Origin of the sequence: Mycobacterium sp. 663a-19 (assembly GCF_035616495.1) — a bacterium.
Lineage (GTDB): Bacteria > Actinomycetota > Actinomycetes > Mycobacteriales > Mycobacteriaceae > Mycobacterium.
This window is the reverse complement of record NZ_JAPJAV010000006.1, coordinates 1-226,555: the sequence shown is the minus strand read 5'-3', so window position 1 is coordinate 226,555 and position 226,555 is coordinate 1. Positions and strand designations below refer to the sequence as shown.

The window sequence follows — 226,555 nt, the reverse complement described above, 5'->3', positions numbered from 1 at the left end:
GTCGATGCGGCCGTCGACGGTCAGCTCGGACCCGGCTCCGTCGATGGACAGGCCCAGGGTGCGCAGCGCACCGATCATCAGGTCGGTGTCGCGGCTGCGCAGCGCCCCGCTGACCGTGGACGTGCCCTGTCCCTGTGCGGCCGCCAGCGCCGCGAGCAGCAGCGCCCGGTTGGTCTGCGATTTCGACCCGGGAATGGTCACGGTCGCGCGCACCGGCGCGGCCGCCTGCGGGGCCGTCCACGAATCGGTGCTGCTCATTTGCTTCATCCTGCCGTGTCGGCGGACGACTTGCCCACCGGGCACCGCCACCAGGCACCATGGAAGTCATGTGCGGACGGTTTGCGGTCACGACGGATCCGGCCAAGCTGGCCGAGAAGATCAAGGCGATCGACGAGGCCACCGGGGCCGCGCCCGATACCGGCCGGCCCAATTACAACGTGGCTCCGACGGCCACCATCGCCACCGTCGTGACCCGCCACAGCGAGCCCGACGACGAGCCGACCCGGCGGGTCCGGCTGATGCGGTGGGGGTTGATCCCGCCATGGGTCAAGGCCGGTCCCGACGGGACGCCCGAGAACAAGGGTCCGCTGCTGATCAACGCCCGGGCCGATAAGGTCACCACCTCGCCCGCCTTCCGCGGTTCGGCCAAGAGCAAGCGCTGCCTGGTGCCGATGGACGGCTATTACGAGTGGCGCGCCAATTCCGGTGATGGCGGCAAGAAGTCGCGCAAGACGCCGTTCTACATGTACCGCAGCGACGGCGAGCCGTTGTTCGCGGCGGGCCTGTGGTCGGTGTGGAAGCCCGCGAAAGTCGCTGCGCCGCTGCTGAGTTGCACGATCATCACCACCGACGCGGTGGGCGAGCTCGCCGAGATCCACGACCGGATGCCGCTGATGCTCGCCGAGGCCGATTGGGACACCTGGCTGAATCCGGACGCCGAGCTGGATCCCGAATTCCTGGCCCGCCCACCGGACGCGGGCGCCATCGAGATGCGCCAGGTGTCGACGTTGGTCAACAGCGTCCGCAACAACGGTCCCGAGTTGCTGGAGCCGGCCGAGCCGGAGCCCGGACAGATCAAGCTGCTATAGCGCGGGTGTCATGCCGCCCCCGAGCTGTCGTCCTCGTCCTCGTCGTTCTCGTGGTGGAGGAGTTTTTCGGGGTGCCAGTAGGTGTTGGTGCGGGGTTGGCCGCGGTCGAGGTGCGGGGGTGGGATCCATTCGGTGTCGCCGTTGTGGCGTCGGCGGGTGGTCCAGCCGCCGGGTTGAAGTAGGCGGTGGTGGGGGCCGCAGCCGAAGGTGAGGTCGTTGACGTCGGTGGTGTGGCAGGTGGCGTAGTCGGTGATGTGGTGGACTTCGCTGTAGTAGCCGGGCACGGTACACCCCGGGGCGGTGCAGCCACGATCCTTCGCATACAACACGATTCGCTGTCCGGGCGAGGCAAGCCGTCGGGTGTGGTAGAGCGCCACGGCCTTGCCCTTGTCAAAAATCGCTAGGTAGTGGTGAGCGTGGCGGGCCAGGCGGATCACGTCGCTCATGGGCAGGATGGTGCCGCCGCCGGTCAGGGCGCGCCCGGCGGCGGCTTCGAGTTCGGCCAGGGTGGTGGACGCGATGATGGCGGCCGGCAGCCCGTTGTGTTGACCGATTTCGCCCGAGGCCAACAGGGCGCGCAGCGCGGCGTTCAGCGCGTCGTGCTGACGCTGAGCGGTCGAGCGGGCATCACCGTCGATGGCCTCTTGAGAGGGGGCGCCGTCCACGGTCGGGGTGTCGTCGTCCGGATTGCACATGCCAGGGGCGGCTAGCTTGGCCCACACCGCTTCCAGGGTGGCGCGGGCCTCGGGGGTCAGCCAGCCGCGCAGTTGCGACATGCCGTCGGCGCCCTGGTTGCCCAGCGTCAGGCCGCGGCGCCGGGCGCGGTCGTCGTCCGTGAAGGTGCCGTCGGGGTTGAGGCAATCAGCCAGCGTGTCGGCCAGGGCCGCGAGTTGCTCGGGCCGATACTGGGTGCCCTCGTGCGCCAGCTTGGCTTCAACGTGCTCGCGGGTGGTCTGGTCGATCCAGCCGGGCAGCCGGTGGTGGAAACGGCGGATCACCGCGACCTGCCCGGCACCGAGCGTGCCGTCGCGCTGCGCGGCCGCGGTGGCCGCCAGCACCGGCGCCAACGGCTCACCGGTCAGGGTGTGCCGCGGCCCCAGATCGGCGGCCTCTTTAATGCGTCGCCCGGCTTCGGCGCGGCTGATCAACGTCGCTTCGGCGATCGCGTGCGAAAGCGGGCCGCCCAGCTCCTCGGGGCTGGCCTGGCGGGCCAAGTGGTTGAGCGGTTGGTGTTCGAGGGCGGGCAGGCGCCGGCGCAGCCGCTCGCAGCGCGCCAGCCAGGCCAGCCATTCCGGGGTGGTCAACGCGTCGCAGTCCAGGGCGGCCACCGAGTCGAGGGCGGCCTCGGCGGCATCGAACGCCGCCGCGATCGCCTCGGGATCCACACCACCAGAACTCATACCGTCAAACTAGACACGGCCACCGACAAAAACCCCCGCCCTGTGACCACAGAAACCAAAGTGACACAAGAGATTACCAATCGGGCCGATTGTCCACACCAGACAACGGCCGGCTCATTCTTGTCGGTCGGCGACTGACCCGGGCGCGCCGCCGGGCCTTAGCATGCGTGTGTGACTGGCTCCTACGCCTACAATTTCGACGACATCCGGAACCGCCCCGTCGCGGTGATCGGGGCGGGAACGCTGGGCCGCCGCATCGCGCTGATGTTCGCCAGCTGCGGCGGAACCGTGCGAATCCATGCCCGGCGCGCCGAACAGCTCGCCGAGGCGACGCAATACGTGACCGATAACCTACCGAAGCTGTTGCAGGACAGGGGCTTTGGCGAAGTGGGCGTAGCGACCGGAGCGACCTCGCTCGACGAGGCGCTCGACGACGCCTGGCTCGCCGTGGAGTCCGCCCCGGAGCGGCTCGACGTCAAGATTCCGCTGTGGGGCCGGATCGACCGGGCCGCACCGGCGGACACCATTTTCGCGACGAACTCGTCGTCCTTCCCGTCGCGGCTGATGGCCGAAAACGTGCGCGACAAAACGCGTCTGTGCAATATGCACTTCTACATGCCGCCCCAGATCAACGCCGTCGACCTGATGTCCGACGGGCAGACCGACCGCGGCCTGCTCGACACCCTGCTGGCCGTCCTGCCCGAGTTCGGCGTGCATCCCTTCGAGGCGCGCAAGGAGAGCACCGGGTTCATCTTCAATCGCATCTGGGCCGCCATCAAGCGCGAGTCGCTGGCCGTGGTCGCCGAGGGTGTCGCACGCCCGGAAGACGTCGACGGCATGTTCAAGGTCAACTGGGGTGTGGCCGCCGGCCCGTTTCAGATGATGGATCTGGTCGGGCTGGACGTGGTGCTCGACATCGAGAACCACTACGCGCAAGAGTTTCCGCACTTGCCGACGAACGTGCGAGAGTTGTTGCAGTCCTACGTCGATGCCGGCAAGCTCGGCATCAAGACGGGTGAGGGCTTCTACTCGTATCAGTAGCCGGGGGACGCAGGCGCAGCATCGCTATCGCGGTGCCCAGGTACCACAGCACGGTCATCACGGCCGGCGCCCAGGCGGTGAAACCGCCCTCGATGCTGAACGCCCCGGTGCGGAAGAACACGCCCGCGGTCCTGAGCAGATTTACCGCCAGCGCCAGCAGCGCCAGGTAGGCCGTCCACCGCGGCAAGACGCCGTCGGCGAAGACGCAGTACGCATAGGCGAAGGCCGTCGCCGCCATGAACGAGCCCCACAAGCCGATCAGGACGCCCGGGAAGTGCACTCCCATCGTGAAGACGATGCCGGCCGGCAACCGGTCGGCATGCTGGGCGACGGCAATTTGCATGGCCTGCGTCACCAGCAACAGTGTGGCGACGGCCGCGGTGCCGAGCAGGAAAATCCCGCTGAGGTAGCCGCTGTTTTCTGATCTGCGCAGGATCCGGTGCACCGCAACGGCGAACATCAACATCAGGGGCGCAGCCGATGTTGCGTACATGCATAGCTGCCCTCACCTGTCGCGGCTTATCTGGTGGTGTGAGGATAACGCCGCATCAAGTTGGGCGCCGACGGTCATTGCGCGGCTGCGCGAGACGCTGCGGGTGTACCTGGGCTGCAGTTACAAGGCCGCCGCGGAGGAACTCAACCTGCACTTCAACTCGGTGAAATACCGGGTCGCCCGCGCCGTCGAGCGGCGCGGCCGGGAGATCGGCGGCGACCCGCTCGACGTCGAGCTCGCGTTGCTCGCCTGCCACTGGTACGGCAGCGCGGTGCTGCGGCCGTCGTAGCCGGGGCCGATTACGCGGCCGCGGGCCGGTTGGTCCCGCGGATGGCGTGGACGGCGGTGACGGTGGCCGCGAGCAGCACGGGGGACAACACCAGGACGAGCACTCCGGCGACGGTCAGATACGCGGTCAGGAAGGCCATGATTCGCTCACATTCTCCGCACGGCGGTGCGGTGGGATGGGTTGTGGTACTTGACGATTCGAGCCGAGGCTGGAATTCGGATCAGCTGGATGCTGAAGCGCGACGCTGCGCTTGCCAGGAAATCTAGCGACGCCGCCGCGGTCCGGGAATGTCGTCGACCGATCAACTTCCGGTGCAGGTTTGTCCTCTGGAGACTAAGGATTTGCACACCACATGCGTCATCATGTCTCTACAGACTCGAACACATCCTGGAGCGCATTGTGACCGCCCTGAGCAGCAACCTCATCGCATCGAAAGACCGCCACCCCGATCGCGGCGCGCTGCGCTGCGACGACCTGCAGTTCACCTACGCCGAGCTCGACGACGCGGCAGCCCGCGTCGCGACCCTGCTGGACCGCGCCGGCGTCCGGCCCGGCGATCGGGTGGGGGTGATGCTGCCCAACACGCCCGCATTCGCCATCGCGTTCTACGGCATCATGTACCGCGGCGCCGTCGCGGTCCCGATGAACCCCCTGCTCAAGGCCCGCGAGATCGCCTTTTACCTGTCCAACACCGGCGCCGGCGCGCTGTTCGCGACACCGGCCTTCGCCGACGAGGCCACCGCCGGCGCCACCGAGGCGGGCGCGCAGTGCTGGCTGGTCGACGACGCCGCGCTGATGAAGTCGATCGCCGACCTGCCGGCGCAGGAGTCACCGGTGCAACGCGACGACGACGACGTCGCCGTCATCCTGCACACCTCGGGCACAACCGGAAAACCCAAGGGCGCCATGCTCACCCACGCCAACCTGGGCCGCAACTGCGACGTGGCGGTGCGCACCCTCGTCGAGCTCGGGCCGGACGACGTCATAATGGGCTGCCTGCCGCTGTTCCACGTCTTCGGCCTGACCTGCGGGCTCAACGCGGCCGTCCTCGCGGGCGCGACGCTGACGCTCATTCCCCGGTTCGACCCGCGCAAGGCCCTGGAGGTGATCCAGCGCGATGCCGTCACCGTGTTCGAGGGGGTGCCGACGATGTACTCGGCGCTGCTCAGCGTGGCGGAGGAGGCCTCCCCGGAGGCGACGCGGAGCCTGCGCACCTGCGTGTCCGGCGGCGCGGCGCTGCCCGTCCAGGTCCTCACCGACTTCGAAAAGGCCTTCGGCTGCGCGGTTCTCGAGGGCTACGGGCTCTCGGAGAGCTCTCCCGCGGCCGCGTTCAACCATCCGCACCGGCCGCGCAAGGCGGGCTCGATCGGGACCCCGATCGAGGGTGTAGAGATGCGGGTGGTCGACCTGGACGGGGTCGAGGTCCCGCAGGGGGAGGCCGGCGAGATCCAGATCCGCGGCCACAACGTGATGAAGGGCTACTGGAACCTGCCCGACGCCACCAAGGCCACGATCACGCCCGACGGGTGGCTGGCCACCGGCGACGTCGGGCGCGTCGACGAAGACGGCTACTTCTACATCGTCGACCGGACCAAGGACATGATCATCCGCGGCGGCTACAACGTCTACCCACGCGAGATCGAGGAGGTGCTCTACGAGCATCCCGCGGTCGCCGAGGCCGCCGTCGTCGGCGTCCCGCACGACTCGCTCGGCGAGGAGGTCGGCGCCGCCGTCGCCCTCAAGAAGGGCGCCGCCGCCACGGCCGACGAGCTGCGCGAGTACGTCAAGGCGCGGGTGGCCGCCTACAAGTACCCGCGCCAGGTCTGGCTGGTCGACGCCCTGCCCAAGGGCCCCACCGGCAAGCTGCTGAAGCGCGAGATCACCATCCCCACAAGCGAAAACAGCCGATGACCTGCGCGAGCCCGGGGAAGAGCCTGAGCCACAGGGCTTTCGGTCCGCGAGAGTAATGTCACCGCGAAATCCGGTGCGGATTTTCGCCGTGGCGTTACGTTCGCGCGGTCAAGTCCGCTGTGACCGCGTCGGTGAGGCGGATCAGGTCCTGTGGTGTCACCGCGACGTCCCAATGTCGCTTGCCGGCGCTGCACAACACTCGTTCCCAGCGCAGCGCCGAACTGTCAAGCACCGTCCGCAGCGGCTTGCGCTGACCAAACGGGGAGATGCCACCGACCACGTAGCCGGTGGACCGCTCGGCCGCGGCTGGTTCGGCCATCGTGGCCTTGGCCACCGCCAGCGTCGCGGCCGCCGCCTTTAGCGACAGCTTCGACGGGACTGGCACAATCGCGACGGCCAGCTCCCGGGGTAACGCGATGATTAGCGTTTTGAACACCTGCTCGGGCGCAAAATCCCCGGAGTCCGACAGGTCGGTGACGACGTCGAAGTGCAATACCTCGTGTGGGACACCGGCTTTGACGAGGGCGGCGATTGCCGGTGTCGCTGCCATCCTTGGTCAGGGCCCGGTGTATCCCGGCGGGTTGACGCCATCCACCCAGAAGTCGACACCGAGCTGCGCGCCGGGCACGCAGTTGTACACCGACAGGTCGGTGACGCCGGAATCGACCAGCACGTCCTCGCACAGCAGCGTGTTGCCGGTGAACTCGCGGGCGGGCTTGTTGAGGATGACGTAGGCGGCGTCGGAGTACACCTCCGGCCTGCGGGCGCGGCCCATGGCCTCCTCACCGCCGAGCAGGTTCTGCACCGCGGCGGTGGCCACCAGCGTGCGCGGCCACAGCGTGTTGGACGCGATACCGGCCTCGCGCATCTCCTCGGCTATCCCCAACGCGCACAGCGTCATTCCGAACTTGGCCATCATGTACGCCGTCGGCTTCAGCCATTCCTTGCCCAGCAGCACCGGCGGCGACAGCGTCAGGATGTGCGGGTTCTCCCGGCCCTTCAGATGCGCAATGCACGCCTGCGACACCGCATACGTGCCGCGCACCTGGATCCCGTTCATCAGGTCGAACCGCTTCATCGGCACCTCGGTGACGGACCCCAGGTTGATCGCCGACGCGTTGTTCACGCAGATGTCGATGCCGCCGAACTGCTCGACGGTCTTGGCCACCGCGGACTCCACCGATTCGGGATCGCGGACGTCTCCGACGATCGGCAGCGCCTGCCCGCCCGCCTCCTCGAGCTCCTTGGCCGCGGTGAACACCGTGCCCGGCAGCTTCGGGTGCGGTTCGGCGGTCTTGGCGATCAGGGCGATGTTGGCGCCGTCCTGCGCGGCGCGCTTGGCGATCGCGAGGCCGATACCGCGACTCGCGCCGGAGATGAACATGGTCTTGCCGTTGAGAGACATGGCGTCACACTAACGTCCCGCCGCAGCCGGCCGGACTCGGCCCGCAAAGACCGGGAAATAGCTGGTCGGCCGGCGCTGTTAAACCAGTCGGTTTACCGATACACCCTTTGCGGACCGGGCGGACCCGGGCAGACAGTGTCGGAGGCAGCCTTTAGATTGGAGGAGCAGTCTGGTGTCAACGGCGACGAGCCTATGCCCAATAGGCGCTGAGCAGTTGATTCGCTTTCTCGCGAGTCCGATGGCGCTTTCGACGCTGCCCGGCGACACCGCAGCAGAAGGGACCGTGTTGATGGCCGACTTCGAGGATGGCCGAGAGGATGGCCGGGAGGGCGCGACAGGGCCGGAGAGTCCCGCGGCTGGGGCGCAAGAGACCGACGAGGAGCTGACCGCGCGTTTCGAACGCGACGCGATCCCGCTGATCGACCAGCTCTACGGCGGTGCCCTGCGCATGACCCGCAATCCCGCCGACGCCGAGGACCTGCTGCAGGAGACCATGGTGAAGGCCTACGCGGGGTTTCGCTCCTTCCGGGCGGGCACCAACCTCAAGGCGTGGCTGTACCGGATCCTGACCAACACCTACATCAACAGCTACCGCAAAAAGCAGCGCCAGCCCGCGGAGTATCCGACCGAGGCGATCACCGACTGGCAGTTGGCGTCCAACGCCGAACACTCCTCCACCGGGTTGCGCTCGGCCGAGGTCGAGGCGCTCGAGGCGCTCCCGGACACCGAGATCAAGGAGGCGCTGCAGGCGTTGCCGGAGGAGTTCCGGATGGCGGTCTACTACGCCGACGTCGAGGGCTTCCCATACAAAGAGATCGCAGAGATCATGGACACGCCGATCGGGACGGTAATGTCTCGGCTGCACCGCGGCAGGCGTCAGCTTCGTGGTCTATTGGCCGACGTGGCCAAGGAGCGAGGGTTCAACCGCGGTCAACAGGCGCACGAGGAGGTGTCGTCGTGAGCGAGTTCCCCGGCCCCGCCGGCCCGCGCGCAGACGACAGCGATTCCCACGGCAGCATGGGCTGCGCCGAAGTGATCGCCGAGGTGTGGACCCTGCTCGACGGCGAATGCACGCCGGAGGCCAAGGAGAGGCTGCGCCAGCATCTGGAGGCATGCCCCGGATGCTTCAAGCATTACGGGCTCGAGGAGCGGATCAAGGCGCTGATCGCGACCAAATGCCGGGGCGAGAAGGCCCCCGAGGGCCTGAAGGAGCGCCTGCGGCTGGAGATCCGCCGCACCACCATCATCCGGGGCATGGAGTAGCGCCCAAGGCGTCGAGCGGCTACGAGTTGGGCCGTTTGCCGTGGTTGGCTTTGCTGTACTTGCGGTCGCGCTTCTTGCGGCCACGCTTGGCCATGTCCTCGAACCTCCGTCAATGGATCCCTGCTGGAATGGCCAGTCTCTCACGCGACGCGGCACGCTGTGTCAACGGCCGTGCGCCGCGGTCCCGGCCGGTCTTGTGGTTCGATATACGAAGACCAGCCAGCATGCGCAGGGGCCGAAACGAGTGGGGTGAAGATGGCCGAGGATGTTCGCGCCGAGATCGTGGCCAGCGTGCTCGAAGTCGTGGTGAGCGAGGGTGACCAGATCGGCAAGGGCGACACCGTGGTGCTGCTGGAATCGATGAAGATGGAGATCCCCGTCCTGGCCGAGGTCGACGGCACGGTCAGCAAGGTGAGCGTCTCCGTCGGCGACGTCATCCAGGCGGGCGACCTCATCGCCGTGATCAGCTAGCCCCGGGGAACGACTCGGGAGTAATCGATGTCCACTCTCGGTGACCTGCTTGCCGAGCACACGATGCTGCCGGGCAACGCGGTGGACCACCTGCACGCGGTGGTCGGGGAGTGGCAGCTGCTGGCCGACCTGTCGTTCGCCGATTACCTGATGTGGGTCCGCCGCGACGACGGCATGCTGGTGTGCGTGGCGCAGTGCCGGCCGAACACCGCGCCGACGGTGCTGCAGACCGACGCGGTGGGCAGCGTCGTCCCCGGCGACCGGCTGCCGCTCGTCGCCGAAACCTTCGCCACCGGCGCCATCGGGCGGGAAAGCGCTGCGGGCCAACCACATTCGTGGCAACTGCCCGGGCCCCACGTCGCCGCCTCCCCGGTGCGGTATGGCCTGCAGGTGGTCGCGGTGCTGACCCAGCATCAAACCGCGGGTGCCGCCGACCGCGCGTCGGGCCAGCTGGAGACGGCCTACCGGGAATGCGCCGAGGACCTCGTCCACATGCTCGCCGAGGGCACCTTTCCCGACGTGGGGGACGTGGCCATGTCGCGCTCCACGCCCAGGGCGGGCGATGGCTTCATCCGCCTCGACGTCAACGGCGTGGTCGCCTACGGCAGCCCCAACGCGCTGTCGGCCTACCACCGGATGGGCCTCACGACGGAGCTGGAGGGCCACAACCTCATCGAGATCACCCGGCCGCTGATCTCCGACTCGTTCGAGGCGCAGGAGATGGCCGAGCACGTCCAGGACCTGCTGGCCGGCGGGAAGAGCATGCGGATGGAGGTCGACGCCGGGGGCGCGACGGTGCTGCTGCGCACGCTGCCGCTGGTGGTGCACGGCGCGAGCGCCGGCGCCGCGGTGCTGATCCGCGACGTCACCGAGGTCAAGCGCCGCGACCGGGCCCTGATCTCCAAGGACGCCACGATCCGGGAGATCCATCACCGGGTGAAGAACAACCTGCAGACGGTGGCGGCGCTGCTGCGCCTGCAGGCCCGCCGCACGGCCAACGCCGAGGGCCGCGAGGCCCTGATCGAATCGGTGCGCCGGGTTTCGTCGATCGCGTTGGTCCACGACGCGCTGTCGATGTCGGTGGACGAGCAGGTGAACCTCGACGAGGTCATCGACCGGATCCTGCCGATCATGAACGACGTCGCGTCCGTGGACCGGCCGATCCGGATCAACCGGGTCGGCGACCTGGGCGTGCTGGACTCCGACCGCGCGACGGCGCTGATCATGGTGATCACCGAGCTCGTGCAGAACGCGATCGAGCACGCGTTCGACGCCGACGCCGAGGGGTCGGTGACGATCCGCGCCGAGCGCTCCGCGCGCTGGCTCGACGTCGTGGTGCACGACGACGGCCGGGGACTGCCGGAGGGATTCAACCTGGAGTCCTCCGACAGCCTGGGCCTGCAGATCGTGCGGACGCTGGTGTCGGCGGAGCTGGACGGCACGCTGGGCATGAGCGAGGCCTCCGAGCGCGGCACCGATGTCGTGCTGCGGGTGCCGATCGGTCGCCGGGCCCGGTTGCTGCTCTAACACCCACACAACAGTGCGGCCCCGACGATGGTCGGGGCCGCACTGTGTGCAGAAACTTCGGTCAGACTCCGCTACGGGCCTTGGTCCGGGCGTTGCGACGCTTCAGCGCGCGCCGCTCGTCTTCGCTCATCCCACCCCAGACGCCCGAGTCCTGGCCGGTGTTCAGGGCCCAGGCGAGACACTCCGTGGTCACCGAGCACCGATTGCAGACCAGTTTCGCGTCAGCGATCTGCGCAAGCGCCGGGCCGCTGTTCCCTACCGGGAAGAACAGCTCCGGGTCCTCGTCGCGACAGACCGCCTTGTGGCGCCAATCCATACGTTGTTACTCCTTACTGAGTGCGCAGCAAGGTGCACGGGCATTTTTCTTCGGCTGTTAAGCGTGCACAAGAAAAGGTATCCGTACCCCTACAAAGTTTTCTGCATGCAACCTTTCGATCGTTTCACAGGCTCAACAGATGTCAATAGCGTGAGTTAGCTCGTGGGCTATCTCACGTTGGCGATGTCCTGCCCAAGCCCTTATTCCTTTGTACTACGCTGATTGGCCGCCAACACCCCGCAATGGCGTGTTATCGCAGGTTGGGCGTGTTTTTGGCGGGCGGGGCGGCGACCGGGAGAAGGCCGGGGACCGACCGGAACGTCATGGTTTCGCGCAGGCCGAGGTAGTCGCCGTCGAACTGGCTGGGGATCGGGCCGTCGGTCGAGGTCACGCGCACCCAGGCGGCGTCGTCGTCCCGGACGACCTGTTTGGTGTTGGGCTTGGGGCCCTTCGACAGGATCTGGCGCAGCACGTTCAACGTGGGCAGCACCTTCATGCCGTCGAGCGCGAAGACCCCGAGGCCCGACTCGAAGGTGCAGTTCGGGTTGGTCACCAGGGGCCGGTTGTTGCTGTAGGTCCACGGGCTGGTGTTGGACACCCAGACGAAGTGCACGGCCGGGACCGGCTCGCGGTCGGGCAGCTCCAGCGTGAGCACCGGTTCGCGGCGGCGGAAGGCGAGCGTGACGGGAATCGCCACCCGCCAATAGCGCAGCGCGTTGACGTTGACGCCCTTGTCGCGCTGCGCCTCGACCGCGGCCACGACCTCCGCGTCGACGCCCATTCCGGCGTTGATCAGCGCCCACCGCTCGCCGCAGTCGATCAGCCCGATGCGGCGCCAGGCCTGGTGCCGGCGGTAGTCGTCGATCAGCTGGATGAGCTGGTTGGTGGCGGCGACCGGGTCCTTGGCGATGCCCAGCGACCGGGCCAGCACGTTCGCCGAGCCGCCGGGCACCACGGCGACCGCCGGCACGTGCTCGGTGCGGGCCGAGCCGGGGCTGCCGAGCAGGCCGTTGACCACGTTGCTGACGGTGCCGTCGCCGCCGTGCACGACGACCAGGTCGATTCCGTCCGCGGCGGCCGCCTGGGCGATTTCGGCGCCGTGACCGCGGTGGCTGGTGTGCTCGACGGTGAGTTCGAGGCGGCTCTTCAGTGCGTGCGCCAGCAGGTCGCGACCGGCCGGGGTGGTGGAAGTGGCTGTTGGGTTCACGATCAGCACGGCGCGCATGACGCACGAGCTTATGCGGGCCGGTTAAGGCCGCGCTGTGCGGGAACCGCGCACGCGCAACCGAAGAGCCGGCCGGCGTGACTACGCTGGCGCTGTGCAGCCGCCCGCCCCGACCACCGTGCGCGTCTCGGGGTGGATCGTCGCGGTGCAGGGCGTCGCCGCGTTGGCGGTGGCCGCGGTGCTGGTGGTGCGCGTGATCGCCGGGGCCGATCAGCGGGTGGTCAACGGCCTGGGCACCTCGGCCTGGTTCGTCCTGGCCGGTGGCGTGGTGTTGGCTGCCGGGCGCGCGCTGGTGCTCGGCAAGCGCTGGGGCCGCGGCGTGGCCGTGTTCACCCAGCTGCTGTTGCTGCCGGTGGCCTGGTATGTCGCGGTCGGCTCGCATCAGCCGGCGTTCGGGATTCCCGTCGGCGTCGTGGCGCTGGCCGCCTTGGTCCTGCTCTTCACCCCCGCGGCCGTGCGCTGGGCCGCCGGGGGCGATCAGCGCGGCCCGGCCAGCTCGGCCAGCGGCGGGCCGGAGAGCCGATAGGTGGTCCACTCGCGCAGCGGCCGGGCGCCGATCTCGTCGTACAGCGCGATGGCGTCGGCGTTCCAGTTCAGCACCGCCCACGACAACCGCGTGTAGCCGTTGTCGAGGCACTCGCGGGCCAGCGCCGCCAACAGCGCCCGGGCCAGGCCGCGGCGGCGAAAACGCGGGCGCACGAACAGGTCTTCGAGGTAGATTCCCGCGACCCCGTCCCAGGTGGAGAAGCTGAGGAACCACAGCGCCATCGCGGCGACCTGGCCGCCGACTTCGGCGACATGCCCGTGCACCGTCGGCGAATCGCCGAAAAGCGCTGCGGAAATTGTTGTTTCGGTGACGGTGCATTGCTCGGGGGCGCGTTCGAATTCGGCCAGCGCGTGGATCATGTCGGCAATATCGGCGCTGTCTTCGGGTGCGGCGCGGCGGATATTGACGCTCATTGCTGCACTCCCAGCGCGTTCAATATCGTGGCGAATTTCGTTGTCGTCTCGTCGACTTCGTCGTCGGGGTCCGATTCGGCGACGATGCCGCCGCCGGCGTGCGCGAGGGCGCTGCGGCGGTCCGCCGACAGCTGTGCGCAGCGGATGGTCACCACCCAGACGCCGTCGCCGCTGGCGTCGCACCAGCCGACCGCCCCGGCGTAGAAACCGCGGTCGCCCTCCAATTCGGCGATGAGCTCGCACGCGGCCTTGGTCGGCACCCCTCCGACCGCCGGTGTCGGATGCAGCGCCAACGCCAAATCGATTGCGGTAGTTGATTTGTCGCGCAAGGTTCCGCTGATCGGCGTGCACAGGTGCCAGACCGCCGCGGTGCGACTAAGTTGGGGCTCGGCGGCGATCGTCAGGTCGTGGCACAGGGGCTCCAGCGCGGCCCGCATGGTGTCGATGACCAGCTGGTGCTCGTGGCGGTTCTTGGCCGATTCCGCCAGGGCGGCGCCGTTGGCGGCGTCGATGTCCGCGTCAGCGGAGCGGGGCGCCGAACCGGCGAACGGCCGGCATTCGACCCGGTCGCCGGAGCGGGCGACCAGGAGTTCGGGGCTGGCGCCCACCAGCGCGGCGCCCGCGTAGCCGTCGCCGGCGGCGGTCAGGTCGACGAGATAGCCGTAGGCGGCCGGGTCGGCGGCGACCAGCCGGCGCAGCACGACGCGCGCGTCCACCGTGGCGTCGGCGGCCAGCCGCAGCGCGCGGGCCAGCACCACCTTGCGCAGCGGGCCGCCCGGGGCGGCGAGCCGGTCTCGCGCACGGCCGATCCGGGCGCGGTAGTCGCCGGGCGGCGGGACGGCGGCGGCGACGCGCACCGCCGGCAGCGGCCCCGCCGGCCAGTCGGGCAGCCCGTCGGGGCGCAGCACGGTGCGCGGCGCCAGCAGGGCGGCGGGCTTAGCAACATCGAAAGGCAAGGCGCCCAACACGATTGGGGCCGAACCCGATCGCAGCGCGGCCCGCGCCGCCTGCACGTCGCGGTACCGCGCCCGCACCCCGTCGGCGATCAGGGTGCCGCGCGGCCCGCACAGCGCGAACGGCGGTTCGATGGCGCTCATCCGGGCGTGATCGCTTGCGGTTGGTTGGTCAGCCCGAGCGCCGCGAGCTGTCGCACGTCGTGCTCGAAACCGCACACGGCGATCGAGCCGGCGAGCATCCAGAAGCGGCTGCCCTCGACGAGCGGCAGCTCCACCCAGCGGGTGATGACCGAACGGGAGAAGTGGCTGTGCCCCACGAACACCACGTCGCGCGAGCTCATGTGCTCCAACGCCAGTGCGACGGCCCGATCGGCGCGGCCGCTGACCTGGGCCACGCTCTCGCCGCCGGGGCAGCCGTGCGTCCAGACCAGCCAGTCGGGGACCGATTCCCGGATCTGTGGGGTCGTCAACCCCTCGTAGGAGCCGTAATCCCATTCCGCGATCAGCTCGGTCACCTCGTCGACGGTGAGCCCGGCCAGCTTGGCCGTCGTCAGGGCGCGTATGCGGGGGCTGCTGATCACCAGCGGGTCGGCGAGTTTCAGCTCACGCAGCACCCGACCGGCGAGCTCGGCCTGGACGCGGCCGGTGTCGGTGAGTTCGAGATCGGTGCGGCTGGTGTGCTGCCCGGATTTCGACCACTCGGTCTCGCCGTGGCGCAGCAGCACCAGACGGTGGTTGTGCAAGCCCATGCCGCCGATTCTGCCGGACGACATCGGACGACATCTGGTGCCCGTAGGCCGAAGCGTTCGGCGGCCGAACATGCCAGGATGGCTCTGTGACCGCGGCGGCGATGAGAAGGGGCGGGCGCTGGTGAGCAAGACCCGGGTGTTGGCAGTGGCCAACCAGAAGGGCGGGGTGGCCAAGACCACGACGGTGGCCTCGTTGGGCGCGGCGATGGTGGAAAGCGGTCGGCGGGTGCTGCTTGTCGACCTGGATCCGCAGGGTTGTCTGACGTTCTCGCTCGGCCACGATCCCGACAAGCTGCCGGTGTCGGTGCACGAGTTGCTGCTCGGCGAGGTCGAGCCCAACGCCGCGCTGGTCACCACGATGGAGGGAATGACGCTGCTGCCGGCCAACATTGACCTGGCCGGCGCGGAGGCGATGCTGCTGATGCGGGCCGGCCGCGAATACGCGCTCAAGCGCGCGCTGGCCAAGCTCGGCGACGAGTTCGACGTGGTGATCGTCGACTGCCCGCCGTCGCTGGGCGTGCTCACCCTCAACGGGCTGACGGCCGCCGACGAGGTGATCGTGCCGTTGCAATGCGAGACGCTGGCGCACCGCGGCGTCGGCCAATTCCTGCGCACCGTCGCCGACGTCCAGCAGATCACCAACCCGAACCTGCGGCTGCTGGGCGCGTTGCCGACGCTGTACGACTCGCGCACCACGCACACCCGCGACGTGCTGGTCGACGTCGCCGACCGCTACGACCTGCCGGTGCTGGCCCCGCCGATCCCGCGCACCGTCCGCTTCGCGGAGGCCAGCGCCTCCGGCTCGTCGGTGATCGCCGGGCGCAAGAACAAGGGCGCGACGGCCTACACCGAGCTGGCGCACGCGTTGATCAAGCACTGGAAGTCCGGCAAGCCGCTGCCCACGTTCGCCGTCGAGGTGTGAGGTCGGGCGGTCAGCCCAGGGCCACCACGGTGTCGCCCCGCTGCTCGAACACCCGGGAGCCGGAAACGGCTGGGACGACGGGCGTTCCGGGCGGCGCCGGGCTTCGGTTGACCGGTATGTAGCGCTCGTTCGCGCCGTTGACCGGGTCGTACACCCCGATGCCGCCGGTGACGGGCACCAGCAGCTTGCCGGCCATCATCGCGCCGGGTCCCAGCGGCGTCGCCTGGCCGGCGGCGATCGTGTAGCGCGGGGTCAGGGTGGTCGCGTCGAAGGCCATGACGGAATCGCCGGTCCACCACGTCACCAGGCTGCCCGCCTGCGAGGCGACCGCCGAGCTCGACGGCGCCCTGGGCAGCAGGGTGCTCGACACGGTGGTGCCCGTCTCGTCGAGCACGTCGACCCGGGGCTGCGAGCCGGAGCTCGCCGGCAGGTACACCGCCGTCGTGGTCTCCCGGACGGCGATCACGCGGGCGCCCGAGTCCGCCGCGATCCCGGGCTCGGACACGACGTGTTGCTGGGGTTCGTCCTCCTCCTTGGCCGGACGCAGCAGTACCAGCCGCAGATCCGCCTGGTTGGCGCAGCTCTCCAACACCGAGACCGCCGACGAGCTGGCCGCCGCCGAGATCAGCCGGCATCCGGAGTGCAGGCCCCGCGCCGACGGCTTCACCCGGGCGTCGGTCTCGCCGTAGGCCAGCATCCGGACCATGTCCGAGCGCCACAGCTCCAGCCGGGTATCACCCACCGACAGCACGGTCATCCCGTCGGAGGACAGGCGCACGTGCGGATCGGCGTAGCCGCTGCGGGCGGGTCCCCGGCGGCCGGTGGACCCGTCCAGGGTGCTGACCTGGCCGCAGCCGCGGTCGTCGCGGAAGACCGCGACGGCGTAGCGGTATAGCCAGGACAGCCCGCACAGGTCGGTGTCGCGGGCGTAACTCCAGTGCGACTGCCCGGTGCCCGGGTCGCGCCCGTCGACCCGGCGCTTGTCGCCGGTGGCCACCGTCCCGCCGACCACCATGGGCGCGGTGGTGGCCGCGCTCGGGGCCGTCCACAGCTGTTTCAGGGACGCCGGCACCTCGCGGGCCGGCGTCGGGTTGGGCGCGCCGACGGCGGCGGGGTGGCTGACGGTCGCGCGGGCGTCGCTGGTCCACCAGATCAGCGCGGCGGCGGCGACGACGACGACCGCGATCGCCGCGGCGGCGGCAATGTCGCCCCTAGTCCGGCGCTCGGGTCTGACCATGCCGCGGCGCGGCTCAGTTGGCCAGCGCGGAGGCCGCGGTGGTGTCCGCGGGCTTGCGGCGGCGCCGGCGGCGCCGGTTGGTCGCGCCGCTATTCGCGCCGGACGGGGTTTCCGCGGCGGCCTCGCCGTTGCCACCCGCGGGAGCCCCGGCGGGGTGCCCGGAGATGGGCTGCCCGCCGCGGGTGCGCCGCCGCCGCTCGCCGGAGCGGCTGCGCGCGGGCTTCTGGCCGTTACCCTGGCTCGAGTTCCGGCTCGAGCCCTGGCCCTCGCGGCGCTTGACCGGAGACTTGCGGGCCGAACCGACGGTGCCGGCCGCCCCGGCCGGGATGCCGAGCTCGGCGTACAGGTGCGGGGAGTTGGAGTAGGTCTCGGCCGGCTCCGGGTTGCCCAAGCCCAGCGCCTTGTCGATCATCGCCCAGCGGGGCAGCTCGTCCCAGTCGACGAGGGTGACCGCGATGCCGGTCTTGCCGGCGCGACCGGTACGTCCGATCCGGTGCACGTAGGCCTGTTCGTCCTCGGGGGTCTGATAGTTGATGACGTGGGTGATGTCGTCGATGTCGATGCCGCGCGCGGCGACGTCGGTGGCGACCAGCACGTCGACGTCACCGTTGCGGAACGCCTTGAGGGCCTTCTCCCGGGCGATCTGCCCGAGATCGCCGTGCACGGCGCCGACCTTGAATCCGCGCTCGGCCAATTCGTCGGCCACCTTCTGCGCGGTGCGCTTGGTGCGGGTGAAGATCATCGTCGCGCCCCGGCCCTCGGCCTGCAGGATGCGGCTGACCATCTCAACCTTGTCCAGCGCGTGGGCGCGGTAGACGAACTGCTCGGTGGTGTCGTGGGTCGCGGCGGAGTGCGGTGCCTCGGCCCGGATGTGGGTCGGCTGCACCATGAACGTGCGGGCCAGCGTGATGATCGGGTCAGGCATGGTCGCCGAGAACAGCATCGACTGCCGGTCGGCGGGAATCTGGCGCAGGATCCGCTCGATGTCGGGCAGAAAGCCCAGGTCCAGCATCTCGTCGGCCTCGTCGAGCACCAGCACCGACAGCCCGCCGAGCTGCAGGTGACCCTGCTGGCACAGGTCGAGCAGCCGGCCCGGGGTGCCGACCACGACGTCGGCGCCGGTGCGCAGCGCGTCGATCTGCGGCTCGTAGGCGCGGCCTCCGTAGATGGACACCACCGACAACCGGCGGCCGTCCTCGGCGGTCAGGTATTTGGCGGCGGTGGCCAGGTCCCCGGTGACCTGCAGGCACAGCTCGCGGGTCGGCACCACGACCAGGGCCCGCGGGGTGCCGGTGAGCGGCCTCGCGCCGGTGTCGGTCGTGATGCGCTGCAGCAGCGGCACGCCGAAGGCGAAGGTCTTGCCCATGCCGGTGCGGGCCTGGCCGATCACGTCGTCGCCGGCGAGGGCCAGCGGCAGGGTCAACTCCTGGATGGCGAACGGACGCTCGATGCCCTCTTCGGCGAGGGCCCGCACGATCTCGTCGCGCACGTCGAGTTCGGCGAAGGAGGCTTGGGGGGTCGGTTCAGTTTTGCTTGTCAGCGCGGTCATATGTGGGTGATGTGCCTTTCGGTGACGTCTTGGTTGGTGTCGGTTTTTCTGTCGCGGTCACGCGCGCACGAATTCCGACTCCAAGTCGCCGAGTCGCAGGCCCCTGCCCGATTTGGGCGGGCCGGCTGTGCACGCACATTTCGCCGGTGGCGGCGATACGGCCACCACCTCGGTCCATGATAGCTGGCCAACAGCCGGCGCCCGGCTTCCCCCATGTCAGCCGACTAGAGTGTTGCCCATGACTTCGGCCTCCTCCGCCGACCGGGTGGACGATTCACCCTCCCCACGACTGACCGCCAACCATCCCGGCGTCAACGAACTCTTCGCAGTGCTCGCCTACGGCGAGATCGCCGCGTTCTACCGGCTTACCGACGAGGCGAAGATGGCCCCCGACCTGCGGGGACGGATCTCCATGGCCAGCATGGCCGCCGCCGAGATGCAGCACTACGAGCTGCTGCGCGACGCCCTGGAACGCCGCGGCGTCGACGTCGTCTCGGCGATGACCAGGTACGTGTCGATCTTGGAGAATTACCACCGGCTGACCATGCCGAGCACCTGGCTGGAAGCCCTGGTGAAGACGTATGTCGGCGACGCCCTGGCCGCCGACCTGTACCTGGAGATCGCCGACGGGCTGCCCGACGAGGTCGCCGACGTGGTGCGGGCGGCCCTGGCCGAGACCGGGCACTCCCAGTTCGTGGTCGCCGAGGTGCGCGCGGCGGTGACCACGAGCGGCAAACAGCGCAGCCGGCTGGCGCTGTGGGCGCGCCGCCTGTTCGGCGAGGCGATCACCCAGGCCCAATACCTGCTGGCCGACCACGACGAGCTGGTCGACCTCGTGCTGTCCGGGACGGGTGGCCTGGGCCAGCTCGGCGCGTTCTTCGACCGGCTGCAGCAGACCCACGACCGGCGGATGCGCGAACTCGGCCTGAGCTGAGCTCAGCGGGTGCAGGTCGCGACGCTGGTGTTGTTGGTCGACGCCTTCACCGTTTCACCCGCCGCGTTGACGATCCCGCAATTGAGCCGGCCGTAGATGCTGGTCGCGATCACCGACTCGGTCTGCACGCCGGGATTGAGCACGATCACCTTCGACCACGGCAACGACACGTTGAACTCGGTCTGCGGGTAGCCCTGGGCGTCGGTGTAGACGACGTTCACCAGGTCGAACAGCTGCTTGGTCCCGGTCACGGTGTAGACGACGGTGCGCGGGTTCAGCGCGACCGGCGGCGGTGCGGCGGCGGTGGGTGGCTGCGTCGGCGCGACGGTGGGCGGTTGCGTCGCGCCGGGCGTTCGCGTCGGCGCCGCGCTGGGCGTCGTCACGGTGGTGACCGTCTCCGGGGGGAGTGCGGTCGCAGACGCGCTGGGTGACGTGCTGGGCGGGTTGGTGGTCCGCGGCGCGGACGTCACGGTGTGCGGAACCGGTGCACCCACGGTGGCCTTGGTCGACGCGCTGTCGCCGCTGTTGATGACGACGGCCGTGGTGATCGCGCCGAGGGCCACCGCGGCGCCGAGGATCGCCGTGAGCGGGCGCAGGCGAAACTCGGCCGGCCAGCCGGTCCAGCTGTAGTCGCCGTCGGCGTGGGGCCCGGCTGGGTAGATCTCCTCGGTGTCGTCGTCGGTGTCCGCGTCGATGTAGTCGATGTAGTCGCCGGGATAGACCCGCACCTTGTCGAGAGGGGGCAGTGTGGTACCCATGGTGCCGAAGTTAGCCATGTGAAAACACGGATCCGGCGTCGAACCCGGTTGTGGCACCAGCTGGTAGCCAATCGTTATCTCCCCGCGACCGCCTTTTCGCTTACCGCGAACCCCGGCCGCGGCCCGGGGCGTCCCGCGCGCCCGGCGCGTCCACTAGCCTGCTGCTGACACGTCTGCGACTGCACTGCGACTGCACTGCCAAGGGAAGGGGCCACTGTGGAGGTCAAAATCGGTATCACGGACAGTCCGCGCGAGCTGATCTTCTCCAGCGCGCAGACGCCCGGTGAAGTCGAGGATCTCGTCAGTGCCGCGCTGCGCGAGGGTGCGGGCCTGCTCAGCCTGAGCGACGACAAGGGCCGCCGCTTCCTGGTGCAGACCGACAAGATCGCCTACGTCGAGATCGGCGCGGCCGACGCCCGCCGGGTCGGTTTCGGGATCGGGGCGGAGGCGGCCGCCCGGAAGGCCGCTAAGAGCGAGTAAGCGGCACGTGTGACAGCCCGCCCCAAGCGAATTGGACGGTGCCCTCGACGGCGTCCGACTTGGAAATCGGACGGTCGGAGTCCAGCCAGTACCGCGCGCAGTCGACGCTGATCCCGACCAGCCCCACCGCGATCATCCGGGCGCGGTGCGGATCGAGTCCCGAGTCCTCGCTGATCAAGGCGAACACGGCGTCGATGCACGATTCGGTGGCCGCCCGCACCTGCGCGGCGACCTCGGGCTCGGTGACGTAGTCGTTCTCGAAAATCAGCCGGTAGCCCTGGCTGTCGTGCTCGATGAAGTCGAAGAACGCCTGGACCGCCGAATGCAGGCGCCGCCGGTTGTCGGTGGTGGTGCTCAGCGCCTGCTGCACGCCCGACACCAGGTTGTCGACGTGCCGATGAAGCACCGCCAGATACAGTTCCAGCTTGCTGGAAAAGTGTTGGTACAGAACGGGTTTGCTGACTCCCGCGCGTTCGGCGATCTCGTCCATGCCGGCCGCGTGGTAGCCGTGGTCGACGAAGACGTCGCTGGCCACGACGAGCAATTGGCCGCGCCGCTCGTCGCGGGGCAGCCGGTTGCCCCGACGGTTCGACGCCGCCATGCCATCGGCCGGCCGGGGGTCGGCCGGTTTGACGGCGCGTCGTGGCGCCGCTTTGGCGAGTTCGCTCATCGAGTCCTCATCTGATTGTTGGCAACTGGCGGCCCGTCGCACAGACATTACTACCCGCGCCGTCCCCGCGGCCGTCATCGGCGCAGTCGGTGTTCGCAGAAGCGGTGCCGGGCGGCGCATTCGGGCGCGCCAGGGACGTCCCCGGTGTCAGCTGTGCGATCCTGGGGCAGTGACGTCCCAGCCGCCCGGCCACGGCACCGGTCAGGTTCCGGTGCTGCGCGACGAGTGGCGAGAACCACTGCGCGCGCTGCGGGATCCGGTCGGCCGGGGCGCCGTGCGGGCCCGGGCGGATCGCGACCGGCCGCGCCGATGGCGCAAGCAGACGTGGCTGGGCCGGTTCGTGTCCACGTACGGCTGGCGGGCCTACGCGCTGCCCGTTCTGGTGGCGCTCACCGCGGTGGTCATCTACCAGACCGTCACCGGCACGGCCGCGCCGAAGCCGACGGCGACACAACCCATTCAGAGCCCGCAGGACATCGGCGCGGTGGGCACCACGATCATCGACGCTCCGCCCCGCGGGCTGGCCACGTTCGACGCCGACCTGCCCGCGGGGACGCTGCCGGACGGCGGTCCCTTCAGCGAGGCGGGCGACAAGACCTGGCACGTCGTGCCGGGAGCGATGCCGCAGGTGGGCCGGGGCACCGCGAAGGTGTTCAAATACACCGTCGAGGTCGAGAACGGCATCGACCCCACGACTTTCGGCGGCGACGCCGCGTTCGCCCAGATGGTCGACCTGACGCTGGCCAATCCCAAGGGCTGGACGCACAACCCGCAGTTCGCGTTCGTCCGGATCGACGGAACTGGCGGGGCCAAGCCCGACTTCCGGATCTCGCTGGTGTCCCCGGTGACGGTGCGCGAGGGCTGCGGCTACGAATTTCGTCTGGAGACCTCGTGCTACAACCCGGTGTACGGGCCCGACCGGCAGGCGCGGGTCTTCATCAACGAGGCGCGCTGGGTGCGCGGGGCCGTCCCGTTCGAGGGCGATGTCGGCTCCTACCGGCAGTACGTGGTCAACCACGAGGTCGGCCACGCCATCGGGTACGTGAAGCACGAGCCGTGCGACAAGCAGGGGGGCCTGGCGCCGGTGATGATGCAGCAGACGTTCTCCACGTCCAACGACGACGCCGCGAAGTTCGACCCCGATTTCGTCAAGGCCGACGGCAAGGTCTGCCGGTTCAACCCCTGGCCGTATCCGATCGCCTGACTCCGTGCCTGAGACAGCGCGTCGGGAAGCATCCCCGGTTGTTTGCCGTTGATCAGGTCAACTGCTGTGATGGAAGTTGATCGCGAAGCCAACCGAGGAGATGTTCGGTGTCGACATCCCAGTCGTCATCCCAGACGTCCTTGCCGCCGCTCGTCGAGCCCGCCGGCCAGCTGAGCCGCGACGAGGTGGCCCGCTACAGCCGTCATCTGATCATTCCCGATCTGGGCGTCGACGGGCAGAAGCGGCTCAAGAACGCGCGCGTGCTGGTGATCGGCGCGGGCGGGCTCGGCGCGCCCGCGTTGCTGTATCTGGCGGCGGCCGGGGTCGGCACCATCGGCATCGTCGACTTCGACGTTGTCGACGAGTCCAACCTGCAGCGCCAGATCATCCACGGCGTCGCCGACGTGGGGCGGTCCAAGGCCCAGTCGGCGCGCGACTCGATCGCCGCGATCAACCCGCTGACCGACGTGCGCCTGCACGAGTTCCGGCTGGAGCCGGGCAACGCCGTCGAGCTGTTCGGGCAGTACGACCTGATCCTGGACGGTACCGACAACTTCGCCACCCGCTACCTGGTCAACGACGCCGCCGTGCTGGCCGGCAAGCCGTACGTGTGGGGGTCGATCTACCGCTTCGAGGGCCAGGTCTCGGTGTTCTGGGAGGACGCCCCCGACGGCCGCGGCATCAACTACCGCGACCTGTACCCCGAGCCCCCGCCGCCCGGCATGGTGCCGTCGTGCGCCGAGGGCGGCGTGCTGGGCATCATCTGCGCCTCGATCGCGTCCGTGATGGGCACCGAGGCGGTCAAGCTGATCACCGGGATCGGCGAGCCGCTGCTGGGCCGGCTGATGATCTACGACGCGCTGGAGATGAGCTACCGCACGATCAAGATCCGCAAGGACCCGTCGACCCCGAAGATCACCGAGCTGATCGATTACGAGGATTTCTGCGGCGTGGTGTCCGAGGATGGCGTTGCCGCCGCGGCCGGCTCCACCATCACCCCGCGGGAGTTGCGCGAGTTGCTCGACTCCGGCAAGAAGCTGGCGCTGATCGACGTCCGGGAGCCGGTGGAGTGGGACATCGTGCACATCGACGGCGCCCAGCTGATCCCGCAGTCGCTGATCAACTCCGGTGAGGGCCTGGCGAAGCTGCCCCAGGACCGCATGCCGGTGCTGTATTGCAAGACGGGCGTGCGTTCGGCCGAGGCACTGGCCGCGGTGAAGAAGGCCGGGTTCTCCGACGCCGTGCACCTGCAGGGCGGGATCGTGGCCTGGGCCCAGCAGATGCAGCCCGACATGGTGATGTACTGACGCAATCCCGCAGGTGGGCTCCATTAGGCTTGCTCGCGTGACCCTCGAGCCGCCGCCCGAACATGTGCTGACGGCGTTCGGTTTGAGCGGGGTCAAGCCCATCGCCCTGGGTGCCGGCTGGGAGGGCGGCTGGCGCTGCGGCGAGGTCGTGTTGTCGGTGGTCGCCGACCACGCCCGCGCGGCCTGGTCGGCTCGGGTGCGCGAGACGCTGTTCGTCGACGGGGTGCGCCTGGCCCGCCCGGTCCGCTCGACAGACGGGCGCTACGTGGTCTCGGGCTGGCGGGCCGACACGTTCGTCGCCGGCACCCCCGAACCGCGGCACGATGAGGTCGTCTCGGCGGCGGTGCGGCTGCACGAGGCCACCGGCAAGCTGGAACGCCCCCGATTCCTGACCCAGGGGCCCACCGCGCCGTGGGGCGACGTCGACGTTTTCATCGCCGCGGACCGCGCCGCGTGGGAGGAGCGGCCGTTGGCCTCGGTGCCGCCGGGGGCCCGCACCGCGCCGCCGACGGCGGACGCCGCGCGCTCGGTCGAGCTGATCAACCAGCTCGCCACCCTGCGCAGGTCCACCAAGAGCCCCAACCAGCTGGTGCACGGAGACCTTTACGGCACAGTGCTTTTCATCGGCACCGCCGCGCCGGGCATCACCGACATCACGCCCTACTGGCGGCCCGCGTCGTGGGCCGCGGGCGTGGTCGTCGTCGACGCGCTGTCCTGGGGCGAGGCCGACGACGGGCTCATCGAACGCTGGAGCGCGCTGCCGGAGTGGCCGCAGATGTTGTTGCGCGCGTTGATGTTTCGCCTCGCCGTCCACGCCCTGCATCCGCGGTCGACGGCCGAGGCGTTCCCGGGCCTGGCCCGCACCGCGGCGCTGGTCCGGCTGGTGCTCTAGTGTCGCGCGTGTGTGGATCGGACCGCGGTCGGGTTTGACTGTGAACACACGGCTTTCGCGGTGAACCCAGGGCCGGGTTTCCGCGGAATCCCCGCCGCTGGAGCACACTCAAAGCCGTGGCTTCACAGCGAAAGCCGTGTGTTCACAGTCGGCGCACTCCGGCGGCCCCGGGCTAAGTCCCGCGCGGGAACTCGTAGCGGACGTCGTCGAGGGCGATCCTGCCGTCGACGGCCAGAACCCCCTCGGCGCGCAGCAGCTCCAGCTGCCGGGCGGTCAGATGGCGCGCCGGGCGCCCGGACGCGGTGATCACCCGGTGCCACGGCAGGTCGGAGGAGTCGGTCCGCATGATCCAGCCGACAATGCGCGGGCTGGAAAGGCCTGCGACGGCGGCGATGTCGCCGTAGGTGGCGACCCTGCCCGACGGGATGGACGCGACCAGCGAGCGCACCCGCTCGACCTGCTCGTCGGTCACCGGCGCCACGGTCAGCGGCCTTGAAGCTGCTTGCGGACCAGCGCGGCGACTTCGGCGTGCTTGGCGTACGGCACCATGTGATTGCAGTCGAATTCGAGCAACTCGAAATCGGGCCCCAGGCGCCCCCGCAGCCCCGCGACCAATTCGTCGGTGACATAGGGCGGCGTGGTCCACTTCGCGCGCACCAGCGTCGTCGGCGTGCCCGCCGGCGGTAACACGACGTCGCGGGCCAACTCGCTCCAGTAGGACATCATCGCCGGCAGGCTGACGCGCCACCCGTACCGTCCGCTCGGCAGCTCGACGAGGTGCTCGTCGAGTTCGGCGTCGAGCAGGGCGGGATCCACGTCCGACCAGGAGCCCGTCACCTTTTCCGCACGGGCCTCGTCGGGGTCCGGATAGTCGGGCGAGGAGAGCATCGCGTCGGCGATCTCCCGCATCCACCCGCCGTCCAGGCCGGCCGCCGGATCCAGCAGCAGCAGCCCCGCCACCCGGTCGGGCCGGGCCGCGGCCAGCTGCATCGCCAGCGCCCCGCCGAACGAGTGCCCGACCACCAGCACCGGGGTGTCGGCCTCGTCGTCGAGCAGCGCGGCCAGCGCCGAGACGTTGGCGTCGATGTTCCACGGCGCGGCCCACGACGACCGGCCGTGGCCGAGCAGATCCGGTGCAGCGACTGCGATTTCGGGTAGCGAGTCGGCCAACTTCTGCCACCGCTGCCCGTGACCGGTCAGCCCGTGCAGGGCGAGCATCCGCACCGGGCCACCGGGGCCGTAGCGGTGCACGTGAAGGTCGGCGGTCACGCGTCGATCGGTCACGCGTCGATGATGCCAGGCCGACTTGTCGGACCCTCGTGGTGTCATGCCGCTATGTCATTCACCTGGGACGCCGAAGCGGGTGCCGTGCTGGCGCCGGGGGCGCGCGGCCTGATCAGGGTCCTAGGCGGGCCCGGCACCGGCAAGAGCAGCCTGCTGGTCGACGCCGCGGTCGCCCGGATCGGCGCCGGTGTCGATCCGGAATCGGTTCTGCTGCTTACCGGTTCCGGCCGGCTGGGGGTGCGGCAGCGCAGCGCGTTGACGACGGCGCTGCTGCGGCCGCGCGCCGCCGGCGCCCGGCGGGCCGCGGTGCGTGAGCCGCTGGTCCGCACCGTTCACGGCTACGCCTACGCGGTGCTGCGGCGGGCCGCGGTGCGCGCCGGTGATGCGCCGCCGCGCCTGGTCACCAGCGCCGAACAGGACGCCATCGTTCGCGAACTGCTCGCCGGCGACCTCGAGGACGGGCCGGCCGCCTGGCCGGAGCACCTGCGGCCGGCGCTGCGCACCGCCGGCTTTGCCACCGAATTGCGAAACCTGTTGGCGCGCTGCGCCGAACGCGGCGTGGACGCGCAGCAACTGCAGCGGCTGGGCCGCCGGTGCCGGCGACCGGAGTGGGCCGCCGCCGGCCGGTTCGCCCGGCAGTACGAGCAAGTGATGCTGCTGCGGGCGGCGGTCGGGACCGCGGCGCCGGAGGCGACGACGCCGGCGCTGGGGGCGGCCGAGCTGGTGGGGGCGGCGCTGGAGGCCTTCGCGGTCGACCCCGAGCTGCTGGCCGCCGAGCGCGCCCGGCTGCGGGTGCTGTTGGTCGACGACGCCCAGCAGCTCGACCCGCAGGCGTCCCGCCTGGTCCGGGTGCTGGCGGCGGGAACCGAGCTGACGCTGGTCGCCGGCGACCCCAACCAGGCCGTGTACGGCTTCCGCGGCGGCGACCCGGCCGGGCTGCTCGGCGGTGACACGCCGTCGGTGACGCTGACGGTGTCGCATCGGTGTGCCCCCGCGGTGGCGCGCGCGGTCACCGGCATCGCGCGAAGGCTGCCCGGCGGCAGCGCCGGCAGGCGGATCGACGGCACCGGCGCCGAGGACGGGGCGGTCGCGGTGCGCCTGGCGGCCTCGGCGCACGCCGAGGCCGCGATCATCGTCGACGCGCTGCGGCGCGCGCACCTCGTCGACGGGGTGCCGTGGTCGCAGATGGCCGTCATCGTCCGCTCGGTGCCGCGGGTGGGCGCCCGGTTGCAGCGCGCCCTGGCCGCCGCCGGGGTGCCGGTGGTGGTGTCCGCGGTCGGCGGGCCGCTGTCCGAGGAGCCGGCGGCCCGGGCGTTGCTGACGGTCTTGGCGGCGACCGCCGACGGGCTCGACGGCCACCGGGCGCTGGCGCTGCTGACCGGGCCCATCGGTCGCGTCGACCCGGTCTCGCTGCGGCAGCTGCGCCGGACGCTGCAGCGCGCCGCATCCGGCAGCGCGGCAAGGGATTTCGGCGACCTGGTGGCCGACGTCCTGCGCGCCGGCCCGCAGCTGTCCGGCCCGCAGTACCGCCCGCTGCGACGGGTGCGCGCCGTGCTGGACGCGGCCGCCCGCTGCCACCGCGACGGGCAAGACCCGCGTTTCACCCTGTGGGCGGCGTGGCACCGGTCCGGCCTGCAGCGCCGCTGGGTGGCCGCCGCCGAGCGCGGCGGCACCGCCGGCGCCCAGGCCACCAGGAACCTCGAGGCGGTGACGGCGTTGTTCGACGTCACCGATCACTACGTGTCGCGCACCTCGGGCGCGTCGCTGCCCGGGCTCCTCGAGCACGTCGCGGCTCTGCAGTTGCCCGGCACCAACCCCGAGGTGTCGCCGGCCGACCGGGTCAGCGTGCTCAGCGCACACGCCGCGCTGGGGCACGAATGGGACCAGGTGGTCATCGCCGGCCTGCAGGACGGGTTGTGGCCCAACACAATTCCGCGCGGCGGGGTCCTGGGCACCCAGCGGCTGCTCGACGCGCTGGACGGCATCGCCGGGGACGCGTCGATGACCGCGCCGCTGCTGGCCGAGGAGCGCCGGCTGCTGGTGGCCGCGATGGGCCGGGCCCGGCGCCGGCTGCTGGTGACCGCCGTCGACAGCGACACCGACGGGGCGGGCGACGACGCCGCGCTGCCGTCGTCCTTCTTCCACGAGATCGCCCAGTTGGCCGGCGGCGCCGCCGATCCCGTTGCCGCGCAGCCGGTTTCGGCACCAAGGGTGCTGTCGGCGGCCGCCCTGGTGGGCCGGTTGCGCGGCGTCGTGTGCGCCCCCGACGGCGCCGTCGACGAGGCCGACCGTCGTTGTGCGGCAACGCAATTGGCCCGGCTCGCCAGGGCCGGCGTGCCTGGCGCCGACCCGAAAGACTGGCGCGGCCTGCTCGGTGTCAGCACCGGCGAGCCGCTCCGCGGGCCCGGCGAACCGGTCACGTTGACGCCGTCGACGCTGCAGACCCTCACCGACTGCCCGCTGCGCTGGCTGGCTGAACGCCACGGCGGAACCGACGCCCGCGACCTGCGGTCCACCCTCGGCTCGGTGCTGCACGTGCTGATCGCCGAGCCGGGCAAGAGCGAATCGCAACTGCTGGCCGAGCTGGACCGGGCCTGGCAGCATCTGCCCTTCGGCGCCCGCTGGCATTCGGCCAACGAGCTGGCCCGGCATCGCGGCATGATCCGGGCGTTCGTCGAATGGCGGGCGCGGACCCGCGGGGAACTTAGCGAGGTCGGGGTCGAGGTCGACGTCGACGGGGTCCTTCGGGCGCCGTCCGGCGAGGCCCTGGGCGGCGAGGTCCGGCTGCGCGGCCGGGTCGACCGGCTGGAACGCGACGGCGCCGGGCGGCTGGTGATCGTCGACGTCAAGACCGGCAAGACACCGGTCAGCAAGGACGACGCCCAGCAACACGCCCAGCTGGCGGCGTACCAGCTGGCGGTGGCCGACGGCATCATCGAAGCCGGCCCGGCCGAACCCGGCGGGGCGCGGCTGGTCTACATCGGCAAGGCGGGGGCCGCGGGCGCCACCGAGCGCGAGCAGGACCCGCTGACCCCGGCGGCCCGCGACCAATGGCGCGCGCTGGTCGCGGCGGCGGCCGACGCGACCGCCGGACCGCGGTTCATCGCCCGCCGCAATGACGGCTGCGCGCACTGCCCGATCCGGCCGTGCTGCCCGGCCCACGACGGGTCGGCGTCGTGAACGCGCGCTACGGCCCCGACGAATTGGCTTGCGCGCTAGGGCTTTTCCCGCCCACCGCCGAGCAGGCCGCGGTGATCGCCGCGCCACCGGGCCCGCTGGTCGTCATCGCGGGGGCGGGCGCCGGGAAAACCGAGACGATGGCCGCGCGCGTGGTGTGGCTCGTCGCCAACGGCTACGCCGAGCCCGGCCAGGTGCTGGGGCTGACCTTCACCCGCAAGGCCGCCGGCCAGCTGCTGCGGCGGGTCCGGTCCCGGCTGGCCCGGTTGGCCGGCATCGGCCTGGGCGCCGGAGCGTCGGCCGCCGAACCGGCGGGGAGCCCGGCGGTCGGCACCTACCACGCCTTCGCCGGCTCCCTGCTGCGCGAGCACGGCCTGCTGTTGCCCGTCGAACCCGACACCCGGCTGCTCGGCGAGACCGAGCTGTGGCAGCTGGCCTTCGACGTGGTCAACGGGTACCGCGGCGAGCTGCGCACCGACAAGACTCCGGCGGCCGTCACATCGATGGTGCTGCGGCTGTGGGGTCAGCTGGCCGAGCACCTGGTGGACACCGGCCAGCTGCGCGACACCCACGTGGAGCTGGAGCGGCTGGTCCACGCCCTGCCGGCGGGCCCCTACCAGCGCGACCGCGGCCCCAGCCAGTGGCTGCTGCGGCTGCTGGCCACCCAGACCGAGCGCGCCGAGCTGGTCCCGTTGCTCGACGAACTGCACGAGCGGATGCGCGCGGGGAAGGTCATGGACTTCGGCCTGCAGATGTCCTCGGCGGCCCGGCTGGCGGCGGGTTTCCCGCAGGTGGGCCGGGACCTGCGCAGCCGGTATCGGGTCGTGCTGCTCGACGAGTACCAGGACACCGGGCACGCCCAGCGGGTCGCGTTGTCGTCGCTGTTCGGGGGCGGCGTCGACGACGGGTTGGCGTTGACGGCGGTCGGCGATCCGATCCAGTCGATCTACGGCTGGCGCGGCGCCTCGGCGACCAACCTGCCGCGATTCGCCACCGACTTCCCCCGCGCCGACGGCACCCCGGCGCCGGTCCTGGAGCTGCGCACCAGCTGGCGCAACCCGCCGCGCGCCCTGCGGCTGGCCAACGCCGTGTCCGCGGAGGCGCGGCGGCGATCGGTTGCGGTGCACGCGTTGCGCGCGCGCCCGGACGCCCCGCCCGGCACCGTCCGGTGCGCGTTGCTGCCCGACGCGCGCGCCGAGCGCGAGTGGATCGCCGACCATGTCCACGCGCAGTACCGGCGCGCCCGCGCCGAGGACACCGCCCCGCCCACCGCCGCGGTGCTGGTGCGCCGCAACGCCGACGCCGCGCCCATGGCCGACGCCCTGCGCGCCCGCGGGATCCCGGTCGAGGTCGTCGGGCTGTCGGGGCTGCTGTCGGTTCCCGAGGTCGCCGACGTCGTGGCGATGCTGCGGCTGGTCGCCGATCCGACCGCCGGGGCGGCGGCGATGCGGGTGCTCACCGGGCCGCGCTGGCGTCTCGGCGGGCGGGACGTCGCCGCGCTGTGGTGGCGCGCGCTGGCCCTCGCGGGCGGACCGCGCCCCGGCGAGGCGCCCTCGGCCGAGTCGATCGCCAGGGACGCCGGCCCCGACACCGACACCGCGTGCCTGGCCGACGCGATCGCCGACCCCGGGCCGGCCGGCGCGTATTCGGTTGCGGGACATCAGCGCATCACCGCGCTGGCCGCCGAGGTGGGCGCCTTGCGCGCCCACCTCGGCCACCCGCTGCCCGACCTGGTGGCCGAGGTCCGGCGCGTGCTGGGCGTCGACTGCGAAGCCCGCGCCGCCTCGGGGGTTTCGGCCGGCTGGTCCGGCGCCGAACACCTCGACGCGTTCGCCGACGTGGTCGCGGGCTACGCCGAACGCGCCGGCGCCACGCCGAGCGCAACCGACGCGACGGCGGCCGCCTCGGTCGCCGGGCTGCTGGCCTACCTGGACGCGGCCGAGGAGGTCGAGAACGGCCTGCCGCCCGCCGCGCCGGCCGTCGCCCGGGACCGGGTCCAGGTGCTCACGGTGCATTCCGCGAAGGGTCTGGAGTGGCAGCTGGTGGCGGTCGCCCACCTGTCGGGCGGGACATTTCCGTCGACCGCGTCGCGCAGCAGCTGGCTCACCGACGCCGCCGAGCTGCCGCCGCTGCTGCGCGGCGACCGCGCTGCCGCGGGCGCGCCGGGCATCCCGGTGCTGGACACGTCGGACGTCACCAACCGAAAGCAGCTGTCGGACACGATCTCCGAGCACCGCCGACGGCTCGAGCAGCGGCGCGTCGACGAGGAGCGCCGGCTGCTGTACGTGGGCGTCACCCGCACCGCCGACACCCTGCTGGTGTCCGGCCACCACTGGGGCCCCACCGGGATCAAGCCGCGCGGCCCGTCGGAGTTCCTCTGCGAGATCAAGGACATCATCGAACGTTCCGCCGCGGCCGGCGAGCCGTGCGGGGAGGTGGAGCAGTGGGCGCCGGCGCCGCCCGACGGCGAGCGAAACCCGCTGCGCGACAACGTCATCGAGGCGATCTGGCCGGCCGACCCGCTGGGCCCGCGCCGCGGCGACGTCGAACGCGGCGCCGCGCTGGTTGCCGAGGCCATGTCGGCCGGCACGGTCGCGGCCGGCGCCGACGCCGAGGACTGGGCCGCGGACGTCGATGCGTTGCTGGCCGAGCGCGCCCGCGCCGCCATCCCGCCGGCCCGCGCCCTGCCCGGCCAGCTGTCGGTCAGCGGCCTGGTGGACCTGGCGCGTGACCCGGATGGCGCCGCGCAGCGGCTGGCGCATCGGCTACCCGCCCGCCCCGACCCACACGCGTTGCTGGGCAACGCCTTTCACGCCTGGGTGCAGCAGTTCTACGGCGCCGAGTGGCTGTTCGACCTTGCCGACCTGCCCGGGGCGGCCGACTCCGACGTCGGCGACACCCGGGAGCTGGCCGCGTTGCAGGAGGCGTTCACCCGCTCGCCGTGGGCGGCCCGCACACCGATCGCGGTCGAGGTGCCGTTCGAGATGCCTGTCGGCGACACCGTGATACGCGGCCGCATCGACGCGGTGTTCGCCGACCCGGACGGCGGTGTCACGGTGGTGGACTGGAAGACCGGCCGGCCGCCGCGCGGGCCGGAAGCCAAGCGGCAGGCCGCCGTCCAGCTCGCCGTCTACCGTTCGGCGTGGGCCGCCCTGACGGGCTGCCCGGTGTCCTCGGTGCGCACCGCCTTCCACTACGTGCGCAGCGGCGACACCGTCGTCCCCGACGAACTGCCGGACCCCGCCGGGCTGGCCGGGCTGTCCCCCGCGGGCGGGCGGTGACCGGACGACCGTGGTTACATTTGAGGCGTGTACGTGGCCTGCGGGTGGGGGTGAGCCGATGACGGACCGCTGTGCGCAAGGGTAGGTCGCAGGGTCTCGACGAGACGCTGACCGCCCAGCCCGGCCACCTGCTGGTCGGCGTGCTGCGCATCCCCGAGGAGCACCACAGCCCGGTCCGCGTCATCACGCGACGGGTGGCCATCGCGCTGGTGGTGCTGTTCGGCGCCGCTGTCATCGTCTACCTGGATCGCGGCGGCTACCGCGACGTGCGCGGCGACCCCCCGACCTTTCTGGACTGCGTCTACTTCGCGGCGGTGTCGCTGTCGACCACCGGCTACGGCGACATCACCCCCTACACCGAGGCCACGCGCCTGGTCCACACCGTGATATTCCTGCCGCTGCGGATCGCGTTCCTGGCCGTGCTGGTCGGCACCACGCTCGAGGTGCTCTCCGAGCGATCCCGGCAGGCATGGAAGATTCAGCGTTGGAGGAACAAAGTGCGCAACCACACCGTCGTGATCGGATACGGCACCAAGGGCAAGACGGCCGTCGCCGCCATGGTCGGCGACGAGGAGGCCAAGGGCGAGGTCGTCGTCGTCGACTCCGACCGGGCCGCGCTCGAGCACGCCGCGACCGCCGGCCTGGTCACCGTGCACGGTGACGCCACCAAGTCCGACGTGCTGCGGTTGGCCGGGGCGCAGCACGCGTCGTCGATCATCGTCGCCACCGGCCGCGACGACACCGCCGTCCTGGTGACGTTGACGGCGCGGGAGATCGCGCCGAAGGCCAAGATCGTGGCTTCCATTCGGGAGGCCGAGAATTCGCACCTGCTGCAGCAGTCGGGCGCGGACTCGGTGGTGGTCTCCTCCGAGACCGCGGGCCGGCTGCTCGGCATCGCCACCACCACGCCCAGCGTCGTGGAGATGATCGAGGACCTGCTGACCCCGCACGCCGGAATGGCCATCTCCGAACGCGAGGTGGAGCAGACCGAGGTCGGCGGGTCCCCGCGGCACCTGCGCGACATCGTGCTCGGCGTGGTGCGCGACGGCCACCTGCTGCGCATCGGCGCGCCCGAGGCCGATGCCATCGAGGCCACCGACCGGTTGCTTTACATCCGAAACACGGGACACTAGTGGACTTCCAGCTGCGCGACGTTCCGGTGCTGTCGCGGGTCGGCGCCGACCGCGCCGACCAGTTGCGCACCGACGTCGACGCGGCCACCGCGGGATGGGCGGAAGCCGCTCTGCTGCGGGTGGATTCGCGCAACCAGGTGCTGGTCGCCGACAACCGGGTGGTGCTCGGCGCCGCGGCCGAGCTCGCCGACAAGCCGCCCCCCGAGGCGGTGTTCCTCGGCCGCATCGAGGGCGGCCGGCACGTGTGGGCGATCCGGGGCGCGCTGCAGGCGCCCGACGACCCCGACGTGGAAGCCGAGGTGGTGAACCTGCGCAGCCTCGGCCCCATCATCGACGACACCAGCAGCCAACTGGTGTCGTCGGCCATCGCGCTGCTGAATTGGCATGACAGCGCGCGGTTTAGCGCGGTGGACGGCTCCCCGACCAGGCCGTCGCGCGGGGGCTGGTCGCGGGTCAACCCGGTCACCGGGCACGAGGAGTTCCCGCGCATCGACCCGGCGGTGATCTGCCTGGTTCACGACGGCGGCGACCGCGCGGTGCTCGCACGCCAGGCGGTCTGGCCCGAGCGGATGTTCTCGCTGCTGGCCGGATTCGTCGAGGCGGGTGAGTCTTTCGAAACCTGTGTCGCCCGCGAGGTCCGGGAGGAAATCGGCCTGCACGTCCACGACGTGCGCTACCTGGGCAGCCAGCCGTGGCCGTTCCCGCGCTCGCTGATGGTCGGCTTCCACGCCCTGGGCGATCCCGATGAGGACTTCTCGTTCAACGACGGCGAGATCGCCGAGGCGGCGTGGTTCACCCGCGAGGAGGTGCGCGCCGCGCTGCAGGCCGGCGATTGGGGCAGCGCGTCGACGGACGCGAAACTGATTCTGCCCGGGTCGATTTCGATCGCACGCGTGATCATCGAATCGTGGGCGGCGGCGAGCGACTGAGCCCGTGTCGGTCAGCCGGCGATATCGGCCAGCTTGGCCTTCAGCTCGGCGGCGCTTGGGTTGGTCAGCGTCGACCCGTCGGCGAACCTGACCGTCGGCACCGTGCGGTTGCCGCCGTTGACCGAGCTGACGAACTCCGCGGCCGCGGGATCGTGCTCGATGTCGACCTCGTCGTAGGAGATGCCGTCGGAGCGCAGCACCGTCTTGAGCCGGTGGCAAAAGCCACACCAGGACGTCGTGTACACAGTGAGCGGCGCGTCGGACATAGCCCGTCTAACGTAGCGGAGCGACGATGAATTCCGAAGCGACCCAATTCACGCGTGGCGATGCATCGGGTTTGTCGGCCACCCCTGCGAGTATGGACGCCATGCCGATTGTCGCCGACCCGCTGACCGCGGGACTGGACGACGAGCAGCGCGAGGCGGTGCTCGCACCGCGCGGGCCGGTCTGCGTGCTGGCGGGGGCCGGAACGGGCAAGACCCGCACCATCACGCACCGGATCGCCCAACTCGTCGCCGGTGGCCACGTCGCCGCCGGGCAGGTGCTGGCGGTCACCTTCACCCAGCGGGCGGCGGGGGAGATGCGCTCCAGGTTGCGGGCGCTCGACACCGGCGCCGGCGTGGGCGCGGTGCAGGCGCTGACGTTCCATGCGGCCGCGCATCGCCAGCTGCGCTACTTCTGGCCGCGGGTGGTCGGCGACACCGGCTGGCAGCTGCTCGACAGCAAGTTCGCCATCGTGGCGCGGGCGGCCAGCCGCACCCGGCTCAACGTCAGCACCGACGACGTGCGCGACCTGGCCGGTGAGATCGAGTGGGCCAAGGCGTCGCTGATCGGCCCCGAGCAGTACCCGGCGGCCGTGGCCGCCGCCGGCCGTGACACCCCGCTGGACGCGGCGCAGGTCGCCGCCGTCTACGACGCGTACGAGGCCCTCAAGGTCCGCGACGAGACGGTGACGCTGCTCGACTTCGACGACCTGCTGCTGCACACCGCGGCCGCGATCGAGAACGACGCCGCGGTGGCCGAGGAGTTCCGGGACCGCTACCGCTGCTTCGTCGTCGACGAGTACCAGGACGTCACCCCGCTGCAGCAGCGGGTGCTCGAGGCGTGGCTGGGTGACCGCGACGACCTGACCGTGGTCGGCGACGCCAACCAGACCATCTACTCGTTCACCGGGGCCTCGCCGCGCTTCCTGCTGGACTTCTCGCGGCGGTTTCCCGACGCCACCGTGGTGCGGCTGGAGCGCGACTACCGCTCCACCCCGCAGGTGGTGTCGCTGGCCAACCGGGTCATCGCCGCGGCGCGCGGCCGGGTCGCCGGCAGCAAGCTGCAGCTGTCCGGCCAGCGGGCCCCGGGCCCGGCCCCGACGTTTCACGAGCACCCCGACGAAACGGCCGAGGCCGCCGCGGTGGCGGCGTCGATCACCCGGCTGATCGAGTCCGGCACGGCGCCGTCCGAGATCGCCGTGCTCTACCGGGTCAACGCCCAGTCCGAGGTGTATGAGGAGGCGTTGACCGAGGCCGGCATCGCCTATCAGGTCCGCGGCGGCGAGGGATTTTTCAACCGTCAGGAGATCAAGCAGGCGATGCTGGCGCTGCGGCGCGCCGCGGAGCGCGACCCCGAGCGGGACGGCCCCCTGCCCGACGTGGCGCGGGCGATCCTGGAACCGCTCGGGCTGACGGCGCAGCCGCCGGTGGGCACCCGGGCCCGGGATCGCTGGGAGGCGCTGGCCGCGCTGGCCGAGCTGGTGGACGCCGAGGTCGCGCAGCGCCCGCAGCTGGACCTGCCGGGGCTGCTGGCCGAGCTGCGGACGCGGGCCGACGCGCGGCATCCGCCGGTGGTGCAGGGCGTCACGCTCGCGTCACTGCACGCCGCGAAGGGCCTCGAGTGGGACGCGGTCTTCCTCGTCGGTCTGGCCGACGGCACGCTGCCGATCTCGCACGCGCTGGCGCACGGCCCCGAGAGCGAACCCGTCGAGGAAGAGCGCCGGCTGTTGTATGTCGGAATCACCAGGGCCCGAACGCATTTGGCGCTCAGCTGGGCGCTGTCGCGGAACCCGGGCGGGCGCCAGAGCCGCAAGCCGTCGCGGTTCCTCAACGGCATCGCGCCGCAGGCCCGTCCCGATCCCGGCCCGGCCCGGTCCCGGCGCGGCCGCGGCGCCGCGACCCGCTGCCGCATCTGCAACAACGACCTGACCACCCCGGCCGCCGTCATGCTGCGGCGCTGCGAGACCTGTGCCGCCGACATCGACGAGGAACTGCTGCTGCAACTCAAGGACTGGCGCCTGGGCGTCGCCAAGGAACAGAACGTGCCCGCGTACGTCGTCTTCACCGACAACACGCTGATCGCGATCGCCGAGCTGTTACCCGGCGACGACGCCGCCCTGATCTCGATCCCGGGCATCGGCGCGCGCAAGCTCGAGCAGTACGGCCCGGACGTGCTGCGCCTGGTTCGCGGCCGCACCGGCTGAAACGCGCAGGTCAGAAAATCGGTTGTGGCCACCGACCGGTACCATCTACCCTCGAAAGCGCATTTCTGCTGTCCGGCGGGAGGAGGTGGCCACGATGATCAACGACACGTTCGGTGTAGGCGTGGCCGGCGCGGTGCTGACCGCGGGTACCTCCCATGCCGCCCACGCCGCTGCGCCGGCGGCCGCGGTCAAGCATCGCGCCGCCGCCGCAACCGACGCGTCCGTGCATAGGGGCTATACCTAACTAGCCCGGTTTTCCCCAACTGGCCACGGACCCGAAGTCACAAGGATCCGTGGCCACAGTTATGGGTCGACACCCTTCCTGGTCCGGATCAATCCCCGACACAGACCAGGAAGCAGGTGAGAAGGACATGTCGGCACTGACAGTCCCCAGGCAGACGCGGCCGGTGCTGCCGTGCCACGCCGGTGACCCCGACCTGTGGTTCGCCGAGACGCCGGCCGACCTGGAGCGCGCCAAGACGCTGTGCGCGGGCTGCCCGATCCGGCGCCAGTGCCTGACCGCGGCGCTGGAACGGGCCGAACCGTGGGGCGTGTGGGGCGGCGAGATCTTCGAGCGGGGTTCGATCGTCGGCTACAAGCGTCCGCGCGGACGCCCCCGCAAAGAAGTCGCCGCCTAGAGATAACACGCGAAACTGTAACTGCCGACGCATTTCTCGAGAGACCGCGTCGGTAGTTGCAGTCTCGCGGGGCTCAGACGACGGCCGCGTCGGGCTCGGCGAAACCCGGGACCAGTTCCTCCGACAGCGCCTTGATCGGCACATGGGCATCGAGCTGGCACAGGATCGCCGACACCGACATGATCACCCGCGCCGGGATCACCAGCTTGGGCGGCAGGTCCATCTGCCGGGCCGTCCGGATCTGCGACACCGACTTGTCCATCTCAATTGCGGTCATGCGCTGCAGCCACTTTCGGGTGTAGTGGAACACCTCGACCTCGATGGGCTCGACGTACTGGCGCAACATGTCATCGATGTCGCGCACCGACACCTGCTGGCCCTTCTGGATGAAGCCGGCCTTCTCCATCGTCGGCAGCAGCAGGTCGTAGTTCTTGTCCCGGGCCAGCCGGATGGACATGCCCAGTTCGATCGGCAAACCGCCGGGCAGGTCCGCGACCGCTCCGAAGTCGATCACACCCATCCGGCCGTCGGGCAACAGCATGAAGTTGCCCGGGTGCGCGTCGCCGTGCAGCATCTCCAGCCGGCGCGGCGCGTCGAAGGTGAGCTCGAGCAGCCGGGTGCCGATCAGGTCGCGCTGTTCGGGGGTTCCGTGCCGGATGATCTCGGCCATCGGCACCCCCTCCATCCACTCCTGGACCACCACCTTGGGGGCGCTGGCCACCACGTGTGGGATCGCGAAGTGCGGGTGGTTCTGGTACGCCTTGGCGAACGCGCGCTGGTTGTCGGCCTCGAGCCGGTAGTCGAGTTCCATCTCGGTGCGCTCGATCAGCTCGTCGACCACGCCTTGGACGTCGGCGCCGGGCGCGAGCTGTTTGACCACCCCGACCATCCGCTGCATCGTCTTGAGGTCGGCCCGCAGCGCCTCGTCGGCGCCCGGGTACTGGATCTTGACGGCCACGTCGCGGCCGTCGGACCACACCGCCCGGTGCACCTGGCCGATGCTGGCCGAGGCCACCGGGGTGTCGTCGAAAGAGCTGAACCGGTCTCGCCACTTGGTGCCCAGCTGCGCGTCGAGCACCCGGTGCACCTTGGCGGCCGGCAGCGGCGGGGCGTCCTTCTGCAACTTGGTCAACGCCTCGCGGTACGGCTCGCCGTACTCCTCCGGGATCGCGGCCTCCAGCACCGACAGGGCCTGACCCACCTTCATCGCCCCGCCCTTGAGCTCGCCCAGCACGGTGAACAATTGGTGGGCGGCCTTTTCCATCAGCTCGGCCTGGACCTCGTCTTTCGACTTGCCGGTCAGCCGTTTACCGAACCCCAGCGCCGCCCGGCCGGCGAAGCCGACCGGAATGCTGGCCAGCTTCGCGTTGCGCGCAGCACGGCCGCGTTTGATGTCTGACACACCCCCATCATCCATGACGGTCAACGGCTTGCGGTGTTGATCTGGGTAACAACGGCCGGCCTGTTGTGACGTCAGCACGAGCACAACGGGTGCCTGCTCCACCGGCGCGCGACGATCGCGCCGGCGTGGACATCGAACTCGAGCGTCGCGTTCAGCGCCTGCGGCGGCCCCGAATCCGGTGCCGCCGCCGGCCCGCGCACGGCCGCGATGACCCGGTTCACCTGGCTCAGCGCCAGCGCCGCGGTCGCCAGCAGCGTGGCCCGGTCCGCCACGCCGACGGTCTCGCGCAGCTGCGCGGCGATCGCCGGCCACGCCGCGTCTCGGTCGCGACGATGCAAATCCGCGCAGCCCAGGCAGCTGGTCACGCCGGGGATGACCAGCGGCCCCACCAGGCCGGTGCCGTCGCGCACCCGAACCGCCAGGTGTGGAATGCCCTGACCGTGCAGGTCGCGCACCATCCGCGGGTCGGCGATCAGGTAGTCCGACAACACCACCAGGTCCACGGCGGTCGGCGACACCGTCGCGTGCGGCTGGCTGCTGTGCGCGATCCGGGCCCCCGAGCAGCGCAGCGCCTCCACGAGCAGGTCCGACAGCGGCCCGCGACCATGCACGCGAATGGAGGCGGCCCGGCCGCCCGACTGCCGGCGGCCGCGGGTGGCGACGCCCGCGCCGACCAATTGCGCGACCAGGTTGGTCAGGCCGTCGGCGTCCGTCAGCCCGCGGTCGGCGGCCTGCCGCTGCAACTCGGTGATCGGCAGGGGTGATCGCATGGACCGCAGCAGCGCGGCCAGCTCCGCCGCGGCCAGGCCGCGCGGGGGACGGATCAGCACGGCCCGGCGCGGATCCCAGCCCACCTGGACGGCGCCGTCCGGCCGCAGCAGCACCGGCATCGCCGGGTCCAACGCGTACAGGGAGGGCGCGGCCCGGGGCATGAGTCCAGACTGTGCCACGGCCGGGGCGAACGCCCCGCTCAGTTATCCACAGGGCCGGGGTCTTCGCCGCCGTCCTTCTCGAGCCTGGCGATCGCCTCGTCGATGCCGCTGGTGTCGCCGCCGATGACGCGGTCGATGAACGCGGCCGGGTCGTCGAGGTCGTCCCCGCTGGGCAACAGGTCGGGGTGTTGCCACACGCCGTCGCGGGCGTCCATGCCGGCGGCCTGCGTCAGCCGCTCCCACAAGTCGGCGGCCTCGCGCAGCTTGCGGGGCCGCAGCTCCAGGCCCACCAGCGTCGCGAACGTCTGCTCGGCCGGCCCGCCGCTGGCCCGGCGGCGGCGCAGCGTCTCGGCGAGCGCGGCCGCGCCGGGAATCCGGTCGCCCAGGGCCGCGGTCACCACGACATGCACCCAGCCCTCGATCAGCGCCAGCAGCGTCTCGAGCCGTTCCAGCGCCTGGGTCTGCGCCGGCGTCGCCTTGGGCTCGAAAACGCCCTGCCCGAGCAGGTTTTCGATGGCCTCCGGGTCCGACAGCGACGCCGGGTTGAAGTCGCGGGCGAGCTCCTCGATCCCGGTCATGTCGATCTTCATGCCCATCGCGTAGGCCTCCACGGCGCCCAGCAGTTGGGCGGACAGCCACGGCACGTGGCCGAACAGCCGGTGGTGCGCGGCCTCGCGGGCGGCCAGATAGGTCAGGATCTCGCTGCGCGGCTGCTCGAGACCGGCGGCGAACGATTCCACCGCCTCGGGCAGTATCGCGGCGACCCCGTTGGGCCCCAGCGGCAGGCCGATGTCGGTCGAGGTCAGCACCTCGCGGGACAGCCGGCCGAGGGCCTGGCCCAGCTGCGAGCCGAACGCCATGCCGCCCATCTGCGACATCATCGCCAGCAACGGGCCGGCCATGCTCTTGGCCTCCTCGGGCAGCGAGGACGCCCACACCGTCGAGATCTGTTGGGCCATCGGGTCACAGAGCCGCTTCCAGGTCTCCAGCGTGTTGTCCACCCAGTCGCTGGGTGTCCAGCCCACCGCCCTGGTGGCGCCGGCGGGCAACGCCGTGACGCCGTCCAGCCAGGTGTCGGCCAGGTGCACCGCGTCGGCGATCGCCGAGCTCGTCGTGTCCGGGATGGGCGCGACGAACCCGATCGAGCTGGTGGCCACGCGCCGGGCCAGCTCGTAGTTGACCGGTCCCGCCGCCTGGCCGCCCTGCGTCATGGTGCCGGCGCTGCTGAACATCTGACCCAGTTGGGTGAAGATCTGGCCCAGGTCACCGATGTTGAAATCGCCGCTCATGCCGAAGGCGCCCAGGGGATCGGACGCACCCGAGCCCGACTCGGGGTCGTTCTTCCCGCGCTTGTCCCGGTCCGGGTCGTCCCCGGAGGAGAAGCCGAAAGGCAGGTCAGCCATAACCTCAACGGTACTCACCGGTGGAACAGAAAGCGCGCTCAGTGGTCTCGCTGACAGCTGAAACGAGCCACCGCGGCGCCCCGCTAGGGTAGCGGCGTGAACAGGCGGATTCTGACCTTGGCGGTCGCGCTGGTGCCGATCGTGGTCTTCGGCGTGTTGCTCGCGGTCGTGACGGTGCCGTTTGTGTCGCTGGGCCCCGGGCCGACCTTCGACACGCTCGGTGAGGTCGACGGCAAGCAGGTGGTCGCCATCCAGGGCGCGCTGACCCACCCCACGACCGGGCACCTGAACATGACGACGGTGTCCCAGCGCGACGGCCTGACCCTGGGCGAGGCCCTGACGCTGTGGCTGTCGGGCCAGGAACAGCTGGTTCCGCGCGATCTCGTCTACCCGCCGGGCAAGTCGCGGGAGGACGTGGACAAGGCCAACAACGCCGACTTCAAGCAGTCCGAGGACAGCGCCGAATACGCGGCGCTGGGGTACCTGAAGTACCCGCCCGCGGTCACCGTCGCGACCGTCAACGATCCCGGGCCGTCGGCGGGCAAGCTGAAGTCCGGCGATGCCATCGACGCGGTCAACAACACCCCGGTCGTCAACGTCGAGCAGTTCACCGGATTGCTGAAGAACACCAAGCCCGGCCAGGTGGTGACGATCGACTTCCGCCGCAAGAACGAGCCGCCGGGCGTGGCGCAGATCACGCTGGGCACCAACAAGGACCGCGACTACGGCTTTTTGGGCGTCGCGGTGCTCGACGCGCCGTGGGCGCCGTTCGTGGTCGATTTCAACCTCGCCAACGTGGGCGGGCCTTCCGCGGGGCTGATGTTCAGCCTGGCGGTCGTCGACAAGCTCACCACCGGCGACCTGACCGGGTCGACGTTCGTCGCCGGGACGGGAACGATCTCCGCCGACGGCAAGGTGGGCCAGATCGGCGGCATCACGCACAAGATGGTGTCCGCCCACGCCGCGGGCGCCACCGTGTTCCTGGTGCCCGCGAAGAACTGCTACGAGGCGAAGTCGGACAACCCGTCCGGGATGCGCTTGGTCAAGGTCGAGACGCTCACCGAGGCGGTCGACGCGCTGCACGCGATCACGTCCGGGGGCCAGCCGCCCACCTGCTAGGCGAGCCGCGGATGGCCTGCCGTGCCATGCGTAGAGTTGTCATCGTCGCCACATCGAGGCGCCACATCGATCAGGGAGCGTTGCCAGTGGGGATGCGGCCCACCGCGAGAATGCCGAAGCTGACCCGGCGCAGCCGGATCCTGATTTTGATCGCACTGGGTGTGATCGTTTTGCTGCTCGCGGGCCCGCGACTGATCGACGCCTACGTCGACTGGCTGTGGTTCGGCGAGTTGGGCTACCGCTCGGTGTTCACCACCGTGCTGGTGACGCGCATCGTGGTGTTCCTGGTCGCCGGCCTGCTGGTCGGCGGCATCGTGTTCGCCGGGCTGGCGGTGGCCTACCGCACCCGCCCGGTCTTCGTCCCGAGCAACGACAACGATCCGGTGGCGCGCTACCGCACCGTCGTCATGTCGCGGCTGCGACTGGTGGGCATCGGGATCCCGGCGGCGATCGGCCTGCTGGCCGGCATCATCGCGCAGAGCTACTGGGTGCGCATCCAGCTGTTCCTGCACGGCGGCAACTTCGGCGTCAGGGATCCGCAGTTCGGCAAGGACCTCGGCTTCTACGCGTTCGACCTGCCGTTCTACCGGCTGCTGCTCAGCTACATGTTCGTGGCCGTGTTCCTGGCCTTGGTGGCGAACCTGTTGGCGCACTACATCTTTGGCGGCATCCGGCTGTCCGGGCGCACCGGCGCCCTGAGCCGATCGGCGCGCATCCAGCTGGTCACCCTGGTCGGCGCGCTGGTGCTGCTCAAGGCGGTCGCCTACTGGCTGGATCGCTATGAACTGCTGTCGCACACGCGCGGCGGCAAGCCGTTCACCGGGGCCGGGTACACCGACATCAACGCGGTGCTGCCGGCCAAGCTGATCCTGATGGCGATCGCGTTGATCTGCGCCGCCGCGGTCTTTTCCGCGATCACGTTGCGGGACTTGCGGATCCCGGCGATCGGGCTGGTTTTGCTGCTGCTGTCGTCGCTGATCGTGGGCGCCGGCTGGCCGCTGATCGTCGAGCAGATCAGCGTGCGACCCAATGCCGCGCAAAAGGAAAGCGAATACATCAGCCGAAGCATCGCCGCGACCCGGCAGGCGTACGGGCTGACGTCCGACGTGGTGTCCTACCGCAACTACACCGGCGACGGGCAGGCCACCGCCCAGCAGGTCGCGTCCGATCGCGCGACCACCTCGAACATCCGACTGCTCGACCCGACCATCGTCAGCCCGGCGTTCACCCAGTTCCAGCAGGGTAAGAACTTCTTCTACTTCCCGGACCAGCTGTCCATCGACCGCTACCTCGACCGCAACGGCGCGCTGCGCGACTACGTCGTCGCCGCCCGGGAGCTCAACCCGGACCGGCTGATCGACAACCAGCGGGACTGGATCAACCGGCACACCGTCTACACCCACGGCAACGGGTTCATCGCGTCGCCGGCGAACACCGTGCGCGGGATCGCCAACGACCCCAACCAGAACGGTGGTTACCCGGAGTTCCTCGTCAACGTCGTCGGCGCCAACGGCAGCGTCGTGTCCGACGGGCCGGCCCCGCTGGACCAGCCGCGCATCTACTTCGGCCCCGTCATCTCCAACACGTCGGCCGACTACGCGATCGTCGGGCGCAACGGCAACGACCGCGAATACGACTACGAGACCAGCACCGAAACCAAGAACTACACCTATTCCGGGCTCGGGGGAGTGCCCATCGGCAGCTGGATCTCCCGCAGCGTGTTCGCCGCCAAGTTCGCCGAGCGAAACTTCTTGTTCTCCAACGTGATCGGCTCCAACAGCAAGATCCTATTCAACCGGGATCCGGCGCAGCGGGTGGAGGCGGTGGCGCCCTGGCTGACGACGGACAGCGCCGTGTACCCCGCGATCGTCAACAAGCGGCTGGTGTGGATCATCGACGGCTACACCACGTTGGACAACTACCCGTACTCCGAGCTCACCTCGCTGTCGGCGGCGACGGCCGACTCCACCGAGGTGGCGTTCAACCGGCTGGCGCCCGAAAAGCAGGTGTCCTACATCCGAAATTCGGTGAAGGCCACGGTGGATGCCTACGACGGCACCGTGACGCTGTACGCGCAGGACGAGCAGGACCCGGTGCTGAAGGCGTGGATGCGGGTGTTCCCGGGCACGGTCAAGCCCAAGAGCGACATCACCCCCGAGCTCGCCGAACACCTGCGTTATCCCGAGGACCTGTTCAAGGTGCAGCGGATGCTGCTGGCCAAGTATCACGTCAACGACCCCGTGACGTTCTTCTCCACGTCGGACTTCTGGGACGTGCCGCTGGATCCGAATCCGACCGCCAGCAGTTATCAGCCGCCGTACTACATCGTGGCGAAAAACATTGGCAAGAACGACAATTCGTCCTCCTACCAGCTGATCAGCGCGATGAACCGGTTCAAGCGCGACTACCTGGCCGCCTACATCAGCGCCAGCTCCGACCCCGCGACGTACGGCAAGATCACGGTGCTGACCATCCCGGGCCAGGTTAACGGCCCCAAGCTGGCCAACAACGCGATCACCACCGACCCGGCGGTGTCCCAGGACCTCGGGGTGATCGGGCGCGACAACCAGAACCGGATCCGCTGGGGCAATCTGCTCACCCTCCCGGTTGGCCAGGGCGGGCTGCTGTACGTCGAACCCGTGTACGCCTCCCCGGGGGCCAGCGACGCCGCGTCGTCGTATCCGCGGCTGATCCGCGTGGCGATGATGTACAACGACAAGATCGGATACGGGCCGACCGTCGGCGACGCCCTGACGGGGTTGTTCGGCCCCGGAGCGGGCGCCGCCGCCACCGGGATCCAGCCGACCGAGGCCGGCGCCCCCGCGAACCCGCCCGCGAGCCCGCCGGCGCCGGCCGGCACACCGCCCGTTGCGGCGCCACCGGCGCCCGCCGCGGTGCCGCCCTCCCCGGACGGCTCGGTGACGTTGTCGCCGGCCAAAGCCGCTGCCCTGCAGGACATCCAGGCGGCGATCGGCGCGGCGCGCGATGCGCAGAAGAAGGGCGATTTCGCCGCCTACGGCGCGGCGCTGCAGCGGCTCGACGACGCCATCAACAAATACAACAGCACCAAGTAACTCGCCCCCGGCGAGCTTCGCCCCGCGAGCGTGCGTGTCTGTACACCGGCACGCCGGCGCGGATGGCATTCTGCGCACGCTCGCGGATCTCAGCCGCGGGACGCCGTGCGGAATCGGTCCCGGTAGGCCTTCGGCGAGACGCCGAGGCGGTCGATGAACACGCGCCGGAGGCTCTCGGTGCTGCCAAACCCCGCCATGCGCGCGGCGTCGGCGACGCTACGGCCGGCGTCGAGCGCGGCGCGGGCGGCGTCGATGCGCACCATTTCCACGTAGCGGGCGGGTGTCGTCCCGAGCTCGGACTGGAACAACCGCGTCAGCTGCCGCGTGCTCATGGACGCGCGCGCGGCAAGGCTGTTGACGCTGTGGTTCGCCGCGGGGTCGGCGGAGATCGCATCGGTGGCCTTGCGCAGCGGCGACTGCGGCGGCGGGTCGGCCTCGACCAGCACCGAGAACTGCGATTGGCCGCCCGCGCGCTTGAGGTAGACGACCAGCCACCGGGCCACCGCGCGGACGAGGTCGGTGCCGTAATCCATTTCGACCAGCGCCAGCGCCAGGTCGATGCCCGACGACACCCCGGCCGAGGTGAAGACATCGCCGTCGCGGACGAAGATCGCGTCCGGTTCGACGGTGACGCCCGGGAAGGCGCGGGCGAACAACCGGACGTCATGCCAGTGCGTGGTGGCGCGCCGGCCGTCGAGGAGGCCGGCCTGCGCCAGGACGAACGAGCCCGTGCAAATCGAGGCGAGCCGCCGGGTGCGGCCCGCGACCGACTTGATCGCCTCGACGAGCCCGGGGTCGATCGCCCGCCGGGGCAGGCTGTCGCTGCCGGCGACCAGGACCGTGTCGGCCGACTCGATCGAGGTGACGGCGTCCGTGACGCCCAACCGCGTCCCGATCGAGGTCGTGACGTCGCGCCCGTCCACCGACGCGATCTTCAGTTCGTAGTGGGCGCCGAAGCGGTTGGCTTCCGCGAAGACCTCACCCACTCCCGCAACGTCCAGCATCGCGACGTCGTCGAAGACGACAACCACCATCACCCGCGATCGCGCACCGACTTCAGTCACGGACTCATTGTGTCGCAATCTGTGGGAACGACGGCTGCAACGGTGCCGGTGGATAGCGGTGTGGCAACGCATGATGGTCCAAGACAAGGAGGAACGATCATGGCCGTCCAGTCGCCGGAGACCATTGCCGACATCGTCGTACCCGACACAGCGCTGGTGCGCGCGATCACCGACTTCATCCGCGGAGCCGAAGACGATCTGCTCTTCCACCATTCGCGTCGGGTATTCCTGTTCGGTGCACTACAGGGCCACCGCCGCGGACTGCAACCAGACTTGGAGCTGTTGTACGCCGGGGCCATGTTCCACGACCTCGGCCTCACTCGGCGGTATCGCACCTCCAGCCTGCGTTTCGAGGTCGACGGCGCGAACGCGGCGCGAGAGTTCCTGCTGCAGCACGGCGTCGACAAGGCCGACGCCGACAAGGTGTGGCTGGGCATCGCCTTGCACACCACGCCCGGGATACCCGAGTTCCTCGCGCCCGAAGTCGCCTTGGTCACCGCGGGTGTCCAAACCGACGTGCTGGGCATCGGCCGGGAGGCCTTGTCCCGTAAAGATATTGACGCCGTGACTGCCGCCCATCCACGACCGGGTTTCAAGCGGCGCATCCTGGCGGCCTTCAACGACGGCATGAAGCATCGTCCGGAAACCACTTTCGGCACGATGAACGCCGATGTGCTGGCGCACTTCGACCAGACATTCGAGCGTGGGAACATGGTCGACCTCATTCTCGGCAGCAGTTGGCCCGAATAGGTGGGGCCGAATAGCCTTGCAGCGCAGCAATTCTTCTGAGTGCTGCAGATGCTCGACGGCCAATCAGTGCGTGTCCGCCTGCACATACGTCGCCGCATCCCGAAGGTAGGCATGGCTCGTGGCCGAAATCGTCAGCTGGTCAACCAAATTGAGCAACCGCAATAGTCGGCAAACAAGAGAAGGGAACGATGCCCTGACACCGGAGGACGAGGAACAGATGTGCGTCATGCGCGCGGTCATTCCCTGAAACAGCTGTTCCGCTAAACGGTTCCACCGTCCGCAGAATGGCTGCAGCGGGTATTTCAGAACGCGTCGATGAAAGGTAACAGATAACCATGGCCTCACCAGGCAATAACGAAGGGCTGGACCTCTTCGGGCCCATTGTCGACTTCATGACACCCCCTGACGAAGAGCAGCTTTGCGTTGTGCGCTTAGTCATGCCCGCACGGGTCACAATGCCGCTGCACAGCCACAAGGCACTTTGGAGATTTGTACATTCTCGCCGGCAGTTGCCACGTCCTGGTGGAGGACAACGACGACATCGAATGGCGCGACGCCCACGCCGGTGATTACATCCGGGTGCCGAGTGATGCTATGCACGCCCTACGCAATGTCTCCGAAGAGCCCGCCGTCGCCCTCGTCATCACGACACCACACCGGGGTGCCTTCTTTCGTGAGGTTGGCCGGCCGGTCGGTTCCCCGCCACCGACTGCCGTAGAGGTGGCTCGCTTCGCCGAGATCGCGGAACGTTATGGATACCGAGTGGCAACACCGGAAGAAAACGCAGCGGTCGGCATCAAGTCATCGATGTTGACCGCGTGACGATCCGGCCAAGTCGATTCTTATGGGCGGTCGGTGTAGCTCCGTTGTCGCTAGCTGTGGGAAAGATGTCCCATCGTCGGTTGCGGCCACACGCTGACTCGCCGCAAGCTCTGATTCATTGGTAAATGGAAGGATTCTTAATGAGCACTCGAATCCTGGCAATGGTGGGAAGCCTGCGAGCCGGTTCCCATAACCGCCAGCTAGCCGAGGCGGCCGTCAAACTCGCACCGGAAAGCATCGAGGTCGAAATTTATGAGGGCCTAGCCGACGTGCCCTACTACAACGAAGACCTCGACCAGCCTCAGGCCGTACCGCCTGCGGCCGGCGCGCTGCGCGCCGCCGTGGATTCCGTGGACGCTCTGCTGATGGTCACGCCGGAATACAACGGCACCGTCCCCGCCGCACTCAAGAACGCTGTCGACTGGTTGTCAAGGCCGTACCACAGCGCAGTAATCGACAACAAGCCTGTCGTTGTCATCGGTACCTCCGGCGGAAGATACGGCGGCGCATGGGCGCACGAAGACGCCCGCAAGGCGGCGCGTATCGCCGGCGCGACCGTGCTCGACTCAGTCGCTTTGTCGGTGCCCCGCGCGGCGACGCGGTTTGCCGACACCCCTCCCGTGTGCGACGAGGTAATCATCGCCAAGATACCCACCATCCTCGATGCGCTCGCCTCAGCAGCCCAAACCCCAACCGACTGACCGAAGGGATCTGCCATGACAACATCGCTGTCCGTCAACCGTCGTGACGTCGACGAGGTCCGGCCATTTGTCGCTCCGGCCAACCTGTTTGCGAACCTGCAAGCCGTGCTGGTCGACTTGATCGAATTGCACCTGCAAGGCAAGCAAGCGCACTGGAACGTCGTCGGCACAAATTTCCGCGATCTGCATCTGCAGCTCGACAGCATCGTCGATACCGCGCGCGAAGCCAGTGACACGATCGCCGAACGGATGCGCGCCTTGGACGCGGTACCTGACGGGCGGTCGGACACCTTCGTCGCAACGACAAGCGTTCCCGCCATAGCCCCGGGTCTACTCAACGTCACCGAAGCGGTCCAGATGATCACCAACCGGATCTTCGCCGTCGTGGGCACCATGCGCAGTGTTCACGACGAGGTCGACGCCGCCGATCCCTCGACCGCCGACTTGCTGCACGCCATCATCGACGACCTGGAAAAGCAGGCATGGCTGCTCAAGTCCGAAATCGGCACAGCTTGAGCGCCACGGGATTCCGGCCGATTACACGAGGAGGTATGTCAGATGACTCAGCCCGGAGTCACGGTCGTGCAGCCAGGAGAAGGGGATTACGTTGCCCTGCCTGGCTTTGGCGCGGTGTTCAAGCTATCCAGCCGCACCAACGGGGGCGAGGTGTCAATCGTCGAGCATCCGTTTGAGGTCGGCCTACTCACCGCGGCGCACCGGCACACCCGCGAGGACGAGCATTCGATTGTGTTGGCAGGCGAGATCGGGTTCCGTTCTGACGACAGTGAAGTCGTCCTCGGTCCCGGCGGCTACATCACCAAGCCGCGGGGGCAGATGCACGCCATGTGGAACGCCGGCAGCGAGCCTGGTCGCATCGTCGAGATCATCACACCGGGCGGCTTCGAGAACTACTTCCGCGAGCTGGGTGAACTGCTGGTCGAGCATGCAAATGATCCGGTCGCCAGGGTCCTGCACGAGCTGCCCGAGTTCGGGGAGCTCGCCGACAAATACGGGCTGACCTATGGGTCGCCGGACTGGATGGACGACATCCGCCAGCGCTACGGGCTGAACCCGCCTTCGCACTGATTCGCCTGCCGGGTGTAGGCGCTGCTCAGCCCGCGATTTGGCGGCCTTGCAGGCGTTCGGTAACCTGGCATTTACCGACGCGGGGTGGAGCAGCTCGGTAGCTCGCTGGGCTCATAACCCAGAGGTCGCAGGTTCGAATCCTGTCCCCGCTACCAGCGGAAATGGCTCCCGGAGACGTCTCCGGGGGCCATTTTCATGCCCGACGCGTCGCGGTGGGGTTGCGAGCGGTTCCCGACTTGAGGACTTTTCGACTTCGCCCGGCGACCCGATGTTTTAGTCTCACATCACCAGCAGGGTTCGCGTGGTTGGATTGAGAGGTGCGCATGATGCCCGTCATGCTCGGGCTGCGGGTCACCAACCGGCGCTTCGACGAAATGACCGCCCACGCCGCTGACGTCGCTACGGCCGGTCCGGTTCAATGACGGATTGTCGCTGAGGCATCAATGGCGATCGGTGACGCGCGCCGGTTGCGGCTGCTGCTGGACAACATTCCGGCCATGGTCAGCTATTGGGATCGCGAGCTGCGCAACGTTGTCGTAAACCGGGCCTTCATCGATTTTTTCGGGACGACAGCCGCCGAGGTCCGTGGGCGTCATTTCCGTGAGGTCCTCGGCGACAATCTGTACGAGCTCAGCCGCGCTCACGTTGACGGGGTGCTCGCCGGTGGCAAGCAGGTGTTCGGGAGCACATTGACCGATTGGCACGGCAGAAGCAGGCACGGCGAGGCGACCTGCATCCCCGACATCGTCGAGGGTGAGGTGAGCGGCTTTTATGTTTATGTTCAGGTCGCCGATGCCGAAGCGCGTGTCGAGGCCGAACAAGCCCGCGACGACGCCGTTCGGCTGTTGCAGATCAGCATGGACAACGCGCCTGTCGGCCAAGCGATCGTGGACATGTCCATCCGTGCGCGCTACGTCAACCCGGCGTTGTGCGCGATGTTCGGCTACAGCGCCGATGAGTTGATCGGCGTCGACCTCCGCAATTTCGTCCACCCGGCCGACGTCGCGACCGCAGCGGCAGACTTCGACAAGTTGAAGAACGGTTCGCAGTCACCCGTCACCTCGGAACTTCGACTTGTCCATCGCGACGGGACGACGATCTGGGTACAACGCAACGCGGTGATGGTGCCGGGCGTGCACGGCTCCGACGACCTCGTCATTGGGCAGTTCGTCGACATCAGTGCGCGCAAGCGGGCCGAAGCCGAACTCGCGCGGCGGGCAGTGACGGACGCGCTCACGGGACTGGGCAATCGAGAGGCGTTCTTCGACTGCATCCAGAACCGGCGGGTCGCCGAGCCCGCGGGTTCGGTCGGCATCGTGTTCATCGACCTCGACGGGTTCAAGAGAATCAACGACGCTCATGGACACGGCGTCGGTGACGCGGTCCTGATCCAGGTGGCTCGGCGCATCACACAGATCGCGGTTGCACCCGACTCGGTCTATCGCTTGGGCGGCGACGAATTCGTTGTCTTGTCCACCAACGCCGAAACGGAGCAGCACGTTGCCGAGCTGGCGAAACGGCTTCGCCGCGCGCTCACGGGGGGTTACGACACCCCGGCGACACAGCTGACTCTGAGCGCGTCGGTCGGCTGCACCTGGGGTCCGACCGAAGACATCGAGCAGCTCCTTCGTGATGCGGACGCCCACATGTATCGACAAAAAGCCCGGCGGCGCAGGAATAGTCGCTTATCCGATGCCGTCCCGTTCGACGCGATGACGCCGTCACCGAGACGACCCGGAAAACCGGAATGGGGCCGCGCCCGGGAATAGCCCCGCATCGCCTGTGCGTTCTGCGAGCCATGAACCCTTTGACCGAGGCTCAGCGCCAGGCGTTCCTCGCGGCGAAGCATGTTGGCGTGTTGTCCGTAGACGCGGACGACGGCCGGCCGCCGGCCAGCGTCCCGATCTGGTACGACTACACCCCTGGCGGCGACATCCGGATCAACACCGGCCCGGGGACCCGCAAGGCCAAGCTCATCGAGCGGGCCGGTGCGGTGACGCTGGTCGCCCAACGCGAGGAGCTTCCGTATCAATACGTGGTCGTCGAGGGCACCGTCGTCGACACCACCACGCCGGCCCCGGCCGAGGTACGCGAAGCCATCGCGATCCGTTACCTCGGCGAGGAAGGCGGGCGCCAGTTCGTCCGCAGCATGGAGGGTCAGGACAGCGTGCTGTTTACCATCCGGCCCGACCGCTGGCTGACGGCCGACTTCTCCGATGAGCTCTGAGCCGAAGCCAAGCGCCACGTCCTACCCCTGGTCGACGGGCTGCTTGTCGGCGGGGTCGACGCGCGAATGCGCGGTCAACAGTAAGTGGTCGAACTCCGACTGCGAGGTGAGCGTCGGGCCGATGCCGCGGAAGTCTTCGGTGATCTGTTCGGCCAGCAGCCGGAGCTTGACGTTGGTCTCCTGGGATAGCCACTTGAGCAGGTCGAACGCGGCGTCGTCGCTGATGCCGTAAATCAGCATCAGCATGCCCTTGGCCTGCTCGATTCCGGCGCGCTGCTCGGTGATCTGGGCCAGCTTGGCGGTGACGAGGTCCTCACGCTCCCGGTCGGGCAGCGGGGAGACGTCGACGTAGAACCCGTGTGTTCCGATCACCTCGCCGTGCTCGTCGTAAAGCTGGTCACCGACCACGACGACGTGGTGTACGTCTCCGCCGGTGTCGATGATCCGATGGCGGGTGCTGAACGCCTTGCGGGTGTTCAGGATTTGATCGATCGTGGCCGCGACCTGCCCGCGGTCCTCGGGGTGCTTATGTGACAGCACCAGATCGGTTGTCGGGGTGACGCTGCCCGGCCGATACCCGTGCATTCGCTGCACCTGTTCCGACCATTCCCACCGCTGATCGGCGAAGTAGAACCGGAACCAGCCCACCTGTGGCGGGACGCCGCCGGCCAAGGCCTGTCCCAGATCGGCCGATTGGCCTTTGAGGTTCCAATCCATCGTTGACTCTTCCTCGGATTCAGTCCATCGGGCAAGGCCGACCACCGTCATGCGCACACAAGCAACCCCGACGAAACGGGGTCGATACAAGACTTCGCGAAGCGGCTAAACCGGCGCTAGCTGCTGAACGCCGAGGACTGGCTTCAATGTCTTGCCACAAGCCCGCTTGTAAAAACCAATATCAGCGGCGGTCTAGGGGTGGGAGCGGCGGCCGCGGATGTCGGCACGATTCCGAGTCCGGCGTCGACGGCGCCGCACCGCCCGCTCATCGGCGAATCAGGCGTCTACCACCTCCCGGTCTCCGGCACTCTCGTTGATCGCCTTGTGTCCGTTGCCGCGGGCGACGGAGATCTTGCGCGGCTTGGCCTTCTCGGCCACCGGGATGCGCAGGCTCAGGACGCCCTCGTTGTAGGCCGCCTGGATCCGGTCGGTGTCGAGGTTTTCCCCGAGGACGAGCTGGCGGCTGAACACCCCGCGCGACCGCTCGGCGGCCAGCATTTCGCGGTTGGGGTCCACGGCCGGACGCTCGGCGCGCACGGTCACCACGTTGCGCTCGATGTCGATGTCGAGCGAGTCGGGGTTGATGCCGGGCAGGTCGAACTCGACGACGAATTCCTCGCCCTCGCGCCAGGCATCCATCGGCATCACCGCGGGCCGGGCTGCCGTGCCGAGTACTTGCTGAGCGAAGCGGTCCAGGTCGCGGAACGGGTCGGTACGCATCAGCATGGTCACCTCTCACTCCAATCTCTGGTTGTGAAGCCGATATTCCCTATGTCTTACAACATAGATTTTATATAGCACTATCGACACTTCAGTGCAAGTGTGGTAAATAGTTTTTCTGTGCGAACCAGTTCAGGAGATGCCGTTCAGGAGACGTCAATGGCCAACAACGCCGGTGACACCCCGGCCCCCGACCACGGGGTCTACGGCATTTCGGTGGCCGCCGAGCTTTCCGGTGTCGCCGTGCAGTCGCTGCGCCTGTACGAGCGTTACGGGCTGCTGACCCCGGCCCGAAGCGAAGGCGGGACCCGCCGCTACAGCGCCGACGACCTGGCGCGGTTGCAGCGCATCAGCGCGCTGGTCGACGCCGGGGTCAACCTTGCCGGCATCGCCCGCATCCTCAGCCTGGAAGACGACAACGCCGCGCTGTCCGCGACCAACACCGACCTGCGTTCCACCAACCGCACCTTGCGGAAGGCCGCGAAGAGATCCGACAAGAACGCGACCTGAGAACGCTCAGGCGACCACCCGGAACCGCTGTGCGCTCGGGTCCGCCGGGTCGGGCAGCGTCATGCCGGCTTCGGCGCCGGACCGCAGATAGTCGATCACGGCGTCGTTGAGAAGCTCACCGGGCACGACCGCGGGGATGCCGGGCGGATACGGGGTGATCTGCTCGGCCGCGACCCGACCGGCGGCCTTCGAAGCGGGCACCATTTCCGTCGGGCCGAAAAACGCGTCACGCGGCAGGCACACGGTCTGAAGCTGCAGTTCCTCGGGCGCGGGCAGGCGTATCGGCGGCGCCCGGTCGAAGTCCTCGGTCGCCTCGCGCCACTGCGCCATCGCGGCCACCAGACGGTCCGCCGTTTGCTTGTCGTCGGCAAACGACATCGTCGCCAGCACCCGGCGGTGGTCGCTGAGGCCGAGGTCGATCTTGCAGTGCTCGCGCAGCCAGTCCACGGCCTGGTATCCCGACGTGCCGGTCCCGGAGACATCCATCAGCACCTGTGTGGTGTCCAGGTCGCAGGACGCCTCCGTGCCCAGCAGCTCGTCCTCGAGGACCGCGACGTCCGCGATCTCGGCCAGCCGCGCCCGCAGGTAGCTGGCGAGGTCGAGCTCGGCGGTGAGCAGCTCGTGACCGCGCTCGACCATTTGGCGCCGCCAGCCGTCCAGCGCGGCATAGATCATCACGTTCGGGCTGGTCGTCATCAGCAGATCGGCGCACATCGAAAGCCGTTGCGGGTCAACCAGATTCCCCTGCAGGTGGAACACCGAGCCCTGCTCGAACCCCGCGCCCATCTTGTGGACGCTGACCACGCAGACGTCGGCGCCGGCGTCCATCGCCCACGTCGGCAGGTCCTCGTGGAACGGAAGGTGCGCGCCCCAGGCCTCGTCGACTATCAGCGGCTTGCCCCGCCGATGGCAGACGTCGGCGATGGCCGAGATGTCGGCGCAGGTGCCATACGGGCCGGGGCTGACGATCAGCGCCCCGGCCGCGTCCGGGTATTCCTCCCACGCGGCGGCCACCTGCTCCGGCGACGGCGGATGGGAAAAGTGCCGTTCGACGTCCCAGCGCGGGGTGATCCACCTGGGCCGCACGCCGGAGAAGATCAGGCCCGCCACGATCGACTTGTGGCTGTCGCGGGCGACGAGCAGGCCGCCGTCGGCCCCGCCCGCGACGGCCATCATCGCGGCCCGCACCGACAGCGAGCTACCGCACGTGGAGAAGAAGGCGTGCTGAGCGCCGACGGCGTCGGCCATCAATTCCTCCGCGCGCGCCAGGAACGTCCCGCGGGACATCCGGTCGTCGAGCCCGTTTGTGGCGAGCAGATCGTTGCGGAACGGGTCCCTACCCAGGACGGCAAGGACGCGTTCGTCGACGCCGGCGCCCTGGCGGTGCCCCGGCGGACTGAAACCGTAGCGGTTGTTCCGGTGGTAGTCGACCAGCGCGTCCAGCAGCGGTGCCTGCGACTGATCCATGGCGGATCGGGTACCCAGGGGCAGCGGGCGCCAATCGGCGCTCGCCTGCGTGTCGACCCGGGAGCCGAGCACTGTTATCCGAAGACTTTCCGCCGCATGTGTTGCGGCAATACGCCCTGCTCGCGGACGGCGAACGCGGGGTCCTCGTCGGGCCGCGCGGTGACTACTGCTGGATGTGCCTGCCGCGCTGGCACGACGGCGCGGTTTTCAATTCGTTGCTCGGTGGCGCCGGCGTGTACGCCGTCGCGCCCAATCTGCCGCGCTTCGTGTGGGGCGGATACTACGAGCCGCGGTCGTTGATCTGGCGTTCCCGCTGGGTCAGCACCGGCGGGATCGTCGAGTGCCGCGAAGCCCTGGCCCTGCCCGCCGACGCGCATACCGCGGTGTTGTTGCGCCGCATCCACGTTATCGACGGGCGGCACCGGATGCGCATCGCGCTCGATGTCCGCGCGGACTTCGGCGCCCATATGTCGGACGTCTCGCGCGGCGAAACCGATCGGGGCCGGGTGTGGATGGGCAGGTCGGGGCCGTGCCGATTCCGTTGGACCGGAGCCGATGACGCCGAGCTTCGCGACGACGGCTCGCTGGAGGCGGTGCTGGAGGTCGTTGCCGGGCGTGACCACGACCTGGTTCTCGAAATCTCCGACCGGGAACTGGATTCGGCGCCGACACGGGCGGAGGACGCCTGGCAAGCCACCGAATACGCGTGGGCGCAAGCGGTTCCGGCCATCACCGACACCCTGGCCGACCGCGACAGCCAGGTCGCGTACGCGGTCCTGCGCGGTTTGACGAGCGCCGACGGCGGGATGGTTGCCGCCGCGACGACGTCGTTGCCGGAACGCGCCGAACAGGGCCGCAACTACGACTACCGGTACTGCTGGATCCGCGACCAGTGCTACGCGGGGCAGGCGATGGCGGCCGCCGGCGGCTACCCGCTGCTCGACGACGCCGTCCGCTTCGTCAGCGAGCGCGTCCTCGCCGACGGTCCGGGGCTGCGGCCGGCGTATTCGGTCGACGGGAATCCGCCGCCGCGCGAACGCGACCTCGACCTGCCCGGGTATCCCGGCGCCGTGGCGCGGACCGGCAACTGGGTGTCGGACCAGTTCCAGCTCGACGCGCACGGCGAGGCCCTGCTGCTGTTGGCGGCCGCGGCGCGGCTGGACCGTCTCGACAGCATGCATTGGCAGGCCGTCCACACGCTGGTGCGCAGCATCGAACAGCGTTGGCGCGAACCCGATGCCGGCATCTGGGAACTCGACGACCGGCGTTGGGCCCATTCCCGGCTGACGTGTGCGGCGGGGCTGCGCGGCATCGGCGCGGTGGCGCCGCCGCGGCTGGGCGCGGAGTGGCAGCGCCTGGCCGATCAACTGGTCGCCGACGTCGACGCCGACTGCCTGCATCCGACCGGGAGATGGCAACGGGCGCCGGGGGATTCGCGGATCGACGCGGCCCTGGTGCTGCCCGCGATCCGGGGCGCGATCCCCGCGGACGACCCGCGCACCGCCGCCACCCTCGAGGCGGTGCGCTCGGAGCTGTCCGACCAGGGCTTCGTGTACCGGTTCCGTCCAGACCAGCGGGCACTCGGAGACGACGAGGGCGCCTTTCTGTTGTGCGGGTTCCTGATGGCGCTGGCGGACCACCAGCAGGGCAACGACCTGGCGGCGGTTCGCTGGTTCGAGCGCAGCCGGACGGCTTGCGGCCCGCCCGGGTTGTTCGCCGAGGAGTTCGACGTCGAACAGCGTCAGCTGCGCGGGAACCTGCCGCAGGCCTTCGTGCATGCGTTGTTGTTCGAAGCGGCGCATCGCCTGCCCGGTCGTGGACCGGGCCGCGCCGGTTGATCGAGCCGCCGACGGGTACCCCGCCCTGCGGGAGCCGCCCGTGAGCGGGCCGAAGGACCCAAAGGAGTATTCGCAATGAGAGAAGTGCAGGCCGGCGCCGACGACGTGGCCCGCGCCGCCAGCCGCGAGGCCGACGTCTACCGCGGCGACAATCCCCGGCCGCTGGGCGGGTATCTGGCCGTTTTGGGCATCTACAGCGCCGTGGTGGTCGTGGCGACGGTGCTCGCGGCGCTCACCGGGCGCACCTTGCCGACGCGTTGGCGCGCGCAGGACCTGGTCACGGTGACGCTGGGCACCCACAAGCTGTCCCGGACGTTGTCCAAGGACGCGGTGACGAGCCCGCTGCGGGCGCCGTTCACCCAGTACGCGGGCACCGGCGGCCCCGCGGAGGTCAAGGAGGAGGTCCGGGAGGACAGCCAGTTGCGGCACAGCCTGGGGGAGCTGTTGACCTGCCCGTTCTGCCTGGACATGTGGGTGGCCACCGCGTTCGTCATCGGGCTGGTCTTCGCGCCCCGGTTCACCCGGCTGATCGCGGGCAGCTTCACCGCTTTGGCCGGGGCCGACTTTCTTCAGCTCGCCTACGCGATCGCGCAGCAATCGGCGGAAGGCTAGGCGGCACAGCGCCTTTCGTTATGCGGGGCCGTCACTCCTCGACGTCGAAGAACGACTCGCCGTCCTCCGGTGTCCCGTCGATCTGGCCGCGTTCGCGACCGTGCACTTCGGGATCGATGTCGTCCAGGTCGTCGTCGGCGACCACGTCGAGGGCTCCGCCCGCCTCGGCGTCGTGCGCCTGCATCGACGGCCCGTCGTCGCCGGGGTCGTCCGAGGTCTCCGCCGCCAGCTTCTCGTCGAGCGACGTGTTGTCGTCGGTCTTGATCCACCTGTCGGGCGGGTCGACCACCGCGTCACCGTCGTCGTTGCGGACCTCGTCGGAGTCCAGGCTCTCGGACTGCTCCAGCATGTCGTCGTCGAAGTCGTTTGGCACGACTGCCGGTTGCCCGAGACTCGGCGAAGTTAAACAGCGCAGTCGTGCAGCGAAGTCAGGGCGCGGGAAAATCCGGTGCAGCCGCTGCCGACGATGGCGATCGAGGTCATCGACCCCAGTGGAGGGCCCCTGGGATATATGGCGATCCGTTCGGGGCGGCGCTGGGAACCACGGTCCTGCCGCCCTCACGAAAACCGTTGGCCGCGAACATATTTCGCCCTTGTGCGTCATCGTCGCCGAAGGCTCGGGTCCGTGCCGCGCGAGGCGGCCCGCGCCCGGGCCGGCCATTTCGTTTTCTGGATCACGGATTTCGTTTTCTGCCTAGCCCCTTGTCGCCCCTCGGCGTCACGATGACACGGTGAGGCAGGTATCTGCAAGGGTCGAACGCACCCGAATGCGTCCCCTGGTCGTCGCGTCGGGCCAGGCAGCGCCGCTCACGACGCTCCCGAGGGGGTGATGCCATGCCCGATAACAACAACAACACGATCGCCACTCAGCTGGCCGACCTGATCGCCGGCCTCGACCGGCACGGGACAGATACCAGGACCGGCCTGCACGAGCTCATTGACAGCGGCAACCAGCACGTGACGGGCTCCGAATACGCGGGGATCACGCTGGCCGAGAAGGGCAAAGCGATCACCAACGTGGTCGCCACGCATCGCTACCCGATGGTGTTGGACGTGATCCAGAACGATTACGGGGAGGGGCCGTGCGTCGCGGCGGCGTGGCAGCACCACGTCATGCACGTCGAAGACCTCGCCGTCGACCGGCGTTGGCCGCGCTATCAGGAGTATGCGCTGGCGAACACCCCGATTCGGTCGATCCTGTCGTTCGAGTTGTTCGTCGATCGCGATACGACCGCGGCGCTGAACTTCTTTGGCCACCATCCCTACGCGTTCAACGAGGAATCCATCGAAGTGGGCGGCATTTTCGCCACGCATGTCGCCCTGGCGTGGTCGATGATGCGGCGCCACGACCAGTTCCGCAGCGCCCTGGCGTCGCGCGACATCATCGGTCAGGCCAAGGGTGTCATCATGGAGCGCTTCAACCTGGATGCCGTGGAGGCGTTCGACCTGCTCGCAAGGCTGTCGCAAAAATCCAACACCAAGCTGTTCGACGTCGCCCGGGCGCTGATCGAGAACGAACATCCGATCAAGTGCCGCCATAACTGACGGGGCCGCCCTGCGGTCGGCGATGAGCCGCTCGCAGAGGTCGTAATCGTCGTCCGCGCCGTAGGCCAGCGCGCCGACGACTGCCGCCGCCGAGTCGTACCAGAGGTTCAAGCCGTCGCGATGGGTGAGCATCTGGCAGCGTTCGTAACCATCGCCCCAGCCGTGGTCCTTCGGCGGGCCCCCCGATTGTCGCCCAAAACCCTGGCACGCCATCCTATTTCATGCCTCGGCCCGCGGCACGGGCCCCGGCGATGTCGTGCGTGCCAGCGCGCCGACAAGCGCCCAACCGGCGCCCGCACGTTTCGCCGGGCGCCACCCGGGTAGCCCGCCATTCATGAAAGCTGTCACTTGGCAGGGCAAACGCGACGTGCGGGTGGAATCGGTGCCCGACCCCAAGATCGAACTGCCCACCGACGCCATCGTCGAGATAACCTCGACCAACATCTGCGGGTCCGACCTGCACCTCTACGAAATTCTCGGCCGGTTCATGAAACCGGGGGACATCCTCGGTCACGAGCCCATGGGGGTGGTCCGCGAAGTCGGCGACGAGGCGGGCGACCTGCAGGTGGGCGACCGCGTCGTCATCCCGTTCCAAATCTCCTGCGGCAGCTGCTATATGTGCGGCAAGCAGCTTTTCACGCAATGCGAAACCACCCAGGTGCGCGACCAGGGCATGGGAGCGGCGCTGTTCGGCTACTCCGAGCTCTACGGCGAAATCCCCGGCGGCCAAGCCGAGTTGCTGCGGGTGCCCCAGGCCCAGTTCACCCACATCAAAGTCCCTGTGGGACCCCCGGATTCGCGGTTCGTCTACCTGTCCGACGTGCTGCCGACCGCCTGGCAGGCGGTGGCCTACGCCGACATCCCGGACGGCGGCACGGTGGCCGTGCTCGGGCTGGGCCCCATCGGGGACATGGCCGCGCGCATCGCCGATCATCTCGGCCGCCGCGTCATCGCCGTCGACCTGGTGGCCGAACGCCTGGCCCGCGCCGCCCAGCGCGGCATCCACACCATCGACCTGGGGCGGCTCGACTCGTCGCTGGGCGATGCGATTCGCGACCTGACCGACGGGCGCGGCGCCGACTCGGTGATCGACGCGGTGGGGATGGAGGCGCACGGCTCCACGGCCGCCCGGCTGGCCCAGCAGGTGACCGGGGTGTTGCCGGATGCGGTCGCCAAGCGCCTGATGCAAACCGCGGGCGTGGACCGGCTCAACGCGCTGTACTCCGCCATCGACGCCGTCCGGCGCGGCGGCACGATCTCGCTGATCGGCGTCTACGGGGGGATGGCCGATCCGCTGCCGATGCTCACTCTCTTCGACAAACAGGTGACGCTGCGGATGGGGCAGGCCAACGTCAAGAAGTGGGTCGATGACATCATGCCGCTGCTCACCGACGACGACCCACTCGGCGTCGACAGCTTTGCCACCCACGTGCTGCCGCTCGCCGAGGCGGCGCACGGCTACGAGATATTCCAGAAAAAGCAGGATGGGGCCGTGAAGGTCGTGCTCAAGCCGTAACCTCCCGCAAATGCGTTGTCCGCCAGGGCCGTTCGCGCGGTGGTTTGACCACCGCACCGCCAGGGTATCAAGTGCGCCATGACCACCGCAGCGCCCGCCCCCACGCCGACCGGCGAATTGTGGCCGGGCAGGGCCTATCCGCTGGGCGCCACCTACGACGGCGCGGGGACCAACTTCGCCGTGTTCAGCGAGGCGGCCGAGCGGGTCGAGTTGTGCCTGTTCGACGATTCTGGAGACGGCGACGCCGAGGCGCGGATCACGCTGCCCGAGGTCGACTCGTTCGTCTGGCACGGTTACGTGCCGGGGATCGAGCCTGGCCAGCGCTATGGCTACCGCGTGCACGGTCCGTACGAACCCGGGGCGGGGCTGCGGTGCAACCCGAACAAGCTGCTCCTGGACCCGTATTCGAAGGCCATCGACGGCACCTTCGACTGGAACCAGTCGCTGTTCAGCTACAACTTCGGCGACCCCGACAGCCGCAACGACGACGACTCCGCGTCCAGCATGCCCAAGTCGGTGGTGATCAGCCCGTTCTTCGACTGGGGCTACGACCGCCCGCCGGACCGCGAGTACGCCGACACCGTCATCTACGAGGCGCATGTCAAGGGGCTGACGAAGACTCACCCGGACATCCCCGAGCAGATCCGCGGGACCTACGCCGCGGTGGCGCACCCGGTGATCGTCGAGCACCTCAAGGGCATCGGCGTGACCGCGGTCGAGCTGATGCCGGTGCACCATTTCGCCAACGACTCCACCCTGATCGACAAGGGCCTGAACAACTACTGGGGCTACAACACGATCGGCTTCTTCGCGCCGGACACGAAGTACTCCAGCTCCACCACGCCGGGCGGGCAGGTGCAGGAGTTCAAGGCGATGGTGCGCGACCTGCACGAGGCGGGAATCGAAGTCATCCTCGACGTGGTCTACAACCACACCGCCGAGGGCAACCACCTGGGACCGACCCTGTCGATGCGCGGCATCGACAACGCCGCGTACTACCGGCTGGTCGACGACGACAAGCGCTACTACATGGACTACACCGGCACCGGCAACAGCCTCAACGTCGGGCACCCGCACACGCTGCAGCTGATCATGGACTCGCTGCGCTACTGGGTGACCGAGATGCACGTAGACGGCTTCCGTTTCGACCTGGCCTCGACGCTGGCCCGGGAGTTCTACGATGTGGACCGGCTGGCGACGTTCTTCGAACTCGTGCAACAGGATCCGACGGTCAGCCAGGTCAAGCTCATCGCGGAACCGTGGGACGTCGGGCCGGGCGGCTACCAGGTGGGCAACTTCCCGCCGCAGTGGACGGAGTGGAACGGAAAGTACCGCGACACGGTGCGGGACTTCTGGCGCGGTGAGCCCGCGACCCTCGACGAGTTCGCCTACCGCCTGTCCGGGTCGGCCGACCTCTACGAGCACACCGGGCGCCGGCCCGTCGCGTCGATCAACTTCGTCACCTGCCACGACGGCTTCACGCTGCGGGACCTGGTGTCCTACAACGCGAAGCACAACGAGGCCAACGGCGAGGACAACAACGACGGCGAAAGCCACAACCGGTCGTGGAATTGCGGCGCGGAGGGGCCGACGGAGGACGCGCGGGTCAACGAGCTGCGCGCCCGTCAGCAGCGCAACTTCGTCACCACCCTGCTGCTGTCGCAGGGCGTGCCGATGGTCTGCCACGGCGACGAGCTCGGCCGCACCCAGCGCGGCAACAACAACGGCTACTGCCAGGACAACGAGTTGACCTGGATCGATTGGGCCGCCGCCGACGCCGGCCTGCTGGAGTTCACCCGCGCGGTGTCGGCTTTGCGCGCGGGGCACCCGGTGTTTCGCAGGCGCCGGTTCTTCTCCGGCAAGCCGGTGGGCCGCCGCGGCCAGGGCGGCCTGCCCGACATCGCCTGGTTCACCCCCGACGGCGCGGAGATGACCGACGAGGACTGGGGCACCAGTTTCGCCAAGTCCGTCGCGGTGTTCCTCAACGGCCAGGGCATTCCCGACCGCGACACCCGGGGGCAGCGCGTGGTCGACGATTCGTTCTTCCTGTGCTTCAACGCCCACCACGAGTCCATCGAATTCACGCTCCCGCCAAAGGAATTCGGCGCCGCCTGGCAGGTCGTGGTGTTCACCGGGCCCGGGGAGGAGACGCCCGCCGACGAAGTGCCCGGGGGAGGCGCGCTCACCGTCCAGGCCCACACCGCGGTGGTGTTGCAAGCGCTTCCGGCCGGCCAGCCAAATGGTCGTCGATAACAGCGTCGGTCAGCTCATACACGACGGATCTGTCCAAGCAGAAACGAGCCGGTTGGTGCAGGCTCGTGGTCGGCGACGGTTCGAATGCAGAGCGCGTCGTGACCGAGGAGGCCGAATGTGCATGATCACGTCATAAGTGTTGACGGCCGCGATATCCATGTCGTGGAGAACGGACCGCACAGCGAGCCGGCACTACTGCTGATCCATGGCTACGCGGGATCGACGGTCTGGTGGGATCGTCTGGTCCCGCGGCTGGCGGAGAATCATCGCGTCATCCGCGTCGACCTCCTGGGCCACGGACGATCGGCCAAGCCGGCCGACGGCTATGCCATTGCGGCGCAGGCGAATATGATCGCCTCAGTCCTATCGGGGCTGGGTGTACGCACGGTGATCGCCGTCGGTCACTCCACCGGCGGTGTGATCGCGACTGCCCTCGCGGAGCGTCGCCCAGTCGTTGCGCTTGCGCTCATCGATAGTGGACCGAGCGTCGACGCTTATCTTCATCCGGGCGGCCTTGGTCGGTTGATATCGATACCCGTGGTCGGGCGCATTCTATGGGCCCTGCGAAGCGAGTCCACGATCCGCAAGGGGTTGAGGTCGGCGTTCACCCGAGAGGTCGATATCGCCCCACAGATCGTCGCCGATGTACGAAGCATGAATCATCGGGCGTTCACTGCGACGCCGAAAGAAACCATGAAATACGTTGCCCGACGCAGTCTGCCGGATCGTCTAGGTGAGTTGGCTCTGCCGGTGCTAGTGGTTTTCGGGGTCGAGGACCGACGCTGGCGATCGTCGTCAACCGCTGAATACACCACGGTGCCGAATGTGGCCGTCGAGCTGCTGCCCGGTGTCGGACACACCCCGATGCTGGAAGAACCGGACCTGACCACTGCTTTGTTGGCAGGCTTTGTCGCGAAACACTGCACCGGAGCGCGCGGTGTCCGCGACTGATACCCGTTTCGAGGAGCATCGCGATGAGGCGTTGCGATTGCTGGCCGCCGCACTCGAATTGGGCCCGTCCGCATCGAGCACGGAGCGCCGAAATCTGATCGCAGCCGCTCAAGTGCACGCTGCACTCGCCCAAGCCGTCGCCCAGGACCGCACGCGGAGCGCGATCGACGACCGATCCAGAGGCCATGCATCCATTCGCTGAGGCGCTTGCGGACAAGAGCCTCGACGATCTGCTTGCCTGTGTGTCGGCGGAGGTCACCTACCACTCTCCGGTGATGCGCAACCCGGTACGCGGAGCGGTGGTGGCGGACATCCTGGCGATCTTGCTGGATGCCGTCGACGATCTCACTATTCGCGAGGAATTCGGCGAGTCCAGCACCGCGGTGCTGATCTGCGGTCTTACGGTGCAAGGTGTACGTGGCGAAGCGGCCTGGGTGCTGCGGTTCGACAGGACAGGAAAGGTCCGCGAACTGACGTGGCAGGCGCGACCATTTGCGGTGGCGGTCAGGTTGTCGGAGGCCTTCGGTGGCGGACTTGCCCGGCGGCGCGGCGGCGTCTTTCCGGCGATCGTATTGGCGGGTCGCCCGCTCGCACGTCTCGTCGCGTGGATGGTCGACCTGCTCGCGCCGCACCTGGTGCGTTAGCAGCTCCTCCGGGTCTCAGCATTCATCCCGAAGTCGTCGTCCGCATGTTCTGCGCTAAGGGCGACGGTGATGTGAGGGTCTCATCGCACGGTCGGCTGCGACGTATGTGAGCGCGAGCACGAGAACTGCGAATTTGACTAGAGCCGCGACCTGCGCGCGCCGAGCGTGAACCGCGATGTCTGCGCGCTTGAGCACCTTGAGCAACGAAACCCCTTCGGCCGCATCGGCTGCAACGGCCACGATTACTGCGGCGGGTAGGACAGGAGGGTGGCCACGATGTCGACGTGCGTGGTCGACGAGCAGCGCGGTGAACGTGCCGTAGGTCGCCATGTATCCGAAGTCGAGCCACAGGGATACTCGCGCGGCCCGTTGACCGTCCGTACCCCAGCGGGTCATGATGCGCTCGGCTTGGGCGCCGCTGCCGGCCAGCTCGAATGGAATGATCCCCGGCCCCCCAGTTGCGCGCATGCGTCGCTCCGGCAACAGCATTAGCGCCGTGTAACCGATGAACGCAACGCCCGCTGCCGCGAGTCGTCGATCACCGATGCGAAATGCCCAGCGGCTCAGAATCATTTGGACACTGTCTGGTGTGTGCTGTTCGCGCGCGGGGTGATCACCATGAGCAATCTGGTCAGAAAACACGGATCCACGACGTCGAGTATGACGTGATCAAATCGCGGCCGCTTGGACAGATCCGTCGTATTGGCTGGTGCGACGCCTCGCATGCCGGAGGTACTCTTCCGTATGCACGTGTGGAACCTGGGGCCGGATCGGCTCATGGTGTCCGGCACGTTCAGCGACTTCGCAGTTCACCACCATCCGGCGGTTCAGGTTGCGGTCGGCACCACGGGCCCGTTGACCGTCATCGACACCGACGGCGAACGCACCGAGTGCCGACTCGTCGTGGTGGCCAGTGGCACCCGACACTCGGTGCGGTCGGACGCAGGATCGGCGGCGTTGTCGATATACCTTGGGCCGGCAACGCGCGAGGGCATTGCCCTGAATGCGTTGACCCGCAATGTCACCCAAGACGGCGGTATCTGGACTGTGCCAGCCGGTGAACGCCTGGCCGACGCGGTAGCCGAAGCGGTGACGACCAGCGGACCGCGCGTTGCGGCCGATTTCCTCGTCAATGAACTATGTAACTCGTCGGACGCCCGCCACGAGTGCGGACCTTCCGTCCACCCGCAGGTGCATCAAGCGATCGATCTGATTTCCAGCACCGTACCGGCCGCCATCGATCTCGCATCGGTCGCCGACGCGGTGGCAATCTCGCCCGATTACCTGGGCCGACTCTTCAAACGGCACACCGGGGCGTCCTTCTCAGCCTCGACGCGGTGGGCGCGGCTGTTGACCGCCATGCGCTATCTCGTCGACGGCATGCCAGTCACCGACGCCGCCCACCTCGCTGGGTTTGCCGACGGTTCGCACGCCAACCGGGTGTGCTGGGAGATGGTCGGAGCCAATCCCAGCGACCTGCTGCCTGCAATCGCACCCTCGCCGGCCACCGTGCCACCGCCGACCCCGGGCGGCGGGTAGATCCGGTAGGTTCGTGCCTGCAGCCGGCTTTACAGGAGAGGGCGAATATGTCACGGACAGTGGTGGTTGGCGCGTCGAGCGGGCTCGGCCGCTGCATCGGTGTGGGGCTCGGGCAGCGCGGCGAGCGGGTGGCCCTGCTGGCCCGGCGTCGCGAGCGCATCGAGGCCGCCGCCAACGAGGCGGGACAGGGCGCGATCGCCGTCGAATGCGACGTCACCGACGAGGCGTCGTGCGCCTCGGCCGTCGCCGAGGCCGCCGACGCGCTGGGCGGCATCGACAACATGATCTACACGCCCGCGGTCGGGCCGCTGGTCCGGATGGTCGACACGGACGCCGAAACGTGGCGGCGCATCTTCGACACCAACGTCATCGGTGCGTCGCTGGTGACGGCCGCGGCGGTGCCGCACCTGACCGCTTCGGCGGGCAAGGCGGTCTACCTGTCGTCGGACGCGGGCAGTTTCGGCCCGCCCTGGCCCGGCCTCGGCGCGTACGGCGTCAGCAAGGCGGCACTCGAGCGGCTCGTCGAGGCGTGGCGGGCCGAGCACCCCGACATCGGCTTCACCTGCCTGATCGTCGGGGAGTGCGCGGGCGGCGAGGGTGACGCGCAAACGGGGATGGCCGTCGGCTGGGATATGGACCTCGCCATGAAGGCCCATCCGCTGTGGATGTCGCGCGGCTGCATGCCGGGCAAGTTGATGCCGGTCGAGGACCTCATCGAGGTGGTGCACACGATCCTGCGCACCGATGCGGCGACGTCGATGCCGGTGGTGGTGGCCCGCGGCGCGCCGGCCGGGTCGCCGGCGTTCGCGGACGCCGCCCCGTCCTAGCGTCCCAGCCGCTCGCGGACCAGGTCGGTCAGGAAGCGCGCGCTCGAGGTCGGCCGGAACGCGCGGGCCGCCTCGGTGAGCGCGTCACGGGACTCCGGGCGCAGCTCGATGTCGGCGGCGGCGACGTTGAACTCGAGCTGCTCGACGCTGGACGCGCCGGGAATGGCGACCACGCCGGGCAGGCTGACCAGCCAGGCCAGCGCAACCTGGGCCGGCTTGGCACCGACCTCCGTCGCGACGTCGCGCAGCGTCTGCAGCAGCGGCTCGATGCGACGCAGGTTTTCGGTGCCGAACAGTGGGTTGACCGCGCGCACGCCGCCGGGACGGTTGTCCAGGCCGTACTTGCCGCCCAAAAGCCCCTGCGCCAACGGGCTGTAGGCGATCACGATCCGCTTCTCGCGCTCGGCGAACGGCACCAGGTCCCGCAGCGCGTCGGCGTGGGCGAGCGAGAAGTGCACCTGGTTGCTGATGACCGGGCGCCCCAGCGCCGCATCGGCTTTGCGCCAGCGCGCGAGCGAATAGTTCGACACACCGGCCGCGCCGATCTTCCCGTCGTCGAGCAGGTCGCGCATGCCCGGCATGATCACCGAATCGGGCACCACCGGGTTGGGTTGGTGGATCTGGTAGAGCGGGATGCGTTCCAGGCCCAGTCGGCGCGCGCTGGCGCGCTCGCGCTGCTTGATCACCGTGGGGAAGGGGGCGACCGGGAAGACCTTGCTGGCCACCGCGACCTCGGCGCGCTCGTCGCCGAGCGCCTCGCCGAGGATCCGTTCGCTCCTGCCCAGGCCGTACACCTCGGCGGTGTCGAACAGCGTGACCCCCAGCGCGCGGGCCCGCCGCACGATGTCCCGCGCGGCGCCGGAGGCGTAGCTGTCCCCGTAACCCCACTCGCGCGAGCCGAATTGCCAGGTGCCCAACCCGATCCGGCTGACCCGTCCCACTCCGTCGACGTCGAGATACTTCATGGCGCCCACCGTACCGAGCCGGCCGGTCCGGGGCCGGTCGGGGCGTCAGCCGGGGATCTTGTCGAGGATGTAGCGGGCGATGCTCACCACCATCTGGCGGGGGGCGTCGGCGTCGGTGGTGCCGAGCTGGTTCACCTCGAGGTCGACGACGACGTTGGATTTGGCCGCGACGGCACGGACGAAGCGCACCTTCAGGTCCTTGGGCACCAGATCCATTGTGGTGATGCCGTTGCCGGCGTCGGCGGGCGCGCTCAGGGAAAGCGGGTACGATGGCCCGCTGCGATCCGTCACCGTCACGGTCGAGCCGCCGCATTGGTGCCAGCCGTCGAGCAGTTTCGCCAGTTGCGACTGGGCGGCCGGCGGGTCGGCGAACGCGGTGACCGCCTGCATCACCTGGGTCGACTTGAGAAAGCTACGCGTGTCGTCGAATTCGGCCGCGTGGTAGCGCAGGACGGCGTTGAGGGTGTACGCCTCCGGCGCCCCGGGAATGACGCTTCCCCAGCACTGCGCGCGGTCGATGCCGGCGGTCGTGTCCGACCTGGCCGGGCGGTCCCAGGTCTGGCCGGGCTGCAGGTTTTCGTCGGACGTGATCTTTTTCAGGGCGTCGAGCCCGGGCAGGAGCGTGACGATGTTGTCCGGCGCCACCGTCGGCGCCGGCGCCGCCTCGGTGGTGGCGGTGGTGGTGGTCGCGGGCGCCGCCGCCTGCCGCGACGGGAAGGCGGTCAGGGTGGCCCACGCGACCAGCGCGAGCACCGCGAACGCGATGAATGAATACGACAGCGCCACCCCAACCAGGGCGCGGTCCCGGCCGAGCTCACCGGTGCGCCGGATCTGCGCCAGCCCCAGATGCCCCAGGATCGCGCCCACCGGGGCGAACACGAAGGCGAACACCAGCGACAGCGTCGCCAGGGTGTTGACGGGCGGGCGGTAGCCCGGGGGTGGTGGTGCGGGGATCGGGGGTGGCGGCGGCGACGGCGGAGGCAACGGGACGCGGCCGAGCGGGTCGTACGTATACGGGTTGTCCGTAAAAGGGTTGTCCCCGAACGGATTCTGAGGGTCGGTCACGGCAAGGTCTCCTATGGCCTCCTTGTGGCCCGGCTATCCGCTCAGCATGCGGTATTGGGCCGCGATCTGCTGGTGTGCGGTGTCGAGTTGGCGGGCAACGGCTTTGATGACGTAACGGCCCGCGGCCGCCAGGCACCAGTAGCGGGGCACCAGTCCGCTGGCCCCGGCGACCCGGGTGCAGCGGCTCTGGGGCAGCCCCGGCGTCGGTGCGGCGCCCTGTGCCGCCGTCGTCGCGGCCGCGGTGTCGCTGTAGGCCTGCGCCAGGGTCCGCGCGCCCGCGTCGTCCCTGGCCTGATACACGGTGGTGAGGTTGGTCGACACGACGTCGACGCCCGCCGCGGTCAGGTCGGCGCCGACCTGCACCGGGTTGGCCTCCAGATGCAACGCACCCGCCGGCCCGTAGGCGCCGCCCGACGTGGAGGTGGCCTGATCGGGCGGCAGCGGCACGGTGCGGGCGACCAAACCGGTGGGGTCGCGGGGAAGCACCGCGAACCCGTCGGGGGCGGTGGGGGAGAACTTGTCGATCTGCGGAACCTGGAGATCGAGAGTGCGTGCGGCCAAAGGGGTTTCGCAGTCGGCGCCGCCGGCGCACCGGACAACCTGGACCAGGACGTAGGGCCCGTGCGCGGTGAAGGCGGACAGCTCGCGCACCGTCTGGCTGCCCTCCTGGAACGTCAGCAGCGCGGCGGTGGCGTCGGGATGACCCGGGATGGGCACCGCGCGTTCGGGTTCCGTCACGATCGGCGTGGCGCTGGGAACCCGGGGCATGGCCATCGCCTTGGCGTGCATGCCCTGGGCGCCGGCCGACGCGGCGGCGGGGTCGGCGAAGCGCAGCACGGCATTGCGCAGCGAGGTTTGCGAATCCGCGCCGGGGGTTTGCCGTTCGGACATGAAGCCGACCACGAACGGCAAGCCGTACGCCCCGCCCGCAATCGGTGCCCACATGACGTGGGCGAACTGCCGGAAGTCCTCGATGACCTCGGCGGTGCTGCTGGAGCCCTGGGCGGCCAGCCCGGCGTCGGCCTGCCACGGCCCGACCACATAGTCGGCCATGCGCCTGCCCTCGATCAGCCGGCCGTCGTGCTCGTTGCCGGCGTTGCCCAGCGGCGGCTGCGGGGCGGTCGGGTAACCGCCCGGGTCGAGGGCCGCGGCGTTGACCGATGCCGAAGGGCCCGAAGGGGTTTGGGGCGCCGGGCGCGCGGCGCCCCCGGTGGTGTGGCCGCAGCCCAGCAGCACCGCGGCGAGCAGCGCCGCCAGCACTAGGCTCCTCAACGTCGGGCTCGTCACGTCTTGCAGATCTTCCAGCCGTCTTCCAGTTTCAGCGGCAGGCTGACCGAGCGGCTCCCCAGGGCCTCGTTCTGGGCGTCCATCGTCGCCGTGGCGGTGTTGCCGGTGATCGTGACGGACGTGATGGCCTTGATCGTGGTGAGGCCCGTTTCGGCGCGGCCCTTCTTCACGTAATTCATTACCGGCCCGGTGAATTGGGCCCGCATCGCCGAGCACATCAAATCGGTGTAGGCGTCCCAATTCTGGGTGTTGTAGGCGTCCTGGAAGGCCATGACGGTCTGGCGTATCTGGTCTTCCGCGGAGGGCGGCGCGACGGGCGCGGCGGTCGGGGCGGGTGCGGTGGCCCGGGCGGGCGCGGTGGCCGCGGCGCCGCTGTGCTGGGCCACCGGGGAGCCGCCGGTCACGGTCGAGCAGGAAGCGGTGACCGCGGCGACCGCAACCGTGGCCGCGGCGGTGGCGAGTACCGATCGGTTCATTGCCGGGGCACCTTTCCGGCCGTCGCGGTGGCCAGGGCGGCGACGTCGGCCCCGCCGCCGGCGCGGCACTGGCGGATGTCGATGATCACGTTGCCGCGCTGCAGCATTCCGTGCTGGCAGGACGCGTTGCCGCCGCGCAGGCCGGCCGAGATCGTCAGGACGCCGGCGGTCGTGACCGGCTGGCCGAACTCCCACGTCTGGGGGGCCTCGCCCGCCGGGGTGACGGTGACGGTCTTGCCGCCGCACAACGCCCACTGCCCCCGTTGCGGCACGTACGACAGCCCGGCCCCGTCCTGGGATCCGAAGGCGATGACGGCCTGGGTGACGCCGTCCTGCCACGCCTTCTGGTTCATGGCGCGCAACTCCTGCGCGGCCACGCCCGTGTAGGCGCTGCCGGCGTAGACCGATTGCTGCGCGGGCGCCCACGCGGACAGGCATTGCGGGTTGTCGATCGTCGGGCCGTCGTCGAGCAGGCTGGAGCCGTCGCGCTCGAGCAGGACGGTGTCGCCGTGCGTTGCGTTGGCGATCTCGGCGGCGGTGAGCAGGATGGGTCGTAGCTGCGCGGCGGTGATATCGGTGGCCGGCGGTCCCTGCGCCGCGACGGGCACCGACGTCCCGGGGCCGGATCCCGCTGCCGCGCTGAGGCTTTCGGCCATGTCGTTGGGCCAGGCCAGGACGGTGACGGTACCGGCGACGAGCAGCACGACCGCGGACAGGGCGGCGGCGATCGCGGTGCGCCGGCGCCGCCGCACCGGTGGCGACGGCCGACCAACCGGCACAGCCACCGCGCGATCGTGCAGCGCCGCGGCGGCCGCGTGGGCCAGCGCGGTGGCCGATTGGAATCGGGCGGCGGGATCCTTGGCCATGGCGACGGCGACGACCCGGTCGAGCGCGGCGGGCAGCCAGGGGGCCAGGTCGGTGACCCGCGGCGGCGGGGCGAACAGGTGCGCGGCCATCACTCCCGCCACCCCATTGGTGTCCGGGTATGGCGTCTTGCCGGTCAGCAACCGAAACATCGTGCAGCCCAGCGAGTAGATGTCGATCCGGCCGTCGATCGGCGAATTCGACAGCACCTCAGGGGCGGCGTAGGCGACGGTCGCCAGCACCGAATTGGTCGCGGTCAGGCCGACGTCGTCGAGGGCCCGGGCGATGCCGAAGTCGCCGAGCAGCACCCGTTCGTGCGGTCCGACGGGCCCCGAAAGCAGGAAGTTCGCGGGCTTGACGTCGCGGTGCACCACGTGGTGGGCGTGCGCGAAGTCGAGCGCCTTGGCCACCTCGATGAGGATGTGCACCACGCGCTGGGGGCTCATGGTTCCGGCGTGCAGCGCGGCGTCGGCGTCGGTGCCGTCGACGAACTGCATCGCGATCCACAGCTGGCCTTCCTCGGTCTGCCCGCGGTTGTACACCGACACGATCTGGGGGCGGTCGAGGGCCGCCGCCATGTCGGCCTCACGGATGAACCGCGCCCGGAAGTCGGGGTCGCGCGACAGTTCGGCCGAGAGCACCTTGAGTGCGATGTGGCGGGGCAGGGCGGGGTCGGCGGCCAGATAGACGGCCCCCATGCCGCCGGTGCCCAGCACCCGCTCGATGCGGTAACCGCCCACCACGGACCCCACCCTCAGCATGCAGATCACCCTAAGGTCAACCGCGTTCTCCGGGGCGCGGGTCCGGCGATCTGCCCGCTCCGGGCGGCGCGCGGTGCAGCTCACGCGGGGAAACCGCCGTTTGGCCGGGATGCCGCGGGGTATGCGCGAACCGTGGGCTTTCTTGTCGAGACATGGCCAGAAACCTGGCATCGCAGCCGGGTGTTTCGAGTGCTCACCCTTGGCGGGTACGTCGCCTTCGATTTGCCCAGGGCCGTAACCGGGTTGGGTGCGTCGTTGCTGATCGGCATCACGGCAACGCACCTTTACGTGTGGGCCAGCCAAGATGCGGTGCCCCGCTATTTCGAGGTTTACGCCGCCGCGGTGATCGCGCTGTGCCTGGTGTTTGCCAGCTGTTTGGGGTTCGGCCGGAAACCGCGTGTGGCACAGGCGGGTTGGTATTGCGGTAGCCTGCTCGCCGCCGCCGTGCTGGCCGTCGACGTGGTCACCCGCGTGGTCAGCCTGCCCGGCCTGGCGGCCGTGACCGGCAGGTGGGACTTCGCGCCGGCGACGTTTGCGCTCGCCTTCTCGGGCGCCTTCATCGGGTTGCACGGGTCGGTGCTGCTGGGCATCAACGTCGCCTATCCGCAACGGCAGCACTGGACGGACTGAGATGGTGCTCGACTACCCCGCGTGGCTGCGCATCGACCATTGGCTCAACGTCCTGTTCCTGACGTTGTTGTTGCGCAGCGGCATCGAGATTCTCGGCACCCATCCCAAGCTGTACTGGCACGACGACAGCAAGCCCGGCACCGAGTGGGCGCGCTTCACCCCCAAGAAAATGCCGACGGACAAGCTCTACGACACCCTCGACGAGGAGGAGGACTACAGCCCGCTGATCGCCCTGCCCGGCCACAAGAAGCTCGGCATGGGCCGCCATTGGCACTTCTTCTCGGTGATCGGTTGGATCCTGGTGGGGCTTTCCTACTACATCCTGCTGTTCGCGACCGGCCAATGGCACCGGTACTGGCCCTACTCGTGGGAGATATTCGGGGAGGCGTGGAACGACGTCGTCGCCTACATGACGTTCAACCTGCCGCCGCTGCTGCCCAACGAACCGCTCGACGCAATCCAGAAGCTGACCTACGCCGGGGTCATCTTCGTGCTCGCCCCCTTCCAGATTCTCAGCGGCGCGGCGCAATCCCCGGCGATCGAGGCCCGGTTCCCCTGGTATGTGCGGCTGTGGGGCGGGCGGCAATCCGCGCGCAGCCTGCACTTCCTGGGCTTGCTCGCCTTCCTGGTGTTCATCGCGATCCACGTGTCGATGGTCTTCTTCTGGGGCTGGGGTCAACTCAACGCCTCGATGATCTTCGGCTCCGTGCGCAACCTCAGCTTGGCAATCGTGTTGTCGTTCGTGATCATCGGCGCGATCGTCGCCGTCCACGTCGCGGCCACGGTGTGGAGCCTGCGCCGGCCCCGCCAGGTGCACCGCATACTCGGTGCCGTCAACACGCGGGCCAAGCTGATCCTGCTGCGCCCGCTGGACTCGCGACAGAACTATCCGGAAAGCAAGCTGTCGGCCGAACACCGTGTCAACGGCAAGCCGCCGTGTTCGACCGAGTACAAGGTGATGGCGGTGCACGACTTCGTCGACTGGCGGCTGCAGGTCGGCGGGCTCGTCGAGCGGCCGGTGACCTTGGACCTTGCCGGGCTGCGGGCGCTGGCCGAGCCGGAACGGCAACGGGTTTTGCACAACTGTGTCCAGGGTTGGTCGAGCATCGGTGAGTGGGAGGGGCTTTCGCTCGCCGCGCTGGCGGACCTGGTGCGCCCGCTTCCACAGGCGCGCTACGTGTGCTTCCTGACCATGCAGGACAACAGCCGCGACGAACCGAGCTCGCAGGGGGAGGGACAGTTCTACGAGGTGATGGATCTCGAGCTGGCCTACAAGCCGCAGACGATCCTGGCGTACGCGATGAACGGAAAGCCGTTGCCCATCAAGCACGGTGCGCCGCTGCGCCTTCGGGTGGAGACGCAGGTGGGCTTCAAGATGGCGAAATGGATCTACCAGATCGAGTTCGTCGACGACCATCGCGGCATCGGCTACGGCCTGGGCGGTTGGCGCGAGGACAACATCCACTACGACAAGGACGTGGAGATCTGACATGGGCGCTCCCACCGACAACGTCGCCGACAAAGCAACGGTGCGCCCCGAGCTGTTCGCCCTGGATGCCCCGTCGCGCGAGCGGGTGCTCGAGCAGATCGCGGCGAAGGGCGGTTACTGCGAATCGTGTGGCGAAAAGGACTTCGACGTCGGTCACGCGTTGTATCTCGGCTTCCTCTTCCTCGACGAGGATTTCGACGCGTACATGGTCGCGCTGACCTGTCGCAACCCGCAGTGCCCCAAACCGCGGACCGGAATCGTCCTGCCCGAGAAGGATTTTCTCAGCGAGACCCTGCGCGACGACGGAAGCGCTTGGCCGTTGCGGGCCCGGCGTCGGTGAAATTCGGGTGAGCGAGCCGGAATCGATCGATCAGGCGCGATAGCCCGCGCAGCTCGTCGCACAGCGCGCGGAGCCTGCGCTCGTCCGCGGCCGCGAGCCGGCCCAGCGAGCTGTAGTGCACCAGCCGGCGCAGCCGCCCGGCCAGCACCGTGCCCCACCTGATGCTGAAGTCGTACCGCTCGCCTTCGCTGATCGCCTCCGCGTCATCTTTTTTCGCGAGTTCCTTCAGCGCATCGATCTGTGCGGTGATCAATTCGACGTCGTCGTCGATCTCGATCGCCGTGCGAACGGGATCTTGTGTTGTGCTCATTGCCATCTCCTCAGGCTTCACAGGTGCGGTTTGGCGACGCTGACCACATGGGCCGTGCCGGCCAGGGTGAGGTAGACGCGGTGGGGTCCGATGGCCATGCCCGTCAGCCCGGCGGATCGGGCCGCGCCCGGGGGCAGCGCGGCCCGGTAGTCGATGACGCGGATCACCGGAATCTTGCGGTCCGGGAAGCCGGTGAAGCTGTTCGTCTCGAGCACCACCACCTCGTGGTCGGTGGCGGCGTAGATGCGGGTGTCGTCGGTGCCGAGTTCGCGGATCGGCGACGGCAGCCGGGCGCTGGCCAGCACCTGCAATCCGTTCTCGCCATGACGTGCGTCGACGACATACAGCATTTCGTCGTCGTGGCCGGCGACGTAGCTGCGTTCGACCGTGGCGCCGTCGCCCGCCGAGACCGCGACGTCCATGTCCAATGAACCTTGTTCCTCGGGGGGCGACGAGGGTCCCTCGTAGTAGCGGATCCCCGAGGGCCCGTAGAGGTGGTAGTCGATCTCGCGGCCACGATTGGCCCCGTCGATGCTGTCCGCGGGCTCGCCGGAGATCCCCGCGCTCGGCAATTTGCGCAGGCCGTATTGGTCCACCGGCGTGACCGACCGGCCGTCCGCCGACAGGGCGAGCAAGATCCGCATTCCCGCGTCTTCGGCGAGGTAGGCCGGCGCGGGGCCGGCGTCGAAATCGCCGACCTGGCGCAGGCTTTCGAGGCCGACCTCGGCGACGCGGCCGCGCTCCGGCTGCGGCACGAACACGATCCGGTCGTCCTTCTGGCTGATCTGCAGATTGCGTCCCACCGCCATCGGGGCGGACAGCCGCGTCTTGGCATTTTGGTCGTGGGCGCCGCCGGTGACCTCGGCCACCCTGTCGTCGTCGGTGAGCGCGACGAGGGCGTTGAGGCGATACGACCACACCGGCTTGTGCAACACCGCGCCGACCGACCACAGCGCAACCTCCGGGGCGCTCTCCAGCGACGTCCCCGGGGCCGCACAACCGGCCACCGCCAGGACCGCACCGAGGACGCCCAAGCGCCGGAGCAGGCATGCGCGATCGCCCATGTCCTAGCAGTACCCCCGCTCTGCCCCGCTACACCCCATGACCTGGGGGAAGTTTTGCCCCCTCCCGCCGAGCGTCGCGCCAGCGTGGCAAGCGGCGCCGAGCGTCACGCCAGCGTGACGTTGAGGGTCGGCGGCTGTCGCCGGGCGCCGAGTTTCGCGCGGGCACGCAGGGGTACGCCCATTTCCATGACGACACTGGGCTACTTCCTGTCCTGCGAAGAATTCCCATCCGATGAACTGGTTCGCCAGGCCGTGCGCGCCGAAGCCGAGATCGCGCCGGAGTTCGCCGCCTGAGGCCAGCGCATGAGCACCACGAAGACGACCAGCGCGGCGCGTTATCTGCCCGAGGATCGCCGCCTCGACTCGCTGAGGTCGGCGGCCGAAAGATGCCGGGGCTGCACGCTTTTCCAGGACGCCACCCAAACGGTCTTCGGTCACGGACCCCCCGGCGCGTCGCTCATGCTGGTCGGTGAGCAACCGGGCGACCAGGAGGATCGCGCCGGCCTGCCGTTCGTCGGCCCCGCGGGGCGGTTGCTGGCCCGGGCGCTCGACGATGCCGGCCTGGATCCCGGACTGACGTACCAGACGAACGCCGTCAAGCATTTCAAGTTCACCCGCAAGCAACGCAAGCGGCGGATACACCAAAAGCCCAGCCGCACCGAGGTCGTCGCGTGCCGGCCGTGGCTCATCGCGGAGATCGAGGCCGTGGCGCCGCAGGTGATCCTGTGCCTCGGCGCGACCGCCGCGCAGGCGCTGATGGGGCCGTCGTTCCGGGTCTCCACCGAGCGCGGCAAGGTGGTGGCGCTGCCGTCGGATCTCGAGTTCTACCCCGAGCCGAGCCTGGTGGCGACCGTGCACCCGTCGGCGGTGCTGCGTGACCGCAGCGACGGGCGCGAGGAGGCCTACAAGCTATTCGTCGGCGATTTGCGCAGCGCGCGCGCCGCTCTCGCGCGCGGATAGCGCCGCGGCGATCACCTGCGCGAGGTGCATCGGCTTGTGGTCGGCGGAGAGCTCGCGAATCTGGGTGCGGCAGCTGAACCCGTCGGCCAGCACCAGGGCGTCGGGATCGGCGTCGCGCAGCGCGGGCATCAGCTTGTCCTCGGCGCAGGCGACCGACACCTCGTAGTGACCGTTTTCGAAGCCGAAATTGCCGGCCAGGCCGCAGCATCCGGCGTCGAGGACCTCGGTGTCGACGCCGGCGTCGACGAGCAGCTGCTTGTCGTCGCCGTAACCCATGATCGCGTGCTGGTGGCAGTGCGGCTGAACCACGGCCCGGGCGCCGATCTGCGGGGGCTCCCAGTCCGGCGCCTTGCGCGCCAACAGCTCGCCGAGCGTGAAGGTCTGCTTGGCCAGCCGGTGCGCGTCCTCGTCGCCGAAAAGGAGCTCGGGCAGATCGGAGCGAAACACCGCGGCGCAGCTGGGTTCCAGCACCACCACCGGGGTGCTCGCCCGCAGCGCCGGGCGCAGCGCCGTAAGGGTGCGCCGCAGAACGCGTTTCGCGACCTTCAACTGTCCGGTGGAGATCCAGGTCAGCCCGCAGCACACGGTGCGCCGCGGGACCTCGACGTCGAAGCCCGCCGCCTTGAGCACCGCGACGGCGGCCCGCCCCACCTCGGGTTCGAAGTTGTTGACGAAGCTGTCCGGCCAGAGCACCACGCGCCCACGCGGTGCCGCGCCGGCGGTCGGCGGGCGGTGGGAGAACCAGCTGGTGAACCTCTCGTCGGCGAAGCGGGGCAGCTCGCGGCGCGGGTCGATCCCGCCGACCTTCTTGACGACCTTCGACAAACCGCGCGCATGCGTGACGGAGTTCAGCAGGTGCGGCATGGTCGCAGCCAGCCGGGCCCACAGCGGGATCCAGCCCATCGAGTAGTGCGCCATCGGCCGCAGCCGGCGCCGATAGTGATGAAACAGGAACTCCGCCTTGTAGGTGGCCATGTCGACGTCGACCGGGCAGTCGCTGCGACAACCCTTGCAGGCCAGGCAGAGATCCAGCGCGTCGTGCACCTCCGTGGAGCGCCAGCCGTCGGTGATCACGTCACCCTGCACCATCTCGAACAGCAGCCGGGCCCGCCCGCGCGTGGAGTGCTCCTCCTCTTGGGTCGCGCGGTAGCTGGGGCACATCACGCCCGACTCGTCGCCGCGGCACTTGCCCACCCCCACGCAGCGCGCGGCCGCGCGCGAGAAGCGGTGATCGTCGTCCGGATAGGCGAACATGACGTCCGGCTCGGCCGGGCGGTAGTCGACCCCGAAACGCAGGTTCTCATCCAGCTTGTACGGGTGCACGACCTTGCCCGGATTCATCCGGTTGTCCGGGTCGAACAGTGCTTTGGTCTCCTCGAACGCCTTCACCACGCGTTCGCCGAACATGATCGGCAACAGCTCGCCGCGGGATTGGCCGTCACCGTGCTCGCCGGACAGCGAACCGCCGTATTTCACCACCAGCCGCGCCGAATCCTCCACGAAGGAACGGTAATTGGCCACGCCCTCGGCGGTGCGCAACACGAAGGGAATGCGTGTGTGGACGCAGCCCTGGCCGAAATGCCCATACAGCGAGGCGGTTCCGTAGTCGTAGCGCTCGAGTAGGTCGTGGAAATCGCGCAGGTAGTCGCCCAGCCGGTGCGGCGGCACGGCGGCGTCCTCCCAGCCCTCGTGGGTCTCGGGCTCGTTGGGCGGGTACGCGGTGGCACCGAGCCCGGCCTCGCGCGCGGCCCAGACCTCCTTCTTGCGGGTCGGGTCGTCCAGGACGGTGACGCCGTTGTGCGACACCTTGTGCAGCGCGTCGATCATCGACTTGGCCTTGCGGTCGGCGTCGTCCTGGCTGTCGCCGTCGATCTGCACCATCAGCCAGGCGTTGCCGTCGGGCAGCTGGCGCAGCGCCTGCTCGGCCAGCCGCTGTGAATGCTCGAGTTCGACCAGCCGGTGATCAAGACCCTCCAGCGCCGCGGGGTCGTGCTCGAGCACGGCCGGCACCGCGTCGGCCGCCGCGGCGACGTCGTCGAAGCCCATGACCACCAGCGCGTTGGCCGCCGGTATGCGAACCAGCTGCAGCTCCGCCCGCAGCACGGTGACCAGAGTGCTCTCCGAACCGACCAGCGCCTTGGCGACGTGAAACCCGTTCTCGGGCAACAGCGAATCGAGGTTGTACCCGGAGACCCGTCGCGGGATGCTTGGGTAGGTCGACCGGATGTCGTCGGCGTATCTTTCGATCAGCGTCTTCAGGCCGCGATAGATCTCGGCGCGCCTGCCGCCCTCGTCGAGTATCCGCCGGAATTGCTCGTCGTCCGTCGGGCCGACCCACATGCGCAGCCCGTCGTAGGTGACCACCTCGAGGCGGCGCACGGAATCGACCATCTTGCCGTACGCCTGCGCGGTGGAACCACACGAGTTGTTGCCGATCATGCCGCCGATCGCGCAGCTGACGTGGGTGGACGGCTTGGGGCCCACCATCCAGCCCGTCGATGCCAGCGCGTCGTTGAGCGCATCGAGCTTGATTCCCGTCTCCACCACCGCGATTCCCGCGTCGGTGTCCACGGAGCCGATCCGGGTGCAGTACTTGCTCCAGTCGATCACCACCGCCGCGTTGCAGCACTGCCCGGCCAGGCTGGTGCCGCCGCCCCGGGACAGCACGGGCAGGTCGTGCCGGCGGCACACGTCGATGGCCTTGGCCCCGGCGTCCGGGGTGCGCGGCACGACCACGCCGATGGGCACCTGCCGGTAGTTGGAGGCGTCGGTGGAGTAGGTCGCGCGCGAGCCGGGGTCGAAGCGGACCTCCCCGTCGACGTTGGCGCGCAGCTCATCGGCCGCCGCTTCGAACAATCTCGGCGTTCGGTCCCGTGTCGCGGTCACGTCAGCTCTTCTTGTGGGGCAGGAACTCTTGCATCTTGGTCTTGAGGCCGACCTTGGCGAAGCCGGTGCGGTTTTCGTCGCCGCCCAGCACAGCCGCGGTGAGGGACTTGAACTGGTCCCATTCGGCGTGCGGCGGGATCGGCGGCATGTCCGGGTCGGTGTAGACGTCCATCACGGTCGGGCGGTCGGCCGATAGCGCCTCGCGCCAGGCGTCGCCGAGTTCCTCCGGGTCTTTGATGGACATCGCGTTGAGGCCGAGGCTGGCCCCGAACGCCGCGAAGTCGACGTCGGGAAGTGCTTGGGAATCAACGAATTTGGGCGCACCCGCCATGGCGCGCATTTCCCAGGTGACCTGGTTGAGATCGTGGTTGTGCAGGACCGCCACGATCAGCCGGGGATCGTCCCATTGCTGCCAGTACCGTTTGATCGTGATCAGTTCGGCCATGCCGTTCATCTGCATAGCACCGTCCCCGACGAACGCGATGACCGGCCGCCCCGGGTGGGCGAATTTCGCGCCGATGGCGTACGGGACGCCGGGGCCCATGGTGGCGAGGTTGCCCGACAGCGAACCGCGCATGTTCCCGCGGAACCGCAGGTTTCGCGCGTACCAGTTGGCCGCCGAGCCGGAATCGGCGGTGACGATCGCGTCGTCGGGCAGCTGCGGGGACAGCTCGGAGAACAGCCGCAGCGGGTTGATCGGGTGGGCGGCGACGTGCGCCTCCATCTCCATGGTTTCCCACCACCGGGCGACGTTGGCCTCGATGCCCTCGCGCCACGACCGGTCCTCCTTGCGGCGCAGGTGCGGGATCAGCGCCCGCAGTGCGGATTTCGCGTCGGCGACCACGTTAATCGCGTAGGGGTAGCGCATCCCGATCATCCGGCCGTCGATGTCGATCTGCACGGCCTTGGCTTGCCCGAACTCGGGCATGAATTGGGTGTAGGGGAAGCTGGACCCCACCGTGAGCAGGGTGTCGCAGTCGCGCATCAGCTCGTAACTCGGCCGCGTGCCCAGCAGCCCGATAGCGCCTGTGACCCAAGGCAATTCGTCGGGCAGCACGTCCTTGCCCAGCAGCGCCTTGGCGGCGCCGGCGCCGAGTAGGTCGGCAACCTCGATGAGCTCGTCCCGCGCCTCCCGCGCGCCCTGGCCCACCAGCATCGCGACCCTGGTGCCCTCGTTGAGGATCTGCGCCGCGCGCGCGATCGCCTCGTCGTCGGGGGAGACGGCCGGCCATTCGATGCCCAGACTGGAGGGCACCATCTTGAAGGCGTGGGTGGGCGGCGAGTACTCCAGTTCCTGCACATCGGACGGGATGATCAGCGCGGTCGGGGCGCGCTGGCTCACCGCCACCCGGATGGCGCGGTCCAGGCAGTTGGGCAATTGCTCCGGGACGGTGACCATTTGGACGTAGTCGCTGGCGACGTCCTTGTACAGGCTGAGCAGGTCGACCTCCTGTTGGTAGGACCCGCCCATGGCGCTGCGGTTGGTCTGCCCGACGATCGCCACCACCGGCACGTGGTCGAGTTTGGCGTCGTACAGGCCGTTGAGCAGGTGAATCGCTCCGGGCCCCGACGTGGCCATGCAGACCCCGACGCGCCCGGTGAATTTCGCATAACCGACCGCTTCGAACGCGCTCATCTCCTCGTGGCGCGACTGGATGAACTTCGGCTGGTTGTCCGCCCGGCCCCAGGCCGCGAGGATGCCGTTGATCCCGTCGCCGGGATAGGCGAAGACGTGCTTGACGTCCCATGCCCGCAACCGCTCCAGCAGGTAGTCGCCGACCTCTTGTTTGGACATTAATTTCCCTCCTAGACAACGGGGTTCGAAAGATTCGGAAGTCGCGTGCTCCCGGTTACCGGCGCCATCGTCGTAGCCGCCGCGCCGCCGCCCCGGCCGCGGTGGCAAGGGCCGCCGTCGCCGCGCCGCCCAGCACGCCGTGGTGCTGGGAGCCCCAGAGTTGGATGCTGCTGCTCGTGGACCGGTCGTCGAAGATGCCGTGGGCGCCGTAATCCCGGCTCGCGTCGGCGGGTTCCCACAGGTTCACCGGCTGGTCGGGCGGGCGGGGGTCGTCGGTCTGCTGTGAATCGAAGCCGGTGCGGGCGAGATAGCGATCCAGCACGCCGGGCGCTATCGCGTTGGCGGCCAGGGTTCCCACGGTGGAGCCGCCCACCCAATACTCGCGTCGCCGTGGGTGATCCGCGGCGTGCAGCACCGCCCGCGCGCAGACCTCGGGCTGGTAGATCGGCGGGACCGGCTGGGCCTGCCTGGGCAGGCGCGAGAGCACCCAGGAGAACTGCGGGGTGTTGACCGCCGGCATCTGCACCATGGTGACGCGGACCTTGCTGCGTTCGTGCAGCAGCTCGCAGCGCAACGCCTCGTTGAAACCCTGGATCGCGTGCTTGGCACCGCAGTAGGCGCTTTGCAGCGGGATGCCCCGGTAGGCGAGCGCGGACCCGACCTGCACGACGGTGCCGGCGTTGCGGGGCCTCATCCGGCGCAGCGCCGCCATGGTGCCGTACACGAAGCCGAGGTAGCTGACCTCGGTGACGCGTCGGAACTCCGCGGGCGTGATTTCCCAGAACGGGGCGAAAACCGAAGTGAACGCGACGTTCACCCACACGTCTATGGGCCCGAAGGTCCGTTCGACCTCCTCGGCGGCGGCCTCGCACTGGTCGGCGTCGGCCACGTCGGTGGGTATCACGCAGGCCTTGCCCCCGGCGGCCTCGACGTCGCGGGCCGCGGCGCGCAGCCCCTCCTCGCCGCGGGCCAGCAGGCCGACGTGGGCGCCCCGCGCCCCGAACGCGGTGGCCGTCGCGCGCCCGATGCCGCCGCTGGCACCGGTGACCACCACCGTCTGACTCGCGCGCGCGCCCTCTCCGCTCCCCACAAGCTGACGTGATACCCGCATTTTCGGCGGCTATTCGTCACCGGGACCATTTCTTACGACGGCGGTTGTGGAATCGCCAAGCCGAGATGGGTCACGCGCTCTTGGCCAGCGTGGCCAAGCCGGATGCGCTGTCGTCCTTGGCCACGCGTCGGATCAGCAGGCGGGTCGCCTTCTCCAGGATTTCCTGAGCGGCCTCGGGCCGGCGGGTGCGCCCGGCGCGACGTGCCGCCGCGGCGATGGTCTGCCCCTGCCGGTAGCCGGTGACGACGCGCGGATCCACGTAGGAGCCGCGGGCGACGGCCGGGGTGTTGCCCAGCTCCTCGGCGACCTCGCACATGACCGCCGCCTCGACGCGCTTTGCCACCCGCTGCGAGACGGCGGGGTCCGCATCGGCGAAGGCCGCGGCGGCCAGCACCGTCCCGTGCCAGGTCCGCAGGTCCTTGACGGTGTACTCGTCGCCCACGAGCTCCTTGAACCGGGCATTGAGGTCCTCAGCCCGGATGTTGACCCAGCCGGATGCGGTGCGGCACACCAGCAATCGTTCGGTGCGCCCGTCGCGGCGCATCAGTGCGCGCACCGCGCGCACCACCGCGGGATCCTCGACCTCGAGGGTTCGCCGCACCCCGCTCTTGGCGGGATAGTCGAATTCGACCGTGTCCCGGCGCACCGTCACGTGCTCACACAGCAGGGTGGCGATGCCGTAGGACTCGTTTTCCTCGGCGTATTGCTCACCGCCCGCGCGAAAGTAACCGCGATCGAGCAGGCGCAGCGCCAGCGCCAGCACGCGCTCGCGCGTCAGGCCTCGCCCCGCGAGGTCCGCGGCGATGCGGTCGCGCCACGCCGGCAGTTGCGTGGACAGTTCCAGCACGCGGTCGAACTTCTCCTCGGCGCGCTCCTGGTGCCAGGCCTCGTGGTAGAGATACTGGCGTCGGCCGGCCGCGTCGGTGCCCACGGCCTGAATGTGGCCGGTGGGATGCGGCGAGATCCAGACTTTCTTCCAGGCCGGCGGGATCACCAGCTCCTTGATCCGCTGCAGCGTGCGCTCGTCGTCCAGTCGCTCGCCGTCGGGGCCGTAGTAGGCGAAACCGTTGCCCCGGCGCTTGCGGGTGATCCCCGGCGCGCTGAGCACGCTGCGACGCAGCCGCATCCTCGCCTCCCAGCCCTTCCCAGTCCCGTTGTCTGGCTGGACATCTACCCGCCCGGCGAGCCGTTCATTCACTCCCTATGCCGAAACGACCCGCCACGGCGGTGTGGCGGGTCGCTTCTCCGGAGTATCGGCCGGGTGTCAGCCGGCCATGAACTCCTGGTAGGCCGACTCCAGATTCGGCGGCAGCGCCGTCACGTTGCACTGACGCTCGGTGTCGCCGATGGGTGCCAGGATGCCGCGCAGGTCGTAGTACTCCTGCGGGTGCGCGGTGAAATAGTCGCGCAGGTTGGATGCGGCCTGCGCGCGCGGCTGCCCGTAAGCCGCCGTGACCACCTGGTTGGCATCCGGATGCCCGGCCAGGTACTGCTGGGCCGAGCCGGTCACCGAGGAAACGGTGGCGTTGACACCGGCGGGGCTGCAGTCGGGTGCCGCGGCCGCCGACGGAGCGGCGACGATGCCCACGGCCATTCCCCCAAGAACGCAGCCGGCACCGATACCGGCCACTCGCCGACGCGCGGCGATACTGCTGATTTTCATTTCAGTGATTGTCCTTCGATCAAGTGATTCGCCGAGGCTCCCGAGGCCCGAAATCCAAAGTAGCCGAGGCGAACAGCGCCGGCGTTCGCGCAAAACGAACGCGAATAACCCGTGCAGTCGGCCGTGTGATCAGATGCGCAAAATGAGGCTGGTGTGCTGAGCGAACGGCCAAACAAACGCGGCAATACTGAGAACTCTCAGACAATCCGACTTCCTCTTAGGAAAACGAGATCGCGATCGTAATAAAGCCGTGACCGGAATTTCGGGTGGTCAGCATTCGGTTTCTTCGGCCGACAGCCCATTTGCGCCGTCCGTTGCCACCGTCTCCAGCCACGTGTCGACGTCCGGGCCGAGGACCGTGGCATTGGTCGGGGCCAGCAGCGCGCCCCCGGCGAGTGCGGTCACGGCCGGTTGCACGGCGCGCACGCGGCGGCCATCACCCTGCGATGCGAGCAGTTTCGACGTGAGCTCGGGCAGCCGGATGTCCTGCGGCCCGGCGATGGTGCGCGGGGCGCGAGTCTGGCACAGGGCCGCCTCGACCAGCACGTCGGCGACGGTGTCGGCGGCGATGGGTTGAATCAGCCAGTCCTCGGCCACCACCTCGTCGCCGTCACAGGTCACCGCGGCCGGGTTGGTGGCGAATTCGTGCCACTGTGTGGACTTTACGATGGTCGCCGGCACCGGGCCGTCCAGCACGATTTCCTTCGCCGCGCGTTTGGCCGCGTAGTAGGGCAATCCGTCGAGCGTCGGGTCCTCCACCCCGGCGGGAGTCAACACCACCAGCCGCTGCACCTCGTGCGCGGCGCACGCGGAGACCAGGTTGTGGGTCGCGGTGGTGAGGGTGTCGACGATGTCGGCGTGGCCATCGGGGGGTATCGGGTTGGACGCGTCGATGACGACGTCGACCCCGTCCAGCGCCTCGGTCAGGCCGTGCCCGGAGATCAGATCGACGCCGTGCGCGCGGGCCACCCCGACCACGGAGACACCGCGGCCCTTCAGCCTGGCAATGACGCGGGACCCGGCGGTGCCGGTTGCCCCGACGACAGCGACGATGGTCGTCTCGCGCTCCCTTCGCTGGTTGCCTTCGGTCTGTGCGTCCTGGGCCATCGGGAACGCTGCTATACCCACCGAAACGGTGTCCAAACATGCGCCGGCCGGACTGTGAAGCAACCCAACCTGATTCGAGGTGATTAAGCACACGCGCCGCTCCACCAGGCGAAAGCGGCCGCGACGGTGTGGGCCCGTTTGGCTCGTCGCGCCGCGGGAAGCCGGTAGATGCGGACGCGTTGATTAGCCCGGTCAGCCAACGGGCCCGGCCGATCCGCATCCAGATGAGCGCAAGCTCGCAACCACTAGGGAGGTCGACTCATGAGCGATCAGAAGAGCGGACCACAAGAAGCGGTCCAGGGCGTCGTCGAAGGCATCAAGGGCAAGGCCAAAGAGGTTGGCGGAACCCTGGCCGGCCGCGACGACATAGTCGAAGAGGGCCAGGCGCAGCAGGACAAGGCCGACGCCCAGCGTGACGCCGGCAAGAAGGAGGCCGAAGCCGAATCCGCCCGCGCCGGCGCGAAGGCCGCCGAAGAACGGCAAAAGGAAAATCAGTAACCAATTTCTGAAGGTGGTCCGGTCCGGCTGTCGGGCCGGACCATTTTCGTTGACAAGCGAACTCGCGCTGGATGCGCAGCTAGGCGCGTTCGAGCTCGACCACGAGCGGGCGGTGATCGGATATCGGCATCAGCTCGGCCTCGGTGTCGCCGCCGCGCAGGCGATCGTCGTCGGTCAGGATGTGGTCGAGCTGGCGGCCGGGGGCGTCCGCGGGAAACGTCGCGGCCACGGCCAGGGTCCGCATCCCCGACCAGCGGCGCACCGCCTTGGGAGTCATGTTCAGGTCTCCCATCAGTAGCCGCGGGCCCGGGAATCCGCGCAGGTCGTTGATCAGCCGGCGCAGCTGGCGCCGATTCCAGCCGGGCACGAAGGACAGGTGCGTGTTGGCAACCGTCATCGCGCCCTGCGGGGTGTGCAGCTGTGCGATGACCGCCGCGCGCGGCTCCTCGTCGACGACCATCACCCGGTTGGGTCCCGGCAGGTACATCGGAAACCGCATCGGGATCCGGGGCAATCGCACCACCTGCCAACCGGCCACGGGATACCTTGACAGCAGCGCGATTCCGTACGCGGCGGTCCCGGGCTGTTCACGGCCGGTGGCGGCCATCCAAGTCGCCCCCGGGGTGCCCGAGATCGCGGCCACGAACCGGTGCTCCACGGCCCCCATGGCTTCGGCCGCCGCCGCGGTGAGGTCGGCCCGATCCGACCGCGGCTGCTCGAAGTCGACCTCCTGCAGGGCCAGCACGTCGGGATCGAGGCGCCGCACGCAATCCCGCAGCCGCTGCGGGTCCACGCCATCGCCGACGATGCGACCATGCAGGATGTTGAAGGTCGCCACGCGCATGGTTCCCGGTTACCCATTCCGCGGGGTCAGGCTCCGCGTCCTCACCGGAAAACCAGCTCCCCGACCGCCAGCAGCCGCTGCAGCACGAACGCCGGCAACACGGGTGCCGAGTCGGCGGGCCCGGGCTCGAGCTGGCTGCGAAAGCACTGCGCCGCAAGCCGTTTGCGGCTCAGCGCCCACGCGGGCAGCGGCGCCGAACGCGCCCGCTCCCACGGCACCTCCGGATCGGCCGGACGGGCCCAGTGCCACATCCAGATCGGATACTCCAGCAGCGTGGCACCCGTGCGCGCGCACGCGTCGGCCGCCGCACGGCCGACCGCCTCGTGGTCGGGATGCCCGTCGCCCCGCCAGGTCGCCGCGCACCAGGTCCCGGGCGGCGCACCGTCCAGGATGTGTGCCAGCGCATCGGCGAGCTCACCCTCGTGGTCGGCCAGGCGGCCGTCGGGCAGGCCCAGCGACATCGGCGGGGGAATCCCCAAAATGCCTGTCGCCCTCCGCAGTTCGTGCCTACGGGTGGCCTCCAGGCGAAGCCGCTCGGACGGCGGGGCGCCGGGCCGGGCGGCCCCGCCGTCGCTGACCGACACCACCCGGACGTCGGTGCCCGCGGCGACCAGTTGCGCGATCGTCGCACCCAGGCCGAGGGTCTCGTCTTCGGGATGGGGCGCGACGACCACCAGGCCCGGGCAGCCGCCCAGGTCCAGGGGCGGCGGGGCGCCCCGGTCGAGGGCGGCCAGCCAGATCGGCACCGGGGTGCCGCCGCGGGTCAGCGGCTTGGCCGCAAACCTGGGGCAATTGGTTGTCGGTATGGTCCGCACGGGTCGTCCTCAGCGCTGATCGCCCGCGAGCCGCCCGAGCTCGGCCAGGTCTCGCTCGGCGTGGCTCTGCCGTATGTAGATGCTCAAGTCCGCCACCCGCTGCGCGTGCCGGCCGTCCTGGCACAGCGGGCCCGGCCCCAGGGCGCGCCCGGTGCGGGTGATGGCCTCGTCGGCCGCGTGCTCCACGACGCTGCGGACCCGGCGCGCCTGCAGCTGGGCGGCGTCGGCCCGGTCGAACGGGTCGGCGTCGATCCGGGCCGCCGCGGCGGCCAGCATCGCATCGCCGGCGGCCAGCGCGGCGTCCACCGCACCGAGATGGGCCAGGGCGTACGCGTCCGCCGATTTGCTTCGGGCGCAACGGTATAACGGCTCGGCGACTCGGCGCGCCCCGCCGAGCCAGCACGCGGCCACGCCGATCGCGCCGTGCCAGAACCCGGGGCGGCTCAGGTAGTCACCGGGCTCGCCCACCGCGATCGCGTGGGCGTTGGTGAACTGCACCGGCCGGGTGTCGCTGCCGGCCATCCCGGCGTTCCACCACGTGGTCGGCAACGGTTTGACGGCGGGGTCGACGACCGCCACCGCGAACAGGCCCCGGCTTCCGTCTTCGAGCCGGGCGGTGACGAGCGCATTGGTGCAGAACCCGGCCCCCGAGCACCACACCTTGGTGCCGTTCAGCGTGAACGCGCCGTTCACATCGGTGGCCGTCAGCACCGAGTCCGAGGATTCGGCCGCCCAGACGCCCCACAGCTGGTCGGATTCCGGTGGCTTGCCGCCCAATTCGTGCATTATCGCGACGGCGTCGACGTGCGCCTCGGCGATCCGCGCCGCCACGATGTCCTCTTCGGCCAGGCGCGCCAGGCCTTGCCAGCGCTCGGCGGTGCGGCCCGACGCCGGCAACGCCAGCTCGAGCCGTCCCGACTCCAGCCAGTGCGCAACCAAGCCCGCCGTCACGCGCAGTCACCCGCCGATCTCCCCAGTTGCCTGAGGTAAGAGGCGAATCCGTGCGGCGCGCGGCCATTGGCCCGCGCCGATGTGGCGACCGACAATTCGGTGTCCTGGTGAACGCAATAGCCGGCGGCTTCGAAGCGCTCCACCAGATCGACGTCCTCGCCGGACTCAAGCGCATGAAACCCGCCAACGCGCCAGTACGCCCGCGCGCTGAACCCCATGTTCGCGCCGTGGACGTGACGGGCCGCGGCATCGCCGGAGAAATCGTCGGAATGGCTCCGCCAGTTGGCAACGCGCACCACGCCCAGAACCATGTCGGCGCCGAGCTCGAGCTGATGGATCAACCACCCGGGATCGACTCGGCTGTCCGCGTCGGTCGTCGCGTACCAGCACCTCGTGTCGTCGGCAAACAGCGAACGGGCATAAGCGAAACCCGCCGCCCGCGCGGCGCCGACGTTGTGCGCGTCGACGACGACGAAGTGGACGTCGGGCCCGTATTCGCCCGCCAACCTTGCGCTGTCGTCGTCGCTGTCGTCGAGAACCACCACGATCGAGACCGAGATCGGCACGCACAGCGCCGCGGTCAACACCGCCCGCAGGCATGCCGGGAGATTCGCTTTTTCGTTGTGCGCGGGAACCACCACGACGACCCGGTCATAGGCGCGCAGCGCGGGCGAGAACATACCTCGTCGATTGCCCGTTTCGCCGACCCCTAAACGGAGCTAGACGGAGGTTGCAACCCCGGCCACCGGGTATTCAACCTATCCACCATGAAACCCCCTGAGACGGACGCAAACGTGGCCGCGGGCACCGCGCGGTTGCGGGAGGCGCTGCGCGAGGCGGCCTCGGCGCTCAAGGAGAAGGGGCCCCGTTTCGCGTTGGCGGGCAGCTACGCCTTGTGGGCCTACGGCGCACCCGAACCCAGCCACGATGTGGACCTGGCGGTGACCGAGGAGGACGCCGCGGCGGCGGCCGCCACGCTGCGGGACGCCGGGTTCGCCGTCGAACATCCGCCCGAGGACTGGCTGTTCAAGGCCCGCGTCGACGACACGGTCGTGGACATTCTGCACCGGCTGAACGGCGTGCCCGTGGGGCCGGCCACCCTGGACTGCGCCGAGCTGCGCGACGTGCTGGCGATAGCGATGCCGGTGCTGCCGCCGACCATGGTGCTCGTCCAGAAGCTGCGCGCGCTGGGCGAGCATCATTGCGATTTCGCGAAACTGCTGCCGGCCGTGCGGGCGATCCGCGAGCGGCTGGACTGGGACGAGATCCGGGCGCAGACCGCCGACAACGACTACGCGGTCGCGTTCCTGGTTCTTGCCGAGCGGCTCGGGCTCACCGACTGAGGCCGACTGAAGTCCGTATCAGTGGTTACGCAGCTTGGCGACCAGCTTGTCCTTCGTCAGGCCCGAATACCCGGAGATGCCAAGCTCTTTGGCCCTCTTCTTCAATTCCGGGACCGTCCAGTCGGCGTAGGACCCGGACTTGCCGCCCTTGCGGCCCACCGAGGACTTGCCCCTGCCCCTGGCCGCATTGGAGATCCGCGCGGCCTTCTCCTTGGACTCACCCTTCTTGCGCAGATCCTGGTACATCTTTTCGTTCTTGATCGACGACCTGGGCACGATAAACCTCCTGTGCATGGACGGATGCCGTTGTCAGAATGCCCCGCACGACGGCGGTCAAACGCCGTGAAGCGTCAGGCCGGAACCGGGTCGGTCTGGCGCTGCCAGCAACGGTGTTGGGCCAGGGCGACGGCGAATTCGTCGACGAACTCCTCCGGAAGCTCGTCGGCGGCCGCCGTCGTGGTGACGACGGACCGGTCGCTGACGACGTCGGTGTCATCGGCGAGGCGCGTGTCGATGTGCGCGGCGCGCAGCAGGTCGATACCGGCGCCGTACGCGCCGATCGGTTTGAGGTGCTTGTAGGCCTCGACCACGAAATGCACCGCGTAGCCGTCGCCCGAAAGCGTCGACACGGAATCCGGTCCGCAGGCCACCACCACCGCGTCGTAGAGCACCGAGGCCATCGTGGTGAATGCCCGGTCGACGGGCAGTTCGCCGCCGGATCCGCCGCGCAGGGTGCCACCGGCGACCGGGGCCAGGACCTCGACCAGCGCGCCGCGCTGCCGCATGAGCTCGGTGAAGCGCTGCGTCCCTGCGACATCCACGCCGTCGGCGGCCAGCACCGCGACCTTGCGCGAGGCGATCGTGTCGGGGACGTCGGCGAGTTGGGACAGCGCCGGCGACTCCGGCACGTCGTCGAGCGGCTGGCTGGGCGGCTCGGGCAGCCCCAGCTTTACCGCCACCTGCCCGGCCAGGTCGTGGTCGACGCGGGCGAGCTGGCCCACCACGGCCGAACGGATGTCGGGCACCTCGACCTTGCCGAGCTCGAAGGCGAACGCGGCGACGATGTGCTCGGCCTCGACCGCCGACATGCTCTTCCAGAACATCCGCGCCTGGCTGTAGTGGTTCTCAAAAGACTTGGCGCGCTTGCGCATCGCGGCGCCGTCGATCGGTTGGGTGTAGTGACGGAACACGTCCTCGCCCGCCAGCGCCGGACACCCGCCGCCGAGGCTGTTCTTGTAGTAGCTGGACCGGCCCTGCGGGATCGAGTGCTGGCCGTAGCCGTCCTGCTGGTTGTTGCGCACCTCGGCGATCGGCCGGTTGACCGGCAGCTGCGCGAAGTTGGGACCGCCGAGGCGGATCAGCTGGGTGTCCAGGTAGGAGAAGTTGCGGAACTGCAACAACGGGTCGTTGGTGAAGTCGATCCCCGGGACCACGTTCGCGGTGTGAAACGCCACCTGCTCGGTCTCGGCGAAGAAGTTGTCCGGGTTGCGGTTCAGCACCATCTTGCCCACCGGGCGGACCGGAACCTGTTCCTCGGGAATGATTTTCGTGGCGTCCAGCAGGTCGAAGTTGAACTTGAACTCGTCGGCCTCGGCGACGAGTTGGACCCCGAGTTCCCATTCCGGGTACTGGCCCGACTCGATCGCCTCCCAGAGGTCGCGGCGGTTGTAGTCGGGGTCCTTGCCGGCGATCTTCTGGCATTCGTCCCAGATCAGCGAGTGCACTCCGAGGCGCGGCTTCCAGTGGAACTTCACGAAAGTGCCCTCCCCGCGCTCGTTCACCAGCCGGAACGTGTGCACGCCGAACCCCTGCATCATCCGGTAGCTGCGCGGCAACGCGCGGTCCGACATCAGCCACATGATCGCGTGCAGCGTCTCGGGCTGCAGCGAGACGAAGTCCCACAGCGTGTCGTGCGCCGACGCCGCCTGCGGGATCTCGTTGTGCGGCTCCGGCTTGACGGCGTGCACGAAGTCGGGAAACTTGATGCCGTCCTGGATGAAGAACACCGGGAAGTTGTTTCCCACCAGATCGTAATTGCCTTGTGCCGTATAGAATTTGGTGGCAAAGCCGCGCACGTCGCGCACGGTGTCGGCCGAGCCGCGCGACCCGGCCACCGTGGAGAAGCGGACGAACACCGGGGTCCGGGCGCCCGGCGTGGTCAGGAACTTCGCCGCGGTGTACTCGGCCAGCCAGTCGTCGTACGGTTCGAAGAAGCCGTAGGCGCCGGCACCGCGCGCGTGAACCACCCGCTCCGGTATGCGCTCGTGGTCGAAGTGGGTGATCTTCTCCCGGGCATGGAAGTCTTCCAGCAGCGTCGGTCCCCGCTCACCGGCCGTCAGCGCATCGTCGGTGTGATCGACGCGGACCCCCTGTTGCGTGGTCAGGTATCCGGTGTCGCGACGAACCCGGGACGGCTCCAGGTTCCGCTGCTTGCGATCCGGCGTGTGGTCGCTTCCCATGGGTTCCCTCCTGCATCACTGGCCCTGCATCACCGCGCGGGTGGTCCGGTCAGGTGGGGTACCACGGACAAACCGCCGCAAACTGGGAACGTCCGTGCCCTATCCACCGGCTCAGCGGTTACCTACCCTTGAGAGGGGTAGTCGAAAGTGGTGATCGAGGCGACCGACAAAGGCGGCGACCTTCGGGGCGTGGTGGCAATCGGTGCATCGGCTGGGGGAGTCGAGGCACTGTCGAAGCTGGCCGCCGGATTGTCGCCGGACGTGCCCTGCGCCTACGTGGTGACGCTGCACATTCCCCCCGGCGCACCCAGCCTGCTGGCGCGCATCATCGATCGCAATGGCCCGCTGCCCGCCGTTACCGCCCAAAATGGCGTGCGCCTGCAACCGGCACACATCTACGTCTGCAGACCCGACCATCATTTGCTGGTTGCCGACCATCGCGTGGTGCTCTCGCAGGGGCCCACCGAGAACGGACACCGGCCGGCGATCAACGCGCTGTTTCGTTCGGTGGCCCTGGCTTTCGGGCCGTATGCGATCGGGGTGCTGCTATCGGGGGTGCTCGACGACGGCGTTCTCGGCCTGGCCGCGATCCGCGCGCGCGGCGGCACCACCATCGGGCAGTCGGCCGAGGACGCCTTGTTCCCGGCGCTGCCGGCCAACGCGCGCAACGCCGGCGTGCTGGATCGAGAGACCCCGGCGGCCGGCATCGGCGCTGTCCTCAAGGAGTTGTCGCATCGAGAGATCGAGGTGCTGAACATGGAGCCGGACGCCGCTATGGAGCTCGAGAACCGCATCGCCATGAAGGCGCGCTTCTCCACCGACTTCGAAGCCGAACAACTCGGCGCCCCATCGGGCTACACCTGCCCGGATTGCAATGGGTCGTTGGTGTCGATCAGCGAGGGCCACTTTCGCTGCCGCGTCGGTCACGCCTGGACGGCCGACGCCCTGCTCGCCGCGCGCGACGAGGAGGTCGAGGGTGCATTGTGGGTCGCCCTGCGCAGCCTCCAGGAGAAGGCCAAACTGGCCCGGCGCCTGGCCGACAGAACGAGCCCCGGCCTGCTCTGCCGCCATTACACCGCCCTGGCCGAAGAAACCGAACAGGCGTTAGCGGTGCTTAGCGAGAGGTTATCGGGCGTCGGCCCGCCCCGCGGTCAGGCCGATGACTGACATCGGCCCGTCCATTCACGTCGCCGTGGAACGCCGTCACGACGTGACGTTCGTGACCGTCACCGGCGAACTCGACGCGAGTACGTATCGCGGCCTGCGCGACGCCATCATCAAGGCCGCCCTGGACGAGCCGCGCGCTGTGATCGTGGACGTCAACCAGCTGTTCGTGCCGTCCGATTCGGCATGGTCGGTGTTCACCAGCGCCCGCTGGCACGTCAGCACCTGGCCGGACGTACCGATCTTGCTGGTGTGCGAGCCGGGGCGATCGTTGCGGGCCATCACCGCCCGGGGGGTCTCCCGGTATGTGCCGGTCTATCCGACCCGCGGATGCGCGCTCGACGCGGCCAACGACCGGTCGTTGCCGATCCGGCGGCGGGCGCGCGCGCAGCTTTCGGACACCCGGGTCAGCGTCGGCCTCGCCCGCGCCATGGTCACCGACTGGCTCACCAAATGGGACAAGGGTGAGCTGATTCCGACGGCGACCACGGTGGCGACGGTCTTCGTCGAAAACGTCCTCGAGCACACCGACAGCACGCCCGCGTTGATCGTCGAGAACTACGACGACACCGTCACCGTCGCGGTCGAGGACGACAGCGACCGACAGCCGGCCCTGCACGAAGATCCCGATCGTGGCGCCGACATAGTGTCGGGCCTGGCCATCGTGGCTGCGCTTTGCCGGGTGTGGGGGAGCACCCCGACGTCGTCGGGCAAGACGGTGTGGGCACTGGTCGGTCGCGAAAACCGGCTTTAGCAGCGCGGGTAGTGTGCAAGTCGTTCGGCAAGCACAATTCGAGCGGACCTGCATGGAAGACACCACCGACGAGTCCTTCGAGGCTCTCCTGCGCTATATGCGGGATTCCCGCGGCTTCGACTTCACCGGCTACAAACGCACGTCGCTGATGCGCCGCGTCCGGCATCGGATGGATCAGGCCGGATACACCTCGTACGAGGAATATCTCGACGTTCTGCAGGCCAGCTCCGACGAATTCACGGCCCTGTTCAACACCATCCTCATCAACGTCACCTCGTTCTTCCGCGACCCGGAAGCCTGGGAGTTCATCAGCGCCGAGGTCATTCCGCGGATGCTCGCCGAGCGCGGTCCCGACGACCCGATCCGGGTGTGGAGCGCCGGGTGCGCGTCCGGGCAGGAGGCCTACACGCTGGCCATGTTGCTGGCCGAGGCGCTGGGGCCGGACGGTTTCCGGCAGCGAGTCAAGATCTACGCCACCGACATCGACGAGGATGCGCTCGCCGAGGCGCGCACCGCCGCCTACGACGCCAAGGCCGTCGAGTCTGTGCCGCAGGATCTGTTGCAGCGCTATTTCGAGAAGGTCAACGGCCGCTACGTATTTCGCAAAGACCTGCGGCGCGCGATCATCTTCGGCCGCAACGACCTCGTCAAGGATGCGCCGATATCCCGCGTCGACCTGCTGGTGTGCCGCAATACCCTGATGTACCTGAATGCCGAGACCCAGCGAAACGTCTTGGGCCGCTTGCATTTCGCGCTTGGACCGCAGGGCACGCTGTTCCTCGGCCACGCCGAGATGCTGCTCAGCTACGGGGACAGGTTCACCCCGCTGAACCTGAAGAACCGGATTTTCCGCAAGGTGCTCGGAACACACAGCGGCGTGCAGCGTTACGACCCGGCCGCGGCGTTCTACGATCGGCACGGTGAGTTACCGGGGCTGATGACGGTGCGCGAGCTGGCTTTTCGCGCCAGCCCGGTGGCCCAGATCGTCGTCACCGGCGAGGACACCGTCGCGATGATCAACCAGCAGGCCGAGAGCATCTTCGGTCTCTCGGCGCGCGACATCGGCCGGCTGCTGCGTGACCTGGAAGTGTCCTATCGTCCGGTGGAACTGCGCGCCTACCTGGAACAGGCCAAGATAGAGCGGCGTTCGGCGCGGATTCCAGACGTCAAATGGCAGCGGCCCGGTGCCGAGACGGTGTGGTTCGAGATCCACATCAATCCCCTCATCGACGCCGAAAACGGCCTGCTCGGCGTGTCGATCGTGTTCTTCGACGTCACCGCGACGCGAGCCCTGCTGGACAAGGTCGTGCAGACCAACCGCCAGCTCGAGGCGGCCTACGAAGAGCTGCAATCCACCAACGAGGAACTCGAGACCACCAACGAGGAATTGCAGTCCACGGTCGAGGAACTCGAGACCACCAACGAGGAGCTGCAGTCCACCAACGAAGAACTCGAGACGATGAACGAGGAGCTGCAGTCCACCAACGACGAACTGCACACCATCAACGAGACGCTGCACGAGCGCAGCGTGGAACTCGACGACACCAAGAACTTCCTTGATTCGTTGATCAACTCGGTCCGCCTGGGAATGGTCGTGGTGGACCGCGAAATGACCGTCGTCGTGTGGAATCGGGGGTGCGAAGACCTCTGGGGGCTGCGGGCCGACGAGACGACGGGCACCAGGCTGACCGAACTGGATATCGGGCTGCCGCTGGACGAGGTGCGGCCCTTGATCGGCAACGCGTTCGTCGATTCGGACGGCTCCGGGGAAGCGGTGGTGGACGCGGTCACCCGGCGTGGCCGCTCCGCTCGGGTGCGCGTGACGTGCACATCGTTCCGCTCGAGCGAGGGAACCATCGGCGGTGCGCTGCTGCTGATGGAGGTTGTGGCCTAAAGCGTGCGCCTAAAGCGCGTCCGGCCTGCGGTCAGCGCCCCCACTCCGCGGCCGCCCGCGAGGCCGCCTGGTGGGCCAGCTGCGCGCGGCGCAACCCCTCCTGGGCCCTGCGTCGCGCGATCGCGACGGTCTCCGCGCTGGCGCCGATTCCCGAGGCCAGGTCCTGCCGCCTGCGCCGCAGTTCGGCCGCGCGCAGCCGGGCGGTTTCGGCGCGGCCGGCCGGGCTGTTCGGGGTGGGGTTCGGCGAGAGCCGGGTCCGGCCGTCGCGCTGCTCTGCGGCGACGTGACCCCGCTCCATCGGCCCCGCTGCCGTCGGCGCCGTCCCGGTGCCCGACGCCACGCGGGCGGCCTGTTCCTCGCTACGCGCCCGCGGTTCCGGCCTGCCCGGGGGCCCGCCCGCGACGATCTCGCCCAGGGTGCGGCCGATCTCGTAAATCGGCAGCACCATATCCGCGCCGGCTTCCACCGCCGCGAGCGGCATGGACGGATAGTCGGCGGTGTCAGGGCTCTGCGCGATCACGATCGCGCCCGCCCGGCCCATCGCCGCGGTGCCCATGGCCCCGTCGCGGCCGGACCCGGTCAACACCACGGCCACCGCGCGAGGTCCGTACGATCCGGCTACCGATTTCAGCAGCGCGTCGAAGGGACGGTCGCCTCGTTCCGACACCTTGTGCAGGCGGCAGGAACCGTCCGGCCCCAGTTCCATGTGCATTTCCGGCGGGCACACGATCACCTGGCCGGGCTCGACGAACTGCCCGTCGAGGGCCCATGCGACGCGATGGTTGGTGGACCTGCCCAGGATCGTGGGCAGCACGCTGGAATGGCCGCCCAGGTGTTGCTGCACGACGACGGCGGCGGGAAACTCTCTCGGCAGATCGTGCAGCACGATCGACAGCGCGTCCAAGCCGCCCGCCGAAGCGAGCAGAACCACCAGCTCAACTCGTGGACGCCGCGCTTGGGCCGCCATCTCATCAGTGTCCACCCGGCGGCGGCCGTGCCGCAGTCCTTGCAGCGAACCGCTCCCGCGCGGGCCCCGCGGGTATCCACCATGCGAAGTGCCGGGGACGCCCGACGAAACACGGAAAGCGCCCGCCAGTTTCGGCCGGCATGGGCTCGGGTACGCACTCGCTTGCATGGGGAACAACCCGCTTGCGACAACGCAATACCCGAAGGGAGCTTCCACGAGATCCGAGGGGAGCTGAGATGAAGCTCGCGCTCGTCAGCGGTGACGACGTCGTCGGTGAGGACCCGATGCGGCTGTGCGCCGCGCTGGCCGCCCGGGGGCAGGATGTCACCGCCTACGTCCGGCAAACCGATCAGCCGCCCCCGGAAGGGGCCCCCGACGGGACCTGCCGGGCCGTCGGGATCCGGGTCGGTCCCCCCAGCGCCCGCAAGGATGCCGACCTTTTGCCGTTCGTCGGTGAGTGGGCGGCCACCCTCGAGCGGCTCTGGTCGTCGGACCGGCCGGACATCGTGCACGCGCACGGGTGGCTGGGTGGCCTGGCAGCCCAACTGGCCGCGCGGCGGCAGAAGCTACCGACGGTTCAGACGTTCCAGGACCTGGCCCTGACGTCGCCGCCCCGAACCGCCGCCCGCCGGCGCAAGGTCACCGAACGCGAGCGCCTCGAGCCGCTGTTGGCCCGCAACGCGGACTGGGTGACCGTCGAGAGCAGTGCCGACGTGGACCCGCTGGCCAGGTTGCGTCATGGCCGGGCGCGGGTGTCCGTCCTGGCGAGCGGGGTCGACGTCGAGCAATTCACTTCCGTGGGGCCGGCGCTCGAGCGCACCGACCGCCACCGCGTGCTGTGCCTGGCACCGAATCCCTTGCCGGGCAACGGATTCGACATCGCGATCCGGGTGATGCCCAAGGTCCCGGACGCGGAGCTCGTCATCGCGGAAACCGACGCGACCGACCGAAACCACAGCAAGGCGCGCAACGGCCTCAAACACCTCGCCGCGGAATTGGGCGTGGCCGACCGGGTGCGCTTCGCCGGCACCCTCGGCGGCGACGAACTGTCGATGCTGCTGCGCTCCGCCGACGTCCTCGCGTGCGCGCCGCGCCGCCCGCCGCGCCCCGCCCCGGCGCTGGCGGCCATGGCCAGTGGCGTGGCGGTGGTCGCGCTGCCCGTGGGCGTCCTGGCCGACGTCGTCATCGATTCGGTGACCGGAGTCCTGGCGGGTAACCCGCACGAATTCGCCGCGTCCTTGAGAAGCCTTCTGGCACAACAATTTCAGTGCCAGAGCATGGGCTCGGCGGGGCGCAGCCGGGCGCTGTCACGCTTCACCTGGGACCGGATCGCCCTTGACGCGCTGAACATCTACCGGCAGGTCGGTTCGCAACGCTCGCCGGCGCCATCGCTGCAGGGCGCGCGGTAGCCGCGTGGGCGATATCGGCGGCTTGCCCTTTGGCGTTGTAGGCTTTACTAGGCCCCGATGCCGACCCCCACGATGACGAGCATCACCGAAACCCCAGCCCCCGGCCCCGCCATGAGCCCCGCCGGTGACGTCAACGCGATCCACGTCGACCTCCACGCCGTGAACCATGCCCGTGCCCGCGATCCCGGCGGGATGCATGGCCCCGCCGCGATCCGCTACGAGCAATTCCGCACCAGCGAGCCGGACGCCGCGCGTCGTTTCTTCGCCGACGCCTACCGGCCGGGCTGGCAGGTCACCGGGCTCGTGCGGGGCTCGGCCGTCGTGCACCGCCGGTGCGAAACGGGCTCGATGACCTTCGACGAGGTGATGGTCCAGGGCCGAATGGTGTGCAAGGTCCCGCCCGCGGACTCCGTCCTGGTGATCCAGCCGCGCGCGGGATCGCTGACCGTGACGGGCGGGCCGTTGCCGATTGCCGACTGCCCGCTGCTGGTGGCCCACGGCATGTCCTGCGTGATGCAGGTGAACGCGGCCCGGTTCGACGTCGTCGGCATCGGGGCGGACGTGTTGCACAAGGTCGCCGCGGACCGCCTTACCCCGTTGCCGCAGCACATTCAGTTCCTCAGCTGGCGCCCGCGCTCGCGCGCCGCGGTGCGAGCCTGGCACCGGGCGCTGGACTACGTGACCGCCACCTTCGCTTCCGCGGACACCGCCCAGCAACCGCTGCTCGCCGCCGCGGCGGCCCCCCTGCTGGCTACGGCGCTGCTCGAGTGCTACCCGTCGAACGTGACCGCGCAGCAGGACCTGCTGAGCGATCCCGCGGTGCCGGACACACTCAAGGACGCGGTGAAGTTCATCCACCGCAACGCCGCCGGTGACGTCGGCGTCGCCGATGTCGCGGCCGCGGTGCATCTCACGCCCAGGGCCGTGCAATACCTGTTCCGCCAGCGGCTCGATACGACTCCGACCGAATACCTGCGCCGGGTCCGGCTGCACCGCGCGCATCAGGAGCTGACGAGCGGCGACCGGACCGCGACCACGGTCACCGAGGTCGCGCAGCGCTGGGGCTTCGCCCACACGGGCCGGTTCGCGGTGCTGTACCGGCAGGCCTACGGCCAGAGCCCACACACCACGCTCAAACAGTGAGCTTCCGCGCAGATCGCTTCGCCCCCGGGACAATAGCGGCGACAAGCGAAGCGGTCGAGCCGCGAAACGAAATCTGCCGCCGCCGCCCAGCCGCCTCGGCGCGGTCCGAAATCGCTTGTGCGACTGGTCATTTGCGGCCATCCGGCGGTGTGCGTGGCCCCGGTCGGGCCGCTCGCCGTGCCCGCCCGGCGTACGCTGTACCTCACGTTGAGTTGATGGGGCGCGGCCCATGGCAGCCTTACCAGCGCGCTTGCGCTGTCCGATCGATTGCGCCGGCGCGCAACTGTGCATTCACGCGCGCAGCCTGGCCACGGTTGTGCGCGTCGACGGCGACATCGACGCTGCCAACGCCGCCCTGGTGGCCCGGGTGATCCGCCGCGTCTCGCGGCAGCAGGCCCCGCTGATCCTCGACCTGTGTCACCTGGACTTCCTCGATGTAGCCGGTCTTCGGGCACTGATCGCCGTCAACCGCGAGAACCAGGAAGCCGAGCGGCTCTGCGAGGTGGTCGCCGGCCCGACGCTGCGCCGGCTCACCCGGGTGGTGGCCGACCACGGCCTGCCGATCGTCGATTCGGTTCCGGAGGCCCTGCAGCTCGTCGAGGACGCGGTCGGCGCACGCTCCTAAGCCGGCGGAAATTCCCTGGGGCGCAGGCGAGTTAGCTCCTCGGCGGGTGCCCGGCTACCATGTGCTGATGGTCGAGATTCACTTGGAACGCACGATCGCGGCGCCGGTGGACCGGGTCTTCGACTGGCTGGCCGACCCGCTCAACCTGACCGCCGCCCCCCTGGCGCTGCGGGCCGGTTGGGCGAAGGACTCGCCACCGCCCGGCGCGGGCGCGGTGCGCGAGGTGGTCGGCGTCGGCACCTGGTTTCGCGAGGAGATCACGGCCTACGATCGGCCGCACAGCTACTCCTACCTCATCGTCCGGTCGTTCCCCCCGTTCAACCACGAGGGCGGGACGCTGACGTTCACCGCCGCCGACGGCGGCACCCACGTCGACTGGCTGAGCCACTACACCCATCCGGCGCGGGCCGGGGGCAGGGTGCTGGAGGCGATCAGCTATCGGGTGCTGCGTTCCAGCTTCCTCGCGGTCCTCGACGGCTGCGCGAAGGCGCTGGAGCGTTAACCGCCCAGCCGGCGCATCAATTGGGCCGCGGCGTGACGGCCGCTGAGCACGGCGCCGGTCACGGTGGCCGGATTGCTGACGCCGACGGCCTCACCCGCCAGGTACAGCCGGTCGCCGATCGCCTCCTGCAGCCGCCGCCGGTCGTCGAGGCCGGAGCCGGGCGCGTGGAACGAGTAGGCGCCGCGGGCGTAGGGGTCGGCTGCCCAGGCCGACGTCGCGACCTCGACCGGCGAGGCGTCGTCGCCGAACAGTTGCCGCGCGACCGGCAGCGCGCTGGCCATCACATCCCTCGGCGAGGACGACTCCACCCAGCGGCCGCGGTCACCGGCGTTGAACGCCAACACAATCGGGCCCGTGGCGCGCGGCAGGACGAACCACTGCGACCATGCGCCGGGGTCGGTCCCGAGGAACAGGTAGAAGGCGCTCTCCGCGTCCCAGCTGCGCCGGGCGAAGCGGAAATAGCTCTTGGACAGCACGCCGAATCCGAGCGCCTTCACCGCGCTGGTGTGCCCGTCGGGAAGCGGCGGGTCGAACGCGATGGCACCGGATTTCAGCACGCCGAGCGAAACGGTGACGATCGCGGCGGGTCCCTCGAAGGAGCGGTCCTTCGTCCGCACGACGACGGAGCCGTCCCGTCGCGCGATCGCGGTCACCGGGGCGTTCAGCACGATCTGGAGCCCGTCGGCCAGCAGCCGCGGCAGCGCATCGTAGCCGCTGGTGATCACCTCCTGGTCGCCGCCGGCGTACTCGCCCATGTCAAATGTCTTGGCGGACAGTTGATCCGCGCCCGCGGCGTACTCGTCCTCGATCTCGCTGGCGATGTAGAAGTTCAGCTGGGCGCAATCGGAATCCGAAAGGCCGGCCGCCGCGGCGTCGACGGCGGCGCGCAGGCTCCCCCCGTCGACCCGGTCGCGGGCCCGTTCGACGAACTCGCCCCAGCGCCCCGGGCGATAGTCCAGGGGCGGCAGTCGCGGGTCGACCGCGAGCTTCGCCCACCCGTGATAGTCGGTCGGAACAAGCTGTGCCCGCGCCCGTTGCGCCAGATCCATCAGCGGGTTGTCGGTCGTGCCGTGGATCCAGGACGCGCCCATCTCGAGCGGGGTGCCCCAATCGCGGTTGGTGTCCACCCTGCCGCCGATGCGGGCGCGGGCCTCGATCACGCGCACCGGCCACCCCGCGTCGGCGAGGGCGCGCGCGGCGGCCAGGCCGGCCATCCCCGCGCCGACGACGAGGACCGATTTGGTGTCCGGCGGCGGCGCCGGTGGTGGCTCCGGGTCCGGCGCGCAGGCGGCCGCCAGCCCCCCGCCGACCACGCCCGTCGTGGCCGCGAAAAACTCCCGACGCGACATCGGGGCCACGATGGCCAGCGTCTCACACCCCGTCCGGCGGGGCCCGCTTTGGCACGGCGATTGTTGGACGGCCGTCCGGAAATTCGCGGCGTGTATTGGGCCGATTCGGTCCGCTTCGTCGTTGACCGCGGGTAAACTCGCCACATCCAGCGTGCGGCGACGGTGCCGTGTTCGAGGGGGGTGCAGCGATGAGCGCTCGGCGATCGACCCGCATGGCCAACCGGCTGCCCGACGCACTGCCCCCGAGCCGCACGCTGACCGTCCGCGCGGCCGACGGCACCCCGCTGCACGCGGAGGTGTTCGGGCCGCCCGACGGCTATCCCATCGTTTTGACGCACGGCATCACCTGCGCCATTCGCGCATGGTCGTACCAGATCGCGGACCTGTCCACCGACTATCGGGTGATCGCGTTCGACCATCGCGGCCACGGCCGAAGCGGGGTCCCGCGGCGTGGCGGCTACAGCCTCAAACACCTTGCGTCCGACCTGGATTCGGTGCTGGAGGCGACGCTGGCGCCGCACGAGCGGGCCGTGCTGGCCGGGCACTCGATGGGCGGCATCACCATCGCCGCGTGGTCGGCGCGCTACCGGCACAAGGTTCATCGGCGCGCCGACGCGGTCGCGCTGATCAACACCACCACCGGCGACCTGGTGCGCGAGGTGAAGCTGCTGTCGGTGCCGAGTGAGTTGCGCCGGTTCTCCGAGGCCCGGGTCCTGGCCGCGCGGGGACTGATCGGCGCGTTCGGCGGGTTTCCGCTGCCGAAGGTGACCCGGATGCCCAGCCGCCACATCATCGCGATGCTGGCGGTCGGCAGGGACGCCGACCCGAGCGCCGCGCGGCTGATCCACGAGCTGTTCGCCCAGACGGCGCCGGCCGGGCGCGGCGGCTGCGCGAAGATGCTCGTCGACGCGCTGGGGTCGCGGTACCTCGATCTGGACGGTTTGACCGTGCCCACCCTGGTCATCGGCAGCGAGCGCGATCGGCTGACGCCGATCGGCCAGTCCCGCAGGATCGCCCGCACGGCGCCCAACGTCGTCGGCCTCGTCGAACTGCCCGGCGGCCACTGCTCGATGCTGGAACATCCCCGAGAGGTCAACGGCCGGCTGCGGGCACTCGCCGAATCGGCGGCCGACGTCGGGATCCGGCGGATCAGCTCCTAGCAGTTCAGCTCACAGCAACCGGGCGGCGATCTCGGCGGCCGCCCGCTGGCCGGACCGCACGGCGCCGTCGAGAAACCCGGTCCACTCGTCCGCGGTCTCGGTGCCGGCCCAGTGAATCGGCCCGACCGGCTCGCGCAACCACGGCCCGTATCGCGTCCACGACCCCGGCGGCACCGCGGCCGTCGGGCCTCCCGGAGCGAAATCCTCTGTGCCCCAACGGTGGTCGACATAGTCGAGGGGCTTGAGCGCGTCGTCGCCGAACAGCTGGGCGAAGCAGCGCAACGCGTCGCGGCGGCGCTGGTCGGTGGGCAGCGAGTCGAACGCGCGGGCGTCGACGAAACCCATCAGGATGCCCGGCCCGTCGGCGTCCGGGCTGACGTCGAAGGTGATGAACACCGGGCCCTTGTCGGACAGCGCCTGACCCGAGAACCCGTCGTTGCGCCAGAACGGCGTGGAGTAGGCCGCGTAGGCCTTGCTGAGCCGGCCCTGGGGCCAATGCTTGGCGAGTTCGGTGTACTCGGCCGGCAGCGGGGGAGCGAATTCGATGGAGGCGCGATGGGCCGGGGGGATGGCCACGATGACGAACCCGGCCTCGGTCTGGCCGCGATCGGAGAAGACCGTCACGCCCCCACCGTGCCGATCGATCCGCCACACCGGCGCGTTGAGGATCACCCGGGTGCCCAGTTCGGCGGCCGCCGCCTCGGCGATCTGCTGGGTGCCGCCGGGGAAACGATCCTGCTGGGCGCCGTTTTCGACGTCGAGCAGCCGGTCCAGGCCGCCGGCGGCGTGCGTGTAGCGCGCTGCGTGCAGCATCGACACGTCGTCGGGCTCGCACCCCCAGGTCACCCGGGACACGATGGCCAGCAGGTCGCGGGACGAGGCGGTGGCGCGCACCGAACGCAACCAGTCGCCGAGCGACAGGCCGTCGAGTTCGCGGGCGCGGCGCGCGTCCCAGGGTGCCGCCAGCGGGATGCTGCGGGCGATTCGGTCGAATTGCCAACGCAACCGGCCGATGTCGATCAGCCCGGTCAGCGAAAGCTTGGGGATGGTGCCGCGGTAGGACTTTGCCCAGCCGCGCCAGTGGATGACGTTCTTGCCGTCATGGTGGGTCGGGGTGGTCGCGACGTCGAGCTCGGACGCCAGCGCCAGGACAGCGTCCTGGGTCGGGCCGACGAACGTGCCGCCCAGGTCGGCGGGCAGTCCGGCGACGCTTCCGGTGAACGAGCGCCCGCCGACGCGGTCGCGGCCCTCGAAGACCACCACGTCATGGCCCTGTCGCGTGAGCTCGCGGGCCGCGGTCAACCCGGCAAAGCCAGCGCCCACCACGACGACGTCGACAATCCGCGGCGGGTCTGTCACGTCCCCTAGTCAACCGCATTTCACCGACTCGTAGGGTAAATTCCCCTTGCCCGGCCTCCCCGGGCGGTCGTCAGCAGTGCTCAGGCAGGTGTTTTGAAAGTCTTCACCGCGCTCTACGGACTCACCGACGCGTCCGAGCGCGCCCGGGCTCTGCGGGACGCCGGAGCCGGCGGCGTCGCCACCTTCGAGGGGCCGCACGACGTGTTCGCCCCGCTGACACTGGCCGCGGCGGTGGGCGGACTGGACCTGATGATGAACGTGGCGATCGCGTTTCCGCGGAACCCGATCCACCTGGCGCATCAGGCCAACGATCACCAGCTGCTCAGCGGCGGCCGATTCATCCTCGGTCTCGGCACGCAGGTTCGCCCGCAGATCGAGAAGCGGTTCGGGGCGCAGTTCGACCATCCGGTGGCCCGCATGACGGAGATGATCGCTGCCCTGCGCGCGATTTTCGACGCGTGGAATTCCGGTGCCCGCCTGGACTTTCGGGGCGAGTACTACCGGCACACGCTGATGACGCCGACGTTCGATCCCGGGCCGAACCCCTACGGCCCGCCGCCCATCTACGTCGGCGCCCTCGGGCCGAAGCTGACCCGGGCCACCGCCGAGCACGCCGACGGCCTGCTGGTGATGCCGTTCGGGTCCAAGCGTTTTCTGCACGACACCACGATGCCCGCGGTGCGCGACGGGCTGCGGGCCGGTGGCCGGCGGCCCGACGAGTTCGCCGTCATTCCCGAAATCATCGTGTCGGCGAGCGAGGAGGACGGGCACGCGAGCACGCGAAAGCTCTTGGCGTTCTACGGGTCCACGCCGGCGTATCGGCCGGTGTTGGCCGCCCACGGCTGGGAGAACCTGCAGCCCGAACTCAACGCGATGTCCAAACAGGGCCGCTGGCAGGAGATGGCCGGCCTGATCGACGACGAGATCCTGCACACGCTGGCCGGCTGCGGTACCCCCGCGCAGATCGCCGCGTACATCCGGGACCGGGTCGACGGCGTCGGCGACACCGTGTTCCTGTATCAGCCCACGCCCATCGGACTGGAGACCCTGGCCGCGATCGTCGACGAGCTGGGTTAAGCCGCAGTATTCGCAATCCTCTTGGAAACAAAGTCAATTCGAGAGACCGAACGTCAAGTCGTCGCGGCGCTGTTTCGGCCCACGAACCGTTGTTCGATCAGGTCGGCGCCGTGGGCAACGCCCCCGGTGGCCGCGAACCCGGCCGCCACTCGCCGCGCGCCGTCGGTCATCGCCATTGCTTCGCGGACCTTCGCGCGCAGCCGCGCCGGCGTCAGCTTCTTTGCCGGCAGGCGGGTGCCGCAGCGGGCCACCTCGACTCGCCGCGCGACCTCGAACTGGTCGCGCCCAAACGGCACCACGCACACCGGAACTCCGCGGGCGAGCGCCTTTTGGGTGGCGCCCATTCCGCCGTGCGTCACCGCGCACACCGCACGATCCAGCACCGCGCTGTGCGGAACGAACTCGCACAGCGTTGCGTTCGGCGGCGGCGTGATGTCCTTGGGCAGCCCGGCCAGGAACGTCGCGATCACATGGACGGGCTCGTCGGCGAGCGCGCTCATGGCGGTGACGACCAACTTCTTATCCGCTTGGTACTCCGATGACGTGGTGACCAGCACGTTCGGACGGTCATAGGCCTCCAGCCAGTCGGGAAGCGCATCCGCCGGTGGCTCGAATACGCACGGGCCGATCATGTGTACCGCTTCGCCCCAATCGGTCTGCGGGTACTCAAAGGGTTTACCCGTGGCCACCAGCATCAGCGGCGCACGGCGAAAGAATTCGTCCGCCGACGTGACCGGGCGTACACCGATGTCCGCGCGAACCTTATTCAAGGGCGGCAACATTGACCTTTCGAGGATGCCCATCACGATGGGCCGCAGCGCCGCGTCGCGAAGTCGGCCCAGCATGCCGGGCAACGGCTTCAGGCCCGGCCCGAACGGCGGGACGCCGGGCGAGCGCAGGAACGGTGTGTAGGGCGAGAAACAAACCCACGGGACCGAGCCGGCGTCGGCGGCCGAGAGCGCGCCCCAGCAATTGACGTCGATAAGCAGCGCGTCCGGCCGAACCTGCGCGACGGCATCCGTAAGGTCCCCGACTTCGTAGGCGGCGCGGCGGCAGAACACATCGACTGCGCGCTTCAGCGCGGCGCGCGGGTTCGGCGCCTTCCAGTCGTCGTGGGCGATCGCCTCGATGCGCGAATCGATGGCACCGGTGGTGAAGCCCAGCTCTCGCCCGACCTGGACCCCCGTGGACAGGGTCCGCAGATGAATCTCGTGGCCGCGGCGGGACATCTCCGAGAGCAGTGCGCTGATCGGGAACAGATGACCGAACGCCGTCGACGTGTAAGCGAGGATTGTGGCCATCGTTTCCACACCTTCTTGATTTCTCACACTTCCTTGACTTCTCGCACCTTCTTGACGAGGGGTTGAAGCATCTCGCGCAGCGCAGCCCGAGCCTGCCGGCGGGACAGGCCCATCCGGATGCGCAACACTTCCCAGGTCCCCAGGTCGCAGATCGCGATCAACTGGGCGAGCCGGCGCTGTCGGGCGGCGGCGGTCAGTGGCTTGAGCGTTGCGGCGAAACCCGTTTCGCACCAACGCTTGTGGTAGTCGCGGGCAAACGCGAGCGCCGGCTGGATCGTGGGGGTGGTGGACTCTTCGGTGAGCACCTTGAGCATCAGCCGACCGTGTGTCTCGTAGTGTTCCATGAGGTTGTCCAAGAGGTCGTCGAGATCGTCGGGGATCGCATGGTCGCGCTGGTCGACGATCTCGGCGGCAAGCCGCGATATCGTCTCTCCGACCAGCGTGTCCTTGCCGTCGAAGCGGCGCAGGATCGTCTGAACCGCGACGCCGGAGCGCTCCGCGATGTCGGCCAGCGTGATAGCGCCGACGGGTTTCTCGGTGAACAGCTGCTTGGTGGCGTCGATGATCTTGTCCGGGGTTTCCGCCGCGGCGGCGGCCCGGGCAGTCATGCGGTAAGGCCGTCTTGCCACCTTCATGTTAATGAGACTAACATGAAATATCTCGTTTCGACAATCCTGGAAGGCGCGCCCATGAGCATCGTTATTGGCCGCACCATGGCTCTGGCCGTCGGCGCGGTCGCAGTCGGCCTCGGCATTGTCGCGGCCGCCCCCGCCGCGGCATCCCCGGCGGACCCGTACACCCCGACGCCGCGACCCCACCCGGCACCGGTAGGGCCGGTGCAGGCCGGGGTGCCGACGCCGGCGACCAGACCGGCACCGTCGCCGGTTGGGCCACTGCGCGGTGGGACGGTGCCGGCGGTGACCCCCGATCCCCCGCCGCCCTGCCCTCCCTACCCGCCTCCGCCGCCGCTGGTGGCGTGGCCGGGCTGTCTGTTTTGACCCCCGTAGTCAACCGGCGAACGTCGACTTGATGCACGAGAAAGGCCGGCGAAACAGCGCAACAAGTCGACGCTCGCGCCAAATGTTTACGGCGCGACAGTCAGCCAGTCTTTGAATCCGGACGGGTCGTGGCGGCCCAGCGCGCCGTGCTCGTACAGGCCCCAGCCCTCTACCGGATCTGCATCGCCGTCGCGGCACACCGCGCGGCCCACATGGTCGATCACGCCGAAACCGGATCGCGCGACGATCGCCGGGTCGGTCATGTCGTAGGTCAGGCGCTCGACGAACTTCTCGCCCTTCCACATGCCGTGCAGCCAGTCCGAGTCGCCGCCGTAGCCACCGCCGACGTGAATGGGCACCGGCAGCTTGGACTCCACGTCGAAGTGGACCGGGGTGCCGTCGGGGGCGGTCGCGTCGATCGTGGCGCCGGTCGGGATGCGGGTGCCGGAGCGGTAGTGGATCTTGACGCGCGGCCAGCCCAGTTGCTCGACGCGGCCGTCGCGCCAGATCCGGGTGCAGTCGTTGAGCGAGCGGAACCCGTTGGGCTCCTCCTGGATGATCAGCACGATCGCGAACTCATCGAACGCCATCGGCACATACAGCCACCACATGCCCTCGAACGGCGGGTCGGCGGGCCGGCCCGCCGGCTCGGGCTCACCGATCGGCCGGATGCCCCAGGACCGGTCGCGGCTGCCCAGCCAGGTCGCGGGGTCGACGGCGATCTCCTCGCCGTCGATGGCGATGCGGCCGCTCCAGCTGCCGAGCTGGGCGAACCGCTGCGCGTCCAGCGTCACCCGGTTGCCGGACCGCAGGATGTGCGGCTGCTCCTGCACCACGTCGAACAGGCCTTCCCAGGTGAGATCGGCTGCGATGCCTTCGGTTTCGTCGAGGACCAGCCGGAGTTTGCGCAGCGGATCGATCACCTCGATCCGATAGCCGTTGACGTTCTGGTTCAGCCGGTCCTGATCGATGGCGTCGGACAGGTGCACCGCGGTCTGCGTGTCCCCGCGCCGCACCAGCAAAAACGCGTCCTTGACCCCGAGGTTGGGGTAGTAGCCGATGCCGCTGATCACGAAGATGTCCCCGGTGCGGTCGTGGGCGTTGAAGTAGGAGCGGTCGTAGAAGTTGCGGTCCGAGGAGCCCGGCCACGCGATCGGCTGGGGGATTTGATGGACCGGGAACTCGTCGAGCGGGCCAAGCATCAGCGTTCCTCTCCGATGAGACGCCTCATCAATCCGGCGTGGTAGAACAGCGATTCGACGTCGTCGGGTTTCTCCACCTCGCCGAAGTGCACCCGCCGTGCACCCGTGCGCATGAAGACGCAAGCCCACATCACACCCGAGTAGACATAGAGCCAGTGCAGGTCGCCCACCTCGACGCCGGTGAGCCGTTGGTAGGTGGCGCGGACGTCGTCCTCACGCATCACCTCGGGCAGGCCCGGCAGCGTCGCCAAACCGGCGAGCTCTTGAAACACCATGTGCGCGAATATCATCCACGCGACATCGAGCTCACGCGGCCCCAGCGTCACCATCTCCCAGTCCAGCACCGCCACCGGGGCGAAGTCGCGGTACAGCACGTTGCCCACCCGGGCGTCGCCCCACAGCAGCACGGGCTCCCGTGCGGCCACCTCGTGCGGCCAATTGTCTTCCAGCCAGCCGAAAGTCCGCTCCAGCAGCGGCGAGGGGCCGATGTCGGGCACCGCGAAGTCGTACCAGGAGCGCACCCAGTTGAAGTGCCGGCGCAGCGCGGTGTCGCCGGTCTGCCCCTGTGTGAGGAAGCCAAACGTGTTCGCCGCGTTGGGAATCGAGTGCAGCTTCGCCAGCACCCCCACGGTGGCGTCCTGCAGTTGACGCTGGCGCTCGGCGGGCGCGTCGGCGAACCAGTTACCGCCGAACGTGTAGGGCATGACATCGGGGGGCACCACGCCCTCGACGTAGTCCATGAGGAAGAAGGGCGTTCCCAGCACCTCGCCGGTGTTCTCCAGCCAGCGCACCCGGGGGACGGGGACGTCGGTGAGCTCGCCGACCATGCGGATGACTTCGAATTGGTGGTCCAGGCGATAGGTCGGGAAGACCTGGACGTCCTCGGCGCTGGGCGCGACCCGGGCCACGAGTTTCTGCTCGACCGGTTGCCCGTCCTGTTGCCAGCGGGCGGTCAGGATGATGGTTTCCGACGACATGCCCGTCGAGTCCACGCCGCTTTCCACGATGACCTCGGGCTTGGCGCCGCCGGGCAGGACCGTGGACAGCCATTGCGACATGACGGCGGGCAGGGTGGTGACGTCGCGGCTGGAGCGCTGAAGTCGGTCGACGTTGTCGAGGGCCGGTTCACTTGCCACTGGTGCCTCCATTCTTCGACACGTTCTCGCGGCAATTACGATACGGTAGGTAGCGTTATGAAAGCAGACCCGTCCTACCTTGACAAGGCCCCGGTCGCCGGGCGGCCCCGGGATCCGCGCATCGACGCGGCCATCCTAGCGGCGACCGCGGAACTGCTTGTGGAGATCGGCTATTCGAACCTCAGCCTGGCCGCGGTGGCCGAGCGCGCCGGGACCACGAAATCGGCGCTGTACCGGCGGTGGTCGAGCAAGGCCGAATTGGTGCACGAGGCGGCGTTCCCGACGGCGCCCACCGCGCTGGAGGCCCCGGCCGGCGACATCGCCGCCGACGTCCGGATGATGATCGAGGCCACCCGCGACGTGTTCACCACCCCGGTGGTGCGGGCCGCATTGCCCGGGCTGTTGGCGGACATGACGGCCGATCCCGCCCTGAACGCCCGGGTGATGTCCCGCTTCGCCGACGTCTTCCTGGCGGTGCGGGTGCGGCTGCGCGAGGCCATCGACCGCGGCGAGGCCCATCCCGAGGTGGATCCGGACCGGTTGATCGAGTTGATCGGGGGAGCGACGATGCTTCGGATGCTGCTGCGCCCGGACGAAAAGCTGGATGATGCGTGGGTGGATCAAACCACCGCGATCGTGGTGCACGGGGTGACGGGATGACCGGGCGGCTCGCGGGCCGGACCGCGATCGTCACCGGCGGCAGCCGCGGCCTGGGCCGGGCGATCGCGCTGGCGCTGGCGGCCGACGGCGCGGCGGTGGCCGTCGCGGGGCGTACCGAGCGGGTGTGGGACGACCGGCTGCCGGGAACCATCGGCGAGACGGTCGCCGAGATCGAGGCGGCCGGTGGGCGCGCGGTGGCGGTTCGCGCCGACCTGACCGACCGCGAGGACGTCGCGCGCTTGGTGAGCGAGGCGCGAGAAGCGTTGGGCCCCATCACCATTCTGGTCAACAACGCCGCGTTCACGGCGCCCGGCCGCCCGCCGGCGCCCGGCGCGCAGCCGCGCCCCAAGCAAGCCAAGCCCGAGTCCGCCTCGGGTGCCAAGCCCGGCTGGCCGGGTTTCGTCAGCACCCCGCTGCACGCGTATCGGCGGCACTTCGACATCGCGGTCTTCGCCGCCTACGAGCTGATGCAACTGGTGTGCCCGGACATGATCGAGGCGGGCGGCGGCTCGATCGTCAACATCACCTCGGTCGCGTCCCGGATGCCCGGCAACGGGCCCTACCCCGACCGCAGCGGCGGGGTCCTGCCCGGGTACGGCGGGTCCAAGGCGGCGCTCGAGCATCTCACCCAGTGCGCGGCGTACGACCTGGCCGACCACAACATCGCGGTCAACGCGCTGTCGCCGTCGAAACCGATCCTCACCCCGGGGCTGGCGTATTACGCCCGCGAGTTCGTCGACACGGCCCTCGCGGATGAATTCGCCCGTGCCGCAGTGCAGTTGGCGCTGGTGGACCCGGGCGTGGTCACCGGTCGCACGATCGGCCACCTCGACGTCCTCGACGGCAGCTTCCGGCCCTTCACGGTCGGTTAGGGCTCGGCTTGGCCGCGGTCACTGCTTTGATGATCGTGGCGTACACCGGGTGCCATTGCAGGGAACGGAACCCCGCGTGCAGGACCAGGTTGCTGGCGCGGGCCTTGGTGCGGGCCTTGCCGCGACGGCTGGTGGCCAAGGTCGGCAGCAGCCACCGCGAGAACTGGTCGACCAGTACCAATCGGCCTCCGGGGCGCAGGACTCGCGCGCATTCCACGAGTCCCGCCTGCTGATCGGTCCAGTGATCGAACGATGTGGTGCTGACGATGAGGTCGAAAGTGGCGTCGGGGTAGGGAATCTCTTCGGCCACCCCGACGGCGAAGGTCAATCGATCATCGGGAGTGAAAGCACTTGCTGTCGCAATCATTTGAGGCGCGGCATCGATTCCGCAGAGCTGCCTCGCGGCCGGATAACGGCCAGCGAGGGTGCACAGCAGGTAACCCGTGCCGCACCCCACGTCCAGCACGTGTCTGGGAGAGGCGGCGGTCACAACGGCGAGAGCGGCTGTGCGATCGGAAATCTCATGGTGCAGCCGGCCACGCCAGCCGCGGTCGTATTGGGGCGCTCGATCATCGAACGCCGCCAGGTCACGGTAGGGCGGCACGAATCAAGTCTCGGCAGCTGTGATCGTGGAAGCAACCCGGTGCTCAACCTTCGTCCGGATTCGGTGGGTCGGGGTCGCCGCGGAGAAGTTCCTCGGGGTGGTGGGCGTGGTTGATTTGTGGTGGCCCACTGCCGTCGGTCCACCCGAGGCGCCCGTTCTCGGTGACCTCGGTGTGGTATTCGCCGCGGCTGGCCGCGCCGTGGTCGCAGCCGCAGGCGAAGAACAGCTTGTCCGCATCGGTGCGGCCGCCCGCTATCCAGTCGGGGGCGTGGTGCACCTCGCAGCGGTAGCCGGGTTGCAGGCAGTTGGGGCGGGTGCAGCCGCGGTCGCGGGCGTAGCAGATCAATCTTTGGTCGGCGGTGGCGATGCGTTTTTGGCGGCCAAGATACAGTGGCCGGCCGGTGTGGTCGTCGAACACCGCCAGGTAGTGAATGGCTTTGGCGGCCATGCGGATCAGGTCGGGCATGGGCAGCCTGGACCCGCCGCCGGTGCTCGCCGGTGCGGGCGTCGGGATCGCCGGGTCGAGGGCGGCGTGTGCGGCGCGGTCGAGTTCGGCCAGGGTGGTGGTGGCGACGACGGTGACCGGGTGACCGCGGTGGGTTCCGAGCTCACCGGAGCCGATGGCGGTCTGCAGGGCGAGTTTGAGCGCGTCGTGGCAGCGTTGGGCGGCGCTGCGCTGATCGCGCTGCTCGGGCCCGGCGGCCTCGGGTTGATGGCGCCCGGGCCGCACCGCCGCCTCGATCGCTTCGAAGTAGGCGCGGGCCTCGGGGTCCAGCAATCCCGACAGCCGCGACATCCCATCAGGTCCCTGCGGGCCCAGCCTTAGCCCGCGCCGCCGCGCCCGGTCCTCGTCGGTGAACAGCCCGTCGGGATTGAGGTAGTCGGCGATGCGCTGGCCCAGCCTGGTCACGACGCGGGCGTCGAGCTTTCTGGCGTGCTCGACGAGCGTGCGCTCGGCCTCGGCCACGTCGGTGGGCGACACACTGCCCGGCAGGACATCGACCGCGCGGCACACGACGCGGATGTGGTCCTCGCCGACCGCGCCGGCCTCCGCCGCGGCCGCCAACTCGGGCAACTCGGGTGGCAGCGGCGGGCCGGTCAGCGAACGCCGCGGCCGAATCCGGGCGGCCAGTTTGAACCGGCGCGTGATTTCTTGTGGAGTGATGCGCAGCCGCGCCCAAAGCAGGTCGCGCACCGCGGGCACGAATCCGGTCCCGTCGGGCGGGTCGGCGATCTCGCCGAAGAACCGATACATCAGCCCGCGATTGGTGCGATCCTGGGTCTCCAACCGCTCGGCGACCCCGACGCGGAAATCGTTGCCGACGACATCCGAGGGGGTCTCGCGCAGCACCAGCTGGGCGGCGTCGATCGCATCGAGAGCGGCGCTGATCCGCTCACGTGCCTGCTCATCACCGATCGGGAGACCCATGCCCCAAATCTATCGAACGTGTGTACGAATGCGCCCACGTTCGCCCAGTTTACGGCCCGCACTGTGGATGAAACAGCGACTGTGGATAACCCAGGCGCGCGTCGGCGCCGTTTGTAGCGTTGCACGTGCCTGACGTGCAAGTATGAGGAAAGGCCTGTACCGCAACGGCGGCAGGCGAACCGGTCGAGTGGTGTGCCGATGCCCGGTATTGACAAGCCCACGGGGCGCGTTGTCGCGCTGATCGTGCTGCTGATCGTCGTCGCGGCCGCGTTGCGTGGATACCTTCCGGCTCACGAACACGCGGCGCGCTCCGAGGCGGGCGCCAACCGGGCGGCCCTGGTGTTCGTCGCCGCGGCCCTCGGCGTGGCGGTCGCGCTGGTGGCCTTCGCGGTCATCGCCCGATTGCGTGACCCGCGTGCGCTTGCGCCCTACAACCGGGACCTGTCCGAAATGCTCGGCACCGGCAGGGGACGGCCGAATTGGCGGGTGCTGCTGATCGGGCTCGGCGTGATCGTGGCCTGGCTGCTGGTCGCGATTCTGTTGTCCCGGGTGTTCGCCCCGCACCAGGTCACTCCGCCGCCGCAGACCCCGGACGTCGGCGCGCCGCCCTCGCCGCGCGTCAACCCGCAGCCGCCGCAACAGCCGCACCCGCGAAACGACAACGGGGACATGCTCGGAATCCTGCTCGCCGCCACGGTTCCGTTGCTGTTGATCATCGTCGCCGGGTCGGCAACCATGGCGCTGCGGCGGTGGAGGGCGTCCAAACCGGTCACCGTCGTCGACGACCCCGTCGAGCCCGCGCCGCCGCCCAAACCCTCGGAATCGCTTGCGCGGGCGGCCGAACTCGGGCTGGCCGAGATCGGTGACCTCAACCGCCAACCTCGCGAGGCCATCATCGCGTGCTATGCCGCGATGGAAAGGGAGCTCGCCCACGTTCCGGGCGCTGCCCCCCAGGACTTCGACACCCCGACCGAGGTCGTGGGCCGGGCCGTCGAAAACCATGCGCTGCAGGTCGATAACGCGGTGCAGCTGGTGAACCTGTTCGAGGAGGCGCGATTCAGCCCGCACGTGATGAACGAGGGGCATCGCGAGACGGCGGTGCAGGTGCTGCGGCTGGTCCTGGCGGATCTGCGGAGCCCGGTATGAAAAAGCTCATCTCCCTGGGTGTTTGCCTCATCGTCGGGATCGAGCTGCTGACGCTGATCGTGCACGATCGCAAGTTCGTGCTGGCGGCATCCGGCGTCGCGCTGGCGCTGGTCCTGCTCAGCGTCCGCCGCGTCCTCGGGCACGGGATGGGATCCACCGGCGAGCCGGACCCCGACGATCTGGGCGACTCGTTGCGCCGCTGGCTCGCCACCACCGAGACCACGATCCGCTGGTCGGAGTCCACCCGATCCGACTGGGACCGGCACCTGCGCCCGATGCTTGCGCGTCGATACGAAATGGCAACGGGCCAAAAGCAATCCAAGGACCCCGTGGCGTTTCACTCGACCGGCCGAATGCTGTTCGGCGACCAACTGTGGGAATGGGTGAACCCCAACAACGTCGCGCGCGGCGGTGACCACCGGCCCGGTCCCGGCCGTGCGGCGTTCGAAGAGATCCTGCAGAGGTTGGAACAAGTATGACAACGATGCCGGCTGCCACGACCACCGCGCACTGTGAGGCGGTGCTCGACGAAATCGAACGGGTGGTGGTGGGAAAGCGCTCCGCGCTCACCCTGATCCTCACCGCGGTCCTGGCGCGCGGCCACGTGCTCATCGAGGACCTGCCCGGCCTCGGCAAGACGCTGATCGCCCGATCCTTCGCCGCGGCGCTGGGGTTGCGATTCACCCGGGTGCAGTTCACCCCGGACCTGCTGCCCGCGGACCTGTTGGGATCGACGATCTACGACATGCAGTCCGGCCGCTTCGAGTTCCGCGCCGGGCCCATCTTCACCAACCTGCTGCTCGCCGACGAGATCAACCGCACCCCGCCCAAGACCCAGGCGGCGCTGCTGGAGGCGATGGCCGAAGGCCAGGTGAGCATCGACGGCGAAACCCATAAGCTACCAACACCATTCATCGTGCTGGCGACCGACAACCCCATCGAGTACGAGGGCACCTATCCACTGCCGGAGGCGCAGCTGGATCGGTTCGCGATCCGGCTGGAGCTGCGCTACCTCTCCGAGCGCGACGAGACCTCGATGCTGCGCCGGCGCCTCGAACGCGGTTCGGCCGAGCCGACCGTCGACGAGGTGGTGGACGCGCACGACCTGCTGGCGATGCGCGAATCGGTCGAGCAGGTGACGGTGCACGAGGACGTCCTGCACTACGTGGTGTCCCTGGCCAACGCCACCCGGCATCATCCGCAGGTCGCCGTCGGCGCCAGCCCGCGCGCCGAACTCGACCTGGTCCAGCTCGCCCGGGCCCGTGCGCTGCTGCTGGGCCGGGATTATGTGATCCCCGAGGACGTCAAGGCGCTGGCCACCCCGGCGATCGCGCACCGCATCACGCTGCGGCCGGAGATGTGGGTGCGCAAGGTGCAGGGCGCCGACGTCGTCGAGGAACTCCTGCGACGCCTGCCGGTGCCCCGGACGCGCGGCGGGACCGGATGAGTCCGGCATGAGCTTGCTGTGACTCGAACCCGCGAAGTCGAGTTCCGCTGGCGCGCATCGCAACTGACGCTGGCCGTCGCGACCTGCGCCCTCGTTGCGCTGGCGGCCGCCGTGATCGGGGCGCGCTGGCAGCTGATCGCGTTCGCTGCGCCGCTGCTGGGCGTGCTGTGCTCGATCAGCTGGCAGCGCCCGGTGCCGACGGTCCGCGTGCACGGCGAGCCCGACGCGCAGCGATGTTTCGAAAACGAGCAGGCGCGGGTGACCGTGTGGCTGTCGGAGCAGACGGACGCCACCGGCGCCCCGGCGGCCGAGCTGACGGTGACGGCCGTCGACGGGATGCAGCTGGACGTTCTGGACGCGGATTCCCGTCGCCAAACCGTGGCGGTGACCGCGGCGCGTTGGGGGCGATATCCGATTCGGGCCCGCGTCGACGTGGTCGCGCGCGGCGGGCTGCTCGCGGGGACGGCCACCGTGGAGGCCGCCAGCGTCCTGGTGTTTCCGCTGACGCCGCCGCAGGCGACGCCGATCCCGCGAACCGAGTTGCTCGACCGGCTGGGCGCGCATCTCACCCGGCACGTCGGGCCGGGCGTCGAATACGCCGACATCCGGGCCTATGTGCCGGGCGATCAGCTGCGGGCGGTGAACTGGGCGGTGAGCGCGCGCCGGCGCCAGTTGCACGTGACCGAGCGGTTGACCGACCGCGCCGCCGACGTGGTGGTGCTGATCGACACGTACCGGCAGCCGGCGGGCCCGGCGACCGCGGCCACCGAGCGGATGGCCCGGGGCGCGGCCCAGGTGGTGCAGACCGCGTTGCGGCACGGCGACCGTGCCGGGATCGTCGCGCTCGGGGGCAACCGCCCGCGCTGGCTCGGCGCCGACATCGGGCAGCGCCAGTTCTATCGGGTGCTCGACACCGTGCTGGGGGCGGGCGCGGGGTTCGAAAACACAACGGGCACACTGGCGCCGCGCGCCGCCGTTCCCGCCGGGGCGATCGTCATCGCGTTCTCCACGCTGCTGGACACCGAATTCGCGCTGGCGCTGATCGACCTGCGCCGGCGCGGCCACGTCGTCCTTGCCGTCGACATCCTCGACAGGTCCCCGTTTCAGGACGAGCAGGACCCCCTGGTGGACCGGATGTGGGCGCTGCAGCGCTCCGCCATGTACCGCGACATGGCCACCCTGGGCGTCGACATCGTTTCCTGGCAGGGGGATCGCAGCCTGGACCAGTCGATGGCCGTGTTGCCGGACCGGCGCCGCCGGGTTCGGGGACGGCTGCGGGGCTAGCAGTGATCCGCGTCGCCGCAACCGTTTTCGGCCTCCTGATGGTGGGCCTGGGCGCGGTCGGCGCCCATGGGCCCGCGGCGGTTGCGTGCGCGGTCTCGGTGATCGCGGTGGGTGTGGGGATGGTCTACCGGCCGGCCGCCATGGTTGCCGTGCTGCTGGTGGTGGCCGCGATCGCGTTGTCCGATCCGCGGCCCGTGCCCGCCGCGGTGTCCGGCCTGTGCGCCGCCGGCTACCTGGTGTGCCGGCATGCGGCCGGCAGGGTCACCCGGGTCGTGTTGGAGGGCTGGCCGACAGTCGTTGCCGCCGTGGGGTTTACCCTCGCCGGGATCGTCGCGACGGCGTTCCCGCTGCGGTTGCCCTGGTTGCCGCTCGCGGCGCCGGTCGCGGTGTTGGCGATCTACGTGCTGGCCACCCGCCCGTTCCTGGGTTCGGACTGACTAACCGGCGCTTGCGACCAGGTGCAGCAGCGCCGCGGCGTGGTCGGCCAGATCCAGCAGCGGCTGCGGGAAGATCCCCAAAGCCACTGTGACCACCGCACATACCGCGATCGCGGCCTTGCTCAAGATGCCGGGCGCCACCACGTGCGGCGTGTCGCCGGTGGGCTCGGTGAAGAACATCGACACGATCACCCGCACGTAGAAGTAGGCCGCGATCCCGCTCGCGATCACACCGATGACCACCAGCGGCACGGCACCGCCCTGGGCGGCGGCCTTGAACACCGCCAGCTTGCTGACGAACCCACTCGTCAGGGGAATGCCCGCGAAGGCCAGCAGGAACATCGAAAGCATCACGCCCACAATGGGTGAGCGCTGCCCGAGCCCGGCCCAGTGGGACAGGTTGGCGTCCTCGACACCGTCGGCGTCGCGGACCAGGCCGACGATCGCGAACGCGCCGACCGTGCTGAAGCTGTAGGCGACCAGATAGAACAGCGTGGAGGAAAGGCCCGCGGGGTTGTCGGCGATCACGCCGGTGAGGATGAAACCGACGTGGGCGACCGACGAATAGGCCAGCATTCGTTTGACGTCGGTCTGGTTCACCGCGGTGATCGTGCCGACGGCCATGGTCAGGATCGAGATGGCCCACAGCACCGGCCGCCACTGATCGTGCAGCGGCGGCAACGCGACGTAGACCACCCGCAGCAGCGCGCCGAACGCCGCGACCTTGGTGGCCGCGGCCATGAACCCGGTGATCGGGGTGGGCGCACCCTGGTACACGTCGGGAATCCAGGAGTGGAACGGGACCGCGCCGACCTTGAACAGCAACCCGACCGACAGCAGCGCGACACCGACCAGCGCCATCGAGCTATCGCCGTGCGTTGCAAGCGCATTGCGGATGCCGGGCAACGTGAGCGTGCCGGTGGCGCCGTAGAGCAACGCCACGCCGTAGAGGAAGAACGCCGACGAGAAGGCGCCCAGCAGGAAGTACTTCATGGACGCTTCCTGGGACAGCAGCCGGCGGTGACGGGCCAGCCCGCACATCAGGTACAGCGGCAGCGATAGCACCTCGAGCGCGACGAACATCGTCAGCAGGTCGTTGGACGCGGGGAACACCATCATGCCGCCGACGGAGAGCATCAGCAGCGGGAAGAGCTCCGTCTGGGCGACCCCGGCCCGCTCGGCCTCGCGCTCGGCCTCGCTGTCCGGCACCGCGGACGCTTGCGGGGCAAAGGAATCAAGTCCGGCACCGTGTCCGGCGGCCGCCACCGCCACCTTGCGCTCCGAACTTTGCGCAACAGCGCTGCGCTCGGCGATGAAGATCACCGCCATCATCGCGACCAGCACGATGGTGCCCTGCAGGTACAGCGTCGGCCGGTCGACGGCCATCGCGCCCAGCACCGCGCTGCGACCGGACGGCGCAACGCTGCGGCTGACGACGACGATCGCGACGAACGCCGCGAGCAAACCGCCCAGGCCGAGTGCCACCTGCGCGACGTAGCGAATCCGCCTGGGCACGAACGCTTCCGCCAGCACGCCGGCCACCGCGATGCCGAATACGATCAGCATCGGGCACAGCAGGAAGTACTCGACGCTGGGGGTGGGCAGGGTCATCGGTGCGGTCCTTCGGCTGTCCGGGGCGCGGTGCCGGGCGGCACGGTCGGCGCGGGATCGTGCTGGCCGATGGTGGTCATGGTGTTCTGCACCGCGGGATTGATGACGTCCAGCACCGGCTTCGGGTAGATCCCGAGACCGATCAGCAGCGCGATCAGCGGTGCCACCACGACCATTTCGCGCGCCTTCAGGTCGCCGATGCGGTCGTTGCCCGGGGCCACCGGCCCGGTCATCACGCGCTGGTACAGCCACAGCATGTAGATGGCCGCGAGCACCAGCGCCGTCACCCCGAACGCCGCGGCCAGCCAGTACCGGTTGAAAGTGCCCAGCAGGACCAGGAATTCGCTGACGAACGGCGCCAGGCCGGGCAGCGACAGGGTGGCCATGGCCGCCACCAGGAACGTGCCGGCCATGATCGGGGCGACCTTCTGCACGCCGCCGTAGTCGGCGATCGCCCGGCTGCCGTGCCGCTTTATCAGGAAGCCCGCGATCAGGAACACCGCCGCGGTGGACAGGCCGTGGTTGAGCATGTACAGCGTCGAGCCGCTCTGGCCCTGGCTGGTCATCACGAAGATGCCCAGGATGATGAACCCGAAGTGCGAGATCGACGTGTAGGCGATCAGGCGCATGATGTCGGCCTGGCCGATCGCCACGATCGCGCCGTAGATCACGCCGATGACGGCCAGGACGACGATCAGCGGGCGGAAGTACGTTGAGGCGCTGGGGAACAGCTGCAGGCAGTAGCGCAGCATGCCGAAGGTGCCGACCTTGTCCATCACCGCCATCATCAGCACCGCGGTCGCCGGGGTGGCCTCGACCGCGGCGTCGGGCAGCCAGCGGTGGAACGGCCACAGCGGGGCCTTGATCGCGAACGCGAACATGAAGCCCAGGAACAGCAGCTTGATCACCGCGGGGTCCGCGGCGTAGCGGCCGGACGCGAAGCCGGCCACGATGTCGCGGAAGTCGAACGAGCCCGAGCCGCCCTGCGCGGTCACCACGTACAGCCCGATCACCGCCGCCAGCATGATCAGGCCGCCGAACAGGTTGTACAGCAAGAACTTCACCGCGGCCCGCGACCGTCCGGGCCCCTGACCGAAACCGCCGATCAGGAAGTACATCGGGACCAGCATGGCCTCGAAGAACACGTAGAACAGCAACACGTCCAGCGCGATCACCGAGATCAGCACCATCGACTCGATGGCCAGCGTCAAGGCAACGTAGGCGTGCACGCCGCGGGTGCGCTCGCCACCGTCGTGCCAGCCGGCCACCAGCAGCAGCGGGATCAGCACCGTGGTCAGCAGCACCAGCACCACGGCGATGCCGTCCACGCCGAGGCTGTACCCGGCGCCGAAGGCCGGTATCCAGCGGTGGCTTTCGACGAATTGGTAGGCGGCGCCACCGGGCTTGAAGCCGGCCGCGACGACGGCCGACACCGCCAGCGTGAGGACGCTGACGACCAGGCCGGTCCACCTGGCGAGCCGCCGCAGCCCGGGGGGCATCAGGATGATCAGCACCGAGCCCGCCAGCGGCACCAGCCACAGCACCGTGAGCCACGGAACGTTGTTCAGGACAGGCGAGTTCACCACAGCCGCACCGCCAGGATCAGCGCGGCCACCAGGACGGCGCCCGCCAGCATCGACAACGCGTAGTTGCGGGCGAACCCGGTTTGCAGCCCGCGCAGGCGATTCGAGGTCGCGCTGACCAGTGCCGCCAGCGCGTTGACCGAGCCGTCCACGGCCGCATTGTCGACTTCGACCAACGCCGAAGTCAGTTGCGCGCCAGGGCGCATGAACACCTCCTCGTTGAAGGCATCGCCGTAGAGGTCGGCGCGTGCGGCGGCGGTGAGCGCCGAGACCCGGGCGGGGGCCACCCGCGGAATGGACACCGTGGCATACATGCGGTAGGCCACCGCGATGCCGACGGCGACGACGCCCAGCGCCAGCGCGGTGCTGAGCCAGGCCGGGACGGCGTGGGTCACCTCCTCGTGGGCCCCGACCACCGGTTGCAGCCAGTGCTGCATGGTGCCGCGCCACGCCAGCAGCCCGCCGGAGAACACCGACCCCACCGCGAGCAGGATCATCGGCCACGTCATCACGGCGGGTGCCTCGTGCGGGTGAGCGCCCGGCGCCCAACGCTTTTCGCCGAAGAACGTCATCAGCATCACGCGCGTCATGTAGAACGCGGTGATGCCGGCGCCGAGCAGCGCGGCCCCGCCCAGCAGATAGCCGCGGGCGCCGCCGGCGCCCAGGGCCGCCTCGATGATGGCGTCCTTGGAGAAGAACCCCGCGAACGGCGGCACGCCGATGATCGCCAGATACCCCAGCCCGAACGTGGCGAACGTGATGGGCAGCGCGGCGCGCAGGCCGCCGTAGCGGCGCATGTCCTGCTCCTCGTGCATCGCATGGATCACCGCGCCGGAGCCCAGGAACAGCCCGGCCTTGAAGAAGCCGTGGGTGAGCAGATGCATGATCGCGAACGCGTAGCCGGCCGGGCCCAGGCCGGCGGCCAGCACCATGTAGCCGATCTGGCTGATCGTCGACGCCGCCAGCGCACGCTTGATGTCGTCCTTGGCGCAGCCGATGATCGCCCCGAACAGCAGCGTCACGGCGCCGACGATCACCACCGCCAGCTGCGCGTCGGGCGCCAGGTTGTACAGCGGGTTGGACCGCACGATCAGGTACACCCCGGCTGTCACCATGGTGGCCGCGTGGATCAGCGCCGACACCGGGGTGGGACCCTCCATGGCGTCCCCGAGCCAGGCCTGCAGCGGAACCTGCGCGGACTTGGCGCAGGCGCCCAGCAGCAGCAGCAGGCCCATCGCCGTGAGCGCCCCCCGGCCGGCGCCCGGCGCGCCGGCGAACACCCCGGCGTAGGACAGGGTGCCGAAAGTGCTGAACATCAAGAACATTCCCAACGCCAGCCCGGCGTCACCGACCCGGTTCATGACGAACGCCTTCTTGGCCGCCGTGGCCGCCGACGGTTTGTGGTACCAGAACCCGATCAACAGGTAGGACGCCAGGCCGACGCCCTCCCAGCCGACGTAGAGCACAGCGTAGTTGTCCGCGACGACCAGCAGCAGCATCGAGGCCAGAAACAGGTTGAGATAGCCGAAAAACCGGCGGCGGTCCGGGTCCTCGGCCATGTAGCCGACCGAATAGATGTGGATCAGCGACCCCACCCCGGAGATCAGCAGCACGAAACACATGGACAGCTGGTCGATCTGCAGCCCGAAGTCGAGTGAGAGTCCCCCGACCGGAATCCAGCTGAACACCCGCTGATGGATGACGCGGTCCGCCTCGCCCCGGCCGACCATGTCGGCGAGCAGCGTCGCGCCCACGCCGAACGCCGCGAGCGCGGCGGCGCAGCCCAGCAGGTGCCCCCACGCGTCGGTGCGCCTGCCCCCGAACAGCAAGATCGCGGCACCCGCCAGCGGCAGCGCCACCAGCAGCCAGGTGTATTGAGTCATCTTGGCGTTCTTAGCCTTTGAGTAGGTTCGCGTCGTCGACCGACGCCGATTTACGGGTACGGAAAATCGTCATGATGATGGCCAGGCCGACGACGACTTCGCAGGCGGCCACCACCATCGTGAAGAACGCGATCATCTGCCCGTCCAGGTGGCCGTGCATCCGCGCGAAGGTGACGAACGCGAGGTTGACGGCGTTGAGCATCAGCTCGACGCACATGAACATCACGATGGCGTTGCGCCGCAGCAGCACGCCGGCGGCGCCGATGGTGAACAGCAGCGCCGAAAGATAAAGGTAGTTGGCGGGATTCACGAGCTGCCGTCCCTGACAATCTCGGAGCCGACGTCGGAGCCGGCTTCGGGGGAGGCGGTCCTGTGCTGGGCGAGCTCCCTGCCGTCCGCACCGCGGCTGCGCAGTATCCGCGACACCGACAACCGCGAGTACGAGCCGTCCGGCAGCATCGCGGCCACGTCGACGGCGTTTCGGCGCGCGTACACACCGGGCGGGGGCAGCGGGGTGGGATATGCGCCGGTGCGGAAGCGCTCCTCGGACAGCTCCCGCTGCGTCTTGCGACGCGTGAAGCGCTCGCGGTGGGCCAGCACCATCGCCCCGATGGCGGCGGTGATCAGCAGCGCGCTGGTCAGCTCGAAGGCCCACAGATAGCGCGAAAAGATCAGTGCCGCCAGGCCTTCGACGTTGCCGTTGGCGTTGGCGGTGGTCAGCCCGGTGAAACCGCCGACGGCCACGTTGCCCATGGCGGCGATCAGCAGCACGCCGAACCCGACACCGGTCACCACCGCGGCGACGCGCTGCCCGCGCAGCGTCTCCTTCAGGGATTCCGCGGAGTCGACGCCGATCAGCATCAGCACGAACAGGAACAGCATCATCACCGCGCCGGTGTAGACCACGACCTGCACGACGCCCAGGAACAGCGCGTCCTGGACCATGTAGAACACGGCCAGGCTGATCATCGTCATCGCCAGGAACATCGCCGAGTACACGGCGTTGACCGCCATGACCACCCCCAGCGCGCCGATCACCGCCAGCGCACCCAGCACCCAGAACGTCACCGCCTCACCCGTGGAGGTGCGAGTGATGGTGTCCTGCGCGAGGTTTGAGGCCAGACCCGAGGCCAGCACCACGATCACCGGCCCGCCCCGCCGTCCTGGTTCTCGAGCACGCCGTTCGGGGTCACGTTGCCCTGGTAGTAGTCCTTGTCGGTGGCGCCCGGGGCCCTGGGGTGCGGTGGTGCCGTCATCCCGGGCAGCAGCGGGGCCAGCAGCCGGTCCTTCTCGTAGATCAGGTCGGCGCGGTTGTCGTCGGCCATCTCGTAGTCATTGGTCATCGTCAGCGCCCGGGTCGGGCAGGCCTCGACGCACAGGCCGCAGCCGATGCACCGCAGATAGTTGATCTGATACACCCGGCCGTAGCGTTCCCCGGGCGAATACCTGTCCTCTTCGGTGTTGTCGGCGCCCTCGACGTAGATCGCGTCGGCCGGGCAGGCCCACGCGCACAGCTCGCACCCGATGCATTTCTCCAGGCCGTCGGGGTAGCGGTTGAGTTGGTGCCGGCCGTGGTAGCGCGGCGCGACCGGACCGGGTTTTTCCGGATACTCCTCGGTGACGTGCTTTTTGAACATCGATCCGAATGTCACGCCGAATCCGGCCACGGCGTCCAGGAATTTAGCCACGGGCCTTCTCCTTGCTCGCCGCCGCCAGGGATTTCGCCGGCAGCGGCGGTGTCGGGAATAGAGCTGCGGTGCTTTCGGGGCCGGCGAGCTGTTTGGCCCGGCGGCGCAGCTGTCGTTCCATCGCGCGAATATCGGGGGCGGTGAAGGGCTTTCGCAGCACCAGCACCAGCACCACACCGAACACCACGCTGCTGACCGCGAGCGCCGGGGTCCACTGCTCATACCCCTGGTTGCGCAGCGTGCGAATCACCCCCGCGATCAACACCCAGACCAGCGAGGCCGGGATCAGCAGCTTCCAGCCCAGCCCCATGAACTGGTCGTAGCGCAGCCGGGGCAGCGAGGCCCGCAGCCAGAAGTACACGAACAGGAAGGTCCACATCTTGGCGGTGAACCAGAGCACCGGCCACCACCCGGTGTTGGCGCCCGCCCAAATGTTCAGCGGCCACGGCGCATGCCAGCCGCCGAAGAACAAGACCGTGGCAAGCGAGGAAACCGTCATCATGTTGACGTATTCGGCCAGCATGAACATGGCGAACTTCAGCGACGAGTACTCGGTGTGGAATCCCGCGACCAGCTCGCCCTCGGCCTCGGGCAAATCGAATGGGGCGCGGTTGGTCTCACCGACCATCGAGATCAGGTAGATCAGGAACGACGGCAGCAGCAGGAACACGTACCAGACCCGGTCCTGCGAGGCCACGATCTGCGACGTCGACATGGTGCCGGCGTAGAGGAACACCGCCGCGAACGAGAGCCCCATCGCCACCTCGTACGAGATGACCTGGGCGGTGGAGCGCACCCCGCCCAGCAGCGGGTAGGTGGACCCCGACGCCCAACCGCCCAGCACGATCCCGTACACCCCGATCGCCGACAGTCCCAGAATGAACAGCACCGCGACCGGCAGGTCGGTCAGCTGCAGCGGTGTGCGGTGGCCGAACACCGACACCACCGGCCCGAACGGGATGAACGCGAACGCGGTGAATGCGGGGATCGTGGAGATGACAGGCGCCGCGAAGTAGACGAACTTGTCGACACCGCCCGGGGTGATGGTTTCCTTGAGCGCCAACTTGATTCCGTCGGCCAGGCTCTGCAGGGCGCCCCACGGCCCCACCCGGTTGGGGCCGGGTCGCAGCTGCATCCAGCCGAGAATCTTGCGTTCGAGCAGGATCGCGACCAGCACGTTGAGCATCAGGAACACGAAGATGGCCAGCGCCTTGCCCAGCACCAGCCACCAGGGGTCGTGCCCGAAGGCGGTCAACGCGGTCGTGTTCATGCGCCCACTCCGATTTTCACGATGCTGCCGATGGCCACACCCAACTCCTGGTGCACCGCCGAGCCCGGTGAGTTCAGCGGAAGCCACACCACCCGGTCGGGCATGTCGGTGACGTTGAGCGGCAACGTGATTGACCCGCGCGACGTGCTGACGGTGACCGCGTCGCCCTCGGCGGCGCCGATCGAGGCCGCCGTGTCGGCCGAAAGCCGCACGACGGGGGTGCGCGCGGTGCCGGCCAGATGCGGCTCGCCGTCCTGCATCCGGCCGTTGTCCAGCAGCATCCGCCAGCCGGTCAACACGGCCTCGCCCTGACCCGGCTGGGCCGGCTTCGGGCTCGCGACCCGCGGGCCGGCGACGTGCTTGCCGCCCCAGCCGCCCAGCCCGGACATCTCCTCGCGAGCCGCCTCGACGGTCGCCGCGTTCAGGTAGACGCCCATCTCGTCGGCCAGCGTGTCGAGCACGCGGTGATCCGATTGGCTCGCCTGCTGCGCGGTGCCGTGCAGCGCGGGGGCGAACCCGCGGTAACGGCCCTCCCAGTTGACGAACGCGCCGGCCTTCTGCGCCGTCGACGCGACCGGGAAGACGACGTCGGCACGTTCGGTGACGGCGCTGTGCCGCAACTCCAGGCTGACCAGGAAGCCGACGGCGTCCAGGGCGGTCAGCACCGCGTCCGGATCGGCGAAGTCGGCGGGGTCGACGCCGCCGACCAGCAGCGCGGCCAGGGAGCCGTCGGTGGCGGCGGCCAGGATGGCGCCGGCGTCACGCCCGGCGGCAGAAGGCAATTCGTCGACGTGCCACGCCTCGGCGACCTGCGCCCGAGCGGTGTCGTCGGCGACGGGCCGGCCGCCGGGCAGCAGCGTGGGCAGCGCCCCGGCCTCCAACGCGCCGCGCTCGCCGGCCCGGCGCGGAACCCACGCCAGCCGGGCGCCGGTGGCGTCGGCGAGCCGGGCCGCGGCGGACAGCCCGCCGGGGACCGTGGCCAGGCGTTCCCCGACCATGATGACCGCGCCCGGCCGCGACAGCAGGTCCCCGACCTCACCGGTGGCCAGCCCGTCCAGCGTGGAAGCCTCGGCGCCGGGCGGGGTTTGGAGCAACCGGCCGAACATCTTCGTCAGCGCGCGGGTGGCGAACGGTGCGACCGCGTACACGGGCACCCCGTGGTTGCGGGCCGCCTTGCGCAGCCGCAGGAACACGATGGGCGACTCGTCTTCGGGCTCGAACCCGACCAGCAACACGACCGGCACCGACTCCAGGTCGGAATAGCTCACGGTCACCGGCCGGCCCGCCACCCGGGCGGCGAGGAAGTCGGCCTCCTCGGCCGAATGCGGGCGGGCGCGGAAGTCGATGTCGTTGGTGTCCAACACTATTCGTGCAAACTTGCTGTACGCGTAGGCGTCCTCCCAGGTGGCTCGGCCGCCGACCAGGACGCCGGTGCGCCCGCGGGCCGCCTCGAGGCCCTGGGCCGCCGCCACGATCGCGTGCGACCACGACGCCGGCTGCAACTCGCCGTCCGCATCCCGGATCAGGGGAGTGGTGATCACGTCCGGCTGGGTCGCGTATGTGAAGGCCCACCGGCCCTTGTCGCAGTTCCACTCCTCGTTGACCTCGGGGTCGTCGCCGGCCATCCGGCGCAGCACCTTTCCGCGGCGGTGGTCGGTGCGCTGGGCGCACCCCGAGGCGCAGTGCTCGCACACGCTGGGGCTGGACACCAGGTCGAAGGGGCGGGCGCGGAAGCGGTACGCGGTCCCGGTGAGCGCGCCCACCGGGCAGATCTGCACCGTGTTGCCCGAAAAGTAGGAGTTGAACGGTTCGTTGGCGTAGATGCCGATCTGCTGCTGCGCGCCGCGCTCCAGCACGTCGATGAACTTGTCGCCGGCGATCTGCTCGGAGAACCGGGTGCAGCGCACGCACGAGATGCACCGCTCCCTATCCAGCAGCACCTGCGACGAGATGTTGATGGGCTTGGCGAAGTGCCGTTTGTCGTCGTGGAAGCGGCTCTCGGGCCGGCCGTTGGACATCGCCTGGTTCTGCAGCGGGCATTCGCCGCCCTTGTCGCACATCGGGCAGTCCAGCGGATGGTTGATCAGCAGCAGCTCCATCACGCCGTGCTGGGCCTTGTCGGCGACCTCCGACGTCAGCTGGGTGCGCACCACCATCTCGTCGGTGGCCACCACCGTGCACGCGGTCATCGGCTTGCGCTGACCCTCGATCTCCACGATGCACTGCCGGCACGCGCCCACCGGGTCGAGCAGCGGGTGCTCGCAGAACCGCGGGATCTGGATGCCCATCAGCTCGGCCGCGCGGATCACCAAAGTGCCCTTGGGAACGCTGATTTCGACGTCGTCGATGGTCAACGTCACCATCTCCGGCGGACGCACCTCGTCGCCGGTCGCGGGTTTGGCCGCCTGGGTCATGAGCGCCGCTCCTCCTCATCGCTTCGCTCTGCATCGTCGCCGGCGCGAGTCACGCGTTACCTCCGTTGGGCATCAGCATCGAGTCTCGGGGGTCGAACGGGCAGCCGCCGCCCTCGACGTGGGCGACGTACTCGTCGCGGAAGTACCGGATCGACGACTGCACCGGCATCGCCGCGCCATCGCCCAACGCGCAGAACGACTTTCCGAACAGGATGTCGGCGATGTCGAGCAGCGTGTCCAGATCCTCGTGGGTGCCGCGGCCCGTCTCCAGTCGCTCGTAGATCGGCGCCAGCCAGTATGTGCCCTCCCGGCACGGCGTGCATTTCCCGCACGACTCGTGTTTGTAGAACTCCGACCAGCGCCGGGCCGCGCGCACCACGCACGTCGTCTCGTCGAAAATCTGCAACGCCTTGGTGCCCAGCATCGAACCGGCCCCGCCCACGCCCTCGTAGTCCAGCGGCACGTCAAGGTGCTCCTCGGTGAGGATCGGTGTCGACGACCCGCCGGGCGTCCAGAACTTGAGCCGATGCCCGGCCCGCACCCCGCCGGCGTATTCGAGCAACTCGCGCAACGTGATACCCAGCGGGGCCTCGTACTGGCCCGGCCGGGTGACGTGACCGGACAGCGAATACAGCGTGAAGCCGGGCGATTTCTCGCTGCCCATCGACCGGAACCAGTCGACGCCGCCCAGGATGATCGGCGGGACGCTGGCGATCGATTCGACGTTGTTGATCACCGTCGGGCAGCCGTAAAGACCGGACACCGCGGGGAACGGCGGCCGCAGCCGCGGCTGGCCGCGGCGGCCCTCCAGCGAGTCGAGCAGCGCGGTCTCCTCGCCGCAGATGTAGGCGCCCGCACCGGCGTGCACCACCAGCTCGAGATCGAAGCCGGAACCGTTGATGTCGCGACCCAGGTAACCCGCCTCGTAGGCCTCGGCCACCGCGTTCTGCAGCCGGCGCAACACCGGCAGCACCTCACCGCGCACGTAGATGAACGCGTGGTGGGCCCGGATCGCGTAGCAGGCGATGATGACGCCCTCGACGAGCATGTGCGGGGTCGCCAGCATCAGCGGAATGTCTTTGCACGTACCGGGTTCCGACTCGTCGGCGTTGACCACCAGGTAGTGCGGCTTGGCGGCCGGGCCGGTGTCACCCTGCGGGATGAACGACCACTTCGTCCCGGTGGAAAAACCCGCGCCGCCGCGGCCGCGCAGGCCGGAGTCCTTGACGATCCCCATCACCTCGTCGGGCTCCATGCTCAGCGCCTTCTGCATGGCCCGATAGCCGTCGTGGCGTCGATAGGTCGCCAAGGTCCACGATTCGGGGTCGTCCCAGTAGCGGCTGATCACCGGCGTCAACGGTGTCGCCTGGACGGCGGCGGCCATTACTGCTCCTCCCCGGGAGCGCCCGGCGCCGGCGGTGCCTGCATGCCGAGCTCCTTCGCGATCTTCAGGCCGGCCAGGGTGGCCGCACCCGCGCCGCCCTGGCCCTGGTCGGGGCGCTCGTCGGGCAGGCCGGCCAGGATGCGCGAGGTCTCGCGGAAGGGGCACAGCGGGGCGCCGCGGGTGGGCGGTGCGGGCTTGCCGTCGCGCAGCGAGTCGACGAGTTCGCGGGCCGACTCCGGCGTCTGGTTGTCGAAGAACTCCCAGTTGACCATGACCACCGGCGCGAAATCGCAGGCGGCGTTGCATTCGATGTGTTGCAGGGTGATCTTGCCGTCGGGGGTGGTCTGGTCGTTGCGGACGCCGAGATGGTTGACCAGCGTCTCGAATATGGCGTCGCCGCCCATGATCGCGCACAGCGTGTTGGTGCAGACTCCGACCAGGTAGTCGCCGGTGGGGCCGCGGCGGTACATGGTGTAGAAGCTGGCCACCGCGGCCACCTCGGCACCGGTCAGCCCGAGCTGCTCGCCGCAGAACTCCAGGCCCGCGGGTGTCAGGTAGGAGTCCTCGGATTGCACCAGGTGCAGCAGCGGCAGCAGCGCCGATCGCTTGTCGGGGTAGCGGCCGATGATGTCCTTGGCGTCGACCTCCAGCCGCGCGCGGACCTCGGCCGAATACGACTGCGGCGCACCCTCGACGACGAACTGGTTGGGTTCCTCCGGTGGTGGTCCGAGCCTGATGAAGACGCGCTCGCCGTTGTTGCCTACCCCCGGTGCCGTCATCGGTCGACCCCGCCCATCACCGGGTCGATGCTCGCGACCGCGGTGATCAGGTCGGCGACCAGTCCGCCCTCGCACATCGCGGCGACCGACTGCAGGTTGGTGAACGAGGGGTCCCGGTAATGCACGCGGTAGGGGCGGGTGCCGCCGTCGCTGACCATGTGCACGCCCAGCTCACCGCGCGGCGACTCCACCGCGACGTAAACCTGGCCCGCCGGAACGCGAATGCCCTCGGTGACCAGTTTGAAATGGTGGATCAGCGCCTCCATCGAGCTGCCCATGATCTTCGCGATGTGCTCCGGTGAGTTGCCCAGGCCGTCGGGCCCGACCTTCAGGTCGGCCGGCCAGGCGATCTTGCGGTCGTCGACCATGATCGGTCCCGGTCGCAACTTGTCCAGGCACTGCTCGACGATCTTCAGCGACTCCCGCATCTCCTTGACGCGAATCATGTAGCGCCCGTACGCATCACAGCTGTCGTCGGTGATCACGTCGAATTCGTAGTTCTCGTACCCGCAGTAGGGTTCGCTCTTGCGCAGGTCGTGGGGCAGCCCGGTGGATCGCAGGATGGGTCCGGTGATGCCCAGCGCCATGCAGCCGGTCAGATCCAGGTAGCCCACGCCCTGGGTGCGGGCCTTCCAGATCGCGTTCTCGTTGAGCAGATTCTCCAGGTCGTTCAGCCGGCGGCTGAGCAGGCCGATGGTCTCCCGGACCTCGTCGACCGCGTTGGGGGGTAGATCCTGCGCCAGTCCACCGGGCCGGATGTAGTTGTGGTTCATCCGCAAACCGGTGATCGACTCGAACAGGTTCAGGATGAGTTCGCGGTCCCGGAAGCCGAGGAACATCGCGGTCATCGCGCCCAACTCCATGCCGCCGGTCGCCAGCGCGACCAGATGCGACGAGATCCGGTTGAGCTCCATCATCATGACGCGGATGACGTTGACCCGCTCCGGTATCTCGTCGGTGATGCCGAGCAGCTTCTCCACACCCAGGCAGAAGGCGGTCTCGTTGAAAAACGGTGACAGGTAATCCATTCGGGTCACGAAGGTGACACCCTGTGTCCAGTAACGGTATTCGAGGTTCTTCTCGATTCCGGTGTGCAGGTAGCCGATCCCGCAGCGGGCCTCGGTGACCGTTTCGCCCTCGATCTCCAGGATCAGCCGCAACACCCCGTGCGTGGACGGGTGCTGGGGCCCCATGTTGACGACGATGCGTTCCCCGGGGTCGGCGGCGCGGGCGGCTTCGACGACCTGTTCCCAGTCCTGGCCGCCGGCCACGACGACCGTCTCGGGGCCGCCGCCGTCGTGCGTCGAATCGGTGACTGTGCTCATCAGTTGTAGGCTCTCCGCTCGTCGGGCGGGGGTATCTGGGCGCCTTTGTATTCCACCGGGATCCCGCCGAGCGGGTAGTCCTTGCGTTGCGGATGCCCGTGCCAGTCGTCGGGCATCTCGATGCGGGTCAACGACGGGTGCCCGTCGAAGATGATGCCGAAGAAGTCGTAGGTCTCGCGCTCGTGCCAGTCGTTGGTCGGGTAGATCGAGAACAGCGACGGGATGTGTGGATCACCATCGGGCGCACACACTTCCAGCCGGACGCGCCGATTGTGGGTGATCGACTGCAGCGGGTAGACGGCGTGCAGCTCGCGGCCGGTCTCGTGCGGGTAGTGCACCCCGCTGACGCCGAGGCAGAGCTCGAAGCGCAGGGGCGGTTCGTCGCGCAGGCGCTGGGCCACCTGCGGCAGCAGCTCCCGGCGCACGTGCAGGGTCAACTCGTCACGGTAGACGACGACTTTCTCGATGGCGTCGGCGAATTGGATGCCGCCGGCCTCGAGCGCGTCGGCCAGCCGGTCGACGACCTCGTCGAAGTAGCCGCCGTACGGCCGGGGGCTGCTGCCCGGCAGCGTGACCGCCCGCACCAGCCGTCCGTATCCGGACGTGTCACCGGTGCCGGACGCCCCGAACATGCCGTGGCGGACGTTGATGACCTCCTCGCCGGGGGACGGGACGGAGCCGCCCACCTCGCTGGCGGCCACCTTCGGGTCGTGATCGGGCGAGCTCATCGAAGCAGCCCACGCATCTCGATCGTCGGCTTGGTCGCCAGCGCCGCCTGCTCGGCCTCGGCGATGGCCTCTTCCCGGTTGACGCCCAGCGGCATTTCCTGAATCTTCTCGTGCAGCTTGAGGATTGCGTGCAGCAGCATCTCCGGGCGCGGTGGGCAGCCGGGCAGGTAGATGTCCACCGGGACGACGTGGTCCACGCCCTGCACGATCGCGTAGTTGTTGAACATTCCGCCCGACGACGCGCACACGCCCATGGCCAGCACCCATTTCGGCTCGCCCATCTGGTCGTAAATCTGGCGCAGCACCGGCGCCATCTTCTGGCTGACCCGTCCGGCCACGATCATCAGGTCGGCCTGCCGCGGCGTCGCCGAGAAACGCTCCATGCCGAAGCGCGCGATGTCGAACCTCGGCCCCGCCGTCGCCATCATCTCGATCGCGCAGCAGGCCAGCCCGAACGTCGCCGGCCACAACGAGTTCTTGCGGACGTAACCGGCGACCTTCTCGACCGTCGACAGCAGGATGCCGCCGGGCAGCTGTTCTTCCAGGCCCACGTCTTACCTCAATCCCACGTCAGGCCGCCGCGGCGCCACACGTAGGCGTAGGCCACGAAGACCGTCAGCATGAACACCACCATCTCGACCAACGCGAACGTCCCCAGGGCGTCGTAGCTCACCGCCCAGGGATACAGGAACACGATCTCGATGTCGAAGACGATGAACAGCATTGCGGTCAGGTAGTACTTCACCGGGAACCGCTGGCCCGGCCTGGCTTGCGGGCCGCTCACCGACGTCTCGGTGGGTTCGATCCCGCACTCGTAGGCGGCCTGCTTCGACTTGTTGTAGCGCGACGGGCCGACCAGGCTTGCCAGCGCCACCGAGCCGACGGCAAAGGCGGCGGCAATCGCGCCTAGCACCAGGATGGGTATGTAGACGTTCAATTCGCTCCATGATCCGTCGTGGGGCCGTCTCCCAAGGCTTGAGCGGCGGCCGGGCGGTAACCGGGCTGCTGTGACGAACGGGGTCTGTAGTGCGCCACAGTGACCTTCAACATAGCGTCGCGACACCCGGCGCCGTTGCCCGGGGTGGTGCTTTCGGGAGGTTTCCGGGACGGCCGGCGCGGGCGCCGCGGGGCAGCCCCCGGTGCGTGTCCGTCACCGCAGGTGAGGACGGCGATCGCGGGCGTGATCGGGCTAGCGGGCGGGGGTGCGCAGCAGGCCGAGCACCGTGCGGCCCAACACGATGGGGTCGACGGGGTGCGGCACCGCGGCTTCGGCGCGCGACCAACTGGCCAGCCAGGCGTCGTCCGGGCGCCCGGTGAGCACCACGATCGGCGGGCAGGTCGCGAGTTCGTCCTTGAGCTGCTTGGCGATGCCCATGCCGCCGGTCGGGGTGGCCTCGCCGTCGAGGATGGCCAAGTCGATGCCGCCCTCGTCCATCGTGCGTATCACCATCGGACCGGTCGCCACCTCGACGTAGTTCAGCTCCGGCAGGTCCGGGTGCAGGCGTCGGCCCAGTGCCCGAATCACTTGTTGGCGCGTGTGGGCGTTGTTGCTGTAGACGAGGATCCGCAGGGCAACGCTGGTTTCGAGGCTGGACTCGGGGCTCGAGGCGGGCACGGTGCAGATCGTACTGGTGCCGCGGCGGCCTTACCGGGGCGCCCGCTCGAAGATGACGTCTCCGGCCGCCGTCGCCGTGGCGCCGATCATGCCGAACTTGTTCCAGCCCAAGTCGAACCGGGAGCGATCGATCTCGGTTTGGCCGCAGATCCGGACGGAGCCGTCCTCGAGCTCGGTGATGGTCACCGGCAGGGGCAGCGGCGCGGTGACGCCCTTGATGGTGAGGTTCGCGCCGAGCTCGGCGGCCCTGCCCTTCGGGGGGCCCTCGGTGGGGCGCACCGCGGTGACGACGACGCTGATCTGATCGAAGCGTTCGGCGTCGAAGAAGTCGGCCGAGCGCAGGTGCTTGTCGCGGCGACCGATGCCGGTGTCCAGCGACGCGGCGCGGATGTCGAGGCGGCCGAAGACCGCGCCCTTGCCGGTGAGTTGCCCGTCGCCGTCGAAGTCGGTGAAGCGTCCCTTGACCGTCAGCAGGCCCCACATGTTCTTGACCTCGAAGGTGATCGCCGAGCGATCCGGGACGATCTTCCACACGCCGGCCATCTCGGGATCGTCGAGCAGTGTTTCCAACGTCGTCATCGTCAGCCCTTTCGTTCGTCACCCCATCAGGGGGGCTATCCCCGCGGGGTCGAAGTATTCGTCGATCCGGTCGATCAGCCCGTCGGCGCCCACCTCGATCACGATGCAGACGCGTAGCGAGATCGATTGGCCGGCATGGCCGGTGGCGCGCAGGATGTGCTGCTGGACGAAGCCGCCTGCCGGTCCGTCACTGAACAGCCGGCGATCCAGGATCTCGTAGCGGCGCTCGGTGGTGACGTCGATGAACCAGTCGATGACCCGCAGCGCGCGGGCCTTGTCGTCATCGCGGCGCGCACCGACGCGCCAGACGGCGATGTCGTCGCTCCACATTCGGGCGACCGCGTCCTTGTCGCCCTTCTCGATCGCCGTGAACAGGCGGTCGGCTACGTCGACGACGGTTTCCGCGGTGGCGGGCATGGCACTGGCTCCTATTCGCTGTCGTATCCGGGATGGGCAACCGCCAGCCGGTGCCGGACCAGGGTCCGCAGGCAGGCCGTGACGTCCTCGGTGCGCCCGTCCAGCTCACCGGCCCGGATCGCGGCGGCAAGGCCGGTCTCGTCGGCGAACCCCAGGCCGGCCAGCGCCGCGCGCGCCTGCCCGGCACCGTCGTCGAGCAGTTCGCGCTCGACGATGCGTAGGACGTTGGCGGCCACCCGGGCGTGGAAGTTGACCTGTCCGCCGGTCGCCTCGCGCACATCGCCTTCGATGAATTCGGCCACCGCCGCCACCAGCTCGGCCGCCGTCGGCCGGCCGTGCAGCGGGTCACCGGATGTCACGGGCTGTGCCTTTCCCGAGCAGGTCGAGCCTCGAGCAGGTCGAGCAGATCCCATTCGGTCTCGCAGACGCGGCGCCCGATCGCCGCCAATTCCACCGAGCGGACCTGCCCGCTCAGGTGGCGCTCGGCCTGGTGCCGGCAGATGACACCCCAGCGCAGCGTGGCCAGCACCAGCCACCAGTGAAACGCCACCCGATCGACGGTAGTCCCGCCGGCCTCCTCGTAGGCAACCAAGAAGCTCTCGATGCTGCCGAGGCCGCCGGCCCCCAGGCCGGCGGGCGCGCCGAACCGCCAGGCCCGGATGCAGAACCAGGCCAGGTCCTCGTAGGCCTGCCCGCGGTGCACCAGCTCCCAATCCAGAACGGCGGCAAGGTCGCAACCGTCGACGATGAGGTTTCCCATCCGGAAGTCGCCGTGCACCAGCACGGTGGGCGAGGGCTCGGGCCTGCGGGCGGCCAGCCAGCGAAACCCCCACTCGAAGGTGGCCGTGGTGTCGCCCATCGCGTCGAGCCGCGCGCGCCACTCGTCGAGCTCGTCCGCTTCGGTCAGCCCGGGCAGGTCCGCGTCGGCCCGGTGGATGGCGGCCAGCGCCCGGGCGCATTGGCGCAGCAGGTTGGCGCGGCCCGTCTCGTCGAGGCGGCGCTGGATGCGACGGACGATGGTCTCGCCCTTGATCTCGTCGCAGATGAGAAACGGATTGCCCAGTGCGGCAGGCGAATCGTCGGCGACCAGGATGTGCGGGACCGGCGCGCCGGCCGCGGCGGCGGCGGCCTGCGACCGGGCCTCCAGTTCCATGCCGGCGTGCGCGTCGTCGGGTGGGCCGGCGCGCAGGATGAGCGGACGGCGCCGCCCATCGGTGACGGCGTCGAACGCCCACGTGGTTCTGCTGGCGCCGCCGGTCAGCGCGCGCAGGTTGCCGATCGTCACGTCGGCGCCCAGCACCGGGCCCAACACCGCGGGCAATCGGTCGTGCAAATTCACTTGCTGCCGAACTTGAACAGCCGCTGGGCCACTCGGCGGATCTGGATCTCCTCGGCGCCCTCGGTGATCCGGTAGCGGCGGTGGTGACGGTAGATGTGCTCGAAGGGCTCGTGGCGGCTGTACCCGAGGCCGCCGAAGACCTGCATGGCGCGGTCGGCGGCGTCGCAGACCAGCCGGTTGGCGCGGTAGTTGGCCATCGACACCTTGTCGGAGACCTCCATGTGGTGGTCGCGGTCCAGGTGCCACGCCGCGTATTGGACCAGCAGCCGTACCATCTGGGCCTCGGTCTGCAACTCCGCCAGCGGCCATTGGACGGCCTGGTTGACCGACAGCGGCTTGCCGAACACCGTGCGCCTGCCGGCGTACTCCGCGGCCCGGTCGATGCAGTATTGCGCAGCGCCCAGGCTGCTGGCGGCCTGGCGAATCCGGTTCTCGTGCAAGAACGTCTGGGCGACCTCGAGGCCGCGGTCCACCTCGCCGAGCACCGCGTCGGCGGGCACCCGCACATCGGTCAGCTCGACCTCGCCGTGGTCGGTGGGCATGTTGAACGTCCACCAGTAGTAGGGCACGTTGAACCCCGGCGCGTCGGTCGGGACCATGAACGCGGTGATGCCCCGGGCCTGTCCGGGCTCGCCGGACGTGCGGGCGAAGACCAGATCGTGGGTGGCGCGGTGCACGCCGGTGTTGAACCGCTTGGAGCCGTTGATCACCCAGTCCTCGCCGTCGGGCTTGGCGTGGGTTTCCAGCCAGGTCGCGTCGGAGCCGTGCCGCGGCTCGGTGAGGCCGAACGCCATCGAGCGCTCCCCGGTGATCAGCGCCTCCGACCAGACCCGTCGTTGCTCGTCGGTGCCGAACCGCTCCATCATGATCACCTGCGGGAAGTTCCCGACGATCGAGGATTCGTTCTGCAGGTCGTTGTGCAGGCCAAGGCCCTTGTGCGCCAGGTGCTCCCGGATGACGGCCATGTCGACGTTGGAACCGTCGCGGCCGCCCAGCGAGTCGGGCAGCCCGTAGCGCAGCCAGCCGGCCCGGTCGGCCCGCCGGCGCATCTCGGCGAGCAGGTCCTCCCACTCCCGGGTCGGGATGCCGTCGTTGTCCCAGTCGGTGCGGGCATGCTCGCGGCGCTGGTCGAAGTACTGCATGTTCTCGGCCTGCAGCGGCGCGATCTCGCGCTCGATGAACGCGTCCATCTCGGCAAGCAGCCCCGGAAGGTGTTCTGGCAGAGTGAAATCCACGCTGATCTCCTCACGATCTCGTTACGCGCCGTACAGGGTTTTCTTCCAGATTGTGGACAGGGTGGCGATGGCGTCCTCGTCGCTGATCCTCACGCCCAGGCCGCCCGGGCCCGACGGGCCGACGAAGACGGTGGTGAAGTTCTCGAACAGCAGCGCGATGGCCGCCGCCGTGTAGTGCGGGTTGAGCTCTTTGCCGTAGCCCTGTTCCTGCGCGCGGCGGACCGAGGCGGCCACGATGTCCATGCCGAAACGCCGAAACTCGTTCTGCACGGCCGCGAACCGCTGCTGGGTGGCGCCCAGCTGGGCGACGGCGATCATGATGCCGATGTTCTGCTTGAAGATGTTCCAGTACCCGGTGACCACCGAGGTGAAGAACGCGTCGTCGTCGGGCGAGTCCGGCAGGTGCACGCTCAGCCCGGACGGCGTCACGACGTCGTGCAGAAAGGACTCGGCGAGCGCGGCCAGCAGGTCTTCCTTGTCGGCGAAATACCGGTAGAACACCGCCGGCGACTTGCCCGCGGCCGACGTGATGTCGGCCAGCGTGGTGCCGTGAAAGCCGCGCTCCGCGAACAGCTTTCGCGCGGCCTGCTCGATGGCCTGCCTGGTCTGGCGGCCCTTGGAGGTCAGCTCCCGGGTGGGCATCAGGCCTGCATTCGGTCGCCGGCGCGCAGCAGGGCGCTCGGCAGGTCATGGCCGACGACCGACCGCGCGACCTCCGCCGCCGCGATGGCGGCCTGCAGGTCGACGTCGACGTCGATGCCGCTGTCGCGCAGCAGGTACACCAGGTCCTCGGTGGCGATGTTGCCGGTGGCGCCCGGCGCGAACGGGCAGCCACCCAGCCCGCCGACCGAGGCGTCCAGGCGGGTGACGCCGGAGCCGACCGCCGCATAGGCGCTGGCCAGCCCGGCGCCGCGGGTGTTGTGGAAGTGCGCGCCCAGCGGCATGTCGCCGATGACCGGACGCAATTGGGCGACAAGCGAACTCACCCTGCCCGGGGTGGTCGTGCCAATGGTGTCGGCGATGCAGAAGCGGTCCGCGCCTTGGTCGCGGGCGGCCGTGGCGATGTCGAGCACCCGCTGCGGCGGCGTGGGGCCCTCGAACGGCGAGTCCCACGCGGTGGCGACGATCACCTCGACGGTGACGCCGCCGTCGTGCGCGATGCCCACGATCTCGCCGATCTGTTCGGTGGCCTCGGCGCTGGTGCGCCCGACGTTGGCCTTGCTGAAGGCGTCGTCGGCGGCCACCACGTACTCGATCGATCGCAGGCCGGCCGCGACGGCGCGCTTGGCCCCGCCGGGGCTGGCGACCAGGGCGGAGAACTCGATGCCGGGATACTCGTGCAGGTGCGCGGCGAGTTCGGCGGCGTCGGCCATCGACGGCACCTTGCTGGGGGAGACGAAGGCCGTGGCCTCCACCTCCCGCACCCCGGTGGCGGCCACGGCCGCCAGCAGTTCCAGCTTGGCCGACAACGGGATTGGCTTTTCGATCTGCAGGCCGTCGCGCAGCGACACCTCGCGGATGTCGACGTGGGAGTTCATATAACCTCCTCGGCGCGCAACTCGTCGAGTTGCTCGGCGGTCTTGCCCAGCAGCCCGATGTAGACGTGGTCGTTGTGTTGCCCGGGACGCGCGGGACCGGCGTTGCGGACGGCGCCCGGCGACTCGGACAGCACCGGCACGATCCCCGGCCCCAAGACGTTACGCCCGACGCGCTCGTCGTAGTGCTCGACCAGCATGCCGCGCGCCTTCAGCTGCGGGTCTTCGACCACTTCGGCGACCGTGTTGATCGGCCCCGAGATCACGCCCGCGGCGCTAAGCGTTTCGATGATCTCGCCGGGTTGCCGCTCGGCGGCCCAGGCGCCGATGATTTCGTCGAGTTCGTCCTGATTGCGCCCGCGCGCCCGGTGCGTGGCGAACCGGTCGTCGGTGGCCAGCTCGGGCCGGCCCATCGCCTTGCACAGCCGGGCGAACACGGTGTCCTGGTTCGCGGCGATGACCACCCAGGAGCCGTCGGCGCTGCGGTAGATGTTGGACGGCGCGATGCCCTCCAGCCGGGTGCCCGACGGCCCGCGCACCACGCCGCCGACGTCGTAATCGGGGATCGTGGATTCCTGGACGGCCAAACATGATTCGGTGAGCGCGACGTCGACCACCTGGCCGCGGCCGGTCACGCCGCGGCGGTACAGGGCGGCCAGCGCGCCCTGGGCGCCGAACATCCCGGCCAGGCTGTCGCCGAGGGAGAGCGCCAGCCGGGGCGGCGGGCCGCCCGGGAAGCCGTTGAGGTGCCGCAGCCCGCTGCCCGCCTCGGCCACCGAGGCGTAGCCCGCCTTGTGCGCCTCCGGCCCGGTCTGCCCGTAGCCGGAGACCCGGACCAGGATGATGCCCGGATTCCGTTCGGACAGCACGTCGTAGCCCAGGTTCCACTTCTCCAGCGTGCCCGGCCGGAAGTTCTCCACCACGATGTCGGACTTCTCGACGAGCTCGAGGAACAACTCGCGGCCGCGGGGCCGGCGCAGGTCGAGGGTGATCGCGCGCTTGTTGCGGGCGTGCACCGTCCAGAAGACGTGGTGCCCGTCGAGCTCGGCCTGGCCCCAGGTGCGCAGCGGGTCCGGGGCGCCGGGCGGCTCCACCTTGATGACGTCGGCGCCCATGTCGCCGAGCAGCCGGCCCGCGAACGGCCCGGCGATCAGGGTGCCCAGCTCGAGCACCCGGATGCCGTCCAGAGCACCCGTCATACTTTCACCGCGAAGTCGTGGCGGGCCAGCCAGCCGGTGATGATCTCGACGGCCTGGCGCAGCTTGTCGCGCTGGTCGGGACCGGCGTAATAGTGTGTGGCGCCGGGGATTTCGTGCATCTCCTTGTCGGGGTGCCCGATCGCCTCGAACAGCCGCCGGGTGTGGCTGGGCGTGCAGGCGTCATCGGCCAGGTTACCGATCACCAGCGCCGGGACCGCGATGTCGCGCCCGCAGTCCACCCCGTCGCCGCGGGCCTCGTCGTAGCTCCACTGCGAGAGCCACCCGCGCAGCGTCGAGAAGCGGGCCAGCCCGACCGGGCTCATGTTCACCACTCGAGGGTCGCCCAGGTAGCAGGTTCCCGGCGTGCGTTCGTTCGGGTCGACCGTGGGATCCAGCCAGCGCGGGTCGGCCATGGTGCCGTGCACGACGAAGCAGAACTCGTCGTCTGGGCGGCCGCCGGCCCTCAGTTCGGCGAGCTTGTCCTTGACCCACGCGGTGATCCGGCGGTTGCGGTCGATCTGGGCCTGCCGGTACCGGGCGAGGAACTCTTGGCTGTAGGGCGGCTGGTTGGGGTTGTCGGACTTGTACAGGTCGAGCTCGGGATCGCGCTTGGTGGGGTCGGATTCGTCGAGGATGGACGCGTCGAGCCATTCGGTCAGCGTGCCGTGCCGGCTGATGTGCGCGGCGAGCAGCATGATGCCGTCGGCGGCGGGCAGCTCCAGCTTGGTGAGGTCGGGGCCGTCGCCCGACGGGCTCGACGTGATGGTCGCGTGCTGGGCCTGCTGCTGGTAGAACACCGACAGCGAGCCGCCGCCGCTCCACCCGGCCAGCACGACCCTGCTGTAGCCCAGCCGCTTCTTGGCGTCCTTGATGCACTCGCCGAGGTCCTCGACCACCTTTTCCATCAGCAGCGCCGAATCGGTGCCGCGGAACCGGCTGTTGCAGTAGATGACGTGGTGCCCGGCGCGGGCCAGCGCGTTGATCATCGGCAGGTACGCGCCGCCGCCGATTGGGTGCATGAACACCAGCACGGTGTCCGACGGCTTGTCCTTCGGCTTGAGCAGGTAGCTCTCCAGCACGGTGATCTCGGCCAGGCCGCCGTACACGTCGCGCACAGCGGAATTGTTCTGGAACGCAACGAGATACGGGATGCGGTCGTATTCGTGTTTCACAGCTTGTCTCATCAGTGCTGCCCGAGGTCGTGCGCCAGCACCTCGGCCGACGGTGTCAGCCGCCGCCGGGTGTCGACGGCGATGACCTGCCAGTCGACGCGCGTGTGCTCGTCGAACTTGCGGCGCGCGCGTTCCCGCGCCTTTTCCGGAGCGCCATGGTGAACCCCTTGCGGCGCATGGGAAATCAGGCCCGGCGGCATCGGGATCCCGTAGAGCGAGCCGCCGTGGAAGAACGCGATCTCGTCGTAGTCGACGTTGCGGTGATACCAGGGCGTGCGCTCGGTGCCCGGGATGCCCTCGGCGGGCCTGGGCAGGAAGTTCATCACGTAGACGCCGGTGGCCTGCATGAACAGGTGCACGGTCGGCGGCAGGTGGACGCTGTCGGAGGTGATCACGTTGTAGTCGGCGATGTTGAAGGTGAACGCGAAGTTGTCGCCGCGCCATCCCTCGACGTCGATCGGATTGTGTTGGTAGTACAGCGTTGTCGTGCCGCCACCCTCGATGGGCCGGTGGACGAGCCGGACCTCGTATTCGTCGCGGCCGTCTCGGAAAGGATCGGGGTCGATCGGTTCGGGCTCGGGGATGGTGGCCTGCGACGGGTCGAACGGGAAGTGCCGGCCCAGCGAACCGGGCGGCGGCACCCGGAACTCGTCGCTGGCCTCGATCATCAGCAGCGTGGTTTCGCGATCGGGCACCTGGCGCCAGGTGCACGCCTTGGGGATGTAGACCCAGTCGCCCTCGCGGTAGCGCAGCGGCCCGAACTCGGTCTCCAGCAGCCCGGTGCCGTCGTGGACGAAGCACAGCAGGTCGCCGTCGACGTGACGGGTGTAGAACGGCATCGGCTCGTGGCGGCGGCTCAGCAGGATGCGGCAGTCGGCGTTGCTGAACATCAGCAGCGGCCCGCCGTTGGCGTCGGTGGCGTCGCTGGGCTTGAGCTCGCCGGACAGCACGTCGAGCGGGCGCAGCGGGCCCACCGAGCGGTAGGCGGTGGGGTCGTGGCGGCGGTAGATGTTCGCGGTCCGGCCGGTGAAGCCGCCCCGGCCCAGCTCGTCGTCCTTGAGGCCGTCGAGGTCGGCGTGCAGCCGCCGCGGCGTCCTACCTTTTCGCAGGTGAACGAAGGATTCCATGGATGACTCCCGGATTGTTGCCGCTCGGCTGAATAACTGAAAGTGACATTACTTTTTGTTTTTGGGTCGCACAAGGGGCGGTGTATCCGTGCGCCATAGGCGCGTCAGCGAACGCGGACGACGACCTTCCCCTTGGCGGTGCGATTCTCCAGCGACGCGACCGCCGCGGCGGCCTCCGCGAGGGGGTACACCTCCGGGTTCGGGGGAGCCAGCCGGCCGGAGCTCAGCAGGCCCTCGAGCCCGGCCCACTGCTCGGCGAGCGCGTTTGGGTGTGTCGCCGTCCAGGCGCCCCAGCCGACGCCGACGACGTCAATGTTGTTGAGCAGCAGCCGGTTCACCTTCACGGTCGGAATCTCTCCGCCGGTGAACCCGACGACCAGCAGCCGTCCGCCCGGGGCGAGCGAGCGCAGCGAATCGGTGAACCGGTCGCCGCCGACCGGGTCGACGACCATGTCGACACCCCGGCCGCCGGTGAGCTCCTTGACCGCGTCCTTGAAACCCTCGGCCAACACCACGTCGGTGGCGCCCGCCGCCGTCGCGACGTCGGCCTTGTCCTCGGTGCTGACCACCGCGATCGTGCGGGCCGCCCCGAGCAGCGGGGCCAGCCGCAGCGTCGACGTCCCGATCCCGCCCGCGGCGCCGTGCACCAGCACCGTCTCGCCGTCAGCCAGCCGGCCGCGCACGGTCAGCGCGAAGTACACCGTCAGGTCGTTGAACAGCAGGCCGGCGCCCGCCTCGAAGCTGACGTTGTCGGGGAGCTTGAACACCCGGTCGGGCTGCAGGATCGCGACCTCGGCCATGCCGCCGGACAGCATCGTCAGCCCGACGACCCTGTCGCCGGCCCGCACGTGAGCGTCGTCCGATGCCGAGCGCACCACGCCGGCGATCTCGGCTCCGAGCACGAACGGCGGCTCCGGGCGGTATTGATAGAGCCCACGGGTCAGCAGCGCGTCGGGGAACGCCGCGCCGGCGGCGTGCACCTCGACGACGACGCCGTCACCCGAGGGTTCGTCGACCTCCGTCACCTCGATCGCGTCGGGACCATCCAGCCGAGTCACCCGTGCAGCCCGCATGCCACCTCCGTCGTCGATGTCGCCCGATCAGCCTACTAACCTCACCGTGATGGATTCCTTTCCGCTCGGCGGCCGTGCGGTCGCCCGTATCGGGTTCGGGGCGATGCAACTGCCGGGCCCCGGTGTGTTCGGGCCGCCGCGGGATCGCGACCAGGCGCTGGCGGTGCTGCGCCGCGCCGTCGAGCTCGGCGTCGACCACATCGACACCGCGCAGTTCTACGGCCCCGACGTCGCCAACGAGCTGATCTGCGAGGCGCTGCACCCGTACCCCGAGAACCTGGCCCTGGTGACCAAGGTCGGCGGGCGCCGCGACGACGCCGGCGGCTGGCTCCCGGTCGCCGAGCCCGCCGACCTGCGCCGCGACATCGAATTGAATCTGCTCACCCTGGGCGTCGACCAGCTGGCCGCGGTGAATCTGCGACTGTTCGAGAGCGACGGGCCGGACCGGCTGTTCGACGATCAGCTCTCGGTCATGATCCAGGTGCGCGACGAGGGGTTGATCGGCGGGATCGGGCTGAGCAACATCAACCGCGAGCACCTACTGCGCGCGCTGGAGCGCACCGAGATCGCCTGTGTGCAAAACGCTTTCAACCTCGTTGACCGTGACTCGGCCCCGGTGCTGGACGAATGCACGGCGCGGGGAATTGCGTTCGTTCCGTTCTTCCCGCTCGGGGCCGCGTTCCTGCAGCCGAATCCGGTGCTGGGCAACCCGTCGGTGCAGCGGATCGCCGAGCGGCTCGGGCGCACCCCGGCCCAGGTCGCGCTGGCGTGGACGCTGAGCGTGGCACCCAACGTTCTGCTCATCCCCGGTACCTCGTCGGTGCGGCACCTGGAGGAGAACTTGGAGGTCGCCTCGATCGAGCTCGACGAGGACAGCCGCGAGCAGCTGACCGCGCTCGCCGGTTAGGTTTCGCCGAAAGTGCACTCACGGAGAAAAATTCGCCAAATTCTCGCCGCAGGTTCACGTTCGCCGCAAAGGCGACCTACTTGAGCTCCGACGACGACAGGCCGAGCAGGCGGCGGGCGACCACCAGCTGCTGGATCTGCTGCGTTCCCTCGAAGATGTCCATGATCTTCGAGTCGCGCGCCCACTTCTCCAGCAGCGTCTGCTCGGAATAGCCTGTGGTGCCGACCAATTCGACGGCCTTTAGCGTGATGTCGCTGCCCACCCGGCCCGCCTTGGCCTTGGCCATCGACGCTTCCTTGGAGTTGGGGATCGAGTTGTCGGCCTGCCACGCCGCGCGCAGGGCCAGCTGGTAGCTGGCCTCCCAGTCGGCCTCCATCCGCAAAAACTCGGCCGCGGCAGCGCTTTGGACGTGTGACGGCTTGTCGTAGGAGATCTCCACGCCGGACTCGGTCAGGATCTTGCGCAGTTCTTCCAGCGCCGCCCGGGCGATCCCGATGGCCATCGCCGCCACCACGGGCCGGGTGTTGTCGAAGGTCTCCATGACGCCGGCGAACCCCTTGCCCGGCTCGATCTCCGGGTTGCCCAGCAGGTTGTCCTTCGGTATCCGCGCGTTGTCGAACCGGATGACGGCGGTGTCGGAGCCCTTGATGCCGAGCTTGTCCTCCAGCCGCTCCACCGTGACGCCCGGGTGTTCCCGCGGCACGATGAACGACTTGATCGCGGGGCGGCCCTTCGACTTGTCCAGCGTCGCCCACACCACGATGTGGGTGGCGCGCGAACCCGCTGTGACGAAGATCTTTTCGCCGTTGATCACGTATTCGTCGCCGTCGAGCGTCGCGGTGGTGGACACCGCCGCCGAGTCGGATCCGAAGCCCGGCTCGGTGATCGCCATCGCCGCCCACACCCTGCCCAACCGCTGCAGTTGCTCGTCGGTGGCCACACCGGAGATGGCCGCGTTGCCCAGGCCCTGATAGGGGATCGACAGCATCATCGCCGCGTCGCCCCAGCAGGCCTCCATGGTCTGCAGCACCGCGGCCATGTTGGCGCCGTTGTGGTTCTCTTCCTTGCTTTCGCCGCTGCGGAACGCCTCGGCCCCGGCAAGCCCCAGGGCGTTGGACTCGGTGGCTCCCTGGAACAGGCTGGCCAGCGTGTCCAGCTCGACGGGATACTCGTGCTCCCTGAGGTCGTATTTGCGGGCGATCGGCCGCATCATCTCCGCGCCGGCCTGATGCGCCTTGTCGATCACCGCCTGCATCTTGCGGGGCAGTTCCAAATTGATTGCCATGATTGATCTTTCGCTTGAAATTAAGACTTCAGATGACGACGACGCCCTCGGCCACGCCGATGGCCCGCAGGTCGCGGTACCACCGCTCGACCGGATGTTCCTTCGTGTAACCGTGGCCGCCGAGCAGTTGCACGCCGTCGAGGCCGATCTGCATGCCCTTGTCGGCGCCGAGCCGCTTGGCCAGCGCCGCCTCCCGCACGAACGGGAGGCCCTGTTCGGCGCGGGCCGCGCCGCGCCAGGTGATCAGCCGCAGCCCGTCCAGCTCGATGGCGATGTTGGCGCACATGAACGCGACGGCCTGGCGGTGCGCGATCGGCTCGCCGAACGCTTCGCGTTCCTTCACGTAGGGCACGACGTAGTCGAGCACCGCGTGCGACGTCCCCACCGCCAGCGCCGCCCAGCCCAGCCGCGACAGCGCGAGCGCCTCGGAGTAGTCGTGTTCGGTCGCGTCGTCCTCGCCCAGCCGCGCGCTCAGCGGCACCGACACGCCGTTGAGCTCGACCCGGCCCAGCGCCGCGGCGCGAATCCCCATGCTCGGATCCGCCTTGACGGTAAGGCCTTTCGTGGACGATTCGACGATGAACAGGGCCGGCTTGCCGTTCAGTTGCGCGCCGACGATGAACAGCTCGGCGTCGGCCGCGGCGGGGACCAACGACTTCACGCCGTCGAGCCGGTAGCCGCTCGGCGTGCGCACGGCGGTGGTCTTCAGCCGGGTGGGGTCGAACAGCGGCTGTGGCTCGGCGATGGCCACGCAGGCCTGCGGCACGTTCTCGCCCGCGAACTCAGGCAGGTAGGTGGCCTGCTGGTCCGCGCTGCCCCAGTGGGTCAGCGCGGCCGCCACGCCCCCCGGCGCCAGGATCGGCAGCGCCAGGCCCATGTCGCCGTAGGCCAGCGCCTCGGCCGCCAGCACGTTGGTCACGCTGGAGCGGTGCGCGGCGATGCCCTCGAAGTCCTCGGGGATGTTGATCGCGGTGATGCCCAACTCGGCGGCCTTGGCGATCAGGTCCCGCGGGTAGGTCGCGGCCTCGTCGGCGTCGTGCGCCGCGGGCCGCAGCACCTCGGCGGCGAACTCCTCGAGGGTCTCGACGATCATCTTCTGCTCGTCGTCGGGCGTCAGGTCGTAGTAGTCCTTGCCGCTGGACTTGAGCCGGGTCGGTCCGCCGCGCAGGTTCTGGACCCGCTTGAACTGCCGGGTGGCGGCGCCGGCCGTGGAGAAGACCGTCTTGGTGCCGTAGCGCAGGGCGCGGTTGAGCGGGTCGCGCAGATGGTATTTGTCCAGAAACTCCTGGCCGACGATCGGCGTGAGCAGCGCCATGGCGATATCGATCCCGGTCCGCCGGTGCGGTTGCAGCCCGACGCCGGTCTTGCGGCCGCGCCGCCTGAAGCGGGAGCGGGACGACTTTGACGATTGTGAAGTCTGTTTGGAACCGGAAACGGTGTCGGTCATATCAGCAGCCTCGGTCGTTGGGGCGTTCGCATGCGGATGCCCCGATCTTACTCCGGAGTAAGATAGCTGGGGATGCCCTGTTAACTAATTCACACGTTTTCGTCGCCGAGGCAGCCCAGCACCCGGTCGTGCAGCAGGCCGTTGGTCGCGACGGCGCTGCCGCGGTGCGGGCCCGCCGCGCCGTCCAGGCCGGTGAACGTCCCGCCCGCCTCCCGCACCAGGACGTCGAGGGCCGCCAGGTCCCACACCGACACCTCGGGCTCGGCGGCGATGTCGACCGCCCCCTCGGCGACCAGGCAGTAGGACAGGAAGTCGCCGAAGGCGCGCACCCGCCACACCGCGTCGGTCAGCTCGATGAACCGATCGCGAATCCCGCGCCGCGCCCATCCCGACAGGCTGGAGAACGACAGGCTGGCCGAATCCAGCTGTGCCACAGCCGAAACCGACAGCCGGCGCGGGGCTGCGCCGTCGACCGCGACGAACGCGCCCCGGCCGCGCGCCGCCCACCACCGGCGCTGCAGCGCGGGCGCGCTCACGACGCCGACCGAGGGGACGCCGTCGTCGAGCAGCGCGATCAAGCTGGCCCACACCGGGACCCCGCGCACGAAGTTCTTGGTGCCGTCGATCGGGTCGACGATCCACTGCCGCCCGGTGAGGGCGGTGGTCCCGCCGAACTCCTCGCCGACGACGCTGTCGTCGGGCCGCTCGCGCCCGAGCGCCTCGCGCAGGTCGGCCTCGACCGCCCGGTCGGCGTCAGTCACCGGCGTCAGATCCGGTTTGGTGTCGATGCGCAGGTCGAGCGCGCCGAACCGGGTGCGGGTCAGCGCGTCCGCGCGGTCGGCCAGCGTCAGCGCCAGCGCCAGATCGTCCCGGCTCATGCCAGCAGTCCTACCACGACTTTCGGAAGCGACTTTCGGAAAGCCCTAACCTGGAAGGCGTGTGGGAATTCGGGGTGCTGCTTCTACTGGTGGCGGTGCTGGCCATCTTCCTTGCCCAGCGGTTCGTCCCGCGGGGTCCGCGCGGCGAGCTGGCCAGCGGCACGCTGCTGGTGACCGGCGTCAGCCCGCGACCGGACGCGGTCGGCGAGCAATTCGTCACGATCGCCGGGGTGATCAACGGACCGACCCTCAACGAGCACTCGGTGTATCAGCGCATGGCGGTCGACGTCGACGCGTGGCCGACGGTGGGCCAGCTGATGCCGGTGCTGTATTCGACCAAGAATCCCGACAATTGGAAGTTCGCGCCGCCCGAGCCGCCCGAGCCGCCCGCGCCCTAGATCACTGGCTTTGCGCCGGCGCGACCCGCGGAATCCGGCCGCGCGGTCCGATGGTGGTCGCCAGGTGATGCAGCATCGCCACGAAGGTGACCGCCCACACCGCGAGGGCGATCCAGCTTTCGACGTCGCCGATGCGCTCGACGATGGGCAGCCGGTCGGCCTGCCCGAGGTAGTCGCCGCCCACCCCGTACATGCCGAGCGGGAACACCACACTCCACAGGGGGGCCTCGTAGCGCAGCGGGACGCGGCGCACCACGTGGCGCCAGATCCCGGCGGCGACGAGCGGCGCAAGCAGCCAGCTGCCGAAGGCCCAGAAGACGACCGACGTCCCGGCGACCAGGCCGCGCGTGGCGGAGACCATCGGCGCGTTCGCCATCTCGACGATGCGGGCACCGGCCACCACCGTGATCGCGGTGGCGCCCATGGCCACCCAATACGGCGGGGTGAGATCCTCGGGGCGCAACGGGTAGACCACCATCCGGGCGGCGACGAACACACCGACGGCCCCATACAGAAACACGCCGACCGACCAGGAGAACACCGCCAGCAGGGCCAGTTCCCGACGGCCCTGTCCCAGAGCGGGTTCCAGCGTCGCGGCCAGCACGGCGACCGACTGGCTGGCGACCACCCAGATGAACCACGTCCCGTTCGCCCGTTGCAGCACCGGCCGCAGGGGGGTCTGCAGGACGGCCATCCAGGGAACGAGGTAACCGAGGGTCACCCAGGCCAGCCAGGCGACCGTCAGCAACGCGAACGCGGGCGCGTAGTGGTCGTCGACGGCCAACCGGGTGCCCAGCACGTCGGCGGCGGCGACGAAGGTGAACACCCCGAAGGCGCGGCCGGGGTCCGCCAGGTCGCGGGCGAACTGCTTGCGGAAGAGCACCAGCCGGGTGGTTGTCACCGCCACCAGCACGGTGAACTCGACGCCGGCCAGCCACAGCAGCACCACCGAGAGCGCGTGGGCGCGTTGGTGATACATCGCTACCGAGAGGATGCCGGTGGCCATCACCAGCGCGAAGTAGCCGGGATTCAGCGTGCGCACCGCCTCGAGGGCGCTTGCGCGGCAATCCCCGCGCGGCTCGGTCATGGCCTCCTCCGCGGCCCGCTCAGCCCGTGTGGTTGAAGTTTCCGGCGATCCCCGACAATATCTCCGGGTGTTGCAGGAAGGGCGTGATGATGTCGACCGGCAGCGGGAACACCACGGTCGAGTTTTGATCCGCCCCCAGCTCCAACAGCGTCTGCAGATAGCGCAGCTGCAGCGAGGCCGGGTTCTTCGACAGGGTCTCCGCGGCCTGCCGCAGCTCTTCCGACGCCTGCAGCTCGCCCCGGGCGTTGATCACCTTCGCGCGCCGCTCGCGTTCGGCTTCGGCCTCGCGGGCCATCGCCCGCTGCATCGACTCCGGTATCTCGACGTCCTTGATCTCGACCACCCGAACCTGGACGCCCCACGGTTCCGTTTGCTTTTCGATGATCGTGCGCAGGTCGCTGTTGAGATCTTCCCGGTGTGCCAGCAGGGTGTCCAGGTCGGCGCGGCCCAAGAGCGATCGCAACGTCGTCTGCGCGATCTGCGAGGTCGCGACGGCGTAGTTCTCCACCGCCAGAATCGCTTTCATCGGATCCGTCACCGAGAACATCACCACGGCGTTGACCCGGGCCGGCACGTTGTCGCGGGTGATCACCTCTTGCGGGGGAATGGTCAGCGTCACCAACCGCTGGTCAACGCGAACCATCTTGTCCACCAAGGGAATCAGGAACCGCAGTCCCGGACGGTACAGCGGGCGGACGTGGCCCATCCGGAACACCACGCCGCGTTCGTACTCGCGCAGCACCGCCAGCGACACCACCGACAGCGCGACCGCGACCACGATCACCGCGGCGACGACGCCGATCACAAGCCCAGTCACAATGTCTTATCCTCCTTGCCTTCCCAGCCGCCCCAACGAGTGGAGTAGCGGTCGATCGCCGCGGCGACCTGGTCCTCCTGCGCGCTGCGGTGCGGGAGATAGTCGGGCGCGTTGGACGGGGTGTTCCACAGGTGGCGGGCCAGCGGCAGCCCCAGCACGACGACGACCACCACGGTGCCCGTCAGCACCAGCACATCACCGACGGAATGGTTGGCGATCAGCGTCGCCAGCGGCAGCACGACCCCGAATGCGGCCACGGCGCAAGCGATCCCGCGATGGAACCGGCCCGCATCCGAGTGCGGCCAGGGGTCGACGTCGCGACTGATCTCCCGGCCGTGATCCGACGTCGTGCAACCCGATTTGGCGGGGCAGCTGTTGCACACCAGCGGCAGCGCCCGGTACCGCATGACCCGGTGCCGCGGGTCGAACGAAGTCGGCCACAGCCAGTGGTCCTGTGGGCAGACCCAGGCGTCGTGGTCGGGCCGATAGACGAATCGACCCGTGCGCCACTGCGCGGCGCGCGCCGAGGCCCGCCGCGCCATCGCGTCGAAACTCCACCCGATGGCGAGCAGCGCCAGCGAGTACCCGGCGAACAGCCATACCGTCGTTGCCGGCGCCGCCATCGCTCAGTCCTTGGCCTGCGCGACGGCGCCGGCTTCCGACTCGGTGTAGAGCGGGTGCTCGGGCAGCTCCTGAACGCTGGAACCGGACCGGAAGTTGCGCAACGCCGTCCAGGCGATCCAGATGAACGGCAGCACACCGCCGACGATCATGATGATGTCACCGGGCATCCGCAGCCATTCGATCACCGCGTTGCCGGGTTTGGTGATGTAGCCCAGCGACCGCGCGTCGAAGTAGCCGTTGTTGACCGAGTGGTAGAGCTGCAGCACACCGAGCGGCAGCAGGGTGACGAACACCATCCAGGCCAGCCCGATGTTCATGGACCAGAACGAGATTCGTGCCAGCTTCTCCGGCCACTTGTCGGCGGGGATCGCGTACCGGAACGCGAACATGGCCAGGCCCACGGCCAGCATGCCGTAGACGCCCATCATCGCCGCGTGCGCGTGGTTGGCCGTCAGCGCGGTCCCGATCTGGTAGTAGGACACGATGGGCAGGTTGATCAGGAATCCAAAGATGCCCGCGCCCAGGAAGTTCCAGAACCCGACCGCGACCAGGAACATCACCGCCCAGCGATGCGGGAACGGGTTGGTGTCGCCGGACTGCTGGCGCGAACCCAGCTGCAGGAACGCCCACGCCTCGACGGTCAGGAAGGTCAGCGGGATGACCTCGGCCGCCGAGAAGAACGCGCCCAGCGCCATGTGCTCCACCGGGGTGCCGGAGAAGTACAGGTGGTGCATGGTGCCGATGACGCCTCCCGCGGAATACAAGATGACGTCAAGGAAGATCACGCCCAGCGCGATTCGTTCCCGCACCACGCCCAGCAGCACGAACATGTAGGCCACCATCACGGTGGTGAACAGTTCGAGGAAGTCCTCGACCCACAGGTGCACCACCCAGAACCGCCAGAACTCGGCGACGGTGTAATGGGTGCCGCTGCTGGCCAGCAGCCCGACGGTGTAAAAGGTCGGGATCGCCAGCCCGGAGAAGAAGAACAGCCACGGCATGTTCATCTTCGACTCGTTCTTGAGCCTGGCCCGCATGCCGCGGTAGATGATCGCGATCCACACGAACATGCCGACGATCAGCAGGATCTGCCACAGCCGCGGCAGGTCGAGGTACTCCCACTGCTGGGACAACAGCGTGCCGTGCGGGATCACCCCGTAGATGGACAGCGCCTCGGAAATCAGCGAGCCGAAAACCACCACCGCGACCGCGCCCAGCAGCACGTACGCCAGCAAGCCCTGGCGGCGCGGCTCCCGGCGGGCGATGAACGGCACCAGGAAGATGCCGCCCGCGAGAAACGCCGCGGCGGTCCAGAACAGCGCCAGCTGCACGTGCCAGGTCCGGGCCAGGTTGTACGGCAGCAGCCGGGCCAGGTCGAGGCCGAAGAAGTTCGACAGATCGGCCCGGTAATGCTCGGCGGCGGCGCCCAGCAGCGTCTGCGCCAGGAACAGCACCGACACGATCGCGAAGAACCAGATGGTGGCCCGCTGCGCCGGCGTGAGGCTGACCTCCCCGGGTTGGCGGAAGGACAGCGTGGACGTCTCGGCGCTGTGCCAGCCGACCTTCTGGCTCCAGCGCCCATAGATCGCGAACATGACCCCGATGCCGCCCAGCAACGCGATCAGCGACAGTGCCGACCACACGATCACCGGTGCGGTCGGGCCGTTGTCGACCCGGGACTCCGACGGCCAGTTGTTGGTGTAGGTGTATTTGTGGCCGGGGCGTTCGGCCGCGGCCGCCCAGGCCGTCCAGGCGAAGAACGCCGTCAGGTCGTGGATCTGCGCCTTGTCGGTGATCATTTGCGGCCGCAGGCCGTATTTCGTCGAGTTCTCACCGAAGTAGGCGGCGTAGTGGCTCTCGATGCGGTCGAACGCCGCGGCCTGCCGGTCGGTGAACACCACCGTCTTGGTCGTCGGGTTGTAGCGGTTGGTCCGGAATTCGGCGACCACCCGATCGTGCGGGTCGGCGACGCCCTGCGCCCGCAGCTGGTCGGCGACGTCCTGCGTGGCCATCCGCAGGTACTCGGCGGTGTAGTCGGGTCCCAGGTAGGCGCCGTGGCCCAGCACCGACCCGTACTCCATCAGCCCGCGGGCCTGGTAGAGCTCCTGGCCGCGGGTGATGTCCTGCCCGCTGAACAGCACCTGGCCCGATTCGGTGACGACCTTGTCCGGCATCGGCATGGAAGCCGAGTAGGTGCGGTAGGCCAGGATCCCCATCACCAGGAAGCCGAAGATCATCACCAGGGCGACACCCTGGATCCAGCCTCTCCCTACGAGTGGTTGCGACGACGAAGTCTGTTCCTGGGTTTCTTGGGTCGCCATCGAAGAGATTCCCTTCTGGGCAGTGGGGCGTGGTGTGCGCACGCGGCGGTCGGATGAACCTCAAACTGTGTGTCGCGTCACAACCGTAAATTGCGCCATTGCAGATGAAAAGGGACCAACGGCATCCAAGTGGTGACCATCGCCCCTGTGCAGCGGCGCGCCCGGCCCATAGCGTATGAGGTAGATAATTACCTTTGCTAAGGAGATTCCGATGAGCGACATTTATCCCGCCCCGTCGGTCGTCGTCGGTATCGACGGGTCAAGGGCGGCAATCTATGCGGCGCTGTGGGCCGTCGACGAGGCTGTCGCCCGGGATATCCCGCTGCGGCTGGTGTATGTCATCGATCCGCGGGGCGCCGGCCCGAAGGGAAACCCGCACGGCGCCGCCCGCGCGGCGCTGTATGCCGCCTACCGGGCCGTCGACGCCACCGGCAAGCCGGTCAAGGTCGAAACCGAGATCCTGTGGGAGCGGCCACTGACCAAGCTGATGCAGGAATCGAGGTCGGCGGTCCTGGTCTGTGTCGGGTCGATCGGGCTCAATCACGCCCGCCGCGTCGGCGGTACCGTCGCCGCGAGCCTGGCCGAGTCGGCGTTGTGCCCGGTGGCCGTGGTTCACCGCCCGCCTGGCGGGCCGGCAGCCCCCGAGGCCAGCGAGGTCGTCGTGCAGGGGGACAATGGTTCGGTGCTGCGACACGCGTTCGACGAGGCCAGGCTGCGCGCGGTACCGCTGCGGGTGCTCTCGGCACACACAGCCGCGACCCGCGAGGCGGCCGGAAACCGTTTGGCGCAAGCGCAATTGAGCCGCCGGCTGGCCCGCTTCACGCCGCTGTACCCCGACGTCCCCGTCGACTCGGCGGTCATCCGCGGCAGCGTCGCCCAATACCTGAGGGCCAACGCGAACGCCGGGCAGTTGTTCGTCACCGATACGCACGCCGCCAACGACGTGTGCGGGGCCTACAGCGTGGGATGCTCGGTGCTCACCGTGCGGTGCGGCAACTTGTAGGGAGTGGCGCCTTGGTAAAGGTCTTCTTGGTCGACGATCACGAAGTGGTGCGGCGGGGGCTGATCGGCCTCCTGGGGGCGGACCCCGAACTCGACGTCGTCGGTGAGGCGGGCTCGGTCGCCGAGGCGATGGCCAGGATTCCGGCGGCGAAACCCGACGTCGCTGTGCTCGACGTCCGGCTGCCCGACGGCAACGGCATCGAGCTGTGCCGGGATCTGTTGTCGCGCATGCCGGATCTGCGCTGCCTGATCCTGACGTCCTACACCTCCGACGAGGCGATGCTGGACGCGATCCTGGCCGGCGCCAGCGGCTACGTCGTCAAGGACATCAAGGGCATGGAGCTGGCGCAGGCCGTCAAGGAGGTCGGCGCCGGGCGATCGCTGCTCGACAACCGGGCCGCCGCCGCGCTGATGGCCAAGCTGCGGGGCGCGACCGAGAAGTCCGACCCGCTGTCGGGTCTGACCGACCAGGAGCGGACGCTGCTCAGCCTGCTCAGCGAGGGGCTGACCAACAAGCAGATCGCCGACCGGATGTTCCTGGCCGAAAAGACGGTGAAGAACTACGTGTCCCGGTTGCTGGCCAAGCTGGGCATGGAGCGGCGCACCCAGGCCGCGGTGTTCGCGGCGGAGCTCAAGCGGTCCCGGCCGCCCGGTGAAGGGCCATGACGGGACGTGACCCCCGCGACGGGGCGGGCGATGCCGGCATGCGGCCGCTGCGCCACACCCTTTCCCAGCTGCGGCTGCGTGAGCTCCTGGTCGAGGTGCAGGACCGGGTCGAGCAGATCGTCGAGGGCCGCGACCGCCTCGACGGCCTGGTGGAGGCCATGCTGGTGGTCACCTCGGGCCTGGAGCTGGACGCCACCCTGCGCGCGATCGTGCAGTCGGCGACCAGCCTCGTCGATGCCCGCTACGGCGCCCTGGAGGTGCACGACCAGGACAACCGCGTTCTGCACTTCGTCTACGAAGGCATCGACGAGGAAACCGTCCGGCGCATCGGGCACCTGCCCGAGGGCCTGGGCGTCATCGGTCTGCTCATCGAATACCCCAAACCCCTTCGACTGGACAACATTTCGCTGCACCCGGCGTCGGTGGGCTTTCCGCCGCACCACCCGCCGATGCGGACCTTCCTGGGGGTCCCGGTGCGGGTGCAGGACAGTTCGCTGGGCACCCTGTACCTGACCGACAAGACCAACGGGCAGCCGTTCAGCGAGGACGACGAGGTGCTGGTGCAGGCGCTGGCCGCGGCCGCCGGGATCGCGATCACCAATGCCCGCCTCTACCAGCAGGCCAAGGAGCGGCAGTCGTGGATCGAGGCGACCCGCGACATCGCCACCGAGCTTTTGTCGGGAACTGAGCCCGCGGCGGTGTTCCGCCTCGTCGCCGAGGAAACGCTCAAGCTCACCGGCGCCGACGCGGCGCTGGTGGCGATTCCCGTCGACGACAGCCGGTCCGCGGCCGACGTGCGCGAGCTGCTGGTGATCGAAACCGTCGGCAGCGCAGTGGCTTCCACCGTCGGGCGAACCATACCGGTGGCGGGCAGCTCACTGGGAGACGTGTTCGTCAACAGCACACCGCGGCGGGTCGAGGGCATCGACCTGGACGGCGTCGACGACCTCGGGCCGGCGCTGCTGCTGCCGCTGCGCACCACCGACACCGTCGCCGGCGTCGTCGTCCTGCTGCGCCAGGGTTCCTTCACCGACGAACAGCTCGAGATGATGGCCGCGTTCGCCGATCAGGCCGCGCTGGCCTGGCAGCTGGCCACCTCGCAGCGCCGGATGCGCGAACTCGACGTGCTCACCGATCGCGACCGCATCGCGCGCGACCTGCACGACCACGTGATACAGCGGCTCTTCGCCGTCGGGCTGGCGCTGCAGGGCACCGTCCCGAGGACGCGGGATTCCGAAGTGCAGCAACGGCTTTCGGAAGCCGTCGACGACCTGCAGGGCGTCATCCAGGAGATCCGGACGACGATCTTCGACCTGCACGGCGCCGCGCAGGGCATCACCCGGCTGCGGCAGCGGATCGACGAGGCGGTCAACCAATTCGCCGGCTCCGGGCTGCGCACCAGCGTCCAATTCGTCGGGCCGTTGTCGGTGGTCGACGGCGCGCTGGCCGATCACGCAGAGGCGGTGGTGCGCGAGGCGGTCAGCAACGCGGTTCGTCATGCGGAGGCGACCACGCTGGCGGTCAGGGTCAGCGTCGGTGACGAGTTGTGCATCGAGGTGAGCGACAACGGGCGGGGGATGCCCGACGAGTACACCGGCAGTGGCCTGATCAACCTGCGGCGCCGGGCCGAACAGGCGGGCGGGGAGTTCACGATCGAAAGCGCGCCGGGCACCGGCGGAACGGTGTTGCGGTGGTCAGCCCCGCTGCTCCAGTAGCCCGGGCCACTGGACGACGTCTGAAAGCTCGCGCCGCGGCGTCGGCGGCAACGGGTCGGCGTTGACCGGGGCCCACCCCACCCGGAGCAGCATCTGCGGGTAGCCGCTGGAGCCGAACACGTCCGCGCGCACCGCCTCACGGGTTTCGCCGATCTCCAGCGGTTCGCTGATCGGGCAGCACGCCAGCCCCAGCGCCGTCGCCGTCAGCGACACCACGCTGGTGGCTTCCCCGGCGCGCAGCCGCGACAACCGGTCATCCCCTTCGGTGCCCAGCGCCACGATAGCGGCGCCGTCGTCGGCGGGCGGGGCGGCCGACGGGGTCAGGCCCGGGCCCGCGAAGAGGCGACCCGGGATCGGGGCGGTTCGCTCGGATGGCGGTGTGCTCCTGGCCGGCACCCCGGCGACCGAACCGTACCGTCCCGTCCACGTGGTGAGTTCCCGCATGTAGTCGGGGTTGGTCGCGTGTTCCCGGACCGCTTGGGCGACAATCTTATTCATCCTTTCCACGCTGTCGACCTGACGCAGCATCACGCCGTTTCGAGCCGCCCGCGCGGCCATCAACGCGATGTCACCCTTGGCCACCGGCCACGAGCTGTAGGCCCGCCGGTCGGTACGGCGCCGCGGGATGGCGGCCGCCAGCGCGATGTCGGCCTGGTCGGGGGCGTGCGGCTCGACCTCGATGGTGGCCAGGTGGCTGGGGTCGTCGGGGTCCGGAAAGCGGTGCGCCTTGGCCTTCCAACCCATCGCGTCCAGGGCGACGACGCAGTGGTGCAACGCGGCCCCGCAGCTGAGCATCAGTTCCCGCCCGTCGGGATCGGTGTTGGGCAACTGCATCTCGGGCTCGCAGTACAGGTCCAGGCTCGTCGTGCCGACCCGCCAGCGCCACGGCTGGGTGTTGTGAATGGACGGCGCCCGGGTTGCCAGGGCCAGGACGTCGCGCAGGGTGTCGGCGTCTGGGAAAAGGGCGTTCATGTCTGCCTCCCCGGTCCGACACGCCTCGCCGTCGGCGACTGTGATCACGCTTCCCAGGATCGCGCGATGCGACCGGCCTGGTCAGAGCAGGAAGCCATCGGGATCGAAGGACCTTCGGCCCTGCCACGGACGCCGTTCGCGGCGGATAGTGGTACTGCGGGTTGCAGATAACTCCGATCGGTCGGGAGGCGCGGACCATGAACCACCTAACGACGCTGGACGCCGGGTTTCTCAAGGTGGAAGACGCGGATCGGCGCATCAGCCTGGCCATCGGCGGCCTGGCGGTCATCGAGGGGCCGCCACCGAACCAGGAGGCGCTGCTCGCCGAGCTCGTCCCGCGCATGAGCGCGTGCCCCCGGTTGGGGCAGCGGCTGCGATTGCGGCGGTTCGACCTCGGCGCCCCCCAATGGGTGAACGATCCCACCTTCGACGTCCGCCGGCACGTGCGCCGCGTCGCGCTGCCGCAGCCCGGCGACGACCAAGAGCTGTTCAAGGTGGTCGCCGACGTGATGGCGCGGCGGCTGAATCGTGACCGGCCGCTGTGGGAGATCTGGGTCATCGAGGGCCTCGCCGGCGACCGGTGGGCGATGCTGACCAAGGTTCACCACTGCATGGCCGACGGAATCGCGGTCACCCACATGTTCGCCGGGCTCTGCGACCCGGACGGCACGGGCCTGGGCGACAGCTTCGCGCACCACATTCGCGCGGCCCGGAACTCGGCCAGGGACTCGAAAAGCGCGGCGGCAACTGCCAATCCGCCGGGCGTGCTCGACGGGCTGTGGAACCTGTCGACCGCGATCACGGTGGGCGCGGCCCGGGCGGCCCGCGGTGCCGCCGAGATCGCGGTCGGCCTGTTGCGCCCGGCCCCCTCGCCGCTCAACGGGCCGATCGGCGACCTGCGCCGCTACAGCGGGGCCCGGGTCCGGATGGCCGACATCGAGCGGGTGCGCCGGACGTTCGGCGTCACCGTCAATGACGTTGCGCTGGCGGCGATTACCGAAAGCTACCGCGCCATGCTCATCGACTGCGGCGAGCGCCCCCTGCCGGAATCGCTGTGCACGCTGGTCCCGGTGTCGATGCGCTCGCCCGACGCGTTCCACGAGACCGACAACCGCGTGTCGGTGATGCTTCCGCGGTTGCCGGTCGACGTGGAGAACCCGGTGGAGCGGTTGCGCACCGTGCACGCGCGACTGGACAGGACGAAGGCGAGCGGCCAGCGGCAAGCGGGAAATGCCTTCGTGGCCATGGCAAATCAGCTGCCGTTCGCGCTGACATCGTGGGCCTTTGGGCTGCTGTCGCGACTGCCCCAGCGTGGAGTCGTGACCGTCGCCACCAACGTGCCGGGCCCGCGCCGGCCGCTGCGGGTGATGGGCAGGCGGGTGCTGGAGGTCTTCCCGGTTCCGCCGATCGCGATGCAACTGCGAACCGGCGTCGCGATGCTCAGCTACGCCGACGAGCTGTTCTTCGGGATCCTCGCCGACTACGACGGGGTGCCCGACGTCGAGCAGCTGGCCCGGGGCATCGAAGCCGCGGTGGCCCGGCTGGTGGCGATCAGCAAGCGGCGCAAGGCTCCTCGCACCCGCGGACCGCTGTCCCTGGTCGTGTGACGATGGGTGAGACTCACCCGGACTCCGGCCCGAACCTGAAGTGGCGGCCGGTGATCTCGGATGGGGTCACGCGGACGTAGTGGACTTTCGGTGTCGCGGTCCACGGTATGAGTTGGGCCCTTTCGGCTTCCGCGATCTCGGCCTCGGTCCGCAGCCGCCTCGCCCGCCCCCGGACGATGACGCTCCAGCCATCGGCGGTCTCGTGGTCGTCGGCCTCGAACAGCACGGTGTTGTTGGCCACGGCGGAAAACAGTTTGGTGCCCTCGGAGGTTCGAAACAACACGGTCCGGTCCTGGACGACGAAGTTCACCGGGAAGATCTCGGGCTCACCGGCAAAGCTGGTGACCAGCCGGCCCAGGGCGACGCCGCCCAGCCGGCGCCAACTCTCGTCTTCCGACAGGATGGTTACCGGGTCGTCGGTCATGGCCCCAACCTTTCCTTGCGCGCGACCGGCATTCAAGCCGCCGCGCACGAGAGCTAGCGAATCTCGAGGACGTCGTGCAACGGCCGCCGCGGTGTCGGTGCCGGGAGCGCCTCGAGCGGCGGCGCTATCCCGACGCGGACCAAGACCTGGGGTTCGCCGTGCCCGACGAGGTCGCGGACGATGTCGCGGCTCTCCTCCGATTCGATCAGATGGGTCAGCGTGCACGTCGCCATGCCGGCGGCGGTGCATTCGACCAACACCGTGGACAGCGCTTCGCCGCACCGCAATACGTCGGCCCGGGTGTCCCCGGGGGTGGACAGCACGAGGACTTGCGACCAGTCCGCGCCGATCTCCGGGCGCCGATCCTGGTGGCTTCGGACCGGGAAATCCCGGCCCACATCGACCCGGTAGCCCTCGACATCCGACGCCAGGGCGCTCGGCGGTATGCCGTCGGCCAACGCGAACGGCGAAGTCCACCATTGGAGTTCGAGGTGATACGACAAATCCTCGTGCCGCAGCGATTCGCTGACCCGGGAGGCCTCCGCGAGTTGCGGCCGCCGATCGTCGGACAGGACGTCGAGCGTCACGACGCCGTCGTCCAACGCGCCGCGCAGCACGGGTTCGAACCGATCCCAGTACGTGGGCCTGCCGAACGCGAGCCGATCGGTTCGGCGCAGCGCGATCGCCTGCGCCCGTTCCCGCTGCGCCTCGGTGACGTGATCCATCGGGCTCAGCTCGATCGAGGCCAGGCGATCGGGATCGCTCGGGTCGGGCAGCCGGGTGATGGTCGGCAGCCAGCCGGCCGCGGTCATCGCGATGCGAAAGTGGTCGAGCGCCGCGCCGCAACTCAGGATCGCGTCGCGGCCGGATCGGTCGGTGGCGGGCACCGTCCGGTGGCGATCGACGAACAGCTGGACCACGCCGTCGCGCAGCACCCACCGCCAGGGCTGGCTGTTGTGCACGGACGGAGCCCGGCAAGCCAGCATGACCGCCGCCTCGAGTCGCTCCACGTCCACGCCGTCGACGCTACGGTCAGCCGTCGGGGGCCAGTAGGGGCCTTCGTCCCCTTACCGGCCCGCAGAAGGCACTTGTCTGGCATCCTGATCGCATGGCGCGCGGCGAAATCGATCCCATCCGGGCAAGGAGTGCCCTCGCGGTGATCAGGCAGAATCCCGGCATCGTCGTCTTCGCGGTGTCGCCGGCGCTGGTGGCGCTGGCCGTCATCTGGTGGCTCGCCGGCGCCGGCTGGGCCATCGCCACGGCCATCCTGCTGCTGATCGCGGGCACGGCCGCCGTCGTCTTGAAGCGCTGACCCGGCGCCATGCGTTCGTGGTGGGGCTGGGGCACCGTCGAGGACGCGCTTTCCGAGCACGAGACACGTGATCTGGTCGCGCGCACAGCGACGCTGTTGACGGGTCACGACCTGACCGATCACCAGCCGCCGGATCCCGACGCGCTCGGCTTGGCCGCGCCGCGGGTGACCCCGCCGTCGGCGCTGGCCGGCCTGTGCTCGGCCGACCCCGTCGATCGGGCGGCCCACGCGCACGGCAAGGCCTTTCGCGACGTCGTGCGCAACCTGCGCGGCCGCCTCGACCACGTCCCCGACCTGGTCGTGCGGCCGCGCCGCGAGCAGGACGTGGTCGACGTGCTGGATTGGTGTGCGCGCCAAGCGATTTCGGTGATCCCCTACGGCGGCGGCAGCTCGGTGGTCGGCGGGGTGGAACCGCGCTTCGACGGGCCGGCGGTCACGGTGGACACCACCGCCATGGGCGCGGTGCTCGAGCTCGACCGCACCGGCCGATGCGCCCGGATCCAGGCCGGCGCGCTGGGCCCGGCGCTCGAAAACCAGTTGCGGCCACACGATTTGACGCTGCGGCACTATCCGCAGTCGTTCGGGTTCTCCACCCTCGGCGGCTGGCTGGCCACCCGCTCCGGCGGGCACTTCGCCACGCTGTACACCCACATCGACGACCTGACCGAATCGCTGCGGGTGGTCACCCCGGCCGGGGTGAGCGAGTCGCGGCGGCTGCCGGGATCCGGTGCCGGGCCGTCGCCGGACCGGCTGTTCCTCGGCTCCGAGGGCACGCTCGGCATCATCACCGAGGCGTGGATGCGGCTGCAGGACCGGCCCAGGTGGCAGGTCACCGCGTCGGTGGCGTTCGACGACTGGTCCGCCGCGCTGGCCGCGACCCGCACCATCGCGCAGGCCGGCCTGTACCCGTCGAATTGCCGGCTGCTGGACCCGGCCGAGGCGTTCCTGAACGCGGGCGCCGCGGTCGGGGGAGGGATGCTCGTACTGGCCTTCGAGTCCGCCGACCATCCGGTGGACCCGTGGCTGGACCGGGCGTGCGAGATCGTCGCCGCGCACGGCGGCACCGTGACCGCGCGGCGTGCCCGCGAAAACGGCGGCGAGGCAACCAAATCCGACGCCTCCGGGAACTGGCGCTCGGCCTTCCTGCGCATGCCGTACCAGCGCGACGCGCTGGCGCGGCGCAGCGTGATCGCCGAGACGTTCGAAACGGCGTGCACCTGGGACCGATTCGAGGCGCTGCACGACGCGGTGACCGCGGCGGCGCGGGCCGCGATCGAACGGGTCTGCGGGACCGGCATCGTCACCTGCCGGTTCACCCACGTCTATCCCGACGGCCCCGCCCCCTACTACGGCATCTACGCCGGCGGGCGATGGGACTCCCTGGACGCACAGTGGGACGAGATCAAGGCCGCCGTCTCCGAGGCGATCATCGCCGCCGGCGGCACCATCACGCACCACCACGCGGTCGGCCGCGATCACCGCCCGTGGTACGACGCGCAGCGCCCGGACCCGTTCGCGGCGGTGCTGCGCGCGGCGAAGTCCGCGCTCGACCCGGCCGGGATCCTCAACCCCGGGGTGCTCGTCGACCCGTGATCAGCCGTCGTGGCCGACGCGCAGCAGCTCGGCCAGGCTGGGCAGCTTGACCCGGGGCCGCCCGTGCGGCTCCCCGGCGGCGCGCTCGTGGCGATCGATGATCTCCCAGTGCGCGGAGGTGACCAGCTTCGGCTGCCGCGAGGCCAGCCAGTCGGCCAACTTCTCGGCGTGGTCCTCGGGGAAGTCGGCCAGCCCGTTGGCGCGTTTCAGGTCCGCCAGCAGTGTGTCGACGGTGTCCTGGGAGTCCTTCTTGTTGGTGCCGATCACGCCGGTCGGCCCGCGCTTGATCCAGCCGACGACGTACTCGTTGCGGCTGCCCTCGACCCGGCCGTTGGTGTTGGGGATGGTTGCGCTCTTGTCGTCGAACGGCAGCCCCGGGGTGGGCACGCCGCGGTACCCGACCGACCGGACGACCAGCTGAGCGGGGAGTTCCTCGCGCTCGCCGGTGTCCTTGGCCGTCACCCGCCCGTTCTGGTCGGTGACGAGCTCGTTGCGGCCGAGCAGGATCCGCTCCACCCTGCCCTCGCCCTTGATCTCGATCGGGGAGGTCAGGAAGCGGAACACCATGCGGCGGTGTCCCGGCCGCGGCTCGCGCCCCGCGTAGTCGCGCAGCACCTTGATGTTCTGCTTGCAGACCTTGCCCACCGCGGCGGCGTCCTCGTCGGTGATGCCCTCCAGGTCCGCGGGGGCGACGATGACGTCGACGCCTTCGAGGTCGGCCAGCTCGCGCAGCTCGAGCGTGGTGAAGGCGGTCTGCAGCGGGCCGCGCCGGCCGACGATCACCACCTCCTGCACGCCGCACGGGCGCAGCGACTCCAGCGCGTGGTCGGCGATGTCGGTCCGGGCCAGCTCGCCCGGGTCGGTGACCAGGATGCGCGCCACATCGAGCGCGACGTTGCCGTTGCCGATGACGACCGCGCGGGCGCCCGACAGGTCGGGCGATATCTGCTCGAAGTTGGGGTGCGCGTTGTACCAGCCCACGAAGTCGACGGCGGCGACACTGCCCGGCAGGTCCTCGCCGGGGATGTTGAGCGTGCGGTCGGACTGCGCTCCGACGGCGTAGATCACGGCGTCGTAGTGCTCGGCGAGCTCGGCGGACTCGAGGTGCTCGCCCACGACGACGTTGCCGAAGAAGCGGAAGCGGGGGTCCTCGGCGGTCTTCTCGAATTGTTTGCTGATCGACTTGATCTTGGGGTGGTCGGGCGCGACGCCGGAGCGCACCAGCCCCCACGGCGTCGGCAGCATCTCGAGCATGTCGACGGCCACGTCGATGTCGTCGGAGGTGTCGGCGGCCTTCAGCAACGATGCTGCGGCGAAGAACCCCGACGGTCCGGAACCGACGATGGCGACGTGGTAGGGGCGCATACTCGGATGCTAAACGCTGGGCCCGCGCCGGTAACGTGGGCGGTTGTGGAACCCGACCGTCAAGCCGACATCGCGGCCCTCGACTCCACGCTGACCACGGTGGAGCGGGTGCTCGATATCGACGGTCTGCGCGGCCGCATCGAGAAGCTCGAGCACGAGGCGTCCGACCCGAAGCTGTGGGACGACCAGGCCCGCGCCCAGCGGGTGACGAGTGAGCTTTCCCACACGCAGGGGGAGCTGCGCCGGATCGAGGAGCTGCGGCGGCGCCTCGACGACCTGCCGGTGCTCTACGAGCTCGCGGCCGAGGAAGAAGACGGGGCCGAGACGCTGGCCGAGGCCGACGCCGAGCTCAAGGCGCTGCGCGCCGACATCGAGGCCACCGAGGTGCGCACCCTGCTGTCGGGCGAGTACGACGAGCGCGAGGCGCTGGTCACCATCCGTTCCGGCGCCGGCGGCGTGGACGCCGCCGACTGGGCCGAGATGCTGATGCGGATGTACGTCCGCTGGGCCGAGCAGCACAAGTATCCGGTCGAGGTGTTCGACACCTCCTACGCCGAAGAGGCCGGGATCAAGAGCGCGACGTTCGCGGTGCACGCGCCGTTCGCGTATGGCACGTTGGCGAGCGAGCAGGGCACCCACCGGCTGGTGCGGATCAGCCCGTTCGACAACCAGAGCCGCCGTCAGACGTCGTTCGCCGAAGTCGAGGTGCTTCCGGTGGTCGAAACCACCGATCACATCGACATTCCGGAAGGCGATGTGCGCGTTGATGTTTACCGCTCCAGCGGGCCCGGCGGCCAGTCGGTGAACACCACCGACTCCGCGGTTCGTTTAACCCACGTGCCAACGGGTATCGTCGTGACTTGTCAGAACGAAAAGTCGCAATTGCAGAACAAAGTTTCGGCAATGCGGGTACTCCAAGCAAAGTTGTTGGAGCGCAAGCGATCAGAAGAACGCGCCGAGCTTGACGCGTTGAAGGGCGAGGGCGGCAGTTCGTGGGGCAACCAGATGCGCTCCTACGTGCTGCACCCGTATCAGATGGTCAAGGACTTGCGAACCGAGTACGAGGTGGGCAATCCGGCGGCCGTCCTGGACGGAGACATCGACGGGTTCCTGGAAGCGGGGATCCGGTGGCGCAACCGAAAAGATGACGACTAACACCACTGTTCTTGCCGCATCGATGGGGCAGCGCTGGCACGACTTTTGGCGCGGCGACGTCGGCGACTGGATCATCACCCGCGGTCTGCGGATTGCCATGCTGCTGATCGCGGCCGTGCTGGCCGCCCGCTTCGTCAGCTGGGTGGCGCAACAGGTGACCCGGCAGCTCGACGTGGGCTTCGCCGAGAGCGACGCGCTGGTGCGCTCGGAGGCGACCAAGCACCGCCAGGCCGTCGCGTCGGTGATCCAGTGGGTGTCGGTGGTGATCATCGCGATCTGGGTCATCCTGCAGATCGCCAGCGTGCTGCAGTTCTCGGTGGGCGGGCTGATCGCGCCCGCCACCGTGCTGGGCGCGGCGCTGGGTTTCGGGGCCCAGCAGGTGGTCAGGGACCTGCTCGCGGGGTTCTTCATCATCGTCGAGAAGCAGTACGGCTTCGGCGACCTGGTCACCCTCACCATCGTGTCGGCGACCGAGGCCAGCGGCACCGTCGAGAACGTGACGCTGCGGGTGACCCGGCTGCGCTCGCCGGACGGCGAGGTGCTGACCATTCCCAACGGCCAGATCGTCAAGGCGGTGAACCTGTCCAAGGACTGGGCGCGCGCGGTCGTGGACATCCCGGTGTCGACCAACGCCGACCTCAACCGGGTGAACGAGGTCTTGCACCAGGAATGCGAGCGGGCGATGGACAACCCGGTCCTGGGCGCGTTGCTGCTGGACGAGCCCACCGTGATGGGTGTGGAGAGCATCCAGCTCGACACCGTCACCCTGCGACTGGTGGCCCGCACGCTGCCCGGCAAGCAGTTCGAGGCGGGCCGGCAGTTGCGGGTGCTGGTCATCCGGGCGCTCGCCCGCGTCGGGATCGTCACCTCGGCCGACGCGACGGTCGGTGTCGTCGACGACGCCGCCATGCCGCCCGCCGAGGTCGCCGAGGCCCAGGACGAGGGCCCGGATCGGGTGCGCCAGCGGTGAAGCTGACCTTCAATATCTTCGAGAAGGGCGACGACGACGAGAAGCAGCGTCGTCCGCTGAGCCACCTGTTCGGCGGCCGGGTCCGCACCTCGACCGTGGTGTTGATCGTGGCGTTCCTCGCCATGTGGTGGCTCTACGACACCTACCGCCCCGAACCGCCGCCCAAGCCGGCGGCGCCGCAGGTGGTGCCGCCTGGCTTCGTGCCCGACCCCAACTACACCTGGGTGCCGCGCAGCAGGGTGCAGCAGCCGCCGGCGACCGTCACGGTCACGCCGACCACGACCACCCCGCCGCCCCCGCCACCGCCGCCACCGGTGACCACGACCACGCCGCCGCCGTTCGTGCTGCCGCCGCCGCCGTGTTTGCTGCCACCGCCCTTCTGCCCGCCGAGCACCACCGCGTCGCCCACGCCGCAGCAACCTCAGCCGGGGCCCGGCCCGGCGCCTGCGACGACGCCACCCGCCAGCTGATCGTCCGGGCCAGCGAAATTCACCGCTACACTGGCGTGCCGTGATGATCACCCTGGACCATGTCAGCAAGAAGTACAAAGCGTCGGCCCGTCCGGCGCTGGATGACATCAACGTCAAGATCGACAAGGGTGAATTCGTCTTCCTGATCGGCCCCTCCGGCTCGGGCAAATCGACGTTCATGCGGCTGCTGCTGGCCGAGGAGACACCTAACACCGGCGACATCCGGGTTTCGAAGTTCCACGTCAACAAGCTGCCCGGCCGGCACGTGCCGAAGCTGCGGCAGGTGCTCGGCTGCGTGTTCCAGGATTTCCGGCTGCTCCAGCAAAAGACGGTGTTCGAGAACGTCGCCTTCGCGCTGGAGGTCATCGGCAAACGCAGGGACGCGATCAATCGGGTGGTGCCCGACGTGCTCGAGACGGTCGGCCTGTCCGGCAAGGCCAACCGGCTGCCGCACGAGCTGTCGGGCGGCGAGCAGCAGCGGGTCGCGATCGCCCGCGCGTTCGTCAACCGCCCGCTGGTGCTGCTGGCCGACGAGCCCACCGGCAACCTCGACCCGGACACCAGCAAGGACATCATGGATTTGTTGGAGCGGATCAACCGCACCGGCACGACGGTGCTGATGGCCACGCACGACCACCACATCGTCGACTCGATGCGGCAGCGGGTGGTCGAGCTGTCTCTGGGCAGGCTGGTTCGCGACGAACAGCGCGGCATCTACGGGATGGATCGCTAAGTGCGCTTCGGTTTCCTGCTCAACGAGGTCCTGACCGGCCTTCGTCGCAACGTCACCATGACGGTCGCGATGATCCTGACGACCGCGATCTCGATCGGCCTGTTCGGCGGCGGCCTGTTGGTGGTGCTGCTGGCCGACCACTCGCGCGCCATCTACCTCGACCGCGTCGAAACGCAGGTCTTCCTCACCGAGGACGTCTCCGCCAACGATCCGGCGTGCGGCACCGACCCGTGCAAAGCGCTGCGCGCGCTGATCGAGAAGCGACAGGACGTCAAGTCGGTGCGATTCCTCAACCGCCAGGACGCCTACGACGACGCCATCCGGAAGTTCCCGCAGTACAAGGACGTCGCCGGAAAGGATTCCTTCCCGGCGTCGTTCATCGTCAAGCTGGAAAACCCCGAGCAGCACAAGGATTTCGACTCCGCGATGCAGGGCCAGCCGGGTGTGCTCTCGGTGCTCAATCAGAAGGATCTGATCGACCGGCTGTTCGCGGTGCTGGACGGCTTGAGCAACGCCGCCTTCGCCGTGGCGCTGGTCCAGGCCGTCGGCGCAATTTTGTTGATTGCCAACATGGTTCAGGTCGCGGCGTACACGCGGCGCACCGAGATCGGGATCATGCGACTGGTCGGGGCCAGCCGCTGGTATACCCAGCTGCCCTTCCTGGTGGAGGCGATGGTCGCCGCGGCCGTCGGCGTGGGCATCGCGATCCTCGGCTTGATCGTGGTGCGGGCGTTCTTCCTGGACAATGCGCTAAACCAGTTCTACCAAGCCAATTTGATCGCGCGCGTCGACTACGCCGACATCCTTTACATCTCGCCGATTCTGTTATTGCTCGGCGTGTCGATGGCCGGCCTGACCGCCTATGCGACGTTGCGGCTCTACGTGCGGCGGTAGTAGCTGTGGCCAAAAATTCGGGCCGGGACCGGGCCGCGGGCGGCAAGCGTGACAGCAAACGAATCGTGGCCACCAATCGCAAAGCGCGGCACAATTATTCGATTGTCGAACTTTTCGAGGCCGGAGTGGCTTTGCAGGGCACCGAGGTGAAGAGCCTCCGGGAGGGGCACGCCTCGTTGGCCGATGCGTTCGCAACCGTTGACGACGGCGAGGTTTGGTTGCGCAACTTGCACATTCCGGAGTATCAGCACGGTAGCTGGACCAACCATGACCCACGCCGCAATCGAAAGTTGTTGTTACATAGGCAACAAATCGACAGACTGGTCGGCAAGATACGGGATGGTAACCTCGCCCTCGTGCCTCTGTCTCTGTATTTCTCCGAAGGAAAGGTCAAGGTTGAGCTGGCGCTTGCCCGCGGCAAGCGCGCCTACGACAAACGGCAGGACATGGCCCGCCGCGATGCGCAACGTGAAGTGCATCGCGTACTGGGGCGGCGAGCCAAGGGCATGAACTGATCGGGGCGGCTTACGCCCAGCTGTCGGCCGTCACGTACGGCGTCAGCGATTTTGTGGGCGGCGTAGCCGCTCGACGGGTGGCCGCGCTGCGAGTGATGCTCGTGGCCTATCCGATCGAGACAGTGATCCTGGGTGTGCTCGCCATCGCAGTCGGCGGCCCGATCCAGCCCGGCGCGCTGCTGTGGGGCGGCCTGTACGGGATCGGCATGGCGTTCGGCATGTGGGCGTTCTTCGCCGCGCTGGGGGCCGGGCCGATCTCGGTGGTCTCCCCGCTGGCGGCCGTGCTCAACGCCGCGGTGCCCGTCGCGGTCGGGGTGGCCCTGGGGGAGCGGCCCGGCCAGGCGGCCTCCCTGGGCGTCGCGCTGGCCCTGGTCGCGGTCATGCTGGTCAGCCGCGAGACCGTCGTCAAGGGCGGGACGCCGTATCGGTTCACCCCGAAGGTGGCCTGGCTCACGATCGTCGCGGGCTCGGCGATGGGACTGAACCTGGTGTTCCTGCACCAGGCGCCCCACGCCTGCAAGCTCTGGCCCCTGCTGTTCGCCCGGGTGTCCGCGACCGCGGTGATATTCGTGATGTCCGCGCTCAGCAACAACCTGGCGCTGCCGCGCGGGAGGCCGCTGAAGCTGGCACTCGGCGTGGCCCTGCTGGACATCTGCGCCAACGTCACCATGCTGCTGGCGCTGCACACCTGGCTGCTCTCGCTGGCCAGCATCTTGATCTCGCTGTATCCGGCGGCGACGGTGGTGCTTGCGATGGTGGTGCTGCGCGAGCGGGTGAATCGCTGCCAGGGGGTTGGCATGGTGATGGCCATGGGCTCCGTGGCGATGATCGCCGCGAGCTAGGCCGCCGTCGGCTTAGGATTCCGTCCATGGCCACGCGTCCCGTCACCGAACTCGACAAGTCCGAGGTGCTGTCCGGCCTCTTCGCCGTATGGGACGACATCGACGGGCTGCTCGACGGGCTGCCCGAGACGGACTGGCGGGCGGCCAGCCCGCTGCCGGGCTGGGACGTCAAGGCCCTGGTATCGCACATCGTCGGCACCGAGTCGTTCCTGGCCGGCATCGCGGCGCCGGAACCCGACGTCGACGTCGCCGCGCTCGACCACGTGCGCAACGGCATCGGAGCCATGAACGAGTGCTGGGTGCGTCACCTCAGCGGGGAGCCCGGCGCCGCCGTCCTGGAGCGGTTCCGCGCGATCACCCGGGATCGCCGCGCCGCCCTGACCGGCCTGTCCGACGACGAGTGGAACGCGGTCACGGCGACGCCCGTGGGCCCGGAGAGTTACGGCCGGTTCATGCGGGTGCGGGTGTTCGACTGCTGGATGCACGAGCAGGACATGCGCCAGGCCCTGTCGCAGCCGTCGTCCGGCGACGAGCTCGGCGGGGCCCCGTCGCAACTATCCCTCGACGAGGTCGCGGCCAGCATGGGCTACGTGGTGGGCAAACTCGCCAAGGCGCCCGACGGGTCGCGCGTCCTGTTCGAGCTGACCGGACCGGTGGCCCGCGACATCCGCGTCAGCGTCGACGGTCGGGCGCAGGTGGTCGACGACTTCGGCGGCCAGGAGCCGACGGCCACGATCCGGCTGGACGGGCTGCAGTTCACCAGGCTTTCCGGCGGGCGCCCGATGAGCCCCGCGCGCAGCCAGGACATCGAGCTCGGCGGCGACGAGGACCTGGCCGCCCGGGTCGTCGAGCACCTGAACTTCGTGATCTGACCGCAGCCCGGCGGGGAACATAATTGCGTTGCCGCTGGTTGATAGCGGCGTACCATTGATAGTCCTGCCGAAGGTCGGCGGGGATGAGCGATAGACATGGGGCTGAAAGGTTTCGACATCGCGCATCGAATCAAGGGAAGCGTGCCGGTGCAGGCAAGAGACCACCGTAAGCGTCGCTGCAAATATATAAGCGCCGATTCACATCAGCGCGACTACGCTCTCGCTGCCTAAGCGACAGCTAGTCCGTCAGCCCGGGAACGCCCTCGGCCCGGAGCCTGGCGTCAGCTAGAGGGATCCACCGGTGAGTCCGGTCGCGGGACTCACCGGGACATACACAGCGACTGGGATCGTCATCCCGGCTAGTTCGCGTGACCGGGAGATCCGAGTAGAGGCATAGCGAACTGCGCACGGAGAAGCCTTGAGGGAATGCCGTTGGACCCGGGTTCGATTCCCGGCAGCTCCACCAAGAAAGTGCTGTTCAAAGCGACAAATTGGGTACGCGCCGCAACTACGTCAATAGGCGTGGGTTGGATTATGCCCGGGGTGAGCGGCTTTAATCGTCATGACACCGCGACTAGCGCGACTAGAAGGAGAGGCCTTCATGACCCATCGCCGTCTTGCTTGGGCGCTCGGCGCGGTGGTGGTGATGGCGGTCATCATTCCCGTCGAGGCCCATGGCCAGCCGCCGACGAAGTGTCTGACCAACACTCCCACGGGCAAGCAGGTCTACGTGCCCTGCGATCTGCTCAACGCCGGCGCCAATTTTCCGCCTGGGCAGCGTTGTCCTCCACCGCTCGAGCAGTACCCGAAAGATGTGGCGGACTGGTGTGGCGAAGGCCCGGGCCTTGCGAGTCCCGCGCCCGCGAGTCCCGCGCCCGCGAGTCCTACGAGCCCCACAAGTCCTACGAGCCCTGTGCGGCCTACGAGCCCCGTGAGCCCGACGAGTTCTGCGACCCCAACCAGTTCTGCGACCCCAACGACCTCAACGAGTCCGACGAGCCCGCCGGCTCTGAAGAACGCAGGCTGACAACACCGCATTTCAGCCCTCCTGCCGCGTGGTTGGTCGCGCCAAGTAAGACATCCGCGGATCGCAGACCAAGCGGTCGCGTGAAACTTATGCTGCCCGCATGACCGAGTTCCATGCGTCGCCGCCGCCGGATCTTCCCGGCATCCCCTCGGCCGAGGGTTCCCTGCCCGGACCGGAGCAGTTGGTCGGCCGCCCACGCGCGCTGGCCGTGGATTTGCTCGGCGAATTGCACGGTCCGCTGTTCTACGCCGACTTCAACGGCGGCTTCAGGAAGCTCTACGCGTGTTCGCTGGAGCTCGTTACCGAGCTTTGCGACGAGGGTCGGTTCGCCAAGAATCTGACGGCAACCCTTGCCCGAGTCAGGCCGTTGGCCGGTGACGGCCTGTTCACGGCCTACCACGGCGAACCGAACTGGCAGCGCGCCCACGATGTCCTGTTACCGGGCTTCAGCTACGCGGGCCTGCGCGCCTACCACCCGGCGATGCTGGACATCAACCGCAAAATGATCGACAGGTGGGACGCCAGCGCAGGAGACGGGCCGGTCGATGTGTCGGCCGACTTGCAGAAGCTGGCGATGGACACGGTTGCGCTCGCCGGATTCGGTTCGCGCTTCGACTCTTTCGAGTGCCCCGACCTGGCTCCGATCCCGCAAAGCTTCACAACGGCCCTGGGGGAGTTGACATCTGACCCGCCGACGGCGGTGTTCAAGGAAGAATTGGCGACCCTGCAGACGTTCATCGACGGACTGATAGCCGAGCATCGATCCGGTGGCCGTGAGTTCGAGGACCTGTTGGCGTTGATGCTGCAACAGGATCCGAACGGCAAGCCCGTGCTGGAGACGGAGAACATCCGCAATCAGATCATGACCTTCCTGATCGCGGGGCAGCTCACCACATCGGAGCTGATGCCCAACACGCTGTACAACATCGTCAGCGAACCGACGGTGCTGCATCGGGTGCAGGCCGAGGTGGACACCGTGTTCGGAGCCGACGACGCCTACCTGCCCGGCTACGACGACATCGGCAAGCTGACCTATCTGCGGCAGGTCATCGAGGAAACCCTGCGACTGTCCCCGCCGGTGCTGAGCTTCGATCGAATGGCCTTGGAAGACACCGTGATCGGTGGCCGGTATCCGATCAAGCGCGGCGAGGCGGTCACGGTGCTCACCGGCGCATTGCACCGCCAGCCGCGCTGGGGCGACAATGTCGAACTCTTCGACCCCGGCCGCTTCGCTCCCGAACGCTCGGCAGCTCGGCCGGCCGCGTTGTTCAAACCCTTCGGAACCGGCGCACGATCATGCATCGGCCGGCAGTTCGCGCTGCACGAGGCGGCCATGGCAGTGGCCCGGATCGTACATCGCTACCGCCTCATCGATGCCTATCACTATGTGCCGCAATGGGAAACCCCCACCAGTCGCCGGCCGGTTGGATTCCGGCTCGATCTGCTTCGGCGCACGCCACAGGACCGCAACACCGACACGCTTGGCGCCCAGCCCGATGCCGCACAGAGCGAAGCGCGAAGCCCCGCAACGGCTATCACGGCCGGCACCAGGCTGGCGGTCCTGTACGGTTCCAACCTCGGCACCTGCCGGGCGCTGGCCCGCCAATTCGCCGACGATGCCACGGCACTGGGCTGCACTGCAACGGTGGCCCCCCTGGACGATGCCGTCGGTGGCTTCCCCGACGCCGAGGCCATCGTGATCATCACGGCGTCTTACAACGGACAACCGACAGACGACGCGCGCGCCTTCCTCACCTGGCTGCTCGACCCGAATACCACGCTGAATCCGACACCCAATGTCGCGGTTCTCGGTGTGGGTGACCACAACTGGGCGGACACCTACCAGGCGGTCCCGCAGCGCATCTACGAGCGCCTAGGCGAGCTGAAAGCCAACCGATTGGTCCCGCTGGCAGCGGCCGACACCTCCGGGGACATGGTCGGCACGATCGAGGAGTTCGCAGCCGCGCTGTGGTCATCGTTGGCCGAACGCTTCGGAGACCCCGACGCCGCGCCGCTCACGGATGCGGCCGAACCGCTTTACGAGTTGCGCCAGATCGTCGGACCGGTGACGGCGGCGATGGACGCACGGTCATCGGTGATCCCGATGACCATCGCCGAGAATACCCAACTGGTCAGGCCCGGGCTGGGTCAAGCCAAAATCAATGTCCGCGTGGACCTTCCGGACGGCGTCGACTACCAAACCGGCGACCACCTCACCGTGATGGCAGACAACCCACCCGAGGTGGTCGACGCGGTCTTGGCACAACTCGGCATCGACCCCGGACTGAGGCTGGCGATCAATCCTCGGCGCAGCTCTCGGCGGCTCATCGCGCTGGACAGAGAGGTCAGCGCACGAGAACTGCTCACGCACTTCGTCGAATTGCGGAAACCGGTGACCAGCAGTCAATTACGCAGCCTTGCGGCGGCCAACACGAGTCCTGCGGAGCGCCGGCGGCTCACCGAACTGGCCGAGGATCCAGAAGGCTGCCCGCTCAGCGTGATGGAGTGCCTCGACGAATATCCGGCTTGCGTTCTCACCGGTGCCGAACTCCTTGAATTGCTGGATCCCATGGTGCCCAGGCACTATTCGATCGCATCGTCGTCAATGCTGTCACCACGCACGGTAGGACTGATCGTCAGTGTGCTCGACGCGCCGGCCCGTTCCGGTCGCGGCCTGTTCAAAGGTGTCGCATCCAACTACCTCGCGACAGTCCAAGCCGGACAAGTGATCCGGGCGCGCGTGGACCCGGCTCGCCAGGCGTTCCGCGCCGGTGCCGATCCGGCCAAGAACGTCATCCTGGTGAGCGCCGGTACCGGGGTGGCGCCGTTCCTCGGTTTCCTCGGTGACCGGCTTGCCGCACAACGCGCCGGAGCGCCGGTGGAGCCCGCGCTGTGCTTCTTCGGGGTGCGTGACCCGGAGGTCGATTACATTTTCCGAGACCGGTTCGAACAGGCCGAAGCCCTCGGCATCGTGCAGATGCGCCCGGCCTTCTCCCGCGCGCCGCAGGACGGGGTTCGCTACGTGCAGGACCGGATCGCCGCGGACGCCGACGAGGTGTGGAACCTTTTGCGCGACCCGGCCAAGGACACCCACGTCTACGTGTGCGGCGATGGCGCGCGGATGGCGCCGGCGGTGCGCGGGTCGTTCCTCGACATCTATCGGTCACGGGCGGGCGCTGACGACGATCAGGCCCGCGCTTGGCTGAACGGTCTCGTCGAATCCGACCACTACGTCGAGGATGTGTGGGCAGGGTGAACGACCTTACGCGGCCGCCTGCAGGGTGATTTCGGAGATTTCAGTCCGGCTCTCGCCGTTTGTGGTGCCCAAGGTGGAGATCCACACCAGCACATTGGAAGTCTTGGTTCGGTTGTGCACTTCTATGCGGTTGTGCCCCGGCTGCAGCGGCGTGTTCGGGGTCAGCTCGGTGGTGTCGGCCAATTTGGTTGGGTCGTGGGTGGGCGACGAGCGGATCTGCACCCGGGTTCCCGTGCTGGATACGTCGATCGTCACGGCGCTTAGCGCGGTCGGTTCGGACAGCTGCAGCAGCAGTCCCATTCCTTGGATGAACTTCGGGAATGGATCGGCATCCTTGTACGTGACGGTGGACCACGCGGTGTTCGGGTTGCCGTCGATTGCCAAATTGGCTTTCTGCGGGTTGTCGGGGGCACCGTCGGGTGAAAAGACCGTTGCGCTCACCGGCTTGACGATTGGTCCGGGGTGAGTCCAGCGACCGAAGCCGTCGGTGAGGTACAGAACCGCTGCCGCCGTCAACAGGATCGCAGCGACGGCGGCGACGACCGCAGCGATCCGGACCCTTCTGCCTTTCCGTTCCTTGTCTCGCGGCGATTCGGCGGGGAGTCGGGGCCGGCGTCGCTTCGGAGGAGGTTCGACTGAAAAGTTGATGATTTTGTCGGCGTCGAGGGTGTCGCCGTCCCAGGCGCCGCTGACTTCGACCTCGTCCCCGTCTGCCAGCTGACCCGGCCCTACGAGATCGGTTGGCATTTCGACCGGAACCTGAGTGTGCCGGTTGTCCAGTGGCTCATATGGGACCACCTGGAACGACAAGATCCCCACCTGGTTTTGCGCACCGATCGCGCTGTGCTCGACGCCGCGTACTGTCCCGTTGAGGACCAGACGCTCGAGACGCTGCGTGGGCGGGCGTTCGTGCGGATGCGGTTCAGCGGCGTCCCGGCCGGGACCCTGCTGCGTGAGGGCTTGAGCAAAGTCGGCGCAATTCGGGTATCGGTCGTTCGGGTCTTTGGCCAGCGCCCTTGCCAGCACTGCGTCCAGGTGCGCGAGATCGGGTCGGCGCTCCGATATCCGCGGTGGCGGCGCACTGAGATGACGGCTGAGTACGACAGCACGATTTGAGTCCTGAAAAGGCGGAGCGCCGGTCAATAGGTAAAACGTGGTGGCGGCCAGCGCATATTGATCCGCTCGGCCGTCGAGCGGCTTGCCCAGGAGTTGCTCCGGGGCCACGTAATTAATGGTCCCTATGGCGACGTTGGCTTCGGTGAGGTTGCTGACGTCGTCGATCCTGCGAGCGATGCCGAAGTCGGTTAACAGCACCCTGCGCCGGTGGCCATCGGCCGCGGTCACGAGGATGTTCTCGGGCTTGACGTCCCGATGAAGCAGACGGCGATCATGACCGAAGTCGAGCGCATCGGCCACCGCTGTCACGATGTCCGCGACGTCCCCTTCAGGCATGCCGCGCGGATAACGCTCCTGAACCAATCGGCCCGCGTCGGTGCCGTCCACGTAGTTCATCGAGATCCAGAGCCGGCCGTTGAACTCACCGCGGTCCAGAACGCCGACGATGTGTGGGTGCCACAGCGTCGCTGCCAATTCGGCTTCGCGGTTGAATCTCGCCCGGAACTCCTCGTCGGCTGTCGCGGCCACCGACAAGATCTTCAGCGCGTCGTGACGAGGCAGACGAGGATGCTGGGCGAGGTAGACCTCACCCATACCACCGGTGCCGAGCAGGCGCTGAATGGTGTAGCCAGCGAAGACGTCACCGTTATCGAACGGCATGTCCCGAAGCCTACAAACCGGCAGGACCGGGGAGCGAATTCCGCCACCGAGGGGGCATCGAGGCCAGTGACTTCCTCAGCAACTTCTCAGCGCCGTGTTCATACGCTGGCGGTCCCATGTTCAACGGAACTCACCTCGCCTACCGGGCCACAGACGACGCCGATGACTGCGAGGCGCGAACGATGAGCGGGCGCAGTCGGGCTCCATCGCTACTGCCCAGTGAACTGGCGCACGCCTCGGTGATGGGCGCCCTGTGCGCGGCGATAGCGATCATTGCGGTGATCCTTCCCCACGCGGGTGGGCTCGGACTGCTGGGCACCGTGCCGATGGGGCTGCTGGCCTATCGCTACCGGATTCGCGTTCTGATCACCGCGACCGTCGCCGCGAGCGTGATCGGCTTCCTGGTGGTCGGTCTGAGCGGGTTCGGGGCGGTCGCCCTCTGCGCCTACGTCGGCGGGCTGGCCGGAATCGTGAAGCGCCGCCGCCGTGGCACGCCGACCGTCATCGCGTTTTCGATTGGCGCCGGTCTTGTCGTCGGTGTCGCGGTCATCATCGCGTTGACCGTCCTGGTCCGGCTTCGGGAGCTGGCATTCCACACGATCACCGCCACGGTGGACGGAGTCGCGATGACCGTGGCCCGCGTGCCGCACCTCCAGGTGGTCGCGGCCGAGATCAAGGGTTTTTTCGCCGCCGCGCTGCATTACTGGCAGTGGCTCGTTCTCGGATGCGCCGTCGTCGGGATCATGGGCGCCTCGGTGGTCGGTTGGTTGGTGTTGTCGCGGGTGCTGGTCCGGCTGCGCGGCGTTCCCGATGTGCACAAATTGGATGCGCCGGTCGGCACCGGGCCGATCGCGCCGGTCCCCGTGCGGCTCGATGACGTGCGCCTCCGTTACCCGCACAGCGACCGCGACGCGCTGCGCGCGGTCAGCCTGGACGTGCGGGCGGGCGACCACGTCGCGGTCACCGGTGCCAATGGCTCGGGGAAAACCACTTTGACGCTGATCCTGGCGGGCCGCGAACCGACCTCGGGCACCGTCGAACGCCCCGGCGCGGTGGGTCTCGGTCAGCTCGGTGGGACTGCCGTCGTCATGCAGCACCCGGAAAGCCAGGTGCTGGGCACGCGGGTCGCCGACGATGTGGTCTGGGGATTACCGCCCGGCAAGACCACCGATGTCGACCGGTTGCTCAGTGAGGTCGGGCTGGACGGCCTCGCCGGGCGCGACACCGGCGGCCTGTCGGGCGGTGAACTGCAGCGCCTGGCAGTGGCCGCGGCGCTGGCGCGAGAGCCGGCGCTGCTCATCGCCGACGAGGTCACCAGCATGGTCGATCAGCAAGGCCGAGACGCACTGCTCGCCGTGCTGTCCCGCCTGACCGACCGTCACCAAACCGCCCTGGTGCACATCACCCACTACGACAACGAGGCCGAATACGCCGACCGCACGATCGACCTGAGCGATTCGCTGGACAACACCGCAACGGTCGAGACGGCGGCCGCGCCCGCTCCGACGGCTGCGGTGGTAACCCGGTCTGACACCCCGGTGCTCGAACTCAAAGGTGTCGGCCACGAATATGGCAGTGGCACCCCCTGGGCGCAGACCGCACTCCGCGACATCAGTTTCGTGGTGCATGAGGGCGACGGCCTGCTGATCCATGGCGGCAACGGCTCCGGTAAGTCCACGCTGGCCTGGATCATGGCCGGCCTGACGACACCGACCACCGGCACCTGTCTGCTCAACGACCGCCCCGCCGCCGAGCAGGTCGGCGCGGTCGCGCTCCAATTCCAGGCCGCCCGGCTGCAGTTGATGCGCGGTCGCGTCGATCTGGAAGTGGCTGCGGCGGCGGGCTTTTCGCCTGACGATCGCGACAGCGTGACCGCGGCCCTGGCGGCTGTCGGACTTGACGCCGCACTGGCGAAGCGGCGCATCGACCAGCTCAGCGGCGGCCAGATGCGCCGAGTGGTCCTGGCCGGATTGCTGGCGCGGTCGCCGCGCGTGTTGATCCTCGACGAGCCGCTGGCCGGACTGGACGCGGCCAGCCAGCGCGGCCTGGTGCGGCTGCTCGCGGATCGGCGCCGCGACACCGGTCTGACCGTGGTGGTCATTTCCCACGACTTCGCCGGCCTGGAGGAGCTTTGCCCCCGCACGCTGCACCTACGAGACGGCATGCTGGCACCGGCATCGGGCGCGGCCGGGGAAAACAGCGTGGTCGCGGCGTTGCCGACGAAGCGCGCGGCCCGCCGCCAACCTCGCCCCGTCGTTCTGCTGCGCCCGGTGCCCGGGCGTTCCGCAATCCACGACCTGTGGGCCGGCACCAAACTGACTGCTGTTTTCGGCATTTCGCTGTTGTTGACGCTCAACCCGGGATGGGTGCCGATCGGACTGATGGCCGCGCTGATGCTGGCGACGGCATGGGTCGCACACATTCCCCGAGGTGTGCTGCCATCGGTACCGCGTTGGCTTCCGATCCTGCTGGCCGTCGTGGGCATCACGGCGACGTTGGCCGGCGGCGGTCCGCACATCCAGGTGGGCACGGTCTCGCTCGGCCTGGGCGGCCTGTTGGATTTCCTGCGCTTCACAGCGTTGTCGATCGTGTTGCTCGGCCTGGGCGCGCTGGTGTCCTGGACCACCAATGTTGCCGAAATCGCGCCCGCGGTGGCCACTTTGGGGCGACGCCTGCGGCCACTGCGGATTCCCGTCGACGAGTGGTCGGTCGCGCTGGCGCTGGCGCTGCGCACATTCCCGATGCTGATCGACGAATTCCGGGTGCTCTACGCCGCTCGCCGGTTGCGGCCCAAACAGGGAGCGGGGACCCGCAGGGCCCGTTTCAGGCGGTTGGCGGCTGACCTGATCGACCTGATTGTCGCGGTCATCACCGTGACTCTGCGACGCGCGGACGAGATGGGGGATGCGATCACCGCCCGCGGCGGCGCCGGTCAAATCTCGGCGGCCCCGTCGCGTCCGAAACTTGTTGACTGGGTGGCACTCTCGATCGTGTCGGCGGTCTGCCTGGCCACGTTGGTGCTGGGCGCCTAGCGGCTGGGCTTGCTCAGAACCGAACCAACGCCGGCACGTCCGCCAATGCGCAGTTGGGAATGCCCTCGGCCGCGCGCAGCAGGAAGTTGAGCTTCGCGATTCGCTCGCCCGACCGCGGCGCGCCGTTCTTCTGAAACGGTGCCCCCAACCCCACCGCAAGGTCCATCACGACATCGTCGAGGACACCGCCGGACCGCCCCGACGGAATCGCCAAAATGTCGTTCGCTGCGGCGTATTCGAAGCAGTCCAGCGCCTCGGCGATGGTCCCGACCTGGTTGGGCTTCATGATGAACCCGTCGACCGCCGAGGACTGGACGGCACGTTCCAGGCGTTCGCGGCTGGTGACGATCAGGTCGTCACCGAGGATGATCGATCGGCTGATGGTGTGCGCCGCCTTGGTGAACCCATCCCAGTCATCCCCGTCGAGCAGGTCTTCGATGAACACCAGCGGGAACTGCTCCGACAGCCCGCGGGCATAGTCGATCAGAGCGTCCGCACTCACTCGCCCGCCGTCGAATGCGTATGTCCGAGAACTCTTGTCGTAGACCTCGCTGGACGCACAGTCCAGTGCGAACGCCATGACGTCGGCGCAGCCGGAGCGCTCGACGGCCTCGGCCAGCACCGCCATGACCACACGCGGGTCGTCGGACGGCGCGACATACCCGTACGACGGCGCCACCAGCGGCGCGCGGCCGAGCCGTTTGGTGAGCACCTCGCCCAGCACGCCGAACAAACGCACCCCCTTCTCGACCGCCGACTCGATGGAGTCGGCGCGATAGGGCAACACGAGGAACTCGTTGAACGTCTGGAAGACGCCTCCGTAACGGCCACCGTTGATCATGTTGAAGCTCGGCACCGGCACGGTGGTCGGCGGCTCGCGTCCCAGCAGCGCGCGGACGTAGGTGTGTGTGGGCATGCCCGCCGCCGCGGACGCCGCGCGCAACAGCGCGACCGAGGTGGAGTAAATCGTGTTTCCGCCGAGCCGGTGCTTGTCCGGTGTGCCGTCGAGTTCGATCAGGGCCCGGTCCAGCGACCGCGGGTCATCGAGTTCGGCGCCGACAAGAACGGGCGCGATTTCGTCGGCCACGGCAGAGACCGCGCGGTGCACGCTCAGCCCGTTGTATTCGGCCCGGTCTCCGTCACGCAGCACGAACGCCTCGTGCACACCGACCGACGTACCCGTCGGCGACGCACCGCGGCCGACATGGCCGGTGTCGGTGGTGATTTCGACCTCTACCATCGGACGCGCCTTGCAGTCCAGCAGTTGGCGGGCGACCACGGACGCGATCCGCATCAAGGTGGCTTGTCTTAGAACACTGCGATGCAGACCGCCACGAACTGGCAGATCGCCGCGACCGCCGTGCACGCGTGAAATATCTCGTGATAACCGAACGTCACCGGCCACGGGTCGGGCCAGCGCAGCCCGTAAAACACCGCACCGAGGCTGTAGAGTGCGCCGCCGACCGCGAGCAATATCGCCGCGGCCACACCGACGTTGTGCACGATCGTCCCCGCGTACCAAACCGCTACCCAACCCAGCAGCAGATAGAGCGCCACGCCCAGCCAGCGCGGGGCGCCGGGCCAGAACAATGTCAGCGCAATCCCGGCCAGCGCCCCGCCCCACACGATCGCCAGCACCATGCGACCTGTCGGGGGCGGCATGCTCAGCCTGGCGAACGGCGTATAGGTGCCGGCGATGAAGACGAAGATCATCGAGTGGTCCAGCCGCCTCATCCAGGTCCGCGCGGTCGCCGAACCCCAGTGGACGCGGTGATAGGTCGCGCTGACGGCGAACATCGCGACGATCGCCAGGGCGTAGGCCAACGTCGCTTGCCCGGCCCGCGTCGACACGACAGCCCACGACACCGCGACCAACGCCGAACCGGCTACGAGCGCCGCGTAGGCGCAATAATGATGGATCCATCCGCGCAGCCGTGGCTTGCTCGCAACACCGGCCCCGGGCTTGGCGATGCGCCCGGTGTTTTCGGGACGTGTATCGACCTGATAGCTCACCATCCCTCCCTTGCTCACAACCCGGATTGCCGTTGAGTGGCTCTGCGCAAGGCAATCCCTGGGAGCGCCAGGGTATGGGCGGGTCGCTGAGAGGCCGCTGAGAACGGCGGGGTGGCCTCCCGCGGACGGGACGGGAGCTTCGCTGTTCTCAGCTGACTCTCAGCCCGGCAGAATCAGACTATGGGGGTGTTTGCCCGTGTCACGCGCCTGCCCACCTGGGGTATCCCGGCCCGCTCCGCCGCGGTCTCGGCGGTAGTCGTCCTGGTTGCGCTGGCGATTGCGGGAGCGGGCTTGGACCTGATCTTGTACCGGTCGTTGTTGGCGGGCGTCGACGACGCCGCCGCCGGCAGAGTTCATTTCATTGTCGACGCCCTGCACTCGGATCCGCCCGACAAGCTCGACAGCACGCTGTTGACCACCAACCAGCGCGTGGTCGCAATCCAAGTGATCGGCCCCGACGGCAAAGTGGCGAAGCGGTCCGGGGCCGCGCCCGCGACGCCGCTGATACCCATCACGGAGTTCGACTTCAACCTGCGCCGCGGCATATCGGACGATGCGGTGCCCAACGACGACATGCGTGTCAGCGGTCAGCGGGTCAACACCGCATTCGGCGAGTACACGGTGCTCGTCGGCGGAGGAAGCGAGGCGGCCGAGGCGACTGCGCGCATCGTTGCGCTGCTGCTGGCCGGTGGCGCCCCGATCATCATCGGGGTGGCCGCAACCGCCACCTACAGGCTGGTTCGCCGGTCGCTGCAATCGGTTGACGCCATCCGCAGCAGGGTGGCCGAGATCTCGACCTCCGACCTGGCCGATCGGGTACCCGTACCCACCAGTCGTGACGAGATTTCGGCCCTGGCGGTCACCATGAACGAAATGCTGGCGCGCCTGGAATCGGGCCACCGCGCGCAACAGCGGTTCCTCGGCGACGCCTCTCACGAACTGCGCAGCCCGCTGGCCACCATCATCTCCGGTTTGGAAGTCGCCGAGGCGCATCCCGAATTGCTCGATGCGGAATTGGCGATCGACACCCTGCTTCCGGAGGCACACCGCATGCGGGCGCTGATCGAGGATCTACTCCTGCTGGCCCGCGCCGACGAGCAAAGCCTGGCGATGCGCAAAGAGCAGGTGCCGCTCGGCGACCTCGTCGAAGGGGAGGCTGCACGTGTACGGCGCGATGGCTGCGAAATTCACACCTCAACCTCTCCGGTGTGTTTGATCGGCGATCCGGCAGCCGTCTCCCGGGTGATTCGCAATCTCGTGGATAACGCTGTGTATCACGCGAAATCGCGTGTCGACGTCAACGTCGGCAGCCGAGACGGCAACGTCATGCTCACCGTCAGCGACGACGGGCCTGGCATCGCGCCGGCCGACCGGGCCCGGGTCTTCGAACGGTTCGTGCGCCTGGACTCCGACCGAGCGCGCAGTGGCGGGGGAACCGGCCTGGGCTTGGCGATCGTCGCCGAGATCGTCGCCGCGCACGGTGGCACCGTCACCATTGACGACCGCCCCGGCGGTGGAACCACGGTGATCGTGATGCTGCCTCAACAAACCAACCGGTAGCCGACGCCGCGAACCGTCTCAATAGTGTTGGTACCGAAAGGAACATCGATCTTGCGGCGCAGATATCCCACGTACACCTCGACGACATTGTCGGGTCCCTGGTAGTGGGCGTCCCACACGTTGCGCAATATCTCGGTCTTCGTCACGACGGCCTCCTTGTTGCGCATGAGAAACTCCAGCAGCCCGAACTCGCGCGGCGTCAGCGAGATCTGCGTCGGCCCGCGTTGCACCAGGTGCCGAGTGGGGTCCAGGGATAGCGATCCGGCGGTCAGCACCACCGGCCGCTCCGGCGCGCCGCGACGCACCAACGCACGCAGGCGCGCCACCAGTACTCGAAACGAAAACGGTTTCGTCAGATAGTCATCGGCTCCGAGATCGAATGCGTCGGTCTCGTCGTACTCACCATCCTTGGCGGTGAGCATGAGCACCGGCGTCCACACCTCCCCCTCCCGCATTCGGCGCAGCACCTCATATCCACTGTGTCCGGGAAGCATGATGTCGAGAACCACTACGTCGAAGCTGTTCTCGATCACCTCGCGTAGGGCGTCTACGCCCGTGTGGACGGCGGTCACGACGAAGCCCTCGGCCTTCAATCCCAAAGACAGGGTCGCCGACAATCGTGCCTCGTCCTCGACGAGGAGAACCCTCATGTCGGTACGCTACTTCGTGCGCCATGTGCGCGAAAGATCGCGGCAGGTCAGGGGGCCGGCGCTACCCGCGATATTCGCCCTTCGCGTGCCGATCCGTAGCTCCTATACTCGACCTACTCATTGGAGGGTGCGATGGCCACAACCTGGGACACGTTGGATCGCTACGTCGTCATCTCGACGGACACACACGCCGGGGCGGATCTCTACGGGTACAAACCGTATCTGCCCGCGCGTCTGCACGATGAGTTCGACGCGTGGGCCAAGGCCTACGCCAGCCCGTTCGACGACCTGATCGTCGCCACCGCCAACCGGAACTGGGACCACGAGCTTCGGATCTCCGAGATGGACGCCGACGGCGTGGCCGCCGAGGTGCTGCTGCCCAACACCGTGCCGCCGTTCTTCCCGACCACGCCCAACATCACCATCAGCCTGCCCCGCACCCGCGAGGACTTCGAAAAGCGTTGGGCCGGTGTACAGGCCCACAACCGGTGGCAGGTCGACTTCTGTTCGCTGGCCCCGGCCCGGCGCCGCGGGCTGATCCAGATCTTTCCCAACGACGTCGAGCTGGCGCTGGAGGAAATCCGCTGGGGCGCAGCGCAGAACTGCTTCGGCGGCGTGCTCATTCCGGCGGTCTCGCCCGGTGATCCGCACGTGGCCCCGCTCTTTCACACCCGCTACGAACCGATCTGGGCGCTGTGCGCCGAACTGGACCTGACGGTGGTGCAGCACGCGGGCGCCGGCAGCCCCGAGATGCCGATGGACCAGCCGGCCTCCAACGCGGTGTTGATCACCGAGATGGCGCTATGGGCCCAGCGCACGCTCGGACACCTGATCCTGGCCGGCGTGTTCGAACGGTATCCGACGCTGCGCTTCGTGCCGACCGAGCAGGGCACGATGTGGGTGCAGGACCAACTGGCCGTCCTCGACGCAATGGTGCCCACCATGAAATCCGAGGCCCACAACCGCACCTACGGCATGTTCGGTGGATCGTCGGTCGACGCGCTGACCCTGAGCCCTAGCGAGTACGCCAAGCGGAACTGTTATCTGGCAAGCGAATTGATGCCCTACGAGTCGGCGATGATCGACTTCATGGGGGCCGACCACATCATGTGGGGCAGCGACTACCCGCACGAGGAGGGCTTCGCGCCGCACTCCAAGCTGGCCATCCGCTGGGCCCTGCATGACCGGCCGGAGGACACCTGCCGAAAGATCCTGGGCGGCAACGCCGGTCGCCTCTACCGGTTCGATCTCGACGCGTTGGTGCCCGTCGCCGCCAAGATCGGTCCCACCGTCGCCGAGGTGGCCACCCCCGTCGAGGACACCGGCTATCGCTCGCCGGCGGCTTTCGGCTACCGGCCGTTCGAAGGGGGCCTGGCCCTCAAGCGGCTGGCCCCCGAACGGGGCTAACCCGACTCCTCGGCCAGGGCGGCGCTGAGCCGGCGGGTCGCGGACGAGAGCTGCGTACCGAGACGGGTGACCGCCGCGCCGCTCATCGGCTCGGCGCTGGGGACCAGGCTGAGCATCAGGGCGATGCGCGACCCGGGCCCCAGGATCGGCGAGTCGATGTGGCTCACCTCGTAGGTGCGGTCCGCGGCCAGGCTGATCGGGAACCACTCCTCCTGATGGATCAGCTCGTCGGTCAACGCCTGCGCCAGCTGACTCAGCCGGGTGGACCGCACCTCGGCGCTGCGCACGATCAGCGCCAGTTCCTGCAGCCGCAGATCGGGCAGCAGGTGAAGGCCGACGGCGTAGCCGCGCCGCCGGGCGGCGGCGATGGCCTCGCGGTAGCGGTCGCGCGCGTCTTCGGGCAGGGCGGCCAGCCAGCGCTCCCGTTCCTCGGGCCCCGCCCAGGCGACGGTCGACGCGCCATAGGGCGGGCGGTGGGGGAACTGGGTGCCGATCGGCATCGGGTGACCGCCGCCGTGCGGGCTGCGGACCTGATCGACGACGGTGGAGTGGTCATCGCTCACCGAGAACGCGACGCAGTGCGCGCCCGTCGCGGCCGCCAGCTCGGCCATCGCGGAGCGGGCCAACACCAGGGCCGGGTAGCGGCCCGCCGCCTCGCGGCCGAGGCGGACCAGGGCGGGACCGAGGTGGTAGGTCTTCAGAACGGGGTCGCGCAGCAGCCAGCCGGCCCGGAGCAGTTCGGACAGCATCGAGTGGCAGCTGGCCTTGTGGACGTTCAGATGGCGCGACACCTCGGCCAGGGTCATTCCCCGGCTCCCGTCGCCCGCCAGGTGCTCGAAGAGGTTCACCACCCGCTCGGTTTGCGGGGAGGGACGCGGGGCCATGAGCCCAATGGTCGCATAATGCGACTTCTTGCGGTGATATAAGCGACCATGTGACGATGGCCACGATGGAGGACCTTCGGGGCAGGGTGGCGGTCATAACCGGCGGAGCCGGGGGCATCGGCCGGGCCATGGGCAGGCGTTTCGGCCGCGAGGGCATGAAGATCGTGCTGGCCGACGTCCTCGCCGACCCGCTGGACGAGGCGGCCCGGGAACTCGCGGACGCGGGCGTCGAGGCGGTCGGGGTCATCACCGACGTCACCGACTATTCCTCGGTCGAGGCGCTGGCCGCCGACGCGCTAGATCGCTTCGGCGCCGTGCACGTGGTGTGCAACAACGCCGGCACCGGCGGGGTCTCCGAGGGCTACATGTGGGAGCACGACCTGGCCGATTGGCGCTGGGGGATCGACGTCAACGTGCTCGGCGTCATCCACGGCATCAAGGCTTTCGTGCCCATCCTGCTCGAGCAGGGCGAGGGCCACGTGGTCAACACCTGCTCGGGCAACGGCGGGTTCGCGCCGATCGCCCGCGGCGCCATGGGCGGACCGGCCACGGCGGTCTACCCGATGACCAAGGCCGCGGTGCTGTGCCTGACCGAGAGCCTCTACACCCACCTGGAGATGACGGGGACGCGGGTGCGGGCGCACGTCCTTTTTCCCGGCGGCTTCTTGAATACCGGCATCTGGGAGTCGTGGCGGCACCGGCCGCAGCGCTACGCCGCGACGCAGGAACGTCGCACGCCCGAGCAGACTCTGGCGAACGTCGTGGCCCGCTTCGAAGCCGCCGGAGCCCATGTCGAGTTCACCCCGCTCGACACCGTCGCCGATCAGGTGATGGACGGAATCCGGGCGGACCGCTTCTGGATGATGGGCCCGCCCACCTCGGCCGATCAGGTCGTGAGCCGCAAGGCGGCATCGATCCTGGCGCGCGGCGAGCCCGACTACCTGGTCGACGTCCTCGGCCAGCATGCCGAGCCGGAAACTAAAGGAGCAGCAACATGATTCGTTACGGTCCCCGCCCACCCGAGGCCCAGGTCGACCACGAGATCGACGCCACCAAGGCGCCCATCGCCACCGAGGCGGTCACCGTCGCGTACCTCACCGACCCGGAGATCGTCGCGGCCGTGTTGCCCAAGCCGCTGGAGCCGGCGGCCGAACCGCTGGTGCGCGTCCAGCTTCAGCGGGTCCAAATCGAGGGCATGGCGCCGTTCGGGTCGGCGGTGTTCTCGGTGACCGCACGGCATGGCGAAGTCGAGGGCGACTATCCGCTTTTCATGCCCCAGTCCACCGAACAGTCGGTCACGGGCGGGCGCGAAACGTTCGGTGAGCCAAAGAAATTGGCCCACATCGACCTGCAGCGCGACGGCGACCGCGTCACCGCCACCGTGGACCGGCTGGGCTATCAGCTCATCAAACTGAGCGGCCGGGTCACCGGCCCGGCTGAGCTGCCGCCAGACCAGGTGAACACCGAGTTCTACTTCAAGTTCCTGCGTGCCCCCGACGGCAGCGGCATCACCGACCCCCACCTGGTCTACGGCGAGTACCACCGGCACTACGAGCTGCTGGAGAACATCGACGGCACCCTCGAGTTGGGGGAGTCGCCGCTGGATCCGGTGGCCGACATCGTGATTCGCCAGATCAGGGCGATCACCTGGTGCCGTCGGCGCACCGTGCAGGTGGGGCGGATCGCGGCGCGGGTGCCGCAGGAATGGCTGCTGCCGTACGTGCACCAGCGCTACGACGACGTGGCACTGCTGGCCGCCCCCCGGCCCGAGCCGGCGCGCGCGTAACTCATGGACCGCTACACCGTCATCTCGGCCGACTGTCACGCCGGCGCGGACCTGCTCGACTACCGCGGGTACCTCGATCCGCAGTACCGCGACGAATTCGACGGCTGGGCAAGGGAATACGTCAACCCGTTCGGCGATCTCACCGAGGCCGACGCCGAGCGCAACTGGAACAGCGAGCGACGCAACTCGGACCTGGACCGGGAAGGCATCGCGGGGGAGGTCATCTTCCCGAACACCGTGCCGCCGTTCTTCCCTCAGGCGAGCCTGGCCGCCCCCCAACCGGAGACCGCGCGCGAGCTCGAGCTGCGCTGGGCCGGCCTGCGCGCGCACAACCGCTGGCTCGCCGACTTCTGCTCCGCCTCGCCCGAGCGGCGCGCCGGGGTGGGTCAGATCCTGCTGCCGGACCTCGACCAGGCCACCGCCGAGGTAGCGCAGATCGCCAAGCTGGGCCTGCGCGGCGGCGTGCTGCTGCCCGGAATCCCGCCCGGGGCCGGCGTCCCCCAGCTCTACGCCGAGCACTGGGAGCCGCTGTGGGCGGCGTGCGACGACGCGGGCGTCGTGGTCAACCACCACGGCGGCAACGCCGGCCCGAGCCCGACGGACGGGTGGGGTAGCTCGTTTGCGGTATGGGTGTACGAGACGCACTGGTTTGCGCACCGGGCGTTGTGGCACCTGATCTTCAGCGGCGCACTCGATCGCCATCCCGACCTCACGGTGGTCTTCACCGAGCAGGGCGCCGGATGGATACCGGCGACGCTCGACTCGCTCGACGTGGCGGCCGCCCGTTACGGGCGGGCGAACTCGGCGATCGCCCGCTTCGCCGGGCCCACCGCCGGCTCGCTTTCGCTGCGGCCCAGCGAGTTCTGGGCCCGCCAGTGTTACGTCGGCGCCAGCTTCATGCGACCGGTCGAGTGTGCCGAGCGCCACCGCATCGGCGTCCAGAAGATCATGTGGGGAAGCGACTACCCCCACCTAGAGGGCACTGCCCCCTACACCCGGGAGGCGTTGCGCCACACCTTCTCCCGCGTCGCGGCCGACGAGGTGGCGGCCATGGTCGGCGGGAACGCGGCGGCCGTCTACGGCTTCGACCTCGACGCGCTGGCGCCGTTGGTCGACCACATCGGCCCGACCGTGGCCGAGGTCGCCGAGCCGCTGGCGGCCGTGCCCGCCGACGCGAGCAGCACCGTCTTCGAGCCCGACCCCATCCGCACCTGGTAGCGAAAGGACCAAAGTGGACCCCTACACCATCATCTCGGCCGACTGCCACGCCGAGCTGCCGACCGAGCGGTACCGCGAATACGTCGACCCGGAATACCGGGAGGACTTCGAGGTCTACCTGGCGGAGAAGACCGCCGCGGCGCAGGCCGGCGGATTCATCGACGAGGAGTTCGCGCAAGCGTGGTTCTCCGAGCACGGCGAGGGCATCGCCGGTGGATGGGATGTGGGCCTGCGGGACAAGGAATTAGACGGCGACGGCGTTGTCGGCGAGGTCATCTTCCCCGACGCCGACGCCGTGACCGGGGTCGCCGGCGCCCCGTTCGGGGCCGGGCTGGGCCAGTCCGGCGACCTCGACCCCGGGCGTGCCATGGCCGGGGCGCGGGCCCACAACCGCTGGCTGGCCGAGCTGTGCAGCCACAGCCCCGAGCGGCGGGCCGGGGTCGCGGTGGTGCCGATACTCGCGGACGTCGACGCGGCGGTCGCCGAGATCACCCGCGCGGCGGAGTCCGGACTGCGGGGCGGGATCCTGATCCCGGCTCGCTGGGTCGGCTACCCGCCGTACCACGACCGTCGCTACGACAAGGTCTGGGCCGCCTGCCAGGACCTGCAGATGCCGATACACACCCACTCCGGTCCCGCCCCGCAGGAGGAGTACGGCGGGCACCTCGGCATCTATGTCACCGAGGTGCGCTGGTGGGGGGCCCGGCCGCTGTGGTTCGCGTTGTGGTCGGGCGTGTTCGAGCGCTTCCCCCGGCTGCGCTGGGGGGTCACCGAGTGCGGCGCGTTCTGGGCCAACGACCTGCTCTGGCTGATGGACACGCGGTACCTGCGTGAGCACTCGGCCAAGAAGATGAGCCATCTGATGGAGGGCGACCTGACGATGCCGCCGTCGGCCTACTTCGACCGGAACTGTTTCATCGGGGCCACCACCACGGAGCGCAGGGAGCTGGCGCGGCGCTACGAGATCGGCGTGTCGAACATGTTGTGGGGCAACGACTTTCCCCACCCGGAGGGAACCTGGCCGCACACCCGGGACTGGCTGCGCCGCTCCTTCTGGGATGTTCCCGTCGAGGAGACCCGGCAGATGCTGGGCCTGGCCGCGGCCGAGAAATACAACTTCGACCTGGGTGCCCTCGGTGGGCTGGCCGCGCGGATCGGGCCGACGCCCGAGGACCTCGGCCAGGACGACGCGGTCAGCGTCCCGAAGTGGGAGGCGGCCCGCCGGACCGGACGCCACTGGCTGACGGGCGCGGAGCCCATCCCCGACCTTGTGCAGAACTGATGCAACCGTCCTAAGCCGCTTTTCCCAGCTGCGTCAATGCGTCGAACATCCTGTTCTGCGCCTCGACGATTGGGCCGGGTCGCAGGTTCGGATCGATGTGGTAGGCGCCGGGAACCTCGTCGATCAGGTGGAAAAGCCCTTCCGATTCGGCGATGTGCCTGTTTTCCGTGGCATTGAAAATCGCGGACCGCCCCAGCACAAGCAAACCGACCTTTACGCCCTTTGCTTTCGCCGCAGTCAGATGCGGCCGAATGTCCGGATTCTTGAGGCCGACGACCTCCCGAATCGATAGCACGGGATTGTCGGTGATGTGGCGAAGGACGTTCTTCATCGTGTCGGGGGGCATGTCTTCGAGTCTCAGGAAGTGCAACGACGCGGGCATCAGCTCCTTGCGCACTAGGGCGCAAAGCCTTATGTCGTGTCGCCCTATTCCGGAAGGGTCCTGTAGCACCATGCTCTCGATGTATTCGCCTGCGAAGGCTGCCATTTCGGGCAGCGTCATCCCGCCGTACGAATGACCACTGGCCCTGACCTGCTCCACGCCGGTGCGCCTGATGACCGCCTTGATGACGGCACGGCCATTCTGCGCGGTGCGCAGGTAGGGGCTCTTGCGGTGCCGCGCATCGAGTAACTGCACACGCAATGGCAGGTGACGGTGCGTCATGAAGGTGACGAACCGGCGTCCGGATTGGGCGGTGGCCGCCGCTTCTCCGAGGTAAAGGTTGCCGGTCGTCCACAGGCCGCCGAACTTTACCGTCGGAATTTCCGATGTCAGTGGAACTTCCCTGGTATCGGGCTCGTACAGGAATATCTCCCTGATGGTCTTGCCGTTGATCGTCGCCGCGAGCCGCTCTCGGTAATACGGCGGCGTCCCGTCGCGCGGCACGATGTGCTCTCGAGCGACCTCACGTGTCGCGTAGGAACGCGTGCCATGGCGGTCGACTATTTCGTATGGCATGAAATGCATACCGGACCCCCTGACGTTCAACCGTGCCGACACGCGTGGGCGGTTGCCGACTGTACTCGCCCAAACTTCGAAACTCGCGCTTTTGGGGTCACCGAAACGTGCCGTTTCCCGACAGTCAGAACGGCATCGGCTGGTTGTAGATGGTCCCGGTTTGGTTTTGGGGGTCTGTGCAGGTGATGTTGACGTTGAAAAGCGTGCCCGTGGGGAGCTCGGGCGCGAAGTTCAACTGTTGCTGGCCGCCCTGGTTCAGCTGAAACGTCTGGTTGAGCGGGGCCATGGGGGTGCCGATCCCCTGGAGCACGTTCATGGTGCCCAGCGTGGGGTTGGCGTTGAAAACGCAGAAGCCGTACGTGCCGGGGTTCCCGTTTCCGCTGGTGTCTGTGACGGTGACCTGCAGGCTTGGAATGTTGTTCATCGTTGCCGGTTGGAACTGGACACTGGCGGTGTCGGCCCTGGCTGTTCCTGCGCCGAAGCACAAGACGGCGGACGCGGCGACGCCCACGGCCGGGAGGACGCGCTTCTTGATCTGGCTGCCGAGGTTCACCTTGGGCGATCCTTTCTGCGGTCGCGGTGTCCCCCCACAATTTGTGCCCAGAGCGTAGTGACAGCGACGACCACGGCGGCGCGCGCCACGCCGCAAGCGGGAGAGCTTTTCGAGGATCTCTCGGCCGTCGTCAGGACTGCCGCGCCACGATCACGGGGATCTTGGCCCTGTTGACCACCGCCGCCCCGACCGAGCCCAGCAACATACCCGCGAACCCGCCACGGCCGTGGCTGCCGACCACGAGCAGTTGCGCCCGTTCGGACGCCTCGATCAGCGGACTGGCCGCGTCACCGATCTCGATTCTGCGGCGGATTCCCACGTCGCGATAGCGTTCCTGCCAACCCGCCAGTCGTTCCGCAAGCGTCTCCTCCTCGTGGGATAACTGAGCATCCCAAGCGGCGTTCTGGTACTTGTCCTTGAGGTTGGCAACGCGGGGATCCGTCCAGGCGTGCAGGGCAACGACGCCGACGCCCCGTCGGGATGCTTCCTCGAATGCGATCGCCGTCGCGGCTTCCGACGCCGGTGAGCCGTCGATGCCCACCAGCACCGGGGCCCGCACCACGTTGCTGACCATCGGTTCGTCGTCGTGGATCACGGCGACCGGGCAATGCGCCTGGTACACCAACCCCGAACTCACCGAGCCGAGAAAGTTGCGGACCAACACCCCGCCGTGGCCCCGATAGCCCACCACGACCATCTCGACCCCTTTGGACAGGTCGACGAGCGTCGGCACGATGGCCGCATGAAGCACCTTGGCGTCGATTTGCACGGGGCCGCGTTCACCGGTGCTATCTTCGGCGACCTTGATTGCCGTCTCGATGAATTCGCGTGCCCGCTTCTCCTGCCACTGCCTGAAGCCGGCCGGCGCCGGGACCTGGAACCACCCCGATACCGGGTCGTTGACGACATGGACCACGGTCAGCGGCACGTCCCGCAACGCGGCGTCGTGGGCCGCCCACCGGACGGCGGCCAGTGCCGCTGCCGATCCGTCGACACCTACCAAGATCCCGCGACGCGCTGGTTGCATCATTTCGATTCGTTTCTGATCGTTGCCCACCGGCAGCATCACTGAGGGCGGCGGTGATCGTCAGGGCCGAAGAGATGCAAAGCACAGGGACCAAAGGCACCGATGAGGCGCCTCGGCTGCCTCAATCGGGGTCGGGCGTCGAACCGGCCTCGATCAGCAGGTCGTCGAGCCGGCGCGCCAGATTCCAACCCAGGTAGACGGCGAAGTGAACCACGAGCTCCTCGAGCTCGGGCCGGGTCATGTCACCCAGCGCGAGGGCCGCGCGGAGATGTTCGGCCACTTCCTCGTCGATCGCGGTGGAGGCGGCGCTGCAGATGCTGATGATTCGCCGGTCGCGGCGAGTGAGATACCGCTGGCGGCTCCATATTTCGCCATACAGGTAGTCGAGCCGGGCGCGTCCTTGAAACGCGGTCAATGCTTCTTGCGGCGCCGGCCCGTGGATCTGCTCGTAGGTCGCGGCGCCACGTTCACGGCGGGTGCCGTCATCGGTGGGTTGCGCCCACGGCTCGAAGTCGAGGGTCTTCGGCGCCTCGCCGGTCTCCTCGGCGATCTTGAAGACGCTCATCATTCCGTACACCTGCATGACGGACGCCTTGGGCCAGCCGGCCTGGGTCGCGAAGTGGAGGACGAACTCGTCGAACTCCGGGTAGGTGATGTCCCCGCTCTTGAGGGCTGCGTAGACGTGGGTCTCGATCGGGGTGATCGACCCCGCCGCGCCGACGCACGTCAGGGTGATCCAGCGCCGGTCCCGGGCGGTGAGGACGCCCCGCCGCCACATCTCGCCGAACACGTATCCGATCACCCCGGACTCGAGGTAGGCCCCGGCCGGCTCCGGGCTGGCGGCCGTCATGATGCGCTCGTACTCGGCTCTCGCGACGGCCTGGCGTTCCTCGCGAGTTGTCCAGTCGGCCATGCGGATCCTTTCGTCGGGCCGCTATGTCACAGCCGCATGATCCAGCCGCCGTCGACCGAGATCGTCTGGCCGTTGATCCATTCCCCGGCCGGGCCGCACAGCAGCAGCATCGTTCCCACCAGGTCATCCGGGGGGCCCGAGGTCTTGCCCGGAATCTGTGCCGCGAGGACGTCACGAAACGGCGAGTCCTTCGGCAGGCTCGCGTAGCCGCTTTCGCTGGCGACCAGTCCCGGTGCGATCCCGTTGACGTTGATGCCCCGCGGCCCGAGCTCGGTGGCAAGGTTGCAAGTCAGGCCGTGCAGCGCGTATTTCGACACACCGTAGATCCCGCCGGGCATGAACGCGCCCGCGGACAAACCGTTCACGATCCGCCCGCCGCCGCGCTCGGCCATCGACTCGATGACCGCTTGCGTGCAGAGCAACGGCCCGCGCAGGTTCACGTCGAGGACCCGATCCCAGTCCGGCACCGGCATGTTCGCCAGCCCATAGGGCGGCAGGTCGGTCATGACGGCGGCGTTGTTGATGAGGATGTCGATCCCGCCGAATGCCGCGACCGTCGCCGACGCCATCTGCGCGGCGGACTCGGCGGAGGTGACGTCGAGATGCACCGCGATGGCGCGAAAGCCCCTGTCCTTCAACTTATCTGCGGTGCGGCGCGTGGCTTCGAGGTTGATGTCCGCGATCACGACCGCAGCGCCGACCTCGCACAGCGCCTGTGCGTACACCTCGCCGATGCCCCCGGCGCCCCCGGTGACGATGGCGACCTTGCCGCTGAGATCGAAGAGTTCTCTGACGTCCACCCGAGCATTAGGCAACACTTGACGCGTGAAGTCAAGTAGCTTAGAAATAAGAAATCTTACTTAATGGCGGAAGTCAGGAAAATGGTGGAAGCCAGGAAATCGGAGACGCGCGATGACCGTCGACCTGAGCGTTCCCGTCGTGCACCTGCACATCGGGGGTGAGGCGCGAACCAGCGGTTCGGGTGGCGTGCACCAGCACGTGTATCCGGCGACGGGGGAGGTCCAGGGACCGGTCCCGTTGGCCGGACGGGATGACGTGGACGCCGCCGCGCGCGCTGCACACGCGGCGCATGCCGGGTGGCGATCCTGGAGGCCGTCGGAGCGCGCACGGGTCCTGCGCCGCCTCGGCGAACTGATCGAGCGCGACGCCGCCGAGATCGCCCGGCTGTCGGTGCTGGACAACGGGATGTCGACCGCTATGAGCCGGCCCCTCGTCGACATCATGGCGAATTGGACCTCCTACTACGCCGGCTGGGCCGACAAGATCGAAGGGCGCGTCACATCGTTCCCGGCGAACCAGCGTGAGCTCGCCTACTCGATGCCCGAGCCGTACGGCGTCGTCGGCATCATCCTCACCTGGAACGGCCCGGTCGTCTCGATCGGCATGAAACTGATACCGGCGCTGGCGGCCGGGAACACGGTCGTGATGAAGCCATCCGAGCTGACGCCCTATGCGACCGAGCATCTGATGCGTCTCGTCAAAGAAGCCGGAATCCCTGACGGCGTCGTGAATCTCGTGCTGGGCGGGCCGGAAACCGGTGACGCGCTGGTGGGTCATCCGCTGGTGCAAAAGGTCAGCTTCACCGGTGGGCCGGCGACGGCACGCAAGATCCTCGCCAGGTGTGCCGAGTCCCTCAAGCCTGCGGTGCTCGAGCTCGGCGGCAAGTCCGCCAACGTCCTCTTCGCAGATGCCGACCTGGACACCGCGATCGCCGTCAACGCCTTCAGCGTCCTCGGCACCCTCGCCGGACAGGGGTGCGCAATACCGTCGCGCATGATCGTCCAGAACGACATCTACGACGACGTCGTCGCGCGTGTGCTCGCGATTGTCGCCGGGATGCAGTGCGGCGATCCGTTCGACCCGGCGACGGTGATCAGCCCCGTGGTGACCCGTGCGGCCCAGGAGCGCATCCTGGCCATGATCGAGCGGGCACAGGCCGACGGGGCGAAGCTGCTGGCCGGCGGCGGCGTTCCCGGTCACCTGCCGAAGGGCTTCTTCGTGGAGCCGACCGTGTTCGGCGATGTCGATCCGGCCTCCGAGCTCGGCCAGGTCGAGGTGTTTGGCCCCGTGCTCTCGCTGATGCGATTCGACACCGAAGAGCAGGCGATCGCGATGGCCAACTCGACCGAGTACGGGCTCGCCTCCTACGTCTACACCAGGGACGTCGACCGGGTGCAACGTATGGTGACCGCGCTGAGGGCCGGCGGGGTGTACGTGAACGGAGCCAGCCCGGTGACCGGTTACGAGCTCGCGTTCGGCGGCGTCGGCATCTCCGGGTTCGGCCGAGAGGGCGGCGAGGAAGGGCTGTTCGAATTCCTGCGCACCAAGGCGGTCGGCATCGGATGACGAAGGCGCACAGCCTCGATGGCGCAATCGCCGTGCTGACCGGTGCGGGCAGTGGCATCGGTCGCGCCACGGCGGTCGCGTTCGCGCGGCGTGGCGCATCGGTCGTCGTGAGCGACCTGGCCAAGGACCGGGTCGCCGAGGTCGTCGAGCAGATCACCGCGCTCGGCCGGCCGGCGATCGGGCTCCCCGTCGACGTGACCGTCGAAGCGGACCTGGAGAAGCTGCGGGATGCCGCGCTCGAGCGGTTCGGTCGCATCGACCTGGTGATGAACAACGTTGGCGTCATTGCGATCGGCGCTCCCGAGACGTTGCCCGACGAGGCATGGCTTCGCACGATCGACGTCAACCTGTTGAGCATCGCGCGCAGCAACCGGGTGTTTCTTCCGGGCTTGATCGCTCAGGGCAGCGGCCACGTGATCAACACCGCCTCCGCCTCCGGGTTGCTGGGCTACGGGTTCGACCGGCTTCCCTACGTTGCGTCCAAGCATGCGATCGTCGGGCTGTCCGAGGCGCTGGCGACCTATCTCGGCCCGAAAGGTGTTGGGGTGACGTGCCTTTGCCCATCCGGGGTGATCACCAACATCCTTGAGGGAATGACCGTCTACGGCGAGGCGGCCGCAACGCCGCGAGCGCCGGCGCACCAGATCGTGACCGCGGAAGAGGTCGGGGACCTGACCGCCGACGCCGTCGAGGCGGGTCGCTTCCTCGTCGTGACAGCGCCCGAGGTGCGTGATGCGCTCCTGAAGCGCGCCAACGACATCGAGGGTTACCTGCGGGCAAGCATCGAGGCGCAAGGGTGATGAGCACTCAGCCCGGGCCGACACCGGCGACCGCTCTGCAACTGCTGCTGGCCGCCGAGCGGTTGTTCGCGGAGCATGGGGTTGCCGGTGTTTCGTTGCGCCAGATCTCGATAGAGGCGGGTTCGTCGAACAACTCGGCGATCCGGTACCACTTCGGATCCAAGGACGATCTCCTGCGCGCGATCTTCGCGTACCGCCTCAGCGACCTCATGCAACGCCGTGCCCTGCTGCGTGCCCGAGCCGATCTGGATGATCTTCGGGCGCAGGTGGAGGCCCACATCCTTCCGTTGATCGAGCTGGCAGAGTCGCCCGACAGCTCATACGTGTCGTTCATCGATCAGCTGCAGCGCACGGGCCAGGTCGCCGTTTTTATTCGGCAATCGGACGCGATGAAATCCCACGAGGAATTCACCTCCGGGATGCAGCGGCTCCTGTCGCACATTCCCGAACCAGCGCGGTCGATGCGGATTCAACAGGCCCAGGATCTTGCGGTTCATCTCGCCGCCGAGCGGGAGCGCGCGCTTCGCCGCGATGACGCGGTTGTTGCTTTCCCCCTGTTCGTCAGCGGCGCGGTGGACGGACTCACCGGGTTTCTCGCGGCGCCGGCGGCCGCGGAGACCGAACGGCTGATCTCGCGCCGAGCGCCGGTCTAGGTGCCGGCCTCGATGGCCGCGACCCGTGCGGCCGCGTCGGGCCCGCAGTAGTGCTGGAGGTCCACTCCGCCCGCGGCCAGCAGATCGTCGATGCGGCGCTTGAGGTCACCCGAGGCGAGGTGGGCGTACAGGTTCGCACCCGGGCAAGAGGTCTGGGCCAGGTCCCGGTGGCCCGCCAATGTGGCGGTCGCGATGCCGAAGGTGCGGGCGGCCCACGCGAACGCTTGCGCGGCGCCGCGCAGCTGGGCCTCCGGCACAGTCTCTTGATCGAAGTCGCCTTCGCAGAGAACCAGGAAATGGCCCGTCGTGTCGTAGTCCGTCGCGGTGTCACCCGCGATCTCGGTGCTCCGCAGTTCATAGATGTTGCCGTTGCGGTCGACGCCGACGTGATAGGCGATGTCGATCCATCCGTGCTGATCTTGGTGGTACCGCTGGTCCTGCCGGAGATGGCTTGGGGCATTGCGGTTTTCGCCGAGGACCACCGCCTCGTGGTGGAGGGTCATGCGGGTGATGGTGTGACGCTTACCGCCGGCGCGGGCCGCGCGCGCGCCCCAGGCGTCTCGGCACAGCAGCGGTGCCGAAGTGGCAGCGGTCAGCTCGACACGGGTGGTCGATGTCACGGCGGGACTTGTATTCGAGCAGGCGCCGACCATGGACGCGACGCCGACGCTGCCGGCCAGCCCTAGCAGCCGACGGCGGCTGACCGGTCGCTCGTCCGGCCGGCCGGACCCTGGATCGCACACATCCTCACCATACGGAGGTGAAGGGCGCGGTCTGGCAAAACGGGCTAGGCTTCACGGCGCGACGCCGCCGACCAGAGGGGGTTCAACGTGGCCGACGAGTTGGAGGTCGATCTCGTTGCGCTGCACGTCGGGAGCAACCACATCCTCAACGCGATCGGTGAGGCCGCCGTGGACTTCGTCGGTCATGAGGACGGGCTGGCCGACGCCGCGCCGGGGTGGGTCGGGTCCTCGCAGCAGGCGCTGGGCCAGCTCGCGGCGCGGTGGGAGGCTCGCCACAACCAGCACAGGCTCCGCGTGGGCGGGCTGGGTACGCACGTCGCCGAAGCGATGGTGACCTTCGCCACGAACGAGGACAGTTCGGCCGGGGCGCTCAGGTCGGTGCTGGGGTAGGGGTGGCGGGTGGGATCACTGACACCTGCTGACGTCAAGCGCTGGGATCTCAACGCGATCCACGCGGTGTTCGAGACGGCCAGTGGACGCGCTAATACGTTGCAGCACTTGGGGGACAGTTTGAATCAGGCCCACAGCGTTCTCGCCGACTGGCAGGGCGAAGCGGGCGACGCGTTTCGCGCCGACGTCGGCAAGCTTCGCCGCGACATCGAGGCGGACGGTGCGGAATCCAAGCGGGTGGCCGCGGCGGTGTCGCGCGCCGAGGCGGACGTGGGCGCGTGCAAGCGCGAGCTGGATGACATCGAACGGGCCGCCACCGCCAACGGCTGGACCATCACGCCGGACTGGCGAATCGACGTCGGCGACACCTGGATCGGGCGCGATCCGATCGAGTTCGCCGCCGAGCAGCAGATGTTGCAGGACGAGCTCAACGCCTGCAAGGTGCATGCCCACAGCGCCGACCATGAGCTCGCCACCGCCATCGGCGCTGCCGTCGGCGAAGTCCCGCTGGATGCCGCGGCATCGCCGCCGAGCGGTGCTCCACCGTCGCAGGGCGGACCGAACCCCGCCCCCGGTGGCAAGCCAAAGACGTGGCAAGACATGCTGCTTCCCGGCGGCCCGACGCAGGCCGGCCCCGATGGCGCGCCGGCTTCCCTCCCGCCGGCCCCGGCGGGCGGGGTCGCCGAGCCACAGTCGCTGCACGACCTCCTGACCGATGACCCTCCTTCCGATCCGGAACCGTCACCCGCCGGCATGCCGGGTGCGCAGAGCCGAGTTCCCCAGCCGGTAGGTCCTGGCGCGCCTGGTCCGGGCGCGCCGCCTCGGCCGACGCCCGCAGACATCGACAGCGCCAAGGCGTTGCTTCGCCCGATCCTGATCCGCGATGGTGTGCCGCCGGATCAAATCGAGGCACGTCTCAACGACCTTGTGAGTCAGACCCAGCAGTGGATCGACAGCGGGATGCCCCGATACATTCCCCCCGAGCCGCCGCCCGCACCGCCGCCGGGATTCGCCGAAGGCTTCGGTGACCGCTGGCGCGCGACCGAACAGGGGATCAAAAACCTTCTGGGGCAAGGAGGTCCGGGAGCACCCGGCGTCCTCGAATCATGGCAGCAGCTGCTCAAAGGCACCGTCGAGACGGCCCAAAACCCGATCGGCGCAGCAGCCGGGGAAATCAAGAACGCGTTCGATGCACCGAGCCCTTCCTATTATCTGGGCGCCAAAGCCTCCGACGGCGCCTTCGCCCTGCCCGGACTGCTCTTCGGCGGGGAAGGGGTGGCTGTCGAAGCGGGGCTTCCTGCGGAGACCGTCACCCCAGGCGGTGCGCCCCTGGCCGTTGTGCGCGGCTGGGATCCTACAGGCGGAATGACGTGGGACGACTTTGCTTCGCAGTTCGGCACCCCAGCATCGCGAAACTACCCTTTGAATGATGGGTTCCCTCCAGGTTTTGTCCCACACCCCGCCCAGCTACCTGAGGGGGCCATCATCGACCGGTTCGGGTCGGAGTACGGTCGCTATCTTGCACCCGACGGCACGCCTTTCGCAGATCGATCGTTGGCGCCCGAATCGGTTGGCGGGGATTACAACCGATACATGGTGACCGGAAAACCACTGCCTCCCGGGTGGCAAATCGTGGAAGGACCGGTTGAACCTTGGTATGGGCAGACGCCGTCACCCGGCAGCGTCCAATACATGATCTTGGGTCCAGATGGCGTGAAGCCGACTGTTTGGGAGCTAGTCAGGTTGGGAGTACTGGATGAGTACGGACCGCGGCTTGGGCGATAAATCAGCGAAGCTTCAAGCTGAGATAGATCGGTTGTCGGGACAGCTTGGGGTTCGCCCGATGCCTGTCGGGCTTCTAACAAACGATGGTCTGAATATTTTCGTCGCCGACGACGGCTCGTATCACTTCACCTTCTACGAGCGAGGACAACTCGGCTTCGACCGGGTGGGCAACCTCGATGATCTTCTCTACTGGTACTGCGAAAGCGTGGTTACGCGCCAAGCGGCCAAATGGGTGGGGGACCGCGCAGAACGCTTCAAGTATGAATATCAGGTGCTGAGCCAGTTCAATGTTGATTGGGCTAAGCGAAATGTCCGAGAAACTGCGGCATTATTTCGACGATGTGGCCAGCCTGAGGACATTGCCCTGCTTCCCGACATCGGCGAAGCGCTGTGACTGTCAGCGAGTGGCAGCGCGCAGCAGTGCCAGCGCTTGCTCGGTGGTCTCCTCCGTAATCCTCGCGGCGTCGACGCGCAGCACGGACGGCTGCTCGTCGGGCGGCGTGAACGCGGCCCGCAGCTCGGGCCACAGCTCCAGCCGCGCATCCGAGACGACTCCTCGCTCCGTGGCACGCCGCTCGAGTCGCGCGATAAGGGTGGCGTCGTCGGCGTCGCACAGCACGATGTGGAGGTCGGTCCCAAGCCGGCGCGCCAGCCGGCGCATCTGGGCGCGCTCGGACGGATCGCCGAAGGTCGCGTCGACGACCACGCCGCGGCCGCGCCGCAACCAGCGCGCCGCGTCGCGGCGCAGGGCGGCATAGGTGCGCCGCGTCATCGCGGGATCATAGAGCCCCGAACCGAATTCATCGCCGCCGCGCCGGGTGGGCTCGATGCCCGCCATCCTCTTGCGCGCCACGTCCGACGAGAGGTGGACCAGCCCGAGTCGCCCGGCGAGCGCGCGCGCCAACGTGGTCTTGCCGCTCGCCGGCAGACCCATCGTGACGATCATCGGCGCACCGGGCAGGCCACCCGCGTGCGCCCACGCCAGATCGAAGTAGGCCCGCGACTCGGCGATGATCGGTTCCCCCTCACCACCGGATGCCTGTTCGGTCTGCGCCAGGCGCAGGCTGCGGACCTTGCCGCGAACGTACGCCCGGTAGCACGTATAGAAGTCGAGCAGGCTGAGCAGCTGGCGGTCGCCGCTGGTGCGTACGTAGGAGTCCACGAACGCCCACGCCAGGTCGGCGCGACCGTGGTACTCGAGATCCATGGCGAGAAACGCCACCTCCGAGGCCAGGTCGGCGCACCGATATCGGGGCGCGAACTGCAGGCTGTCGAACAGCACAATCCGGCCGTCGTCGATGCAGACGCTGGCGGCGTGCAGGTCGCCATGACCGTCGCGCACGTGCCCTTCGGCCACGCGCCGCTCCAGCAGCGGCGTCCGCTGCCGTATGAACTGGTCGACGTAGGAACGGATTTCGTCATTGATGTCGCTCGAAATGGTGCGACCGACGAACGGGACCATCTGGTCGAAGTTCTCCTGCCAGTTCGCGATCACGCTGGACGGGCCGCCGTACGCATCGATTTCCGGGCCGGTCTCGGCCCTGCGGTGAAGCCTGGCCAGGGTGCGGCCGATTCGTCGTGCCAGACGCGTGTCGACTTCGCCGCGTGCGAGCTTCGTCGGCAGCATGCCGTCTTCGGGCAGACGCCGCATCCACACGGCCGGCTCGCCCGACCCGGATGCGCCCCCGATGCGATAGTGGCCGTCCTGCTCGGTGACCTCGACGACGCCCAGGTAGACCTGCGGGCTGAATCGCCGGTTGAGGCGCAGCTCCTCGTCACAGTCGGAGCGGCGGCGCTCGATGCTGGTGTAGTCGAGGAAGCCGAGGTCCACCGGTTTCTTCAGCTTGTAGGCGTTCGGACCGGCGAGCACCACCCAGGAGCTGTGCGTCTCGTGGAGCTGCAGGTCGTCGGTTGGCGGCTCGTGCGCCTCGGGTCGCAGCAAGTCGGCGATGATGCGCGGGTGGCCGTCGGGGCCGACGGGGTCGAATGCGTGTGTCATGGTCTCTCGTCCGAGGGTATTCGGTCGGACAACGAGTTCGGTCAGCCCCGCAGCCGCGCTATGAGCCGCTGCACGCTTCGGGCCAGCGACGGCGGGACATGGTCGGGATCCGTAAGGTCGCTCTCCGCCAGCGGGCCCGCCTCACCGGACACGGTCCGTTCGGTGAACGGCCGCAACGTCTTGCCGTGTCCGCGCAGCGCCTCGATCGCGTTCAGGAACGACCCGCTTCGGCGAATCGCGTTCTCGAACTCACCGACGGGCACACCCAGGTGCTCGGCGACCAATTCGTAACGCACGCGGGTGATTTGGCGACGCACGTCGTCGTCGTCCGTCGCGTTCGGACCCGCTTCGACGGCGACATCGCACTCGCTGTCGAAGCCCATCGACCGGTTGTTGAGGTTCGACGAGCCGATGCGCAGCAGCCGATCGTCGACCGCAGCCACCTTCGAGTGGACGTAGATCGGCGCCCCGCCGTCCGTCTCCGGCCAGTAGACGCCCAGACGATGGTGCTCGTCCGCCGCCCACAGCACTTGAATGAGCCGATGACGTGCGCTGTCCATCGTTCCCCGCTCAATCGGATTGTTGCCCCGGCGCGCGACGACGATGACGACCTCGGGGCCGTCGTCTTCGCGCAGCCGGGCCGCCAGCGCGTCGACGACGCGTCGGGCCGCCAGGTATTGGTTCTCCAGGTAGATGGTGTCGCGCGCGGCCGCAATGGCCGCAAGGTTGAGCGCCTCCACCTCCCGCACCTCGGCGCGCTGGTCCAGCTCCGGCAGCGTGCGCGCGATTCCGACCTCCACGTTGCGCAGTGTCGGCTCCAGCCGGCTGGGCCACGTGGCGTGCCTGGCGTCAACCGGCTCCAGCGATCGGCCGGTCGCGCTGTGCCACCGAGCGAGAGCCAGCTCACCCAGTGCACGGGCGGCCGCACCGTCGACGGCCAATCCGACGTCGTGTCGGGGCCCGTAGCCGCGTCCCAGCGTGCGACGGTCGCGGCTGCGGTGCTGGTGCTCGCGGGTGTCCCAGCGGCCGACGGTGAGGTCGATGCCGCCGCAGAACGCCGCCGCGTCGTCGACCACCACGATCTTTTGATGATGCACGGAGCCCGTCGGGTGGGCGCCGTCGATGGCGAAGTGCATTCGCTTACTGCTGATCCGGTTCAGAACCGCCACGGGCGTGACCCCGTACCAGATGCCGGCGAAGGCGGGGAGCAGGCGCAGATTGGATTTCAGTAGGTGTACCTCGAGAGCGGGCCGCTTCCAGAGCATCCAATAAAGGAAGGCGCCAAGCTGATTCGGGCCGGGCAGCGTCGTGGCGCCCCGTTCGAATGTCATCCTGGTGTCGAAATCCCAACCGATCAGCATGATTCGGCGCCGCGCGCGCAACATCGCCGCCTTGACGTGCCTGAAGTAATCGGCCGCGTCGATGATGCAGGCGAACCTGTCGGCGCGCGCCGTGCGCCAGCACGTCTGGCCGGGGATCAGCAGTCGATCGTCGGGCACGCGGACGCTTTCAACGAGGTTGACGACCCGGCGCGTGCATAGTCCTTTGGTACCACATGCGGCCCGGCGCCTTGACGCGCAACGACCCCGAGGAACAGGCTGGGCAGGACAACGGCGCCGATGTGTGCGAGGACGAACCGATGCGAATGCTTGTGCTGCTCGCGAGTTTCGCGGCGGTGATCGGGCTGGCCGCGCCGGCACAGGCCGATCCGCCCGGCACTGAATCGGGCCCCGACGCCGGCTTTCTGACCGCACTCGACAACGCCGGCATCACGTATCAGAGCCGAACCGGCGCCGTCGCCGCGGGCAAAAAGGCGTGCCAACTGATGGATCAGGGCTATCCCGACAGCGACGTCATCAACAGCGTGTCGGCGAGCAATCCCGGATTCGCGATGGACGCCGCCACCAAGTTCACCGCGATCGCGGCGAGCGCGTACTGCCCCCAGCACCTTGGGGATCCGACGACGCCGCCACCGCCGCCCCCGCCGGCATCGGCGTTCATCCCCGACTTGTCGCTGCCGGCGCTGCCGGCCGCGTAACGCAACCTTGCGGCCGCCGTCATGGCAGCGCCGCGGCCCACTTCATGTGGCCCTCGAAGCCGAGTTCTGCGGCCATTGCGCGATAACGGTTCCTGAGGTCCCGGTACGGCGCGTCGTCGCCGCGCGCCCGCGCCAGCAGCGCCCGCAGTCGCAGCAACCAGATCTCACGCGTCGCCAGGCGCTCCTCGGCCGGCGCGTCGGCCAACCGCTCGATCGCCGCCTCGGCGTCGGCCACGTCACGGGCAGTCCCGCGATCGAGCAGTGTTTCCACCAGAACACCGGTCGCAGGAATGCCCCACCCCAGCTGCAGTCCCTTGTGGAACAGCTGGTCGACGGTGGCGAGCATGAGCGGCATGGCGTCGTCGCGATCTCCGCGCCGTGCCCTCTCGCGCGCCACGTACACCTCGACAACCGATAGCTGGGACAGAAGGAACTTCCTGCGCACGTACACGTCGCTGAGCTCGGCCAGCAGCTGCTGTCCCCGGTCACGTTCCTCGGCCGTGGGGCGGTGCACCAGCGCAACGCCCAACGTCATCCGGGCGACGGCCAGCGCCAGGTCGTCACCGGATCGTTCGGCGATCCGGAGCGCGTTTTCGATCTCGGTGATCGCGCGATCGTCGGATGTCAGTGCGCCATAGGCTATTCCGGCGAAGTAGACGTATGCGACGACGGTGACGTAGGACATGGGGTCGGTGCTGCGGGCCATGGCCAGGCCCTCCTGCAGGCCTTCTCGCCATCCGTCAAGCCCCAGGGCATAACGGCCGATGGCCCGGTTCGTCAACGCGAGCGCCAGGGGAGATCCGATGATGAAGTTGCCCTTGGCCGGGTCACCGTCGGCCAGGTCGATGACTCTCTGTGACCACCGCAACACATCGGAGTACTCGTGGTTCTCGCCCTTGGCGTAGATGGGGGCGACGGACAGCCCAACCGTCAAGTCGGGATTGTCGATCGACTCGATGAGGGCCATTGCCTCCGATGCCAGCTGCGAGGCCTCGCGCAGCCGGTCCTGCAGCGCGTGATCCATCACCAGCCCCGCCATGGCGATGGCCAGCGAGGCCTTGTCCCCGGCGATGGCGCACAACTCCCGCAACTCGTCGAAGCGTTCCCCGGCCACGTGTTCGTGGACCCGAAAAGCGATGCCGCACAGCATGGTTCGCGGGGTGATGCGCATGGCGGTCCGGTTGGGGTCGTCGTCGGGCAGGGCATCGGCGATCACCCGGGCGCGCTCCCAACTCAGCCATGCCGCGGCGATGTCGCGGTTGGTGGCCCACGCCGCGGCGCGCACGTGCCAGCCGTAGGCCGCGTGCCAATCGCCGGCCGCCTGCAGGTGCTCGGCGATCAGGGCGGCATTCTCGTCGGCCGCGGCCGGATTGCGCGATTCGATCGCGGCCGCGATGCGCCGGTGCAGCTCCGCGCGATCGGATTTGAGCTGCGATTCGTAGGCCACCGCCTTGATCAGCGGATGGTAGAACACATACTCGGGCTGCGGGCCGGACCCGACCTGGTCGATGAGCTGGGCCCGCATCAGGTCCTCGATCACCGGTTCGATGCCCAACGTTTCCAGGAGGTCCCGGCTGAACTTCGAGCCGACGACCGCCGCCGCGGTCAGGGTGCGCTTCGCCTTCGGGTCGAGCCGGTCGATGCGCGCCGCGATGGTGGCCTGCAGGGTGGCGGGCACACGCACCGCGACACCCCCCGCCGTCGAGACGTATCCACCCGACTTTCCTTGCAGCACACCGCGATCGGCGAGTTCGCGGACGATCTCCTCGGCGAAGAACGGGTTGCCGGCGGCCCTGTCGATGATCACGCCGGCCAACTCTTTGACCGAGGGGTGCGGGCCGAGCAGCTGCGCGACGAGCGCCGCGGTCTCCGGAGCACTCAGCGGGGAAAGGGCGATGGTTTGCGCGCCGGCCAGCTCGGTCAGCGCGCCCTGGTATTCGGGGCGGTAGGTGACGAGCACCAGCGAGCGTGTCCTCGAGATCACCGCGATGAAATCGGTCAGCAGCGACTCGCTGATCTCGTCGATCCAATGGACGTCCTCGATGACGTAGAGCGCCGGGGTTTCGCGGGCCAGCGACGCGGCATTGATCAATGCGGTCAACCGCCGCCGCCGGGCATCCGGATCGATCTTGGGCAGCTCCACGTCGGGGTCCGCGATGCCCAGCAAGTCGTTGAGGAGCAGAACGTCCTCCGGCTCCGCGTCGGCGGCCTGGGCCCGCATCAGTTCCCGGGCGGCGCGCGGGTCGAGGCCCTCGATGCCGGTGACCGTGCGCAGCAACCGCGCCACGGCGTGGAACGGGATCTGGCTGGTGTGCGATTCGCAGAACGCCGTGAACACGTCGACACCCCGGGCGGCCGCAATCGTGCAGACTTCGCGCACCAGGCGGCTCTTGCCGATGCCTGGCAACCCCACCAGGCCGACGACCGCGCCGTGGCCGTCGATCGCGCGCTCCAGCAGGCCCTCGACGGCGGACAGCTCCGCTCGCCGGCCGACCAGATTCGACTCGGCACGCCCGGCGGCGGCGTGCCCCTCGACCATGCCCTCCAGCTGCCGGGCGGGCACCGGCACGTCGGAACCCTTGATCCGGACCAGCTCGGGTTCGCCGAGGCGCGCCGCGCCCTCGACGAGTCGGGCCGTCGACGCGCTGAGCATCACCCCGCCCGGCGGCGCCGCCGATTCCATCCGCTGGGCCATGCCGACCTGGCTTCCGATCGCGGTGTAACCGAAAGGGCCCGAACCGATTTCGCCGGCGATCACCTGACCGGAGTTGAGTCCGACGCGCAGCTGCAGGTCCACACCGTCGCGTTTTCGGACCTCGGCGGCGAGCCGCTTGACCTCGTCCTGAACGCCGAGCGCCGCAAGGCAGGCGCGGACCGCGTGGTCCTCCAGCGCCACCGGCGCCCCGAACACCGCCATGATCCCGTCGCCGGTGAACTTGTCCACCGTGCCGCCGTAGCGCTCGACCACCGCGGCGCAGCCGCCGGCCAGGCCGGCCATGATCTCGCGCAGTCGCTCCGCGCCCACCGTCGAGGCGATGGCCATCGAGTGCACCACGTCGGCGAACAGGACCGTGACCTGCTTGTACTCCGCGCGGCTGGCGCCGTCGTCGACCGGTGAGCCGCAACCGTCACAGAATCGCGCGCCCGGCCGCGGCTGCGTCCCACACGTGCGGCACGCCGCTGCGGTCGTCATGGCTAACTCGAATCCGTCTGCAAGATAAGGTCATCGTAGCCACGAGCAACCCGTGGCGGGATCCGGTTCAGGCGCCCCCGCCGACCAGGTTGTTGTTCTGCGGGCAGTAGGTGTGGACGGAGATGGACACGTAGGCATCGGCGTCGCCGGCGAGCGCGGGATTGGCCGCGCGAAACGCCGCGGTGATCTGCGGCACCGAGACCCCGCGACGGATGTCGTCGCACACCATCTTGCCGTTGGCGATGGCGGCGTCGGGATTGGCGAACGAGATGCCCCGGTCGTTGAGGTCCTGGATGTACTTCTTGTCCTGATCCGGCGTGGACACGATCGACGACGGGGCGGGCGGGGCTGACGCCGTCGCGGGCGCGGTGGAGGCCGGCGTCGCGCCGTCGCTCGGCGTGACCGAGGGCTTCGGCGCCGACTTGGTATCGCCGGTCAACAGCGAACGACCGAGAACGATCGCCCCGGCGAGGACGAGGCCGGCCGCAACGAGCGCGGCCGCGATACGCCAAGTCGCACGCCATGATTGGCGGTTGGTGTCGCGGCCACCAGCCGGGCCGCCGCGGTCGTCGCCGCCGTCGTCGTCGGTCGACCACGCGAGGCCGGCTGCCTCTGGCCCTGCGGAATTGGGTGTGGCGACGGTCTCGTCATTGTTGAGTCCGACGGTGTTGTCGCCAGCCGGGCCTGGCTCGGCCATGGGGGCCATGCTAGCCGCTGCTCGCGACGAATTGCGCGATCGACTCCGGCGCGACGCCCAATCCCCGCAGGCAGAAACGCAGCGCCCGGTTGCGAACGTCGGCGCGTTCCCATTGACCCGTGGCCCATTGCCGCTGGGTGTGGCTCCAAACCACGCCGTGGATCGACTTCGCGGCTATCGCCGGCACGATGTCGTGAAACGCGCCGAGTTCCAGACCCCGCTGCAGCTGCTCGATGAGTGGCCCCAGGATCGCGCTGTGCACGGGCGAAGCCAACTCGGGGGAGGAGGATATGTCTTCGTCGTAGGCCAGGTCGAGTCGGCCCTCGATCCACGCGGCCACCGCCGCCGTCGGGTCGGCGGCCGTCGCCATCCTCGCCTTGAGGCGCAGCACTTCGTTGCGCGTCGCCTCCAGGAAGACCGCCGCAACCAGCTCATCCTTCGATTCGAAGTGCCGGTAGAACGCGCGCGTGCTGAGCCGGGCGCGATCCAGGACCGCGGCGATGCTGAGCCCCTGGACCCCCTGCTCGCAGATGGTTTTCGTCGCGGCGGCGACGATGGCGCGACGCACGTTGGGGTCGGGCGCGAGCTTGGTCCGCCGCCGCATGACCGGATCGCTCGCGTAGTCATGCCGACGAGTGAGCGGGTCCCCCTGATCCGTCATCACTGACCAAAATAATCCTCGCCGCGGGCGGATCCCAGCCTCGCCGGGCCGATGGGTTTGCCCGCGGCGCTATGCTGCGGCCATGTCGATCGACCGTGCCGGGCTCGTCGCGGGCAGCATCCGGCTCGCCTCGGGCATCCATTTCCTCGTCGACCCGCTGGGCGCCAACCGGCTCTGGGGCGATTTCGAAGAGCCGACGCCGACGGCGCGTCTGCTGCTGCGATCGATGGGCTACCGCGACGCGTTGATCGGCGGGCTGCTCGCGACGGCGGCGCTGCGCGGCAAGAACACCCGCGGCTGGTTTTTGGCGTCCGGGGGCGCGGACGCGGCCGACCTGCTCGGCGGGATGAGCGTTCACCGCGAACTCAAGGGCTCCCAACTCGTCGGCCTGGGCGGCGCTGTTGTCGGCATCGGCGTCGGGCTGTGGGGCGCCACCCGGCGCAGACCTAAGGCGGCGCCGAGCGGCGATCAGTAGGTCTTCGTCGAACAGGGGAGCGGGACATGGGTTTTGGGGTGCTGACTTTCGTCACCGACGACGGCATAGGCCCGGTGGAGCTGGGCCGCGCGCTCGAGCAGCGGGGCTTCGAATCCCTTTTCCTCGCCGAGCATTCCCACATCCCCGTCGACGCGCAGACCCCATACCCCATGGGCGGTCCGATCCCGCCGAAGTACCACCGCACGCTGGACCCGTTCGTGGCGCTGGTGGCGGCGGCCGTTGCCACCGAGAAACTCGTGTTGGGCACCGGCATCGCCCTGATCCCGCAGCGTGACCCGATCCTGACGGCCAAGGAGGTGGCGTCGCTGGATCTGGTGTCGCAGGGACGGTTTCGCTTCGGGGTGGGCGTGGGCTGGCTGCGCGAAGAGATCGCCAACCACGGTGTCGACCCCGCCGTGCGCGGGTGGGTGTCCGACGAGCGGCTGTGGGCGATGATCGAGATCTGGACGCAGGAGAAAGCCGAATTCCATGGCGAATTCGTGAATTTCGATCCCATCTACAGCTGGCCCAAGCCGGTGACGAAACCGTATCCGCCGCTGTATGTGGGTGGCGGCCGGGCGAGCTTCAAGCGCATCGAGCGGCTGGGCGCCGGCTGGATCTCGATGAGCCCGTCGGCCGAGGCGCTGTCGGGTCCGCTCGACGAACTGCGCGGGATCGCCGGCGTCGACGTGCCCGTCATCAACATCCACATGGGAAAGCCGGAGGACGTCGCGGGCTACCGCGACATCGGAGTCGAGCACGTGTTGGTCGAGCTGGAGACCGAGCCCCGCGACCAGACGCTTCGCCGTCTGGACGAATTGCAGGCGGAGTTCGCGAAACTCGCGTAAAGCTAAGTCCCGCAGAATGTTTGGTAGGGGCCGAAATCCTCGGGTGCGGGGCTGGCGTAGCGCTCGAGGCCGGGGCGTTCGGCGTAGGGGGCGGTGACGGCGTCGAGAAGCCGCTCGACCGGTTCGAGATCGCCCGCCGTCGCCGCGGCCAGGGCCTCCTCGACCAGATGGTTGCGCGGAATGTAGACCGGGTTGGCGCGGTCCATCGCGTCCGCGTCCGGATTCAGGGCCCGCCAACGTGACATCCAGTCGTCGAAGCCGGCGAGTCCGTCGGCTTGGTCGTCGGCGCCGCCTCGGGCCGCGCGGGCGAGGTGGCGGAAGGACGAGGTGTAGTCGACCTTGCTCTGTTGCAGCAAGGCGAGCAGCTCGTCGACCAGCGGCGCGACGACCTCGGCGGCGACGTCGGCCGGCAACCCGAGTTTGGCGCGCATGCCCGACAGCCACACGGCGTCGTAGCGATCGCGGAACACCCCGAACGACTGCTCCGCGAGCGCGACCGCCTCCTCGAGGTCGTCGGAGAGCAACGGCAGCAGCGCCTCCGCAAACCGCGCCAGGTTCCACTCGGCGACCGACGGCTGGTTGCCGTAGGCGTAGCGGCCCCAGAAGTCGATCGAGCTGAAAACCGTCTCCGGGTCGTAGGCCTCCATGAAGGCGCACGGCCCGTAGTCGATGGTTTCACCGGAGATCGTCATGTTGTCGGTGTTCATCACGCCATGGACGAACCCGATCAGCATCCAGTGGGCCATCAGCTCCGCCTGGACGGCGACCACCGCCTCGAACAGCGCGAGGTAGGGCCGTTCGGCGCGCGCGGCGCCGGGGTGGTGGCGGGCGATCGCATGGTCGGCGAGCCGGCGCAGCAGGCCGGCGTCGCCGGATGCCGCGGCGTACTGGAAGCTGCCCACCCGCAGGTGGCTGCTGGCCACGCGGACCAGCAGGGCGCCGGGCAGCAGCGACTCGCGCTCCACCGGGCGCCCGGTGCCCACCACGGCCAGGGATCGTGTGGTCGGCACGCCCAGCGCGTGCATCGCCTCGCTGACGATGTATTCGCGCAACATCGGGCCCACCGCCGCCAACCCGTCACCGCCGCGCGCGAACGGCGTCGGGCCGGAGCCCTTCAGGTGGATGTCGCGCATGCGCCCGTCGCGGTCGGTGAGCTCGCCCAGCAGCAGCGCGCGCCCGTCGCCCAACCGTGGCACGTAGCCGCCGAACTGGTGCCCGGCGTACGCCTGCGCCACCGGGACCGCGCCGTCGGGCACCAGGTTGCCCACCAGAAACCGCAGCCCGTCGGGACCGCGCAGCCATTCAGCGTCGAGGCCGAGCTCCGCGGCCAGCGGCTCGTTGAGGGCGAGCAGCCGGGTCTCCGGGGGCGCCTCGGCCTGCCAGCGCACCGCCATCTCCGGCAACTCGCGGGAGAACCGGTCGCTCAGGGCGACGGCCACATCCGGTGCAACGCTCACCACACCGAGACTACGGAAAACCCCGTCGGCCGCGGCTAGCCGACGGCCTGTTCGATCAGGTCGCGGGCGCGGTCGAGCATCGACGCGAACGGGCCGACGGCGAAATTCAGCTTCGCCGATTCCACACCGGCGTGGGGGCGGGTCGGCGCGATGGCCTCGGCCGCCCGCACCGCAGTCGCCATCCGCTTGAGGTCATCGGCGCCGACCTCTCGCTGCAGGACCGGGAATTCCTCGTTCTCCTCGTGCTCGGCGTGGTCGAGGACGGCGTCCCGCAGCTTGGTGAGCTCGTCGACGAACCGCCGCGAGGTGATGTCGAGCTGCTCGATCTGCGAGAGCAGTTCCTTGGCCTCGCGCTCTTCGGTCAGCCGGGCGTCGACGATCGCGTCGCCGGCGTCGGCCTCGCGGCGCACCCGGGGGTGCACCACCATCTCCTCGGCCGTCTCGTGCACGGCCAGCAGCTGGCGCAGCTTTACGAACGGCTTTTCGCGGGCTTGGGGATCCGACGCGTGCAGCACCTCGTCGAACATGTCCTCGATCAGGTTGTGCTGTGCCTTGAGGAACGCGACGACCTCGTCGGGTGATTGGACAATCATGTCGGCCATCGCCGATACCTCCATCGATTGGCGGGCGTTGATACAGGCGCCGTGGGCTGTGCGCCGCTTGGCGGAAGATACCCGGCGGGGCAGCGCCCAAACGGTCCCGGCGCGACCAGCCTCGACCACCCGTTTCGGATATCGCTACGGTTTAGGGAATGTATGAAGAGGTCAACACCGACGCGCTGGATCCTGCCGACGTAGGTTCCCGCATCGATCCGGTTCTCGCCCGGAGCTGGTTGCTGGTCAACGGCGCCCATGCCGACCGGTTCGAGGCCGCCTCGCGCTCGCGCGCCGACATCGTCGCCCTCGACATCGAGGATGCGGTCGCGCCGAAGGACAAGGCCGCCGCCCGCGACAACGTCGTGCGTTGGCTCGGCGAAGGCCACACCGACTGGGTCCGCATCAACGGCTTCGGCACCCCTTGGTGGGCCGACGATTTGGCCGCGCTGGCCGGCACCGGGGTCGGCGGGGTGATGCTCGCGATGGTCGAATCGGTGGACCACATCACCGAGACCGCCAAGCGACTGCCCGACGTGCCGATCGTGGCGCTGGTAGAAACGGCCCGGGGCCTCGAGCGCGTCACCGAGATCGCGGCGGCCAAGGGCACCTTCCGGCTCGCCTTCGGCATCGGCGACTTCCGGCGCGACACCGGCTTGGGTGAAGACCCGACCACGCTGGCCTACGCCCGGTCGCGCTTCACGATCGCGGCGCGGGCGGCGGGTCTGCCCAGCGCCATCGACGGCCCGACGATCGGCTCCAACGCGCTCAAGCTCATCGAGGCCACCGCCGTCTCCGTCGAGTTCGGCATGACCGGCAAGATCTGCCTGTCGCCGGAGCAATGTGCGGTGGTGAACGAGGGGCTGTCACCCTCGCAGGACGAAATCGGCTGGGCGAAGGAGTTTTTCGCCGAGTTCGAACGCGACGGGGGTGAGATCCGCAACGGGTCCGACCTGCCGCGCATCGCCCGGGCCACCAAGATCCTGGAGCTGGCCCGCTCCTATGGCATCGAAGCGTCCGACTTCGAGGACGAACCGGTGCACATGCCGGCGCCGTCGGACACCTACCACTACTGACGCGAGACGGAGGGTCAGGATGGACACCGTCGTGGAGTTTCACTTCGACCCGATGTGCCCGTTCGCGTACCAGACCTCGTTGTGGATCCGCGACGTCCGTGAGCAACTTGGCATCGGCATCGACTGGCGATTCTTCAGCCTCGAGGAGATCAACCGCGCCGACGGCAAGAAGCATCCGTGGGAGCGGGAGTGGTCCTACGGCTGGTCGCTGATGCGGATCGGGGCGCTGCTGCGCCGCACCGACATGGCGTTGCTGGACCGCTGGTACGCCGCGATCGGGCACGAACTGCACGCCGCGGGCGGCAAACCGCACGACCCGGCGGTCGCGCGTCGTCTGCTGGGCCGCATCGGTGTCGACGCGGCGACTTTGGATGCGGCGCTGGACGATCCGACCACCCACGACGACGTCCGCGCCGACCATCAGCGGGTCGTCGACGCCGGCGGATACGGGGTTCCGACGCTGTTCCTGTCCGGGCAATGCCTGTTCGGGCCGGTGTTGGTGGACCCGCCGACCGGCCCTGACTCGCTGAAGCTGTGGAGCGTGGTGACCGGCATGGCCGAGTTACCGCACGTCTACGAGCTTCAGCGGCCCAAGGCGCCGGCCGACGTCGAGCTCATCGGCCGCCGACTGCGCCCCTACCTCGATGGCCGCGATTGGGTGAGCATCAACCGCGGCGAGGTCATCGACGTCGAACACCTCACCGGCCAAGGATGAGTCTTCCTACGCGGCGTGCTTCGAGAGCGCGACCCCGATTCGGAACTCGACATCGCTGAACACGATCGTCGGCGCCCGCGGTGGCGCCGCGGACCGGTAGGTCTTGCCCGTCGGTATCGTGAATTCGGCTGTGTGCGTGTGGGTTTCGTCGGTGCCTGTGCTGACTCGCCAGCCGGCGCCTTGCTTCGTGTAGTTGCAGCACTCGCACATGCCGAGACCGTTGCGCGCGGCGGTGGGGCCGCCCTCGGTCCATGGTTGGGCGTGGTCGCGGTGCCGGATCGGCGCGTCGCAGTAGGGGGTGCGGCACCGCTGGTCACGGAGCTCGATGAAGGTGGCCAGGCCGCGCGGGAAAGCCGGGCGCGTGACTCCATCGTCACCAGCGCCCCGGAGCGGGGGTGCGCGTAGAGCCTGCGCAGCGTCGCCCGGGAGCGTCGGTCGGCGACGCCGCTGGAGACCATCGCGCGGGCGCCCGCCGCGGGGATGGGGCCATAGCCGCTGATGTCGGCGGGCGCGTCGCTGCCGCCCAGCAGCGTCTCATCCGACAGGACCAGGTTGACCGCGACGGGAACCGGCACGGCCGCGTCGCGGCCGGTGACGCATTCGACCAGCGTGTCGGCCATCACCTGCCCGCGCGAGCGCCCGTCGCAACGGGTGTCCGCCTCGCGACGCAGCGCCGCATACGCCGCAACGCCCTGGGCCACCGGCAACAATGCGGTCAGGTACGTCATGGTGTCGGGTGCCGGCCGAATGGTCACGGTGCGTTCGTTCTCGGCCTTGGCCGCCCGGTCGACGACGGCGTGTGGGTCCAACCGGTAGGCGATCGCCTTGGCGGCCGCGGCCACTCGCGCATCGCCCATTCCGTTCAGGCGGGCAGGGTCGCCGCACATCTCGGCGTCCAGGGTGCGGCGGTCGTCGACGTCCAGGCAGGCGCTTTCGCGCACGATCAGGGTGGCCCGCCACTCCGACAGCGTCCCGGATTCCAGCGCCGCCAGGGTATGGGGCATCTCGTGCACCAGCGCCTTGGCAAAGCCCAGATGCCGGCTGCCCCGGGCGGGCGAATCCCGTCGCGCCAGCGCGACCTCGCCGGCCACGCCCCGACCGCGCCGCGCGGCGGGCACACCCGCGGCCGCCGCGGATTTGACCCGTTCCAGCTCGGCGATGCGCTCGATCAGCGCCGATTGGTCGGTCGACGGGTCGAGCGGAGCGAGGTATTCGAACATGCGTTCGAGAGTAGCAGGAGTGGCCGACAACCGCCACGACGGCGCTACCCTGGCCGTGTGAGTGCCGGAAGCCGTATCCGGGTGGCACGGGTCTACGACGACGCCGGCAGCGATGACGGCCAGCGCGTCCTGGTCGATCGCGTCTGGCCCCGGGGAATCCGCAAGGAGGACCCGCGGGTGGGCATCTGGTGCAAGGACGTCGCACCGTCGAAGGAACTGCGCGAGTGGTACCAGCACAAGCCGGAACGGTTCGACGAATTCGCCTCACGGTATAAGTCCGAACTGCGCGGCAACCCCGCGCTGGATGAACTGCGCAAGCTGACCAAACGCGGCGTGGTCACCCTTGTCACCGCCACCCGCGCCGTCGACATCAGCCAGGCGGCCGTCCTGGCGAGGCTCCTGAAAAGCCGCTGAGACTGGGTAGGCTCGCCCGTTGACATGACTGACGCCGAACCCATACTGCGGCGGGAACTCACCGACATCCCCGACGAGGTGCGTGACGTCCCGCCGCCGCCGATACCCGAGCTGCCGCCGCCGTATGGTTTGCGCCTGGCCGACCCGGACGCCGACGCCGAGACGATAGCCGAGTGGATGAACCGGCCCCACCTGGCCGAGTCGTGGGAATACGCCTGGTCGGTGGCTCGCTGGCGTCGTTACCTGCGCGCGCAACTCGAGAGCACGTTTTCCCGCCCGTTCGTCGTCAGCCTCGACGGAGTGGACCGCGGGTACGTCGAATTGTACAGGGCAGCAAAGGATTCCATTGCCACCCGATACGAGTACGACCCCTACGATCTGGGTTTGCACGCCGCGGTCGCCGATCTGGATTACATGCAGCGGGGGCACGTCGGCTACCTGCTGCCGCACCTAGTGGCCAGCGCGCTCGACCTCGACCCGCGATGCCGTCGTGTCATGTTCGACCCCGATCACCGCAATGTCTTGGCGCGCAAGTTCTGTGAGCGTGGGGGTTGCGTGTTTCTGGGCGAACACGACATGTCGAACCGGCGGATGGCGCTGTACGCGCTGGCCCGCACGCCCGACGACGTCCCGCGGCTCAAGGGGGCGCGTCCCCACAGTCAGTAGTCGTGCCGGGCCAGCGTGATGTCACCGAGCCGCTGGGTCTCGTCGAGCGACAGGGCCGCCGGAACCATCTCGCTGGTCACTAGCCCGTGCCGGGTCGTCAGTTCGTCGACGATATCGAAACTGCGCGCGATCGACTGCGGGGTGTCGACGATGATCGTGGCCACGGGAACGCTGCGTGCGAGCTGGAATAGCTTGTCCCCGTGCGGCTTATGGTCCCCGTGAAATCCCCAGATGCCGCGCAGCACCGTCGCGCCGCGGACCGCCTCGGCATGCAGCAGCCGCTGCACCAGCGCGCGGTGGATCGGCAGCCCGTCGTGGGTGGTGCCCTCGGCGCTGTACACCATCAGCTTCTGCCACAGGGTTCGTCCCCGGTCATCGGTGGCCGGCAACCGCGGGGGAGGGGCGAACAGCTCGCCGTCGCGTTTGCACAGTCGCACCCGCTCGACCGTCAGCAGCGGGTGTGGCAGCAGTGCCGCCAGTTCGGTTGCGGCGGTTGAAACTTGCCTGACCGACCCGATGCCGATGATCATCACCGGGACGTTGACGTTGCGGCCGAAGAAGCGAGCCCGATAGCGCTCGCCGTGCGCCGTCCCGTCGACACCGAGAAGCACTATGGCACCGGCGAATCCGTGCGTGTGCAGCAGCTCGCATACCGCGTAGTGCGCCCGTCTCCCGGCGATGCGCTCCTGACGGCCCACGTACACGGTGAGTTTGGCGGCATCCCCGTCGTGTCCGTCGACGTCGTCGAGCGCGCCGGCCCCCGTGACCAGTCGCGCCCGCTCCAGGGTCACCAGCCCGCGGCCGGTCATCGCGGCGACGTCGTCGACCAGGGAACGGATCTTCGGCTCGACATCGACGGCGGCGATCGCCACCGCCGGATCCTCGGACAGACTCAGCGACACGTCACTGCGCAGCGTGTGGCTCGGCCCGAAACTCGCTATGCCGCGCAGCATCACGCTGGTCGCGACGTCGCTGGCGCCGAACAGGTCCAGCATCTCGTCGGCAAGAAACCGCGCGCTGTCGGCGACGGTGCGTTGCCGCTCGCCGAAGTACGCGGTCAACTTCAGGCAGGGCTGGCTCATATCTGGTCCGCAACCCATTGTCCGAGCACCGCCGCGGCCACGCCCAGCACCACGCTGACGACGAGATTCGCGGCCGCCGCCCACGTCTGGCGCTCCTCGCCGAGCCGCTGGGTTTCCAGCATCCAGGTGGAGAAGGTGGTGTAGGCGCCGACGAACGCCGTGTCGACCAGCAGGGCCGCCTCCCTGCTCAACGCCAGCCCGCCGAGCAGCCCGAGCGCCGCGGCACCGCTGACGTTGACCGCGAGCGTGCCGAACGGAAACGGCCGCGCCACCCGCCGGGCCACCGCGCGATCGACCAGGAAACGCAGCACCGAGCCGACACCGCCGACCAGCACGACACCGACCCACACCAAGACCGTCGTCGCCCCGGCGCTCGTCACGAGCGCACCCGCACCCGGCGAACCAGCGCGGTGGCCAGGTGCACCGCCAGCAACCCCAGCCCGATGCTGCTGACGGTGTAGCCGACGGCCAGGCCCCAATGGCCGTGCTCGATCATCCTCAGCGTCTCGACCTGCATCGTCGAGAAAGTCGTCAGCCCGCCGCATAATCCGGTGCCGAGCAGGGGACGGCGGTAACTCGACAACGGCAGCCGCTCCAGCAGCCGGGTGGTGAAGTAACCCACCAGGAAGGCGCCGACGACGTTGACCGCGAACGTCGGCCACGGCCAGCTCGCGGGATCGGCTTTGGCGAGGCTGCTCAGGCCGGTGCGCGCCACGGTACCCAGCGCGCCGCCGGCGAATACGGCGGCCAACTCGCGGTAGTCACGACCGGGCACCCAAGCAGCCTAGGCAGGACGTCGGCAGAATTGGCGTCATGGTGGCCAACCCGCGCGCCGGCCAGCCGGCCCAACCCGAAGACCTCGTCGACCTGCCCCACCTCGTCACGTCGTACTACGCGATCGAACCCGATCCCGACGACGTCGCGCAGCAGGTGGCGTTCGGCACGTCGGGTCACCGCGGCTCGGCGTTGAACGGGGCGTTCAACGAGGCCCACATCCTGGCGATCACCCAGGCCATCGCCGAATACCGCGCCGCGCACGGCATCACCGGGCCGTTGTTCATCGGCCGTGACACACACGGCCTCTCGGAGCCGGCCTGGGTGACGGCGCTGGAGGTGCTGGCCGGCAACGAGGTGGTGGCCGTCGTCGACTCGGCCGACCGCTACACGCCGACGCCCGCGGTCAGCCACGCGATCCTCACCTACAACCGCGGCCGCACCGACGCGCTCGCCGACGGGATCGTGGTGACGCCGTCGCACAACCCGCCGTCCGACGGCGGCTTCAAGTACAACCCGCCCAACGGCGGTCCGGCCGACACCGACGCGACGAACGCAATCGCCAAGCGCGCCAACGAGATCCTGCGCGGTGGCTCGGGGGTGAAGCGGGTGCCGCTGGCGCGGGCGCTGCGGACCGCCCGGCGCCACGATTACCTGGACAGCTACGTCGACGACCTGCCGAACGTGGTCGACGTCGACGTCATCCGCAAGGCCGGGGTACGGATCGGCGCCGACCCGCTCGGCGGGGCCAGCGTGGACTACTGGGCCGCGATCGCGGAACGGCATGGGTTGGACCTGACCGTGGTCAACCCGGTGGTCGACGCGACGTGGCGGTTCATGACGCTCGACCACGACGGCAAGATCCGGATGGACTGCAGCTCGCCGGACGCGATGGCTGGGCTCATTTCGATAATCGCCACCTCGGACCGCTATCAGATCGCCACCGGCAACGACGCCGACGCCGACCGCCACGGCATCGTCACACCCGATGCGGGGCTGCTGAATCCGAATCATTACCTGGCGGTGGCGATCGACTACCTCTGTACCCATCGGCCGTCGTGGCCGGGCGGCATCGCCGTCGGCAAGACCGCCGTCAGCTCGTCGATCATCGACCGCGTGGTCGCCGGCCTCGGCCGCAAGCTGGTCGAGGTGCCGGTCGGATTCAAATGGTTCGTCGACGGCCTGCTCGGCGGGACCATCGGCTTCGGCGGCGAGGAGTCGGCGGGGGCCTCGTTCCTGCGGCGCGACGGATCGGTGTGGACCACCGACAAGGACGGCATCATCCTGGCGCTGCTGGCGTCGGAGATCCTGGCCGTCACCGGTTCGAGCCCGTCGCAGCGCTACCGGGAGCTGGCCGACGAGTACGGGAGCTCGTGTTACGCGCGGGTGGATGCGCCCGCCGACCGCGACCAGAAAGCCCAGCTGGCCAAGCTGTCCGCCGATGAGGTCAGTGCCACCGAGCTGGCGGGGGAGCCGATCACCGCCAAGCTCACCTCGGCGCCCGGCAATGGCGCGCCGCTGGGTGGACTCAAGGTGACGACGGCCAACGCATGGTTTGCCGCTCGCCCGTCGGGCACCGAGGATGTCTACAAGATCTACGCGGAATCGTTCAACGGGCCCGAGCACCTGGCCGAGGTCCAGAAGACCGCCCGCGAGGTGGTTGGCCAGGTCATCGGGTTGGGCACCTGAGCAGCGACTTTGAAGGTGTGTTGACGGTGGTGTAGCTTCGATGGGCAACTTCTCGGGGCTATGGCGCAGCTGGTAGCGCACCACACTGGCAGTGTGGGGGTCAGGGGTTCGAGTCCCCTTAGCTCCACGGTCTTAGCTCGTCGCGGCCGCGGTCGCGTTATGGTGCAGTATGCCTTGTATGGTTGCTGGCGGCTTCAAAAACTCACTGCCCAAACGTAATCCGGTGTTTTCGTCGCGCGTCACCAATCGGGTGGCCGGATCGATCTGGGGACCACAGTGGACGTAAGCCGTGTCGGCAGCCTGTTCATCCGCGCACTGGAGCCGATGCTCCATGGCGATGACATGGCATTGGTTTTGAAATTCCGCGACAACTACGATCCGGATCGCTTGTGGGCCGCCTACGAATCCCTGGTGCGACAGAATCCGGCCCTACAGGTAGTCCTCAGATCCTCCGGCGAATCTTTCTCATGGGCGCCGATCGATTCGGCGGAGGTGGACGCCGCTCTCGGCCGTCAGCGTGAGCGCTTCTTCTCCCGGCTATTCTCTTTCGAGGAGTTGCTTTCTCCCGCTAATGCCCTGACGCCGCCGCTTCCCCTGCGGATTTCGCGGATGAACGACAGGGAAACTTGCTTCCAGATCAGCCACGCTCTGTCGAATGGTCGCGCCGCCATCCAGTGGATTCTTTACTGGCTCGCCGCCGCTCATGGTGAACCCGTCGCGGTTGAATCTGTCGATATTGATCAGACTGCGGGGCCTTCGAAATCCACCGCCCCGCGAAGCGGATTCGCTTTGTTGCCGTTGTACATCTTCGGCTACCTGGCACGGGCAGGTCGGAAGCAAGCGCGCACGACGGTCGACCTCACCCATGGCAAGACGCCGGTTCCACACGACAACGGCTATGCGTCCCGGACGTATTTCTACTCCGAGCAGGAGACCGATCGAATCCTGGCCAAAGCCGGCGCAGTGGACCTATCGCTGCAGCAGTACATGTGTCTCACGGTCGCAGAAGCAATGCTGGCCGCCCAGCCCGAAAAGTCGCGCGTGACGATCGGGATCCCCACTGATCTGGCCCGTTTTCTGCCCGATTTGCCGCGCGCGGCGCTCGGTAACTATACGGGCAGCATGGTTGTGCAATTGCGGCGCGGAGCACCGATGCAAGAACAGATCGCGCGTCAATTCGGCTGGCTTCGCCGCGGCGTCGATTACTGGCTGGCCCGGCAGGGCGCCGCTTCGTCCAACGAGCAGCGGTTGTTGAACACAATGGCCCGGATTGCGTCGCTTCCCGTCAACCGCCGCGGCCCGTTTCAGAACATTTCCTGCGTGGTGTCGAACGTCGGTGTCGTCACGACTCCGGCGAACTGGGGAATCGAGTCCAGTTATGGCACCACCAAGACGCAGACTATTTTCTTTCTCGTCGCCGTGGTAAACGGCATTCTCAGCGTCAACGTCACGTTCGCCCGCGACCTCTACGACCCCAAAGAAGTGTTCTCCGTTGCCGATGCGGCCTTGGCGGACCTCGGCCGCTAAAGCAGGCCGAGCTGTTGCAGGTCGGTGGCGTATTTGATGATGATCGGCGCCGAGATGTGTGGGATGTCGTTGTCGGGGCCGATTTTGGCTTCTTGCACCGCGGCCCGGAATCGGTCGGTCGGCGCTAGGGACCCGTGGGTCGGCTCGATGGGCTGTAGAGCGTCGGGATTGTCCAACGGCAAGAGCCGCAGCGGCGAGTGCTGTCGCTGTGGGTCCGGCAGCTCGTGCAGGGCGGCGGCGAACCGTTGTGCCCATTCGGTGAAGTCCTCGATGCGCTGGATGGGGTAGCCGGCGTCGACGAGCCAGTCGACGTATTCGTCGAGCCCGATGCCGTCGTCGTGGGGGTTCATCACGTGGTAGGTCTGCAACCCGTCGACCGTTTGGGCGCCCAGGGTGGCGATCGCCTCGGCGACGAATTCGACGGGCAGCGCGTCGAAGTGCGCGCGTTGCCGCTGGCCGTGGGCGTCGAGTTGGTAGAACGAGGCGGGCGCGAGACCGGTGGCCAGGATGGACAGCGCCATGCGGGTGAACATGTCGGAGACGTTGAGCTGGCCGGTGTAGGTGGTGTCGGCAAGGAGCATGTCGCAGCGGAACACCGCGACCGGTAGCCCGCAGCAGTCGTGGGCCTCGCGCAGCAGCACCTCGCCGGCCCACTTGCTGGTGCCATAACCGTTGGCGTAGCCGTCGCTGAGTTGGCGGGTGGGGCTGATGACGCGGATGTCGGCGTCCTCGGTGAACACCGACGGCTCGATCTGATCACCCACATTCGCGGTCGAGACATACGCGTAGGGCTTGAGTTTGGTGGTCAGCGCGAGCCGGATCAGCTCGGCGGTGCCCACCACGTTGGGGCCGAACAACTCTCGGTAGGGCAGCACCCCGTTGACCAGGGCCGCGGGATCCACGATCAGATCGACGGTAGCGGCCAGGTGTTGCCAGGTCTGCTCATCCAGGCCCAGGTTGGGCTGGCTCTTGTCGCCGGCGATGACCTGCAGGTGCTCGCCGGCCAACTCCTCGAAGTCGGCCAGCAGCGCCGGGTCGCCGCTGTCGAAGGTCGTTTCGAGGCGGTGCCGCGCATCCTCGTCGGATTTGCCGCGCACCAAACAGATCAGGGTGCCGTCGACCAGCTCCATGCGCTGCAGCCATTGCAGGGCCAGGTAACGGCCCAGGAAGCCGGTCGCCCCGGTCAGCAACACCGTGCGCACCTCGGCACTCGGGCCCGGCAACGCCGGGGCAGCGTCCAGGGTTGCGGCGTCGATGAACTTCTCCAGCGTCAGATCAGCGGCGTGCACCTCGGTGGTGTCGCGGCCGTGCACGGACACAAAGCATTCCGAGTCGTGGTGGGTGGCCAGCCGTTGGCCCAGGCTGCTCACCGACGGTGCTTCGAACACGGCGCGCACCGGCAACTCGGCACCGAGGGCGGTGTTGACCTCACCGATGAGCCGCATCGCCAACAACGAATCGCCGCCCAACTCGAAGAAGGAGTCGTCGGCCCCGACGCGGTCGAGTCCGAGGACTTCGGCGTAGATGCCGGCCAGGATTTCTTCGACCGGGCCGGTCGGGGCGCGGTAAGACCCGGTGGGGGTGTAGTCGGGGGCCGGCAGCGCGGCGGTGTCGAGTTTGCCGTTGGCGGTCAGCGGCAACGCGTCGACGGCGATGATCGCGGCGGGCACCATGTAGGCCGGTAGCCGCTGGGCCAGCTGCGCGCGCAGACCGGCCGGTTCGGCACCGCCGGTGATATAGCCGATCAGGCGTGTATCACCGGGGCGGTCCTGGCGGGCCACCACCACGGCCTGCTGCACCCCGTCCAGGCCGGCCAGCACGGCCCGGATTTCGCCGGGCTCGATGCGATACCCCCGGATTTTGACCTGCTCATCCGCGCGGCCCACATAGGCCAGCTGCCCCTGGGTGTCCCAGCGCACCAGGTCCCCGGTGCGATACATCCGTGCCCCGCCCGCCCCGGGCAGCGGGCAGGCCACAAACCGGGACCCGGTCAAACCCGGCCGGCCCCAATACCCGACCCCCACCCCGGCGCCGGCCACATACAACTCGCCGACCACCCCGGCCGGCACCGGGCGCAACCACCCATCGAGCACCAGCAGCGCCGCCCCAGCCACCGGCGCCCCAATCGGCACCACCTGCGCGCCCGGCGCCAGCGGGGCGCTAAGGGACGTACACACGGTGGCCTCGGTGGGCCCGTAGGCGTTGCGCATCACCCGCCCCGGCGCCCACCGATCCACCAGAGTGGCCGGGCAGGCCTCCCCGGCCACCACCAGCGTCACCGACTCCAACCCCGCCTCAGGCAGCAGCGCCGCCGCCGACGGGGTCTGGGTGAGCACCTCGACGTGTTCTCTGGTCAGCAGGTCATGCAGATCAGCCGGGGAGCCGACCACCGGTTCGGGCACCACCACCAGCCGCCCACCATGGAGCAGGGCCCCGAAAATCTCCCACACCGAGGCATCAAAGCCATAGGAGTGGCACTGCGACCACACCCGGCCCGGCCCCGCCAACTCCGCATCCACACACGCCAATTGGGTGATGTTGTGGTGGGTGATGGCCACCCCCTTGGGGGTGCCGGTGGTGCCCGAGGTGTAGATCAGATACGCGATGTCCCCGCCAGCGGGGACCGGCAGCGCGGCGACAGGCGCGGCGGTGGGCTGAGCACAGACGGTGGGGGCCGCGAGGTCATCGATGTCGAGGACGGTCAGCTGGTGGCCGGTCAGCCGGTCGCGCAGCGTACTGGTGGTGATGACCGCGGCCGGGGCGGCATCAGACAGCAAGAACCCGATCCGGGCATCGGGTAGGGCGGGGTCAATCGGTAGGTAGGCGGCCCCGGTTTTGAGCACGCCCAGCATCGCGGTGATCGCCTCGATCGAGCGGGGTAGCAGCAGCGCCACACACCGGCCCGGGCCCACCGCGCGCCCGGCCAGGGTGTGGGCGATGCCGGTGGCGGCCTGATCCAACTCGGCATAAGTCAACGAGTGGTCCAGATAGCTCACAGCGATTGCGGTCGGGGTGGCGGCCACCTGCGCGGCGAACAACACCGGCACCGACACCGCGGCATCCGAGGCCAGCGCGGGTGCGCTGGCCAGCGCGGTGTGGTTGCCCCACCCGGCCAGCCGGGTGTGCTCGACGGCGTCCAGGACGTCGATGGTCGAGATTGGGCGGTGCGTATCGGCGCTGATCGCCACCAGCACCCGTTGCAGCCGCTCGATCAACGCCGCGATGCTGGCCGGGTCGAACACGTCGG

The 226,555-nt window shown here is 68.9% G+C and carries 216 protein-coding genes, 2 tRNA genes, 1 other RNA gene and 3 pseudogenes (1 of these 222 cut by a window edge); 106 read left to right on the top strand and 116 right to left on the bottom strand.

All coding sequences use genetic code 11. The features are described from left to right. Window positions 1–258: the 5' end (the start) of a 3-phosphoshikimate 1-carboxyvinyltransferase gene (gene aroA, locus OQ968_RS13185; protein WP_324678425.1), read on the bottom strand. Its footprint begins 1,044 nt before the window's first position; the window shows 258 of its 1,302 coding nt (coding positions 1–258); its start codon is at window positions 256–258; its stop codon lies off the left edge, out of view. Between the two features lie 68 nt (window positions 259–326). Between aroA and OQ968_RS13180 the strand changes: the two genes are divergently transcribed. Continuing rightward, complete coding sequence (locus tag OQ968_RS13180) at window positions 327–1,088, top strand: SOS response-associated peptidase (protein ID WP_324678423.1); 762 nt, start codon at window positions 327–329, stop codon at window positions 1,086–1,088. Window positions 1,089–1,096: 8 nt separating this feature from the next. Here the strand turns inward: OQ968_RS13180 and OQ968_RS13175 are convergent, their stop codons facing one another. After that, window positions 1,097–2,488 (bottom strand): HNH endonuclease signature motif containing protein, encoded by a 1,392-nt coding sequence (locus tag OQ968_RS13175; RefSeq protein WP_324678421.1) that lies wholly within the window; start codon window positions 2,486–2,488, stop codon window positions 1,097–1,099. A 171-nt stretch (window positions 2,489–2,659) separates the two neighbouring features. On the opposite strand from OQ968_RS13175, the gene OQ968_RS13170 reads away from it, so the two are divergent. Beyond that, window positions 2,660–3,529 (top strand): 3-hydroxyacyl-CoA dehydrogenase family protein, encoded by an 870-nt coding sequence (locus tag OQ968_RS13170; RefSeq protein ID WP_324678418.1) that lies wholly within the window; start codon window positions 2,660–2,662, stop codon window positions 3,527–3,529. Here the strand turns inward: OQ968_RS13170 and OQ968_RS13165 are convergent. Then, window positions 3,495–4,022, bottom strand: a complete 528-nt coding sequence (locus OQ968_RS13165; protein ID WP_324678417.1) for a hypothetical protein — start codon at window positions 4,020–4,022, stop codon at window positions 3,495–3,497. The two genes, OQ968_RS13170 and OQ968_RS13165, sit on opposite strands and share 35 nt — an antisense overlap. A gap of 79 nt (window positions 4,023–4,101) precedes the next feature. Here OQ968_RS13165 and OQ968_RS13160 point away from each other — a divergent pair. Beyond that, a pseudogene (locus tag OQ968_RS13160) lies at window positions 4,102–4,311 on the top strand (helix-turn-helix domain-containing protein); the annotation flags it as partial. Between the two features lie 10 nt (window positions 4,312–4,321). Here OQ968_RS13160 and OQ968_RS13155 read toward each other — a convergent pair. Beyond that, a complete protein-coding gene (locus OQ968_RS13155; RefSeq protein WP_324678415.1) occupies window positions 4,322–4,450 on the bottom strand; it encodes a hypothetical protein in 129 nt (42 codons plus the stop codon). 260 nt (window positions 4,451–4,710) lie between these two features. Here OQ968_RS13155 and OQ968_RS13150 point away from each other — a divergent pair, with 260 nt between their 5' ends. After that, a complete protein-coding gene (locus tag OQ968_RS13150) occupies window positions 4,711–6,222 on the top strand; it encodes a long-chain fatty acid--CoA ligase (protein WP_324678413.1) in 1,512 nt (503 codons plus the stop codon). 94 nt (window positions 6,223–6,316) lie between these two features. Here OQ968_RS13150 and OQ968_RS13145 read toward each other — a convergent pair whose 3' ends face one another. Together OQ968_RS13145 and OQ968_RS13140 are read right to left on the bottom strand one after the other, a co-directional pair. Then, window positions 6,317–6,772 carry a YbaK/EbsC family protein gene (locus OQ968_RS13145; RefSeq protein WP_324678411.1) on the bottom strand — a complete coding sequence of 152 codons (456 nt, stop codon included), beginning with the start codon at window positions 6,770–6,772 and terminating at the stop codon, window positions 6,317–6,319. A 6-nt stretch (window positions 6,773–6,778) separates the two neighbouring features. Next, entirely contained in the window at window positions 6,779–7,627 is an 849-nt protein-coding gene (locus tag OQ968_RS13140; RefSeq protein ID WP_324678409.1) for an NAD(P)-dependent oxidoreductase, read from the bottom strand. Window positions 7,628–7,796: 169 nt separating this feature from the next. Between OQ968_RS13140 and OQ968_RS13135 the strand changes: the two genes are divergently transcribed. Together OQ968_RS13135 and rsrA are read left to right on the top strand one after the other, a co-directional pair. Continuing rightward, window positions 7,797–8,588 (top strand): sigma-70 family RNA polymerase sigma factor, encoded by a 792-nt coding sequence (locus OQ968_RS13135; protein WP_324678643.1) that lies wholly within the window; start codon window positions 7,797–7,799, stop codon window positions 8,586–8,588. After that, entirely contained in the window at window positions 8,585–8,890 is a 306-nt protein-coding gene (rsrA, locus tag OQ968_RS13130) for a mycothiol system anti-sigma-R factor (RefSeq protein WP_420715903.1), read from the top strand. The genes OQ968_RS13135 and rsrA overlap by 4 nt, the downstream gene beginning before the upstream one ends. A 19-nt stretch (window positions 8,891–8,909) precedes the next feature. Here the strand turns inward: rsrA and OQ968_RS24900 are convergent, their stop codons facing one another. Further along, window positions 8,910–8,984, bottom strand: a complete 75-nt coding sequence (locus OQ968_RS24900) for a 50S ribosomal protein bL37 (protein ID WP_003416889.1) — start codon at window positions 8,982–8,984, stop codon at window positions 8,910–8,912. A gap of 161 nt (window positions 8,985–9,145) precedes the next feature. Here OQ968_RS24900 and OQ968_RS13125 point away from each other — a divergent pair, with 161 nt between their 5' ends. Next, entirely contained in the window at window positions 9,146–9,361 is a 216-nt protein-coding gene (locus tag OQ968_RS13125; protein WP_067159260.1) for a biotin/lipoyl-binding carrier protein, read from the top strand. Between the two features lie 27 nt (window positions 9,362–9,388). Further along, window positions 9,389–10,888, top strand: a complete 1,500-nt coding sequence (locus OQ968_RS13120; protein ID WP_324678406.1) for a sensor histidine kinase — start codon at window positions 9,389–9,391, stop codon at window positions 10,886–10,888. Between the two features lie 61 nt (window positions 10,889–10,949). Here OQ968_RS13120 and whiB1 read toward each other — a convergent pair whose 3' ends face one another. Together whiB1 and OQ968_RS13110 are read right to left on the bottom strand one after the other, a co-directional pair. Next, window positions 10,950–11,204: a transcriptional regulator WhiB1 gene (gene whiB1 / locus OQ968_RS13115; RefSeq protein ID WP_068070345.1), complete on the bottom strand. Its 255-nt coding sequence runs from the start codon at window positions 11,202–11,204 to the stop codon at window positions 10,950–10,952. 250 nt (window positions 11,205–11,454) lie between these two features. After that, window positions 11,455–12,429 carry a diacylglycerol/lipid kinase family protein gene (locus tag OQ968_RS13110; protein WP_324678403.1) on the bottom strand — a complete coding sequence of 325 codons (975 nt, stop codon included), beginning with the start codon at window positions 12,427–12,429 and terminating at the stop codon, window positions 11,455–11,457. 94 nt (window positions 12,430–12,523) lie between these two features. Here OQ968_RS13110 and OQ968_RS13105 point away from each other — a divergent pair, with 94 nt between their 5' ends. Then, on the top strand, window positions 12,524–12,955 hold the full coding sequence (locus OQ968_RS13105; protein WP_324678401.1) for a hypothetical protein: 432 nt from the start codon (window positions 12,524–12,526) through the stop codon (window positions 12,953–12,955). Here the strand turns inward: OQ968_RS13105 and OQ968_RS13100 are convergent. The 3 genes from OQ968_RS13100 to OQ968_RS13090 are packed head-to-tail and all read right to left on the bottom strand — an operon-like array spanning window position 12,907 to window position 15,094. Continuing rightward, window positions 12,907–13,389: a GNAT family N-acetyltransferase gene (locus OQ968_RS13100; protein WP_324678399.1), complete on the bottom strand. Its 483-nt coding sequence runs from the start codon at window positions 13,387–13,389 to the stop codon at window positions 12,907–12,909. The genes OQ968_RS13105 and OQ968_RS13100 overlap by 49 nt on opposite strands. After that, a complete protein-coding gene (locus tag OQ968_RS13095; RefSeq protein WP_324678397.1) occupies window positions 13,386–14,486 on the bottom strand; it encodes an isochorismate synthase in 1,101 nt (366 codons plus the stop codon). The genes OQ968_RS13100 and OQ968_RS13095 overlap by 4 nt, the downstream gene beginning before the upstream one ends. After that, a complete protein-coding gene (locus tag OQ968_RS13090; RefSeq protein ID WP_324678639.1) occupies window positions 14,483–15,094 on the bottom strand; it encodes an acid phosphatase in 612 nt (203 codons plus the stop codon). Before OQ968_RS13090 ends, OQ968_RS13095 begins: the two co-directional genes overlap by 4 nt. A 121-nt stretch (window positions 15,095–15,215) precedes the next feature. Between OQ968_RS13090 and OQ968_RS13085 the strand changes: the two genes are divergently transcribed. Next, entirely contained in the window at window positions 15,216–16,016 is an 801-nt protein-coding gene (locus tag OQ968_RS13085) for an AAA family ATPase (RefSeq protein WP_324678637.1), read from the top strand. A 10-nt stretch (window positions 16,017–16,026) separates the two neighbouring features. Here the strand turns inward: OQ968_RS13085 and OQ968_RS13080 are convergent, their stop codons facing one another. Continuing rightward, on the bottom strand, window positions 16,027–17,253 hold the full coding sequence (locus OQ968_RS13080) for a hypothetical protein (protein WP_324678395.1): 1,227 nt from the start codon (window positions 17,251–17,253) through the stop codon (window positions 16,027–16,029). Window positions 17,254–17,266: 13 nt separating this feature from the next. Then, window positions 17,267–18,802: a DEAD/DEAH box helicase gene (locus OQ968_RS13075; protein ID WP_324678394.1), complete on the bottom strand. Its 1,536-nt coding sequence runs from the start codon at window positions 18,800–18,802 to the stop codon at window positions 17,267–17,269. Window positions 18,803–19,040: 238 nt separating this feature from the next. Between OQ968_RS13075 and OQ968_RS13070 the strand changes: the two genes are divergently transcribed. After that, entirely contained in the window at window positions 19,041–19,736 is a 696-nt protein-coding gene (locus OQ968_RS13070) for a ferritin-like fold-containing protein (RefSeq protein WP_324678392.1), read from the top strand. Window positions 19,737–19,738: 2 nt separating this feature from the next. On the opposite strand, the gene OQ968_RS13065 is transcribed toward OQ968_RS13070, so the two are convergent. Beyond that, window positions 19,739–20,494 carry an MmpS family transport accessory protein gene (locus OQ968_RS13065; protein ID WP_324678390.1) on the bottom strand — a complete coding sequence of 252 codons (756 nt, stop codon included), beginning with the start codon at window positions 20,492–20,494 and terminating at the stop codon, window positions 19,739–19,741. A gap of 216 nt (window positions 20,495–20,710) precedes the next feature. Between OQ968_RS13065 and OQ968_RS13060 the strand changes: the two genes are divergently transcribed. Continuing rightward, window positions 20,711–20,974 carry a DUF3107 domain-containing protein gene (locus OQ968_RS13060; RefSeq protein WP_324678388.1) on the top strand — a complete coding sequence of 88 codons (264 nt, stop codon included), beginning with the start codon at window positions 20,711–20,713 and terminating at the stop codon, window positions 20,972–20,974. Here OQ968_RS13060 and OQ968_RS13055 read toward each other — a convergent pair. Continuing rightward, entirely contained in the window at window positions 20,961–21,644 is a 684-nt protein-coding gene (locus tag OQ968_RS13055; RefSeq protein ID WP_324678386.1) for a TetR/AcrR family transcriptional regulator, read from the bottom strand. The two genes, OQ968_RS13060 and OQ968_RS13055, sit on opposite strands and share 14 nt — an antisense overlap. Window positions 21,645–21,813: 169 nt before the next feature. Here OQ968_RS13055 and OQ968_RS13050 point away from each other — a divergent pair, with 169 nt between their 5' ends. The 3 genes from OQ968_RS13050 to OQ968_RS13040 all read left to right on the top strand — a co-directional run bounded on the left by OQ968_RS13050 (window position 21,814) and on the right by OQ968_RS13040 (window position 25,047). Further along, the gene (locus tag OQ968_RS13050) at window positions 21,814–22,848 is read left to right on the top strand and encodes a DUF3152 domain-containing protein (RefSeq protein ID WP_324678384.1); all 1,035 of its coding nucleotides are present in this window, start codon (window positions 21,814–21,816) and stop codon (window positions 22,846–22,848) included. Window positions 22,849–22,955: 107 nt separating this feature from the next. Continuing rightward, window positions 22,956–24,155 (top strand): adenylyltransferase/sulfurtransferase MoeZ, encoded by a 1,200-nt coding sequence (moeZ, locus tag OQ968_RS13045; RefSeq protein WP_324678382.1) that lies wholly within the window; start codon window positions 22,956–22,958, stop codon window positions 24,153–24,155. Between the two features lie 37 nt (window positions 24,156–24,192). Next, a complete protein-coding gene (locus OQ968_RS13040) occupies window positions 24,193–25,047 on the top strand; it encodes a TIGR02569 family protein (RefSeq protein WP_324678380.1) in 855 nt (284 codons plus the stop codon). 172 nt (window positions 25,048–25,219) lie between these two features. Here the strand turns inward: OQ968_RS13040 and OQ968_RS13035 are convergent, their stop codons facing one another. Both OQ968_RS13035 and OQ968_RS13030 read right to left on the bottom strand, forming a co-directional pair. Then, on the bottom strand, window positions 25,220–25,528 hold the full coding sequence (locus OQ968_RS13035; protein ID WP_324678378.1) for an MGMT family protein: 309 nt from the start codon (window positions 25,526–25,528) through the stop codon (window positions 25,220–25,222). A gap of 2 nt (window positions 25,529–25,530) precedes the next feature. Then, entirely contained in the window at window positions 25,531–26,316 is a 786-nt protein-coding gene (locus OQ968_RS13030) for an alpha/beta fold hydrolase (RefSeq protein ID WP_324678635.1), read from the bottom strand. Window positions 26,317–26,382: 66 nt separating this feature from the next. Between OQ968_RS13030 and OQ968_RS13025 the strand changes: the two genes are divergently transcribed. The 4 genes from OQ968_RS13025 (at window position 26,383) to nudC (ending at window position 34,851) form a co-directional block, all read left to right on the top strand. Next, the gene (locus OQ968_RS13025; RefSeq protein ID WP_324678376.1) at window positions 26,383–29,511 is read left to right on the top strand and encodes an ATP-dependent DNA helicase; all 3,129 of its coding nucleotides are present in this window, start codon (window positions 26,383–26,385) and stop codon (window positions 29,509–29,511) included. After that, window positions 29,508–32,789: an ATP-dependent DNA helicase gene (locus tag OQ968_RS13020; protein WP_324678374.1), complete on the top strand. Its 3,282-nt coding sequence runs from the start codon at window positions 29,508–29,510 to the stop codon at window positions 32,787–32,789. The genes OQ968_RS13025 and OQ968_RS13020 overlap by 4 nt, the downstream gene beginning before the upstream one ends. 71 nt (window positions 32,790–32,860) lie before the next feature. Continuing rightward, window positions 32,861–33,922, top strand: a complete 1,062-nt coding sequence (locus tag OQ968_RS13015) for a potassium channel family protein (RefSeq protein WP_324678372.1) — start codon at window positions 32,861–32,863, stop codon at window positions 33,920–33,922. After that, window positions 33,922–34,851, top strand: coding sequence for an NAD(+) diphosphatase (gene nudC, locus OQ968_RS13010; protein WP_324678370.1), 930 nt, complete (start codon window positions 33,922–33,924; stop codon window positions 34,849–34,851). The genes OQ968_RS13015 and nudC overlap by 1 nt, the downstream gene beginning before the upstream one ends. 11 nt (window positions 34,852–34,862) lie before the next feature. Here nudC and mrx1 read toward each other — a convergent pair whose 3' ends face one another. Next, on the bottom strand, window positions 34,863–35,117 hold the full coding sequence (gene mrx1, locus OQ968_RS13005; RefSeq protein WP_324678368.1) for a mycoredoxin Mrx1: 255 nt from the start codon (window positions 35,115–35,117) through the stop codon (window positions 34,863–34,865). A 101-nt stretch (window positions 35,118–35,218) separates the two neighbouring features. Between mrx1 and OQ968_RS13000 the strand changes: the two genes are divergently transcribed. From OQ968_RS13000 to OQ968_RS12990, 3 genes are all read left to right on the top strand, one after another. Then, complete coding sequence (locus OQ968_RS13000) at window positions 35,219–37,318, top strand: ATP-dependent DNA helicase UvrD2 (RefSeq protein ID WP_324678366.1); 2,100 nt, start codon at window positions 35,219–35,221, stop codon at window positions 37,316–37,318. A gap of 94 nt (window positions 37,319–37,412) precedes the next feature. After that, on the top strand, window positions 37,413–37,562 hold the full coding sequence (locus OQ968_RS12995; protein ID WP_324678364.1) for a hypothetical protein: 150 nt from the start codon (window positions 37,413–37,415) through the stop codon (window positions 37,560–37,562). A 127-nt stretch (window positions 37,563–37,689) separates the two neighbouring features. Beyond that, window positions 37,690–37,956 carry a WhiB family transcriptional regulator gene (locus tag OQ968_RS12990; protein WP_324678360.1) on the top strand — a complete coding sequence of 89 codons (267 nt, stop codon included), beginning with the start codon at window positions 37,690–37,692 and terminating at the stop codon, window positions 37,954–37,956. A gap of 73 nt (window positions 37,957–38,029) precedes the next feature. Here OQ968_RS12990 and OQ968_RS12985 read toward each other — a convergent pair whose 3' ends face one another. From OQ968_RS12985 to OQ968_RS12975, 3 genes are read right to left on the bottom strand one after another with little or no spacing between them, the layout of a single operon-like run. After that, entirely contained in the window at window positions 38,030–39,373 is a 1,344-nt protein-coding gene (locus tag OQ968_RS12985) for an ABC1 kinase family protein (RefSeq protein WP_324678358.1), read from the bottom strand. Window positions 39,374–39,429: 56 nt separating this feature from the next. After that, a complete protein-coding gene (locus tag OQ968_RS12980; protein WP_324678356.1) occupies window positions 39,430–40,290 on the bottom strand; it encodes a cyclodehydratase in 861 nt (286 codons plus the stop codon). A 38-nt stretch (window positions 40,291–40,328) separates the two neighbouring features. After that, window positions 40,329–41,711: a zinc-dependent metalloprotease gene (locus OQ968_RS12975; protein WP_324678354.1), complete on the bottom strand. Its 1,383-nt coding sequence runs from the start codon at window positions 41,709–41,711 to the stop codon at window positions 40,329–40,331. A 78-nt stretch (window positions 41,712–41,789) separates the two neighbouring features. Between OQ968_RS12975 and OQ968_RS12970 the strand changes: the two genes are divergently transcribed. Together OQ968_RS12970 and OQ968_RS12965 are read left to right on the top strand one after the other, a co-directional pair. Continuing rightward, complete coding sequence (locus OQ968_RS12970) at window positions 41,790–42,812, top strand: PDZ domain-containing protein (protein WP_324678352.1); 1,023 nt, start codon at window positions 41,790–41,792, stop codon at window positions 42,810–42,812. A gap of 86 nt (window positions 42,813–42,898) precedes the next feature. Continuing rightward, window positions 42,899–45,886 carry a UPF0182 family protein gene (locus OQ968_RS12965; RefSeq protein ID WP_324678633.1) on the top strand — a complete coding sequence of 996 codons (2,988 nt, stop codon included), beginning with the start codon at window positions 42,899–42,901 and terminating at the stop codon, window positions 45,884–45,886. Window positions 45,887–45,975: 89 nt separating this feature from the next. Here the strand turns inward: OQ968_RS12965 and OQ968_RS12960 are convergent, their stop codons facing one another. Beyond that, window positions 45,976–46,920, bottom strand: a complete 945-nt coding sequence (locus tag OQ968_RS12960; protein ID WP_324678630.1) for a GlxA family transcriptional regulator — start codon at window positions 46,918–46,920, stop codon at window positions 45,976–45,978. 129 nt (window positions 46,921–47,049) lie between these two features. Here OQ968_RS12960 and OQ968_RS12955 point away from each other — a divergent pair, with 129 nt between their 5' ends. The 8 genes from OQ968_RS12955 to OQ968_RS12920 all read left to right on the top strand — a co-directional run bounded on the left by OQ968_RS12955 (window position 47,050) and on the right by OQ968_RS12920 (window position 52,536). After that, on the top strand, window positions 47,050–47,700 hold the full coding sequence (locus tag OQ968_RS12955) for an HD domain-containing protein (protein ID WP_324678350.1): 651 nt from the start codon (window positions 47,050–47,052) through the stop codon (window positions 47,698–47,700). Between the two features lie 489 nt (window positions 47,701–48,189). After that, window positions 48,190–48,522, top strand: coding sequence for a cupin domain-containing protein (locus OQ968_RS12950; protein WP_324678348.1), 333 nt, complete (start codon window positions 48,190–48,192; stop codon window positions 48,520–48,522). A 140-nt stretch (window positions 48,523–48,662) separates the two neighbouring features. Continuing rightward, window positions 48,663–49,223: an NAD(P)H-dependent oxidoreductase gene (locus OQ968_RS12945; RefSeq protein WP_324678346.1), complete on the top strand. Its 561-nt coding sequence runs from the start codon at window positions 48,663–48,665 to the stop codon at window positions 49,221–49,223. A 15-nt stretch (window positions 49,224–49,238) separates the two neighbouring features. Then, a complete protein-coding gene (locus OQ968_RS12940; RefSeq protein ID WP_324678344.1) occupies window positions 49,239–49,739 on the top strand; it encodes a DNA starvation/stationary phase protection protein in 501 nt (166 codons plus the stop codon). Window positions 49,740–49,781: 42 nt separating this feature from the next. After that, on the top strand, window positions 49,782–50,309 hold the full coding sequence (locus tag OQ968_RS12935; protein WP_324678342.1) for a cupin domain-containing protein: 528 nt from the start codon (window positions 49,782–49,784) through the stop codon (window positions 50,307–50,309). Between the two features lie 78 nt (window positions 50,310–50,387). Beyond that, window positions 50,388–50,464 (top strand) — tRNA-Met (locus tag OQ968_RS12930). Between the two features lie 312 nt (window positions 50,465–50,776). Then, window positions 50,777–52,078 carry a diguanylate cyclase domain-containing protein gene (locus tag OQ968_RS12925; RefSeq protein ID WP_324678340.1) on the top strand — a complete coding sequence of 434 codons (1,302 nt, stop codon included), beginning with the start codon at window positions 50,777–50,779 and terminating at the stop codon, window positions 52,076–52,078. A gap of 29 nt (window positions 52,079–52,107) precedes the next feature. After that, window positions 52,108–52,536, top strand: coding sequence for a pyridoxamine 5'-phosphate oxidase family protein (locus OQ968_RS12920; RefSeq protein ID WP_324678338.1), 429 nt, complete (start codon window positions 52,108–52,110; stop codon window positions 52,534–52,536). 21 nt (window positions 52,537–52,557) lie between these two features. Here OQ968_RS12920 and OQ968_RS12915 read toward each other — a convergent pair whose 3' ends face one another. Together OQ968_RS12915 and OQ968_RS12910 are read right to left on the bottom strand one after the other, a co-directional pair. Beyond that, the gene (locus tag OQ968_RS12915) at window positions 52,558–53,253 is read right to left on the bottom strand and encodes a PAS and ANTAR domain-containing protein (protein ID WP_324678336.1); all 696 of its coding nucleotides are present in this window, start codon (window positions 53,251–53,253) and stop codon (window positions 52,558–52,560) included. Between the two features lie 276 nt (window positions 53,254–53,529). Continuing rightward, window positions 53,530–53,979, bottom strand: a complete 450-nt coding sequence (locus tag OQ968_RS12910; RefSeq protein WP_324678334.1) for an HSP20 family small heat-shock protein — start codon at window positions 53,977–53,979, stop codon at window positions 53,530–53,532. Window positions 53,980–54,132: 153 nt separating this feature from the next. Here OQ968_RS12910 and OQ968_RS12905 point away from each other — a divergent pair, with 153 nt between their 5' ends. Further along, the gene (locus OQ968_RS12905) at window positions 54,133–54,483 is read left to right on the top strand and encodes a helix-turn-helix transcriptional regulator (protein ID WP_324678332.1); all 351 of its coding nucleotides are present in this window, start codon (window positions 54,133–54,135) and stop codon (window positions 54,481–54,483) included. Between the two features lie 6 nt (window positions 54,484–54,489). On the opposite strand, the gene OQ968_RS12900 is transcribed toward OQ968_RS12905, so the two are convergent. Next, window positions 54,490–55,950: an ornithine decarboxylase gene (locus tag OQ968_RS12900; protein ID WP_324678330.1), complete on the bottom strand. Its 1,461-nt coding sequence runs from the start codon at window positions 55,948–55,950 to the stop codon at window positions 54,490–54,492. Window positions 55,951–56,048: 98 nt separating this feature from the next. Between OQ968_RS12900 and OQ968_RS12895 the strand changes: the two genes are divergently transcribed. Together OQ968_RS12895 and OQ968_RS12890 are read left to right on the top strand one after the other, a co-directional pair. Continuing rightward, on the top strand, window positions 56,049–57,788 hold the full coding sequence (locus tag OQ968_RS12895; RefSeq protein WP_324678328.1) for a glycoside hydrolase family 15 protein: 1,740 nt from the start codon (window positions 56,049–56,051) through the stop codon (window positions 57,786–57,788). A gap of 75 nt (window positions 57,789–57,863) precedes the next feature. Next, complete coding sequence (locus tag OQ968_RS12890) at window positions 57,864–58,400, top strand: DUF1360 domain-containing protein (RefSeq protein WP_324678326.1); 537 nt, start codon at window positions 57,864–57,866, stop codon at window positions 58,398–58,400. Between the two features lie 31 nt (window positions 58,401–58,431). On the opposite strand, the gene OQ968_RS12885 is transcribed toward OQ968_RS12890, so the two are convergent. Further along, the gene (locus OQ968_RS12885) at window positions 58,432–58,773 is read right to left on the bottom strand and encodes a hypothetical protein (protein ID WP_420715902.1); all 342 of its coding nucleotides are present in this window, start codon (window positions 58,771–58,773) and stop codon (window positions 58,432–58,434) included. Window positions 58,774–59,234: 461 nt separating this feature from the next. On the opposite strand from OQ968_RS12885, the gene OQ968_RS12880 reads away from it, so the two are divergent. The 5 genes from OQ968_RS12880 to OQ968_RS12860 all read left to right on the top strand — a co-directional run bounded on the left by OQ968_RS12880 (window position 59,235) and on the right by OQ968_RS12860 (window position 65,309). Then, window positions 59,235–59,945, top strand: coding sequence for a GAF and ANTAR domain-containing protein (locus tag OQ968_RS12880; RefSeq protein WP_324678324.1), 711 nt, complete (start codon window positions 59,235–59,237; stop codon window positions 59,943–59,945). A 334-nt stretch (window positions 59,946–60,279) separates the two neighbouring features. Continuing rightward, the gene (locus OQ968_RS12875) at window positions 60,280–61,461 is read left to right on the top strand and encodes a zinc-dependent alcohol dehydrogenase (protein ID WP_324678322.1); all 1,182 of its coding nucleotides are present in this window, start codon (window positions 60,280–60,282) and stop codon (window positions 61,459–61,461) included. 78 nt (window positions 61,462–61,539) lie between these two features. Further along, window positions 61,540–63,714, top strand: coding sequence for a glycogen debranching protein GlgX (gene glgX, locus OQ968_RS12870; RefSeq protein WP_324678320.1), 2,175 nt, complete (start codon window positions 61,540–61,542; stop codon window positions 63,712–63,714). Window positions 63,715–63,831: 117 nt separating this feature from the next. Then, window positions 63,832–64,665, top strand: coding sequence for an alpha/beta fold hydrolase (locus OQ968_RS12865; protein WP_324678318.1), 834 nt, complete (start codon window positions 63,832–63,834; stop codon window positions 64,663–64,665). 185 nt (window positions 64,666–64,850) lie between these two features. Further along, a complete protein-coding gene (locus OQ968_RS12860; RefSeq protein ID WP_324678316.1) occupies window positions 64,851–65,309 on the top strand; it encodes a hypothetical protein in 459 nt (152 codons plus the stop codon). Between the two features lie 54 nt (window positions 65,310–65,363). Here OQ968_RS12860 and OQ968_RS12855 read toward each other — a convergent pair whose 3' ends face one another. Continuing rightward, complete coding sequence (locus OQ968_RS12855; protein WP_324678314.1) at window positions 65,364–65,882, bottom strand: hypothetical protein; 519 nt, start codon at window positions 65,880–65,882, stop codon at window positions 65,364–65,366. Between the two features lie 150 nt (window positions 65,883–66,032). Here OQ968_RS12855 and OQ968_RS12850 point away from each other — a divergent pair, with 150 nt between their 5' ends. Both OQ968_RS12850 and OQ968_RS12845 read left to right on the top strand, forming a co-directional pair. After that, window positions 66,033–66,848, top strand: a complete 816-nt coding sequence (locus OQ968_RS12850) for a helix-turn-helix transcriptional regulator (RefSeq protein ID WP_324678312.1) — start codon at window positions 66,033–66,035, stop codon at window positions 66,846–66,848. A gap of 59 nt (window positions 66,849–66,907) precedes the next feature. Beyond that, window positions 66,908–67,675: an SDR family oxidoreductase gene (locus OQ968_RS12845; RefSeq protein WP_324678626.1), complete on the top strand. Its 768-nt coding sequence runs from the start codon at window positions 66,908–66,910 to the stop codon at window positions 67,673–67,675. Here the strand turns inward: OQ968_RS12845 and OQ968_RS12840 are convergent. The 5 genes from OQ968_RS12840 to OQ968_RS12820 are packed head-to-tail and all read right to left on the bottom strand — an operon-like array spanning window position 67,672 to window position 73,093. Then, window positions 67,672–68,640 (bottom strand): aldo/keto reductase, encoded by a 969-nt coding sequence (locus tag OQ968_RS12840; RefSeq protein WP_324678310.1) that lies wholly within the window; start codon window positions 68,638–68,640, stop codon window positions 67,672–67,674. The two genes, OQ968_RS12845 and OQ968_RS12840, sit on opposite strands and share 4 nt — an antisense overlap. A gap of 45 nt (window positions 68,641–68,685) precedes the next feature. Further along, a complete protein-coding gene (locus tag OQ968_RS12835) occupies window positions 68,686–69,705 on the bottom strand; it encodes a sensor domain-containing protein (RefSeq protein WP_324678308.1) in 1,020 nt (339 codons plus the stop codon). Window positions 69,706–69,738: 33 nt separating this feature from the next. Next, window positions 69,739–70,977: a DUF7373 family lipoprotein gene (locus tag OQ968_RS12830; RefSeq protein WP_324678306.1), complete on the bottom strand. Its 1,239-nt coding sequence runs from the start codon at window positions 70,975–70,977 to the stop codon at window positions 69,739–69,741. An 11-nt stretch (window positions 70,978–70,988) separates the two neighbouring features. Continuing rightward, entirely contained in the window at window positions 70,989–71,468 is a 480-nt protein-coding gene (locus OQ968_RS12825; RefSeq protein WP_324678304.1) for a nuclear transport factor 2 family protein, read from the bottom strand. Continuing rightward, window positions 71,465–73,093, bottom strand: a complete 1,629-nt coding sequence (locus OQ968_RS12820; protein ID WP_324678302.1) for a serine/threonine-protein kinase PknH/PknJ — start codon at window positions 73,091–73,093, stop codon at window positions 71,465–71,467. Before OQ968_RS12820 ends, OQ968_RS12825 begins: the two co-directional genes overlap by 4 nt. A 189-nt stretch (window positions 73,094–73,282) precedes the next feature. Between OQ968_RS12820 and OQ968_RS12815 the strand changes: the two genes are divergently transcribed. From OQ968_RS12815 to OQ968_RS12805, 3 genes are read left to right on the top strand one after another with little or no spacing between them, the layout of a single operon-like run. Beyond that, on the top strand, window positions 73,283–73,723 hold the full coding sequence (locus OQ968_RS12815) for an oxidoreductase (RefSeq protein WP_324678300.1): 441 nt from the start codon (window positions 73,283–73,285) through the stop codon (window positions 73,721–73,723). Window position 73,724: 1 nt separating this feature from the next. After that, window positions 73,725–75,212, top strand: coding sequence for a molybdopterin-dependent oxidoreductase (locus OQ968_RS12810; protein WP_324678298.1), 1,488 nt, complete (start codon window positions 73,725–73,727; stop codon window positions 75,210–75,212). Window position 75,213: 1 nt separating this feature from the next. After that, entirely contained in the window at window positions 75,214–75,552 is a 339-nt protein-coding gene (locus tag OQ968_RS12805; RefSeq protein ID WP_324678296.1) for a hypothetical protein, read from the top strand. On the opposite strand, the gene OQ968_RS12800 is transcribed toward OQ968_RS12805, so the two are convergent. Together OQ968_RS12800 and OQ968_RS12795 are read right to left on the bottom strand one after the other, a co-directional pair. Continuing rightward, window positions 75,494–75,862 (bottom strand): hypothetical protein, encoded by a 369-nt coding sequence (locus OQ968_RS12800; protein WP_324678294.1) that lies wholly within the window; start codon window positions 75,860–75,862, stop codon window positions 75,494–75,496. The genes OQ968_RS12805 and OQ968_RS12800 overlap by 59 nt on opposite strands. 17 nt (window positions 75,863–75,879) lie before the next feature. Beyond that, on the bottom strand, window positions 75,880–76,908 hold the full coding sequence (locus tag OQ968_RS12795) for a hypothetical protein (protein WP_324678624.1): 1,029 nt from the start codon (window positions 76,906–76,908) through the stop codon (window positions 75,880–75,882). A 321-nt stretch (window positions 76,909–77,229) separates the two neighbouring features. Between OQ968_RS12795 and OQ968_RS12790 the strand changes: the two genes are divergently transcribed. Next, window positions 77,230–77,886, top strand: coding sequence for a UdgX family uracil-DNA binding protein (locus OQ968_RS12790; protein WP_324678291.1), 657 nt, complete (start codon window positions 77,230–77,232; stop codon window positions 77,884–77,886). Here the strand turns inward: OQ968_RS12790 and OQ968_RS12785 are convergent. The 6 genes from OQ968_RS12785 to OQ968_RS12760 form a co-directional block, all read right to left on the bottom strand. Continuing rightward, a complete protein-coding gene (locus tag OQ968_RS12785; RefSeq protein WP_324678289.1) occupies window positions 77,836–80,772 on the bottom strand; it encodes an FAD-binding and (Fe-S)-binding domain-containing protein in 2,937 nt (978 codons plus the stop codon). The genes OQ968_RS12790 and OQ968_RS12785 overlap by 51 nt on opposite strands. Window position 80,773: 1 nt before the next feature. Beyond that, window positions 80,774–82,567, bottom strand: a complete 1,794-nt coding sequence (locus OQ968_RS12780) for a thiamine pyrophosphate-requiring protein (protein WP_324678287.1) — start codon at window positions 82,565–82,567, stop codon at window positions 80,774–80,776. Window positions 82,568–82,622: 55 nt separating this feature from the next. Next, entirely contained in the window at window positions 82,623–83,621 is a 999-nt protein-coding gene (locus OQ968_RS12775) for an SDR family oxidoreductase (protein WP_324678622.1), read from the bottom strand. A gap of 127 nt (window positions 83,622–83,748) precedes the next feature. Beyond that, the gene (locus tag OQ968_RS12770; protein WP_324678284.1) at window positions 83,749–84,804 is read right to left on the bottom strand and encodes a DNA topoisomerase IB; all 1,056 of its coding nucleotides are present in this window, start codon (window positions 84,802–84,804) and stop codon (window positions 83,749–83,751) included. A 138-nt stretch (window positions 84,805–84,942) separates the two neighbouring features. Beyond that, window positions 84,943–85,341 (bottom strand): heme-binding protein, encoded by a 399-nt coding sequence (locus OQ968_RS12765; RefSeq protein ID WP_324678282.1) that lies wholly within the window; start codon window positions 85,339–85,341, stop codon window positions 84,943–84,945. A gap of 270 nt (window positions 85,342–85,611) precedes the next feature. After that, window positions 85,612–86,448 carry an SDR family oxidoreductase gene (locus OQ968_RS12760; RefSeq protein ID WP_324678280.1) on the bottom strand — a complete coding sequence of 279 codons (837 nt, stop codon included), beginning with the start codon at window positions 86,446–86,448 and terminating at the stop codon, window positions 85,612–85,614. Between the two features lie 261 nt (window positions 86,449–86,709). Here OQ968_RS12760 and OQ968_RS12755 point away from each other — a divergent pair, with 261 nt between their 5' ends. After that, the gene (locus OQ968_RS12755) at window positions 86,710–86,946 is read left to right on the top strand and encodes a CsbD family protein (RefSeq protein WP_324678278.1); all 237 of its coding nucleotides are present in this window, start codon (window positions 86,710–86,712) and stop codon (window positions 86,944–86,946) included. Between the two features lie 79 nt (window positions 86,947–87,025). On the opposite strand, the gene OQ968_RS12750 is transcribed toward OQ968_RS12755, so the two are convergent. The 4 genes from OQ968_RS12750 to OQ968_RS12735 are packed head-to-tail and all read right to left on the bottom strand — an operon-like array spanning window position 87,026 to window position 90,236. Further along, window positions 87,026–87,790, bottom strand: coding sequence for an endonuclease/exonuclease/phosphatase family protein (locus OQ968_RS12750; protein ID WP_324678276.1), 765 nt, complete (start codon window positions 87,788–87,790; stop codon window positions 87,026–87,028). A 41-nt stretch (window positions 87,791–87,831) separates the two neighbouring features. Next, window positions 87,832–88,605 carry a PIG-L family deacetylase gene (locus tag OQ968_RS12745; protein ID WP_324678273.1) on the bottom strand — a complete coding sequence of 258 codons (774 nt, stop codon included), beginning with the start codon at window positions 88,603–88,605 and terminating at the stop codon, window positions 87,832–87,834. 9 nt (window positions 88,606–88,614) lie between these two features. Further along, entirely contained in the window at window positions 88,615–89,556 is a 942-nt protein-coding gene (locus OQ968_RS12740) for an acyl-CoA dehydrogenase family protein (RefSeq protein WP_324678271.1), read from the bottom strand. Further along, a complete protein-coding gene (locus tag OQ968_RS12735) occupies window positions 89,553–90,236 on the bottom strand; it encodes a glycosyltransferase (RefSeq protein WP_324678269.1) in 684 nt (227 codons plus the stop codon). The genes OQ968_RS12740 and OQ968_RS12735 overlap by 4 nt, the downstream gene beginning before the upstream one ends. An 87-nt stretch (window positions 90,237–90,323) precedes the next feature. Here OQ968_RS12735 and OQ968_RS12730 point away from each other — a divergent pair, with 87 nt between their 5' ends. After that, window positions 90,324–90,899, top strand: a complete 576-nt coding sequence (locus tag OQ968_RS12730) for a nucleotidyltransferase (RefSeq protein ID WP_324678267.1) — start codon at window positions 90,324–90,326, stop codon at window positions 90,897–90,899. Window positions 90,900–90,917: 18 nt separating this feature from the next. Here OQ968_RS12730 and OQ968_RS12725 read toward each other — a convergent pair whose 3' ends face one another. Both OQ968_RS12725 and OQ968_RS12720 read right to left on the bottom strand, forming a co-directional pair. After that, a complete protein-coding gene (locus OQ968_RS12725) occupies window positions 90,918–91,175 on the bottom strand; it encodes a DUF7218 family protein (protein ID WP_324678265.1) in 258 nt (85 codons plus the stop codon). A 74-nt stretch (window positions 91,176–91,249) separates the two neighbouring features. Then, complete coding sequence (locus tag OQ968_RS12720) at window positions 91,250–93,358, bottom strand: catalase (protein ID WP_324678263.1); 2,109 nt, start codon at window positions 93,356–93,358, stop codon at window positions 91,250–91,252. A 147-nt stretch (window positions 93,359–93,505) separates the two neighbouring features. On the opposite strand from OQ968_RS12720, the gene OQ968_RS12715 reads away from it, so the two are divergent. From OQ968_RS12715 to OQ968_RS12705, 3 genes are read left to right on the top strand one after another with little or no spacing between them, the layout of a single operon-like run. Then, window positions 93,506–94,525: a chemotaxis protein CheB gene (locus OQ968_RS12715; RefSeq protein WP_324678261.1), complete on the top strand. Its 1,020-nt coding sequence runs from the start codon at window positions 93,506–93,508 to the stop codon at window positions 94,523–94,525. Continuing rightward, on the top strand, window positions 94,518–95,276 hold the full coding sequence (locus OQ968_RS12710; protein ID WP_324678259.1) for an STAS domain-containing protein: 759 nt from the start codon (window positions 94,518–94,520) through the stop codon (window positions 95,274–95,276). Before OQ968_RS12715 ends, OQ968_RS12710 begins: the two co-directional genes overlap by 8 nt. Before the next feature lie 52 nt (window positions 95,277–95,328). Further along, a complete protein-coding gene (locus OQ968_RS12705) occupies window positions 95,329–97,170 on the top strand; it encodes a CheR family methyltransferase (protein ID WP_324678257.1) in 1,842 nt (613 codons plus the stop codon). A 31-nt stretch (window positions 97,171–97,201) separates the two neighbouring features. Here OQ968_RS12705 and OQ968_RS12700 read toward each other — a convergent pair whose 3' ends face one another. After that, window positions 97,202–98,137, bottom strand: coding sequence for a chemotaxis protein CheB (locus OQ968_RS12700; RefSeq protein ID WP_324678255.1), 936 nt, complete (start codon window positions 98,135–98,137; stop codon window positions 97,202–97,204). A gap of 236 nt (window positions 98,138–98,373) precedes the next feature. On the opposite strand from OQ968_RS12700, the gene OQ968_RS12695 reads away from it, so the two are divergent. The 4 genes from OQ968_RS12695 to OQ968_RS12680 all read left to right on the top strand — a co-directional run bounded on the left by OQ968_RS12695 (window position 98,374) and on the right by OQ968_RS12680 (window position 101,816). Next, window positions 98,374–99,546 (top strand): glycosyltransferase, encoded by a 1,173-nt coding sequence (locus OQ968_RS12695; protein ID WP_324678253.1) that lies wholly within the window; start codon window positions 98,374–98,376, stop codon window positions 99,544–99,546. A 57-nt stretch (window positions 99,547–99,603) separates the two neighbouring features. After that, a complete protein-coding gene (locus OQ968_RS12690; RefSeq protein WP_324678251.1) occupies window positions 99,604–100,689 on the top strand; it encodes a helix-turn-helix domain-containing protein in 1,086 nt (361 codons plus the stop codon). Between the two features lie 229 nt (window positions 100,690–100,918). Continuing rightward, on the top strand, window positions 100,919–101,314 hold the full coding sequence (locus OQ968_RS12685) for an STAS domain-containing protein (RefSeq protein ID WP_324678249.1): 396 nt from the start codon (window positions 100,919–100,921) through the stop codon (window positions 101,312–101,314). A 67-nt stretch (window positions 101,315–101,381) separates the two neighbouring features. Continuing rightward, window positions 101,382–101,816 carry an SRPBCC family protein gene (locus OQ968_RS12680; RefSeq protein ID WP_324678247.1) on the top strand — a complete coding sequence of 145 codons (435 nt, stop codon included), beginning with the start codon at window positions 101,382–101,384 and terminating at the stop codon, window positions 101,814–101,816. Here the strand turns inward: OQ968_RS12680 and OQ968_RS12675 are convergent. Next, on the bottom strand, window positions 101,813–103,165 hold the full coding sequence (locus tag OQ968_RS12675) for a flavin monoamine oxidase family protein (protein WP_420715901.1): 1,353 nt from the start codon (window positions 103,163–103,165) through the stop codon (window positions 101,813–101,815). The two genes, OQ968_RS12680 and OQ968_RS12675, sit on opposite strands and share 4 nt — an antisense overlap. A gap of 188 nt (window positions 103,166–103,353) precedes the next feature. Between OQ968_RS12675 and OQ968_RS12670 the strand changes: the two genes are divergently transcribed. Next, window positions 103,354–104,325, top strand: coding sequence for an alpha/beta hydrolase (locus tag OQ968_RS12670; RefSeq protein WP_324678243.1), 972 nt, complete (start codon window positions 103,354–103,356; stop codon window positions 104,323–104,325). A gap of 9 nt (window positions 104,326–104,334) precedes the next feature. Here the strand turns inward: OQ968_RS12670 and OQ968_RS12665 are convergent, their stop codons facing one another. After that, entirely contained in the window at window positions 104,335–105,684 is a 1,350-nt protein-coding gene (locus tag OQ968_RS12665; RefSeq protein WP_324678241.1) for a flavin monoamine oxidase family protein, read from the bottom strand. A gap of 93 nt (window positions 105,685–105,777) precedes the next feature. Between OQ968_RS12665 and OQ968_RS12660 the strand changes: the two genes are divergently transcribed. Further along, window positions 105,778–106,761: a TIGR03617 family F420-dependent LLM class oxidoreductase gene (locus tag OQ968_RS12660; protein ID WP_324678239.1), complete on the top strand. Its 984-nt coding sequence runs from the start codon at window positions 105,778–105,780 to the stop codon at window positions 106,759–106,761. Window positions 106,762–106,814: 53 nt separating this feature from the next. Here the strand turns inward: OQ968_RS12660 and OQ968_RS12655 are convergent, their stop codons facing one another. Further along, the gene (locus OQ968_RS12655) at window positions 106,815–108,062 is read right to left on the bottom strand and encodes a glycosyltransferase (protein WP_324678237.1); all 1,248 of its coding nucleotides are present in this window, start codon (window positions 108,060–108,062) and stop codon (window positions 106,815–106,817) included. A 23-nt stretch (window positions 108,063–108,085) separates the two neighbouring features. Beyond that, entirely contained in the window at window positions 108,086–108,697 is a 612-nt protein-coding gene (locus OQ968_RS12650; protein ID WP_324678235.1) for a helix-turn-helix domain-containing protein, read from the bottom strand. A gap of 54 nt (window positions 108,698–108,751) precedes the next feature. Between OQ968_RS12650 and OQ968_RS12645 the strand changes: the two genes are divergently transcribed. Continuing rightward, complete coding sequence (locus OQ968_RS12645) at window positions 108,752–109,060, top strand: hypothetical protein (RefSeq protein WP_324678233.1); 309 nt, start codon at window positions 108,752–108,754, stop codon at window positions 109,058–109,060. A gap of 86 nt (window positions 109,061–109,146) precedes the next feature. Here the strand turns inward: OQ968_RS12645 and OQ968_RS12640 are convergent, their stop codons facing one another. Beyond that, window positions 109,147–110,262 (bottom strand): hypothetical protein, encoded by a 1,116-nt coding sequence (locus OQ968_RS12640; RefSeq protein WP_324678231.1) that lies wholly within the window; start codon window positions 110,260–110,262, stop codon window positions 109,147–109,149. Continuing rightward, on the bottom strand, window positions 110,262–111,398 hold the full coding sequence (locus OQ968_RS12635) for a phosphotransferase family protein (RefSeq protein WP_324678229.1): 1,137 nt from the start codon (window positions 111,396–111,398) through the stop codon (window positions 110,262–110,264). The genes OQ968_RS12640 and OQ968_RS12635 overlap by 1 nt, the downstream gene beginning before the upstream one ends. A 57-nt stretch (window positions 111,399–111,455) precedes the next feature. Here OQ968_RS12635 and OQ968_RS12630 point away from each other — a divergent pair, with 57 nt between their 5' ends. After that, a complete protein-coding gene (locus tag OQ968_RS12630; RefSeq protein ID WP_324678227.1) occupies window positions 111,456–112,058 on the top strand; it encodes a TetR/AcrR family transcriptional regulator in 603 nt (200 codons plus the stop codon). Further along, a complete protein-coding gene (locus tag OQ968_RS12625; RefSeq protein WP_324678224.1) occupies window positions 112,055–112,930 on the top strand; it encodes an SDR family oxidoreductase in 876 nt (291 codons plus the stop codon). The genes OQ968_RS12630 and OQ968_RS12625 overlap by 4 nt, the downstream gene beginning before the upstream one ends. On the opposite strand, the gene OQ968_RS12620 is transcribed toward OQ968_RS12625, so the two are convergent. Together OQ968_RS12620 and OQ968_RS12615 are read right to left on the bottom strand one after the other, a co-directional pair. Further along, a complete protein-coding gene (locus tag OQ968_RS12620; protein ID WP_324678222.1) occupies window positions 112,917–113,534 on the bottom strand; it encodes a class I SAM-dependent methyltransferase in 618 nt (205 codons plus the stop codon). The two genes, OQ968_RS12625 and OQ968_RS12620, sit on opposite strands and share 14 nt — an antisense overlap. 43 nt (window positions 113,535–113,577) lie before the next feature. Further along, on the bottom strand, window positions 113,578–114,963 hold the full coding sequence (locus OQ968_RS12615; RefSeq protein WP_324678220.1) for a 13E12 repeat family protein: 1,386 nt from the start codon (window positions 114,961–114,963) through the stop codon (window positions 113,578–113,580). 198 nt (window positions 114,964–115,161) lie between these two features. Here OQ968_RS12615 and OQ968_RS12610 point away from each other — a divergent pair, with 198 nt between their 5' ends. Genes OQ968_RS12610 through OQ968_RS12590 form a run of 5 tightly spaced genes read left to right on the top strand, consistent with a single transcriptional unit; the run spans window position 115,162 to window position 119,277 of the window. Next, window positions 115,162–116,109, top strand: coding sequence for a DUF4129 domain-containing protein (locus OQ968_RS12610; protein ID WP_324678218.1), 948 nt, complete (start codon window positions 115,162–115,164; stop codon window positions 116,107–116,109). Beyond that, window positions 116,106–116,588 (top strand): hypothetical protein, encoded by a 483-nt coding sequence (locus OQ968_RS12605; RefSeq protein ID WP_324678216.1) that lies wholly within the window; start codon window positions 116,106–116,108, stop codon window positions 116,586–116,588. The genes OQ968_RS12610 and OQ968_RS12605 overlap by 4 nt, the downstream gene beginning before the upstream one ends. 5 nt (window positions 116,589–116,593) lie before the next feature. After that, window positions 116,594–117,556, top strand: a complete 963-nt coding sequence (locus tag OQ968_RS12600; protein ID WP_324678214.1) for a MoxR family ATPase — start codon at window positions 116,594–116,596, stop codon at window positions 117,554–117,556. Window positions 117,557–117,574: 18 nt separating this feature from the next. Next, window positions 117,575–118,840 (top strand): DUF58 domain-containing protein, encoded by a 1,266-nt coding sequence (locus OQ968_RS12595; protein ID WP_324678212.1) that lies wholly within the window; start codon window positions 117,575–117,577, stop codon window positions 118,838–118,840. Between the two features lie 38 nt (window positions 118,841–118,878). Next, window positions 118,879–119,277, top strand: a complete 399-nt coding sequence (locus OQ968_RS12590) for a hypothetical protein (protein ID WP_324678620.1) — start codon at window positions 118,879–118,881, stop codon at window positions 119,275–119,277. Here OQ968_RS12590 and nuoN read toward each other — a convergent pair whose 3' ends face one another. From nuoN to OQ968_RS12460, 26 genes and pseudogenes are all read right to left on the bottom strand, one after another. Then, window positions 119,278–120,888, bottom strand: a complete 1,611-nt coding sequence (gene nuoN, locus OQ968_RS12585; RefSeq protein ID WP_324678210.1) for an NADH-quinone oxidoreductase subunit NuoN — start codon at window positions 120,886–120,888, stop codon at window positions 119,278–119,280. Continuing rightward, window positions 120,885–122,456, bottom strand: coding sequence for an NADH-quinone oxidoreductase subunit M (locus tag OQ968_RS12580; protein WP_324678618.1), 1,572 nt, complete (start codon window positions 122,454–122,456; stop codon window positions 120,885–120,887). Before OQ968_RS12580 ends, nuoN begins: the two co-directional genes overlap by 4 nt. Before the next feature lie 11 nt (window positions 122,457–122,467). Continuing rightward, a complete protein-coding gene (gene nuoL, locus OQ968_RS12575) occupies window positions 122,468–124,354 on the bottom strand; it encodes an NADH-quinone oxidoreductase subunit L (protein ID WP_324678208.1) in 1,887 nt (628 codons plus the stop codon). A 10-nt stretch (window positions 124,355–124,364) separates the two neighbouring features. Next, complete coding sequence (gene nuoK / locus OQ968_RS12570) at window positions 124,365–124,664, bottom strand: NADH-quinone oxidoreductase subunit NuoK (protein ID WP_324678206.1); 300 nt, start codon at window positions 124,662–124,664, stop codon at window positions 124,365–124,367. Continuing rightward, the gene (locus OQ968_RS12565; RefSeq protein WP_324678616.1) at window positions 124,661–125,476 is read right to left on the bottom strand and encodes an NADH-quinone oxidoreductase subunit J; all 816 of its coding nucleotides are present in this window, start codon (window positions 125,474–125,476) and stop codon (window positions 124,661–124,663) included. Before OQ968_RS12565 ends, nuoK begins: the two co-directional genes overlap by 4 nt. Before the next feature lie 20 nt (window positions 125,477–125,496). Beyond that, a pseudogene (nuoI, locus tag OQ968_RS12560) lies at window positions 125,497–126,051 on the bottom strand (NADH-quinone oxidoreductase subunit NuoI); the annotation flags it as partial. Continuing rightward, the gene (nuoH, locus tag OQ968_RS12555) at window positions 126,035–127,297 is read right to left on the bottom strand and encodes an NADH-quinone oxidoreductase subunit NuoH (protein ID WP_324678614.1); all 1,263 of its coding nucleotides are present in this window, start codon (window positions 127,295–127,297) and stop codon (window positions 126,035–126,037) included. The pseudogene nuoI and the gene nuoH, both read right to left, overlap by 17 nt. Before the next feature lie 11 nt (window positions 127,298–127,308). Further along, window positions 127,309–129,726: an NADH-quinone oxidoreductase subunit G gene (locus tag OQ968_RS12550; RefSeq protein ID WP_324678202.1), complete on the bottom strand. Its 2,418-nt coding sequence runs from the start codon at window positions 129,724–129,726 to the stop codon at window positions 127,309–127,311. Window positions 129,727–129,775: 49 nt separating this feature from the next. Then, window positions 129,776–131,110, bottom strand: a complete 1,335-nt coding sequence (gene nuoF / locus OQ968_RS12545) for an NADH-quinone oxidoreductase subunit NuoF (protein WP_324678200.1) — start codon at window positions 131,108–131,110, stop codon at window positions 129,776–129,778. Continuing rightward, window positions 131,110–131,889, bottom strand: a complete 780-nt coding sequence (gene nuoE, locus OQ968_RS12540; RefSeq protein WP_324678198.1) for an NADH-quinone oxidoreductase subunit NuoE — start codon at window positions 131,887–131,889, stop codon at window positions 131,110–131,112. Before nuoE ends, nuoF begins: the two co-directional genes overlap by 1 nt. Then, window positions 131,886–133,214, bottom strand: coding sequence for an NADH dehydrogenase (quinone) subunit D (nuoD, locus tag OQ968_RS12535; protein ID WP_324678196.1), 1,329 nt, complete (start codon window positions 133,212–133,214; stop codon window positions 131,886–131,888). Before nuoD ends, nuoE begins: the two co-directional genes overlap by 4 nt. Next, entirely contained in the window at window positions 133,214–133,942 is a 729-nt protein-coding gene (locus tag OQ968_RS12530; protein ID WP_324678194.1) for an NADH-quinone oxidoreductase subunit C, read from the bottom strand. The genes nuoD and OQ968_RS12530 overlap by 1 nt, the downstream gene beginning before the upstream one ends. Further along, window positions 133,939–134,493 (bottom strand): NADH-quinone oxidoreductase subunit B family protein, encoded by a 555-nt coding sequence (locus OQ968_RS12525; protein ID WP_324678192.1) that lies wholly within the window; start codon window positions 134,491–134,493, stop codon window positions 133,939–133,941. Before OQ968_RS12525 ends, OQ968_RS12530 begins: the two co-directional genes overlap by 4 nt. A gap of 8 nt (window positions 134,494–134,501) precedes the next feature. Next, window positions 134,502–134,879, bottom strand: coding sequence for an NADH-quinone oxidoreductase subunit A (locus tag OQ968_RS12520; protein WP_324678189.1), 378 nt, complete (start codon window positions 134,877–134,879; stop codon window positions 134,502–134,504). 252 nt (window positions 134,880–135,131) lie between these two features. Beyond that, the gene (locus OQ968_RS12515) at window positions 135,132–135,557 is read right to left on the bottom strand and encodes a hypothetical protein (protein ID WP_324678187.1); all 426 of its coding nucleotides are present in this window, start codon (window positions 135,555–135,557) and stop codon (window positions 135,132–135,134) included. A gap of 30 nt (window positions 135,558–135,587) precedes the next feature. Continuing rightward, window positions 135,588–136,136 (bottom strand): YceI family protein, encoded by a 549-nt coding sequence (locus OQ968_RS12510; RefSeq protein ID WP_324678185.1) that lies wholly within the window; start codon window positions 136,134–136,136, stop codon window positions 135,588–135,590. An 18-nt stretch (window positions 136,137–136,154) separates the two neighbouring features. After that, window positions 136,155–136,553, bottom strand: a complete 399-nt coding sequence (locus tag OQ968_RS12505; RefSeq protein ID WP_324678183.1) for a nuclear transport factor 2 family protein — start codon at window positions 136,551–136,553, stop codon at window positions 136,155–136,157. 11 nt (window positions 136,554–136,564) lie between these two features. Further along, window positions 136,565–136,912 carry a DUF6285 domain-containing protein gene (locus tag OQ968_RS12500; protein ID WP_324678181.1) on the bottom strand — a complete coding sequence of 116 codons (348 nt, stop codon included), beginning with the start codon at window positions 136,910–136,912 and terminating at the stop codon, window positions 136,565–136,567. Continuing rightward, on the bottom strand, window positions 136,909–137,892 hold the full coding sequence (locus OQ968_RS12495) for a phosphotransferase family protein (protein ID WP_420715900.1): 984 nt from the start codon (window positions 137,890–137,892) through the stop codon (window positions 136,909–136,911). The genes OQ968_RS12500 and OQ968_RS12495 overlap by 4 nt, the downstream gene beginning before the upstream one ends. Continuing rightward, window positions 137,889–139,127 (bottom strand): acyl-CoA dehydrogenase family protein, encoded by a 1,239-nt coding sequence (locus tag OQ968_RS12490; protein ID WP_324678179.1) that lies wholly within the window; start codon window positions 139,125–139,127, stop codon window positions 137,889–137,891. The genes OQ968_RS12495 and OQ968_RS12490 overlap by 4 nt, the downstream gene beginning before the upstream one ends. Before the next feature lie 21 nt (window positions 139,128–139,148). Beyond that, the gene (locus OQ968_RS12485) at window positions 139,149–139,769 is read right to left on the bottom strand and encodes a TetR/AcrR family transcriptional regulator (protein ID WP_324678177.1); all 621 of its coding nucleotides are present in this window, start codon (window positions 139,767–139,769) and stop codon (window positions 139,149–139,151) included. After that, the gene (locus OQ968_RS12480) at window positions 139,769–140,665 is read right to left on the bottom strand and encodes a hydroxymethylglutaryl-CoA lyase (protein ID WP_324678175.1); all 897 of its coding nucleotides are present in this window, start codon (window positions 140,663–140,665) and stop codon (window positions 139,769–139,771) included. Before OQ968_RS12480 ends, OQ968_RS12485 begins: the two co-directional genes overlap by 1 nt. Then, window positions 140,662–141,861, bottom strand: coding sequence for a CoA transferase (locus OQ968_RS12475; RefSeq protein ID WP_324678173.1), 1,200 nt, complete (start codon window positions 141,859–141,861; stop codon window positions 140,662–140,664). The genes OQ968_RS12480 and OQ968_RS12475 overlap by 4 nt, the downstream gene beginning before the upstream one ends. Then, complete coding sequence (locus tag OQ968_RS12470) at window positions 141,858–143,033, bottom strand: alpha/beta hydrolase (RefSeq protein WP_420715899.1); 1,176 nt, start codon at window positions 143,031–143,033, stop codon at window positions 141,858–141,860. The genes OQ968_RS12475 and OQ968_RS12470 overlap by 4 nt, the downstream gene beginning before the upstream one ends. 11 nt (window positions 143,034–143,044) lie before the next feature. Beyond that, window positions 143,045–144,160 (bottom strand): homogentisate 1,2-dioxygenase, encoded by a 1,116-nt coding sequence (locus OQ968_RS12465; RefSeq protein WP_324678169.1) that lies wholly within the window; start codon window positions 144,158–144,160, stop codon window positions 143,045–143,047. A gap of 104 nt (window positions 144,161–144,264) precedes the next feature. After that, the gene (locus tag OQ968_RS12460; RefSeq protein ID WP_324678167.1) at window positions 144,265–145,233 is read right to left on the bottom strand and encodes an NADPH:quinone oxidoreductase family protein; all 969 of its coding nucleotides are present in this window, start codon (window positions 145,231–145,233) and stop codon (window positions 144,265–144,267) included. Between the two features lie 49 nt (window positions 145,234–145,282). On the opposite strand from OQ968_RS12460, the gene OQ968_RS12455 reads away from it, so the two are divergent. Beyond that, window positions 145,283–146,140: an oxidoreductase gene (locus OQ968_RS12455; protein WP_324678165.1), complete on the top strand. Its 858-nt coding sequence runs from the start codon at window positions 145,283–145,285 to the stop codon at window positions 146,138–146,140. Window positions 146,141–146,216: 76 nt separating this feature from the next. On the opposite strand, the gene OQ968_RS12450 is transcribed toward OQ968_RS12455, so the two are convergent. The 3 genes from OQ968_RS12450 to hisN form a co-directional block, all read right to left on the bottom strand. Further along, on the bottom strand, window positions 146,217–147,425 hold the full coding sequence (locus OQ968_RS12450; RefSeq protein ID WP_324678162.1) for an acyl-CoA dehydrogenase family protein: 1,209 nt from the start codon (window positions 147,423–147,425) through the stop codon (window positions 146,217–146,219). 28 nt (window positions 147,426–147,453) lie between these two features. After that, complete coding sequence (locus OQ968_RS12445; protein ID WP_324678161.1) at window positions 147,454–148,872, bottom strand: acyl-CoA dehydrogenase family protein; 1,419 nt, start codon at window positions 148,870–148,872, stop codon at window positions 147,454–147,456. A gap of 89 nt (window positions 148,873–148,961) precedes the next feature. Continuing rightward, window positions 148,962–149,750, bottom strand: coding sequence for a histidinol-phosphatase (gene hisN / locus OQ968_RS12440; protein ID WP_324678159.1), 789 nt, complete (start codon window positions 149,748–149,750; stop codon window positions 148,962–148,964). A 59-nt stretch (window positions 149,751–149,809) separates the two neighbouring features. Between hisN and OQ968_RS12435 the strand changes: the two genes are divergently transcribed. Then, entirely contained in the window at window positions 149,810–150,148 is a 339-nt protein-coding gene (locus OQ968_RS12435; protein ID WP_324678157.1) for a hypothetical protein, read from the top strand. A gap of 1 nt (window position 150,149) precedes the next feature. Here the strand turns inward: OQ968_RS12435 and OQ968_RS12430 are convergent, their stop codons facing one another. From OQ968_RS12430 to OQ968_RS12415, 4 genes are read right to left on the bottom strand one after another with little or no spacing between them, the layout of a single operon-like run. Continuing rightward, the gene (locus OQ968_RS12430; RefSeq protein WP_324678155.1) at window positions 150,150–151,235 is read right to left on the bottom strand and encodes a tellurite resistance/C4-dicarboxylate transporter family protein; all 1,086 of its coding nucleotides are present in this window, start codon (window positions 151,233–151,235) and stop codon (window positions 150,150–150,152) included. A gap of 19 nt (window positions 151,236–151,254) precedes the next feature. Continuing rightward, on the bottom strand, window positions 151,255–152,052 hold the full coding sequence (locus OQ968_RS12425) for a slipin family protein (protein ID WP_324678153.1): 798 nt from the start codon (window positions 152,050–152,052) through the stop codon (window positions 151,255–151,257). Beyond that, on the bottom strand, window positions 152,049–152,675 hold the full coding sequence (locus OQ968_RS12420; protein ID WP_324678151.1) for a hypothetical protein: 627 nt from the start codon (window positions 152,673–152,675) through the stop codon (window positions 152,049–152,051). Before OQ968_RS12420 ends, OQ968_RS12425 begins: the two co-directional genes overlap by 4 nt. Window positions 152,676–152,678: 3 nt before the next feature. Continuing rightward, window positions 152,679–154,997, bottom strand: coding sequence for a nitric-oxide reductase large subunit (locus tag OQ968_RS12415; protein WP_324678149.1), 2,319 nt, complete (start codon window positions 154,995–154,997; stop codon window positions 152,679–152,681). 211 nt (window positions 154,998–155,208) lie between these two features. Here OQ968_RS12415 and OQ968_RS12410 point away from each other — a divergent pair, with 211 nt between their 5' ends. Genes OQ968_RS12410 through dosS form a run of 3 tightly spaced genes read left to right on the top strand, consistent with a single transcriptional unit; the run spans window position 155,209 to window position 158,380 of the window. Then, window positions 155,209–156,000: a universal stress protein gene (locus OQ968_RS12410; protein WP_324678147.1), complete on the top strand. Its 792-nt coding sequence runs from the start codon at window positions 155,209–155,211 to the stop codon at window positions 155,998–156,000. Between the two features lie 11 nt (window positions 156,001–156,011). Then, window positions 156,012–156,665, top strand: coding sequence for a hypoxia response regulator transcription factor DosR/DevR (dosR, locus tag OQ968_RS12405; protein ID WP_324678145.1), 654 nt, complete (start codon window positions 156,012–156,014; stop codon window positions 156,663–156,665). After that, complete coding sequence (gene dosS, locus OQ968_RS12400) at window positions 156,662–158,380, top strand: hypoxia sensor histidine kinase DosS/DevS (RefSeq protein ID WP_324678143.1); 1,719 nt, start codon at window positions 156,662–156,664, stop codon at window positions 158,378–158,380. Before dosR ends, dosS begins: the two co-directional genes overlap by 4 nt. On the opposite strand, the gene OQ968_RS12395 is transcribed toward dosS, so the two are convergent. After that, window positions 158,360–159,352 (bottom strand): Acg family FMN-binding oxidoreductase, encoded by a 993-nt coding sequence (locus tag OQ968_RS12395; RefSeq protein WP_324678141.1) that lies wholly within the window; start codon window positions 159,350–159,352, stop codon window positions 158,360–158,362. The two genes, dosS and OQ968_RS12395, sit on opposite strands and share 21 nt — an antisense overlap. Window positions 159,353–159,549: 197 nt before the next feature. Here OQ968_RS12395 and OQ968_RS12390 point away from each other — a divergent pair, with 197 nt between their 5' ends. Then, window positions 159,550–160,959, top strand: coding sequence for a wax ester/triacylglycerol synthase family O-acyltransferase (locus OQ968_RS12390; protein WP_324678139.1), 1,410 nt, complete (start codon window positions 159,550–159,552; stop codon window positions 160,957–160,959). Window positions 160,960–160,972: 13 nt separating this feature from the next. On the opposite strand, the gene OQ968_RS12385 is transcribed toward OQ968_RS12390, so the two are convergent. Then, window positions 160,973–161,383 (bottom strand): pyridoxamine 5'-phosphate oxidase family protein, encoded by a 411-nt coding sequence (locus OQ968_RS12385; protein ID WP_324678138.1) that lies wholly within the window; start codon window positions 161,381–161,383, stop codon window positions 160,973–160,975. A 53-nt stretch (window positions 161,384–161,436) separates the two neighbouring features. Continuing rightward, on the bottom strand, window positions 161,437–162,369 hold the full coding sequence (locus OQ968_RS12380) for an Acg family FMN-binding oxidoreductase (RefSeq protein WP_324678611.1): 933 nt from the start codon (window positions 162,367–162,369) through the stop codon (window positions 161,437–161,439). Between the two features lie 122 nt (window positions 162,370–162,491). On the opposite strand from OQ968_RS12380, the gene OQ968_RS12375 reads away from it, so the two are divergent. Together OQ968_RS12375 and OQ968_RS12370 are read left to right on the top strand one after the other, a co-directional pair. After that, complete coding sequence (locus tag OQ968_RS12375) at window positions 162,492–162,695, top strand: hypothetical protein (protein WP_324678136.1); 204 nt, start codon at window positions 162,492–162,494, stop codon at window positions 162,693–162,695. Window positions 162,696–162,704: 9 nt separating this feature from the next. Beyond that, a complete protein-coding gene (locus tag OQ968_RS12370) occupies window positions 162,705–164,288 on the top strand; it encodes an FAD-binding oxidoreductase (RefSeq protein WP_324678134.1) in 1,584 nt (527 codons plus the stop codon). Here the strand turns inward: OQ968_RS12370 and OQ968_RS12365 are convergent, their stop codons facing one another. After that, a complete protein-coding gene (locus OQ968_RS12365; protein ID WP_324678132.1) occupies window positions 164,289–165,653 on the bottom strand; it encodes an FAD-dependent oxidoreductase in 1,365 nt (454 codons plus the stop codon). Window positions 165,654–165,698: 45 nt separating this feature from the next. On the opposite strand from OQ968_RS12365, the gene prfB reads away from it, so the two are divergent. The 10 genes from prfB (at window position 165,699) to OQ968_RS12315 (ending at window position 176,387) form a co-directional block, all read left to right on the top strand. Further along, window positions 165,699–166,808, top strand: a complete 1,110-nt coding sequence (gene prfB / locus OQ968_RS12360; RefSeq protein ID WP_324678130.1) for a peptide chain release factor 2 — start codon at window positions 165,699–165,701, stop codon at window positions 166,806–166,808. Beyond that, window positions 166,798–167,778 (top strand): mechanosensitive ion channel family protein, encoded by a 981-nt coding sequence (locus tag OQ968_RS12355; RefSeq protein ID WP_324678128.1) that lies wholly within the window; start codon window positions 166,798–166,800, stop codon window positions 167,776–167,778. The genes prfB and OQ968_RS12355 overlap by 11 nt, the downstream gene beginning before the upstream one ends. Beyond that, the gene (locus OQ968_RS12350) at window positions 167,775–168,248 is read left to right on the top strand and encodes a hypothetical protein (RefSeq protein ID WP_420715898.1); all 474 of its coding nucleotides are present in this window, start codon (window positions 167,775–167,777) and stop codon (window positions 168,246–168,248) included. Before OQ968_RS12355 ends, OQ968_RS12350 begins: the two co-directional genes overlap by 4 nt. Before the next feature lie 43 nt (window positions 168,249–168,291). Further along, the gene (gene ftsE / locus OQ968_RS12345) at window positions 168,292–168,981 is read left to right on the top strand and encodes a cell division ATP-binding protein FtsE (protein ID WP_324678607.1); all 690 of its coding nucleotides are present in this window, start codon (window positions 168,292–168,294) and stop codon (window positions 168,979–168,981) included. Further along, on the top strand, window positions 168,982–169,875 hold the full coding sequence (gene ftsX / locus OQ968_RS12340; RefSeq protein WP_324678126.1) for a permease-like cell division protein FtsX: 894 nt from the start codon (window positions 168,982–168,984) through the stop codon (window positions 169,873–169,875). It abuts the gene before it with no gap. Window positions 169,876–169,880: 5 nt separating this feature from the next. Next, the gene (gene smpB, locus OQ968_RS12335) at window positions 169,881–170,390 is read left to right on the top strand and encodes an SsrA-binding protein SmpB (protein ID WP_324678124.1); all 510 of its coding nucleotides are present in this window, start codon (window positions 169,881–169,883) and stop codon (window positions 170,388–170,390) included. After that, complete coding sequence (locus OQ968_RS12330; RefSeq protein WP_324678604.1) at window positions 170,387–171,232, top strand: EamA family transporter; 846 nt, start codon at window positions 170,387–170,389, stop codon at window positions 171,230–171,232. Before smpB ends, OQ968_RS12330 begins: the two co-directional genes overlap by 4 nt. A gap of 26 nt (window positions 171,233–171,258) precedes the next feature. Continuing rightward, entirely contained in the window at window positions 171,259–172,104 is an 846-nt protein-coding gene (locus OQ968_RS12325; RefSeq protein WP_324678122.1) for a maleylpyruvate isomerase family mycothiol-dependent enzyme, read from the top strand. Between the two features lie 98 nt (window positions 172,105–172,202). Next, window positions 172,203–172,570: a transfer-messenger RNA gene (ssrA, locus tag OQ968_RS12320) on the top strand. A gap of 661 nt (window positions 172,571–173,231) precedes the next feature. Then, a complete protein-coding gene (locus tag OQ968_RS12315; RefSeq protein ID WP_324678120.1) occupies window positions 173,232–176,387 on the top strand; it encodes a cytochrome P450 in 3,156 nt (1,051 codons plus the stop codon). A 6-nt stretch (window positions 176,388–176,393) separates the two neighbouring features. Here the strand turns inward: OQ968_RS12315 and OQ968_RS12310 are convergent, their stop codons facing one another. Continuing rightward, a complete protein-coding gene (locus OQ968_RS12310) occupies window positions 176,394–178,163 on the bottom strand; it encodes a serine/threonine-protein kinase (RefSeq protein WP_324678118.1) in 1,770 nt (589 codons plus the stop codon). A 182-nt stretch (window positions 178,164–178,345) separates the two neighbouring features. On the opposite strand from OQ968_RS12310, the gene OQ968_RS12305 reads away from it, so the two are divergent. Then, a complete protein-coding gene (locus OQ968_RS12305; protein ID WP_324678116.1) occupies window positions 178,346–181,195 on the top strand; it encodes an ATP-binding cassette domain-containing protein in 2,850 nt (949 codons plus the stop codon). A gap of 13 nt (window positions 181,196–181,208) precedes the next feature. On the opposite strand, the gene eno is transcribed toward OQ968_RS12305, so the two are convergent. Together eno and trhA are read right to left on the bottom strand one after the other, a co-directional pair. Continuing rightward, window positions 181,209–182,492 (bottom strand): phosphopyruvate hydratase, encoded by a 1,284-nt coding sequence (gene eno, locus OQ968_RS12300; protein WP_324678114.1) that lies wholly within the window; start codon window positions 182,490–182,492, stop codon window positions 181,209–181,211. 11 nt (window positions 182,493–182,503) lie between these two features. After that, a complete protein-coding gene (gene trhA / locus OQ968_RS12295) occupies window positions 182,504–183,208 on the bottom strand; it encodes a PAQR family membrane homeostasis protein TrhA (protein WP_420715897.1) in 705 nt (234 codons plus the stop codon). Between the two features lie 186 nt (window positions 183,209–183,394). Here trhA and OQ968_RS12290 point away from each other — a divergent pair, with 186 nt between their 5' ends. Continuing rightward, window positions 183,395–184,768 carry a HAMP domain-containing sensor histidine kinase gene (locus tag OQ968_RS12290; protein ID WP_324678112.1) on the top strand — a complete coding sequence of 458 codons (1,374 nt, stop codon included), beginning with the start codon at window positions 183,395–183,397 and terminating at the stop codon, window positions 184,766–184,768. On the opposite strand, the gene OQ968_RS12285 is transcribed toward OQ968_RS12290, so the two are convergent. Then, window positions 184,750–185,418: a response regulator transcription factor gene (locus OQ968_RS12285; RefSeq protein WP_324678110.1), complete on the bottom strand. Its 669-nt coding sequence runs from the start codon at window positions 185,416–185,418 to the stop codon at window positions 184,750–184,752. The genes OQ968_RS12290 and OQ968_RS12285 overlap by 19 nt on opposite strands. Before the next feature lie 132 nt (window positions 185,419–185,550). Here OQ968_RS12285 and OQ968_RS12280 point away from each other — a divergent pair, with 132 nt between their 5' ends. After that, the gene (locus tag OQ968_RS12280; protein ID WP_324678108.1) at window positions 185,551–186,825 is read left to right on the top strand and encodes an amidohydrolase family protein; all 1,275 of its coding nucleotides are present in this window, start codon (window positions 185,551–185,553) and stop codon (window positions 186,823–186,825) included. Here OQ968_RS12280 and OQ968_RS12275 read toward each other — a convergent pair. After that, window positions 186,822–187,709, bottom strand: a complete 888-nt coding sequence (locus OQ968_RS12275; protein WP_324678106.1) for an IclR family transcriptional regulator — start codon at window positions 187,707–187,709, stop codon at window positions 186,822–186,824. The two genes, OQ968_RS12280 and OQ968_RS12275, sit on opposite strands and share 4 nt — an antisense overlap. 65 nt (window positions 187,710–187,774) lie before the next feature. On the opposite strand from OQ968_RS12275, the gene OQ968_RS12270 reads away from it, so the two are divergent. The 4 genes from OQ968_RS12270 to OQ968_RS12255 are packed head-to-tail and all read left to right on the top strand — an operon-like array spanning window position 187,775 to window position 191,995. Further along, complete coding sequence (locus OQ968_RS12270) at window positions 187,775–188,707, top strand: SDR family oxidoreductase (RefSeq protein ID WP_324678600.1); 933 nt, start codon at window positions 187,775–187,777, stop codon at window positions 188,705–188,707. Next, on the top strand, window positions 188,704–189,495 hold the full coding sequence (locus OQ968_RS12265) for an acetoacetate decarboxylase family protein (protein ID WP_324678104.1): 792 nt from the start codon (window positions 188,704–188,706) through the stop codon (window positions 189,493–189,495). The genes OQ968_RS12270 and OQ968_RS12265 overlap by 4 nt, the downstream gene beginning before the upstream one ends. A gap of 3 nt (window positions 189,496–189,498) precedes the next feature. Next, window positions 189,499–190,713 carry an amidohydrolase family protein gene (locus OQ968_RS12260; protein ID WP_324678102.1) on the top strand — a complete coding sequence of 405 codons (1,215 nt, stop codon included), beginning with the start codon at window positions 189,499–189,501 and terminating at the stop codon, window positions 190,711–190,713. Window positions 190,714–190,726: 13 nt separating this feature from the next. Next, window positions 190,727–191,995 (top strand): amidohydrolase family protein, encoded by a 1,269-nt coding sequence (locus tag OQ968_RS12255; RefSeq protein WP_324678101.1) that lies wholly within the window; start codon window positions 190,727–190,729, stop codon window positions 191,993–191,995. 10 nt (window positions 191,996–192,005) lie between these two features. Here OQ968_RS12255 and OQ968_RS12250 read toward each other — a convergent pair whose 3' ends face one another. The 5 genes from OQ968_RS12250 to OQ968_RS12230 all read right to left on the bottom strand — a co-directional run bounded on the left by OQ968_RS12250 (window position 192,006) and on the right by OQ968_RS12230 (window position 196,246). Next, window positions 192,006–192,962, bottom strand: coding sequence for a hypothetical protein (locus OQ968_RS12250; protein ID WP_324678099.1), 957 nt, complete (start codon window positions 192,960–192,962; stop codon window positions 192,006–192,008). 115 nt (window positions 192,963–193,077) lie between these two features. After that, the gene (locus OQ968_RS12245) at window positions 193,078–193,506 is read right to left on the bottom strand and encodes a hypothetical protein (protein WP_324678097.1); all 429 of its coding nucleotides are present in this window, start codon (window positions 193,504–193,506) and stop codon (window positions 193,078–193,080) included. 130 nt (window positions 193,507–193,636) lie between these two features. Next, complete coding sequence (locus OQ968_RS12240; RefSeq protein ID WP_324678095.1) at window positions 193,637–194,536, bottom strand: universal stress protein; 900 nt, start codon at window positions 194,534–194,536, stop codon at window positions 193,637–193,639. Between the two features lie 118 nt (window positions 194,537–194,654). Continuing rightward, window positions 194,655–195,446, bottom strand: coding sequence for a carboxymuconolactone decarboxylase family protein (locus OQ968_RS12235; RefSeq protein WP_324678093.1), 792 nt, complete (start codon window positions 195,444–195,446; stop codon window positions 194,655–194,657). Window positions 195,447–195,472: 26 nt separating this feature from the next. Continuing rightward, window positions 195,473–196,246: an SDR family oxidoreductase gene (locus tag OQ968_RS12230; protein WP_324678091.1), complete on the bottom strand. Its 774-nt coding sequence runs from the start codon at window positions 196,244–196,246 to the stop codon at window positions 195,473–195,475. A 112-nt stretch (window positions 196,247–196,358) separates the two neighbouring features. Between OQ968_RS12230 and OQ968_RS12225 the strand changes: the two genes are divergently transcribed. The 3 genes from OQ968_RS12225 to OQ968_RS12215 are packed head-to-tail and all read left to right on the top strand — an operon-like array spanning window position 196,359 to window position 199,266. Continuing rightward, on the top strand, window positions 196,359–197,813 hold the full coding sequence (locus tag OQ968_RS12225; protein WP_324678089.1) for an aldehyde dehydrogenase family protein: 1,455 nt from the start codon (window positions 196,359–196,361) through the stop codon (window positions 197,811–197,813). Then, on the top strand, window positions 197,810–198,613 hold the full coding sequence (locus OQ968_RS12220) for an SDR family oxidoreductase (protein WP_324678087.1): 804 nt from the start codon (window positions 197,810–197,812) through the stop codon (window positions 198,611–198,613). The genes OQ968_RS12225 and OQ968_RS12220 overlap by 4 nt, the downstream gene beginning before the upstream one ends. Continuing rightward, complete coding sequence (locus OQ968_RS12215) at window positions 198,613–199,266, top strand: TetR/AcrR family transcriptional regulator (RefSeq protein ID WP_324678085.1); 654 nt, start codon at window positions 198,613–198,615, stop codon at window positions 199,264–199,266. Before OQ968_RS12220 ends, OQ968_RS12215 begins: the two co-directional genes overlap by 1 nt. On the opposite strand, the gene OQ968_RS12210 is transcribed toward OQ968_RS12215, so the two are convergent. Next, window positions 199,263–199,886, bottom strand: coding sequence for a peptidoglycan recognition family protein (locus OQ968_RS12210; protein WP_324678083.1), 624 nt, complete (start codon window positions 199,884–199,886; stop codon window positions 199,263–199,265). The two genes, OQ968_RS12215 and OQ968_RS12210, sit on opposite strands and share 4 nt — an antisense overlap. Window positions 199,887–200,096: 210 nt before the next feature. Between OQ968_RS12210 and OQ968_RS12205 the strand changes: the two genes are divergently transcribed. Genes OQ968_RS12205 through OQ968_RS12195 form a run of 3 tightly spaced genes read left to right on the top strand, consistent with a single transcriptional unit; the run spans window position 200,097 to window position 202,578 of the window. Continuing rightward, on the top strand, window positions 200,097–200,399 hold the full coding sequence (locus OQ968_RS12205; RefSeq protein WP_324678081.1) for an RNA 2'-phosphotransferase: 303 nt from the start codon (window positions 200,097–200,099) through the stop codon (window positions 200,397–200,399). A gap of 9 nt (window positions 200,400–200,408) precedes the next feature. Continuing rightward, window positions 200,409–202,184 (top strand): TNT domain-containing protein, encoded by a 1,776-nt coding sequence (locus tag OQ968_RS12200; RefSeq protein ID WP_324678079.1) that lies wholly within the window; start codon window positions 200,409–200,411, stop codon window positions 202,182–202,184. Window positions 202,185–202,242: 58 nt separating this feature from the next. Beyond that, window positions 202,243–202,578, top strand: coding sequence for a hypothetical protein (locus OQ968_RS12195; protein WP_324678598.1), 336 nt, complete (start codon window positions 202,243–202,245; stop codon window positions 202,576–202,578). Between the two features lie 3 nt (window positions 202,579–202,581). On the opposite strand, the gene OQ968_RS12190 is transcribed toward OQ968_RS12195, so the two are convergent. Further along, a complete protein-coding gene (locus OQ968_RS12190) occupies window positions 202,582–204,183 on the bottom strand; it encodes an AAA family ATPase (RefSeq protein WP_324678077.1) in 1,602 nt (533 codons plus the stop codon). Between the two features lie 41 nt (window positions 204,184–204,224). After that, window positions 204,225–205,682 (bottom strand): phospholipase D-like domain-containing protein, encoded by a 1,458-nt coding sequence (locus OQ968_RS12185; protein WP_324678075.1) that lies wholly within the window; start codon window positions 205,680–205,682, stop codon window positions 204,225–204,227. Between the two features lie 56 nt (window positions 205,683–205,738). Here OQ968_RS12185 and OQ968_RS12180 point away from each other — a divergent pair, with 56 nt between their 5' ends. Beyond that, window positions 205,739–206,221 (top strand): DUF732 domain-containing protein, encoded by a 483-nt coding sequence (locus tag OQ968_RS12180; RefSeq protein WP_324678073.1) that lies wholly within the window; start codon window positions 205,739–205,741, stop codon window positions 206,219–206,221. 19 nt (window positions 206,222–206,240) lie between these two features. Here the strand turns inward: OQ968_RS12180 and OQ968_RS12175 are convergent, their stop codons facing one another. From OQ968_RS12175 to OQ968_RS12165, 3 genes are all read right to left on the bottom strand, one after another. Then, the gene (locus tag OQ968_RS12175; protein WP_324678071.1) at window positions 206,241–209,414 is read right to left on the bottom strand and encodes an ATP-binding protein; all 3,174 of its coding nucleotides are present in this window, start codon (window positions 209,412–209,414) and stop codon (window positions 206,241–206,243) included. Window positions 209,415–209,481: 67 nt separating this feature from the next. Beyond that, entirely contained in the window at window positions 209,482–210,120 is a 639-nt protein-coding gene (locus OQ968_RS12170) for a DUF732 domain-containing protein (protein ID WP_324678069.1), read from the bottom strand. Between the two features lies 1 nt (window position 210,121). Next, entirely contained in the window at window positions 210,122–210,772 is a 651-nt protein-coding gene (locus tag OQ968_RS12165; protein ID WP_324678067.1) for a TetR/AcrR family transcriptional regulator, read from the bottom strand. Between the two features lie 82 nt (window positions 210,773–210,854). Between OQ968_RS12165 and OQ968_RS12160 the strand changes: the two genes are divergently transcribed. Further along, window positions 210,855–211,247 (top strand): DUF4267 domain-containing protein, encoded by a 393-nt coding sequence (locus OQ968_RS12160; RefSeq protein ID WP_324678065.1) that lies wholly within the window; start codon window positions 210,855–210,857, stop codon window positions 211,245–211,247. Between the two features lie 26 nt (window positions 211,248–211,273). Then, window positions 211,274–212,095, top strand: coding sequence for an LLM class F420-dependent oxidoreductase (locus OQ968_RS12155; protein ID WP_324678063.1), 822 nt, complete (start codon window positions 211,274–211,276; stop codon window positions 212,093–212,095). 2 nt (window positions 212,096–212,097) lie between these two features. Here the strand turns inward: OQ968_RS12155 and OQ968_RS12150 are convergent, their stop codons facing one another. Together OQ968_RS12150 and OQ968_RS12145 are read right to left on the bottom strand one after the other, a co-directional pair. After that, window positions 212,098–213,552 (bottom strand): protein adenylyltransferase SelO, encoded by a 1,455-nt coding sequence (locus tag OQ968_RS12150; protein ID WP_324678061.1) that lies wholly within the window; start codon window positions 213,550–213,552, stop codon window positions 212,098–212,100. A 35-nt stretch (window positions 213,553–213,587) separates the two neighbouring features. Beyond that, a complete protein-coding gene (locus tag OQ968_RS12145; RefSeq protein WP_324678059.1) occupies window positions 213,588–214,154 on the bottom strand; it encodes a hemerythrin domain-containing protein in 567 nt (188 codons plus the stop codon). A gap of 149 nt (window positions 214,155–214,303) precedes the next feature. On the opposite strand from OQ968_RS12145, the gene OQ968_RS12140 reads away from it, so the two are divergent. Then, complete coding sequence (locus tag OQ968_RS12140) at window positions 214,304–215,221, top strand: CoA ester lyase (protein ID WP_324678057.1); 918 nt, start codon at window positions 214,304–214,306, stop codon at window positions 215,219–215,221. Window positions 215,222–215,240: 19 nt separating this feature from the next. After that, a complete protein-coding gene (locus OQ968_RS12135; RefSeq protein WP_324678055.1) occupies window positions 215,241–215,936 on the top strand; it encodes a DsbA family protein in 696 nt (231 codons plus the stop codon). A 6-nt stretch (window positions 215,937–215,942) separates the two neighbouring features. On the opposite strand, the pseudogene OQ968_RS12130 reads toward OQ968_RS12135, so the two are convergent. After that, window positions 215,943–217,156: pseudogene (locus OQ968_RS12130) on the bottom strand (DUF222 domain-containing protein). 57 nt (window positions 217,157–217,213) lie between these two features. Between OQ968_RS12130 and OQ968_RS12125 the strand changes: the two are divergent. Both OQ968_RS12125 and OQ968_RS12120 read left to right on the top strand, forming a co-directional pair. Further along, window positions 217,214–217,570, top strand: coding sequence for a DUF488 domain-containing protein (locus OQ968_RS12125; protein WP_324678053.1), 357 nt, complete (start codon window positions 217,214–217,216; stop codon window positions 217,568–217,570). A gap of 24 nt (window positions 217,571–217,594) precedes the next feature. Continuing rightward, window positions 217,595–218,236 carry a GNAT family N-acetyltransferase gene (locus OQ968_RS12120; protein WP_324678051.1) on the top strand — a complete coding sequence of 214 codons (642 nt, stop codon included), beginning with the start codon at window positions 217,595–217,597 and terminating at the stop codon, window positions 218,234–218,236. Here OQ968_RS12120 and OQ968_RS12115 read toward each other — a convergent pair. The 3 genes from OQ968_RS12115 to crcB (OQ968_RS12105) are packed head-to-tail and all read right to left on the bottom strand — an operon-like array spanning window position 218,230 to window position 220,093. Continuing rightward, complete coding sequence (locus OQ968_RS12115) at window positions 218,230–219,318, bottom strand: DUF190 domain-containing protein (protein WP_324678049.1); 1,089 nt, start codon at window positions 219,316–219,318, stop codon at window positions 218,230–218,232. The genes OQ968_RS12120 and OQ968_RS12115 overlap by 7 nt on opposite strands. Next, the gene (gene crcB / locus OQ968_RS12110) at window positions 219,315–219,698 is read right to left on the bottom strand and encodes a fluoride efflux transporter CrcB (RefSeq protein WP_324678047.1); all 384 of its coding nucleotides are present in this window, start codon (window positions 219,696–219,698) and stop codon (window positions 219,315–219,317) included. Before crcB (OQ968_RS12110) ends, OQ968_RS12115 begins: the two co-directional genes overlap by 4 nt. After that, on the bottom strand, window positions 219,695–220,093 hold the full coding sequence (gene crcB / locus OQ968_RS12105; RefSeq protein ID WP_324678045.1) for a fluoride efflux transporter CrcB: 399 nt from the start codon (window positions 220,091–220,093) through the stop codon (window positions 219,695–219,697). The genes crcB (OQ968_RS12110) and crcB (OQ968_RS12105) overlap by 4 nt, the downstream gene beginning before the upstream one ends. 38 nt (window positions 220,094–220,131) lie before the next feature. Here crcB (OQ968_RS12105) and pgm point away from each other — a divergent pair, with 38 nt between their 5' ends. From pgm to OQ968_RS12090, 3 genes are all read left to right on the top strand, one after another. Beyond that, a complete protein-coding gene (gene pgm / locus OQ968_RS12100; RefSeq protein ID WP_324678043.1) occupies window positions 220,132–221,781 on the top strand; it encodes a phosphoglucomutase (alpha-D-glucose-1,6-bisphosphate-dependent) in 1,650 nt (549 codons plus the stop codon). A 54-nt stretch (window positions 221,782–221,835) separates the two neighbouring features. Beyond that, a tRNA-Ala gene (locus OQ968_RS12095) sits at window positions 221,836–221,908 on the top strand. Between the two features lie 149 nt (window positions 221,909–222,057). Beyond that, complete coding sequence (locus OQ968_RS12090; protein WP_324678041.1) at window positions 222,058–223,308, top strand: hypothetical protein; 1,251 nt, start codon at window positions 222,058–222,060, stop codon at window positions 223,306–223,308. On the opposite strand, the gene OQ968_RS12085 is transcribed toward OQ968_RS12090, so the two are convergent. After that, window positions 223,305–226,555, bottom strand: a 3,251-nt coding sequence (locus tag OQ968_RS12085) for an amino acid adenylation domain-containing protein (RefSeq protein ID WP_324678039.1), incomplete at its 5' end; no start/stop codon positions are given. The two genes, OQ968_RS12090 and OQ968_RS12085, sit on opposite strands and share 4 nt — an antisense overlap.

What these genes read in the sequence shown, in the direction of transcription:
- OQ968_RS12305 (WP_324678116.1), top strand. Translation starts at nt 178,346, where the DNA reads ATGAGCGGGCGCAGTCGGGCTCCATCGCTACTGCCCAGTGAACTGGCG.
- OQ968_RS12445 (WP_324678161.1), bottom strand. Translation starts at nt 148,872, where the DNA reads ATGACCGACACCGTTTCCGGTTCCAAACAGACTTCACAATCGTCAAAG.
- OQ968_RS12475 (WP_324678173.1), bottom strand. Translation starts at nt 141,861, where the DNA reads ATGACGGGTGCTCTGGACGGCATCCGGGTGCTCGAGCTGGGCACCCTG.
- OQ968_RS12840 (WP_324678310.1), bottom strand. Translation starts at nt 68,640, where the DNA reads ATGAAGTATCTCGACGTCGACGGAGTGGGACGGGTCAGCCGGATCGGG.
- OQ968_RS12625 (WP_324678224.1), top strand. Translation starts at nt 112,055, where the DNA reads ATGACCGGGCGGCTCGCGGGCCGGACCGCGATCGTCACCGGCGGCAGC.
- OQ968_RS12890 (WP_324678326.1), top strand. Translation starts at nt 57,864, where the DNA reads ATGAGAGAAGTGCAGGCCGGCGCCGACGACGTGGCCCGCGCCGCCAGC.
- OQ968_RS12180 (WP_324678073.1), top strand. Translation starts at nt 205,739, where the DNA reads ATGCGGCCCGGCGCCTTGACGCGCAACGACCCCGAGGAACAGGCTGGG.
- OQ968_RS12355 (WP_324678128.1), top strand. Translation starts at nt 166,798, where the DNA reads ATGACGACTAACACCACTGTTCTTGCCGCATCGATGGGGCAGCGCTGG.
- OQ968_RS12215 (WP_324678085.1), top strand. Translation starts at nt 198,613, where the DNA reads ATGAGCACTCAGCCCGGGCCGACACCGGCGACCGCTCTGCAACTGCTG.
- OQ968_RS12905 (WP_324678332.1), top strand. Translation starts at nt 54,133, where the DNA reads ATGGCCAACAACGCCGGTGACACCCCGGCCCCCGACCACGGGGTCTAC.
- OQ968_RS12645 (WP_324678233.1), top strand. Translation starts at nt 108,752, where the DNA reads ATGAGCATCGTTATTGGCCGCACCATGGCTCTGGCCGTCGGCGCGGTC.
- OQ968_RS12375 (WP_324678136.1), top strand. Translation starts at nt 162,492, where the DNA reads ATGGCGCGCGGCGAAATCGATCCCATCCGGGCAAGGAGTGCCCTCGCG.
- pgm (WP_324678043.1), top strand. Translation starts at nt 220,132, where the DNA reads ATGGTGGCCAACCCGCGCGCCGGCCAGCCGGCCCAACCCGAAGACCTC.
- OQ968_RS12485 (WP_324678177.1), bottom strand. Translation starts at nt 139,769, where the DNA reads ATGCCCACCCGGGAGCTGACCTCCAAGGGCCGCCAGACCAGGCAGGCC.
- OQ968_RS12670 (WP_324678243.1), top strand. Translation starts at nt 103,354, where the DNA reads ATGAGCGCTCGGCGATCGACCCGCATGGCCAACCGGCTGCCCGACGCA.
- whiB1 (WP_068070345.1), bottom strand. Translation starts at nt 11,204, where the DNA reads ATGGATTGGCGCCACAAGGCGGTCTGTCGCGACGAGGACCCGGAGCTG.
- OQ968_RS12395 (WP_324678141.1), bottom strand. Translation starts at nt 159,352, where the DNA reads ATGAACGCCCTTTTCCCAGACGCCGACACCCTGCGCGACGTCCTGGCC.
- OQ968_RS12875 (WP_324678322.1), top strand. Translation starts at nt 60,280, where the DNA reads ATGAAAGCTGTCACTTGGCAGGGCAAACGCGACGTGCGGGTGGAATCG.
- OQ968_RS12915 (WP_324678336.1), bottom strand. Translation starts at nt 53,253, where the DNA reads ATGGATTGGAACCTCAAAGGCCAATCGGCCGATCTGGGACAGGCCTTG.
- OQ968_RS12370 (WP_324678134.1), top strand. Translation starts at nt 162,705, where the DNA reads ATGCGTTCGTGGTGGGGCTGGGGCACCGTCGAGGACGCGCTTTCCGAG.
- OQ968_RS12955 (WP_324678350.1), top strand. Translation starts at nt 47,050, where the DNA reads ATGGCCGTCCAGTCGCCGGAGACCATTGCCGACATCGTCGTACCCGAC.
- OQ968_RS12385 (WP_324678138.1), bottom strand. Translation starts at nt 161,383, where the DNA reads ATGACCGACGACCCGGTAACCATCCTGTCGGAAGACGAGAGTTGGCGC.
- OQ968_RS12155 (WP_324678063.1), top strand. Translation starts at nt 211,274, where the DNA reads ATGGGTTTTGGGGTGCTGACTTTCGTCACCGACGACGGCATAGGCCCG.
- OQ968_RS12910 (WP_324678334.1), bottom strand. Translation starts at nt 53,979, where the DNA reads ATGCTGATGCGTACCGACCCGTTCCGCGACCTGGACCGCTTCGCTCAG.
- OQ968_RS12140 (WP_324678057.1), top strand. Translation starts at nt 214,304, where the DNA reads ATGTATGAAGAGGTCAACACCGACGCGCTGGATCCTGCCGACGTAGGT.
- OQ968_RS12315 (WP_324678120.1), top strand. Translation starts at nt 173,232, where the DNA reads ATGACCGAGTTCCATGCGTCGCCGCCGCCGGATCTTCCCGGCATCCCC.
- OQ968_RS12455 (WP_324678165.1), top strand. Translation starts at nt 145,283, where the DNA reads ATGGATTCCTTTCCGCTCGGCGGCCGTGCGGTCGCCCGTATCGGGTTC.
- OQ968_RS12220 (WP_324678087.1), top strand. Translation starts at nt 197,810, where the DNA reads ATGACGAAGGCGCACAGCCTCGATGGCGCAATCGCCGTGCTGACCGGT.
- nuoD (WP_324678196.1), bottom strand. Translation starts at nt 133,214, where the DNA reads ATGAGCACAGTCACCGATTCGACGCACGACGGCGGCGGCCCCGAGACG.
- OQ968_RS13110 (WP_324678403.1), bottom strand. Translation starts at nt 12,429, where the DNA reads ATGCGCGCCGTGCTGATCGTGAACCCAACAGCCACTTCCACCACCCCG.
- OQ968_RS12695 (WP_324678253.1), top strand. Translation starts at nt 98,374, where the DNA reads ATGAAGCTCGCGCTCGTCAGCGGTGACGACGTCGTCGGTGAGGACCCG.
- OQ968_RS12190 (WP_324678077.1), bottom strand. Translation starts at nt 204,183, where the DNA reads ATGACACACGCATTCGACCCCGTCGGCCCCGACGGCCACCCGCGCATC.
- OQ968_RS12145 (WP_324678059.1), bottom strand. Translation starts at nt 214,154, where the DNA reads ATGGCCGACATGATTGTCCAATCACCCGACGAGGTCGTCGCGTTCCTC.
- OQ968_RS12680 (WP_324678247.1), top strand. Translation starts at nt 101,382, where the DNA reads ATGGTCGAGATTCACTTGGAACGCACGATCGCGGCGCCGGTGGACCGG.
- OQ968_RS12685 (WP_324678249.1), top strand. Translation starts at nt 100,919, where the DNA reads ATGGCAGCCTTACCAGCGCGCTTGCGCTGTCCGATCGATTGCGCCGGC.
- OQ968_RS13145 (WP_324678411.1), bottom strand. Translation starts at nt 6,772, where the DNA reads ATGGCAGCGACACCGGCAATCGCCGCCCTCGTCAAAGCCGGTGTCCCA.
- OQ968_RS13095 (WP_324678397.1), bottom strand. Translation starts at nt 14,486, where the DNA reads ATGAGCGCCATCGAACCGCCGTTCGCGCTGTGCGGGCCGCGCGGCACC.
- OQ968_RS12760 (WP_324678280.1), bottom strand. Translation starts at nt 86,448, where the DNA reads ATGGCCCAGGACGCACAGACCGAAGGCAACCAGCGAAGGGAGCGCGAG.
- OQ968_RS12960 (WP_324678630.1), bottom strand. Translation starts at nt 46,920, where the DNA reads ATGGTGGTTGTCGTCTTCGACGACGTCGCGATGCTGGACGTTGCGGGA.
- OQ968_RS12605 (WP_324678216.1), top strand. Translation starts at nt 116,106, where the DNA reads ATGAAAAAGCTCATCTCCCTGGGTGTTTGCCTCATCGTCGGGATCGAG.
- OQ968_RS12860 (WP_324678316.1), top strand. Translation starts at nt 64,851, where the DNA reads ATGCATCCATTCGCTGAGGCGCTTGCGGACAAGAGCCTCGACGATCTG.
- OQ968_RS12700 (WP_324678255.1), bottom strand. Translation starts at nt 98,137, where the DNA reads ATGGCGGCCCAAGCGCGGCGTCCACGAGTTGAGCTGGTGGTTCTGCTC.
- OQ968_RS12450 (WP_324678162.1), bottom strand. Translation starts at nt 147,425, where the DNA reads ATGGCAATCAATTTGGAACTGCCCCGCAAGATGCAGGCGGTGATCGAC.
- glgX (WP_324678320.1), top strand. Translation starts at nt 61,540, where the DNA reads ATGACCACCGCAGCGCCCGCCCCCACGCCGACCGGCGAATTGTGGCCG.
- OQ968_RS12710 (WP_324678259.1), top strand. Translation starts at nt 94,518, where the DNA reads ATGACTGACATCGGCCCGTCCATTCACGTCGCCGTGGAACGCCGTCAC.
- OQ968_RS12310 (WP_324678118.1), bottom strand. Translation starts at nt 178,163, where the DNA reads ATGCCGTTCGATAACGGTGACGTCTTCGCTGGCTACACCATTCAGCGC.
- nuoN (WP_324678210.1), bottom strand. Translation starts at nt 120,888, where the DNA reads ATGACCCTGCCCACCCCCAGCGTCGAGTACTTCCTGCTGTGCCCGATG.
- OQ968_RS12750 (WP_324678276.1), bottom strand. Translation starts at nt 87,790, where the DNA reads ATGCGCGTGGCGACCTTCAACATCCTGCATGGTCGCATCGTCGGCGAT.
- OQ968_RS13080 (WP_324678395.1), bottom strand. Translation starts at nt 17,253, where the DNA reads ATGGTCAGACCCGAGCGCCGGACTAGGGGCGACATTGCCGCCGCCGCG.
- OQ968_RS12390 (WP_324678139.1), top strand. Translation starts at nt 159,550, where the DNA reads ATGAACCACCTAACGACGCTGGACGCCGGGTTTCTCAAGGTGGAAGAC.
- OQ968_RS12640 (WP_324678231.1), bottom strand. Translation starts at nt 110,262, where the DNA reads ATGCTTGGCCCGCTCGACGAGTTCCCGGTCCATCAAATCCCCCAGCCG.
- OQ968_RS12280 (WP_324678108.1), top strand. Translation starts at nt 185,551, where the DNA reads ATGGCCACAACCTGGGACACGTTGGATCGCTACGTCGTCATCTCGACG.
- OQ968_RS12935 (WP_324678342.1), top strand. Translation starts at nt 49,782, where the DNA reads ATGACTCAGCCCGGAGTCACGGTCGTGCAGCCAGGAGAAGGGGATTAC.
- OQ968_RS12275 (WP_324678106.1), bottom strand. Translation starts at nt 187,709, where the DNA reads ATGGCCCCGCGTCCCTCCCCGCAAACCGAGCGGGTGGTGAACCTCTTC.
- OQ968_RS12195 (WP_324678598.1), top strand. Translation starts at nt 202,243, where the DNA reads ATGCCTGTCGGGCTTCTAACAAACGATGGTCTGAATATTTTCGTCGCC.
- OQ968_RS12630 (WP_324678227.1), top strand. Translation starts at nt 111,456, where the DNA reads ATGAAAGCAGACCCGTCCTACCTTGACAAGGCCCCGGTCGCCGGGCGG.
- OQ968_RS12260 (WP_324678102.1), top strand. Translation starts at nt 189,499, where the DNA reads ATGGACCGCTACACCGTCATCTCGGCCGACTGTCACGCCGGCGCGGAC.
- OQ968_RS12505 (WP_324678183.1), bottom strand. Translation starts at nt 136,553, where the DNA reads ATGCCCGCCACCGCGGAAACCGTCGTCGACGTAGCCGACCGCCTGTTC.
- OQ968_RS12170 (WP_324678069.1), bottom strand. Translation starts at nt 210,120, where the DNA reads ATGGCCCCCATGGCCGAGCCAGGCCCGGCTGGCGACAACACCGTCGGA.
- OQ968_RS12730 (WP_324678267.1), top strand. Translation starts at nt 90,324, where the DNA reads ATGAAACCCCCTGAGACGGACGCAAACGTGGCCGCGGGCACCGCGCGG.
- OQ968_RS12805 (WP_324678296.1), top strand. Translation starts at nt 75,214, where the DNA reads ATGGGCGCTCCCACCGACAACGTCGCCGACAAAGCAACGGTGCGCCCC.
- OQ968_RS12250 (WP_324678099.1), bottom strand. Translation starts at nt 192,962, where the DNA reads ATGCATTTCATGCCATACGAAATAGTCGACCGCCATGGCACGCGTTCC.
- OQ968_RS12720 (WP_324678263.1), bottom strand. Translation starts at nt 93,358, where the DNA reads ATGGGAAGCGACCACACGCCGGATCGCAAGCAGCGGAACCTGGAGCCG.
- OQ968_RS13065 (WP_324678390.1), bottom strand. Translation starts at nt 20,494, where the DNA reads ATGGGTACCACACTGCCCCCTCTCGACAAGGTGCGGGTCTATCCCGGC.
- OQ968_RS12430 (WP_324678155.1), bottom strand. Translation starts at nt 151,235, where the DNA reads ATGACCGAGCCGCGCGGGGATTGCCGCGCAAGCGCCCTCGAGGCGGTG.
- OQ968_RS12675 (WP_420715901.1), bottom strand. Translation starts at nt 103,165, where the DNA reads ATGTCGCGTCGGGAGTTTTTCGCGGCCACGACGGGCGTGGTCGGCGGG.
- OQ968_RS12465 (WP_324678169.1), bottom strand. Translation starts at nt 144,160, where the DNA reads ATGGAATCCTTCGTTCACCTGCGAAAAGGTAGGACGCCGCGGCGGCTG.
- OQ968_RS12160 (WP_324678065.1), top strand. Translation starts at nt 210,855, where the DNA reads ATGTCGATCGACCGTGCCGGGCTCGTCGCGGGCAGCATCCGGCTCGCC.
- OQ968_RS12800 (WP_324678294.1), bottom strand. Translation starts at nt 75,862, where the DNA reads ATGAGCACAACACAAGATCCCGTTCGCACGGCGATCGAGATCGACGAC.
- mrx1 (WP_324678368.1), bottom strand. Translation starts at nt 35,117, where the DNA reads ATGTCCGACGCGCCGCTCACTGTGTACACGACGTCCTGGTGTGGCTTT.
- OQ968_RS12135 (WP_324678055.1), top strand. Translation starts at nt 215,241, where the DNA reads ATGGACACCGTCGTGGAGTTTCACTTCGACCCGATGTGCCCGTTCGCG.
- OQ968_RS12600 (WP_324678214.1), top strand. Translation starts at nt 116,594, where the DNA reads ATGCCGGCTGCCACGACCACCGCGCACTGTGAGGCGGTGCTCGACGAA.
- OQ968_RS13140 (WP_324678409.1), bottom strand. Translation starts at nt 7,627, where the DNA reads ATGTCTCTCAACGGCAAGACCATGTTCATCTCCGGCGCGAGTCGCGGT.
- OQ968_RS13155 (WP_324678415.1), bottom strand. Translation starts at nt 4,450, where the DNA reads ATGGCCTTCCTGACCGCGTATCTGACCGTCGCCGGAGTGCTCGTCCTG.
- OQ968_RS13165 (WP_324678417.1), bottom strand. Translation starts at nt 4,022, where the DNA reads ATGTACGCAACATCGGCTGCGCCCCTGATGTTGATGTTCGCCGTTGCG.
- dosS (WP_324678143.1), top strand. Translation starts at nt 156,662, where the DNA reads ATGACGGGACGTGACCCCCGCGACGGGGCGGGCGATGCCGGCATGCGG.
- OQ968_RS12235 (WP_324678093.1), bottom strand. Translation starts at nt 195,446, where the DNA reads ATGGCCGACTGGACAACTCGCGAGGAACGCCAGGCCGTCGCGAGAGCC.
- OQ968_RS13180 (WP_324678423.1), top strand. Translation starts at nt 327, where the DNA reads ATGTGCGGACGGTTTGCGGTCACGACGGATCCGGCCAAGCTGGCCGAG.
- OQ968_RS12705 (WP_324678257.1), top strand. Translation starts at nt 95,329, where the DNA reads ATGGAAGACACCACCGACGAGTCCTTCGAGGCTCTCCTGCGCTATATG.
- OQ968_RS12380 (WP_324678611.1), bottom strand. Translation starts at nt 162,369, where the DNA reads ATGCTGGCTTGCCGGGCTCCGTCCGTGCACAACAGCCAGCCCTGGCGG.
- OQ968_RS13120 (WP_324678406.1), top strand. Translation starts at nt 9,389, where the DNA reads ATGTCCACTCTCGGTGACCTGCTTGCCGAGCACACGATGCTGCCGGGC.
- OQ968_RS13090 (WP_324678639.1), bottom strand. Translation starts at nt 15,094, where the DNA reads ATGGGCTTGCACAACCACCGTCTGGTGCTGCTGCGCCACGGCGAGACC.
- OQ968_RS12285 (WP_324678110.1), bottom strand. Translation starts at nt 185,418, where the DNA reads ATGAGGGTTCTCCTCGTCGAGGACGAGGCACGATTGTCGGCGACCCTG.
- OQ968_RS12270 (WP_324678600.1), top strand. Translation starts at nt 187,775, where the DNA reads ATGGAGGACCTTCGGGGCAGGGTGGCGGTCATAACCGGCGGAGCCGGG.
- OQ968_RS12755 (WP_324678278.1), top strand. Translation starts at nt 86,710, where the DNA reads ATGAGCGATCAGAAGAGCGGACCACAAGAAGCGGTCCAGGGCGTCGTC.
- OQ968_RS12690 (WP_324678251.1), top strand. Translation starts at nt 99,604, where the DNA reads ATGCCGACCCCCACGATGACGAGCATCACCGAAACCCCAGCCCCCGGC.
- OQ968_RS12265 (WP_324678104.1), top strand. Translation starts at nt 188,704, where the DNA reads ATGATTCGTTACGGTCCCCGCCCACCCGAGGCCCAGGTCGACCACGAG.
- OQ968_RS12825 (WP_324678304.1), bottom strand. Translation starts at nt 71,468, where the DNA reads ATGAACCGATCGGTACTCGCCACCGCCGCGGCCACGGTTGCGGTCGCC.
- OQ968_RS12940 (WP_324678344.1), top strand. Translation starts at nt 49,239, where the DNA reads ATGACAACATCGCTGTCCGTCAACCGTCGTGACGTCGACGAGGTCCGG.
- OQ968_RS12610 (WP_324678218.1), top strand. Translation starts at nt 115,162, where the DNA reads ATGCCCGGTATTGACAAGCCCACGGGGCGCGTTGTCGCGCTGATCGTG.
- OQ968_RS12995 (WP_324678364.1), top strand. Translation starts at nt 37,413, where the DNA reads ATGATCAACGACACGTTCGGTGTAGGCGTGGCCGGCGCGGTGCTGACC.
- OQ968_RS12550 (WP_324678202.1), bottom strand. Translation starts at nt 129,726, where the DNA reads ATGACCCAGGCGGCCAAACCCGCGACCGGCGACGAGGTGCGTCCGCCG.
- hisN (WP_324678159.1), bottom strand. Translation starts at nt 149,750, where the DNA reads ATGAGCCGGGACGATCTGGCGCTGGCGCTGACGCTGGCCGACCGCGCG.
- OQ968_RS13055 (WP_324678386.1), bottom strand. Translation starts at nt 21,644, where the DNA reads ATGAGCGAACTCGCCAAAGCGGCGCCACGACGCGCCGTCAAACCGGCC.
- OQ968_RS12765 (WP_324678282.1), bottom strand. Translation starts at nt 85,341, where the DNA reads ATGAAAATCAGCAGTATCGCCGCGCGTCGGCGAGTGGCCGGTATCGGT.
- OQ968_RS12365 (WP_324678132.1), bottom strand. Translation starts at nt 165,653, where the DNA reads ATGCGCCCCTACCACGTCGCCATCGTCGGTTCCGGACCGTCGGGGTTC.
- OQ968_RS12115 (WP_324678049.1), bottom strand. Translation starts at nt 219,318, where the DNA reads ATGAGCCAGCCCTGCCTGAAGTTGACCGCGTACTTCGGCGAGCGGCAA.
- nuoE (WP_324678198.1), bottom strand. Translation starts at nt 131,889, where the DNA reads ATGACGGCACCGGGGGTAGGCAACAACGGCGAGCGCGTCTTCATCAGG.
- OQ968_RS12855 (WP_324678314.1), bottom strand. Translation starts at nt 65,882, where the DNA reads ATGATTCTGAGCCGCTGGGCATTTCGCATCGGTGATCGACGACTCGCG.
- nuoF (WP_324678200.1), bottom strand. Translation starts at nt 131,110, where the DNA reads ATGGCCGCCGCCGTCCAGGCGACACCGTTGACGCCGGTGATCAGCCGC.
- OQ968_RS12810 (WP_324678298.1), top strand. Translation starts at nt 73,725, where the DNA reads ATGGTGCTCGACTACCCCGCGTGGCTGCGCATCGACCATTGGCTCAAC.
- OQ968_RS12780 (WP_324678287.1), bottom strand. Translation starts at nt 82,567, where the DNA reads ATGTCCAAACAAGAGGTCGGCGACTACCTGCTGGAGCGGTTGCGGGCA.
- OQ968_RS12510 (WP_324678185.1), bottom strand. Translation starts at nt 136,136, where the DNA reads ATGACGACGTTGGAAACACTGCTCGACGATCCCGAGATGGCCGGCGTG.
- OQ968_RS12945 (WP_324678346.1), top strand. Translation starts at nt 48,663, where the DNA reads ATGAGCACTCGAATCCTGGCAATGGTGGGAAGCCTGCGAGCCGGTTCC.
- OQ968_RS12175 (WP_324678071.1), bottom strand. Translation starts at nt 209,414, where the DNA reads ATGACGACCGCAGCGGCGTGCCGCACGTGTGGGACGCAGCCGCGGCCG.
- OQ968_RS12615 (WP_324678220.1), bottom strand. Translation starts at nt 114,963, where the DNA reads ATGGGTCTCCCGATCGGTGATGAGCAGGCACGTGAGCGGATCAGCGCC.
- OQ968_RS12480 (WP_324678175.1), bottom strand. Translation starts at nt 140,665, where the DNA reads ATGAACTCCCACGTCGACATCCGCGAGGTGTCGCTGCGCGACGGCCTG.
- OQ968_RS12120 (WP_324678051.1), top strand. Translation starts at nt 217,595, where the DNA reads ATGACTGACGCCGAACCCATACTGCGGCGGGAACTCACCGACATCCCC.
- OQ968_RS12650 (WP_324678235.1), bottom strand. Translation starts at nt 108,697, where the DNA reads ATGAAGGTGGCAAGACGGCCTTACCGCATGACTGCCCGGGCCGCCGCC.
- ftsE (WP_324678607.1), top strand. Translation starts at nt 168,292, where the DNA reads ATGATCACCCTGGACCATGTCAGCAAGAAGTACAAAGCGTCGGCCCGT.
- OQ968_RS12920 (WP_324678338.1), top strand. Translation starts at nt 52,108, where the DNA reads ATGAACCCTTTGACCGAGGCTCAGCGCCAGGCGTTCCTCGCGGCGAAG.
- OQ968_RS12165 (WP_324678067.1), bottom strand. Translation starts at nt 210,772, where the DNA reads ATGACGGATCAGGGGGACCCGCTCACTCGTCGGCATGACTACGCGAGC.
- OQ968_RS13070 (WP_324678392.1), top strand. Translation starts at nt 19,041, where the DNA reads ATGACTTCGGCCTCCTCCGCCGACCGGGTGGACGATTCACCCTCCCCA.
- OQ968_RS13075 (WP_324678394.1), bottom strand. Translation starts at nt 18,802, where the DNA reads ATGACCGCGCTGACAAGCAAAACTGAACCGACCCCCCAAGCCTCCTTC.
- OQ968_RS13100 (WP_324678399.1), bottom strand. Translation starts at nt 13,389, where the DNA reads ATGAGCGTCAATATCCGCCGCGCCGCACCCGAAGACAGCGCCGATATT.
- nuoL (WP_324678208.1), bottom strand. Translation starts at nt 124,354, where the DNA reads ATGACTCAATACACCTGGCTGCTGGTGGCGCTGCCGCTGGCGGGTGCC.
- OQ968_RS12850 (WP_324678312.1), top strand. Translation starts at nt 66,033, where the DNA reads ATGCCGGAGGTACTCTTCCGTATGCACGTGTGGAACCTGGGGCCGGAT.
- OQ968_RS12590 (WP_324678620.1), top strand. Translation starts at nt 118,879, where the DNA reads ATGGTGGGCCTGGGCGCGGTCGGCGCCCATGGGCCCGCGGCGGTTGCG.
- OQ968_RS12225 (WP_324678089.1), top strand. Translation starts at nt 196,359, where the DNA reads ATGACCGTCGACCTGAGCGTTCCCGTCGTGCACCTGCACATCGGGGGT.
- OQ968_RS12980 (WP_324678356.1), bottom strand. Translation starts at nt 40,290, where the DNA reads ATGCCCCGGGCCGCGCCCTCCCTGTACGCGTTGGACCCGGCGATGCCG.
- OQ968_RS12240 (WP_324678095.1), bottom strand. Translation starts at nt 194,536, where the DNA reads ATGATGCAACCAGCGCGTCGCGGGATCTTGGTAGGTGTCGACGGATCG.
- OQ968_RS12655 (WP_324678237.1), bottom strand. Translation starts at nt 108,062, where the DNA reads ATGGCCACAATCCTCGCTTACACGTCGACGGCGTTCGGTCATCTGTTC.
- OQ968_RS12530 (WP_324678194.1), bottom strand. Translation starts at nt 133,942, where the DNA reads ATGAGCTCGCCCGATCACGACCCGAAGGTGGCCGCCAGCGAGGTGGGC.
- OQ968_RS12900 (WP_324678330.1), bottom strand. Translation starts at nt 55,950, where the DNA reads ATGGATCAGTCGCAGGCACCGCTGCTGGACGCGCTGGTCGACTACCAC.
- OQ968_RS12770 (WP_324678284.1), bottom strand. Translation starts at nt 84,804, where the DNA reads ATGCGGCTGCGTCGCAGCGTGCTCAGCGCGCCGGGGATCACCCGCAAG.
- OQ968_RS12415 (WP_324678149.1), bottom strand. Translation starts at nt 154,997, where the DNA reads ATGGCGACCCAAGAAACCCAGGAACAGACTTCGTCGTCGCAACCACTC.
- OQ968_RS13175 (WP_324678421.1), bottom strand. Translation starts at nt 2,488, where the DNA reads ATGAGTTCTGGTGGTGTGGATCCCGAGGCGATCGCGGCGGCGTTCGAT.
- OQ968_RS12880 (WP_324678324.1), top strand. Translation starts at nt 59,235, where the DNA reads ATGCCCGATAACAACAACAACACGATCGCCACTCAGCTGGCCGACCTG.
- OQ968_RS12410 (WP_324678147.1), top strand. Translation starts at nt 155,209, where the DNA reads ATGAGCGACATTTATCCCGCCCCGTCGGTCGTCGTCGGTATCGACGGG.
- OQ968_RS13025 (WP_324678376.1), top strand. Translation starts at nt 26,383, where the DNA reads ATGTCATTCACCTGGGACGCCGAAGCGGGTGCCGTGCTGGCGCCGGGG.
- OQ968_RS13125 (WP_067159260.1), top strand. Translation starts at nt 9,146, where the DNA reads ATGGCCGAGGATGTTCGCGCCGAGATCGTGGCCAGCGTGCTCGAAGTC.
- OQ968_RS12735 (WP_324678269.1), bottom strand. Translation starts at nt 90,236, where the DNA reads ATGTTCTCGCCCGCGCTGCGCGCCTATGACCGGGTCGTCGTGGTGGTT.
- OQ968_RS12420 (WP_324678151.1), bottom strand. Translation starts at nt 152,675, where the DNA reads ATGGCGGCGCCGGCAACGACGGTATGGCTGTTCGCCGGGTACTCGCTG.
- OQ968_RS12460 (WP_324678167.1), bottom strand. Translation starts at nt 145,233, where the DNA reads ATGCGGGCTGCACGGGTGACTCGGCTGGATGGTCCCGACGCGATCGAG.
- OQ968_RS12325 (WP_324678122.1), top strand. Translation starts at nt 171,259, where the DNA reads ATGGCCACGCGTCCCGTCACCGAACTCGACAAGTCCGAGGTGCTGTCC.
- OQ968_RS12990 (WP_324678360.1), top strand. Translation starts at nt 37,690, where the DNA reads ATGTCGGCACTGACAGTCCCCAGGCAGACGCGGCCGGTGCTGCCGTGC.
- OQ968_RS12790 (WP_324678291.1), top strand. Translation starts at nt 77,230, where the DNA reads ATGAGCACCACGAAGACGACCAGCGCGGCGCGTTATCTGCCCGAGGAT.
- OQ968_RS12985 (WP_324678358.1), bottom strand. Translation starts at nt 39,373, where the DNA reads ATGGATGATGGGGGTGTGTCAGACATCAAACGCGGCCGTGCTGCGCGC.
- OQ968_RS12820 (WP_324678302.1), bottom strand. Translation starts at nt 73,093, where the DNA reads ATGCTGAGGGTGGGGTCCGTGGTGGGCGGTTACCGCATCGAGCGGGTG.
- OQ968_RS13000 (WP_324678366.1), top strand. Translation starts at nt 35,219, where the DNA reads ATGCCGATTGTCGCCGACCCGCTGACCGCGGGACTGGACGACGAGCAG.